The sequence below is a fragment of the Peristeroidobacter soli genome (assembly GCF_004138485.1).
In the GTDB taxonomy this organism is placed as follows: Bacteria; Pseudomonadota; Gammaproteobacteria; order Steroidobacterales; family Steroidobacteraceae; genus Steroidobacter; species Steroidobacter soli.
On the sequence record NZ_RYEV01000003.1, the window covers coordinates 281,089 to 511,774 of the forward strand.

General features: G+C 63.0%; 197 protein-coding genes and 2 pseudogenes (1 of these 199 cut by a window edge). 112 read left to right on the forward strand and 87 right to left on the reverse strand.

The features are described 5' to 3' along the window. Positions 1-423, reverse strand: the 5' portion of a protein-coding gene (locus tag EKO19_RS10060) for a diguanylate cyclase (protein WP_129776298.1). The gene continues 456 nt to the left of window position 1, outside the view; only the first 423 of its 879 coding nucleotides appear in the window; its start codon is at positions 421-423; its stop codon lies off the left edge, out of view. Between the two features lie 171 nt (positions 424-594). Here EKO19_RS10060 and gshA point away from each other — a divergent pair, with 171 nt between their 5' ends. The 4 genes from gshA to EKO19_RS10080 all read left to right on the forward strand — a co-directional run bounded on the left by gshA (position 595) and on the right by EKO19_RS10080 (position 7,656). Continuing rightward, the gene (gene gshA / locus EKO19_RS10065; RefSeq protein ID WP_175597011.1) at positions 595-2,178 is read left to right on the forward strand and encodes a glutamate--cysteine ligase; all 1,584 of its coding nucleotides are present in this window, start codon (positions 595-597) and stop codon (positions 2,176-2,178) included. 356 nt (positions 2,179-2,534) lie between these two features. Beyond that, complete coding sequence (locus tag EKO19_RS10070; protein ID WP_129776299.1) at positions 2,535-2,759, forward strand: hypothetical protein; 225 nt, start codon at positions 2,535-2,537, stop codon at positions 2,757-2,759. A 242-nt stretch (positions 2,760-3,001) separates the two neighbouring features. Further along, a complete protein-coding gene (locus EKO19_RS10075; RefSeq protein ID WP_129776300.1) occupies positions 3,002-4,018 on the forward strand; it encodes a GGDEF domain-containing protein in 1,017 nt (338 codons plus the stop codon). A 191-nt stretch (positions 4,019-4,209) separates the two neighbouring features. Continuing rightward, entirely contained in the window at positions 4,210-7,656 is a 3,447-nt protein-coding gene (locus tag EKO19_RS10080) for a pyruvate carboxylase (RefSeq protein WP_129776301.1), read from the forward strand. 31 nt (positions 7,657-7,687) lie between these two features. Here EKO19_RS10080 and EKO19_RS10085 read toward each other — a convergent pair whose 3' ends face one another. Beyond that, positions 7,688-9,751 (reverse strand): EAL domain-containing protein, encoded by a 2,064-nt coding sequence (locus tag EKO19_RS10085; protein ID WP_129776302.1) that lies wholly within the window; start codon positions 9,749-9,751, stop codon positions 7,688-7,690. A gap of 185 nt (positions 9,752-9,936) precedes the next feature. Here EKO19_RS10085 and EKO19_RS10090 point away from each other — a divergent pair, with 185 nt between their 5' ends. The 3 genes from EKO19_RS10090 (at position 9,937) to EKO19_RS10100 (ending at position 12,824) form a co-directional block, all read left to right on the forward strand. Next, positions 9,937-11,490: a PAS domain-containing sensor histidine kinase gene (locus EKO19_RS10090; protein WP_129776303.1), complete on the forward strand. Its 1,554-nt coding sequence runs from the start codon at positions 9,937-9,939 to the stop codon at positions 11,488-11,490. Further along, the gene (gene fixJ / locus EKO19_RS10095) at positions 11,487-12,119 is read left to right on the forward strand and encodes a response regulator FixJ (RefSeq protein ID WP_230979466.1); all 633 of its coding nucleotides are present in this window, start codon (positions 11,487-11,489) and stop codon (positions 12,117-12,119) included. Before EKO19_RS10090 ends, fixJ begins: the two co-directional genes overlap by 4 nt. A 303-nt stretch (positions 12,120-12,422) precedes the next feature. Further along, a complete protein-coding gene (locus tag EKO19_RS10100; RefSeq protein ID WP_129776304.1) occupies positions 12,423-12,824 on the forward strand; it encodes a response regulator in 402 nt (133 codons plus the stop codon). Between the two features lie 77 nt (positions 12,825-12,901). On the opposite strand, the gene EKO19_RS10105 is transcribed toward EKO19_RS10100, so the two are convergent. Continuing rightward, positions 12,902-13,834 carry a DnaJ C-terminal domain-containing protein gene (locus tag EKO19_RS10105; protein ID WP_217705239.1) on the reverse strand — a complete coding sequence of 311 codons (933 nt, stop codon included), beginning with the start codon at positions 13,832-13,834 and terminating at the stop codon, positions 12,902-12,904. Positions 13,835-13,974: 140 nt separating this feature from the next. Further along, a complete protein-coding gene (locus EKO19_RS10110) occupies positions 13,975-15,975 on the reverse strand; it encodes a M12 family metallo-peptidase (protein WP_175597012.1) in 2,001 nt (666 codons plus the stop codon). Positions 15,976-16,501: 526 nt separating this feature from the next. Here EKO19_RS10110 and EKO19_RS10115 point away from each other — a divergent pair. Both EKO19_RS10115 and EKO19_RS10120 read left to right on the forward strand, forming a co-directional pair. Continuing rightward, positions 16,502-16,840, forward strand: a complete 339-nt coding sequence (locus EKO19_RS10115; RefSeq protein ID WP_116807733.1) for a P-II family nitrogen regulator — start codon at positions 16,502-16,504, stop codon at positions 16,838-16,840. Between the two features lie 226 nt (positions 16,841-17,066). After that, positions 17,067-18,035: a quinone oxidoreductase family protein gene (locus EKO19_RS10120; protein ID WP_129776306.1), complete on the forward strand. Its 969-nt coding sequence runs from the start codon at positions 17,067-17,069 to the stop codon at positions 18,033-18,035. Here EKO19_RS10120 and EKO19_RS10125 read toward each other — a convergent pair. Together EKO19_RS10125 and ilvN are read right to left on the reverse strand one after the other, a co-directional pair. Beyond that, positions 18,032-18,640: a glutathione S-transferase family protein gene (locus EKO19_RS10125; protein WP_129776307.1), complete on the reverse strand. Its 609-nt coding sequence runs from the start codon at positions 18,638-18,640 to the stop codon at positions 18,032-18,034. The two genes, EKO19_RS10120 and EKO19_RS10125, sit on opposite strands and share 4 nt — an antisense overlap. A 127-nt stretch (positions 18,641-18,767) precedes the next feature. Beyond that, positions 18,768-19,340 carry an acetolactate synthase small subunit gene (gene ilvN / locus EKO19_RS10130; protein WP_246038867.1) on the reverse strand — a complete coding sequence of 191 codons (573 nt, stop codon included), beginning with the start codon at positions 19,338-19,340 and terminating at the stop codon, positions 18,768-18,770. Between the two features lie 288 nt (positions 19,341-19,628). On the opposite strand from ilvN, the gene ilvB reads away from it, so the two are divergent. Continuing rightward, positions 19,629-21,422, forward strand: coding sequence for a biosynthetic-type acetolactate synthase large subunit (gene ilvB, locus EKO19_RS10135; RefSeq protein ID WP_129777346.1), 1,794 nt, complete (start codon positions 19,629-19,631; stop codon positions 21,420-21,422). A gap of 51 nt (positions 21,423-21,473) precedes the next feature. Here ilvB and EKO19_RS10140 read toward each other — a convergent pair whose 3' ends face one another. From EKO19_RS10140 to EKO19_RS10165, 6 genes are all read right to left on the reverse strand, one after another. Next, positions 21,474-22,676, reverse strand: coding sequence for an acetyl-CoA C-acyltransferase (locus EKO19_RS10140; protein WP_129776308.1), 1,203 nt, complete (start codon positions 22,674-22,676; stop codon positions 21,474-21,476). A gap of 29 nt (positions 22,677-22,705) precedes the next feature. Continuing rightward, a complete protein-coding gene (locus EKO19_RS10145; protein WP_129776309.1) occupies positions 22,706-24,787 on the reverse strand; it encodes a 3-hydroxyacyl-CoA dehydrogenase NAD-binding domain-containing protein in 2,082 nt (693 codons plus the stop codon). Between the two features lie 277 nt (positions 24,788-25,064). Continuing rightward, a complete protein-coding gene (locus EKO19_RS10150; RefSeq protein ID WP_129776310.1) occupies positions 25,065-26,609 on the reverse strand; it encodes a tetratricopeptide repeat protein in 1,545 nt (514 codons plus the stop codon). Positions 26,610-26,652: 43 nt separating this feature from the next. Then, positions 26,653-27,588: a hypothetical protein gene (locus tag EKO19_RS38585; protein WP_175597013.1), complete on the reverse strand. Its 936-nt coding sequence runs from the start codon at positions 27,586-27,588 to the stop codon at positions 26,653-26,655. Positions 27,589-27,724: 136 nt separating this feature from the next. Next, complete coding sequence (locus EKO19_RS10160) at positions 27,725-28,828, reverse strand: NAD-dependent epimerase/dehydratase family protein (RefSeq protein WP_129776311.1); 1,104 nt, start codon at positions 28,826-28,828, stop codon at positions 27,725-27,727. Next, positions 28,825-30,969: a S9 family peptidase gene (locus EKO19_RS10165; protein ID WP_175597014.1), complete on the reverse strand. Its 2,145-nt coding sequence runs from the start codon at positions 30,967-30,969 to the stop codon at positions 28,825-28,827. Before EKO19_RS10165 ends, EKO19_RS10160 begins: the two co-directional genes overlap by 4 nt. Before the next feature lie 247 nt (positions 30,970-31,216). On the opposite strand from EKO19_RS10165, the gene EKO19_RS10170 reads away from it, so the two are divergent. After that, a complete protein-coding gene (locus EKO19_RS10170; RefSeq protein ID WP_157995204.1) occupies positions 31,217-32,068 on the forward strand; it encodes an alpha/beta fold hydrolase in 852 nt (283 codons plus the stop codon). Here the strand turns inward: EKO19_RS10170 and EKO19_RS10175 are convergent. Further along, positions 32,065-32,484: a hypothetical protein gene (locus EKO19_RS10175; RefSeq protein ID WP_129776314.1), complete on the reverse strand. Its 420-nt coding sequence runs from the start codon at positions 32,482-32,484 to the stop codon at positions 32,065-32,067. The two genes, EKO19_RS10170 and EKO19_RS10175, sit on opposite strands and share 4 nt — an antisense overlap. A gap of 12 nt (positions 32,485-32,496) precedes the next feature. Further along, a complete protein-coding gene (locus tag EKO19_RS10180; protein WP_129776315.1) occupies positions 32,497-33,822 on the reverse strand; it encodes an aminotransferase class V-fold PLP-dependent enzyme in 1,326 nt (441 codons plus the stop codon). 67 nt (positions 33,823-33,889) lie between these two features. Between EKO19_RS10180 and ilvA the strand changes: the two genes are divergently transcribed. After that, positions 33,890-35,410: a threonine ammonia-lyase, biosynthetic gene (gene ilvA / locus EKO19_RS10185; RefSeq protein WP_129776316.1), complete on the forward strand. Its 1,521-nt coding sequence runs from the start codon at positions 33,890-33,892 to the stop codon at positions 35,408-35,410. Between the two features lie 151 nt (positions 35,411-35,561). Further along, positions 35,562-35,807, forward strand: a complete 246-nt coding sequence (locus EKO19_RS10190) for a hypothetical protein (RefSeq protein WP_129776317.1) — start codon at positions 35,562-35,564, stop codon at positions 35,805-35,807. 167 nt (positions 35,808-35,974) lie between these two features. On the opposite strand, the gene EKO19_RS10195 is transcribed toward EKO19_RS10190, so the two are convergent. Beyond that, positions 35,975-38,641, reverse strand: coding sequence for a serine/threonine-protein kinase (locus EKO19_RS10195; RefSeq protein WP_175597015.1), 2,667 nt, complete (start codon positions 38,639-38,641; stop codon positions 35,975-35,977). A 103-nt stretch (positions 38,642-38,744) separates the two neighbouring features. Here EKO19_RS10195 and EKO19_RS38230 point away from each other — a divergent pair, with 103 nt between their 5' ends. Then, complete coding sequence (locus tag EKO19_RS38230) at positions 38,745-38,903, forward strand: hypothetical protein (RefSeq protein WP_157995205.1); 159 nt, start codon at positions 38,745-38,747, stop codon at positions 38,901-38,903. 80 nt (positions 38,904-38,983) lie between these two features. Next, complete coding sequence (locus EKO19_RS10200; RefSeq protein ID WP_157995206.1) at positions 38,984-39,862, forward strand: alpha/beta fold hydrolase; 879 nt, start codon at positions 38,984-38,986, stop codon at positions 39,860-39,862. Positions 39,863-39,916: 54 nt separating this feature from the next. Here EKO19_RS10200 and EKO19_RS10205 read toward each other — a convergent pair whose 3' ends face one another. Beyond that, positions 39,917-40,150: a hypothetical protein gene (locus tag EKO19_RS10205; RefSeq protein ID WP_217705240.1), complete on the reverse strand. Its 234-nt coding sequence runs from the start codon at positions 40,148-40,150 to the stop codon at positions 39,917-39,919. A gap of 170 nt (positions 40,151-40,320) precedes the next feature. Between EKO19_RS10205 and EKO19_RS10210 the strand changes: the two genes are divergently transcribed. Then, the gene (locus tag EKO19_RS10210) at positions 40,321-40,494 is read left to right on the forward strand and encodes a DUF1328 domain-containing protein (protein WP_129776320.1); all 174 of its coding nucleotides are present in this window, start codon (positions 40,321-40,323) and stop codon (positions 40,492-40,494) included. Positions 40,495-40,564: 70 nt separating this feature from the next. Here the strand turns inward: EKO19_RS10210 and EKO19_RS10215 are convergent, their stop codons facing one another. Next, positions 40,565-41,335, reverse strand: coding sequence for a response regulator (locus EKO19_RS10215; RefSeq protein ID WP_129776321.1), 771 nt, complete (start codon positions 41,333-41,335; stop codon positions 40,565-40,567). Between the two features lie 204 nt (positions 41,336-41,539). Here EKO19_RS10215 and EKO19_RS10220 point away from each other — a divergent pair, with 204 nt between their 5' ends. The 16 genes from EKO19_RS10220 to EKO19_RS10310 all read left to right on the forward strand — a co-directional run bounded on the left by EKO19_RS10220 (position 41,540) and on the right by EKO19_RS10310 (position 61,899). Beyond that, positions 41,540-41,722 (forward strand): NepR family anti-sigma factor, encoded by a 183-nt coding sequence (locus EKO19_RS10220; protein ID WP_129776322.1) that lies wholly within the window; start codon positions 41,540-41,542, stop codon positions 41,720-41,722. After that, a complete protein-coding gene (locus EKO19_RS10225; RefSeq protein WP_217705242.1) occupies positions 41,719-42,363 on the forward strand; it encodes a sigma-70 family RNA polymerase sigma factor in 645 nt (214 codons plus the stop codon). The genes EKO19_RS10220 and EKO19_RS10225 overlap by 4 nt, the downstream gene beginning before the upstream one ends. A 50-nt stretch (positions 42,364-42,413) precedes the next feature. Continuing rightward, positions 42,414-44,288: a sensor histidine kinase gene (locus tag EKO19_RS10230; RefSeq protein WP_129776323.1), complete on the forward strand. Its 1,875-nt coding sequence runs from the start codon at positions 42,414-42,416 to the stop codon at positions 44,286-44,288. Between the two features lie 94 nt (positions 44,289-44,382). Then, positions 44,383-45,621 carry an MFS transporter gene (locus EKO19_RS10235; RefSeq protein WP_129776324.1) on the forward strand — a complete coding sequence of 413 codons (1,239 nt, stop codon included), beginning with the start codon at positions 44,383-44,385 and terminating at the stop codon, positions 45,619-45,621. A gap of 51 nt (positions 45,622-45,672) precedes the next feature. Beyond that, on the forward strand, positions 45,673-46,779 hold the full coding sequence (locus EKO19_RS10240; RefSeq protein WP_129776325.1) for a PA0069 family radical SAM protein: 1,107 nt from the start codon (positions 45,673-45,675) through the stop codon (positions 46,777-46,779). A gap of 274 nt (positions 46,780-47,053) precedes the next feature. After that, positions 47,054-47,836, forward strand: a complete 783-nt coding sequence (locus EKO19_RS10245) for a hypothetical protein (protein WP_129776326.1) — start codon at positions 47,054-47,056, stop codon at positions 47,834-47,836. 173 nt (positions 47,837-48,009) lie between these two features. Beyond that, entirely contained in the window at positions 48,010-50,037 is a 2,028-nt protein-coding gene (locus tag EKO19_RS38235) for a hypothetical protein (RefSeq protein WP_157995207.1), read from the forward strand. 105 nt (positions 50,038-50,142) lie between these two features. Continuing rightward, positions 50,143-51,393, forward strand: coding sequence for a hypothetical protein (locus EKO19_RS10270; RefSeq protein ID WP_129776329.1), 1,251 nt, complete (start codon positions 50,143-50,145; stop codon positions 51,391-51,393). 33 nt (positions 51,394-51,426) lie between these two features. Continuing rightward, entirely contained in the window at positions 51,427-53,772 is a 2,346-nt protein-coding gene (locus tag EKO19_RS10275; RefSeq protein WP_129776330.1) for a serine/threonine-protein kinase, read from the forward strand. After that, positions 53,769-56,180: a PEGA domain-containing protein gene (locus EKO19_RS10280; RefSeq protein ID WP_129776331.1), complete on the forward strand. Its 2,412-nt coding sequence runs from the start codon at positions 53,769-53,771 to the stop codon at positions 56,178-56,180. The genes EKO19_RS10275 and EKO19_RS10280 overlap by 4 nt, the downstream gene beginning before the upstream one ends. Positions 56,181-56,201: 21 nt before the next feature. Beyond that, positions 56,202-56,537, forward strand: coding sequence for a hypothetical protein (locus EKO19_RS10285; RefSeq protein ID WP_129776332.1), 336 nt, complete (start codon positions 56,202-56,204; stop codon positions 56,535-56,537). Positions 56,538-56,555: 18 nt separating this feature from the next. After that, positions 56,556-57,389, forward strand: coding sequence for a MotA/TolQ/ExbB proton channel family protein (locus tag EKO19_RS10290; RefSeq protein ID WP_217705243.1), 834 nt, complete (start codon positions 56,556-56,558; stop codon positions 57,387-57,389). Continuing rightward, complete coding sequence (locus tag EKO19_RS10295) at positions 57,389-58,801, forward strand: FHA domain-containing protein (protein WP_129776333.1); 1,413 nt, start codon at positions 57,389-57,391, stop codon at positions 58,799-58,801. Before EKO19_RS10290 ends, EKO19_RS10295 begins: the two co-directional genes overlap by 1 nt. Continuing rightward, positions 58,782-59,876 carry a vWA domain-containing protein gene (locus EKO19_RS10300; protein ID WP_129776334.1) on the forward strand — a complete coding sequence of 365 codons (1,095 nt, stop codon included), beginning with the start codon at positions 58,782-58,784 and terminating at the stop codon, positions 59,874-59,876. Before EKO19_RS10295 ends, EKO19_RS10300 begins: the two co-directional genes overlap by 20 nt. A gap of 15 nt (positions 59,877-59,891) precedes the next feature. Then, the gene (locus EKO19_RS10305; protein ID WP_217705244.1) at positions 59,892-60,980 is read left to right on the forward strand and encodes a hypothetical protein; all 1,089 of its coding nucleotides are present in this window, start codon (positions 59,892-59,894) and stop codon (positions 60,978-60,980) included. A 7-nt stretch (positions 60,981-60,987) separates the two neighbouring features. Beyond that, positions 60,988-61,899 (forward strand): hypothetical protein, encoded by a 912-nt coding sequence (locus tag EKO19_RS10310; RefSeq protein ID WP_129776335.1) that lies wholly within the window; start codon positions 60,988-60,990, stop codon positions 61,897-61,899. 9 nt (positions 61,900-61,908) lie between these two features. On the opposite strand, the gene EKO19_RS10315 is transcribed toward EKO19_RS10310, so the two are convergent. The 5 genes from EKO19_RS10315 to EKO19_RS10335 form a co-directional block, all read right to left on the reverse strand. Beyond that, positions 61,909-63,291: a TonB family protein gene (locus tag EKO19_RS10315; RefSeq protein WP_129776336.1), complete on the reverse strand. Its 1,383-nt coding sequence runs from the start codon at positions 63,289-63,291 to the stop codon at positions 61,909-61,911. 86 nt (positions 63,292-63,377) lie between these two features. Next, entirely contained in the window at positions 63,378-64,451 is a 1,074-nt protein-coding gene (locus EKO19_RS10320) for an SAM-dependent methyltransferase (protein WP_129776337.1), read from the reverse strand. Positions 64,452-64,541: 90 nt separating this feature from the next. Further along, the gene (locus EKO19_RS10325) at positions 64,542-65,345 is read right to left on the reverse strand and encodes a DUF1295 domain-containing protein (protein WP_129776338.1); all 804 of its coding nucleotides are present in this window, start codon (positions 65,343-65,345) and stop codon (positions 64,542-64,544) included. Beyond that, complete coding sequence (locus tag EKO19_RS39470) at positions 65,342-65,995, reverse strand: DUF1475 family protein (protein ID WP_322095739.1); 654 nt, start codon at positions 65,993-65,995, stop codon at positions 65,342-65,344. Before EKO19_RS39470 ends, EKO19_RS10325 begins: the two co-directional genes overlap by 4 nt. Before the next feature lie 199 nt (positions 65,996-66,194). Beyond that, positions 66,195-68,147 carry a methyl-accepting chemotaxis protein gene (locus EKO19_RS10335; protein ID WP_129776339.1) on the reverse strand — a complete coding sequence of 651 codons (1,953 nt, stop codon included), beginning with the start codon at positions 68,145-68,147 and terminating at the stop codon, positions 66,195-66,197. A 238-nt stretch (positions 68,148-68,385) separates the two neighbouring features. Here EKO19_RS10335 and treS point away from each other — a divergent pair, with 238 nt between their 5' ends. After that, entirely contained in the window at positions 68,386-71,655 is a 3,270-nt protein-coding gene (gene treS / locus EKO19_RS10340) for a maltose alpha-D-glucosyltransferase (protein WP_129776340.1), read from the forward strand. A 4-nt stretch (positions 71,656-71,659) separates the two neighbouring features. On the opposite strand, the gene amrA is transcribed toward treS, so the two are convergent. Both amrA and amrB read right to left on the reverse strand, forming a co-directional pair. Continuing rightward, positions 71,660-72,217 (reverse strand): AmmeMemoRadiSam system protein A, encoded by a 558-nt coding sequence (amrA, locus tag EKO19_RS10345; protein WP_129776341.1) that lies wholly within the window; start codon positions 72,215-72,217, stop codon positions 71,660-71,662. Beyond that, complete coding sequence (gene amrB / locus EKO19_RS10350; protein WP_129776342.1) at positions 72,214-73,014, reverse strand: AmmeMemoRadiSam system protein B; 801 nt, start codon at positions 73,012-73,014, stop codon at positions 72,214-72,216. Before amrB ends, amrA begins: the two co-directional genes overlap by 4 nt. 91 nt (positions 73,015-73,105) lie before the next feature. Between amrB and EKO19_RS39805 the strand changes: the two are divergent. Together EKO19_RS39805 and amrS are read left to right on the forward strand one after the other, a co-directional pair. Further along, a pseudogene (locus EKO19_RS39805) lies at positions 73,106-73,582 on the forward strand (hypothetical protein); the annotation flags it as partial. Positions 73,583-74,731: 1,149 nt separating this feature from the next. Next, positions 74,732-75,556: pseudogene (amrS, locus tag EKO19_RS39810) on the forward strand (AmmeMemoRadiSam system radical SAM enzyme); the annotation flags it as partial. Between the two features lie 79 nt (positions 75,557-75,635). Here the strand turns inward: amrS and EKO19_RS10360 are convergent. Together EKO19_RS10360 and dacB are read right to left on the reverse strand one after the other, a co-directional pair. After that, on the reverse strand, positions 75,636-76,220 hold the full coding sequence (locus tag EKO19_RS10360; RefSeq protein WP_129776344.1) for a porin family protein: 585 nt from the start codon (positions 76,218-76,220) through the stop codon (positions 75,636-75,638). 72 nt (positions 76,221-76,292) lie between these two features. Further along, entirely contained in the window at positions 76,293-77,720 is a 1,428-nt protein-coding gene (dacB, locus tag EKO19_RS10365) for a D-alanyl-D-alanine carboxypeptidase/D-alanyl-D-alanine endopeptidase (protein ID WP_129776345.1), read from the reverse strand. Between the two features lie 197 nt (positions 77,721-77,917). Between dacB and EKO19_RS10370 the strand changes: the two genes are divergently transcribed. The 3 genes from EKO19_RS10370 (at position 77,918) to EKO19_RS10380 (ending at position 82,573) form a co-directional block, all read left to right on the forward strand. Further along, positions 77,918-78,514: a DUF502 domain-containing protein gene (locus tag EKO19_RS10370; protein WP_129776346.1), complete on the forward strand. Its 597-nt coding sequence runs from the start codon at positions 77,918-77,920 to the stop codon at positions 78,512-78,514. A gap of 33 nt (positions 78,515-78,547) precedes the next feature. Beyond that, positions 78,548-79,336, forward strand: coding sequence for a DNA-3-methyladenine glycosylase family protein (locus EKO19_RS10375; RefSeq protein WP_129776347.1), 789 nt, complete (start codon positions 78,548-78,550; stop codon positions 79,334-79,336). Positions 79,337-79,579: 243 nt separating this feature from the next. Beyond that, complete coding sequence (locus EKO19_RS10380; protein ID WP_175597016.1) at positions 79,580-82,573, forward strand: glycosyltransferase; 2,994 nt, start codon at positions 79,580-79,582, stop codon at positions 82,571-82,573. Between the two features lie 2 nt (positions 82,574-82,575). On the opposite strand, the gene eda is transcribed toward EKO19_RS10380, so the two are convergent. Both eda and edd read right to left on the reverse strand, forming a co-directional pair. Next, positions 82,576-83,205 carry a bifunctional 4-hydroxy-2-oxoglutarate aldolase/2-dehydro-3-deoxy-phosphogluconate aldolase gene (eda, locus tag EKO19_RS10385; RefSeq protein WP_129776349.1) on the reverse strand — a complete coding sequence of 210 codons (630 nt, stop codon included), beginning with the start codon at positions 83,203-83,205 and terminating at the stop codon, positions 82,576-82,578. 46 nt (positions 83,206-83,251) lie between these two features. Then, positions 83,252-85,090, reverse strand: a complete 1,839-nt coding sequence (gene edd, locus EKO19_RS10390; RefSeq protein WP_129776350.1) for a phosphogluconate dehydratase — start codon at positions 85,088-85,090, stop codon at positions 83,252-83,254. Between the two features lie 221 nt (positions 85,091-85,311). Between edd and zwf the strand changes: the two genes are divergently transcribed. The 4 genes from zwf (at position 85,312) to EKO19_RS10410 (ending at position 89,159) form a co-directional block, all read left to right on the forward strand. Beyond that, positions 85,312-86,772, forward strand: a complete 1,461-nt coding sequence (gene zwf / locus EKO19_RS10395) for a glucose-6-phosphate dehydrogenase (protein WP_129776351.1) — start codon at positions 85,312-85,314, stop codon at positions 86,770-86,772. A gap of 32 nt (positions 86,773-86,804) precedes the next feature. After that, positions 86,805-87,506, forward strand: coding sequence for a 6-phosphogluconolactonase (pgl, locus tag EKO19_RS10400; RefSeq protein WP_129776352.1), 702 nt, complete (start codon positions 86,805-86,807; stop codon positions 87,504-87,506). 13 nt (positions 87,507-87,519) lie between these two features. Beyond that, on the forward strand, positions 87,520-88,509 hold the full coding sequence (locus tag EKO19_RS10405) for a glucokinase (RefSeq protein WP_129776353.1): 990 nt from the start codon (positions 87,520-87,522) through the stop codon (positions 88,507-88,509). 77 nt (positions 88,510-88,586) lie between these two features. Beyond that, the gene (locus tag EKO19_RS10410; protein ID WP_129776354.1) at positions 88,587-89,159 is read left to right on the forward strand and encodes an ANTAR domain-containing response regulator; all 573 of its coding nucleotides are present in this window, start codon (positions 88,587-88,589) and stop codon (positions 89,157-89,159) included. Positions 89,160-89,231: 72 nt separating this feature from the next. On the opposite strand, the gene EKO19_RS10415 is transcribed toward EKO19_RS10410, so the two are convergent. The 3 genes from EKO19_RS10415 to EKO19_RS10425 all read right to left on the reverse strand — a co-directional run bounded on the left by EKO19_RS10415 (position 89,232) and on the right by EKO19_RS10425 (position 92,364). Further along, entirely contained in the window at positions 89,232-91,070 is a 1,839-nt protein-coding gene (locus EKO19_RS10415) for a potassium transporter Kup (protein ID WP_217705245.1), read from the reverse strand. Between the two features lie 161 nt (positions 91,071-91,231). Further along, positions 91,232-91,786, reverse strand: coding sequence for an anti-sigma factor family protein (locus tag EKO19_RS10420; protein ID WP_129776356.1), 555 nt, complete (start codon positions 91,784-91,786; stop codon positions 91,232-91,234). Between the two features lie 2 nt (positions 91,787-91,788). Then, entirely contained in the window at positions 91,789-92,364 is a 576-nt protein-coding gene (locus tag EKO19_RS10425; RefSeq protein WP_129776357.1) for an RNA polymerase sigma factor, read from the reverse strand. Positions 92,365-92,580: 216 nt separating this feature from the next. Here EKO19_RS10425 and EKO19_RS10430 point away from each other — a divergent pair, with 216 nt between their 5' ends. From EKO19_RS10430 to EKO19_RS10440, 3 genes are all read left to right on the forward strand, one after another. Then, the gene (locus EKO19_RS10430; RefSeq protein WP_129776358.1) at positions 92,581-93,033 is read left to right on the forward strand and encodes a DUF6249 domain-containing protein; all 453 of its coding nucleotides are present in this window, start codon (positions 92,581-92,583) and stop codon (positions 93,031-93,033) included. A 104-nt stretch (positions 93,034-93,137) separates the two neighbouring features. Beyond that, positions 93,138-94,031: an ABC transporter ATP-binding protein gene (locus tag EKO19_RS10435; RefSeq protein ID WP_129776359.1), complete on the forward strand. Its 894-nt coding sequence runs from the start codon at positions 93,138-93,140 to the stop codon at positions 94,029-94,031. 19 nt (positions 94,032-94,050) lie between these two features. After that, entirely contained in the window at positions 94,051-97,698 is a 3,648-nt protein-coding gene (locus tag EKO19_RS10440) for an ABC transporter permease/M1 family aminopeptidase (protein WP_129776360.1), read from the forward strand. 172 nt (positions 97,699-97,870) lie between these two features. Here EKO19_RS10440 and EKO19_RS10445 read toward each other — a convergent pair whose 3' ends face one another. Beyond that, positions 97,871-98,788 carry a pirin family protein gene (locus EKO19_RS10445; RefSeq protein WP_129776361.1) on the reverse strand — a complete coding sequence of 306 codons (918 nt, stop codon included), beginning with the start codon at positions 98,786-98,788 and terminating at the stop codon, positions 97,871-97,873. A gap of 179 nt (positions 98,789-98,967) precedes the next feature. Here EKO19_RS10445 and EKO19_RS10450 point away from each other — a divergent pair, with 179 nt between their 5' ends. Further along, complete coding sequence (locus EKO19_RS10450; RefSeq protein WP_129776362.1) at positions 98,968-99,399, forward strand: VOC family protein; 432 nt, start codon at positions 98,968-98,970, stop codon at positions 99,397-99,399. 88 nt (positions 99,400-99,487) lie between these two features. Then, entirely contained in the window at positions 99,488-99,784 is a 297-nt protein-coding gene (locus EKO19_RS10455; protein WP_175597017.1) for a hypothetical protein, read from the forward strand. Positions 99,785-99,790: 6 nt separating this feature from the next. Here EKO19_RS10455 and gcvA read toward each other — a convergent pair whose 3' ends face one another. Next, positions 99,791-100,699, reverse strand: coding sequence for a transcriptional regulator GcvA (gene gcvA / locus EKO19_RS10460; protein ID WP_129776363.1), 909 nt, complete (start codon positions 100,697-100,699; stop codon positions 99,791-99,793). A gap of 145 nt (positions 100,700-100,844) precedes the next feature. Between gcvA and EKO19_RS10465 the strand changes: the two genes are divergently transcribed. Genes EKO19_RS10465 through EKO19_RS39475 form a run of 3 tightly spaced genes read left to right on the forward strand, consistent with a single transcriptional unit; the run spans position 100,845 to position 101,411 of the window. Further along, positions 100,845-101,030, forward strand: a complete 186-nt coding sequence (locus tag EKO19_RS10465; protein WP_129776364.1) for a hypothetical protein — start codon at positions 100,845-100,847, stop codon at positions 101,028-101,030. Further along, on the forward strand, positions 101,027-101,248 hold the full coding sequence (locus EKO19_RS10470) for a hypothetical protein (RefSeq protein WP_129776365.1): 222 nt from the start codon (positions 101,027-101,029) through the stop codon (positions 101,246-101,248). Before EKO19_RS10465 ends, EKO19_RS10470 begins: the two co-directional genes overlap by 4 nt. A 34-nt stretch (positions 101,249-101,282) precedes the next feature. After that, entirely contained in the window at positions 101,283-101,411 is a 129-nt protein-coding gene (locus EKO19_RS39475) for a hypothetical protein (protein ID WP_281281050.1), read from the forward strand. A 41-nt stretch (positions 101,412-101,452) separates the two neighbouring features. Here the strand turns inward: EKO19_RS39475 and EKO19_RS10475 are convergent, their stop codons facing one another. Beyond that, complete coding sequence (locus tag EKO19_RS10475; protein WP_129776366.1) at positions 101,453-102,889, reverse strand: aminotransferase-like domain-containing protein; 1,437 nt, start codon at positions 102,887-102,889, stop codon at positions 101,453-101,455. 100 nt (positions 102,890-102,989) lie between these two features. On the opposite strand from EKO19_RS10475, the gene EKO19_RS10480 reads away from it, so the two are divergent. After that, complete coding sequence (locus EKO19_RS10480) at positions 102,990-103,958, forward strand: EamA family transporter (RefSeq protein ID WP_175597018.1); 969 nt, start codon at positions 102,990-102,992, stop codon at positions 103,956-103,958. Here EKO19_RS10480 and EKO19_RS10485 read toward each other — a convergent pair. Next, positions 103,909-104,805 carry a DMT family transporter gene (locus tag EKO19_RS10485; RefSeq protein ID WP_129776368.1) on the reverse strand — a complete coding sequence of 299 codons (897 nt, stop codon included), beginning with the start codon at positions 104,803-104,805 and terminating at the stop codon, positions 103,909-103,911. The genes EKO19_RS10480 and EKO19_RS10485 overlap by 50 nt on opposite strands. Positions 104,806-104,893: 88 nt before the next feature. Here EKO19_RS10485 and pcaF point away from each other — a divergent pair, with 88 nt between their 5' ends. Then, complete coding sequence (gene pcaF, locus EKO19_RS10490) at positions 104,894-106,096, forward strand: 3-oxoadipyl-CoA thiolase (protein WP_129776369.1); 1,203 nt, start codon at positions 104,894-104,896, stop codon at positions 106,094-106,096. Here pcaF and EKO19_RS10495 read toward each other — a convergent pair whose 3' ends face one another. After that, positions 106,097-106,546 (reverse strand): hypothetical protein, encoded by a 450-nt coding sequence (locus EKO19_RS10495; RefSeq protein ID WP_129776370.1) that lies wholly within the window; start codon positions 106,544-106,546, stop codon positions 106,097-106,099. 250 nt (positions 106,547-106,796) lie between these two features. Here EKO19_RS10495 and EKO19_RS10500 point away from each other — a divergent pair, with 250 nt between their 5' ends. The 3 genes from EKO19_RS10500 to EKO19_RS10510 are packed head-to-tail and all read left to right on the forward strand — an operon-like array spanning position 106,797 to position 110,945. Then, positions 106,797-107,270, forward strand: a complete 474-nt coding sequence (locus tag EKO19_RS10500) for a hypothetical protein (protein ID WP_129776371.1) — start codon at positions 106,797-106,799, stop codon at positions 107,268-107,270. After that, positions 107,271-109,535 carry a tetratricopeptide repeat protein gene (locus tag EKO19_RS10505; RefSeq protein ID WP_129776372.1) on the forward strand — a complete coding sequence of 755 codons (2,265 nt, stop codon included), beginning with the start codon at positions 107,271-107,273 and terminating at the stop codon, positions 109,533-109,535. It begins immediately after the preceding gene. A 48-nt stretch (positions 109,536-109,583) separates the two neighbouring features. Next, positions 109,584-110,945, forward strand: a complete 1,362-nt coding sequence (locus tag EKO19_RS10510; protein WP_129776373.1) for a phospholipase D-like domain-containing protein — start codon at positions 109,584-109,586, stop codon at positions 110,943-110,945. On the opposite strand, the gene EKO19_RS10515 is transcribed toward EKO19_RS10510, so the two are convergent. Further along, positions 110,923-111,615, reverse strand: coding sequence for a response regulator transcription factor (locus EKO19_RS10515; protein WP_129776374.1), 693 nt, complete (start codon positions 111,613-111,615; stop codon positions 110,923-110,925). The genes EKO19_RS10510 and EKO19_RS10515 overlap by 23 nt on opposite strands. Before the next feature lie 15 nt (positions 111,616-111,630). Further along, positions 111,631-112,455, reverse strand: a complete 825-nt coding sequence (locus tag EKO19_RS10520; RefSeq protein ID WP_129776375.1) for a sensor histidine kinase — start codon at positions 112,453-112,455, stop codon at positions 111,631-111,633. 212 nt (positions 112,456-112,667) lie between these two features. On the opposite strand from EKO19_RS10520, the gene EKO19_RS10525 reads away from it, so the two are divergent. Beyond that, positions 112,668-113,756 (forward strand): helix-turn-helix domain-containing protein, encoded by a 1,089-nt coding sequence (locus tag EKO19_RS10525; protein ID WP_129776376.1) that lies wholly within the window; start codon positions 112,668-112,670, stop codon positions 113,754-113,756. A 9-nt stretch (positions 113,757-113,765) separates the two neighbouring features. Here EKO19_RS10525 and EKO19_RS10530 read toward each other — a convergent pair whose 3' ends face one another. From EKO19_RS10530 to EKO19_RS10550, 5 genes are all read right to left on the reverse strand, one after another. After that, positions 113,766-114,632, reverse strand: a complete 867-nt coding sequence (locus tag EKO19_RS10530) for a porin family protein (protein ID WP_129776377.1) — start codon at positions 114,630-114,632, stop codon at positions 113,766-113,768. A gap of 78 nt (positions 114,633-114,710) precedes the next feature. Further along, positions 114,711-115,865, reverse strand: coding sequence for a DUF1513 domain-containing protein (locus EKO19_RS10535; RefSeq protein WP_129776378.1), 1,155 nt, complete (start codon positions 115,863-115,865; stop codon positions 114,711-114,713). Continuing rightward, positions 115,862-117,283 (reverse strand): di-heme oxidoreductase family protein, encoded by a 1,422-nt coding sequence (locus EKO19_RS10540; protein WP_129776379.1) that lies wholly within the window; start codon positions 117,281-117,283, stop codon positions 115,862-115,864. Before EKO19_RS10540 ends, EKO19_RS10535 begins: the two co-directional genes overlap by 4 nt. Positions 117,284-117,401: 118 nt before the next feature. Continuing rightward, positions 117,402-118,613, reverse strand: a complete 1,212-nt coding sequence (locus EKO19_RS10545; RefSeq protein ID WP_129776380.1) for an imelysin family protein — start codon at positions 118,611-118,613, stop codon at positions 117,402-117,404. A 482-nt stretch (positions 118,614-119,095) separates the two neighbouring features. Beyond that, a complete protein-coding gene (locus EKO19_RS10550; RefSeq protein ID WP_129776381.1) occupies positions 119,096-119,704 on the reverse strand; it encodes a superoxide dismutase in 609 nt (202 codons plus the stop codon). Positions 119,705-120,057: 353 nt separating this feature from the next. Here EKO19_RS10550 and EKO19_RS10555 point away from each other — a divergent pair, with 353 nt between their 5' ends. The 3 genes from EKO19_RS10555 to EKO19_RS10565 all read left to right on the forward strand — a co-directional run bounded on the left by EKO19_RS10555 (position 120,058) and on the right by EKO19_RS10565 (position 121,985). Continuing rightward, positions 120,058-120,423, forward strand: coding sequence for a hypothetical protein (locus EKO19_RS10555; protein WP_129776382.1), 366 nt, complete (start codon positions 120,058-120,060; stop codon positions 120,421-120,423). A gap of 48 nt (positions 120,424-120,471) precedes the next feature. Beyond that, the gene (locus tag EKO19_RS10560) at positions 120,472-121,329 is read left to right on the forward strand and encodes an alpha/beta hydrolase family protein (RefSeq protein ID WP_217705247.1); all 858 of its coding nucleotides are present in this window, start codon (positions 120,472-120,474) and stop codon (positions 121,327-121,329) included. A gap of 404 nt (positions 121,330-121,733) precedes the next feature. Further along, positions 121,734-121,985 carry a hypothetical protein gene (locus EKO19_RS10565; protein WP_129776384.1) on the forward strand — a complete coding sequence of 84 codons (252 nt, stop codon included), beginning with the start codon at positions 121,734-121,736 and terminating at the stop codon, positions 121,983-121,985. On the opposite strand, the gene EKO19_RS10570 is transcribed toward EKO19_RS10565, so the two are convergent. Further along, positions 121,970-122,347 carry a hypothetical protein gene (locus tag EKO19_RS10570; protein ID WP_129776385.1) on the reverse strand — a complete coding sequence of 126 codons (378 nt, stop codon included), beginning with the start codon at positions 122,345-122,347 and terminating at the stop codon, positions 121,970-121,972. The two genes, EKO19_RS10565 and EKO19_RS10570, sit on opposite strands and share 16 nt — an antisense overlap. A 135-nt stretch (positions 122,348-122,482) precedes the next feature. On the opposite strand from EKO19_RS10570, the gene EKO19_RS10575 reads away from it, so the two are divergent. Further along, positions 122,483-123,112, forward strand: coding sequence for a hypothetical protein (locus tag EKO19_RS10575; protein ID WP_129776386.1), 630 nt, complete (start codon positions 122,483-122,485; stop codon positions 123,110-123,112). Between the two features lie 44 nt (positions 123,113-123,156). Then, complete coding sequence (locus tag EKO19_RS10580; protein ID WP_157995209.1) at positions 123,157-124,011, forward strand: alpha/beta hydrolase; 855 nt, start codon at positions 123,157-123,159, stop codon at positions 124,009-124,011. A 119-nt stretch (positions 124,012-124,130) separates the two neighbouring features. Here the strand turns inward: EKO19_RS10580 and EKO19_RS10585 are convergent, their stop codons facing one another. The 5 genes from EKO19_RS10585 to EKO19_RS10605 are packed head-to-tail and all read right to left on the reverse strand — an operon-like array spanning position 124,131 to position 129,374. Next, entirely contained in the window at positions 124,131-125,033 is a 903-nt protein-coding gene (locus tag EKO19_RS10585; RefSeq protein WP_129776388.1) for an Fpg/Nei family DNA glycosylase, read from the reverse strand. A gap of 24 nt (positions 125,034-125,057) precedes the next feature. After that, complete coding sequence (locus EKO19_RS10590) at positions 125,058-126,251, reverse strand: ABC transporter permease (RefSeq protein ID WP_129776389.1); 1,194 nt, start codon at positions 126,249-126,251, stop codon at positions 125,058-125,060. A gap of 19 nt (positions 126,252-126,270) precedes the next feature. Next, positions 126,271-127,428 (reverse strand): ABC transporter permease, encoded by a 1,158-nt coding sequence (locus tag EKO19_RS10595; protein WP_129776390.1) that lies wholly within the window; start codon positions 127,426-127,428, stop codon positions 126,271-126,273. A 4-nt stretch (positions 127,429-127,432) separates the two neighbouring features. Beyond that, on the reverse strand, positions 127,433-128,125 hold the full coding sequence (locus EKO19_RS10600; RefSeq protein WP_129776391.1) for an ABC transporter ATP-binding protein: 693 nt from the start codon (positions 128,123-128,125) through the stop codon (positions 127,433-127,435). 4 nt (positions 128,126-128,129) lie between these two features. Then, complete coding sequence (locus EKO19_RS10605; protein ID WP_157995210.1) at positions 128,130-129,374, reverse strand: efflux RND transporter periplasmic adaptor subunit; 1,245 nt, start codon at positions 129,372-129,374, stop codon at positions 128,130-128,132. Positions 129,375-129,598: 224 nt separating this feature from the next. On the opposite strand from EKO19_RS10605, the gene EKO19_RS10610 reads away from it, so the two are divergent. The 4 genes from EKO19_RS10610 (at position 129,599) to EKO19_RS10625 (ending at position 134,088) form a co-directional block, all read left to right on the forward strand. Continuing rightward, a complete protein-coding gene (locus EKO19_RS10610; RefSeq protein WP_129776393.1) occupies positions 129,599-130,741 on the forward strand; it encodes an efflux RND transporter periplasmic adaptor subunit in 1,143 nt (380 codons plus the stop codon). Further along, positions 130,738-131,409: an ABC transporter ATP-binding protein gene (locus EKO19_RS10615; protein WP_129776394.1), complete on the forward strand. Its 672-nt coding sequence runs from the start codon at positions 130,738-130,740 to the stop codon at positions 131,407-131,409. The genes EKO19_RS10610 and EKO19_RS10615 overlap by 4 nt, the downstream gene beginning before the upstream one ends. A 334-nt stretch (positions 131,410-131,743) precedes the next feature. After that, a complete protein-coding gene (locus EKO19_RS10620; protein ID WP_217705248.1) occupies positions 131,744-132,889 on the forward strand; it encodes an ABC transporter permease in 1,146 nt (381 codons plus the stop codon). Further along, entirely contained in the window at positions 132,889-134,088 is a 1,200-nt protein-coding gene (locus EKO19_RS10625; RefSeq protein ID WP_129776396.1) for an ABC transporter permease, read from the forward strand. The genes EKO19_RS10620 and EKO19_RS10625 overlap by 1 nt, the downstream gene beginning before the upstream one ends. Positions 134,089-134,094: 6 nt before the next feature. On the opposite strand, the gene EKO19_RS10630 is transcribed toward EKO19_RS10625, so the two are convergent. Then, positions 134,095-135,156, reverse strand: coding sequence for a sensor histidine kinase (locus EKO19_RS10630; RefSeq protein ID WP_217705249.1), 1,062 nt, complete (start codon positions 135,154-135,156; stop codon positions 134,095-134,097). Positions 135,157-135,724: 568 nt separating this feature from the next. Here EKO19_RS10630 and EKO19_RS10635 point away from each other — a divergent pair. From EKO19_RS10635 to EKO19_RS10650, 4 genes are all read left to right on the forward strand, one after another. After that, positions 135,725-136,294: a TetR/AcrR family transcriptional regulator gene (locus tag EKO19_RS10635; RefSeq protein WP_175597020.1), complete on the forward strand. Its 570-nt coding sequence runs from the start codon at positions 135,725-135,727 to the stop codon at positions 136,292-136,294. Positions 136,295-136,419: 125 nt separating this feature from the next. Beyond that, complete coding sequence (locus EKO19_RS10640; RefSeq protein WP_129776399.1) at positions 136,420-137,598, forward strand: efflux RND transporter periplasmic adaptor subunit; 1,179 nt, start codon at positions 136,420-136,422, stop codon at positions 137,596-137,598. Next, complete coding sequence (locus EKO19_RS10645) at positions 137,595-140,768, forward strand: efflux RND transporter permease subunit (RefSeq protein WP_246038871.1); 3,174 nt, start codon at positions 137,595-137,597, stop codon at positions 140,766-140,768. Before EKO19_RS10640 ends, EKO19_RS10645 begins: the two co-directional genes overlap by 4 nt. 23 nt (positions 140,769-140,791) lie before the next feature. Then, on the forward strand, positions 140,792-142,255 hold the full coding sequence (locus tag EKO19_RS10650) for an efflux transporter outer membrane subunit (RefSeq protein ID WP_129776400.1): 1,464 nt from the start codon (positions 140,792-140,794) through the stop codon (positions 142,253-142,255). A gap of 73 nt (positions 142,256-142,328) precedes the next feature. Here EKO19_RS10650 and EKO19_RS10655 read toward each other — a convergent pair whose 3' ends face one another. Next, on the reverse strand, positions 142,329-144,752 hold the full coding sequence (locus EKO19_RS10655; RefSeq protein ID WP_129776401.1) for a putative bifunctional diguanylate cyclase/phosphodiesterase: 2,424 nt from the start codon (positions 144,750-144,752) through the stop codon (positions 142,329-142,331). A gap of 474 nt (positions 144,753-145,226) precedes the next feature. On the opposite strand from EKO19_RS10655, the gene EKO19_RS10660 reads away from it, so the two are divergent. Beyond that, the gene (locus tag EKO19_RS10660) at positions 145,227-146,732 is read left to right on the forward strand and encodes a serine hydrolase domain-containing protein (RefSeq protein ID WP_157995211.1); all 1,506 of its coding nucleotides are present in this window, start codon (positions 145,227-145,229) and stop codon (positions 146,730-146,732) included. A gap of 119 nt (positions 146,733-146,851) precedes the next feature. Continuing rightward, positions 146,852-147,175, forward strand: coding sequence for a COG5 family protein (locus EKO19_RS10665; RefSeq protein WP_129776403.1), 324 nt, complete (start codon positions 146,852-146,854; stop codon positions 147,173-147,175). 13 nt (positions 147,176-147,188) lie between these two features. Here the strand turns inward: EKO19_RS10665 and EKO19_RS10670 are convergent, their stop codons facing one another. Both EKO19_RS10670 and EKO19_RS10675 read right to left on the reverse strand, forming a co-directional pair. Next, entirely contained in the window at positions 147,189-148,220 is a 1,032-nt protein-coding gene (locus tag EKO19_RS10670) for a LacI family DNA-binding transcriptional regulator (RefSeq protein WP_129776404.1), read from the reverse strand. A gap of 50 nt (positions 148,221-148,270) precedes the next feature. Beyond that, entirely contained in the window at positions 148,271-149,182 is a 912-nt protein-coding gene (locus EKO19_RS10675) for an alpha/beta hydrolase (RefSeq protein ID WP_129776405.1), read from the reverse strand. 96 nt (positions 149,183-149,278) lie between these two features. Here EKO19_RS10675 and EKO19_RS10680 point away from each other — a divergent pair, with 96 nt between their 5' ends. Then, the gene (locus EKO19_RS10680) at positions 149,279-149,461 is read left to right on the forward strand and encodes a hypothetical protein (RefSeq protein WP_129776406.1); all 183 of its coding nucleotides are present in this window, start codon (positions 149,279-149,281) and stop codon (positions 149,459-149,461) included. 41 nt (positions 149,462-149,502) lie between these two features. Next, on the forward strand, positions 149,503-150,015 hold the full coding sequence (locus EKO19_RS10685) for a hypothetical protein (RefSeq protein ID WP_129776407.1): 513 nt from the start codon (positions 149,503-149,505) through the stop codon (positions 150,013-150,015). A gap of 114 nt (positions 150,016-150,129) precedes the next feature. On the opposite strand, the gene EKO19_RS10690 is transcribed toward EKO19_RS10685, so the two are convergent. Beyond that, positions 150,130-150,495 carry a cupin domain-containing protein gene (locus EKO19_RS10690; protein ID WP_129776408.1) on the reverse strand — a complete coding sequence of 122 codons (366 nt, stop codon included), beginning with the start codon at positions 150,493-150,495 and terminating at the stop codon, positions 150,130-150,132. A gap of 211 nt (positions 150,496-150,706) precedes the next feature. Between EKO19_RS10690 and EKO19_RS10695 the strand changes: the two genes are divergently transcribed. Both EKO19_RS10695 and EKO19_RS10700 read left to right on the forward strand, forming a co-directional pair. After that, the gene (locus EKO19_RS10695) at positions 150,707-151,450 is read left to right on the forward strand and encodes a YceI family protein (protein WP_129776409.1); all 744 of its coding nucleotides are present in this window, start codon (positions 150,707-150,709) and stop codon (positions 151,448-151,450) included. A gap of 81 nt (positions 151,451-151,531) precedes the next feature. Further along, complete coding sequence (locus tag EKO19_RS10700) at positions 151,532-152,326, forward strand: outer membrane beta-barrel protein (RefSeq protein ID WP_157995212.1); 795 nt, start codon at positions 151,532-151,534, stop codon at positions 152,324-152,326. 3 nt (positions 152,327-152,329) lie between these two features. Here the strand turns inward: EKO19_RS10700 and EKO19_RS10705 are convergent, their stop codons facing one another. From EKO19_RS10705 to EKO19_RS10725, 5 genes are all read right to left on the reverse strand, one after another. Further along, the gene (locus tag EKO19_RS10705; protein WP_129776411.1) at positions 152,330-153,457 is read right to left on the reverse strand and encodes a dipeptidase; all 1,128 of its coding nucleotides are present in this window, start codon (positions 153,455-153,457) and stop codon (positions 152,330-152,332) included. 39 nt (positions 153,458-153,496) lie between these two features. Further along, positions 153,497-154,024 carry a GNAT family N-acetyltransferase gene (locus EKO19_RS10710; RefSeq protein ID WP_129776412.1) on the reverse strand — a complete coding sequence of 176 codons (528 nt, stop codon included), beginning with the start codon at positions 154,022-154,024 and terminating at the stop codon, positions 153,497-153,499. 2 nt (positions 154,025-154,026) lie between these two features. Next, positions 154,027-154,788 carry an ABC transporter permease gene (locus EKO19_RS10715; protein WP_129776413.1) on the reverse strand — a complete coding sequence of 254 codons (762 nt, stop codon included), beginning with the start codon at positions 154,786-154,788 and terminating at the stop codon, positions 154,027-154,029. Then, positions 154,785-155,720, reverse strand: a complete 936-nt coding sequence (locus EKO19_RS10720; RefSeq protein WP_129776414.1) for an ABC transporter ATP-binding protein — start codon at positions 155,718-155,720, stop codon at positions 154,785-154,787. Before EKO19_RS10720 ends, EKO19_RS10715 begins: the two co-directional genes overlap by 4 nt. Positions 155,721-155,800: 80 nt before the next feature. Further along, positions 155,801-156,718 (reverse strand): DMT family transporter, encoded by a 918-nt coding sequence (locus tag EKO19_RS10725; RefSeq protein ID WP_129776415.1) that lies wholly within the window; start codon positions 156,716-156,718, stop codon positions 155,801-155,803. A gap of 70 nt (positions 156,719-156,788) precedes the next feature. Between EKO19_RS10725 and rocF the strand changes: the two genes are divergently transcribed. Then, a complete protein-coding gene (rocF, locus tag EKO19_RS10730; RefSeq protein WP_217705250.1) occupies positions 156,789-157,757 on the forward strand; it encodes an arginase in 969 nt (322 codons plus the stop codon). A 22-nt stretch (positions 157,758-157,779) separates the two neighbouring features. Continuing rightward, complete coding sequence (locus EKO19_RS10735; protein WP_129776416.1) at positions 157,780-158,820, forward strand: YVTN family beta-propeller repeat protein; 1,041 nt, start codon at positions 157,780-157,782, stop codon at positions 158,818-158,820. A gap of 231 nt (positions 158,821-159,051) precedes the next feature. On the opposite strand, the gene EKO19_RS10740 is transcribed toward EKO19_RS10735, so the two are convergent. The 5 genes from EKO19_RS10740 to EKO19_RS10760 form a co-directional block, all read right to left on the reverse strand. Further along, complete coding sequence (locus tag EKO19_RS10740) at positions 159,052-159,732, reverse strand: SOS response-associated peptidase (protein WP_129776417.1); 681 nt, start codon at positions 159,730-159,732, stop codon at positions 159,052-159,054. Positions 159,733-159,882: 150 nt separating this feature from the next. Beyond that, positions 159,883-160,383: a metallophosphoesterase family protein gene (locus tag EKO19_RS10745; RefSeq protein ID WP_129776418.1), complete on the reverse strand. Its 501-nt coding sequence runs from the start codon at positions 160,381-160,383 to the stop codon at positions 159,883-159,885. 80 nt (positions 160,384-160,463) lie between these two features. Then, positions 160,464-162,125 (reverse strand): RDD family protein, encoded by a 1,662-nt coding sequence (locus EKO19_RS10750; RefSeq protein ID WP_129776419.1) that lies wholly within the window; start codon positions 162,123-162,125, stop codon positions 160,464-160,466. A gap of 18 nt (positions 162,126-162,143) precedes the next feature. After that, positions 162,144-162,596 carry a hypothetical protein gene (locus EKO19_RS10755; protein WP_129776420.1) on the reverse strand — a complete coding sequence of 151 codons (453 nt, stop codon included), beginning with the start codon at positions 162,594-162,596 and terminating at the stop codon, positions 162,144-162,146. An 11-nt stretch (positions 162,597-162,607) separates the two neighbouring features. Beyond that, positions 162,608-163,180, reverse strand: a complete 573-nt coding sequence (locus EKO19_RS10760) for an RNA polymerase sigma factor (protein ID WP_129776421.1) — start codon at positions 163,178-163,180, stop codon at positions 162,608-162,610. 260 nt (positions 163,181-163,440) lie between these two features. Between EKO19_RS10760 and EKO19_RS10765 the strand changes: the two genes are divergently transcribed. Then, a complete protein-coding gene (locus EKO19_RS10765; RefSeq protein ID WP_129776422.1) occupies positions 163,441-164,721 on the forward strand; it encodes a fimbria/pilus outer membrane usher protein in 1,281 nt (426 codons plus the stop codon). Position 164,722: 1 nt separating this feature from the next. Here EKO19_RS10765 and EKO19_RS10770 read toward each other — a convergent pair whose 3' ends face one another. Together EKO19_RS10770 and EKO19_RS10775 are read right to left on the reverse strand one after the other, a co-directional pair. Continuing rightward, a complete protein-coding gene (locus tag EKO19_RS10770) occupies positions 164,723-165,196 on the reverse strand; it encodes a GNAT family N-acetyltransferase (RefSeq protein ID WP_129776423.1) in 474 nt (157 codons plus the stop codon). 36 nt (positions 165,197-165,232) lie between these two features. Then, a complete protein-coding gene (locus tag EKO19_RS10775) occupies positions 165,233-166,021 on the reverse strand; it encodes a DUF4159 domain-containing protein (RefSeq protein WP_157995214.1) in 789 nt (262 codons plus the stop codon). 188 nt (positions 166,022-166,209) lie between these two features. Here EKO19_RS10775 and EKO19_RS10780 point away from each other — a divergent pair, with 188 nt between their 5' ends. Then, positions 166,210-167,088: an acyltransferase gene (locus EKO19_RS10780; protein WP_129776425.1), complete on the forward strand. Its 879-nt coding sequence runs from the start codon at positions 166,210-166,212 to the stop codon at positions 167,086-167,088. Between the two features lie 301 nt (positions 167,089-167,389). On the opposite strand, the gene EKO19_RS10785 is transcribed toward EKO19_RS10780, so the two are convergent. From EKO19_RS10785 to EKO19_RS10795, 3 genes are all read right to left on the reverse strand, one after another. After that, positions 167,390-167,677 (reverse strand): ubiquitin carboxyl-terminal hydrolase 14, encoded by a 288-nt coding sequence (locus tag EKO19_RS10785; RefSeq protein WP_129776426.1) that lies wholly within the window; start codon positions 167,675-167,677, stop codon positions 167,390-167,392. 82 nt (positions 167,678-167,759) lie between these two features. Then, a complete protein-coding gene (locus tag EKO19_RS10790; protein WP_129776427.1) occupies positions 167,760-168,329 on the reverse strand; it encodes a glycine zipper 2TM domain-containing protein in 570 nt (189 codons plus the stop codon). A 232-nt stretch (positions 168,330-168,561) separates the two neighbouring features. Continuing rightward, on the reverse strand, positions 168,562-169,242 hold the full coding sequence (locus tag EKO19_RS10795; RefSeq protein ID WP_129776428.1) for a GNAT family N-acetyltransferase: 681 nt from the start codon (positions 169,240-169,242) through the stop codon (positions 168,562-168,564). A 64-nt stretch (positions 169,243-169,306) separates the two neighbouring features. On the opposite strand from EKO19_RS10795, the gene EKO19_RS10800 reads away from it, so the two are divergent. Continuing rightward, positions 169,307-169,786 carry a RidA family protein gene (locus tag EKO19_RS10800; RefSeq protein WP_129776429.1) on the forward strand — a complete coding sequence of 160 codons (480 nt, stop codon included), beginning with the start codon at positions 169,307-169,309 and terminating at the stop codon, positions 169,784-169,786. Between the two features lie 205 nt (positions 169,787-169,991). On the opposite strand, the gene EKO19_RS10805 is transcribed toward EKO19_RS10800, so the two are convergent. Continuing rightward, a complete protein-coding gene (locus tag EKO19_RS10805) occupies positions 169,992-173,222 on the reverse strand; it encodes an amidohydrolase family protein (protein ID WP_129776430.1) in 3,231 nt (1,076 codons plus the stop codon). A gap of 138 nt (positions 173,223-173,360) precedes the next feature. Here EKO19_RS10805 and purT point away from each other — a divergent pair, with 138 nt between their 5' ends. Next, positions 173,361-174,551, forward strand: coding sequence for a formate-dependent phosphoribosylglycinamide formyltransferase (gene purT / locus EKO19_RS10810; protein ID WP_129776431.1), 1,191 nt, complete (start codon positions 173,361-173,363; stop codon positions 174,549-174,551). On the opposite strand, the gene EKO19_RS10815 is transcribed toward purT, so the two are convergent. The 3 genes from EKO19_RS10815 to EKO19_RS10825 all read right to left on the reverse strand — a co-directional run bounded on the left by EKO19_RS10815 (position 174,525) and on the right by EKO19_RS10825 (position 177,011). Further along, entirely contained in the window at positions 174,525-175,286 is a 762-nt protein-coding gene (locus tag EKO19_RS10815) for an EcsC family protein (protein WP_129776432.1), read from the reverse strand. The genes purT and EKO19_RS10815 overlap by 27 nt on opposite strands. Positions 175,287-175,436: 150 nt before the next feature. Next, positions 175,437-176,630 (reverse strand): aldose epimerase family protein, encoded by a 1,194-nt coding sequence (locus EKO19_RS10820; RefSeq protein ID WP_217705251.1) that lies wholly within the window; start codon positions 176,628-176,630, stop codon positions 175,437-175,439. A 150-nt stretch (positions 176,631-176,780) separates the two neighbouring features. Beyond that, complete coding sequence (locus tag EKO19_RS10825) at positions 176,781-177,011, reverse strand: EF-hand domain-containing protein (protein WP_129776433.1); 231 nt, start codon at positions 177,009-177,011, stop codon at positions 176,781-176,783. Between the two features lie 242 nt (positions 177,012-177,253). On the opposite strand from EKO19_RS10825, the gene EKO19_RS10830 reads away from it, so the two are divergent. The 5 genes from EKO19_RS10830 to EKO19_RS10850 all read left to right on the forward strand — a co-directional run bounded on the left by EKO19_RS10830 (position 177,254) and on the right by EKO19_RS10850 (position 182,312). Then, positions 177,254-178,711, forward strand: a complete 1,458-nt coding sequence (locus EKO19_RS10830) for a sensor histidine kinase (protein WP_175597022.1) — start codon at positions 177,254-177,256, stop codon at positions 178,709-178,711. Positions 178,712-178,725: 14 nt separating this feature from the next. Then, a complete protein-coding gene (locus tag EKO19_RS10835; RefSeq protein WP_129776435.1) occupies positions 178,726-178,932 on the forward strand; it encodes a SlyX family protein in 207 nt (68 codons plus the stop codon). Between the two features lie 69 nt (positions 178,933-179,001). Further along, positions 179,002-180,582, forward strand: a complete 1,581-nt coding sequence (gene treF, locus EKO19_RS10840; RefSeq protein ID WP_129776436.1) for an alpha,alpha-trehalase TreF — start codon at positions 179,002-179,004, stop codon at positions 180,580-180,582. A gap of 114 nt (positions 180,583-180,696) precedes the next feature. Beyond that, positions 180,697-181,416, forward strand: a complete 720-nt coding sequence (locus EKO19_RS10845) for a pirin family protein (RefSeq protein WP_129776437.1) — start codon at positions 180,697-180,699, stop codon at positions 181,414-181,416. Beyond that, positions 181,413-182,312 carry a pirin family protein gene (locus EKO19_RS10850; protein WP_246038873.1) on the forward strand — a complete coding sequence of 300 codons (900 nt, stop codon included), beginning with the start codon at positions 181,413-181,415 and terminating at the stop codon, positions 182,310-182,312. The genes EKO19_RS10845 and EKO19_RS10850 overlap by 4 nt, the downstream gene beginning before the upstream one ends. Here the strand turns inward: EKO19_RS10850 and EKO19_RS10855 are convergent. Genes EKO19_RS10855 through EKO19_RS10865 form a run of 3 tightly spaced genes read right to left on the reverse strand, consistent with a single transcriptional unit; the run spans position 182,260 to position 184,988 of the window. Next, positions 182,260-183,669 (reverse strand): sensor histidine kinase, encoded by a 1,410-nt coding sequence (locus tag EKO19_RS10855; RefSeq protein ID WP_129776438.1) that lies wholly within the window; start codon positions 183,667-183,669, stop codon positions 182,260-182,262. The two genes, EKO19_RS10850 and EKO19_RS10855, sit on opposite strands and share 53 nt — an antisense overlap. Continuing rightward, positions 183,666-184,331 carry a response regulator transcription factor gene (locus EKO19_RS10860; protein ID WP_129776439.1) on the reverse strand — a complete coding sequence of 222 codons (666 nt, stop codon included), beginning with the start codon at positions 184,329-184,331 and terminating at the stop codon, positions 183,666-183,668. Before EKO19_RS10860 ends, EKO19_RS10855 begins: the two co-directional genes overlap by 4 nt. A 48-nt stretch (positions 184,332-184,379) precedes the next feature. Beyond that, positions 184,380-184,988 carry an FMN-dependent NADH-azoreductase gene (locus EKO19_RS10865; protein WP_129776440.1) on the reverse strand — a complete coding sequence of 203 codons (609 nt, stop codon included), beginning with the start codon at positions 184,986-184,988 and terminating at the stop codon, positions 184,380-184,382. A 104-nt stretch (positions 184,989-185,092) separates the two neighbouring features. Here EKO19_RS10865 and EKO19_RS10870 point away from each other — a divergent pair, with 104 nt between their 5' ends. The 20 genes from EKO19_RS10870 (at position 185,093) to EKO19_RS10965 (ending at position 212,046) form a co-directional block, all read left to right on the forward strand. After that, positions 185,093-186,025 carry a LysR family transcriptional regulator gene (locus EKO19_RS10870; protein WP_246038874.1) on the forward strand — a complete coding sequence of 311 codons (933 nt, stop codon included), beginning with the start codon at positions 185,093-185,095 and terminating at the stop codon, positions 186,023-186,025. A 68-nt stretch (positions 186,026-186,093) separates the two neighbouring features. Continuing rightward, the gene (gene exbB, locus EKO19_RS10875; protein ID WP_129776441.1) at positions 186,094-186,894 is read left to right on the forward strand and encodes a tonB-system energizer ExbB; all 801 of its coding nucleotides are present in this window, start codon (positions 186,094-186,096) and stop codon (positions 186,892-186,894) included. Continuing rightward, the gene (gene exbD / locus EKO19_RS10880; protein WP_217705253.1) at positions 186,878-187,303 is read left to right on the forward strand and encodes a TonB system transport protein ExbD; all 426 of its coding nucleotides are present in this window, start codon (positions 186,878-186,880) and stop codon (positions 187,301-187,303) included. Before exbB ends, exbD begins: the two co-directional genes overlap by 17 nt. Positions 187,304-187,312: 9 nt before the next feature. After that, positions 187,313-188,083 carry an energy transducer TonB family protein gene (locus tag EKO19_RS10885; protein ID WP_129776443.1) on the forward strand — a complete coding sequence of 257 codons (771 nt, stop codon included), beginning with the start codon at positions 187,313-187,315 and terminating at the stop codon, positions 188,081-188,083. Then, the gene (locus EKO19_RS10890; RefSeq protein WP_129776444.1) at positions 188,080-188,652 is read left to right on the forward strand and encodes an RNA polymerase sigma factor; all 573 of its coding nucleotides are present in this window, start codon (positions 188,080-188,082) and stop codon (positions 188,650-188,652) included. Before EKO19_RS10885 ends, EKO19_RS10890 begins: the two co-directional genes overlap by 4 nt. A 27-nt stretch (positions 188,653-188,679) precedes the next feature. Next, complete coding sequence (locus EKO19_RS10895) at positions 188,680-189,723, forward strand: FecR family protein (RefSeq protein ID WP_175597023.1); 1,044 nt, start codon at positions 188,680-188,682, stop codon at positions 189,721-189,723. A 94-nt stretch (positions 189,724-189,817) separates the two neighbouring features. After that, a complete protein-coding gene (locus EKO19_RS10900) occupies positions 189,818-192,676 on the forward strand; it encodes a TonB-dependent siderophore receptor (RefSeq protein WP_175597024.1) in 2,859 nt (952 codons plus the stop codon). Positions 192,677-192,825: 149 nt separating this feature from the next. Further along, on the forward strand, positions 192,826-194,298 hold the full coding sequence (locus EKO19_RS10905) for an AAA family ATPase (RefSeq protein WP_157995215.1): 1,473 nt from the start codon (positions 192,826-192,828) through the stop codon (positions 194,296-194,298). A 10-nt stretch (positions 194,299-194,308) separates the two neighbouring features. Then, entirely contained in the window at positions 194,309-195,865 is a 1,557-nt protein-coding gene (locus EKO19_RS10910) for an AAA family ATPase (RefSeq protein ID WP_129776448.1), read from the forward strand. Further along, positions 195,862-197,361, forward strand: a complete 1,500-nt coding sequence (locus EKO19_RS10915; RefSeq protein ID WP_157995216.1) for an AAA family ATPase — start codon at positions 195,862-195,864, stop codon at positions 197,359-197,361. Before EKO19_RS10910 ends, EKO19_RS10915 begins: the two co-directional genes overlap by 4 nt. A gap of 20 nt (positions 197,362-197,381) precedes the next feature. Beyond that, on the forward strand, positions 197,382-198,890 hold the full coding sequence (locus tag EKO19_RS10920) for an ATP-binding protein (RefSeq protein WP_129776450.1): 1,509 nt from the start codon (positions 197,382-197,384) through the stop codon (positions 198,888-198,890). An 8-nt stretch (positions 198,891-198,898) separates the two neighbouring features. Beyond that, entirely contained in the window at positions 198,899-200,365 is a 1,467-nt protein-coding gene (locus EKO19_RS10925) for an AAA family ATPase (protein WP_175597025.1), read from the forward strand. Positions 200,366-200,384: 19 nt separating this feature from the next. Next, on the forward strand, positions 200,385-201,989 hold the full coding sequence (locus EKO19_RS10930) for an AAA family ATPase (RefSeq protein ID WP_129776452.1): 1,605 nt from the start codon (positions 200,385-200,387) through the stop codon (positions 201,987-201,989). Between the two features lie 80 nt (positions 201,990-202,069). Next, on the forward strand, positions 202,070-202,696 hold the full coding sequence (locus EKO19_RS10935; RefSeq protein ID WP_129776453.1) for a hypothetical protein: 627 nt from the start codon (positions 202,070-202,072) through the stop codon (positions 202,694-202,696). 12 nt (positions 202,697-202,708) lie between these two features. After that, a complete protein-coding gene (locus EKO19_RS10940) occupies positions 202,709-204,508 on the forward strand; it encodes an ABC transporter ATP-binding protein/permease (protein ID WP_129776454.1) in 1,800 nt (599 codons plus the stop codon). 38 nt (positions 204,509-204,546) lie between these two features. Continuing rightward, positions 204,547-206,325 (forward strand): glycoside hydrolase family 2 protein, encoded by a 1,779-nt coding sequence (locus tag EKO19_RS10945; RefSeq protein WP_129776455.1) that lies wholly within the window; start codon positions 204,547-204,549, stop codon positions 206,323-206,325. Between the two features lie 3 nt (positions 206,326-206,328). Continuing rightward, a complete protein-coding gene (locus EKO19_RS10950) occupies positions 206,329-208,992 on the forward strand; it encodes a M16 family metallopeptidase (protein WP_129776456.1) in 2,664 nt (887 codons plus the stop codon). Next, entirely contained in the window at positions 208,989-211,025 is a 2,037-nt protein-coding gene (locus EKO19_RS10955) for a M3 family metallopeptidase (protein WP_129776457.1), read from the forward strand. The genes EKO19_RS10950 and EKO19_RS10955 overlap by 4 nt, the downstream gene beginning before the upstream one ends. Before the next feature lie 58 nt (positions 211,026-211,083). Then, positions 211,084-211,455: a hypothetical protein gene (locus EKO19_RS10960; RefSeq protein ID WP_129776458.1), complete on the forward strand. Its 372-nt coding sequence runs from the start codon at positions 211,084-211,086 to the stop codon at positions 211,453-211,455. Between the two features lie 270 nt (positions 211,456-211,725). Then, entirely contained in the window at positions 211,726-212,046 is a 321-nt protein-coding gene (locus tag EKO19_RS10965; protein WP_129776459.1) for a hypothetical protein, read from the forward strand. Here the strand turns inward: EKO19_RS10965 and EKO19_RS10970 are convergent. Next, positions 212,013-212,447 (reverse strand): DUF1801 domain-containing protein, encoded by a 435-nt coding sequence (locus EKO19_RS10970; RefSeq protein WP_129776460.1) that lies wholly within the window; start codon positions 212,445-212,447, stop codon positions 212,013-212,015. The two genes, EKO19_RS10965 and EKO19_RS10970, sit on opposite strands and share 34 nt — an antisense overlap. A gap of 174 nt (positions 212,448-212,621) precedes the next feature. Between EKO19_RS10970 and EKO19_RS10975 the strand changes: the two genes are divergently transcribed. After that, positions 212,622-213,032 carry a DUF4431 domain-containing protein gene (locus tag EKO19_RS10975; protein WP_129776461.1) on the forward strand — a complete coding sequence of 137 codons (411 nt, stop codon included), beginning with the start codon at positions 212,622-212,624 and terminating at the stop codon, positions 213,030-213,032. A 73-nt stretch (positions 213,033-213,105) separates the two neighbouring features. Beyond that, on the forward strand, positions 213,106-214,047 hold the full coding sequence (locus EKO19_RS10980; RefSeq protein ID WP_129776462.1) for a rhodanese-like domain-containing protein: 942 nt from the start codon (positions 213,106-213,108) through the stop codon (positions 214,045-214,047). Here EKO19_RS10980 and EKO19_RS10985 read toward each other — a convergent pair. Next, positions 214,034-214,315 (reverse strand): EF-hand domain-containing protein, encoded by a 282-nt coding sequence (locus EKO19_RS10985; protein WP_157995217.1) that lies wholly within the window; start codon positions 214,313-214,315, stop codon positions 214,034-214,036. The two genes, EKO19_RS10980 and EKO19_RS10985, sit on opposite strands and share 14 nt — an antisense overlap. Positions 214,316-214,487: 172 nt before the next feature. Between EKO19_RS10985 and EKO19_RS10990 the strand changes: the two genes are divergently transcribed. Further along, positions 214,488-215,000 (forward strand): Dps family protein, encoded by a 513-nt coding sequence (locus EKO19_RS10990; protein WP_129776464.1) that lies wholly within the window; start codon positions 214,488-214,490, stop codon positions 214,998-215,000. A gap of 30 nt (positions 215,001-215,030) precedes the next feature. Here EKO19_RS10990 and EKO19_RS10995 read toward each other — a convergent pair whose 3' ends face one another. Beyond that, positions 215,031-215,393, reverse strand: a complete 363-nt coding sequence (locus tag EKO19_RS10995; RefSeq protein ID WP_129776465.1) for a PilZ domain-containing protein — start codon at positions 215,391-215,393, stop codon at positions 215,031-215,033. Between the two features lie 220 nt (positions 215,394-215,613). Between EKO19_RS10995 and EKO19_RS11000 the strand changes: the two genes are divergently transcribed. Further along, positions 215,614-216,897 carry a TetR/AcrR family transcriptional regulator gene (locus EKO19_RS11000; protein WP_175597026.1) on the forward strand — a complete coding sequence of 428 codons (1,284 nt, stop codon included), beginning with the start codon at positions 215,614-215,616 and terminating at the stop codon, positions 216,895-216,897. Beyond that, positions 216,894-217,931, forward strand: coding sequence for a histone deacetylase family protein (locus tag EKO19_RS11005; RefSeq protein WP_129776467.1), 1,038 nt, complete (start codon positions 216,894-216,896; stop codon positions 217,929-217,931). The genes EKO19_RS11000 and EKO19_RS11005 overlap by 4 nt, the downstream gene beginning before the upstream one ends. Here the strand turns inward: EKO19_RS11005 and EKO19_RS11010 are convergent, their stop codons facing one another. The 7 genes from EKO19_RS11010 to EKO19_RS11040 all read right to left on the reverse strand — a co-directional run bounded on the left by EKO19_RS11010 (position 217,932) and on the right by EKO19_RS11040 (position 227,867). Next, on the reverse strand, positions 217,932-219,500 hold the full coding sequence (locus EKO19_RS11010; protein ID WP_129776468.1) for an ATP-binding protein: 1,569 nt from the start codon (positions 219,498-219,500) through the stop codon (positions 217,932-217,934). A gap of 228 nt (positions 219,501-219,728) precedes the next feature. Further along, positions 219,729-222,026 carry a TonB-dependent receptor plug domain-containing protein gene (locus EKO19_RS11015; protein WP_175597027.1) on the reverse strand — a complete coding sequence of 766 codons (2,298 nt, stop codon included), beginning with the start codon at positions 222,024-222,026 and terminating at the stop codon, positions 219,729-219,731. Next, positions 221,941-222,738, reverse strand: coding sequence for a phosphatase PAP2 family protein (locus EKO19_RS11020; protein ID WP_129776470.1), 798 nt, complete (start codon positions 222,736-222,738; stop codon positions 221,941-221,943). Before EKO19_RS11020 ends, EKO19_RS11015 begins: the two co-directional genes overlap by 86 nt. A 3-nt stretch (positions 222,739-222,741) precedes the next feature. Next, positions 222,742-224,412, reverse strand: coding sequence for a BamA/TamA family outer membrane protein (locus EKO19_RS11025; RefSeq protein ID WP_129776471.1), 1,671 nt, complete (start codon positions 224,410-224,412; stop codon positions 222,742-222,744). Positions 224,413-224,466: 54 nt separating this feature from the next. Further along, positions 224,467-225,501: a FecR domain-containing protein gene (locus EKO19_RS11030; protein ID WP_129776472.1), complete on the reverse strand. Its 1,035-nt coding sequence runs from the start codon at positions 225,499-225,501 to the stop codon at positions 224,467-224,469. A gap of 4 nt (positions 225,502-225,505) precedes the next feature. Further along, on the reverse strand, positions 225,506-226,087 hold the full coding sequence (locus EKO19_RS11035) for an RNA polymerase sigma factor (protein WP_129776473.1): 582 nt from the start codon (positions 226,085-226,087) through the stop codon (positions 225,506-225,508). Between the two features lie 82 nt (positions 226,088-226,169). Next, positions 226,170-227,867: a phosphoethanolamine transferase gene (locus EKO19_RS11040; RefSeq protein WP_129776474.1), complete on the reverse strand. Its 1,698-nt coding sequence runs from the start codon at positions 227,865-227,867 to the stop codon at positions 226,170-226,172. A 143-nt stretch (positions 227,868-228,010) separates the two neighbouring features. On the opposite strand from EKO19_RS11040, the gene EKO19_RS11045 reads away from it, so the two are divergent. After that, positions 228,011-229,756, forward strand: coding sequence for an ArnT family glycosyltransferase (locus tag EKO19_RS11045; protein ID WP_129776475.1), 1,746 nt, complete (start codon positions 228,011-228,013; stop codon positions 229,754-229,756). A gap of 1 nt (position 229,757) precedes the next feature. On the opposite strand, the gene EKO19_RS11050 is transcribed toward EKO19_RS11045, so the two are convergent. Continuing rightward, a complete protein-coding gene (locus EKO19_RS11050; RefSeq protein ID WP_129776476.1) occupies positions 229,758-230,372 on the reverse strand; it encodes a superoxide dismutase family protein in 615 nt (204 codons plus the stop codon). Positions 230,373-230,686: the final 314 nt, after the last annotated feature.

Consider the following 230,686-nt stretch of genomic DNA (forward strand, 5'->3'; position numbering starts at 1 on the left):
GATCAAGGACAGCGGCCGCTGTTCACGGCGGGCCCGGCGCACTTCGCGATCCAGGGTGCGATCGAAATGGCGGCGGTTGGCGATGCCGGTGAGCGGGTCGGCGGCCACCAGATGACGCAGGCGGCGGTTCGCGGTTTCCAGGGCCAGCCGCAGACGGCTCAGCTCTTCGTTGCGGGTTTCCAGCGCCCGGGTGCGGCTGCGGACCCGATTCTCCAACTCGGCATGGGCTGCCTGCAGTTGTGCTTCGGCCCGTTGACGTTGCGCCAGCTCGTTTTCCAGCTCCCGGGTGCGCCGGGCCAGGCGGCCATGCAGGACCAGGGTGCGGGCCAAAGCGGCAACAACCGTCAGTGCCAGGGCTGCGACCACTCCGATCGACAGATACGAGGTTAGGAGCTCAGGATCGAAGACGGTCGTCGGCTCCACGGGTCTCCAGCAGTCGCTCGGAACAGGCCAATCAAAGCATAGTCGTCACTCGGGCGGTATCAGACTTTGCGACGTTCGAGCCGTCATTCACTTGTGTCATTCGTGGCTGACGCTTGACGCATCGAACGCCCCTACCGGAAACTTGCCGGCCATTTCCAGTTCTGATCAGACATGAGCAGCTCCGGCATCGACCGCGCCTTCGAGCGTCGCCTGGCGACGCTGATCAACACGCGTGAGCCGCGCGTCCTGCAGAACGGCTTGAAGGGCGTGGAAAAAGAGTCGCTGCGCGTCTCGCCGGACGGCCACATCGAACAAAGCTCCCATCCGATCGCCCTCGGCTCGGCGCTCTCTCACGAGCACATCACCACCGACTACTCGGAGGCGTTGATCGAGCTGGTGACGCCCGCGTTCCGCGAGTCCTGGCAGCTCCTGCAATACTTGTGCGACCTGCATCAGTTCGTCTACCGCCATCTGGGCGAGCAGCTGCTGTGGGCAACCAGCATGCCCTGCATGCTGACCGGCGACGCCGAAATCCCCATTGCCCGCTTCGGTCGCTCCAACATCGGCCAGATGAAAGAGGTGTACCGGCTGGGGCTGGGCAATCGTTACGGTCGCATGATGCAAGCGATTTCCGGCGTGCATTTCAATTACTCCTTTCCACAGACGTTCTGGCCGGTGCTGGCCGAAGTCTTGCAAGAGAAGAGCGCCGGGCAGGATTTCATCTCGGCGCAATATTTCTCGTTGCTAAGAAACTACCGTCGCCATGGTTGGTTGATTCTGTATTTATTCGGCAACTCGCCGGCGCTGTGCAGCTCGTTCGTGCGCGGCCGCGATCATCAATTGGAAACATTCGCGCCCGGCACGCTTTATGCCCCGTACGCGACGTCGCTGCGGATGAGCGACCTGGGCTATCGCAACAAGAGTCAGGCCGGCGTGAACATTTCGGTCAACAGTCTCGACGAATATGTACGGGATCTGACGGCCGCGGTGAGCACGCCCAATCCGGAGTACGAAAAGCTCGGCGTCAAGGTGGACGGCGAGTATCGGCAGCTCAACACCAACCTGCTGCAGATCGAGAACGAGTACTACAGCTACATCCGGCCGAAGCGGGTGGCCCGCTCGGGCGAGCATCCGTCGCAGGCGTTGCGTCGTGGCGGCGTGGAATATGTCGAGTTTCGCGCGCTCGACGTGAGCGCGTTCGATCCGGTCGGTGTCAATCAGAACAAGCTGCGCTTTTTGGAAGCATTCGCGGCGCTGTGTGTACTGAAACAGAGCGATCCGATCGATGCCGGCGAGCAGGCACAGCTGGATGCCAATCATGCGGTGGTCGCGCGGCGTGGCCGCGAACCGGGATTGAAACTAAACCGCAATGGGCAGCCGGTAGAATTGCGTGCTTGGGCGCTGGAGCTCATCGACTCGATGCGTGGCATCTGCGAGTTGCTGGATCAAGGCGATGAGCGCAAGCCGTATACGGCCGCGTTGGATTTGCAACAGACCAAGATCGACGAGGTGGATCGCACACCCTCGGCGCGAAGCTTGCAAGAGTTGCGAACCACCGGTGAAAGTTTCGCTCAATTCGCGCTGCGGATGTCCCGCGTGCACAAAGCGTACTTTCTGGACCTGTACCCACCCAACGAACAGCGCTTGGCGGAATTCAGTGCCGAAGCCCAGGAGTCGCTCGAGCGACAGGCCGCGGTCGAAGCCGCCGATGACATGACTTTCGACCAGTTCCTGGTCAAGTATTTTGCAAGATAGAGTTCGTCGCCGCAGAGCTGATCGTCAGCGGATCAATTTCAAACAGCTCGCGCGAATCCAGATATCGCAGCGCCGCGATTTAGCGGGTGAATATTATTTTTCGCGCCGACTAGCGTAAGTTAATTGCGAGGGTTTACATTCGACTTCCTGGCTAGCGCTGCCGATCGCTGAACATAATCGAGCGATTTTGCGGGCGAATCCATGTCTGTCGAGTGTCTCGCGCACGGATGTCTCAACGAAGACGCCCAAGGTTCCGAAACTGAGAACTGCGCACGCTTTTACGGTCGGGTGAGAAATAACATGGGCACGTTTTTTTCATTCGAAGCCGCGTGAGAGCGCTCCGCCGACTGACTTTTATGAGCACACTAATCAAACCAGCCGTCAGCCAGATCATCAGCGGAGGATCGGCGGCCAATGCCGATCAGCTCGGCAGCGCCATCGCCCTGACGGCGCCGGAAGTCGGCATCGACACGGTGATCGAGCCGAACCTCGGATCCACCGGAGGCTGGGATGCCTACGAAGTCTGGCGCCGCCTGATCAAGGACGCGCGCGATCGTCGCAAACATCAGGATTCGAACTAATCCCCGGGCCGGCGCCACAAACAGGTTACGCAGGCGGTGCGGATGCGCCGCCCCGGTCTGATTACGCGCTGCAGCTCCAGCGAGGCTTTCCACGCCTCAAGTTCGACGATCCCGATCTGGAGCGGCGCTTCCGGCGCTCCCATCTCGCCAGAAACCGGGCTCAGATCAGTCGCAATCTGCTGCTGGGCATCGGCTTCGTCATCGGTTTCTCGGCAATCAATCGCCTGGTATTGCCCGCGGCGGTGAGCCAGCCGCTGGATCTGATCCGGCCCACCGTGCTCGGACCGATCTTTCTGATCGCGCTCCTGATGGTGCACACCAGGCTATATCAACGGTGGTATCCCATCGTGTGCCCGTACGGGGCATCCCTGTTCGGCATCGGGGTGGTGGTGCTGGCGGTGATCGCGGCCACTCAAGGCGTCAGTCTGATCGGCTCGGTGGTGCTGGCCATGATCTATAACTATCTGATGCTGGGCCTGGCGTTCCGGCCGGCGCTGACGGCGTCGTTGCTGGTGCTGGTTTCCTATCCCGTCATCGCGACGCTCGCCGGCATGCCAGCGCCGCAACGGCTGGTCGATGTAGGTGTATTGCTGTTCACCAACGCCATCGGGGCGATTGTTTGTTATTCGCTGGAGCGCGCCAACCGCACCAACTTCCTCGAGTCGCAGCTGCTGATGGAAACGGCGCGTCGTGATGGATTGACCGGCATCGCCAACCGTCGCACGTTCGACGAGCACGTCGACCGGCTCTGGGCCCAGGCGGCGCGCGAGGGCCGGCCGCTGACCTTGCTGATGATCGACATCGATCATTTCAAAGCCTACAACGATCGCTTCGGTCATCAAGCCGGCGACGAGTGCCTGCGTCGCGTCGCGTGGTCGTTGAGCAGCCATGCGCGCCGGCCGCTGGATATCGCGGCCCGCTATGGCGGCGAGGAATTCGCGATGGTGCTCTACGACTCCAGTCGTCAGCACGCGGAGGACATGGCGCGACAGATCCAGGCCGGGATTGAGTCGCTCGCCATCACGCATGGCGCATCGCCGATCTCGAGCAAGCGGCTGACCGTGAGTATCGGCATCGCGTGCGTCCAGCCCATGAGCGACCGCAGTCACTACGGCTTCATCCAGCTCGCGGACGAGGCGCTGTACGCCGCCAAGGAGCGCGGCCGCGATTGCATCGTCATCATGGACAAGGAATACAGCGACCTCACCACTGGGTCGTTTCGCAAGAAAGCGGCCGCGGAAGCTGGCGTCACCCACTGAGAAAGCGCTGTCAGCGCGCTGACCGGCGGTGTCATCGCCGACACCGATACTTTGATCTCAAAACCGTATTGGCCTCGGTCTTGCAGGGGATCGGCGGGCGGCTATGATCGTTGGATCTCGCTGCCGACGGCAGCTCCATCCATCGACTATTACAAAGCCCGGCGGTTTCGGCGCGGGCGGCGAGTGTTGTCATGCCCCAGAAGATCAAGAGCCTGCTGATCGCCAACCGCGGCGAGATCGCCATCCGCGTGATGCGCGCCGCCGCCGAACTCGGCATTCGCACCGTCGCGATCTACTCGCAGGAAGACCGCTTCTCATTGCATCGAATGAAGGCGGACGAGAGCTATCTGGTCGGCGCGGGCAAGACGCCGGTCGAGGCTTACCTGGATATTGCCGACATCGTGCGCATCGCCAAGGCCGCGCAGGTCGACGCCATCCATCCCGGCTACGGCTTCCTGTCCGAGAACCCCGAATTCGCCGAAGCCTGCGCCGCCGCGGGTGTGATCTTCATCGGCCCGACGCCGGAGATCATGCGTCGACTGGGCAACAAGGTGATGGCGCGCAACCTCGCGGTCTCCGCCGGTGTGCCGGTGATGCCCGCGACGCCGCCGCTGCCTAGAGATGATGCGGAGTCTTTGCGTCTGGCGCGTGAGGTCGGCTTCCCGGTCATGCTCAAGGCGAGCTGGGGCGGCGGCGGGCGCGGCATGCGCATCGTCGAGACCGAAAAGGAGCTGCCCGAAATGGTGGCCACCGCCCGGCGCGAAGCCAAGGCGGCCTTCGGTAACGACGAGGTTTATCTCGAAAAGCTGGTCCGCCGCGCGCGCCACATTGAAGTCCAGTTGTTAGGCGATGCGCACGGCAACCTGGTGCATCTATTCGAGCGCGATTGCACGGTTCAGCGTCGCAATCAAAAGGTCATCGAGCGCGCGCCCGCCACGTTCTTCAGCGCGCAGCAGCGTCAGTCGCTGTGCGAAGAGGCGCTCAAGATCGGCCGCGCCGTGCGCTATCTCAACGCCGGTACGGTGGAGTTCCTGCAGGACGCCGACAGCGGCAAATTTTATTTCATCGAAGTGAACCCGCGCGTGCAGGTCGAGCACACAGTGACAGAGGCCGTCACTGGCATCGACATCGTGCGCGCGCAGATCCGGATCGCCGAAGGCGCGAAGATCGGCGATGCCGACAGCGGCGTGCCGAAACAGGAAGACATCCGCCTCAATGGCTACGCGATGCAGTGTCGCGTCACCACCGAAGATCCGGAAAACAATTTCATTCCGGACTACGGCCGCATCGCGGCCTATCGCAGTCCCGCCGGCTTCGGCATCCGGCTCGACGCCGGCACCGCGTATTCGGGCGCGATCATCACGCGCTCCTACGATTCCCTGTTGGTGAAGGTGACGGCGTGGTCGCCGACTCCGGCTGAAACCATCGCGCGCATGCATCGCGCGTTGTGGGAATTCCGCGTTCGTGGCGTCGTGACGAATCTGCGCTTCCTCGATCAGCTGATCCTGCATCCGCAGTTCGCGTCCGCCGAGTACACCACCAAGTTCATCGATCAGACGCCGGAGCTGTTCCGGTTCCCGCGCAAGAAGGATCGCGCGTCGCGCCTGTTGAATTTCATCGGCGACGTCGTGGTGAACGGCAATCCCGAAGTGAAGTCACGACCGCGTCCGCAGCGACTGGTGCAGCCGAAACTGCCGAAGATCGAATTGCCCGCGCCGGCGGCGGGCACCAAGCAGAAGCTCGCTGAGCTCGGGCCGGACAAGTTCGCGCAGTGGATGCTCGATCAGAAGCGCGTGCTGCTCACCGATACAACGATGCGCGACGCGCATCAGTCGCTGCTCGCGACGCGCTTCCGTACGTATGACATGAAGGCCATTGCGCCTTACTACGCAAGCTTGCTGCCGGATTTGTTCTCGGTGGAGTGCTGGGGCGGCGCGACGTTCGACGTGGCGATGCGCTTCTTGAATGAATGCCCATGGGAGCGCTTGCAGGAATTCCGCCGTGCCATGCCGAATCTGCTGCTGCAGATGCTGCTGCGTTCGGCGAACGCGGTCGGATACACGAACTATCCCGACAATGTCGTCAAGTATTTCGTGAAGCAGGCGGCGCAGTCGGGCATCGACTTGTTCCGTGTGTTCGACTCGTTGAACTGGGTCGAGAACATGCGCGTCGCCATCGACGCGGTTCGCGAGTCCGGGGCGCTGTGTGAGGCGGCGATTTGCTACACGGGCAATCTGTCCGATCCGCGTCAGACCAAGTACGACTTGAAGTATTACTTGTCGATGGCGCGCGAATTGAAATCGGCGGGCGCGCATATCCTCGGTATCAAGGACATGGCGGGTCTGTGCCAGCCGCGCGCGGCTTACACGCTGGTCAAAGCGCTGAAGGAAGAGATTGGTTTGCCGGTGCATTTCCATACGCACGACACGAGCGGCATCGCGGCCGCGAGCGTGTTGGCGGCAGTGGATGCTGGCGCGGATGCGGTCGATGGCGCGTTGGATGCGATGAGTGGTCTCACGTCGCAGCCGAACTTGGGTTCCATCGTCGAGGCGCTGCGGCACAGTCCGCGTGATTCCGGACTGAATCCGGAAAACCTGCGCGTGCTGTCCGGGTATTGGGAACAGGTGCGTCACTGCTACAGCGCATTCGAAAGCGACCTGCGTTCGGGCGCGTCCGAGGTGTACGTCCATGGCATGCCCGGCGGACAGTTCACCAACCTGCGCGAGCAGGCGCGCTCACTGGGTATCGACGATGTGCGTTGGCCGGAAGTGGCGCGCGCGTATGCCAAGGTGAATGAGATGTTCGGCGACATCGTCAAGGTCACGCCGACGTCCAAGGTCGTCGGTGACATGGCGATCATGATGGTCACCAGCAATATCACTCCCGAGCAGATGCTCGATCCCAATACCGAGATTGCGTTCCCTGAGTCGGTGGTCTCGCTGTTCCGCGGCGATTTGGGTCAGCCGTATGGCGGGTTCCCGGCGGCCTTGCAGAAGAAGATCCTGAAAGGCGCGGCGCCCATGACGGGGCTGCCGGGTGAGGTGTTGGCGCCGATCGATTTGACCAAGGCTCGCGATGAGGCGCAGAGCAAGACGTGGCGCGAGATCACCGATGAGGAATTCGCTTCGTACTTGATGTATCCGAAGGTGTTCCTCGATTACATGAAGAACCGGTTGGATTATGGCCGCGTCAGCGTGTTGCCGACGCCGCTGTTCTTCTATGGCATGGAGCCGGGCGATGAAGTGACGGTCGATATCGATCGGGGCAAGTCCCTCATCGTTCGATTCGTGGCAGTGAGCGACAGCCATGAAGACGGCACCCGCACGGTGTTCTTCGAGTTGAACGGTCAGCCGCGCTCGGTGAAGGTCCCGGACCGCAGCCAGGTGGCGCTCAAGCCCCCGCGTCGGAAAGCCGAGCCCGCCGATGCGAATCACGTCGGCGCGCCGATGCCCGGCACGGTCGCGACCGTCGCCGTTCGCCAGGGAGACAAGGTGAAGCGGGGCGATGTGTTGCTGACGATCGAGGCGATGAAGATGGAGACGTCGGTTCGCTCGGACCGGGATGCGACGATTGGCGAGGTCGTGACGCGGACCGGCGAAACGGTGGATGCGAAGGATCTGCTGGTGGTGCTGGCCTGACGCCGCGGTCGCTGGCTGAGCGGGGCCCGGTCTACCAGGCCCCGATCGATTCCATCGACACCGGCATCCCGATCGCGAAGCCTTGCCCGAAATCCACGCCGATCAGGCGCAGCTTCTCCATCGCCTCCAGACTCTCGACGGACTCCGCCACCACCTTCTTACCCATCACGTGTCCGATGTCGGTGATGGACCGGACCATCTCATAGTCGATCCGGTCCGTGACGATGTTGCCGATGAACAGGCCATCGATCTTCAGGTAATCGACCGTCAGTGCCTTGAGATAGGCGAACGAAGACACGCCGCTGCCGAAGTCGTCGAGCCCGAACGCGCAGCCCAGCTCCCGCAACCCGGCGATCAGTTGATTGGCTCGCGTGAGATTCCCAATCGCCGCGGTCTCCGTGATTTCGAATCCGATCCGTTCCGGCGGGACGTCCATCTCGACGATGGACTGGCGAATGAAGTCCTGCAGCTGCGGATCGCCCACCGAGTCGCCCGACAGGTTGATGAAGATCCGCGACACCCGCTCGATCTGCGCCCGATGAGTCGAGATCCATTGCAGGGCCGTCGTGATCACCCAGCGATCCAGTCGCTGCGACAGGTTGTACCGCTCGACCGCCGGTAGGAACGCGCCGGGCGGCACGACTCGCCCCGACTCGTCTCGCATTCGAACCAGCAACTCGTAGTTGCGCCTGGCTTGCCGGTCGCCTTGCAAGGGCACGATCGGTTGCGCTTCGAGAAAAAACCGGTTGTCGTTGAGCGCTCGCTTGACCCGCGCGACCCACTGCATTTCGCCGTGACGTTGCGCGACCAACGAGTCGTCTTCCTGATAGACATGAATCCGATTGCGCCCCTGATCCTTGGCGGCATAGCAGGCCGCGTCCGCCGCCTGCAGAACTTGAGTGACGCGCCGGAACGTCGGCGTGACCGGCACGAGTCCAATACTCGCGCCCACCGTGAACGTGCTATTCCCCCACACGAACGGGTGATGCTCGACCGCCTTGAGCAGGCCGTTGGCCACCATGACCGCATCGTCGATGCCGCAGTCATGCAGCAGCAGGCCGAACTCGTCGCCGCCCAGGCGGGCCAGCGTGTCGTTGCTTCGAACCCGACCCTGCAGAACTTGCGCGAGTTGTCGGAGCAACTCGTCGCCGGCGATGTGGCCGCAAGTGTCGTTGATGATCTTGAACTGATCCAGGTCCAGGTAGCAGACCGCGTGGCTCGAGCCCGACTGTACCGAGTCCAGCGCCCGTTGCAGCCGCAGCTCGAACTCGCGCCGGTTGATCAGGCCAGAGAGCGCGTCGTGACTCGCTTCGTACGACAACTGCCGGGACAATTCATGCGCTTCAGTGATATCGGTGAGCGTGCCTTCGTAGTAGATGGCCTGGCCCTGCTCGTCGCGGACCGCGCGGGAGTTCTCCAGCACGACGATCTTGCGGCCGTCTTTGCGCTTCAGCACCAGCTCGGCGTTCCGGATTTCGCCGGCGACCGCCATGCTCCGCAGCCAGTTGTCCCGCTCCTCGGGATACATATAAAGGTCGCGCTCGATCCGCAGCTCCAGCAACTCGTCCTCGCTGGCGTAGCCGAGCAGGCGGACCAGTGCCGGGTTGGCGGCCATGAATTTGCCGTCCGGCGTGGTCTGGAAGACGCCGGCGACCACGTTTTCATACAACTCGCGGTAGCGGGTCTCGGAGGCCTTCAGTGCCAGCAGGGTATGGGTGCGCTCGGTGGCGTAACGCAGCGCCTTGTTGAGCAGCGTACTGACGATCTGTTGTTTGATCAGGTAGTCGAGCGCCCCGCGCTCCACCGCCTCGATCCCCAGTTCCTCGTCGACCTGGCCGACCAGGACGATGATGGGCCGGTCGGCGGCCTTGGGCTGCAGCCGCAGGAAAGTGGTCAGGCTCAGGCTGTCCGGCAGGTGCAGGTCCAGCAGGATGACATCGGCGGGGGGCTGCCCCGGGCGCAGCCGGACCAGGCCGTCGGCCAGGGTCCGAACCACTTCCAGCTCGAATGGCTGATCGCGGATCAGAGCCAGTTCCTCGCGGAACAGTTGCTCGTCCTCGGCGTTCGCATCGATGAGCAAAACGGTTGCGGGCATTTGAGCGGGGAGTATATCGCGGCAGCCACTACTTCCACGGTGCTGCCTTGCGTGGTTAGATCGTGGGGCGATGAACGGCAGCCGGACGAATCGGCTTCCCAGACAGTGAGAGCCCTGATGATCGGGAGACCATGTTGATCGAAGATGCGTCGCCAGGACCGTCGAGGCGTGGGCCGTAACAGAATATGACGCTACTGCGAGTCGCCGAACCTCAAGAAGAGCGCGCACACCGGCTGGAGCGTGAATTCCAGGCTGTGCTGGACGCGGCGGTCGACGCCGTCGTGCTGTTCGATCATGAGGGCCGCATCGAGCTGTTGAACCATGCCGGCGAGCGCATGTTCGGCTACAACGAACAGGAGGTCATCGGGCTGAAGGTCAATATCCTGTTGCCCGAGCCGTACCGCTCCCAGCACGACGACTACCTCCGCCATTACATCGAAGCCGGCGAGCCTCGCATCATCGGCATCGGTCGCGAGTTGCTGGCCAAGCGCCGGGACGGCAGTGAGTTCTCCGCCGAGCTCGCGGTCGGCCGGGTGCAGGGCACCGACCCGCCGCGCTTCGTCGGGTTCATTCGCGACATCACCGTACGGCGGAACGCGGAAGAGGCGCTGCGTCGTAGCGAGGCCCAACTGACCATCGCGCAGGAGATCGCGAACCTCGGCAACTATGTCGTGCATGCCGATGGCAAGTTCGAGGACTACTGGTCGCCCCACCTCTATCGTGTGTTGGGGCGTCGCTATGGCGAACCGTATATTGGGGTGTACGAGTATCTCGAGCCGATGGTGCATCCCGCCGATCGCGCGCGTTGGCAAGCAGCGCGCGACGAGCTGGAGACCAGCGCGCGCTCCATGGACATCGAGTATCGAGTGATTCATCCGGACGGCTCGCTGCGTTACGTGCATCACATCGCACAGACCACGCGACGGCCGGATGGCAGAGTGTTGAGACAAGTGGGGACGTTGCACGACATCACCGATCGTCGTCGCGCCGAAGACGAAGCGCGACAGATGCAGGACCGTATCGCTCACTTCGGGCGTATCTCCACCATGGGTGAAATGGCGGCCGGCATCGCGCATGAAGTCAATCAACCGCTGACCGCCATCGCGACCTATGCGCAGGCCTGTCAGCGCTTGATCGCCGCCAACGACTTTTCGCAAGAAGAAGTGGAGACGGCGCTCAATCACATCGGTGCGCAGGCCTTGCGTGCCGGCGAGGTGATTCGCAGACTGCGCACGTTCGTCAAGAATCGAGAAGTACGACGAGAATTGATCGAAGCGAATCGCCTGCTCGACGACGTGGTGACGCTCGCGCAGACCGATGCGCGACACAACGGCGTGCGGCTGGTACTCGAGCCCTCATCGTTGTCGCCACAAGTGCAGGCGGACGCGGTACAGATCCAACAGGTGGTTTTGAATCTGGTTCGCAACAGCATCGACGCGATGTTGACGGTGCCCGAAGTACGACGGGAGATTCTGCTGCGAACCTCGGTGGACAGCGAAGGCGACGTCGAATTCATGGTGGCCGATCGGGGCACCGGCGTCGATCCGGCGGCGATGGCCGAGCTGTTCAATCCCTTCTTCACCACCAAGCCCGGTGGCACCGGACTCGGCCTGTCGATCAGCCGGTCCATTGTTCGCGCTCACGGCGGCAAGCTGTGGTGCAGCGCCAATCCCGGCGGCGGAGCGCGATTCTTTTTCACACTGCCGGCGGTGCCGGCGTCAGCAGGGAGTCAGCAATGATGATGAGAGCAAGCGTGACCAACCAGCGACCCACGATCTTCGTCGTCGACGATGACTCCGCGGTGCGCGACGCGCTGAAGCTGCTGCTTCGATCGGTTGGCCAATCGGTCGAGACGTACGGCGCCGGCTCGGAATTCCTCGAGGCGTACAGCGAGGATCGTCCCGGCTGTCTGGTGCTCGACATCCGCATGCCGGGCATGTCGGGGCTGGAGCTGCAGCAGAAACTGAACGAAAAGCACTCCATTTTGCCGATCATTTTTATCACCGGGCACGGCGACGTGCCGATGGCGGTGGAGGCCATGCAGGCCGGCGCGGTCGACTTCATCCAGAAGCCGTTCCGCGATCAGGATCTGATCGACCGTATCAATCAGGCGCTGGAGAAGGACACCAGCAATCGCGCTGCGCTCGGCGAGCGCAACGACATCCGTCGCCGTTTAGAAACACTGACGCCGCGTGAGCGCGAAGTGCTCGACCTGGTCGTGCACGGCAAAGCGAACAAGGTGATCGCCGGCGATCTGAAGCTCAGTCAACGCACCGTGGAAATCCACCGCGCGCGCGTGATGGAGAAGATGCAGGCATCGTCACTCGCGCATCTGGTACGCATGGTGCTCGAAGTCGGTCAAGTGTGAACGCGCGTATACGTATACATGTGCGTGCGCTGGAGATGATTTTGCTGAGCTGACAGACGCTTGCGGGCAATCGGCGATTTGCTTGGTTCGACCTAGAAAAAACCCTTAAAAAACCCTGTGAGAGCAGCGTTCAGCGGCGCTGCCTTCCTTAAGTACAAGTGCGACTTTTTCACAGGTGGCGCTCCGCCAAGATAACAGCATGCGACCACGGCCCACAGGCAAGTCCACCGCCCCCAATCCTCCCTGCGGCTCGGGCTTTCCAAGCACAGTGGCCGTGGCCGCTTTTTTCTCAGCGCAGATCAAATGTTCAGTCCTGCTGTGTCGTACTCCCGCCCCATCGTTGCAGTAATCGAAGCCGACGCAACGGACCGCCGAATGCTTTGTTCTTTGTTGAGTAACCTGAACGCGGACGTTCAGGATTACGACAGCGCCGAGAGCTATCTCGCGTCGCCGCTCGGCATTCGAGGCGGATGTCTGATCACCGACATGGCCTTGCCCGGCATGTCCGGTCTGGATTTGCTGAAACGTCTGCGCGCGAATCACACGTCGACGCCGGTGATCTTGTTGGGAGAAGACGCGGATGTGCGCGCCGCTGTGGCGGCCATGCGCGAGGGGGCGGTGGACTTCATCGAGAAGACGCACGTGGACTTGTCCATCGTGCGTCGCGTCGCGTATCTACTCGATCATTCCCAACATACCCATTAAGAATAAATTTCACCCCGCCTTCGGCGGGGTGAGTGTGTTGTGTCTTGGACCCTTCGGCGGGGCGGAAGTGTCGGTTGTTACTGCAGCTCGGCGCGCGGATCGAACGGCAACTCACGTTGCATGCGTTCATATAGCTCGCGTGCTTCCGGCGTATCGGCCGGGGGCAATACGATCTTCAATACTACGTATTGATCTCCCGGCGTCGCGCCCGGCAGCCCGCGACCTTTGAGTCGCATGCGCTGTCCCGCTTTCGCATTCGCTGGAATGCGCAAGTCGACGGCGCCCGCCAGAGTGGGTGTCGGCACAGTCGCGCCGAGTGCCGCTTCCCAAGGCGCGATCGGCAACGTCAAAGTCACATCGCGACCTTCGACTTGAAACAACTTGTGTTTGCGGAAGCGCACTTCGAGATACAGATCGCCGGCGGGCCCGCCGCCGTGACCGGGGCTGCCCTGACCGGCGAGCCGGATGCGCTGACCCTCGACGATGCCTTGAGGAATCGTGATCTTCAGGGTGCGAGCCGCACCTTGCCCGCTCTTCAACTCGATGGTCTGCGAGCCGCCGCGGAACGAATCTTCCAGGTCGATTTCGATGGCCGCGACCTGGTCGTCGCCCGCCATCGCGAAGCCTCGTCCGCCGGCGCCGCGCGCGCGACCGCCGGCGCCGCGAGCCGCAGCCCCGCCGAACAGTGACGAGAAGAAGTCGCTGAAGCCGCCTTCCTGATCGCCGAACGCATTGGAGAACTCGAAGTTCTGACCCCAATCCGGCGGCGGACGGAATTCCTGGCCCTGGCGCCAGTTGCTGCCCAGCTGATCGTAAGCGGCGCGCTTCTGCGGATCCTTCAGGACCTCGTAGGCTTCCTGCACTTCCTTGAACTTGGCCTCGGCGTCCTTTTCCTTGCTGACGTCCGGATGATATTTGCGCGCGAGCCGGCGATAGACGCGCTTGAGCTCGTCCTGGCCGACGTCGCGGGCGACGCCCATGATCTTGTAGTAATCCTTGTATTCAGGCACGACGAAACACCACCTCACGCCCGATTCGGGTCGGGCCGTTGCAAGCGACCGATACTAATGCCACCCATGGAAAGGGGCACGGATTGTCCGTGTATGGCGACGTAGATGGCGCTTGCTACCGCGCTTTCAAGCGGCGGCAGTCAGCGCGTGAGGCGTGTCTGGCGTTTTTTCAAGGCGAAGACGCCAAGGAGCAGGGCGAGCAGACCGGGGCCGGCGGCACCGCCACCGCCGCCACCACCGCCGCCGCCCGAGGGGCTGGCCGACTGAGTGGCCGACATCGTCGAGCCGGTGACGCTGACCGTCGCCGTCGCGGTGTCATTGGCCGCGACCGTATCGATCTGCGCGCTGGAAATCTGTGCCTGAAGGGCGGCGCTGCCGGCGGTGGCTGCGTTCAGCGTCGCGGTGCCAGTCGCGCTTGCGCCCGGCGCCAGCGAAGCCAGCGAACAGGTGATGCTGCCGTTGCCGACCGTGCAGTCCGTGCCGCCGAACGTCGCACTGGAAGCCGTAACGCCCTCAGGCAGGGCGACGGTGAGCGTCACTGCTTCGGCGCTATTGTCGGATAGGTTGCTGGCGGACAGCGTGGCGTTGAAGGATGTGCCTGCCGCGATGGAGGCTGGCGCCTGCACGTTCACCGCGAGGTCCACGTCCGGCAGCGTGCTGATCGTGCCCGTGCCGCGATTGTTGTTCAGGTTGCTTTCGTTGGCCGCGCTCACGTTCACCGAGATGGAATGTGACGTCGCGACCTCGCTGCGCAGGGTGAGATTGACCACCGCCGAGTTGCCGCCGGCGATGTCGCCCAGCTCGCACAGGACCACTCCCGCGCCACTCGTGCACGAACCACCGGTCACGACCGCGTCTTCGATCCTGAGGTCCGGCGGCAACAGGATCTCGGCGCGCGCATTCGCAGTGGTCATGCCGCCCACGTTGCGCACGGTGAGATTCCATTGGAACGAATCGTCGAGCGGGCGCTTCAGAGTGCCCAGGCTGGCGTCCACGGCGATATCGGCACTTGCCAGCGCGGTCACGCAGCTCGCGCTCGCGGCCCGCGCCTTGATGATGTTCAAGCTGCAGGTGGAGAATTTGTCGCTGCCATTGATCGACGGCGACATGAGATAGGAACCGACCGGGGTGCTGGCGCAGGCTTCATTGCTATCGCCGTCGTGAGGCGCGCCGAAGCTGTGACCGATTTCGTGAGCGGCGATCAACGATTCCACCCAACGCGTGTTGCTGGATTCGGTGAGGCCGACGCCGAACTGGCGGCTGCAAACGTTGTTGACGTATGCGATGCCCACCGTCGTGCCATCCAGATTGCGGCCGGTGAACAGGTGCGTCAGGCCGCGCGAATACAGATTGGGCGAGCGGTTGCGCAGATCGCCCAGCTCGCTGAGCAGCGAGTTCGCCGAAGTGGTGGCGGACAGCGAGTCGCCGATGTCGACGCTCGGCACGCTGATCTCGATGCCCAGCTGCGAGCTGAAGATGCCGTCGACGTTGTTGAGTCGACGCAGGATCTCGTCGCGGGCCTGCGCTTCGGTGCCGAAGCGGTTCATGAACAGGACGTCGCCCAGCGCGGAGATTTCGATGCGCTTGGTCGCGCCGACCGCCTGCATGACGGCGGGCGAGCCTTTGAGCTCGCCGAGCATGGAGCTGTAAGCATCGGAACCCTTGCGGGCTTCAGTGCTGGCGTCCGAGCCGCAGGAAGCAGCGCCGGGAGCCATCAGCACGTCCTTGAGACGGAAGATGGCAGTAGCGTCCGGGTCGGCTGGCGTATTCGCGGGCAGCGAGCCCTGCAGGTCTTCCACTGGCTCGATGACGTACAGTTCGGAGCCGTCCCAGAGCATGCCTTCGATCTTGCCGTCCGCGATCGAGACGCGGGCCCAGGAGCCGGCGGCATCGTTGATGCGGCCACGGTAGAGCACGAGGTCGCTGGCGCCGGCGCCGGACTTGCGTTGGATCAGGGTGGAGAGCTTGTCGTTGGGCTCGAGCGTCACCACGAAGCGGCGGCCGTACGCGTCGAACTGCAGTTCGCGCGTCGGGGAAGACTTTTGCTGACCGATGCCGCTGGCCGGAGCGGCGAGCTGCAGCGGTTCGTAGTAAAGGATCTGGGAGTCGGCGCGCTCCAGGCCGAATGCGGACCCCGTCACAGCGCTGCAAACGATGGCTGCGAGCCACTGAAGGCGTCCGCCAAGCCGCTTGGCGCCGTTATGCGTTCCGCCTCCCATCGCTCTGAATCAACCCACTGCTGTTGTGTTATGACGGCGCACCTTTTCGCACACGGCCAGGAGGCCGGCAACGGCACCAATGGGCCATTTGCGCGAGGACGCGATCTGGATCACGCGCCAGTCTTCAATACTGCGATGAAGGTTTGATTTCGGCCCGGTGACCGAATGAGCCCGCAACTGCACCAAACGCGCGCGCCGGGCCTGAATGGCGCGCTAAACTGGTGCGCGCGCAATCGGTTTTTTACCGTCACGCTGCTGGTAAGCTGAAGGCTAGCGGTCACGTCCGGTCGTTCGTCGCGGCATAGAACGTGCATTGCATAGCTTCGCCGCGGTGTGCGAGGTTGTCTGGCCACGCCACGCGACCCGGCGGAAACCAAAACCCTATTCCCGACCCCGCGCGTCGCAGGCGGCGAGGTCGGCAGCGCAATCGAGACAGGAGCCACGGGGAATGAAACTCATCAGCGCAATCATCAAGCCGTTCAAGCTCGACGACGTTCGTGCCGCGTTGTCGGAAATCGGCGTGTCCGGCATGACAGTCACCGAGGTGAAGGGCTTCGGCCGGCAGCGCGGTCACACCGAGCTGTATCGCGGCGCCGAGTACGTGGTGGACTTCGTCCCGAAGACCCGCATCGAAGTGGCGGTGAAGGATTCGCTGGTCGATCAGGTGACCGAAGCCATCATCAATGCCGCCAAGACCGGCAAGGTCGGCGACGGCAAGATCTTCATCACCGACCTGGAGCGCGTGCTCCGCATCCGCACCGGCGAAGCGGACGATCAAGCACTCTAAAGCGACTCGGGCATTGAGCTGCGCAGTCCCTGCTCCGCTCAAGCCCTGGGTGGCCATCCATGGCCACCCGCTCGGCGGAGCGAAGCATGCTTCGCTAAAAGACACCGCCGAGCCCTGCCACTCGCGCTTGAGGCGCAGAGGGGAAAAGGCGCGACTTTTCCCCCTGCGCTCGCCGTCTGCGCCGGCGGGCACGTCCCTGTGCCTGGGGTGGCGTAAACTAGCTCTCATGACCGGCATCATTCGCTTCCATGAAACAGGCGGCCCCGACGTTCTGCGTTGGGAATCCATCGAGCTGGGCGAGCCCGGACGCGGCGAGGTAAGGCTGCGGCACGGGGCCGTCGGCGTGAATTTCATCGATATCTACGAGCGCAACGGCCTCTACGAGAAGTCGCTGCCCGCCACCCTGGGCAAGGAAGCGGCCGGGGTCGTCGAGGCCGTCGGCCCCGGCGTCAAACAGGTGAAAGTCGGCGATCGTGTCAGCTACGCGCAGGGTTCGGGCGGCTACTCGGAAGCCCGCGTCATGTCGGCCGACGATCTGGTCCGGCTCCCTGACAACATCGACGACCAGACTGCCGCCGCCGCGACCTTGAAAGGTCTGACCGCGCAGATGCTGCTGCGTCAGGTCCATCGCGTGAAGAAGGGCGACGCCTTGTTGATCCACGCCGCCGCCGGTGGCGTCGGGACGATTCTCGTGCAGTGGGCCCGTCATCTCGGCGCGACCGTCATCGCGGTGGTGGGCTCCTCCGCCAAGGCCGATATGGTTCGCGAACTGGGCGCGCAACACGCGTTGCTCAGTGACGATGATTGGGTGGGTCAAGCCAAGGCCATCACCGGTGGACGAGGCGTCGCGGTCGCGTATGACTCGGTCGGCAAGGACACCTTCATGCGCTCGCTCGACACCATTCGCACCCGCGGATTGATGGTGAGCTACGGCAATGCTTCGGGCGCGCCGCCGGCGATTTCACCGCTGGAGTTGTCCAAGCGTGGCTCGCTGTATCTGACGCGACCCACGATGTTTCATTTCACCTCGACGCGTGCGGCGCTCACCAAGGCGGCGAGCGAGCTGTTCGATCTGATGGGGCGCGGTGTGATCAAGGTTCACATCGGCCAGACCTATCCGCTGAAAGAAGCGGCCCGCGCGCATGCCGATCTCGAAGCCCGCCGCACGACGGGCTCGACGGTGCTGTTGCCCTAGATCGAAGTAATCGGCGCCCAGTGCGGCTGCGACGACACGCGATCGCACCAGCTGCGAATGTTTGGATAGGGCGCGAGATCGAAGCCGCCCTCGTGCGCGACATGCGTGTACGCGTACAGGGAGATGTCGGCCAGCGTGAATTGATCAGCGACCAGGAAGTTGCGCTCGCGCAAACCATCTTCGAGCACGTCGAGCGCCGCGTACCCGCTCTTTTTCTTTTCTATGAGTTTTTCGCCGAGCTCGGCCCGCGTCTTGCCCAGCATTTTCAGCCAGAAGCGCACCGTGCCGATGTTCGGCTCCAGGTTGTACTGCTCGAAGCACAGCCATTGCCACATGCGGGCGCGCTGATAGGGCTCGTCCGGAATCAGCGCCGAGCCTTCGGCCAGGAACGAGATGATGGCGTGGCTCTCGGCCAGGCAGCCTTTGCCCGGGATTTCCAGCAGCGGAATGCGACCGTTGGGATTCTTCGCCAGGAATTCGGGAGTGCGCGTCGCGCCGATTTTTATATCGAGCTCGATCAGCTCGTACGGCAGCGCCAGCTGCTTGAGCACCAGGCGCACTTTATAGCCGTTGCCGGAGGGCAGGTAGTCATACAGGCGATACATCGTCTCTCCAATCATCATCGGACGCAGGTACAGGTTCCAAGAACGCGTTCAAATGAATGAACACGCCCAAAGAAAACATCCTGCCCCGTGATGTTTGCAGAGAACGCCGAAAGCGAATGCGAGCCGGTCAGGCGCGGAGCGTGGTCGCTCCCCGCAGAATTGCCAAGGCACCGCTGCGCACGACTTCGAGTACTTCGCCGAGATTCCCCGCTTCGGCAATGAACCTGTTGATCTGCGCTTCGCTATCGGTCAGTTCGACGGTATAGCTTTCCGCGTCATCCGACAAGACTCTACCGCCAGCCTTTTGCACAGCGGAGTTCACTGTCGCGAGTTGGGAGCCGGGCACGCGCAGTTTCAGCAACAGCAGCTCGCGTTCCACGTGCTGATCGCGCGTCACGTCGTCGACGTTGACGACATCGATGAGCTTGAGCGACTGATTGACGATTTGCTGAACGACCGCCTCGGTACCGGTGGTGACCAGTGTCAGACGCGACACAGTCGGGTCCTCGGTGGGCGCGACGTTCAGCGACTCGATGTTATAGCCGCGGGTCGAGAACAGACTGGCGACGCGCGTGAGCGCACCGACTTCGTTCTGCAACAGGATGGAGACGATGTGGCGCTTGCGGGGACTCATCGCGGTGGCCTTCGAAGTGGCGGGGGCGGTCCAGGCCCCGGACTGGGGTGTCACTATAGTAGTCATGAGGTCGCGCGAGCCTGGCAAGCGAAAGGGTAGGGGAGCATACGGGACTGCCTTCGGTCAGCCTAGGGCTTGCGCTGGAGCGGCAGACACGTCCATGTGCCCGGGGCTCGGGCATCCTGCCCCATAAAAGGGTGCCAAATAGACGCTGCACCGACCTTGCTGTAGGCTGCCCCGGTCGCATAAACCCGGTCGCATTTGCTGCGTCGGGCGCATTTTTTTCCGGAAACAGTCGTGAAACACAGTCCTGCCGCGCTCACCGCCGCCAGCCACCCGCTCGCGGGCAAGCAGATGTCAGGCGCCGAGGTCATCGTCCAGGTACTCGCCGACGAAGGCGTGGAGACGGTCTTCGGCTATAGCGGCGGCGCGATCCTGCCGACATACGACGCGATCTTCGTCCACAACCGCGATGGCGTGAAAGACGGCGCCAAGCCCATGCCGCTGGTCGTTCCGGCCAACGAGCAGGGGGCCGGCTTCATGGCGGCGGGCTATGCACGGGCCACCGGCAAGGTCGGCGTGTGCGTCGTGACCTCGGGTCCGGGCGCGACCAATACGGTAACCCCGGTCCGGGATTGCATGGCCGATTCGGTGCCAATCGTTGTGATCTGCGGCCAGGTGCCGACCGGCGCGATCGGCAGCGACGCGTTCCAGGAGGCGCCGGTGGCCAGCATCATGGGCTCGGTCGCCAAGCACATCTTCCTGGTGACTGACGCCGCAAAGCTGGAAGCCACCGTCCGGACCGCGTTCGAGATCGCCCGCACCGGCCGGCCCGGTCCGGTGGTCATCGACATTCCCAAGGACGTGCAGAACTGGCGCGGCCCGTTCCAGGGCACCGGCCGGCTGCCCGTGCCGGGCTATCGGCATCGCATGAACCGGCTGCTGCGCAGCTCTCTGTCCGAGGCTCAATGCGCCGAGTTCTTCAGCATGCTGGGCGAGGCCAAGCGGCCGTTGATCTATGCCGGGGGCGGCGTGATTCAGTCGGGCGGCTCGGCGGCGCTGCGCGAGCTGGCGCTCGAATTCAATATTCCAGTGGTCACGACGTTGATGGGGCTGGGCGCCTTCGATACGACTCATCCGTTGTCGATGCGCATGCTCGGCATGCATGGCGCGGCGTTCGCGAACTATGCGGTCGACGATTGTGACTTCCTGATCACGCTCGGCGCGCGTTTCGACGATCGCGTCGCCGGCAATCCGTCGAAGTTCGCGCCCAATGCCAGGCGCATCGCGCAGATCGATATCGACGCGTCCGAAGTGAACAAGGTGAAGTCGGTCCACTGGCATCACGTGGGCATGCTTCCCGAAGCGTTGCGCACGCTGCTGGCGTACGGCCGCCGTGGCAACTTCAAGCGCGACTGGTCGGACTGGCTCGAGCATTGCGCGCAGCTGCGTCGCGATCACGCGATGAACTACGACCGCGACAGCGCGCTGATTCAGCCGTATCACGTCATCGAAGAGATCAACCGTTTGACCAAGGGCGACGCCATCATCAGCACCGGCGTCGGTCAGCATCAGATGTGGTCGGCGCAGTACTTCGATTTTCGCTTTCCGCGCCTGATGCTCACGTCGGGCAGCATGGGCACCATGGGTTTCGGCTTGCCGGCCGCGATCGGCGCGCAGATCGCCAATCCCGACAAGCTGGTGATCGATATCGACGGCGATGCCAGTATTCGCATGAATCTGGGCGAGCTGGAAACGGTCACGACCTATGACCTGCCGGTGAAGATCGTGGTGTTGAACAACTGCGGCGACGGCATGGTGAAGCAGTGGCAGAAGCTGTTCTTCAAAGGCCGCCTGTCGGCCAGCGACAAGTCGCTGCACAAGAAGGATTTCATCAAGGCCGCGCAGGCCGACGGCTTCCCGTACGCGGTTCGCCTGGATCGCAAGGAAGACATCGAACGCGTGGTTCGCGAGTTCATCGAGTTCAAGGGCCCGGCGTTCCTCGAGGTCATGATCGACCCCGATGCCGGCGTCTATCCCATGGTCGGCCCGGGGCAGGCCTATAACGAAATGATCACCGGCCAGCACATCGCCAGCCGCAATTCGCCCAGTCAGATCCGTCCGCCGGACGCGTCGGAAATGTTTTAAATCGCATCGGGCACGAGCAGAGACCTGTCGATCTCTGCCCGTGCCGCGGTTTTAGAAGATCTCGAACAGGCCGGCCGCGCCCATGCCGCCGCCCACGCACATGGTCACGATGCCGTACTTGGCGCCGCGACGCTTGCCTTCGATGAGCAGGTGGCCGGTCATGCGAGCGCCGGACATGCCATACGGGTGACCGATGGAAATGGCGCCGCCCGACACATTGAGCTTGTCGTTCGGGATGCCCAGCTTGTCGCGGATGTACAGCACCTGGCTGGCGAACGCTTCGTTCAATTCCCAAATGCCGATGTCGTCCACCTTCAGGCCGTGCTGCTTCAGCAGCTTCGGCACCGCGAACACCGGACCGATGCCCATCTCGTCCGGATCGCACGCGGCGACCATCATGCCGCGATAGGCACCGAGCGGCTTCAGGCCGCGCTTCTCCGCTTCCTTCGCTTCCATCAGCACGCAAGCCGAGGCGCCGTCGGACAGCTGCGAAGCATTGCCCGCGGTGATGAACTTGCCTTCCTTGATGCGCTGACCACCCTTGAACACCGGCTGCAGCTTCTGCAGGTCGGCGAGCGTGGTCTGCGGACGATTGCCTTCGTCGAGCTTCAGGTTCACGGCCTTCTCGGAGGTCGCGCCGGTTTCCTTGTCGGTCACGATCATCGTCGAAGCCAGCGGCGCGATCTCGGCGTCATAACGACCTTCCGACTGTGCCGCGGCGGTGCGTTGCTGAGACTGCAATGAATATTCGTCCTGAGCTTCGCGGCTGACGCCGTAACGCTCGGCGACGATTTCCGCGGTCTCGATCATCGTCATATAGATCTGCGGAATGTTCTTCACCAGCCACGGGTCGGCGGCGCGGAACTTGTTGATCTTGTCGTTCTGCACCAGCGAGATCGATTCGACGCCGCCGCCGATCGCGATCTGCATGCCGTCGTGAACGATCTGTTTGGCCGCGGTCGCGATGGCCATCAGGCCCGACGAGCACTGACGATCCATCGACATGCCGGACACCGTGACCGGCAAGCCCGCGCGCAGCAGTGCCTGACGAGCGACGTTGCCGCCCGTCGAGCCCTGCTGCAAGGCGCAGCCGAGAATGACATCTTCGATCAGGGCGCCGTCGATGCCGGCACGCTTCACCGCTGCGGCGATCGCATGACCGGCCAGCTCCTGACCCTGAGTGTTGTTGAACGCGCCCCGATAGGCCTTGCCGATCGGCGTACGCGCGGTGGAAACAATGACTGCCTCACGCATTGGAATGTTCCTTACGTCAATCGAGAGAGTTACTTGAGATCCTGAAACTTCTTGCCCTCGGCCGCGAGCTTTTCCAGCAGCGGCGAGATGCTGAAGTCGGCGCCGAGTTTCGGGCCATATTCCTTGAGCTTGGCGACGACGTTGGCAAGGCCGACGGTGTCGGCATGGAACATCGGGCCGCCGCGATACACCGGCCAGCCGTAGCCGTTGATCCACACGATGTCGATGTCGGACGGGCGGATCGCGATCTTCTCTTCCAGAATCTTGGCGCCCTCGTTGATCATCGGATAGATGCAGCGCTCCAGGATTTCCTGTTCGGAGATCTGGCGCGGCGTGACGCCGGCCTTGGCGGCGAAGTCCTTGATGATCTTCTCGGTGACCGCGGAAGGCTTGGCATTGCGCTGCTCGTCGTAGTCATAGAAGCCGGCGCCGGTCTTCTGACCGCGACGATCCATTTCGCACAACACTTCGCGTACCGTCGAGCTCTTCGAGGTTTCCTTGCTCCAGCCGATGTCGAGGCCGGCGAGGTCGCCCATGGCGAACGGCCCCATCGGCATGCCGAAGTCATACAGCGGCTTGTCGATGTCCCACGGCATCGCGCCTTCCATGAGCATCGCCTGCGCTTGCGCCTGACGGGCCGCGAGCATGCGATTGCCGACGAAGCCGTTGCAGACGCCGACCAGCACGCCGATCTTGCCGATCTTCTTGGCGAGCTGCATGGCGGTGGCGATGACTTGTTTGGACGTTTTCTCGCCGCGCACGACTTCGAGCAGACGCATCACGTTCGCGGGCGAGAAGAAGTGCAGGCCGAGTACCCACTCCGGACGCTGGGTGGCGGCCGCGATCTCATTCACATTGAGATAAGAAGTGTTGGAGGCGAGGATGGCGCCCTGCTTGACGATCTTGTCGAGCTTGCCGAACACGTCCTTCTTCACATCCATGTTTTCGAACACGGCTTCGATGACCAGATCGCAGTCGGCGAGCTTCTCCAGCGCGAGCGTGCCAGTCAGCAGGCCCATGCGCTTCTCGACGTCTTCCGGCTTGAGCTTGCCGCGCTTCGCGGTGGTCTCATAGTTCTTGCGAATCACGCCCAGGCCGCGTTCCAGCGCTTCCTGTCTGGTTTCCACGAGGGTGACGGGAATGCCGACGTTCGCGAAGTTCATCGCGATGCCGCCGCCCATGGTGCCGGCGCCGATGATGCCGACCTTCGCGATCGGCAAGGTGGGCGTGTCCGAGGGCACATCCGGAATCTTCCATACTTCGCGCTCGGCGAAGAACACATAGCGCTGCGCGGCCGATTGCACGCCGCCCATCAATTCCTGGAACAGCTTGCGCTCGACTTTCATGCCTTCATCGAACGGCAGATTCACCGCGGCTTCGATGGTGCGGATGTTGTATTCGGGAGCGAGGAAGCCACGGAACTTGCGGGCATTGGCTTTGCGGAAATCAGCGAACAGCTCCGGCTTGCCACGCGCGGCTTCGACCTTGTCGTTCATGTCGCGCACTTTTTTGAGCGGGCGATTCTCGGCGACGACTTTCTTCGCAAAGGCAATCGCGCTGGCGCGCAGCGTGCCTTCGGGAACGATCTCGTCGATCAGGCCAGCGGCGTTCGCAGTCTTCGCGTCGATGTGCGCGCCCGATGTCACCATGGCCAGTGCTTGCTCAGGACCGACGATGCGGGGCAGACGCTGCGTGCCGCCGGCGCCCGGCAACAAACCGAGATGAACTTCGGGCAAACCGCACTTCGCCGAAGGAACGGCGACGCGATAGTGACAACCCAACGCAACTTCGAGGCCGCCACCGAGCGCGGTGCCGTGAATCGCGGCGACCGTCGGTTTGCTCACATTCTCGATTTCGGTGACGACTTCAGGGAGCCACGGCGACACCGGCGGCTTGCCAAACTCGGTGATGTCCGCGCCGGCGTGGAAGGTGCGGCCTTCGCAAATCAAAACCACCGCTTTCACCGCAGCGTCCGCGTCCGCTTTCTGCATCGCCTGGACGATGCCGTCGCGCACCGCATGTCCCAGCGCATTCACGGGCGGATTGTTGATTGTGATGATCGCGATCCCGTCTTCCACGGACAGGTCGGTCACGGCGTTGATTGCCCCCATCGGTGCGTCTCCTGTTTACTTGAGTGATCGGTCCGCGAGGCGGAATGAAGCGGGCGATGCTGACACCGCCGTGACTGCCACGACGTCGCGGGGGCGGCATTATGGCGCACTTTGGTGACTTTTACCGCACTGCAAAGCATTCCGCTGCGCGGGCTGGCTACCAACAGGCAATCAACGGGTTAGCGCGGTGAAAGTCGCGCCTTTCGCCGCGCTAGCGTCGAAAGGGCCTCGGCCACTTTCGACCAGAAAGATCAGTCGCGGTCGGATGGTCCGACAATCAGCGTCGGTCGGAGGATTTGGTCGTGGTCGGATGGACTTTGCATCCGTAGAGCGCGGGCTCCGCAGCGCACACATCCGCGACCCCTTGCTCTTGCCAGAAGGCAGGCAGTCCGGCGGCGCTCACGATTTGTTCGAAGCGCGAGTGCTGGCGCAAGAACTGCGTTTGCGGCATCCACAGCACACGCAACGGCAAGCGCTCGCCCTGTCGCTGTAGCCGCGACATGCGATTGAAAACGAACTCAGGTTGTTTCAACGCCGCGCCACACAGAATTTCCGTCGACGGATCGATCTGCTGTTCACTCGCCGCGAGCGTCACCGCCTGCAACGCTTCGGGAATGTGACGACGATTGTCTGCCGCGCGCAGCAGCGGCAGGGCCCAGCGATTGAAATCCGGCGTGCTCAGCGAGCCTTGCAATATTTCTTTGGCCGACGGGTTGTCGCCAGCAAGGATGGCTTCGAGTGCGCGCACGGGTGACGGCGTCGCTTGCATCGATGGCGGGGCAGGCGTCGTCGTGAGCGTATATGAGAAACATTCGTTCGCGCCGACGCTTTGCGGCTGTATCGCGACGGCTTGCGCAGCGAATGGCGCGGCTTCCTTATAGCGACCCGCATCCACCAGCAAACATGCAAGCCCTTCGAGCGCGGCGCCCGTTTGCGCGTCGAGCGTCAACGCGCGCTCGAACTGCTCGCGCGCCGCGACCCATTCGTTTCGTCGCAGATGAGCCAGGCCAAGCGCGGCGTGCGCGTCGGCGATGCTGTCGTCGAGCGTGAGCGCATGTTCGGCGGTGGTTTCGGCGAGTTGCGTCAGCGATGTTTCATCTTCACCGCCCAGGCTGAGATAACCGGCGGCCAGTGCGCCCCAGGCACGCGCAAACTTTGGCTGGCTGCGAATCAGAGATTCGAGCCGTTCCACCGAGCGCGCGCGACCCGGCGCCGCTGGCGGCTGAGTGAAGCCGGCGCTTTGCCGGCCCGACCACTCCAGCGAGCTGTTCAGAAACGTGTCGTACGCCTTGGCGTCTTCGGTGCCGACCAGCGCGACCCAATCGCCCGTCGTATGCGCGGCGTTCAAGAAGCGGGGTAACGCGGTAGCGAATGCGCTGATGGTCGCGAGACGAGTGTCGTCCGGCAGCGGCAAGGGGTTTTCTCGATCGACGACGTCATCGGGTGCGATGAGCGCGAGCTTCGCTTGCTTGCCGTCCTCGCTCAGCGTCACGCGCAAGGTGAACACTTTGGGATCGGACGGATCGGTCGAGACCGCGGACATGTGCATCTTGCCGCGAGCCAACAGGTGGTTCAGCTCGTAACGCAGCCACGCGATATCGGCGTCCTCCGCTTCGCTCTCCAGTTGCAGGCGCAGAGGCTTGGACGCGTGGAATTCCTCACGCACCGGCGCAGTGGGGAGGGTTGGCTCCGGGGTTTCGGGCGTGCAGCTGCGAAGGATGGGCCATGACACGAGTGCGGCGAGCACGACCAAGCCCGCCACTCTCTTGGCAGTCCGGAAACGGTTGGCGGCGGGCTGTTGTTCTTGGGTCGGGGCTTCCACGGCGGCGCTAGTTTAGTGCCGCCGTGGTATCAATCGCCAATGGCTAGCGCCATTCGTTGCCACCCTGATCCAGCACGCTCGCGAACTCCGCCCGGCGCGGCACGCCGGTGAAGGTGGAGGTGCGCACGAACATCTTGGCGCGGTCGGTGGCATTGAACGAGCCGTTCAAGCCTTCGATGTGGCTGTTGGCGACGTGCACGATGGCGTCTTCGACGATCAGGCCCGTGCCGGTGGCCACGATGGTGCTGTTGGTGATGTACAGCTCGCAGCCGCCGCGGGCGATGATCGCGTCGCCTTCGACGTACATCTTGCGATCGTCGAGCTTCAGCATGCGCTTGCCCTCGCAGATGATCGGCTCACTCGCGCGTGTGCCAGCCGCAGTCGATGTGCCCGATGCGGTGCCTTTGCCGGAGCTGACGATGCTGACGCCAGGGCCGGAGACACGCAGCTGTCCGCCCGAACGATCGATGGTGTAGTTGGATTCAGCAGCTTGAGCGCGCTCGGCGGCGGCAGCGGGTGAGTTGTCGGCGACTTGCGCAGGCTCTGCGGGCGGAGGCGGATTTGCCGGAGGTGCCGCGTTTGGCGCCGGCGCCGCTGCTGGCGCTGGAGGAGCGGCCGGCACGGCTGCCGTGGTCGCTGGGGGTTCTGGTGCCGCGGGAGCGGCGGCGACCGCCGGCGGCGCTCTCAACTGAGCGATGGGAGCCGCGGCCAGATCGTTCAGGTTGAGCGTCTGAACCTGGCCGGTCGAGCGATCGCGTACGGTGAACACTCGCGTCTGCGAGTCGCTGGCCAATACTTCATAACGCGGATTGCGTTCCAGAGCGGCGCGCGCCCAGGTCAATTCGGCCGGCTCGCTCGGCAACAGGCTGGCGGGCTGTTCGCCACGATTGCAGGCGCTGAGTATTGCCAGCGCGATACAACTGAGAACGACTCGAGCGGGGAGGGAACGGGCTGCTGAGCGGATGACGAGTGACGACATGGCAGTCTCCAAAAGCAGATCTCTATCGTCACTCCGGCGGCGACGAGAGTCCATCTCTTCTGTTCGACTGACGCAGTCGGTTGGATTATCGGAGGCCGTCATTAGTGACAGCCTCCGGTCATATGTCACATCGAGATCAGGCCTTCAATTGTTTGAGCAGCTCCGCTTCGCGCTCAGCGGTCAGGCCCGCGCGCAGCTTGGCTTTCTCTTCGGCCGGACGCTGATTGTGCCAGGCGAGCGTGTCTTTGATGGTCGTGTCCAGATCGCGGAACCGCAGGCCTTGCGCCACAGCTCGCGCCGAGCTGACCAGCGTCGCGCCGGCTTCTTTACCGATGGGCGGCGCCCAGATCGGAATCTCGCCTTTCTCGATGAGCTTCTGCTGTTCGATGAACGACTGACTCGCCCAGGTGAACGTCGCGTTCGATTTCGACACGCGCTTACTGGTCTCGAGCAATTCGCCCATGGTCACGGAGCCCGGGGGATTGCAGAGGTTGTAACGACCTTTGATTTTGCGCTCGACGCAAGCGCGCATGAAGTCCGCCATGTCGCGCACGTCGATGAACTGCACCGTGTCGTTCGCCGTGCCCGGCGCCAGCACTTCGCCACCGTGTGCCACGCGCACCGGCCAGTAGGTGAAGCGATCCGACGAATCGCCGGGCCCGACAATATATGAAGGACGAATCACCGCCTGACGCTCGCCGAAGGTTTTCTCGACGATCTGTTCGCACGCGGCCTTCAAGCCGCCGTAGTTGTCGTTGGAGATCTCCGTGGCATCGGGCTCGGTCAGCGGTGCGAGTTTGTAATCCTCATCGATGCCCGGCGGCGTGAGATCGGCGTAAGCGGAAATGCTCGACACATAAATATAGTGCTGCGTGTGATCCTTCAGCAGCTCGGTGCTCAACTTCAGCTGGCGAGGGAAGTAACCGGAGTTGTCGACGACCACGTCCCAGTCGCGACCCTTGAGCACGTCGAGCGGACCGTTGCGATCGCCGATCAAGGTTTCGATGTCCTTGAACAGGCCGGGATTGCGCTTGCCACGATTCAGCAGCGTGAGCTGATGGCCGCCGTCGCGCAATTCACGCACCAGGTGCGGACCGCTGATGCCCGTGCCGCCGAGGATCAGGACGCTGAGAGGCTTCCCGGGTTTCGATTTATTTTGGGGCTGCGCCGCGAATGTTTGTCCCGCGAGCAGTGCCGCGGCCCCCGTCATCAACAGTGCTTCACGTCGATTGATCGTCATTGTGACACCTTGTTTTGAGTGGTCTCACCCGGGGCGGACGACACCGCGCTGGCATCGCCGGGACCGGGCCGTGCATATTTCTCGAGCCATTGTCGCGACGTTTCGTACCAGAACAGCGAGTTCTGCGGCTTCAGGATCCAGTGGTTCTCGTCGGGAAAGTACACCAGCTTGCTGGGCACGCCACGGTTCTGCAGCACATTGAACAGCTCGATGCCCTGATTCACCGGCACGCGTTGATCCAGTTGGCCGTGGATCACCAGGGTCGGTGTGTTGAAGTTCGCCGCGAAAGTATGCGGTGAATTGCGCGCGAAGCGTTCAACGTCTTCCCAGAATTCGCCGAAGCGTTTCTTTTCCGCGCCGAAATCACTGCCGTACTCGGTGTATTGGTTGTACACCGCCGCGTGCGCCACCAGAGTTTTGAACGGATGCGGCTTGCCCAACAAAGCAGACGCAAGATACCCGCCGAAGCTGCCACCGCCAGCGGCCATTCGTTCACTGTCTATCCAGGGCTGGGCGCGGAACCAGTCGGCGGCCTTGATGGTGTCCTCATACGGCAAAGCCATCCATTCCTTGGTGATGGAATCGGCCCACGCCTGACCGAAGCCGCTCGAGCCGTGGAAGTTGTGCCAGGCCGTGACGTAACCCCAGTTCGCGAACACCTGCGCATTCCAGCGCCATTGATAGGCATCGGTGACGCCGTTGTGCGGACCACCGTGCAGGAGCAGATACAGCGGCCACTTGCGATCCGGCGTGAAGTTCGGTGGATACACCACCCACATCTGCACGTCTTCGTTGTTGGCGCCCTTATAAGTGACGCTTTGAACTTTGCCCGGCGTGAGTCGCGACAGTACGCCATCGTTGAAGTCCGACAACTTGGTCGGCGTGCCGGTGCGTGCAATGATGCTCACAAGGGTGGGCGGCTCGGTGAAGCTCTGGCGCAGGCCGACGATCACCGGTCCGCTTCCCGCAATCGCGAGCGAGTCGAAGCTGTGTTCGCGCGTGACCGGCTTGGGCTCGCCGCCGCCGGTATCGAAACGATAGATGCGACGGGTGCCGGCGTCGTCGATCGCGCCGAATAGAGATGAGCTGTCAGGCGACCAGACCAGACCGTCGGCGGAGCGATCCCAATCTTCGGTGAGATTGCGCAGCTTGCTGGCGCGGCGGTCGTAGAGCATCAGGCGCGCGCGGTCCGCGTAGAAGCCTTTGATCACCTGACGGCGGAATGCCAGCGACCGACCGTCTGGACTGTACAGCGGGACTGTGTCGTCGGCCGCATTATCCTTGGTCAGGTTGGTGAGATTCTGCGGCGAGCCGCCTTCCACCGGCAGCGTGAAGATGTCGAAGTTCGGATCGATGCCGCTGCTGTCGGTGTCGACCGCGAACGCGACCTCGGTGCCGTCGGGCGAGATGTCGTAAGAATTCCCATCGGGCTCGCCACGATCCAGCGACACGCCGGCATTGCGCGTGATGGCCTGCGGCTCGCCACCGTCGATGCTGATGGAATAGATGTGCGTGTCGCGGTCGTCGAGAAAGTGATCCCAATGACTGATGGGCGCTTTGTCCCACACCCTCGCGGTCATCTTCGCTTCGTTGCGCTCGGTCATGCGCTTGTCCATCTCGGGCCAGGTGTCGAGGTCCGGCCACACCTGCGACAGGAAGGCAATGCGCCGCGAATCGGGAAACCACTTCGGCGCAATCACGCCGGTCGGGACATTGGTCACGCGACGCGCTTCGCCGCCGCCGACCGCAATGACATAAAGCTGCTGCTGTTTATCGTCGCCGCGCTTGCCGACGAATGCGATCATTTCACCGTCGGGGCTCCACGCGGGCGATGCAGCCGAGCCGCCGGAGCTGGTGAGCTGGCGCAACTTGCCGGGTTTGGTCGGCACCAGCCACAAATCGGTATCGCCCTTGTTCTTGTCGACGTCGTATCGTGTGACCGGCACGACCGCGAGACGCCCGTCAGGAGAAATATCCGGCGTGCCGAGTCGCTGGAGCTGCCACATCGCCGCGGCCGTGTAAGGTTCGGCATGCGCGAGGGACGCGAGCACGATGCCGGCGATGAGTATGACCACGCCGGTGGCGCTGTGCGGATTTTGCTTATGACAATGCCCGCGCTCATGACTGCGAAAGAGCGGCATGCGGATCATCGGTGTGCCTCTTGCTGTTCTGTGTGCAATTGACATTAGTCTAACCAAGCGTCGGGCCGTGCTGTGCAAGCTGAGAAGTGGGTCCATTTCTTGGCCGTCATCGCTACGTACACTTTCGACTGTCCAGCAAGTGCACGGCCCCGTTTGAATACGCGACCGGCGCACACGGCTCGCGAGAGCCACGCTCAACTCGCACGGAGGCGTCGGTCGCATGGAGCGTCAGAAAAGGGGACTTCGAGTGATTCAAGCCAAGTATCGTAACCGCCTGCCCTTACCTCAGCCCGCCGTCGTGCACGTGCGCCGCTCCTATGCCGAGAGCCGTCACGGCCAGATTCATCTGTCCACGGCTTACCCTTCGGGCGGCGGTTTCGACGAGCGTACACCGGTTGTCTGCCTGCATCACAGTGGCGGGTCAGGCCGGTTGTTCTCACCCGTCCTGCGCGAGCTCGGGCATGACCGCAGCGTCTACGCGCCCGATCTGCCGGGGCATGGTGATTCGGATCCGGCCACCAGCAAGGCGACGGTCGCCGACCTGGCCGCCGCGATCGGCGATTTCGTCGACAGCCTGCGTCTGCGCAATGTCGATCTCGCGGGTTATCAGCTGGGCGCGCTGGTCGCGGCTGAGCTAGCCATTACTCGTCCGCAGACGATCCGTCGCGTGCTGTTGTGGGGCGTGCCGTCCTACTCGGCGCAGGATCGCGCTTCACTTCTGCAAAATGTCCCGTCACCGGGTTCGCGTGAAGACGGCAGCGATGTGTCGGAAGAGTGGAAGCGCACGCTGGAGCGTCGTGGACCGGGTGCGCCCATCAGCGCCTTGACCGATGAGCTGAGCGATCGGCTCCGGGCCGGCGCTGCCGGAACCCGGGCGTTCGTCTCCATGCTCGAGTACCCCACGTCCGAGCGCTTGCCGCTGGTGAAACAGTCGTCGCTGGTGTTGCGGTTGAAGGATGAGTTCTGGGAGCACTCGGGTCGTGCCCGCGCGTCGTTGCCGAACGGGTCGATGCTCGATCTGCCCGACTATGGCCAGGGCTTCCTGAGCGCGGCTCCGCAGCGCTTCACTTCCGTGGCCCGCGAATTCTTCGATCGTTAGGCCGATCGCTCCCAGCTCCAGGCACAGGCGAGACCTGCGATCAGGCAGGTCGTCGCCCAACGCGACGCCATCAACGCCATCGTCTTCGTGGACAAGCCGCGCTCGGGCGCGGCGCTGATCCATGCCGCAACCACCGCGGGCAACGAGACCGGCACCCAGCACAGCATCGCGAACGATATGCCGCGAATCCACCATGGCACGTCGACCACGCCCGCCAATCCCCAGCTGAGCCAGAACAACAGTCCGAGCCCGGTGCCGCAGATCAGATGCAGGAACGCATCGGTGAGGCTCACCGAGCTCATGTGCGTGCCGCGCGAGCTGATCAGCTCGTACACGGAATAGATCACCGAATGAGCCAGCACAGCGACCAGGCCGCTGAGGCTGCCCATGATCAGCAGATAACTCAGTTCCACCATGATGTTCGGGACTTAGCGTAGTACTTGTTGTAGACCGGCGAACAGCTTGTCGATTTCGTCGTGCGTGTTGAACGCGTGCAACGAGATGCGGACCGCGCCTTCGCTCTTGCCGGGCCATTGCAGGTCGCGCGCGAACACGCGATGACCTCGCACCAGCCCGAGTGTGATGTCGGAAGCCAGGCGTCCGGGTACGTGGCAGGCGAGGATGCCGGCCCACAGGCCAGGACGATTCGGCGTCAGCACTTCGACGCCCGGCAGTTGTTGCAAGCGAAGACGTGCGTAGATCGTCAACTCGCGAATGCGTGCTTCGATCCGGCTGCGCAGGACCTGCTGCTGGAAATCGAGCGCCACTTCGGCGCCTCGCAGCGGTGCCCAGCTCAGCGGCACGATGTTTCCTAATTTATGCAGCGCCGCCGGCACGCCGATGTGACCGTTCGATTGAGTCGGCGTGATGACCGGCGGTGACGCATCGATGCCGCGCGGCAGAGTCGGCCAGATGCGCTCGAGCATGTCCCGGCGAACATACAGCATGCCGGTGCCGTTGCTGCCGCCGAGCCACTTGTGAAAGGAGGTGCCGTAGAAATCGCAGCCGAGGTCGCGCAGCTGGAAGTCCAGCATGCCCACTGCCTGCGCGCCGTCGACGATGCTGATCAGATTGCGGCTGCGGGCGAACTGACACAGCTCCTGTACCGGCATCAGCGTGCCGTCCGCATATTGGACGTGCGAGAACAGGATCGCTTTGGTCTTGTCGGTGACCGCGCCGGCGAACAGGCCGAGCGCTTGCTCGGGGCCACTCATCGGTGCCGGCAAGTCGATCTGTTTGACCACGATGCCGCGGCGTCTCGCGAGCAGCAGCCACGGACTGACCGTCGCCGGATGTTCGCGATTGGTCGTGACGATTTCATCGCCGGCATTCAGGTCGAGACCATTCGCGACCGTCGCGAGTGCCTCGCCCGTGCCTCGCGTGAACACGACCTCGTCGGCGTCGCAGCCGATGAAGCCACCGAATGCGGTCGCCATGCGTGTGCTCTCGGCACTCCACTGACCCTCGGCGAACGAGGCGAGGTTCAGGCTTTGCGAGTCGCGCACTCGATATTCAGTCGCCATCGCGGCCCGTAAGGTCGGGCCCGCGGTCGCGACGTCCAGATACGTTCTTTGCAGATCCAGCACCGGTTGAGTGCGAAACCACTGCCACAACTCCTTGGTCGTGGCCGGCATGCTGCCGATGGGTTGGGATGCGGCCGGTGCGGATGCCCCCAGGGCAGCGGCGCCCAGTGATGTCACCACGGAGGAGGCGAGCAGATCGCGGCGGGTCAGGCGGGGGGTCGAATCGTTCATGCGGACATTCAGATGTGAGGGTCTGGCGCGGCGCGCATTATTGCAGGAATGCGGTATCCTGGCCTGTATGTCCCACGATTACCTCGAACGTATTCTCAAAGCGCGCGTCTATGACGTCGCCATCGCCACTCCGCTCGACGCGGCACCGCGGCTCAGCCGCCGGTTGGGCAACAGCATTCTCTTCAAGCGAGAGGATCTGCAGCCGGTGTTCTCGTTCAAGATTCGGGGCGCTTACAACAAGATTGCACACCTGTCGGAAACGACCGCCAAGCGCGGCGTGATTTGCGCCTCCGCCGGCAATCATGCCCAGGGCGTGGCGCTGGCGGCCAGGCGGCGCGGCATTCCGGCCACCATCGTCATGCCTCAGACCACCCCGCAGATCAAAGTGCAGGCGGTATTGGATCACGGCGCCGAGGTCGTGCTCCATGGCGATGATTACGATCAGGCCTACGAACATGCGATGAAGGTGATGAGCGAGCGCCAGCTGGCGTTCATTCATCCGTTCGACGATCCGGACGTGATCGCCGGTCAGGGCACCATCGGCATGGAGCTGTTGCGCCAGTGCGCCGGCGAGCAGATCGACGCCATCTTCATCGCGGTCGGCGGCGGCGGTCTGATCGCGGGTATCGCGGCGTATGTGAAGTATTTGTTTCCCAAGATCAAGATCATCGGCGTCGAGCCCGACGATGCGGACGCGATGTCCAGGTCGCTGCAGGCGGGCAAGCGGGTCATGCTGGAGCGGGTGGGCATTTTTGCCGACGGCGTCGCCGTGCGCCGGGTCGGTGAGGAAACGTTTCGACTGGCGCGCGAGTACGTCGATGAAATCATCCTGGTCAGCACGGATGAGATCTGCGCGGCGATGCAGGACATCTTCGAAGAGAACCGCACCATCGTCGAGCCTTCGGGGGCGCTGTCGGTGGCGGGGATCAAGCGTTACGTTCAGCGCGAGCAGTGCAAGGACCGTACGTTCATCTCCATCAACTGCGGCGCCAATGTGAATTTCGATCGGCTGCGCCACGTGGCTGAACGCGCCGACATCGGCGGTCAGCGCGAGGCGCTGATCTCGGTGGAGATTCCGGAAGTGAAGGGCAGCTTCCTGCGCTTCTGCGAGCAGCTCGGCCGGCGTGCCGTCACTGAATTCAACTATCGCTACAGCGACGCCACGTCCGCGCAGCTGTTCGTCGGCTTTTCGTTGAGCGACGGGCGCCGTGAGAAAGAGGCGGTCATCAAGTCGCTCAAGGACACGGGCTATACCGTGCACGACATGAGCGACAACGAAGTCGCCAAGCTGCACGTCCGCTACATGATCGGCGGCCACGCCCGTGGCCTCGAGCACGAACGCCTGTTCCGCTTCGAATTCCCCGAACGCCCCGGCGCTCTGCTGAAGTTCCTCAACGCCATCGGCACCCGCTGGAACATCACCCTGTTTCACTACCGCAACCATGGCTCCGATTACGGCCGCGTCCTGGTCGGCGTCCAGATCCCACCGACCGAAAGCACCGAGTTCGACCTGCACGTCCGCGAACTGAAGTACGTGTACGCGGAGGAAACGGATAACGCGGCTTACAAGATGTTCCTGGGCGGATGACAAGCGATGGCGGCGCCAGTCTCCCGCCTCGGAAGACAGATCGCCGAAGTTACGACGGCGCTGCGACTGGTCTCGGATACGACTGCCTGCATCGAAGCGCCGCGACGAGCGGGTCGATTTCCTGTACGCCAGCCGCCCGATCGCTCGTAGATTGCTGGCTGGCGCCCGCGAGGTAAAAACCTCCTTCGGTGATCTGCGTGTCATCAGCACCGAGGGACTGATCGGTTTCAAGCTCCAGGGCTGGATCAACGATCCTCGCCGCACGCGCGATATGGAAGACATTCGAGCACTACTGCGTGCCAACCGGAGCGCCGTGGACATAAAGGAAGTGCGCGAGTACTTTCAGTTGTTCGACCGTATGGAATTGCTCGATGAGCTCCTCCGAGAAATCAACTGACGCTCCAATAGCTGCCGGGGGTGGTGTTATTCCGCCTGCGGCTACGCCTGCCGATCCGTTTCAGGCGTTGGACGACCTGATGGCCGTGATCGAGGAGCTGTGCCCGGTCTGGCCGCCGCGGCCAACGTTTACCAAAGAGTCGCAGAACCGCTTGTAATCACGAGCGGCTACTCAGCGCTGCCCAGACTGGCCAGCGCTTCCTTCGCACGCTTCGTGATCGCGGCGTCTTCGCCTTGGGCTTTGGCGAGGATGGGATAGCTGTCGCGCAGGAGGGGCGCGGCGTCGGTGGGGCGTTTTTGGGCGAGCAGGGTGCGGCCGAGGGAGCTGTTGATGGCGGCGAGTTGGGGGCTGTCGGCGGCCAGGGATTTGGTGGCGATTTGCGAAGCCTGGCGCAATGTCTGTTCGGCTTCTTTCAGGCGACCTTGTTCGAGCTGGGCGCGGCCGAGGCCGGACAAAGCGGAGGCGGTGTAGGGGTGGTCGGCCGGTAGAGTGGCGGCATAGATTGCCAACGCGGCGCTGAAGTCTTCCTGGGCGCGAGCTGGATTGCCGGCATCGATGCGTACCAGGCCGAGGTTCACGAGGTCGTGCCCGACGTAAGGATGTTGATCGCCGCGGGCCTTGCGATCCAATTCGACGACTCGCACCAATACCTGCTCCGCCTGCGCGAGATCGCCGCGACGGTGCAGGAAGCGGCCGTAGTTGCCGCTGGCATCCAGAGTCATCGGATGCGTTTCGCCTAACACCTTGCTCAGGATCTGCAGCGATTCGGTATAGAGCGGCGCCGCTTCGTCGAGCTTGCCCTGGGATTGCAGCGTGAACGCCAGGTTCTGCACATGGATGCCGGTGCTCGGGTGATCGTTGCCGAGCACCTGACGATCGATGTCCAGCGCCGCGCGATACAACGTCGCCGCGTGCTCGAAGTTACTGCGATACGCATCCAGGCTGGCCAGCTCACTCATCACGGACGCCGCCTCGATAGTGCGGTCCTTCTGATGCTGCTTGTAGATGCCGAGCGCATCGTTGAAATAGCGCTCCGCGACGTCCAGCTCTCCGCGCAGCTGTGCCACACGGCCGTGAGCCTGCAGCGTCGGCGCGATCGCCAGCGCATCGGCGCCCAACAATTCCTTCTGCATGGTCAACGCCGCGTTGAGATGCTCGGCACACGCGTCGAGCTGGCCGCGATCGCAGAGCGCGTTGCCGAGCGCCACGCGTGCTTGCGCAACCTCGGGCGCTCGTTCGCCGTGAATACGCACGCGTGACTTCAAGGCGTCTTCGAGCAACTCCACGGAGCTGTCATAGAGCCCCATGCTGCCGTAAACGCGCCCGATGGTTCCCAACAGCGTCGCCCGCGTTTCGGGTTGATCATTCAGACCCAGGCGGATCCGTCGTGCACCGATGTCGAGCATTTCGCGGGCGGTCACTTGATTGCCGCGACTACGCGAAGGATCGGACAGCTCGAACAGCTCCACCAGGAACGACGAGATCTGCTCCGCGCGAGTCCGCTCGGCGGTGGCAACGTCGCGTTCCTCCGCAATTCGTTGCGACTGGATGTAAGTGACAGCGGAGAAGGCGGCGAGCGTAACCACTGCCACGACACCCGCGGCCACCGACCAGGCATGCCGCCTGATGAATTTGCGTGTCCGATACAGCCAGGTGTCACTGGTTGCTAGTACCGGCTGGCCCGAAAGGTGATGCTCCAGATCCGCCGCGAGTTGTTCCGCGGATGCATAGCGACGCTCCGGATCCTTACGCATCGCCATGCCGATGATGTTGTCCAGATCGCCGCGCAATTCACGCTCGAGGCGCGAGGGCGTTGTCGCGCGATGCGCAGCGAAGTCCGCCATCAGCTCCGGTGATTCCGAATGCACGCGCGCTACCATCGCGCTAGGTGGCAAGGCCTCCTGCTCACAAATGATGCGTTCCATGTCCGTGAGGCTGGTACCGATCAAATGGAACGGCCGCTTCCCGCACAACAACTCGTAGAGCAGTACGCCCAGCACGTAGATGTCGCTGGCGGTGGTGATCACATCGCCGCGCACTTGCTCGGGGCTGGCATGCGCGGGCGTCATCACTCTGTACTCGAAGTGGGTGACTGCGAGCGTATGCGCGGAGTGGCGCGAGTCGAGCAGCTTGGCGATGCCGAAGTCCAGCAGTTTGGGCACGCCGTCTGGCGTAATCAGGATGTTGTTGGGCTTCAGATCCCGATGCACGATCAGGTTTTGATGCGCGTAATGGACGGCGCCGCAAATGGTGCGGATCAGTTGCAGCCGTGCCTCGATGGGCAGGCGGCGACGGTCGCAATAAGCATCGATGGGCTCGCCATCGATGTACTCCATGACCAGATACGGCGTGCCATCGGGAGCGCGACCGCCGTCGAGCAGGCGCGCGATGTTCGGGTGTTGCAGCGTCGCCAGGATCTGCCGCTCCATGCGTAGGCGGCTTTGAATCTGCGGTGAGAACAGCCCGCCGCGCACGATCTTCAGCGCGACCCGCTGTTGATACTCCTCGTCGGCGCGCTCGGCGAGATACACGTCGCCCATGCCGCCGGAGCCGAGTTTGCGCACGATGCGGTAGCGGCCCAGCAGTTGTCCTTCCAGCGATTCCAGCGGCGACATGCGGATGCTTTCGCCGGCCGCGACTTCGTCCCAGAAGCCTTGCTCCTGCGCCGCCCTTTCGCCGAGGGCGTCGCCGAGCGCCTGCATGACATGCGACAGCAATGTTTCATCGGCCCCGCAGGCGCGGCGCACGTAGTCGCCCCGGTCCTGCGTGCTCATTCCACGCGCGTGCGCGACGATGGTCGTGACTTGTTCGTGAATGTTCTTGCCGTTTTCCATCGGACGCCAATCATGCATCAGAGGCCGAGCAACCGTGTAATATTCTTATGGCACGAGACTAACGTGACACAAAACTGAAAAGTGGGACTAACCCGGAGGAATCATGGCAACGAAGCGTAAGGCGAGCAAAAAGGCCGGCAAGAAGAAGGCGGCCAAGAAAAAGGTCGTCATCGCCAAAAAGAAGGTTGGCAAGAAGAAGGCTGGCAAGAAGAAGGTCGTTCGCGCCGGTGACGGCGTGGTCCGCACCCCGCAGAAGCCCTGATCGCACGCCGACGAAAGTGAGCGATGCCGTGGCCGAAAGGCGTACGGCATCGCCATTCCTCCCCAGCCTCCTCGCCCTTCATGTATAGATCGCTGCGCCCCCTCCAACACCAACAGCTCCAGGCGCGCGACCTGACCTTCCATGGGTATCGCTGGCCTGGCACCGAGCCGGAGCCGCTGGTGCTGTTGCACGGTTGGGGCGATACGGGCGAGACCTATCAGTTCCTGGTCGATTGTTTTGCCGCCGACCGTAGCTGTGTCGCCATCGACATGCGCGGCTTCGGCCGGACCCAGCGCCCCGTCGATGGCTATTGGTTTCCAGACTACCTTGCCGATCTCGACGCGCTGCTGGACCAACTGGCGCCAGGGGCGCCGGTCGATCTCGTCGGTCACAGCATGGGCGGCAACATCGCGACGCTGTATTCCGGCGTGCGGCCGCAACGCATACGCCGGCTCATCAGCCTCGAAGGCTTTGGGATGCCGCGCACGACGCCCGATCAGGCGCCTGCTCGCTACGCGCAATGGCTCGATGAGGTGAAGCAAGGCACCGAATTCGCCGTCTACGAAAGTTACGACCAGTTGGTTCGTGTGCTCGGCCGTCGCAACCCGCGCACGCCGAGAGATCGTCTGGAGTTCATCGCGCGCTCCTGGGGACAGCCGCGCGACGACGGCAAGATCGAACTGCGGGCCGACCCGAAACACAAACGAGTGAACCCCGTGCTGTACTCACGCGAGCAGGCCGAAGCGTGCTGGCAGGCGATCGAGGCGCCGGTGTTGTTTGTATCGGGCGATCAGTCCGATCTGGTGAAGCGCATGGGCGATGAGCTGGCCGAGTCGAAGTTGCGGTCGGTGTATCGCAATCTCACGCTCGCCAGCGTCGCTGACGCCGGCCACATGATGCATCACGAGCGGCCGGGTGAAGTGGCGGCGCTGATCGAAGAGTTCCTCGAGACCCAATGAAAAGGGCCTGCGTCGCTGGCGCAACGCAGGCCCCCGAAACCAACGAGCGATCGATTATTTCTTCAGCTCGTCGGCGGCGTCCTTGGCGCCGTCGCGCGCTTCATCCATGGCGTCGTCGACCTTGTTGGCCGTCGATTCCTTGCCGCCGTTCTTCATGGTGTCGATGGCTTCGTCGACTTCCTCGCCGGCCTGTTCCACCGGGCCTTTCTTCTCGCAGGCCGCCAGGCTCAGGCTCAGGGTGGTGGCGAGCATCGCGGACCAGAGCAGTTTCGCAGTCGTCGTCTTCATGATGTTTCCTCCGCTGGTACTGAATTTCGTCAGAAAAACGTTTACGACTGCGGTAAGTTCCGGATTGCTGCGCTGGAACCGGACATAAGTTCGCGCGTTCGGAGACTGAAACGGCGAGCGATAAGGAGGTTGCAAGCTGAAGATTTCTCAACGAGGGTACGGAGGTTCACATGCTGTCTTGGGCGCTGACATTCTTTGTGGTCGCGATCATTGCCGCGGTGCTGGGCTTCACCAGCATTGCCGGTGCCGCGGCCGGTATCGCGAAAATCTGTTTCTTTATTTTCCTGGTCCTGACCTTGGTGGCATTGGTGGGTGGCGCATTGCGCGGCAGGCCCCCGGTGTGACAAGCAGGACAAGCAAAAAGAAACGGGGCCGACTGGCCCCGTTTTTTTATGCCCGAATGCAGGACTGGCGTTATGCGAACAGCAAAGCCTGGCTGACGGCAACCCGCACGGTTTCAGGCACGAACGGCTTGGTGACCAGGAATGTAGGCTCGGGACGCTCGCCTGTCAGCAGACGCTCCGGATACGCGGTGATGAACACGATGGGCACTTCGACCTCGCTCAGGATCTGGCGGACCGCGTCGATGCCGGAGCTGCCGTCGGCCAGTTTGATGTCCGCGAGCACCAGGCCCGGCTCGGTCTTGCGAGCGGCGCGGACCGCTTCGTCGCGGGTGGTCGCGATCGCGGCGACGGTGTGACCCATCTCGCGCACGATGCTCTGCAGGTCCAGAGAGATGATGGGCTCGTCCTCGATGATAAGGACCTTGGTGCTGGGCTGATTGGAGATCTCCCGCACCGCCTGGCTCACCATCTGTTTTACTTCTTCTTCATCGACGCTGAGGATGTGGGCCGCGTCGCTGATATTGAATCCTTCCATCGCCGTGAGCAGCAGCGCCTGACGGCGCGCCGGGGTGAGCTCGCTCAAGCGGCGCTCGACGCCATCCGCGTCACGCTTCAACGCGGCCGCGGGCACTTCGACGTGCGCGCTGTTCCAGAGTTTGTGGAACAAGCGATACAGCCCAACCCTTGGGGACAGGCGGGCATCCAATACGGATGTATCGGCAACAATGGCTTCCAGACATGCCCGGACATAGGCATCGCCACTTTTCTGCGTACCACACAGCGCGCGGGCGTACCGGCGCAGATAGGGCAGATGTTCGGCGATGGCGTGAGCTAAGGCCATGGAGACTCCTGAGACGGTTTCTTTAGCGGCGCGGCAGAACGTTCGAGAACTGGGCGCTCGGGACTGAATGCAGCAATACTATGTACGAAGTAGGTGGAAGGTTCCTTACTCCCTGGAACTTTTTCACGGCACGAAGCGTTTCCTCCGCCACTGAACCGACCTAAGCCGGCGTTGAGCCGCGCCATTACTGAATCAGCCATGATCATGAGTGAGCAAACCAAGCCTGGCGAGCCCGTCGAAGCACCGGCTGCGAGTACGACGGAGCAAGTCCCCGACTGGCTCGGCTCGCGCCTGAAGCGCATGTTCACCGACGTCATGGACGAGCCCGTGCCGGACGAGTTCAAGGCGCTGCTGAAACAGCTGGAAGACAAGGAGCGTGGCGCTTGAGCGGCGACAACGGAACCCACGACGACACCGTGGCCTCCGGCGCGCAGCCCAGCCAGCGAAAGCCTTCCATGACCGGTCAGGACAAATTTCTGGAGCAAGTGACGGCGTTGTTGCCGGCCTTGCGTGCTTTCGGACGGTCCTTGTGCGGCGACCCGGCGCGTGCCGACGATCTCGTGCAGGACACCGTGCTGAAGGCATGGACCAACCGCGAGCAATTCCAGACGGGCAGCAATCTGAAAGCCTGGTTGTTCACCATCCTGCGCAATTGCTACTACTCGGAGCTGCGCCATCGGAAGTTCGAGATCGAGGATCCGGACGGCATCTGCGCTTCGCAGATGGCCATCGCGCCGGATCACGATGCCAAACTGCATCTGCGCGATCTGAACCGCGCGCTGCAGGAGTTGCCGGTGGATCAGCGCGAAGCACTGGTGCTGGTGTGCGCGACCGGCCTGTCCTACGAAGAAGCGGCGGACGTGTGCCAGGTCGCGGTGGGCACAATCAAGAGCCGTATTGCGCGTGCCCGCGATCGCCTGGTCGAGCTGCTCGGCGAGGACGCCACACAGGTGACTGGAACGTTGCCCGCGGTGAACTCTCTCAGCGAGTCCAACATCAGCAACGAACGGCGTTCGGGCGCGTCCTGAGCGTCGGCTCGCGCTGGGATCTCTAGATGTAGTCGTCGCGGGGAGTCGCTTTGAAGAGCGCCAAGATCGTCGCCGCGCCACGTTCCTGGTTTGGCCGGAATGCGGGCCTGCGTCCGCGCCTCGTCCTCATCGTCGGCATTGCCATGCTGGCGCCGGGCGCGCTCGCGGTCTTGCAAGCGATTTCCAGCTACAACAGCAGCATGCGCATCCTGGAGCAGAACCTCGCCCAGGCCGCGCAGCTGTCCGCGACGGAACAGGTCAATATGATCTCGGCGTCGCGCGAGATTCTCACCAGCCTGGCGGCGCAACCCGACGTTCGTAACGGCGAAGGGCCGGCCTGCCGGCGCGCCTTGCAACGGGCCATCGGCGGACTCGATCAATATTCGGGTGCCTCGGTCGTCGATGCCAAAGGCGATTTCACCTGCGCCTCGGGTCCGACGCGTACGGGCGTGAACGTTGCCGACCGGCAGTGGTTCATCTCGGTGATGAGCGGCGACGGCTTCGTCATCAGCGATCTGATCGTGAGTCGCTGGCTCGGCACCTGGGGCATCGTCACCGCCGTGCCGCTGGTCGACGAGAACGGTGTCATTCAAGGTGCGGTGGCGCTGTTCATCGGTCTGGACTGGCTGACGCGTCGTTATCACTACGGTAACGAGGCCGAGGACACCGCGTTCGCGCTGCTCGACAGTCAGGGCGAGATCATCACGGGCGAATCCGAACGCTCGCCGGCCAGATCGCCGCTGCCCTCCCGCGACATCGTGAACGAGCATCTGCGCGAGCACATGCAGGGCGGTCAGACCCAGACCTTCCGGGCGCGCGGCCACGATGGAACGTGGCGTCTCTATGCCATCAGCCCGCTGCTCGGCGGACGCATCTTCGTGATCCTCGGCACGCCGGTGTTGACCGCGATCGGGCCATTGGCGCTGCAAGTCGCGTGGGGTGTGCTCACTCCTTTATTAATGTGGGCACTGGCCATTGCCGTCGTGTGGTTCGGCATCGAGCATCTGGTAGTGCGTTGGATCACCTATCTCGAGCGCATTACGTCGGCGTATGCGGCCGGCCGTCACAGCGTGCGTCCGGAGCGCGTCAGTGCGGCGCCGGCCGAGATTCGCAGTCTCGGTGAGACGTTCTCACGCATGGCCGACTTGCTGTCGGCGCGCGAGAACGAGCTGCGCGACTCGCTCCAGCAGAAAGAGATCCTGGTGCGCGAGATCCATCACCGGGTGAAGAACAATCTGCAGCTGGTGATGAGCTTGCTCAATCTGCACGCGCGCCGCATTCGCGATCCGCGCGCCGAGGTTGCATTCGCCGAGGCGCGCAGCCGTATCAATGCGCTCGCGACGTTGCACCGACGCTTATATGAGTCCGAGAGCCTGCAGGAGATCGACCTGAAGTGGTTCCTCGAAGACTTGTGCGCGGAGCTGCGTCGAGGCGGCTTGTCTCGAGGTCGCAATGTCGAACTGACCGTCGACTCGCCGAGCGAAGTCATCGGCCCTGACGTTGCTGTGCCACTGGGCTTGCTGGTGACCGAGGCCATCACCAATGCGTACAAGCATGCATTCAACGAGCGCGACGGCGGCCACATCAAGGTGCAGATCGTGCGCGAGTCGCCGTCGACGCTGCTGCTGACCATTCGCGACGACGGCATCGGCTTCGACATGGCGGCCAGCTCGCCGGATCAAAGCGGGCTGGGTCGCTCGCTCATCGAGGCGTTCGTGCGTCAGCTGCGTGGCGAGCTGGAGATGCGCTCGGACGAGGGCACCGTCGTGCAGATCAAGTTCCCGGCCCCGTTGAAGGCGGCCGACAAGAAGCAGGGCGGGCATCACTCGCCGCATCATCCGAGTGCACACAACGTGTCCGGCATGGCGCAGCCGGGTCCGGTCGACGCGCCGGCCCCGGAACAGCCGACGACCAAGTCAGCCTGATGCCGCCAGCACAAAACTGATCGATCCCGGCTGGGTCTTTGCGGCGCGTACCAGTATCCTGGCGCGTCTGTAACGGACTCCTTCCCGGCATCGCATGACCAGCCTGAGTGCGCAAACGCAAAGCGTGCTGCGCCAACCGAATCTATTGTGCTTCATCGGCGGCCGCTTCCTGGCCTCGCTCGGGGCGCAGATCCAGGTGGTCGCGGTGGGCTGGCAGATGTACGACATCACCGGCGACCCGCTCGACCTCGGCTTGATCGGTTTGTCGCAGTTCATTCCGTTCGTGGCCTTGATTTTTCCGGCCGGTCACGCCGCGGACAATCACAACCGCGCCCGCATCGTCACGACCTGTTATTTCGCCAGCTCGCTGTGCGCGCTGGCCTTGTTGGTCATGACGCTGCACGGTCTGCTGTCGGCGTGGCCGATCTTCATGGTGATGATGGTGCTCGGCGCGTCTCGCGCTTTCTGGATGCCGGCCGCGCAGTCGCTGTTGCCGAACCTGGTGCCGGCCGACACGTTCCGGCGAGCGGTGGCGTTGAATTCATCGTCGCAACAGATCGCGACCATCATCGGTCCGGCGGTCGGCGGTGTGCTGTATCTCGCCGGCCCGTCGGTGGTGTACTCAACAGTGATGGTGCTGGTGTTGACCGCCGCGCTGCTGATGCTTCGAGTTCGCGGCGGCAGCGAGGTTGCGAACACCACGCGCGAACCGTTGAACTTGCAGAACCTGCTCTCCGGTCTGAAGTTCGTGCGCTCACGACCCGTGGTGCTCGGCGCGATCTCGCTCGACCTGTTCGCGGTCATGCTCGGCGGCGCCACGGCGTTGATGCCGATGTTCGCGAGCGACATTCTTCACGTCGGCCCGACCGGTCTCGGTCTGTTACGAACCGCGCCAGGCATCGGTGCCGCGGCCTGTGGATTGATGCTGGCGTTGAGTCCGATTTCGCGACACGTCGGTTTGTGGATGTTCGGCGGCGTGGCGACGTTCGGGGTCGCGACCGTCGTGTTCGGCCTGAGCACCCACTTCTATTTGTCGATGGTTGCATTGGTCGTGCTCGGCGCCTCCGACATGGTCAGCGTGTACGTGCGTCATCTGCTCGTGCAGCTCGATACGCCCGACTACATTCGCGGCCGGGTCAGCGCGGTGAGTGCGGTGTTCATCGGCGCGTCGAACGAGCTGGGCGACTTCGAATCAGGTGTGATGGCGAAGTGGTGGGGCGCCGTTCGGGCCGTGGTCATCGGCGGTGTCGCCACGCTGGTGGTGACCGGCTTGTGGTCGCGATTCTTTCCGGTGCTATGGAAGATGCAGGAGTTCCCCGAGCAGAAAAAATAGTTCTCGGGAGGGAGTTGCCAAGCTGGGTTTATATCCAGTACGCTTCCGTCCATGCCCAGCCCGATTCGCCCTGCTGTTCGCATTGGACGCGGCGCCGTGTCGAATCCTGCTGGGCGCTTTGAAGCCACGCGTGTCGAAGTCGTCGAGGACGGTTGGGCCACTGAATCGACCAGCCTCGATGAAGCGTTGCCGCCGCTCCAGACCACGGTGCAGCCGGAGCCGGCGCGCTCCATCATCAGCCGCAATAAATCGCCCGATATTCCCTTCGATCAGTCGATCAATCCTTATCGGGGCTGTGAGCACGGCTGCATCTATTGTTATGCACGGCCCTCGCACGGCTATCTGAATCTGTCGCCGGGTCTCGATTTCGAGACCAAGCTGTTCTACAAGGCGGACGCCGCGCGCCTGCTGGAACAGGAGCTGTCGGCGCGCAACTATCGCTGCTCGCCCATCACCATCGGCGCCAACACCGATCCCTATCAGCCCATCGAGCGTGAGTACCGGGTGACCCGGAGCATCATCGAAGTGCTGGCGAAGCGCCGGCATCCGTTTTCCATCATCACCAAGAGCGCCATGATCGAGCGGGATATCGACCTGCTGGCGCCGCTGGCCAGGGACAACCTGGTTTACGCTCTGGTCAGCGTCACCACGCTCAACAACGACATCAAGCGCACACTCGAGCCGCGCACAGCATCGCCGTCAGCGCGACTGCGAGCCATTCGCAGCTTGAGCGACGCCGGAATACCCGTAGGCGTGATGATTGCGCCCGTCGTCCCGGTACTCACTGATTCGGAGCTGGAAAAAATTATCGAGGCAGCGGCGGGTGCCGGCGCGCGTTCGGCGGGTTACGTGTTGCTGCGATTACCGTATGAGTTGAAGGATCTGTTTCGCGAATGGCTGGAGCAGAACGAGCCGCTCAAGGCCAGGCACGTCTGGTCGAGACTGCACGACATGCGCGGTGGTCGCGACAACGACCCGCGCTGGGGTCATCGTCAGCGCGGTGAAGGTCAATATGCCGAGTTGCTGGCGCAGCGGTTCGCGGCGGCGTGCGCGCGATACGGACTCAAACATCGCGAGAGATTTGTGCACAACACGGCGTTGTTTGTTGCGGGCTCCACTGCAAGTAGCGGCGACTCGCGGCAATTGTCGTTGCTTTGAAGCGGCGACGCACGCGCCGCTCGCTGTCACATTGCGGTGAATGGACGTTGTCCCAAGGGCCCATTTGACATTGCTCTTTTAATTCGCGATTCACCAGCAGCGGTGCTTGCGCGTTTTCCCGGCATTGACGTATGAATGGCTGGCGTATACTCGATCGTAAAGGTCGAGCGAGACGCGCCCGGTGAACCGAGCAGGAAGCGAATCGGATTGCCGGCAACTGGCGAACGCTTCAGGACGGATGTTCCTCGGCAGACCTGCAATCCTGGAGAAGATCATGAACTCTGGTGTCACTGTCTCGCCGCGTCTCGCGATGGCCATCGCGACGGTGGCCACAACACTGGCCACGAGCGGCTGCATGACCGCCAAGATCGAGGAGCTGCGTGAGGCGCCGACGCAAATCTCGCAAAAGGATGCGATCGTGCTGCTCGCCAAGCCGCATCTGGAAGGCACGGGCACGGAAGACAAATTTCTGGATTGTCTGGAGCGCGAGCTGGTCGGTGAATCGGTCTCCGCGACCGTTGCCGAGAGGCAACGCGCAGGCAAGGCCTTCGAACCTCGCAGTAATTTGAGCAAGGGTCCGTTCCAGATTTACGCGGACCACTATTTCGTCGATGCGTTGTATCCCTGGCTCGAACCCAGCACCGCGCCGGCCAACGCTCAGGGCTTCAGCGCGTTCCTCGCGCGTCCCGGCGTTTCCGAGCGCGTCGCCGAGATGGGCGTGCGTTACATCGTGTGGGTCGACGGCGTGACGCAAAAGACCGACGGCGGCGGCAGCATCGCCTGCGCGGCCGGTCCCGGCGGCGCCGGTTGCCTCGGCCTGGGCTGGTGGGAGAAATCTTCCGATTACGAAGCGACGGTCTGGGATCTGCGCCAGGGCATCAGTGCCGGCAGTCTGACCACCGACGTGAAAGGCACGTCGGTAATGATCGGCGCCATCGCTCCGATTCCGCTGATTGCACCGGTGCAGAGCACGGCCTGCGATCGGATGGCGGGGCAGTTGAAATCGTTCCTGTTGGGCACGGATGACGAGGAGACAGCGGCGGTCTCGCACAACTGAGGACCGCGTGAGCCTGACTCGTCATTTCGCGCATTGAACTTGGAGGCGGCACATCCATCGAACGTGGGCTGACCTCAACCGACTTGGGTCAGCGCGCGTTCAGCTGATCGGTCGCACAGTTCCTTTGGCGTCATGCGTCCCTCGTGTGCGCTTGGGGAATGGAAGGAGAGGACATGCAGAATCAACCCACCCGGATTCCGGCCGCCGGGCCCACTGCGTCATCGGCGTCGAAGCGTCGCCTGACGGTTGCGGTCCAATGTGTGCTGGTCAGCTCCGTGTCCGCCTTTCTCATGGGCGGCTGCCCTCAGCAGCAATCTTCTTCGTCGTCGATGCCCTCATCGAGCATGCCGAGCGGCGGCGCGTCCGGCTCCTCGGGTGGATCGTCGGGTTCGTCCGGCGGCTCGAGCGGTTCTTCAGGCGGCTCCTCCAGCAGCATGCCCAGCGGTGGCTCGAGCGGTGGCTCGAAGAGCTCGGGCGGTTTCCCTTCACAGTCCGGTGGCGCCAGCGGCGGCGGGTCGTCAGGCGGCGCGTCTTCCTCATCTTCTTCTTCTTCTTCTTCTTCTTCTCAGGGCGGCAGTCAGGGCTCCTCGGGCGGTCAGTCCGGCGGGGGCTCGTCGGGTGGCAGCTCGGGTGGATCGCAGGGTGGCGGCAGCGAAGGCGGCGGTTCGCAGGGCGGTGGCTCGCAAGGCGGCTCTGACGGCGGTGCCAGTGGCCAGTCCGGCGGCTCCTCGGGTTCGAGCGGCGGTCAAAGTGGCGGCGGTTCTTCCAGCCCGCAGGTGACTGTCGGGACATCGCTGCCTGGCGCGGGCTTGCCCTCGGTTGGTGTGCCTTCGCCCAGCACGGGCGGCGCCGCTGGCGGTGATCAGAGTGGCGGTTTGCCGAGCACTGATGCCGGTGGCGGAGCAAGCGGCGGTAACAGTGGCGCTCAGGGCGGCGGCGGTTCAGCCGGCTCGCAAGATTCTTCGAGCGGCGGCACATCCGGCGGCGGCTCTAACAGCGAAAGCATATTCAAGAGCTCCAGCAGCGGCGGTGGCGCCTCGGGCGGTCAATCCGGTGGAGGCGGCGCGTCCGGCGGCATGCAAGGCGGCGGTGGTGCCGCGGGTGGCGGTGGAATGCAGGGCGGAGCCGGCGCCAATTCCGGTGGCATGCAAGGTGGCGGCGCATCCGGCGGTGCCGGAGCAAACGGCGGCGGCATGCAGGGCGGCGGATCAAATGGCGGCGGCGCGCAGGGTGGTGGTTCTGCCGGCGGCGGTGGAATGCAAGGCGGTGCCAATGCGAACGCCGGTGGCATGCAAGGTGGCGGAGGTGCGGCCGGCGGAGCCGGGGCGAATGCTGGTGGCGCGCAGGGCGGCGGCTCATCTGGTGGTGCCGGCGCGAACGGCGGCGGTACCCAGGGCGGTGGAATGCAAGGCGGTGCCAATGCGAACGCCGGTGGCATGCAAGGTGGCGGTGGCGCATCCGGCGGAGCCGGGGCGAATGCTGGCGGCATGCAGGGTGGCGGATCAAATGGCGGCGGCGCGCAGGGCGGTGGTTCTGCGGGCGGCGGTGGAATGCAAGGCGGCGGTGGCGCTCAAGGCTCACAGGGCGGCGGCCAGAATGGCGGCGGCGGCGGCGCCCAAGGTTCTCAAGGCGGTGGCGCGGACGGTGGTGGCGGCGGCCCGATGACGGGCGGCGAGCGCACCGCGCAAATCGATCGCAAGTTCGAGGAAACGTTCAGCATCTTCGACGGCCGCATGCGTCAGGAGCAGGCCACCATCGCCGGACAGCGCGGCAACGGTCGCGGCGGTTCGGGCGGTGGACAAGGCAACGGCGACGGCAGCAACGGCCAGGGCGCCGGTGCTCAAGGTGCCGGTGGAGAGGACGGCGCCGGCGGCGGTGCGGGTCAAGGCAATGGCAACGGCCAAGGTCGCAATGGTCAAGGGCAGGGACAAGGCCAAGGTCAGGGTCAGGGACAAGGCCAGGGTCAAGGTCAGGGCCAGGGCCAGGGTCAAGGCCGCGGCGGCCAGCAAGGTGGCGGGGGTGGCGTAGGCGGTGGTGCCGCCGGCGGCAGCGGTCCGAACACCGTGCCCGCGGGCATTCCCGACGGCAGCGATGACGACATCGTCGCCCGTCAGCTGCGCGAGGCCGCGATGAACGAGACCGATCCGGAGTTGAAGGAGAAACTCTGGCAGGAGTATCGGAATTATAAGAAGGGAACCTGACCGGGTTCCCCTCGAACGTCGAATAAAAAACCAACTGGCGGAACGATGTGGGCGTCAATGGGGCAGGTAAGGCACAGCGACAAGCACGGCTCAGGTTGAAAAGTTATGAAGCGCACGCTTGCTCTAATCGTCCTGTCGGTGGCCGCGCTGGGCGCGGCCGGATGTGTCACTCATGAGACCCGCCCTCAGCAGCGGGTAAAGGCCATTCAGGCCGCCACCGAAATACCTCAGGCGCAGCTGCTCGACGTCGGCGTGCGCCTGTTCGAGGAGAACGTTCCCAAGGATGAGAAGAAGCTCGAGTCGGAGCACATCTTCCCCGAGGTGCGCAAAGCCGAAGCGCGCTATCTTCCGATGCAGTTGCGTAACACGCTCGAAGGCACCGGCCAGTGGGGCCAGGTCCGCGTGATGCCACAGGACGCCGACGCTCTCGACGTGTATGTCTCCGGCAAGATCATCGAGTCGACCGGCCAGGTGCTGCGCGCCGAAATCACCGTCACCGATGCGACTGGCCGGCAATGGTTCAAGCGCGATTACAACCAGCTCGCCGACACGCGCTCCTATAAGGATCAGACCGGCAAGCCGCGCGATCCTTTCCAGAACATGTACAACACGCTCGCGAACGACATGCTGGTGTATCGCCAGCAGATGACCGCGGCCGATCTGGAAAACGTGCGCCGTGTGTCCGAGCTGCGCTTCGCTTCCGATCTCGCGCCCTACGCCTTCAGCAACTACATGACCGAGGACAAGAAGGGCGTGAAGCAGGTCGTGCGCCTGCCGTCGGAAGAGGATCCGATGCTGCAAAGAATGGATCGGATCCGCGAGCGCGATTACGCGCTGCTCGACACGATCAACGAGCACTACTCGCTGTTCGCGGAGAACATGTCCGAGCCGTACACGAACTGGCGCCGTTATAGCTACTCGGAGCTCGAAGCGAAGGATGAAGCGAAGCGCGCCTCCATCACTCGCAAACTGCTCGGCGCGGCCGCGATCGTTGGCGGCCTCGTGGTCGGCGCGGAAGCGAATACATATGCCGGGCAGGCCGCTGCTACTGGCGCGATCTTCGGCGGCGCGTATGCCGTGAAGAGTGGCTTCGACAAGGGCGCGGAAGTGAAGCTGCACTCCGACTCGTTGAAGCAGCTGGGCGAATCGTTCCAGGCCGAAGTTCAGCCCATGGTGGTCGAGGTGGAAGGCCGCACGCTGCAGCTCAAGGGCACGGCGGAAGAGCAGTACACCGAGTGGCGGCGCTTGCTCAAAGAGCTCTACGAAAACGAGACTGGCGTGACGGTGCCTGTCACCCCAGTGCCGGAGGAAGCGGCGTCGAAGGCGGCCGCTCCCAAGCCTGACAGCGGCGGGTAACGCAGGCCGCCCGATCCACGCAACTCATTCGTCATGCTGGAGCGTGGGCAGGAACTGTCTGCCGATCTCATGCTGGTGCGCCGTCTCGGCACGGGCGGCACCGGCGAAGTCTGGCTAGCGCAAGAACGTGAACGCCGCGGCCCGGTCGCGGTCAAGATTCTGTCGGTGGAGTTGGCGCGAAACGAGGCGATCCGCGCGGCTTTGCACGACGAGTACGCACGAATCGCGGCGCTGGGCCATCCGAACATTCTGCGAGTCGATGGACTGCAGCGGTCGGCGCGGCACGCGTGGATCGCGATGGATTACGCCGCCGGTGGCGATCTGACTCAGCTGCGCGGTCGCGGCTGTGCCGAGATTCTCCGAGCGACAATTCCGATCGCGTCGGCGCTGGCGACAGCGCATGCCGCGGGCCTCGTGCATCGGGATGTGAAGCCCGCGAACGTGTTGTTGAGTACGGACGGTGTGCCGCTGCTGACGGATTTCGGTGCGCTGACTCGAGGCTCGCCATTCAGTGCCAGCCCGCAGCAGCTCGCCGGTGCGCGGGCCAGTGTCGCGGACGATATGTATGGTTTTGGCGCGCTGCTCTACGAGTTATTGTCGGGCTATCCGCCGTTTTATCCGGACGCGGCGGCGGCGAGTGACGTAGCACGGGAGCCGGCAGCGTTGCCGCCTCATGTGCCAGCACGGGTCGCGCAGCTAGTGGCGAGGTTGTTGGCGCGACGAGCCGAGGACCGACCTACGGATATGGGGAACGTCGAAAGAGATTTACGCGCGGCGCTTGCCAGTCTGGCGCCGCCTGCGATGATTAGCGACATGAACGAGCCTGCACACATCAAGTCTGCCTCGGTGAAGATCGAGCCGCCCGGAATGCGGCCACCGCCCGGTCAGGGCGAGACTTTGCGTAGCGAGTGGCAACGCACGACCGGTCCGCGCGTCAGCGAGGACGATCTGCGTCGTCAAGGTTTCCGACGCGGCTTGGGGGCTTCGTTGGTGGCGCTGGGTCTGGTGGCCGTCGGCGTCGTGTTCTTCGTGCTGCCCAAGGTGATGGAGCGCGAGCAGCCCGTGCAAAAGACCCCGACCGCGGCGGTCGTCGCGCCTCCCAAGACCGAAGAGCCACCGGCGGAGAAAAAGGAACTCGATTTCGCGGCCCTGGCCAAGGCCAAGCAGGCCGCCGAGGAACTGCGCGGCGCCATCGACGAGCGTTTGCAGAAGCTCAATGAGCGGGCCGTCGCGCAGTGGGGCGGGGAAGAACTGGGTCGCGCGAATTCGTTGCTCGCGGCAGCCGATCAAGATGTGACCGCCCGCGAATACACCGCCGCCGAACAGAAGCTAAATGAAATTTCACCGTTGCTCGATGCGCTGGAGAAGCGCGCGCCGCGGGTGCTGGCGGAGCAATTGAAGGCGGGCGCGCAGGCATTGACGGACGGTCGTTCCGAAGACGCCAAGGCCGCGTTCACGCTGGCACTGAAGCTCGAGCCGACCAACCAGGTCGCGTCGCGTGGCTTGAAGCGCGCGGGCACGCTGGATCAGGTGCTCGCCTTGCTGACCAAGGCGGAAGGTCTCGAGAAGGATGGCAATGCGACCGCCGCGCTCGACAGTTTCCATAAGGCGTTGGCGCTCGACGCCGAGGCGACCCGAGCCAGCGAAGGCATCGCGCGCATCACTTCGCGTCAAGCTTCCGACGCATTCGCAAGCGCGATGGCCCGCGGTTACAGCGCGCTCGCGGCCACTAATTATTCGCAAGCACGCGAGGCGTTCGAAGCCGCGCGTCGCATTCGCCCCGATGCGCCGGAGATCCCGCAGGCGTTGCGACAGATCGAGCAAGAGCAACGCACCGGCGTGATCGGCGTGAAGTTGCAGCAGGCTCAGCAGCTCGAATCGCAAGAGAAGTGGTCCGAGGCGCTCAAGGAATATCGCAGCGTGCTCGATCTGGACACGACCGTGGCTGCGGCCAACGACGGCGTCGCGCGTACGTCGCCGCGCGCAGCGTTGAACGAGCAGCTGGAAATGTATCTCACGCAGCCCGAGCGATTGTTCAGCCAGTCGGTGCGCGTGGTGGCGAAAGAAACATTGGCGCGCGCTTCGGGCATCGCCAATCCCGGCCCGATCCTGAGCCGGCAAATCAAGACACTGGGCGAATGGCTGGCGCGTGCCGACGTGCCGGTACCGGTCTCCCTGCGTTCGGACAACATCACTCAAGTGACCATTTATCGCGTTGGTGCCCTCGGAGCGTTCGAACAGCGTTCTCTGGATCTCGTGCCCGGCAGCTATACCCTGGTCGGCACTCGACCCGGCTATCGCGACGTGCGACGGGAGATCAGCGTGATGCCGGGAGCGGCGCCGGCACCGGTCGAAATTCGCTGCGAGGATAAGATTTGAGCGAGCTGATCGTTCGCGAGGCCCTGGGCGAGCGCCGATTCACGGCCACGGATTTTCCTATCGCTGTAGGCGGACAGGGCAGTGCCATCGTCATGGCCGGCCGGCCCGAAGGCGCGGAAGCGTATCTGGGCCTGCACGAGGATCAGCTGTTCGTGCAGCCCGCCGATGGCGTCGAAGTGCTCCACAACGGCGTGCCGGTGCAGAACTCCACGTGGCTGCGTAGCGGCGACGTGATCAACTTCGGCGCCGCGCGTCTGCGGCTGCTCGCGCAACGTGACAATCAGCGCGTCGTCGAAGTGGATGATGGCAGCAGCGGCAATATCACAGCGCCGCCCATCATCGAGCCGTCGTCCCGCTTGCAGGGTGGCGAAGGCGACGCCGAGCGCATCGACGCTCTGCAGTTTCGTCCGACGGGTCCGGTCAAGACCAAAACCAAGGTTGCGATCGATCTGAAAAAGATCCTGTTCGGTGTCGCCGCCGCGATCGTGGCCGTCGTGCTCTGGTTCATTTTCACCGCCACGTCGGTGAGCGTGCACACCGATCCGGCCGGCGCGAAAGTCGATATTCAGGGCACGCTGCCCGCGGTGCATTTCGCCGGTCGAGTGCTGGTGCGGCCGGGCGATTACACGATCAAGGCGACGCAGGAAGGGTTCTCGCCCGCGCAGCTGCAGGCCAAGGTCAGCAGCGAGAGCAATCAAACATTCCAGCTCAAGCTGCAGAAGCTGCCGGGTAAGGTGCAGGTCGAGGTGCCGTCACAGGCGCGCGTCACGGTCGATGGCAAAGAGCTTGGCACTGCGCCGGGCGAATTCACGCTGGCGCCCGGCAAACATACGATCGCGATCGCCGCGGCGAGATATCAACCGTTCTCCGGTGAGCTCGACGTCGTCGGTGAAGGCAAGAGCCAGACGTTCACTCCGAAGCTGGTGCCGGCATGGGCCGAAGTGACGGTGAGCTCCGAGCCCGCCGGCGCGAAGCTGTTTGTCGATGGCGAAGAACGCGGCGTCACGCCGGTGACGACCCAGATTCTGGCCGGCAATCATCCGGTCGAGTTGCGAATGGAGGGTTTCAAGTCGTGGACCACGGACGTGCAGGTGAAAGCCAACGAACCGCTGAATCTCGGTCCGGTCCGACTCGGCTTGCCTGATGGCAAATTGGCGCTGCGTTCCGAGCCGTCGGGCGCGAGCGTTTCAGTTGGTGGCGTGTATCGCGGCCAGACGCCGGTGGCGTTGGAATTGCGGCCCGATATTCCACACAACGTTGTGCTGACTTTGCCTGGCTACGAAGCCGCGACCCGTGAGGTTTCACTGACGGCGGGTGAGAGTCGCACGCTGTCCGTGCCGCTCGCCGGCGTGTTCGGCGAAGTGACGGTGGCGGCTGTGCCGGCCGACGCGGAAGTCTTCGTCAACGGCAAGTCCGTCGGTGCCGCCAATCAGAAATTGCGACTGGTCGCGACCACGCAGGACGTCGAGATCCGCAAGACCGGTTTCGTCACCTATAAGACCAGCATCACACCGCGGCCCGGCGTGTCGCAGAAGATCGAGACCACGCTGCTCACGCCCGAGCAGACACGCATGGCCGCCACGCCGGCCAATATTCGTAGCAAGGGCGATCAGGCGCTGAAGCTGATGCCGGTGGGTTCTTTCACCATGGGCAGTCCGCGACGCGAGCCGGGTCGCCGCGCCAACGAGGCGCAGCGCGATGTGCAGTTCAAACGGCCGTTCTACATGGGAGTGAGTGAAGTCACCAACGGCCAGTTCCGCAAGTTCAAGTCGGATCATCGCTCCGGCATCATCGGCCAGAACACGCTGGATCTGGACAATCAGCCGGTCGTAGGCGTGACCTGGCAGGACGCGGCGCTGTTCTGCAACTGGCTGTCGCAGCAGGAAGGGCTGCCGCCGGCGTACGAGAACAAGGACGGTCGCATGGTGCCGGTGAAGCCGCTGACGACGGGCTATCGGTTGCCCACCGACGCCGAGTGGGAATGGGTCGCGCGCTTTGAGGGGAGTGGCAAGCTCCGGCGTTATCCGTGGGGCGATTCGCTGCCGGTGGCGCCACGGTCGGGAAATTACGCGGATGTGACCGCACGATTGATCGTTCAGGATGTCATTCCTGATTACGACGACGGCTACGCCGCCTCGGCGCCGACTGGCAAATTCCCGGCGAATCCCCTTGGCCTGTTCGACGTCGGCGGCAACGTCGCCGAATGGGTACATGACTACTACACTGTGAGTGGCGACAGCGGCGGGGTCGCGGTCGATCCCTCGGGTCCCGCCGATGGCAAGCAGCACGTGATCCGCGGGGCCAGCTGGAAACAATCGAGCGTGACGGATCTACGTCTGTCCGCGCGCAGTTTTGGTGAGAGTCAGGCCAACGACGTGGGCTTCCGCGTCGCTCGTTATGCCGAGTAAGAAGTGGGTGAGGGGCAACATATGAAAGCGCTACGACTGCTGAGTATTCTGGCTGCGTGTTGCGCGACCGGCACGGTTACGACCGCCTGGGCCGCCGAAACCCCCGCCAAGCCCGCTGCGCCGGTCGCTGCGAAGCCCGCGGATGCCAAGCCGGCCGGCGAATCCGCCGCACCGAAAAGCGACGAACAAACTCAGGCTCAGCCGGGTACTAAGACTGAGGAAGAAGACGAAGCCGCGCAGGCTCAGAAGCCCGCTGCGAAGCCTGGCAAGTCCGGCAAGGGCGGCTCGCCGGAGCGTTTCGTGCCGTCGGAACAGGTCCGCGCCGATTTCGACGTGTCCTTCCCCATCGATATTTGAATTCGACAGGACTCCATCATGGTTACCGCCGCCGCACCGGCTCCCCGCGCTACTCGTACGGCCAACTATCCGAGCGAGTTCTTCGTCACCCTGATCATGCTGGTCGCGACCATCGTGGTCGTGCACGCGCTGTATGTGTCGTGGATCCGTCCCAACGGTGACGAGATCGTCGCGCAAGAGCAGGCACGCCTGAAGGCCGACAAGGATTACGTTCCGCAGCGCTCGTTGCTCCTGACCATCAACGCGCCCGAGCAGGAAGTCGAGATCATTCACTTCATCTGGGCGCTGCTGATCCTCGGCTACAAGGCCGTGCTGGTCCGTCGCGAACGCAAGTTGCTCGAGCGCGAGCTGATCCACGTGCCCGAAGGCATCAAGGTCTTGCCCGAGGACGCGAAGGATTACTCGCGTCAGCTGGAGGCGTTGCCGCCTCAGGACAAGCCCATGCTCGTGGTGCGCGCGTTACAGCGCACGCTCGATCGATTCTCCGCGACACGCAGCATCCGCGACTCCGCCGAAACGTCGAAGTCGGTGTGCGATTCCGAAGCGGATCGGCTCGACTCGGGCCTGGCCATGGTTCGTTACATCGCCTGGGCCATCCCGGCCATCGGCTTCATCGGCACCGTGCGTCATATCGGCGACGCGCTGTTGCAAGCTCATAAGGCGGTCAGCGGCGATATCACCGGCGTGACCTCGGGCCTGGGCATCGCGTTCAACGCCACGTTCGTCGCGCTGCTGCTGACCTTGATCCTGATGTTCTTCCTGCATCAGCTGCAACAGGTGCAAGAGCAGTTCGTGCATGACACCGATCACTGGATCGATCAGCATCTGATCCGGCACATGCAGGTGAGGTAGTGCTAGCACTCGAACTCATCGACGCGGCATTGATAGTCGCTCGTAAACACAATAACGGGGGCGAGAGCGTCGACGTCGTCACGGATGCCCCGGGCGTCGCGTTGCTGGAAGATCAGACAACGGTCACGGGGGTGGATGCGCTGCAGCGGCTGCGAGTGAAGCCGCTACTGGCGAATACAAACTTCTGGCGTGCCTTGAGCACTCAGCCACTGACGCGTCCGTCGCGGGTCGCGGGCACGACGGCCGACGTCGCGTTCGCGCAGGCGGAAGCGTTGCTCGGTCGTTTCAAGCAGGAAAACGAAGCTGTGCTGCTCGCGGTGCCCGCGGGCTACAGCCGTGAGCAATTGGGTCTGCTGCTCGGTGTGATCAACGAAACGGGCGTGCGTGTCGCGGGTCTCGTCGACGCCGCGCTCGCTGCGTGCAGCCTGGAGCCCGTGCCGGCGCGAGTGCTCCACCTCGATCTCGAGCTGCATCAGGCATTGCTCACCGTGCTCGAATATTCGGGCGGCGAGCATCCTGGCTTGAAACGCAGTCGCTATGAGATCGCCTTGCGCCACGGCTTGCTGGGCATCCAGCAGACCCTGGCTAAATTCATCGCCGAGAACTTCGTTCGCAAGACCCGCTTCGATCCGCTGCACGAAGCCAGCAGCGAACAACGGCTGGTCGATCAGTTGCCGCAATGGCTGAGCGACTTGCAGCAGGCGGAAGCGATCACGCTGTCGTTCCAGTTCGGCGACCGTGAGTTGCAGTTGGAAGTGGAGCGCGCGCAGCTCATCGCCGCCGCCGAGCCTCACTATCTCGAATTGTTACGACTCGTGCAGAACGCGCGCGTCGCTGGCTTGCCGATCGAGTTGCGAGTGTCGCAGCGGGTCGCGGCGATGCCGGGCTTGCTGGATCGTCTGAAAACACTTCGCGATTGCACGATTCAAGTGTTGCCGCCGGCCGCCGCCGCGTGGGGCGCGCTTCAGTACGAAACGAGCATTCGCCGCGCTCCGGACTCGCTGGCTCTGGTATTTCAATTGCCTGTGCCGCGTGCCGAGTCGGGCGACGAGCCATCGTCCGATGTCGACGCGACTCCGCCGCAGCTGCGACCGACGCATGTTTTGTTTCAAGGCCGCGCCTGGAGCATCACCGATCAACCGCTGACGATTGGCTGGGCGGTCGATGGTGGCAAGCGCGCGCTGGTACTGCCGACTGCGCTGCCTGGCATCTCGCGGGCACACTGCACGGTCGTCCGGCGTAATGGCGCCGTCATGGTCGAAGATCACAGTACCTACGGCTCTTTCGTCAACGACGAAAAGGTCTCGGGACGGACCGCGCTCACTGTCGGCGATCGACTGCGCCTGGGCTCGCCCGGCGTCACGCTCGAGCTGATTCAACTGGTGAACGACCATGGCGCGCCGCAAGACTGAAGTCTTCAGCATGTCGTTCCTCGATTGCATCACCTGTGCATTCGGGTCGGTCGTGCTCGTCTATACGCTGATCAATGCACAAGGCGGTCTGCGCGCCCAGACCATGGATCAGACCCAGCGCGCCGAAGTCTCCAAGATGGAAGAGAAGGTGCTGGAGGGCTACCAGAAGCTGGTGGTGCTGCGAAACTCGATGATCGAGACCGACAAGGAGTCGGTACGCACCGAAGGCATGGGCACCCGGGTGCTGGAAGAGACCGAGCGCCTCAAGGTCGAGCTGGCCGATTCGGACAAGGAAACATTGTCGCGTCGCGAGGCCATCGAGCGGCTCAAGGCCGATCTGAAATCGCTGGAAGAGGGCAACCGTCGCCTGGAAGGCGCGAGCAAGGATCCCAGCGCCACCGGCACTCGCGTGCGCGGCTTCGTCGGCCAGGGCGATCGTCAATATCTGACGGGTCTGAAGGTCGGCGGCGATCGCATTCTGCTGTTCGTCGACGTGTCCGCCAGCATGCTGGACGAGACGGTCGTCAACATCATTCGTATGCGCAACATGTCCGACGCCAAGAAGCTGATGTCACAAAAGTGGCGGCGCACGGTGTCGACGGTCGAATGGCTGGCCGCGCAGATGCCCTTGGAAGGGCAGTTCCAGATCTACGCCTTCAACACCAAGACCTACGCGCTGGTGGAAGGCTCGGAAGGCAAGTGGCTCAAGACCAATGATCCCAATGCATTGACCGAAGCGCTCGACAAGCTGCGCAAGACCGTGCCGGCCGACGGCACCAGTATCGAGAACGCCTTCCTCGCGTTGAACGCACTCAATCCGAAGCCGGACAACGTCATCATGGTCACCGATGGTTTGCCGACGCAGGCAGCCTCCGCGCCACTGATTCGCAAGACCATCGACGGCGATGCGCGACTCAAGCTGTTCGATCGCGCCTTCGCCAAATATCCGCGCAGCGTGCCCTTCAACGTCATCCTGATGCCCATGGAAGGCGATCCGATGGCGCCGGCGGCGTTCTGGGTGGCGGCGCGCGACACCGGCGGCTCTTTCATGAGCCCGTCGAAGGATTGGCCATGAGCCGGAGCACCAGCCATGGGTAAGCGAGCACGCCGCGAGACTGAAGTCTTCAGCATCTCCTTCCTGGACTGCATCACGTGCGGTCTGGGGTCGGTGGTGTTGCTGCTGGTGTTGAGCAATATCCGTACGCCGAGCATCGAACAGTCCCAGGAGGATCTGCAGGAGCAGTTGCTGAGCCTGCAGGACGAGCTGATCGAGATCGAGGGTCAGGCCGATATCCTGAATCGCGATTTGACAGCGAAGCAGGAACAGCTGTCGGATGAGAAGCGCCGGATCGCGCGCTTGCAAGGCGACCTGAGCAACATCAAAGGGAAGTACAACGCGTCTAAGCAGGAAGCCGACGTCGCCAATCAGCTCGAAGGCCGGCTGGCGTCCGCGCAGCAGACCTTGACCGATGAAATGAAACGGTTGCTGGGCGCCGGCTTCCGTCGCAAGAAGGACGATGCGATCGGAGGAATCCCGGTAGACAGCGAATACATCATCTTCATCATCGATACTTCGGGCTCCATGTTCAATTACGTGTGGCCCATGATGCTGCAGAAGGTGGAGGAGACGCTGAACGTCTATCCGCAGTTGAAGGGCTTTCAGGTGATGAGCGACGAAGGCACCTACATGTTCAGCGGTTATCGCGGCAAGTGGATTCCGGACACGCCGAATCAACGGCGCACCGTGATCGATCGGCTGCGCACCTGGAACGTGTTCTCCAACTCCAGTCCCATCGAAGGCATCGTCGAGGCGATCCGCACCTATCACTCGAAGGACAAGAAGATCAGCCTGTACGTATTTGGGGATGAGTTCACCGGCTCTTCCATCGACTCGGTGGTCAAGGGCGTGGATATCATCAATCGTGAGGACGCGACCGGCGAGCGCCGCGTGCGCATCCATGCGATCGGCTTCCCCGTGCGCCCGGACGCGCCTCAGTACACCAGCATCCGCTTCGCGACGCTGATGCGGATTCTTTGTCAACGTAATGGCGGTTCGTTCGTCGGCCTGCAGGACCCGGCGCGCAGCGGTACCCGATTTCGGATCGGAGACAACGACGCCACGCCGGCCCCGGGCGGCAATCCTGTCGTCCAGGCTCTAGCGTCCGGCCCAGCGCCTTGAGGTCATCGTGAAAGACATTCGTCTGCTGTCTCGCTCGAGCGCATGGCTGCAAGCCTGCCGGCGACAACTCGTGGTCGCGGCGGCGTGCGGTCTCGGCACCGCGATGCTGGGGCTGGCGGGCTGCGGTCCGGTGAAGCTGGTGGCGAGCACCAATATTCCACCGCCGCTGGTGGTGAAGATTCCGATCGGCGTGGCGCTGTTCGTGCCCACCGAGTTCGCGAATTACGTGCACAAGGAAGAGCGCTGGAGCACCAAGTGGCACGTCGATCTGGGCAAGGCTCAGGCCGATGGCATCACGCGATTGATGAACGCGATGTTCGAACGAGTGATCCCGGTGGACAGCGTCAACGCAGGCACGCAAGTGCCGGGCGGCGTCGCCGCGATTCTGGAACCGAGCATCGAGGAATATGCCTTCGTCACGCCGCGCGACGCCGGCTCACCGTTTTACGCGGTGAGCATCAAATATCGCGTGAACGTTTATCTGCCCGACGGCAAGCTCGCCGATTCGTGGGGTTTCACTGGGTATGGCACATCGCCATCGCAGGGCTTGTCGAGTGAGGCGCCGCTGTCGACCGCGACCGCGCTGGCGATGCGAGACGCTGGCGCGAAACTCGCTGTCGAATTCCGCGAGCAGGCAGTGATGCGTGGACTGTTGCCCGAGTCGGCAACGGCCGATGTGCCGCCACAGGCAGCGACACCTCCCGCACCCGGCGCCGCGCCGAGCGTGGAAGAAAAGAAAGCTGCGGTCCCTGTCCCCCTTCCACCGCTGCCGGCCAAAAAGACCAGCGCGCCTCCCAAGACGACCGAAGATGCGGCCAAGGAGCCCGAGGTCGAGAAGCCGGAGGTCGAAAAGCAGGATGACCCGGCCAAGAAAGATCCCGAACCCGAAGCGATCGGTCTGGCGCCGGTCCAGTCCTGATCTTTGAACTCAGGACTGACTTTCGTCGCCGTCCTGTTTGCGGATCTTGAATACTTCGCGGTTGACCACGCCCTGGGTGTCGACCGGCTCGCCGTTGACGAACTTCGGTCGATAGCGCGACGCGCGGATCGCTTCCAGCGCTTCCGACGCCTGGCGTTGCGAGCCGTTCTGCTCGATCACTTTCGCATCCTGCACGTCGCCCGAACCGGTGACGGTGAATTCCACGGACACGAACTTTTCATCGATCTGCGCCGGTGCGAGCTGCCGATTACGCATCGCCAGCGGCGGCGTCGGATAGTAGACGCGCACCGGAAAACTCAGCGGCGCGCCCGCCGCCTCGGGCGCGGCCTTGTCATCTTTGGCGACCAGCGAAGCGGCGCGCCGATAGTAGGGGAGCGCCTTCTCAGGCTGATGCTTTACCTGATACCAGTCGCCGAGCTGGATCAGCGTGTCCGCCAGCAATGCCGGCTGCGTGTCGGAATGCGCGTCGAGAATGGTCAGCGCGCGTTGCAATGCCCGCTCGCCGTCGCTGCTGATGTACCTTGGATTGATGCCCCGAGGCTCCATCGGTGACGCGGCGTCCGCGCCGCGCTGTTCCATCGGCTGATAGCCCTGCGCGATGAAGTACACCTCCTGCACGTAGCTGCGTGCCAGCGAACGCAGTGGCAGAACCAGCGCCGGGTCGTTCTTGCCGAGCTTGTTCTCGACGACATCGAACGCCGCACGGTAGCGCTCGCGGGCCAGCATGAAGTTGCCCGTATCGAGGTACCAATCGCCGACCACGCAGTACACGGGTGACAGGCGCGGATCGCGTTCGCCATAGGTGCGTTCGCCGATACGTTGCAGATAAAGCATCTGCTTCTGACCCTCGGCGCCACGTCCAATCCGCGTCAGACTGGCGGCCAATTGACGTAACAAGCCCTGCTGACTCGGATCGAACAAGCCGAAGTTGCGGCGGCTGATGATGACCGCGCGCTCCAGAAAAGGAACGGCCTCTTCATGGCGTTCGAGCAACGCCAGTGAGTAACCCAGACCGCGCAACGGATCGACCGCCGCCGGCCCGGAGCCGGCGCCTTGCGATTCAGTGATCTGCAACGCTTCACGGAAGGTGCCTTCAGCGCTGGCGCGATCGCCGCCGCTGAGCTGGGCGTTGCCCAGGAGCGTCAATGCATTGGCGAGCTGCATCGGTTCGCGCGAATTCGCACGCGCCCGTTCGACCAGACGGCGCGCTTCTTCAATGGCGGAGGACCAATCGCGCTTGTCGTAGCGCGCCCAGAATTCCTGTTGCGATTCGGGACGGGGCGGTGGGGTCGCGGCATGCGCGGCAATCAAGCACGTGAGGCCGAGCACGGCGCTCACCGTAACCGCTCCAAGCACGGGCCTGATTTTCATCACCACCCCACCGACTCGTCAGCTCAACATGTTTTTCCCGCTCCCGGACAGGCTACGACGCGCGGCCTGCATGCACAAGCCCGCGGCTATTTTGTAAACAGGTAGTGCGAAACGAACCATTCGCGGCCGCCGCGATAGCCCCACAGCTCGGCGCAGGACATGAAAAACACGCGCCAATACACCCACCAGCGGCGCATGTTTTCCGCACCGTACGTTGCCGACAGAATCGGCTCGATGCGCGCGCGATTGGCGTCCATGTTGTCGAGCCAGCACTCGGCCGTACGGCTGTAATGCATTCCGTCGACGCGCCAGTGATCCGACAGCCGCAGGTCGCGCTGGAAATAGCCGAGCAGGCCATCGCTGGGCATGATGCCGCCGGTGAAGAAGTAGCGGGCCATCCAGTCGTTCTCGTCGCGCACGTCGAACGGATAGGCGTAATCGCGATGAGTGAAGATGTGCACGAACAGCGTGCCGGCCGGCTTCAGCCACGAACCGATGCGCGCTAGCAACTGCTCGTAGTTGCGCATGTGCTCGAACATCTCCACCGATACCACGCGATCGAAGCGCTCGTGATCCAGCGCCAGATCGTTGATGTCGCAGGTGATGATCTGGATGTTCTTCAGGCCGCGACTGGCGGCGCGGGCTTCGATGAACTGCTTTTGAGTGCGTGAGTTCGAGACACCGGTGATGCGCGCATTCGGATAACGCTCGGCCATCCACAACGTGAGCGAGCCCCAGCCGCAACCGAGCTCGAGAATGTCTTCGCCATCGGCGATGCGAGCGCGCCGGCAGGTCAGCGCCAGCATTTCGGCCTCGGCCTCATCGAGCGAGGCGACGCCCGGCTGGAAATAACAGGACGAGTACTTCATGTGCTTGCCCATGACCATTTCGAAGAACTCGCACGGCAGCTCATAGTGCTGTTCGTTGGCTTCGCGCGTGTTGATCGCGATCGGGCTCGCCTTGAGCTGAGCGATGAAGCGCATCAAATGACGCTGCTGGGCCTCTTCACTGGTGCGCTTCTCTTCGCGCAGCCGCTCGGCGAGCAGCCGGCGGATGCCGAAGCGCACGACCGAGTCGGGCAACAGATTGCGAGCCAGCAGACGGAAGGGCAGTGAGACCGCCGGATCGGCGGGACGCGGTGAGGCAACGGTGGCGGTCATAGGAAACTCGGTAGCTGTTGATCGTTCGTGGTATGCGAATGAAAGTTGTCTACGGTGGCGGCATCAGTTCCAGCAAGCCATGGTTGGTTACTAACCGTCGGTCGCTTTTTCCGCCAAGCGCTTCCTTGGAAGCGGAATGAACATACTCGTGCGCCGCTGATATTCACGATACCGCTCGCCCTTGGAGCGCAGCGCCTGCTCCTCGGTGGCTTTGACGCCGGTCACGTTGATCAGGAAATGCAGCATCAACGCCGGCATCGCCAGCGCCAGCCAGCCCCACGGGGACGCCAGCGCGAACACGGCGTAGCCGATCCAGATCGTCCACTCGAAGAAATAATTCGGGTGACGCGAATAACGCCATAACCCTACATCGCAGACTCGGCCCTGATTGGATGCATCCCGCTTGAACGCGGCCAGCTGACCGTCGGCGATGCTCTCGCCAATCAGGCCCACCAGCCAGATCGCCACGCCGGCGGCTTCCAGCATGTGCAGACTGGGTGCGGGGTTCAGACAAGCGATGAGCAGCGGCACGGCCAGAATCACGTTCAGCAATGCCTGCAGCTGAAAGAAACCGAAGAACTTCGCGTTTAGATTGGCCGCCCAGCGCTGGCGCAGCTCGATGTAACGGCCTTCCTCGGGCTCCCCGATGATGCGTTTGGCCAGATGACCCGCGAGCCGCACCGACCACAGCGCGTACATCGCCGCGATGATCCATTTGCGAGTTTCCCAGCCGGGCGCGAGCGCTGCGTACAGCAGGGCCAGCAGCGCGAAGTTTCCCGACCAGCCGATGTCGACGTAGCTGAAGTTCCGATTGCGAATGCCGAGCAGCCAGAGCGCGGTCATGATCAGAAAGACCAGCAGCGTGCCCGATGCGATGAGCAGCAGCGGACTCATCTGGCCGGCTCGGTGCGTGAGGTCAGGATGTCGCTGGCCGGCGCGCCGGGCGGCAGCTTTTGCAATTGCCAGAGCACGTAACTCGCCATCGCCATGTTGCCCAGGGCCATGATGGCCACGAACCATAGAACGCGCGACAGCAGCCCGCGCTCCTTGAAGCACACCCAGACGAAGAAGGTGAGGAAACCGTAGTACGCGTCGATGAGCGTGGCAATGGTCCAGTGGCGGTCCGGGCCTTTGGCCCAGCCTTGCCAGTGCCATACGGGTTGTTGGCTGCTGGCCCACACGGTGTAGGCGAGCAGGGACAGCAGGATAGCCGCAAACAGGATCTGCAGCAGGGCTCGGGTGGTCACATGGAATGCCTCTTGTTTGCTGGAGGTATTCGTAGTGGGCGGCCCGGATGGATGCAGGAACCTGAACGGGCGTGTCCCGGAGGCGTTGGTGGCTTGCGGTGAGCGCGTTACCCGGAGGCGTCGGTGGCTTGCGGTGAGAGTGTTCCCGGGGGCGTCAGTGGTTCGCGGCGGCTGTTGGGGGGAGTGTCCTCCCGGCACCGGGCACGCTCGTCGCGCCTCGCGCTCCTTGGCGCACGTCCCTGGTGAGCCCTGCTGTTGCGGTCCCGTCCCTGTACCGCAAAGCTGCCGGGAGGACACTCCCCCCAACAGCCACCGCCGATGTCTTGGTCGCGGGCGCCGACGTCTGGAATGCGAACGCCGCGCCGAGGCTATGGCCGATATGTTCGCGGCGGGTGCCGACGTTCGGAATGCGAACGCCGCGACAACTATCTCCGCGACCCGTTCCTGTTCGTTGCCAAACTTCCGGAACGCGGCGCCAGCGATAGCTGGCCGCCGCCTAGGCGGCGGAGCGCAGGGATTGCTCGTTCGAGTGCGCGGTCGGAGCAGCGGCAGGCTGGTGGTGTGGGGCGGCCGCGCTCTTCGCGCGTGCCGGGTCGCCGGTCAGCGTGAACATCCCCACCGCATCCAGCAGCGTCTCGACCTGACTGCGCAGCGACTGCGCGACAGCCGCAGTCTCTTCGACGCGGGCGGCGTTCTGGTGAGTATCGCCGTCGATGCGATCGATCGCGTGATGTAACTGGGCGATGTCGTCGCTCTGCGTGCGGCTGGCGGTCGCGATCTCTTGCATGATGTGCGACACGCTCTCCACCGACGCGAGAATCTCCTTCATCGTGTCGCCGGCACCGTTCACGAGTGCCGCGCCTTTCTGCACGTCTTCGATCGACGCGCCGATCAGCTTCTTGATTTCATTCGCCGCCGTAGCGGAACGCTGCGCCAGGCTACGCACTTCGCTCGCGACCACCGCGAAGCCGCGGCCCTGTTCGCCAGCACGCGCAGCTTCAACGGCAGCATTCAAAGCAAGCAGGTTGGTTTGGAACGCGATGTCATCGATCACGCCGATGATGTCGCCGATCTTGCGGGACGAGCTGGTGATGGCCTGCATCGTCTGCACGACCTGGCCCACCGCCTGATTGCCACGCGAAGCGACACCACGCGCATCGGTCGACAAACGCTCGCCCTGCAGGGCGTTATCGAGATTGCGCTGGACGTTGCCTTGAACCTGCTGAGCACGCTCGGCAGTCATGCGCACCGCCGACGACTGCGACGCTTCACGCTGAGCGAGCTCGTCGTTGGAGCTGGCGATCTGTTGGCCGGCGCTATCGATCTCGCCCGTCACTTCACGAATGCGCTGAACCAGATTCTGCAGCTGCCCGCGACTGCCGTTGAACGCATTCAACAGCTGGGCGATCTCATCCGTGCCACGCGCCGGATAATTCGTCGTCAGGTCGCCCTGAGCGAGCTTGCGCATGCGAGTCATGAGCGCGGCGAAACCACGCACGTTGGACCAGTAGAAAGCCCCGATCAGATACACCGCGATCGACAGCCCGATGAAAGTGATCGCGAGCAGAATGTTTCGCTGCCGTTCGAAGCCGTCGATGCGAACCGCGAGCAGGTCGTTGAGCACGCCGGTGGTCGCCGTCGACACCGACATCGTTTCGTCGCTGAGCTTGCCGCCCACGCCGGGCTGCGCGGCGGTCATATCGCCCTTGCGCAGCTTCTCAGCCTGAGTAGTGAAATCGAAGTACGCTTGCTCGACCTTGCTGCCATCCAGCCGGGATGCAAGCGAGGGGTTGGCGCCGATGGCGCGCTTGATGGCCAGGGCGAGCGAGTCGCGGTAGGTCGAGGTGCGCGCGGCGATGAACTGGATGGCCGCATCGTCGGCGCTGGAGACCGTGCCTGCCGCCTTGATCTGCAGCGCCAGGGCGTCGAACCGGGCGGCGGTTTCCGCCAGCTTCGGCGCATAGTCCATGACAATCGCCATGGCGTAGTACGAATCCAGGTCCGGATCGAGCGTCAGCTTGGAGTTGTCGCTGACCAGTCCGTACAAAGAGAGTGCCTGCGCGGCGGTGTCGTCGATTGCGTCGCTGTTCCAGCTCGATTGCAGCCGACGCAAGTCCTGGTCGATGGCCAGGGCGTTGTCCTGCGACTCGTTCACGGCCGAAGCCTGGTCGAGCGCAACCGAGCCGGCGCCGGTCGCGCTGCTGCCACCCCCGGCGCGCCGGGCGGAGAGGGAGCCCATGAACTCGTTCAGGGACGGCAGGAAAGCGGTGCCCAGCTCTTCCTGCTGAGCGAACTCGATATTGCTCTTGGAGTAGCTGACCACGCCGTACACCGCGACGCACAGCGGCACCATGAAGGCGGTACTGATGATCGCGAACTTGATCGACAGGCGCGCCACCTGCATCAGCTGGATGCCGGGCGCAAGGAAACGGTCCAATGTACTCGACATACGTGCTTTTCTTAGTTCGCGGCGAGCCTGATCCGGGCGATGCTCGCCCCAAGACCGCAATCGGCGGAGGGCAGGCGTTCTTGAGAGAGCATCACCGGAGTCGGTATAGGGGTGACAGCTTTTGTGACCCGGTTCACTCGGCTCTCTACCGCCCTCCGGGCGGATGTCCGAGGGAACCCGACAACCGGTCCAGTGCGTTTGAACCCATCGACCCTCGAGCTCGCATAAGCGTCAGAACATGAGCGACGATCCGCTTTGGTATAAGGACGCGATCATCTACCAGATGCACGTCAAGGCGTTCCAGGACGCCAATGGCGACGGCATCGGCGACTTCGCCGGCCTGGCGCAGAAGCTCGACTACATCCAGGAGCTGGGGGTCAACACCATCTGGCTGTTGCCGTTCTACCCGTCGCCACTGCGCGACGATGGCTACGACATCGCCGACTACACCAACGTCCACCCGGACTACGGCACGCTGGAGGACTTCAAGCAGTTCATCCAGGAGGCGCACCGGCGGGGCCTGAAGGTCATCACCGAGCTGGTCATCAACCACACCTCCGACCAGCACCCCTGGTTTCAGGCGGCCCGGCTGGCGGCGCCGGGGTCGCGGGAGCGCGAGTTCTACGTATGGAGTGACGACGACAAGAAGTTCGCCGGCACCCGTATCATCTTCACGGATACCGAATCCTCGAACTGGGCCTGGGACCCGGTGGCGCGCCAGTACTACTGGCATCGCTTCTTCTCGCATCAGCCGGACCTGAACCACAACAACCCCGAAGTGGTCGAGGCGGTGATCCGCGTCATGCGCTTCTGGATGGACCTGGGCGTCGACGGCATGCGGCTCGACGCGATTCCGTACCTGTGCGTGCGTGAAGGCACGAACAACGAGAACTTGCCCGAGACGCACGCGGTGCTGAAGCGCATGCGTGCCGCGATGGACGAGAGCTACACCGGCCGCATGTTCCTGGCCGAGGCCAATCAGTGGCCCGAGGACGTGCGCGAGTACTTCGGCGAGGGCGATGAATGCCACATGGCATACAACTTCCCGCTCATGCCGCGCATCTTCATGTCGGTGGCGCTCGAGGATCGTTATCCCATCGCCGAGATCATCCGTCAGACGCCGGACATCCCCGAGAATTGTCAGTGGGCCATCTTCCTGCGCAATCACGATGAGCTGACCCTGGAGATGGTCACCGATCGCGAGCGCGACTACATGTACAAGATGTACGCCGCCGAACCGCGCATGCGCGTGAACGTCGGCATTCGCCGTCGTCTGGCGACGCTGCTCGGCAACGATGTCGATCGCATCAAGCTGATGAACAGTCTGCTGCTGTCCATGCCCGGTTCGCCGATCATCTATTACGGCGACGAGATCGGCATGGGCGACAACATCTACATCGGCGACCGCAATGGCGTGCGCACGCCCATGCAATGGAGCATCGACCGCAACGCCGGTTTCTCGCGCGCCGATCCGCAGCGGCTGTATCTGCCCGTGATCATGGACCCGATCTATGGATATCAAGCCGTGAACGTCGAGGCGCAGAGTCGCGATCCGTCGTCGTTGCTGAACTGGACTCGACGCCTGCTGGCCGTGCGACGTCAGTTCCAATGTTTCGGCCGTGGCTCACTGGAGTTCGTGAGGCCCCAGAACCGAAAGATCATCGCGTACGTGCGCAGCTGCGGCTCGGAAATGATTCTGTGCGTCGCGAACCTGTCGCAGACCGCGCAGGCGGTGGAGCTCGACCTGTCGAAGTACAAAGGTCGTGTGCCGGTGGAGATGCTGGGCCGTAACGCATTCCCGCCGGTTGGCGACTTGCCGTATTTCCTCACGTTGCCCGCGCATGGCTTCTTCTGGCTGCAGCTGAGCGACTCAGCGCCCCCGCCGCCCTGGCACGTCGAACGTCTGCCTGCCACGGAACTGCCCGTGCTCGTGTTGACGGAAGGGCTCGCGACCTTCCTCGCCGAAGTCGCCAAGGCCGCGAACGGCGGGCTCTTGCGCCGGACCTTGCAGCAGCTGGAAAGCGAAGTGCTGCCGGAATTCATCGGTGCGCGGGGCTGGTTCTCGCACAGTCGCGACGAGATCGCATCGGTGCATCTCGGGCCGCGCTCGCTGTGGCGCTATGAACAGCGCTCGTATCTGATTTGTTTCGTCGATGTCGATGGCGTCGCCGGCCGTCGTCGCTACATCATGCCGCTGACGATCGGCTGGGACGATGGCGTAGACGCCGTGCTCAAGACCGCGGAGTGGACGCTGGCCAAGGTTCGTGAGCATGCCCGGGTCGGCGTGATGATCGATGCGTTCGCCGATCCGATCTTCTGTCTCGGCTTGATCCAGAACATGGCGAATCACGCGACCCTGCCGTTCGCGGGCGGGCAGCTGCGTTTCGAGGCAAGCGTGCCGTTGCCCGAATTGCCCGAGCCGGATTTGCAGAGCGTGCGTCATGTCGGCACCGAGCCCACCAATACCAATATCGTCATCGACGAGTCGCTGTTCCTGAAGGTGTATCGGCGAGCCGAGCCCGGCACGCATCCCGATCTGGAAATGTCGCGTCTGCTCACCGATGCCGGCTTCAAGGCGATCTCGCCGATGCTGGGCAACGTCGTCTGGGAGGACGAGACGCCGACGCTGCTGGTGTCGCTGTTCGCGTATGTGCGCAATCAGGGCGACGTGTGGAACTACGCCCTCAATCATCTCGAGCGTCACGCCAGCTTGCTCTCGTCGCAGGATGCGAGCGTGCCGGAGGCGCCGCATGCGTTGTTTACGACGCAGATGCAGACCTTGGGCCGGCGCATTGGCGACATGCATACGATTCTGTCGCGCGCGACGGACGTGGCGTTCGCGCCGGAACCGATTCGTTCGCAGGATCTGTCGCGCTGGTACAGCGCCGTGCAGTTCGATACCGAAGCCGTGCTCAATGTGCTCAGTCAGCGCCTGCCAGCTCTGGCGGATAGCGTACGCACGCGGGCCGAGCAGTTGATCAATGCCCGTGAGCGATTGTTCGCTTACATTCGTGAGCTGACCGCGACGCCCATCGATGGTCTGCGGACGCGCATTCACGGCAATTTGCATCTCGCCAAGGTGATGCTGGCCGCGGATGATTTTCTGCTGACGGGCTTCGAAGGCGATACCAGGCTGCCCTTGGAAGAGCGACGTCAGAAGGATTCACCGCTGCACGACGTGGCAAGTGTGTTGTTGTCCTTCCAGTACGCGCATACCGTGGCGCTGGATCACGCCATCCAGCATCGTCCCGAGTTGCGTGAACGGCTCGAGCCGGAGCTCGCGAAATGGCAGTTCCTGACGACTCGCGCGTTCCTGCAGGGCTATCGGCGGGGCGTGATCGAATCCGGCATCTTGCCGAGCAACGAGGCGGGGATGCAGCGGTTGCTGAAACTGTTCATGGTCATCCGGTCGGTGCACGCGCTACGTCATGAGTTGGAACGCCGCCCTGAAATGTTGCTCGCCGCGGTCGAAGCTCTGTATGCGCAGCTGGACGTTTCTTTCGAGTGAGCGCTTAACCGAAACTTTCCGTGGTGTACAGCCACACTTGCATGTCGGAGAGCCAGAAATCCGCTGGCCATCCGGCTTTCAACTTCAGATGACGCAGGAAGTCTCGCGGCTCGGGCAATTGCTCCCAGACCGCGGGTAGAAACGTGCTGCGTCTGGCGCCGGACTGAAGAATCACGCCGTCGATCCCTGGGCGTAGTACTTCTAGTAGTTCCGCCTCGCTACGCGCGTTACACCGTTCGGGCTCACTCAGTACGGAGATCTCGATGCCCGTGTCGCGCCACTCTGCCGGTGTGATTGCTGGAAACCGCGGATCGGCGAAGGCGGATGCATACGCGTTGTTCCAAACATCCACATGCAAGGGATGCGTTGCTTCGATGGTGCCGCAACAGCCGCGCAGATCCTCGCCCACGCGCAATGTGACAAACGACGAGCCGGGCTGCGTCAAGTCGGCATGCAGAGGCAACGCGTCGTAAGGAACGCGTTCTCCCGTTGGCAGTGAGGCTTCGATCGACGTACGCGCTAACGACAGCAACTCAGCACGTTGCGCGGGGCTGAGGCTCATGCGACCGACTCATGCAGCGCGAATGCCCCGTAGCCCACCACTCGGTTGCGATCCCCTGCGGTGTCGCCGGAGTTGCAGCGGGCGATCTCCTCGATGCGTGCCCCTCGCTGGTGAGCCAGAAATGTCAGGCCGTTGATGCCTATACAACCGCAGGCTTGTTCGCCAGTGAGTGTCGCGTCGTTGCACAAGATTGCGTTGCTGGTCTCGGCATCGACCGTGCGCGCCTGGTCGTAAGGCAAGTAGTGACTGAGATCGGAGCTGACCAGCACCAGTGTTTCTTCATCGCCCCACACGTCCGCGAGCGCGGCGGCTACCGCTGGCGGTGAGGCAGAGCCGAGCGCTACCGGCAGTAGCGTGAAATCATCAAACATCATTTGTAAGAACGGCAGCTGCACCTCCAGGCTATGCTCGCTCGCATGAGGTGAGTCGGATTCGACGACATGCTCCTGCTCCAGCAAGCGCGCCTTGAGTTCGCGATCCACCGGCACCATCCCCAACGGAGTCTGAAAGACCTCGGCCGCGGGCACGGCCATGCCGCGCAGATAGACGCGATGACTCGGGCCGATGAGGACGATGCGACGGATTTGCCTACGCCGATGTGCGACGTGCGAGTACGCCGCCGCGGCGATGACGCCTGAATAGATATATCCCGCATGCGGCACGATCAAAGCCTTCGGCACCGGGCCGGCCACTGTAGGTGCCTGTGCTAGATACTCCGATACCACCTCGCGCAACTGTTCCGGATCGCCCGGATAAAACAGGCCCGCGACGGCTGGGGGGCGAACCCTGGTACTCACGTTATTTCGCGTTCCGGCGTGGCCGATTCAGGTGCATGATGGGGACCAGTGCTATGTATACGCCGCCGCCCCTCTTGATGAAAGACCAGCGATGAAAGCTCCTTCTATAGTTCATCCCACCAGGCATTGGCACCGGCTCGACGATGGCCGCATCCAATGCGACGTGTGTCCTCGCGAATGCCGCATGCACGAAGGGCAGCGTGGTTTGTGCTTCGTGCGCGGTGTCGAAGGCGGCGAGGTCAAGCTCTACACCTACGGGCGCTCGAGCGGCTTTTGTGTGGATCCCATCGAAAAGAAACCGCTGAATCACTTCCTGCCGGGCACATCGGTGCTGTCGTTCGGTACGGCTGGCTGCAATCTTGCGTGCAAGTTCTGTTTCCACCCCGACACCCTGGTCGCGACGACGCGCGGCATGAGGCGGATCGCCGAGCTGTTCGACGAATGCCAGGAGAAGGTGGTGCATGGACAGGGCGAGATCGCCTTGCCGGAATCGCTTGAAGTGTGGACTCGCGAGTCGAAGCCGGCACGGGTCTCGAAAGTTTTTGCACACCGGCACTCGGGCGAGCTGCTGTCGATCAAGGCGAGCTGTTGCCCACCAATATTGCTGACCGCGAATCACCGAGTCTTTGCAGCCGTTCGCGGCAATCTCGACGCGATCGAGAAGATCGAGGCCGGTAAGCTCACGGCGGATCACTATCTGGTGGTTCCCAAGAGAAAGGCAGGTGCGGAGGTGCGACTCGACGTCGCCGAAATACTGGGTGCGGTCGTGCTCGAAACTCACGCGCCTCGTGAGCATCGAATAGACTTTGATGCGCTTACGGCGCACCTCCAAGCGACCGGGACGTCGGCCCAACTCGGCGCGGCGCTCGGCTATCACCCCGCGTACGTGCGTACTCTGCGAAGTCGACTGCAACGTGGGTTACTGTCCCCGCCCCGCAGGCGGCAGATCCAGCTGCGTATGGAAGCGGGGCGCGTGAAATTTACCGGAGAGCGTGGCGCGGGAGTGCCGCAGTACCTCAATCTCACGCCCGACCTTGCCTGGCTCTTGGGATTCTACTGTGCTGAAGGTTCCATCGGCGTTCATCCCCAGCGTCCTCATGCTCGTCAGTTGATCTTTTCCTGCGCGCATCACGAAACGCATCTTGTCGATCGAACAGCGCGACTGCTAACGGAGGTACTGGGTGCGACACCGATCATCGTAAATCGGCGCACGACCGTCACGGTCGAAGTCCGTAGTACCTCCACGGCTCGGCTGTTTGAGGCGCTCTGCGGTCGGGGCGCCAAGCGCAAGCGCGTTCCCGTGGAGGTCGCGCGCGCACCTGAATCGGCCATTCGCGCATTCCTCAGCGGTTACTTCGCAGGTGACGGTTACTTCGCCCCCGCGCACGTTGTGGGTAATTCCGTGTCGCGCGATCTGGCACTCGGCCTGTTTGAGCTGGGGCTGCACATCGATGTGCTGCCGACATTCTTCGTGCATGAGCCGGCGCCTACAAAAGTGATGGAGGGACGGGAAGTCTCCCAAGCGACCACATACATCGTGAAATTCAAGCGCGACCGCTACGAGCAGCGTACGCGCTCCGCTCCGGAACGCACCCAATGGCGCGACGTCGGTGACAAATTCCTGGTGCCGTTGCGCAGTGTCGAGCGGACGGCCTACGAGGGACTGGTCTACAACCTCGAAGTGGATGACCCTGATCACTCCTATCTTGCGTCCTTCCTCGCCGTCTCGAATTGTCAGAATTGGGACATGAGCAAGTCGCGCGAGATGGATACGCTCGCCGATCGAGCCACGCCGGAAATGTTGGCTTCGGCCGCCAGGCGGTTGGGATGTTCCAGCGTTGCGTACACGTACAACGATCCGGTCGTGTTCATGGAATACGCGATGGATGTCGCCGATGCCTGTCGCGAAGCGGGCGTGAAGAGTGTGGCGGTGACGGCGGGTTATATGACTGCCGCGCCTCGCGAGGAGTTCTATAAACACATGGACGCCGCCAACGTCGACCTCAAGGGATTCACTGAGCGGTTCTACAAGAAGATCTGCGGCGCCGAGCTGGCGCCGGTGCTCGAAACGCTCGAATACCTGAAGCGCGAAACGTCGGTGTGGTTCGAGATCACCACGCTACTGATTCCCGACGAGAACGACTCGGACGCCGAGCTGGATCAGATGACCCGCTGGATCATGGACAAGCTCGGCCCCGACGTGCCGCTGCACTTCACCGCGTTCCATCCGGATTGGAAGATGATGGACAAGTCGCATACACCGGCCGCGACTTTGACCCGTGCAAGAAACATTGCACGCAGGAATGGACTGCACTACGTCTACACCGGCAACGTGCACGACCCGGCCGGCGCGAGCACTTACTGTGTCGGCTGCGGCAACCGTGTGATCGAGCGCGACTGGTACGAATTGGGTGAGTGGCAGCTCGATGCGAGCGGCAAGTGTTTGCACTGTGGCACGCAGTTGCCCGGCGTGTTCGACGGCGCGGCCGGCAAGTGGGGCGCGAAGCGCATGCCAGTGCGCCTGGCGGCGATGATTCGCTAAAAAAAGCCCGCCGATGTCGCCACCGGCGGGCTTCCCATGGTGCTTCAGGTCGCTCTAGACCGTCCTTACGAACCTATCCTCAGAAGCGCCATTGTCCGGTCAGCCACAAAGCATTCGAATCCTCGGCGCGGTCGAGCTCGATCTTTTCGTACTCGAGCTTGGCGTGCAGATGATCGAAGAACGTCACGCCGAGGCCGACGCCATACATCAAGTCCTCGCCGCTATCGCTCCGGTTCAGCTCCGGATCGTCGATATCGCCCGAGAGTTTCAGATCGTAGATGTAGTAGCCCAGCTTGGCGGAAAGTTCCACGGGACCGAGCGGCAAGGTGCCGATGATCGAAGGCGCGAAGCCCGAGAGCTCGGCGCGGAACTTGCCGTGATTGCCGGTGCTGCTCGAAAAGTCATCTTCGGGCCGGCCGAAGTCGACATACGCTGCCTGCAAGGAAATATAGGGATTCAGGCGCCAGCCGATGAATGCCTGCCACGCTGTATCGTCGTCGTCCAGCGTGCGGAGTGCGTCGTCGAATGTATCGAGGCCCTCGACCTCGATGTTGAATTGACCGACACCACCGCCAAGGTAGAAACCACTGTCGTTCTCAGGCGCCGCGTAAGCAGCTCCGGAACTCAATGCCAACAAGGTCGCGGCAATGATTGCGCGATTCATGCACACACTCCGTTTTGCAACTACTGTGTGCCAAACGCTTGTTTGCAGCGGCAGTTCCCTGATGCGGCGACGCTACTGGCCAAACACCCAGCGTATCAATTCTGCATGAACGGCTTCTCCGGCACCGCCCTGCGCGCCGGGATGATTGACCATGATCACCACAACGTAAGTTTTTCCCGAAGCCGCGTTGACGAAGCCCGCGAGCGCGCTGACGTTGTCGAGGTGCCCGGTCTTCAAACGAATGCGTCCTTGCATGCCCGGCGATTTAAAACGATTGCGCAAAGTTCCATCGGTGGCGGACAACGGCAGCGACGCGGCGAACTCCGGCATGAACGGGCTGTGCCACGCCATATCCAACATCTCACCGAGACCACGTGCTGTCACTCGCTCGGCGCGTGACAGGCCGGAGCCGTTGTCGAGCACGAAGCCCGGCATGTTGATGCCACGATTGGTGAGCCACTGGCGAACGGCGTTGCGTCCGCTCTCGACGGTCGCGGGTGGTCCGTATTTCTCCACGCCGAGCGTGAGCATCAGATGCCGCGCCATGACGTTGTTGGAATATTTGTTCACCAGGCGAATGATTTCGGCGAGCGATATCGAGTCGTGCTCGTAGATCAGCCTGGCGCTGGCCGGCAATGTTTCGATCCGCATCTCGCCGTCCATCGCGCCGCCGGATTGGGTCCACAAGGTACGGAATGTGCCGTACGCATAGTCGGGTGCGGTCATGATGGCGCGGCCGATGGTGTAAGTGCCGCATGACGTGGGCAACGTGCCGCCGACCACGACGGTGTTCGGATGATCGATGGGATCGGGTGTGCTGAACGTGACGCCGGAGGTGTAGCACTTGCCGCTCACCAGTCGCACCTGGTTTTGCAGATCGAGGTTGACGGGCAACGGATTGACCAGGATCAGCGGCCGGCCGCGCTGCTCATTGGTGATGAGCGTGAAGCGCGACGTTTGGAAGTTCACCATCAACGCATCCGGCAGCACGTTGTAGCTACGGAACGGCTGTGAGTCGAACTCGCCGCGGTTGCCTTCGGCGGGCGCGAAGAAGCTGTGATCGACGACGAAGTCGCCGGTGATCTTGGCCAGCCCCTGCTCGCGCAGGCTCTGCACGAAACGCCACCAATGCTCCGAGGTCATGTACGGATCGCCGCCGCCGACCACGAACAGATCGCCGTTCAGCACGCCGTTCGCCAGGGCGCCGTTGGCATAGGCGCGCGTCTTCCAGGTGTAGCTCGGGCCGAGCGAGTCCAGCGCGACATAGGTGGTTAGCACCTTGATCACCGAGGCCGGGCTGCGAGGCTGGTTGTCGTTGATCCCGAGCACCACCTCGTTGGTGTTGGCGTCGCGCACGTAGATGCTGACGCCCTTGGCCGGGATGCCGACGTTATTCATGACACGCAGGACGGCCGGCGGCAGCTGCGAATCGCGGGCCAGCGCGAGCGGGTGAAATGCAACGGCGACGAGCGCGGCCAGCGCGACGAGAGGTTTGAGCATTCGGCGACGGGTTCAGCGGGCGGACAGCGGCGGAGGCGGGAATTTTAGCAGCGAGTTCGCTGCTGGCCAGGAGGTACGAATACGGGGCGGCGCAGGACCGGCATTGGGCGCCGCAAACTCGGGCCGCGATGTTCTTCTGTACGGGCACGCCGCATACTTCGCGCTCCTCCGGCGGCGGGACTCACGGGCTTCTTTCGATGCGGCGACTGTGGAATACCTTTCTGAAAGGCCTGGCGGCGGTGCTGCCATTGGCGCTCACCGTCTACGTCGTGTTCTGGCTGGCGTCGGCCGCCGAGTCGGTGCTGGGCGGCCCGCTGCGCGCCCTGCTGCCCGAGGACCGCTATTGGCCGGGGCTCGGGCTGCTGGCCGCCTTCCTGCTGATCCTGGTGGTCGGCGTGCTGGTCGACGCATACATCGTGCGGCGCCTGTTCCGCTACGGCGAATCGATCCTGGCGCGCATTCCCATCGTCAAGACCATCTTCGGCGCCTTCAAGGATTTCAGCCGCTTCCTGCCGGCCGGCGGCAAAGGCCGCGACCTGAAGCGCGTGGTGCTGTGGCGCTTCGGCAGCGCCCGGCTGATCGGCTTCGTCACCGAAGAGCAGCTCAACCCGAAGCTGTTCGGCCCGGACGAGGAGCTGGTCGCGGTGTACTTCCCCATGAGTTATCAGATCGGCGGCTACACCTTGTATCTGCACAAGGACGAGCTGCGCGAGACCGAGCTGTCGGTGGAAGAGGCCATGCGCCTGGTGCTGATCGGCGGCGTGACCAGCCAGTCGGCCGCAGGAAACGGATAGAGCCCTGTCATGTTTGGCCGATAGTCTGCGCGGATGCTCATCGGTCACCTCCCGGTCCGCACGCCATTCCCCTGGCAGGTGCTGCTGGACTATTACGCGCATCGTCTCACGCCCAGGTTCGAGTCCGTCGAGGGCGGGCGCTATCAGCGTCTGATCGGTAAGCGGGCCATCACGGTCGAGTACGAGGCCAGGCCGTCTCGATTGATCGTGTCCGCGAACGGGCGGGTCAACGCGGATGAAACATTGGGCGCGGCAGCCCGGCTGTTCGACGTCGAGCACGACCACGATCTGATTCACGAGCATTTGCATCGCTCGAAGCCGCTCAAACAGCGCCTCGCCAATTTGCCCGGCATGCGACCGCTGGGCGCATGGTCGCCGTTCGAGCTTTGCATTCGAACTATTCTCGGCCAGCAAGTCACGGTCGCGGCCGCAGGCACGCTGATGCGGCGACTGGTGGAGCGGTGTGACTCGATCACGCCGGAGTGCGTGGTCGCCGCGGATGTTTCCAATATGGGCATGCCTGGGAAGCGGGCATCGGCGCTGCAATCGTTCGCGCAGGCCGTGGTCGATGGGCGCGTGGATTTCTCACAGCCCTGGACGCAAGTGGATGCGGCATTACAAACATTGCCGGGCTTCGGACCGTGGACACGATCGTATCTGGCGATTCGTCTGGGCCGGGACCGGGATGCATTCCCTGCCTCCGACATCGGATTGATCCGAGCCGCGAAGGTGGCAACGCCCGCCGAGCTGCTCAAGCTCGCCGAAGCGTGGCGGCCGATGCGGGCCTACGCGGCCATTTATCTGTGGGCGGTCGCTCCCTGAATGGGCTGCGGTAAAAACGCCCTGAAGTAGCTCATCCTTGGCCTTCAGGGTGCCGCGTTTGTGATGGCGCTCTCGACTTGCCAAATCCTGCCCAGTAACTGCCAATTCTTGTCACCTGCGCACTGTCACATGAACTGTGGCGGGTTTAACAATTTCACACTCTGCCTCGCGCGCGATGAATCGGACTGCTGTTACGATTTCGTCATTCACTCCGTAACAGGACTTGCGAGCGACGGTCTGGTCGTGTCCGACGCCAACTTTCGACAAATACGTGTGTTGCATCTGGTGAGCGCCGGTGGCGTCGCCAGTGCCTTGCAACCTGCGCTTTTCATGCCGCTGCTGACGCGTTTGCCTCGGCAGCGCGTGAAGTCGCAGGTCGCGTGCCTGTCTCCGGGCGCCGTGCCCTCGGCCGTGCTCCGTCAGAATGGCGTGCCCACGTTCGATCTGGCGCTGTCGCGCAAACGTTTCTCGCCGAAAGCTTTCCAGGAGCTGGTGCAGTCCACCCGCAACTTCCGCCCTGACGTGATTCAGGCGTGGGGGCACACGGCTCAAGTGATATCGACGCTGCTTCGTAAGCGTTGCGATTGGAAGCCGCGGCTGGTGTGGAGCGTCTCCGAGACGACGCCGCTCGCGAAGAACGCCGGCTTCATCGATCGGCAGAAACTCAAATACGCTGCCAGGTTCTCCACGCGCGCCGATCGCATCGTCTACGCGTCCGAGTCCGGCGCTTCTCAACATCGCCGTGTCGGTTTCCCGGATGGCGGTCATGAAACCGTGCCGCCGGGCGTGGACGCGACGCGCTTCAAGCCCGATTTCGCGGCCCGCCGCAAGCTGCGCGAAGAACTGAGCCTGCCGGGCGAAACATTCGTCATCGGCATGGTCGCGCCGTTCCAGGCTGAGTACGACCATTCGACATTGATTCGCGCGGTCGGCGAGCTGATCAAGACCAATCCAAACATCGCGCTGGTGCTCGCGGGGCATGGCGTGCAGAAGGGCAATGCGCCCTTGATGGCGCTGGTCGGTGGCGGTTCGATGGCCACGCGCGTGCATCTGCTGGGCGAATGGTCCGATATCAACGGTCTGTATAACGCCTGCGATGTTGTTTGCTCCAGTGCGGTCAGCGATCAGTCGCGCATGAATGTGGTCATGGCGATGCTGTGCGGTGTGCCGGTGGTTGCTACGGGGATCGGTGCTCAAGGTGAATTGATCGGGCAGCATGGTGTCGCGATCGAGCCGGGCAGCCCGACGGCCTTCGTCAAGGGCATCAATCGGGTCATGCAGCTGACACCGGAGAAGCGGACTCAGATGGCGCAGGGCGCGCGCAAGCACGCGCTGGCCAATTACGTGTATGTGCGCTCGCTGCAGAAGTATCTGCAGCTCTACTACGATTTGATCGGCCGGCAGTCGCTGGTCACCAAGGATCTGCCGACGCCGGAGATCGATGAGGCGTTGACCGTGCCGCCGGCGTTGCCGACCGAAGCGGAGATCAATGCCAGCAAGCGCAAGCCGATCACGGTGGTCGATCTGTCCGATCCGGATTCGCTCGAATCCCGGGTGAGCGAGCGTCAGCCGGAAGAGTTGCCCAAGTGGCGTATCGAGCAGGAACAGGAACGCGCCAAGCGCGAGGCTGAAGTCGAGGCGAAGGTCGCGGCGAGTCAGTCGGTCGGTGACGTGTTGGAAGTGTTCGAGAGCCAGCGGGTCAAGGCGCTCAGCTCCGAGTCGCCGATGACCGAGCGGGCGCGAGGTGTGGCTGACGATTCGGAAGAGTTGTTGTCGCAGGAGCTGTTGGAAGTCGACGCCCCTCCGCCGACACCGCGTGTTTCCAATGCGCCCTCGGGTGCGAGGAAATCTTCCGCGCCCTCGCCGGCGCAGGCTGCGCCCCAGCCGGATGCGGCGAAACAAGCTGCGTTGAAGGCTGCGCGCATGGCTGCGCTTCAGCCGATTGCCCCAGCCGCGAAACCCACCGCCGCACCGAAGGCCGCGTCGGCGGTGACCAGACCGCCGGTGTCCGCGCCTGCTGCGTCGTCTCCGATTACGCGACCGCCGGTGTCCGCACCCGCCGCGTCGTCCCCGACTAACCCACAGCCGGTGTCGGCATCTACCGCGTCGTCTCCGATTACGCGACCGCCGGTGTCGACGCCTGCCACGTCGTATGCGATTACGCCACCGCCGGTGTCCGCGTCTGCCGCGTCGTCACCGCTGGCGTCAACGGCTGCTGCGTCGTCTCCGACTACGCGACCGTCGGAGTCGACGCCTGCAACAGCTGCTTCCGTCGAGCCGCCGAAGTCGGCCGAGTCCGCGTCACTCACTATCGAGGGCGCGCCGCCGAAGGTGGCGTCGCCCGTTGCTGCCGTGTCGATCGCGCCCATTGCCGCGAAGACCGCAGCGAAAGTAGATACCGCCGGCACGCAGCCGCTCGAGACGTTGCCGGAAGGCACGCAAGCCGGCTTGGCCGCGTTGAAGCTTCCTGACGTCGTTGATGTTTCCTCGACGACCGCGAAACGGAAGGTCGACATCAGCAGCACACAGCCGCTGGGCACGCTGGCTGAGAATCTGGCCAAGGCCGCGCTGTCCGGCAAGGATCTCGCTGAGGCTGCCAGGCCCGCGTTGCCAGGCAAGGACCTTGCCGAGGCCACCAAGCCCGCGCTGTCGGGCAACGATCTTGCGGGGGCTGCCAGGCCCGCGCTGTCGGACAGGGATCTCGCGCGGGCTGCCAGGCCCGTTGCTCCCAGCACGGCTGCCTCCAAGCCCGATGTTTCCAAGTCCGGCGCCTCCAAGCCCGCTCTTTCCAAGCCCGATGATGCCAACTTCGATCTGGCCGAGCCCGATGTTTCCAAGATCGACGCATTCAATCTGGACTTCGACTTGGAAGCCTTCGCGCCAGCGGATCCTGAGCCAGTCGCCGCGCCGTCGCTGAAGGCGCGCGTCGATGTGGTTCAGCCGAAGGCGGTGTCGGTCAGCAGCGCTTCTGAAGAGGCGCCGATTGCGAACGGCAGCATGACCGAGTTCGGTGAATTGACGCTGCTCGCCACCGGTGAGTGGCAGGCGATGCAGCGCACGGACACTGCAAAGCCCGAAACGAAGGCGAAAACCGAACCGGCCAGGCAGACCAAGCCCGACGAGCTCAGCGACTCTCAAACCCTGTCGCTGATTTCAAAGCCGGCCCCGGACGAGCTCGCCCTGGTGCCCGAGCCCGAACCGCGGGTCGAGTCGAAGCGCGCCGCGAACGGCGAGTAACGTTACTTCGTTTTCGCGAGCGACGACGCGTCCTTCGCCAGCTGCTCGATCGCAGCCCAATCGCCCGCGCGAATCTTATCCGTCGGTGCAATCCACGACCCACCCACGCACGCCACATTCGGCAGCGCTAAAAACTCCGGCGCCGTCGCGCGGGAAACTCCGCCGGTCGGGCAGAACATAACTTCCGGGAACGGCGCGCCGAGCGCCTTCAGCATCGCGATGCCGCCTGCCTGCTGAGCAGGAAACAATTTGAACGTGTCGTAGCCCCAGCCCAAGCCCGCCAGCAATTCCGTCGGCGTCATGATCCCCGGCAGCAGCGGGAACGACGCTGCACGCGCGGCCGAGGCCATTTCCGCCGTGAGCCCGGGGCTCACACCAAACTGCGCGCCTGCATTCCCCGCAGTCACAAAATCGCCCGGACGCGCCAGCGTCCCCACGCCGACCACCGCATCCGGCACCGATTTACGCATCGCCTCGATCGCAGCCAGCGCCACCGGCGTCCGCAAGGTGACTTCCAGAACACGCAGTCCGCCAGCGCTGAGCGCGCGGGCCAGCGGCACAGCGTGATCGATGTGCTCGATGGTGAGCACGGGAATGACAGGGGCGAGCGCGAGTATCGATCGGATGTTCATGAGCGAGAAGTGACTGATGACTGGTGACTGATGAATGGTCGGAAGCTCAGAGGTTGCCGTAAACCGAAGCCGCACCCGCTTCCGCATCCCCAGACGCGCCGCGGAAGGTAGCAAACAATTCCCGGCCCAGGCCAAACCCGTTGTGACTCAAATCCGGCTTCGGCACGACCCGACTGCGCAACACCGCCTCGGATACCTTTACTTCGAGCACACCGGTGTAGCTGTCCAGATGAATGATATCGCCGTCCTGCACTTTCTCGAGCGGCCCGCCGGCGAGACACTCCGGTGTCATGTGAATCGCCGCGGGCACCGCCCCGGATGCACCAGACATGCGTCCATCCGTCACGAGCGCGACTTTGAAGCCCTTGCTCTGCAGAGACGTGAGCGTCGGTGTCAGCTGATGCAACTCCGGCATGCCGTTGGCGCGCGGACCCTGATAGCGAACGACGACCACGCAGTCGCGCGCCAGTTCGCCGGCCTTGAATGCCTTGATCACATCTTCCTGATCGTTGAAAACACGCGCGGGCGCTTCGACGACGCGATGCTGAGGCTGGACCGCCGACGTCTTGATCACGCCGCGGCCCAGATTTCCACGCAGCACCTTCAATCCGCCGTCGGCGCCGAACGGATTGGTGATCGGGCGCAGCACTTCGAGATCGCCGCTGCGCTCTGGAGCCGGGCGCCATTGCAAGCCATCGGGGGACAGCCAGGGTTCTTGCGTATAAGCATCGAGCCCCCGGCCGACCACGGTGAGGGTGTCCTGGTGTAACAGGCCTGAGCTGATCAATTCGCGGATCAGGAAGCCGATGCCGCCGGCGGCATGGAAGTGATTCACGTCAGCGGCGCCGTTCGGATAAATGCGCGCCAGCAGCGGCACGATCTCGGACAGCTCGCTGAAATCATCCCAATTGATGTTGATGCCGGCAGCGCGCGCCATCGCGACCAGATGCAATGTATGGTTGGTCGAGCCGCCCGTCGCGAGCAAGCCGACGATCGCATTCACCATGGCGCGCTCATCGACGGTTTCGCTCAACGGCAGATACTCATCACCCAGCGCCGTGATCTGCGCGGCCCGTCGAGCCGCAGCGCTGGTGAGCGCGTCGCGCAGCGGAGTGTTGGGAGTGACGAAGGCCGCGCCCGGCAGATGCAGGCCCATCACTTCCATCATCACTTGGTTGCTGTTGGCCGTGCCATAGAACGTGCACGTGCCTTGCGAGTGATAACTCTGCGCTTCCGATTCGAGCAGCGCGTCGCGACCGACCTTGCCTTCCGCGAACAGTTGTCGGATGCGTGCCTTCTCCTTGTTCGGAATGCCCGAGGTCATCGGGCCGCCCGGCACGAAGATCGTCGGCAGGTGACCGAAGGTCAGCGCGCCCATCAACAAGCCCGGCACGATCTTGTCGCACACTCCGAGACACAGCGTGGCATCGAACATGTTGTGAGAGAGCGCGATCGCCGTGCTCATCGCGATCACGTCGCGACTGAACAGCGACAGCTCCATGCCCGGCTGACCCTGGGTGACGCCGTCACACATTGCGGGTACGCCGCCGGCGAACTGCGCCACCGCACCGACTTCGCGCGCGGCCAGCTTGATCAGCTCCGGATAACGCTCCAGCGGCCGGTGCGCCGACAGCATGTCGTTATAAGAGGAAACGATAGCTAAATTAGGCCAGCGAGCCACGCGCAGTTTGTCTTTGTCCTGGGTGTCCATGGCGGCGAAGCCATGCGCCAGATTGGTACAAGACAAGCCGGCCCGCGTCGGTTTATCTCTACGCTGCGCTTCACGCATGCGTTCGAGATAGGCGCTGCGGGTGGGCTGGCTGCGCTCGCGAATCCTCTCGGTTACGGCGCGCACGCGTTCATGCAGGGGTGCGCTGGTCTTCATGGGGTCTGGCGTCTGGCTGGCTCGATCATGGACCGGATTCTAGCGTCTCGCGCGGCGCATCGCTGCGGCAGTCACGCTATCATCCGGGCTGTATTCTGGAATCGCAGACCGCTCGCCGAAACAAATGTCCACCGAATGTCTCGCCGTTTGTTTGCGGGTGTCACTGTAGGACGCTAAGTTAGCGGGCGCGATCGAGGATTTCCTGCAAGGCGTCAGTATTCATGCAACCTCTCCCGACTTTCGATCTGGTTCTGTTCGGCGGCACTGGCGATCTGGCCATGCGCAAGCTGTTGCCCGCTCTATACCGCCGTAAGGCGTCCGGTTACCTGTCTGCCAAATCCCGCGTGCTCGGCGTGGCGCGCAGCGAGCTGTCGCGCGATGAGTATCTCGCGCAAGTCCAGGCCAGCTGCCAGACCCACCTGGGCAAGGATTACGACGAAAAACGCTGGGCAGAATTTTCACAACACGTCGACTATCTGAAAGTCGATGCCTCGTCCCCCGAGGACTTCGCCGGTCTGAAGCACAAGCTGGAGGGTTGTGACGATCACGTGCGCGCGTTCTTCCTGTCGACCGCGCCGGATCTGTTCGCGAAGATCTGCGAGGGTCTGGCGACCCACCAGCTTGCGACCCCGAATTCGCGCGTCGTGCTGGAGAAGCCGCTCGGTCAAGATCGTGCATCGTCGGCGCAGATCAATGAACGCGTCAGCCGGATCTTCAGCGAACAGCAGATCTTCCGTATCGACCACTATCTCGGTAAGGAGACAGTGCAGAACGTGCTGGCGCTGCGTTTCGGTAACACGCTGTTCGAGCCGCTGTGGCGTCGGGGTCGTGTGAAACATGTGCAGATCACGGTCGCCGAGGAGCTCGGTGTCGAGCGCCGCGCGGGCTTCTACGACGAGACCGGCGCGCTGCGCGACATGGTTCAGAACCATCTCCTGCAACTGTTGTGCATCATCGCGATGGAGCCGCCGGCCACCTCCGATCCGGACGCGATGCGCGACGAAAAGCTCAAGGTGTTGCGTGCCCTGCGGCCGCTGAAAGGTCGCGACGTTCTGCAAAAAACCGTGCGTGGCCAGTACAAGGCGGGCGCGGCCGGTGGCAAACCGGTGGTCGGTTATCTGGACGAGAAGGATGTGCCGAACGACAGCAAGACCGAAACGTTCGTCGCCTTGCGCGTCGATATCGATTCGTGGCGCTGGGTCGGCGTGCCGTTCTATCTGCGCACCGGCAAACGGCTGCAGGAAAAGCTGTCCGAGATCGTGGTGACGTTCGAGGATGTGCCGTTGTCCATCTACGAGCGGCCGGACACGCCGCAGGCGCTGAACCGTCTGGTGATCCAGCTGCAGCCGGACGAGAGCATCGAGCTCACGGTGCTGGCGAAGTTCCCCGGCGAGGTCATGCGCCTGCGCCCGGTCAATCTGAGCCTGGATTTCTCCGAGACCTTCAAGGCGCCGCGCCTGGATGCCTATGAGCGTCTGCTGACCGACGTGTTGAAGGGCAATTTGACCCTGTTCATGCGCCGTGACGAGCTGGATGCCGCCTGGCAGTGGATCGATCCCATCCGCGAGGCCTGGGAGCAGTCGGACGAGGCGCCGAAAACCTATACCGCCGGCAGCTGGGGGCCGGCCGCGGCCAGCGCGTTGCTGGGTCGGGATGGCTTCGCCTGGCGTAACGAGCTGTAATACGGCCCAGTTGTAGTGGCAGTGAGAACTCCATGAGCTGGGTGCACGAACACCGCTTCCCCGACTCGCTGGCGCTGGCGCACGCGCTGTCGGGCGAGATCAAAGTCGATCTCGAGGAAGCCATCCAGGAGCGGGGCGCGGCCAGTCTGGTGGTGTCGGGCGGGCGCACCCCCACCAAGCTGTTCGAGCAGCTGCGCACCGAGAAGCTGGACTGGTCCAAGGTCTGGATCACGCTGGCGGACGAGCGCTGGGTGGAGACCACCAACGCTGCGAGCAACGAAAAACTGGTGCGGGAAACCCTGCTGACCGGCCCGGCCGCGGCGGCGCATTTCGTGGGACTGAAGAATCCCGCGCCGGCGCCCGAGGCGGGTGCCGATTGGGCCACTCGTGCGTTAACCCGGGTGCCGCACCCATTCGACGTGGTGCTGCTGGGCATGGGGGACGACGGCCACACCGCGTCGCTGTTCCCCGGCTCGCTGGCGCTGGGTAAGGCATTGGACCGCGCGGTCCCGCCGGGCTGCGTGGCCATCAACTCGCTGACGGCGCCGCATGCGCGGCTCAGTTTGAATTTGTCGGCGTTGCTGGACTCGCGCCGTATCATTTTGCATATCGAGGGGGAGTCGAAGTGGCAGGTTTATCAGCGCGCGAAAGCGGCGGGGCCGGTGGCCGAGTTGCCAGTGCGCTCGGTGCTTCAGCAGAAGGAAGTGCCCATGGACGTGTACTGGGCACCGTGATGAGCCTGCGCCCATGAGCCGGACAACGATTCCTCCGCGCATGATCGCGGACATCGGTGGTACCAACGCGCGCTTCGCTCTGCTCGATGGCATGCAGCGTCGTGACGAAGTGGTGCTCGCCTGCGCCGACTATCCCGATCTGGTGTCGGCCGCCGAGGAATATCTCAAACGCGTGGACGCCAAGGTCAACGGCCGTCCGCTCGAAGCCGCGCTTGCCATCGCGGGTCCGGTCACGGGCGACATCATTCGCATGACCAATCATGTGTGGCAGTTCTCCGCCGCGCACACCAGACAACAACTGCAACTGCGTCGTCTCATCGTTCTGAACGATTTCACCGCGCTCGCGATGGCCGTGCGCCATTTGAAGGGCAGCGACCTCGATCAGATTGGCGGCGGCAAACCGCAACCGAACGCGCCGATCGCCGTCATCGGTCCGGGCACCGGTCTTGGCGTCTCAGGATTGATTCCGTCCGGTCAGCACTGGATCCCGCTGCAAGGCGAGGGCGGTCACGTGACATTGTCCGTGATGAACGAGCGTGAGCTCGCGGTGCTTCAACAGCTGCAGCAGCGTTTCTCACATGTCTCGGCCGAACGCGTGATTTCCGGGCCGGGATTGGTGACGTTGTACGACGCGCTGTGCGGCGTCGAAGGTGTGATTCCTGAAGTGCTCACGCCACCTGAGATCACCAAGCGCGCGCAGGAGGGAACCTGTCGGCTGTGTTTCGAAACGGTCAGCATGTTCTGTGCGCTGCTCGGCACGATGGCGGGCAATCTCGTGCTCACACTCGGTGCACTCGGCGGTGCATACATCGGTGGCGGTATCGCGCCGGGGTTGGGGCCGATGTTCACCAGCTCGCGCTTCCGCGATCGTTTCGAAGACAAGGGTCGCTTCACCGATTACGTTTCGCGCGTCCCGACGTATGTCATACGCGCCGAACTGCCGGCCCTGCTGGGGCTGGCCAGCGCGTTCACCGACCCGGGACCGCGCCTGGAAGCCGACTGATCCTCTGGCACACGGATTGCAACGCGGTAGGCATCGGAACATTGAGTTCCTCCTACTGAACGAAGTGAGCGTGCATCGTGCGTGTGCTCGTCATCGCTGAATCCGCGGATCATGCGGAGATCCTGAGGTCGGGAGTCCAGCTGGCCGGTCATGAGCTGACCGAAGTGCTGCCCGTGGATAGTGCTTTGTCGCCCGCGCTGGAGCGGGGCAAGCCCGACGTGCTGTTGCTGGAGGCGCGTTCGCCGTCGGTGGATCTATTGGATCGTTTGCTCGATGCCATGGGTCCGAGCGCCGTGCCATTCGCGGTGTTCGCCGGCGATTCCTCGTCGCAGGCCATTGAAAATGGCGTGCGCGCCGGCGCCGCGGCCTATGTGGTCGATGGGCTCGAAGCCACCCGCGTTCCTGCCATTCTCCAAGTCGCCCTCGCGCGCTTCGATTACATCGCCGGTCTGCGCAGCGAGCTGGGTCTCGCCCAGCAGAAACTGGCGGAACGCAAGTTCGTGGAGCGCGCCAAAGGGCTGCTGATGAAGGCGCGCAATCTGAGCGAAGACGAGGCGTATCACACGCTCCGGCGCATGGCGATGGAGCGCAACCGGCGCATGGGCGATGTGGCCAAGTCGGTGATCGAGATGGCCGAGCTGCTGAACTGATCCGAGCTCGAAGGCGCGATGGTCTGTCGATTTGGTGCAGCCCGTGCCGGGTCTGCACCAGAACGGGTCCGGCTACAGCTTCACCAGGCTGCTGACTTCCAGCAGCCGATGGCTTGGCACGCCGAAGTGAATGGCGGCCAGCTGGCTGTTGCGACCCATGAGCGCGAACAGTCGTTTGCGCCAGAGCGGCATGCCCGAGCCCGAGGTGAAGATCGGGTTCTCGCGGCCCACCACGTACACCGTCGAGTCCGGTTCATACGGTTCGCCTTTCTCTTCGGCGCCCCGTAGTGCCGCGACCACGTTCGGCGTTTCCATGAAGCCGTAGCGCGCGATGATCCGGCACATGCCCGCGCCCAGATCCTGAACTTCGATGCGTTCCTCCGGCGGCACGAACGGTACTTCCGGGCGCACGAAGGTGAGCAACACGTTGCGCTTGTGCAGGACTTTGTTGAACTTCAGATTGTTCAACAACGCGCGCGGCATGCCACCGGCTTCCGCCGCGAGATAAACAGCCGTGCCTTCGACGCGCGTCGGTGGATCCTTTTCGATCATCGTCATGAAGTCGCGCACCGGCATTTGTTCGCGCGCGATCAACCAGGCGAGGGTGCGACGGCCTTCCTGCCACGTGCTCATCAAAATATAGATACCGATGGCCACGGCCACCGGCAGCCAGCCACCATGCGCGAACTTGAGCAGGTTGGAGAAGAAGAACGCCGACTCCGCGATCAGAATCAGCGACAGCAGCGTGATGATCTTGCGGTTGTGCGGCTCCATGCGGACCCGCAGCAGCATCATGACCAGAATGGTGTCGATCAGCATGGTGCTGGAAATGGCGATGCCGTAGGCACCGGCCAGCGCGCTCGAAGAACGAAAACTCAGGATCAAGGTCAGCGTGCCGGCAAACAACAGCCAGTTCACCGACGGCACATACACCTGACCGATCTCTTCTTCCGACGAATGCAGGATGCGCAGACGCGGCAGATACCCCAGGTTCAACGCCTGGCGCGTGATCGAGAACACCCCCGAGATCACGGCCTGCGAAGCGATCACCGTCGCGCACGTAGCCAGCACGATGACTATGGGCAGCAGCCAGCTCGGCGCGAGCAAATAAAACGGATTCTTGATGGCGGTGGGATCGGCGAGCAGCAGCGCGCCCTGGCCGAAGTAATTCAAGATCAGCGCCGGCCACACGATGCGGAACCAGGCCTTGCGGATCGGTGAGCGACCGAAGTGGCCCATGTCGGCGTACAGCGCTTCACCGCCGGTCACGGCCAGAAACACCGCCGACAGGGTGACGAATCCCATCACGCCGTTGTTGATGAAGAAGTGCACGGCGTACATGGGATTGATCGCGAAGATCACATTGGGCGATTCCGCGATGTGACTCGCGCCGAGGCCCGCGAGTGTCAGGAACCAGAGCAGCGTGATGGGGCCGAACAGCCGTCCCATCGCACCGGTGCCGTGACGTTGCATCAGAAACAACGACGTGAGAATCAGCACCGCGCCGGGTAACACGAAACGCTCGAGCTTCGGCGTCGCGATCGTCAGGCCTTCCATCGCACTCAACACCGAGATCGCCGGCGTGACGAAACCGTCGCCGAAGAACAGCGCGGCACCAAACAAACCGACCGCGCTCACCGGTGCCCACACTTTCCAATTGGGGCTGGCGGTGGAGACCAGGGTACTGAGCGCGAGCACGCCGCCTTCGCCGCGGTTGTCGGCGCGAAGCACGATGCCCACGTACTTGATCGAGATGACCAGTACCAGCGACCAGAGGATCAATGACAACAGGCCGAGAATGTTGGCCTCGTTCACGGCGATGCCATGCTCGGGATTGAAACATTCGCGGAGCGCGTACAGCGGGCTGGTGCCGATATCGCCGAACACCACGCCCAGCGCAGCCAGGACCAATTTACGATCTGCGCCGTTACGGTCACCGTCGGCGGAGTCGGATGAGCGGAGGCCCATGATGTTGTTGTTACACGCTAGGCGCGGCGGCAGCTGCCAAAGGCGCGGGATTCTAGAGGATTTGGAGCAGCCGGGCGAAGCCGGATGTCACATGAGGGCGGGCGTCAGTCGGCCAGCCGGGCCAGCCAGGGGGCGACCAGCATGCCGAGCGCCCCGCCCACCACGGCGGTGATGCCCAGACGCAGGTAGTCGACGGAACGGCCACCCAGCTCCGCCGCCCCCATTTCGACGCCATGAGCGACCAGGTTGCTGGTGATGCCCGAGCTGTCCAGCCAGCTCATGAGCGCCACGGCGAGCACGATGCCGCCAATGATGCCCGGGATGACAAAAGCGAGCGTTCGGCGCCAGTTACGACTCAACGACTGCATCTGTTGCTGCCATTCCAGCTCCAGCCGGCGGCGCGCTTCCAGGCGTTTGTTCTCGTCGATGGCGTCGATCCGGGCCATCAGGCTGCGGTCGAAATCCGAATTCAATTGCAGCGGTGGCGAGGCTTCTACCAGCGCCTCGTCCAGCGCCTCGAATTCCGGCAGGCTGCGCTGACACAGCCCGCAGGCGGCCAGATGGGCCTCGAACGCCGCGCTATCGGCGTCGTTCAGCTCGCCATCCAGCCAGTCCTGGAGGGCGTCGTCCCACTGTGCGTGTTCGTTAGGCTGCTTCATGGTCAGGCTGCGGCGGCTTCCGCCTCCTTGGTCAGCTCGATTAGGCGCTTGCGGGCCCGATGAAGCAAGGCTTTGACCGTGCCCAACGGCAGCCCGAGGCTGGTGGCGGTCTGTTCGTAGGACTTGTCCTCCATATAGAACAGCACCACGGCCTGACGATAGCGCTCCGGCAGCTGATCGAGCAGCTGCCCGACACTGACCGTTGCGGAATCGTCGGCCTCGGGCGCGGCCAGGGCGGCGACAGCCGGGTTGTAGCTGTCATCGTCGTCGTTCTGGTCCAGGGAAACGGTCGGCTTGCGCTTGCGGATCTCGGACAGGGCGCCGTTCTTGGCGATGGCGTAGATCCAGGTCGACAGCTGCGACTGAGAGGCGAAGCCCGGCAGGGCGCGCCAGATGCGCAGGAGCACGTCCTGGGTACAGTCCTCGGCTTGTGCGCGATCGCGTAACATACTGAATATGAGGCGAAAAACCTTATCCCGATAACGTGGCAACAACAACGCGAACGCCTCGCGATATTGCTTGGTCCGCAGCCGCTCTAATATGTCGGCGTCTGCCTGGAAAGCTGACGAGGACGTCATTGGCTGTTGGGACGTAGTGGGTGGGAGAAAGGTTGCAGTGGGCTCACTTTAACAATGTGAGCGATTTGTTAGTCCTAACACCGCCGCCGCTGGCCGGTTACAACCGGTTGTTCACCGACCCTGCAAAATCGGTAACCATCAGTGCAACCTTGCACGGGGTCGGGTACGTCTCAACCCCACGTTCAGACAGGCTAGGGTCTTTCGAGGCAGCCAAACATGCTCAGCGATCTCGTCCCAATCTTCGGCATCATCTTCGCGGTGGGCCTGCCGCTATCCATTCCCATCGTCTACATCGCGCTGAACTACCGGAAGCGCAAACGGCTCATGGAGCTCAGCCACGCCGAGCGCATGGCCGCCATCGAGCGCGGCATGGAAGTACCGCCGCTGCCGCTGGAGCTCATCGACGGCCAGAGCCGCCGGCGCCGTAGCTCGCTGCTGCCGGGGCTGGTGTGGTTCTTCGTCGGCCTGGCCATGGTGGCCGGCTCGATGAGCATCGGCGACGAGCTACCGGTGGTGTTCGGCCTGGTGCCGCTGGGCATCGGTCTGGCCTATCTCATCTATTACGGCGTCGAAGGCCGTCACGTCGAAGCGCGCCAGCTGGAAGTCGAGCTGCGCGAACGGGCCGAGCGCAACGGCCGCTACTCGCAGCAGGGCCCTGCAACCTTGTAAGCCCCGCCTGCATCGAACCACAAGAATTCGTTCCCGCTGGTTCATCTCTAACAAGCTCGTCGAAATGAGTGCGCCGGTCCCGATCGGCGTCGAGGGAGACGCTCATGCTCACGATTCGCAACCTGTCGAAGTCCTACGGCAGCGTGGCTGCGCTACGCAATGTTTCCTTGCAGATTCCCGCCGGCATGTTCGGACTGCTCGGTCCGAACGGTGCCGGCAAGTCGTCGCTGATGCGGACCATCGCGACCTTGCAGGATCCCGACTCCGGCAGCATCACGTTCGACGGCGTCGACGTGGCTGCCAACAAAATGGCGATTCGTCGCACGCTGGGCTATCTGCCGCAGGACTTCGGCGTGTATCCGAAAGTCAGCGCGCTCGGGCTGCTCGATCACTTCGCGGTGTTGAAAGGCTATTTGAATCGCGGCGAGCGCGCCGACGTGGTCGAAGCGCTGTTGCGACAGGTGAATCTCTGGGAGGTCCGCAAGCGCAAGCTCGGCACCTTCTCCGGCGGCATGCGTCAGCGTTTCGGCATCGCGCAGGCGCTGCTCGGCAATCCCAAGCTCGTGATCGTCGATGAGCCCACCGCCGGTCTCGATCCCGAAGAGCGCAATCGTTTCCTGAACCTGCTCGCGGATATCGGTGGCCAGGTCGTCGTCATTCTGTCCACTCACATCGTCGAGGACGTAACCGACCTGTGTCCGCGCATGGCGATGATCTGTCGCGGCGAAGTGCTGATGAGCGGTGAGCCGCGCGAGGCCATCGCGGCCATGCGCGATCGGGTGTGGAGCAAGCAGGTCAGTAAGGCGACGTTGCCGGACTATCAAGCGCGCTACACGGTGCTGTCGACACGCCTGATCGCCGGCGAGCCGTTGATTCACGTGTACAGCGAAGCGCGGCCTGAGGATGGCTTCGTGGCCGTCGATCCGGGGCTGGAGGACGTTTACTTCCAGCGCTTGCGCCAGCACGACGCGGCACCGGCCACTCGCGCAGCCGCCTGAGCGATAGCAGGAGGCGCGTATGTTCAGCGAATTCTTTCGTTTCGAGCTGCGTTATCAACTGCGCTCGCCGCTGCCCTGGGTGGTGGCGCTGGTGTTCGCGCTGATGGCGTTCGCGGCCACCACGACCGACATGATCACGATCGGCGAAGGCATCGGCAACGCCAATCGCAACTCGCCGTACGTCATCCTGACGTTCTTCAATGTGTTCTCGACGCTCGGCATGTTCGTCGCCGTCGCGTTGATCGCCCAGCCGCTGCTGCGTGATTTCGAGCTGGGCACCGAGGAGCTGTTCTTCAGCAAGCCGCTGCACAAGGCGACTTATCTGTGGGGGCGTTTCGCGGCCGGCTCGCTCATGGGCCTGATCGTGATGATGGTCACTGCGCTGGGCATGATCCTCGGCTCGCTCATGCCCTGGATCGATCCGCAGCGGCTCGGGCCATTTTCCCCGACGCTGTTTCTATGGAGCTTCGGCGTCATGATCGTTCCGAATCTGCTCTTCACCGGCGCGCTGCTGGCCCTGCTCGCGGTGACGACGCGACGGTTGTTGCAAGTGTTCGTCGGAGTCGTCGCCTTCCTGGCACTCTGGGGCATCGCCAGCGAGCTGACCAAGGATATTCAATATCACACCATCGCCGCGCTGATCGATCCGCTCGGCGGCGAGGCGGTTTCGCAGGTCATGCGTTACTGGTCGGTGGCCGAACGAAATACGCAGCTGCCCGAGTTGAGCGGGCTGCTGTTGTTGAATCGCGCGATCTGGGCGGGCGTGGCAGTGGCCATGCTGCTGGCGGCGCAGTTGCTGTTCAATCCCCAGCGGCAGCGGGCGAAGAAGCATTGGTGGCAGCGCTCAGCGAAGCCTGAGGCAGCGCCTTTATCTGCTCCGGCACGGACGGTGAGTAAGGTGTCAGCGACGCCACGTGCCTTCGACGCCTCGGTAGCTCTCGGTCAATTCATTCATCTGGCGTGGTTCGACACCAAGTCGGTGCTCCGGAGCATTCCCTTCCTGGTGCTGCTGGCGTTTGGCCTGCTCAATTATCTCGGCGGCTCGCCGGCGATGGAGAACACCTTCGGCACTTCGATCTATCCGGTCACGGCGGTGATGATGCAGTACATGCAGGGCAGCTATCAGTTCCTGCTGATCGCCATCGTCGCGTTCTACGCCGGCGATGTGTTGTGGCGGGAGCGCGATGCCAAGCTCGCGGAAGTGACCGACTCGATGCCGGTGCCGAACTGGGTGCCGCTGCTGTCGAAGCTGGGCGCGGTCACTGCGGTCGTGTTCGCCTTCATCGTGTTCGGCGTGCTGGCGGCGATCGGTTATCAGCTGTGGCACGGCTACACCAGGCTCGAACCGCTGCTGTATTTACAGGCGGCGTTCATCGATGCGTGGCCGTGGGTATTGATGGGTGCGCTGGCGCTGTTCCTGCAGGTCGTCTGTAATCAGAAGTTCATCGGTTATCTGTTGCTGATTCTGGTGCTGCTGTCGCAGATCGTGCTGGGCCAGATCGGCTACGAGCACAACTTATATAACTACGCCGGCGCGCCCCAGATGACGTACTCCGACATGAACGGCTACGGTCATCTGTTGCAGCCGTGGGCCTGGTTCCAAACATACTGGACGCTGTTCGCGGCGATGCTGATCGTGCTTGCAAATGCATTCTGGGTGCGAGGCACGGCGTCGCGGTGGAGTTGTCGCTGGCGGGACGCGTTGCGGAGCTTGCGGGGACCGCAGGCCGCCGCGCTCGCGAGTCTGGCGTTGGCGTTCATCGCCACGGGCGGCTGGATTTTCTATAACACCAACATTCTCAATGAGTATGTGCCCAAGGATGTGGGGTTGGATCGCCAGGCTCGCCTGGAAAAGGAATATCGGCAGTTCAAGGATCTGCCACAGCCGCGGATCGTCGATGTGCGCGCGGATGTGGATATTTATCCCGAGCAACGGCGTTCGGTGATTCGGGGTCATTATCATCTGATCAACAAGCACGACGTGGCGATTCCCGAGTTGCACGTGTACACGAATCCGGTAGCTCGTATCGAAGTGGTCGCGCCGGCTGGCGTGGTCCTGAAGAAAGAAGATCGCGAGGCCGGCATGCGGATCTTCGCGCTCAGCGAGCCGCTGGCGCCCGGCGCCGCGCTCGACTTCGACTTCACCGTCGAGCGCGCCGAGCATGGCTTCACGAACAGCGGCATGCCGCGTTCGTCCGGAGCGGGCGATTTGCGCTCGACGCTCAACGCCAACGGCACGTTCTTCAACAGCAACGAAATGCCGCATTTCGGCTACGACGAGTCGCGGCAGATCCTGGATCGCAACGAGCGTCGCAAGCGCGGTCTCGGCGATGTGCCTCGCAAGCCGAAGTTGGAAGACGAAGCGGCGCGTTACAACATCGGCATCGTGGATTCCGACTGGATCAACTTCGAAGCCACGGTGAGCACCAGCGCCGATCAGATCGCGCTCGCGCCGGGCTACCTGCAGCGCGAGTGGACCGAGAATGGCCGGCGATATTTCCACTACAAGATGGACCGCCCGATGCTGCCGTTCTACTGCTTCCTGTCGGCGCGGTGGGATGTGAAGCGCGGCGAGTGGCATGGCCTGCCGATCGAGATCTACCACGATCCCAAACATGCCTATAACGTCGATCGCATGATCGATGCGACCCGCAAGTCGCTCGATTATTTCACGGCCAACTTCTCGCCGTACCAGAGCGAGCAGGTGCGCATTCTGGAGTTCCCGCGCTACGCGAAGTTCGCGCAGAGCTTTGCGAACACGATCCCGTTTTCGGAAAGCATCGGCTTCATCGCCAATCTCACCGATCCCGAGAGCATCGATTATGTGTTCTACGTGACCGCGCACGAGATGGCGCATCAATGGTGGGGTCATCAGGTCGTCGGCGCGGATGTGCAGGGTCAGACCATGTTGATGGAGTCGATGGCCCAGTACTCGGCGCTCATGGTTATGGAGAAGGAATATGGTCGCGAGCACATGCGTCGCTTCCTCAAGTACGAGCTGGATCGTTATCTGCGTGGTCGCGGCGGCGAGCTGATCGAAGAGTTGCCGCTGATGCGCGTCGAGGATCAGCAGTACATTCACTATGCCAAGGGATCGCTGGTGCTGTATCGGTTGCGTGACGAGATCGGCGAGGAGAATCTGAACCGGGCGCTGGCGAATTACATCCGCGACAAGGCGTATCAACAGCCGCCGTACACCACGACGCTCGACCTGGTCGACTACATCCGTGCGCAGACGACGGCGGACAAGTACACGCTGATCGACGAACTGCTCGCGAAGATCATCTTTTACGACAACCGCGTGGTTGCGGCGTCGGTGACGCCGCGCAATGGCAAGTACGATGTGACGATCGAGTACGAGGCCGCCAAGCGTGAGAGTGACGGCACGGGTCGCGAGACTCAGGTGGCGCTGGATGATTGGATCGAGGTTGGCGTGTTCGCCCGCGAGAAGGGGAAGGGTGAGCGCACCGAGAAGTCGCTTTATCTCGAGCGGAAGCGAATCACGCAGGCGAGTGGCAAGTTTACGGTGACGGTGGATGCGATGCCTTATGAGGTCGGCTTCGATCCGTATAACAAGCTCATCGATCGCTTGCCGGATGACAATCGGAAGACTGTCGAGATTACGACCGCCTCGACCGCGCCGAACGAGGCGCCGAGTAAGAGCTAGGCGAATAGCGTCGCCGCTTTGACGGTGCCGGACGAAGCGCGGTCAGGCTCCAATAAAGACCGGAACCGTGCCGGATGAAGCGCGGCGAAGATCTAAACGGACACCGGCGCGGTCTGGTCAAGGCTGCGCCGGTGCGGCACATCGCGGATGAAAGTCGCGACGGTGGAGTCGGTCACGTCCGCGGCGGGATCAATCCAAACCGTCCGCTCTGATAATCACGGAACGCCTGCTCGATCTCCTCGCGCGTGTTCATCACGAACGGGCCATAGCGTGCGACGGGCTCGTTCAACGGCTTGCCCGAGAGCAACAGGATCTCCGCCGGACCAGTCTCATCAGTGCTCACGCTGATATTCACCGAGTCTCCGGAGCCCAGCAGTGCCGCCTGGCCTTCAACGACCTGGCGTTGATCGCTGCCGATGATTGCCTTGCCCTTGAAGACATACAGCAAGCCGCTCTGCTCATCGGGCACCGACTGCAGCAGTTCACCCCCCGGCTGGATCGTGAAATGCAACATTTGAATCGGCACTCGCGTGTCGATGCGCGCGTCCTTGCCGAGCGACTCGCCGGCAATGACACGAACCTTCACGCGACCGTCGTCAGTGCTCGCCTGCGGGATGTCCGAGGCGCGCAATGTTTGGTAGCGCGGCGTCATCATCTTGTCGACAGCCGGTAGGTTGACCCAGATCTGGAAGCCTTCCTGATTGCCGCCTTCCCGATGGAAGCGATCGGTCGGCATCTCGGAATGGATCACGCCGCCGCCAGCGGTCATCCACTGCACATCGCCCGGGCGCAGCACGTCGGCGTTACCGAACGAGTCGCGGTGTTCGTTCTCACCGGCGAGTACGTACGTCACGGTCTCGAAGCCGCGATGCGGATGGTCGGGCGCGCCCAACGGCCCGCCCGGCGGCCACTGCACGGGGCCGAGGTGGTCGATCAGCAGGAACGGGTCGAAGTGGCTGAAACCCTGGATGGGAAACGGCCGACGCACCGGGAAGCCGCCGCCTTCGATGGTGCTGACGGACTGCACCACCCGGGCGACCCGCCGCGGCTGGGAAGGGGTATTTGAAGCTACAGGGTTGATGGCGTTCATGGGTAGGTATCCTGCCACCGATATTGAGCCGGATATGCGCGCCGCAAGGCATGACTGTTATCACGGCGCATCATGGCCCCCTTGCCAGTCGGCCATTGGCGACCTGCTGTGTTCGGAGCGGCGACGCGTTAATCTCGCTCTCTTTCGCCTGGCGCTCCGCGCTGACCTAGAGGGATACGATGACCGTCAAAATGCTGGTCAATATCGACGTCGACGATTTGACCAAAGCCACCGATTTCTATTGCAAAGCTTTCAATCTGCACATCGGCCGCCGCTTCGGCCCGGATGCGGTGGAGCTGCTCGGCGGCACCTCGCCGATCTATCTGCTGGTGAAGCCCAACGGCACCACGGCGTCGGCCACCAGCCGGCACCTGCGTTCGTATGCGCGTCACTGGACGCCGGTGCACCTGGACTTCGTCGTCGACGAGATCGAGGGCGCGCTGGATCGGGCCCGAAACGCCGGTGCGCGGCTCGAGACGCAAGTGAAGACCAACAACTGGGGCAAGATCGCCATGCTGGCGGACCCTTTCGGTCACGGCATCTGCCTGATCGAGTTCGTCGGCAAGGGCTACGACGAAATCGCCACCAGTCACGATCAGAAGCATCGGTAAGGGTGTCGCCGTGGCATGGGTCTGCTGGAAATGCGGCGCGTCTCTGGCAGACCTCAGCCTGCCTCTGCGCCGCCTCGACGAATGCCCCGTGTGCCACGCCGAGCTCCACGTTTGCAAATTGTGTGAGTGGTACAGCATCAGCGTCGCCAAGCACTGTCGGGAGACCGTTGCCGAAGAAGTGAAGGACAAGGAACGGGCGAACTTCTGCGACTACTTCAAGCCCCGGCAGGACGCTTATTCGGCGAAGAGCACGGATGCGGCGTCGAAGGCGCAGTCGGAGCTGGATGCGTTATTCGGCAGTTCCAAAAAGGCGGACGAGGCTGCTCAACCGTCGGCCGCCGAGAAGGCGCGGGCTGAGCTCGAAGCGTTGTTTGGAAAGAAGTAGCTCGACTCATTCCGACGGCGGCGGCGAGGCGTCGTGCGAGCTTTTTGCTTCATTGGCCAGCCACTCCATGACTCCGGACACCATTGGATCGTTCAGCCGTCGTGGCAGGCAAACGGCGTAGATTGCATATTCCGACGCCACTTCATTCTCGAATACTTTCACGAGTCGCCCGGCCGCCAGTTCGGCGGACGCGAAGACTTCAGAGGCGATCGCCACGCCCTGAGCGGTGAGCGCGGCCTGGAGCATGGAGTTGCGGTCGCCACAAACGATGCCCCGGCGGGCGTCGATGCCTTTGGCGCCGACGGCGTTCAGCCAACGGCTCCACGAGTGGTGGGAATCGTCGTGAAGCAATGTGAAATGGCGCAGGTCGTTAATGGTTTTCAACGGTGGTCCGCCCTTCAACAGGGCGGGCGCGCACACCACGATCTCGCGCGGCCGGAACAGGCTCATGACATGCAGGCCGGGATAGTTGCCGCCGCCGAAGCGGATGCCGATATCCACATCTTCACGCGCGAAATCCACCAATTGGGCGGTCGTGATCACTTGAAGATCCACGCCCGGGAACAACATAGAGAACGAGCGTACGCGGGGCATCAGCCAGCGCGCGTTGAAAGAAGAGAAAGTCGAAATGGTCAGCTTCCGCCGCACGGTCGGCGTCGATACATCCTCGAGTGCACCAGCCAGGCGATCGAACGCGGCGCGCGTTCCCTCAGCCAGGAGCGCACCCTGAGCCGTCAACCGCAATCCCCGCGGTAGGCGCTCGAACAACTTCACGCCGAGGCGCTCCTCGAGCTGCTTCACCTGCCGGCTCACGGCAGCGTGAGTCACGTTCATTTCCTCCGCCGCGGCACTCAAGTTCAGGTTCCGGGCGGCCACGTCAAAGGCCCGTAGAGGGCCGACTGGGATGCGCTTCATGGCAGTCCAACGATGTCCTGCGTGGATGGCTATTGATATGACTTTAAATCATAGATCACGGGCACAAAGTATCGCTATTCGCGGCAAATGGCCAGGGCCACACTACGCCTCCATTACCGAGATGCATATCTCGAAGGAGGCTCAAATGGACGAGTACTTGTTCATGACCCTGGCCAGGTTGAAAGCCGACCGTCTGAAATTGGAGCGGGAACAGCGCCTCGCGGCGCCCGATCCCGAGCAGCTTCGTCTTGAGTGGGCCGAGCCGGTGGAGACCCATCGGCATTCGTCCCGCTGGTTTTCGCAGCAGCCCTTATGGAGGGAACAATCATGAGTAGTACGAGAACGGTATTGAGTCTGGTGGCGGCGGTGCTCATCAATGCGAGCGCATTGGCCGCCTGGGAATGGAACGTGAACGAGCAGGTCACGCCTGCCGGTCAGGTGACGATTACCCAATTGGATGGGGCCCAGATCGAGGAGCCGGCCGCGGTGGCGTCATTGGCGCAGACCAAGGTCGACGGTCAGATCGTGCAGACGACACATCGTCTGTAACGATTGAAACATTGGAACGCAAGGAGGGCTCGCCATGGCCTTCGTATTGATCACATTGACGGCGTCGCTGATTCTCAACCTGGCAGTGTTGGCCCTGTTGAAGATCGGTTTACAAAGTGAGCGCGGGTCGGCCGGAGATTTTTCCGGCCACCTGCCGTGCTGAGTCATTGATCGCTCGATGCACCGATGCGCGCTATCGTCCGCTCAAGCCGCTTTGGCGATGCCCGCCACGAGCCGGCCAAGCTTTTCGATGGCGCGCTCGATGGTGGGCGTCCACAGCATGCCGCAGCTGATGCGGATGTAATTGCGATAGTCCGCCTTGGCGGAAAACACCAGCCCGGGCGCGATGCCGATGCGGCTGGCCAGCGCGGTACGAAACAACTCCACGCCATCCACGCCCGCGGGCAATTCGATCCACAGCACGATGCCGCCACTGGGCCGCGCCACGCGAGTCCCCGGCGGAAAGTAACGAATGATCGCGTCGACCGCGCTCTGCGAATTCGCAGCCAGCGTCGTGCGCACCCGTCGCAGATAACGATCGTAGCCGCCGCTCGCGTAATAACGGGCGAGCACCAGTTGTTGCAGCGTCGGGCAAGCCACCGACGAGAAGAATTTGGCGCGCGCGATATCGGTATGGAACTGCGGCGACACCGCCCAGCCGATCCGATAGCCGAGCGCGATGGTCTTGGAGACCGAACCGCAGGAAATCACCAGGCCCGCGTCGTCATACGCACGCAACGACGTCGGACGAGTATTGCCGTAATGCAGATCGCCGTAGATGTCGTCCTCGATGATGGGCACTTCGGCGGCGCTGAGAATCGAGACGATCTCGCGCTTCGCGTCGTCGGGCGTGACGCTGCCGGTCGGATTGTTGAAGTTCGGCATCAGCACGGCCGCGGCGAGCCGGGTGGTGCGCGCGATGTTTCTAACAGCGTCGACGTCGATGCCGGTGCTGGTGTGATTCGGCACCTCGACCACTTTCAGTCCGAGGTATTCGACCACCTGCAACACGCCGAAATAGGTCGGCGATTCCACCAGCACGGTATCGCCCGCCTTGCACAACACCTGCAACGACATGGTGATGGCGTCCATCGTGCCGCTGGTGATCACGACGTGCGCGGGGTCGGCCGGCGCGCCGGCGAATGTCATGCGCTTGGCGACCTGACGGCGCAGCTCTTCGTGGCCGGGCGGCAGCAAACATTCACCGGCGTGCGCGGGATGGTCGCGCAACACTTCACGGATCAGATTGTTCAGCCGCTGATTCGGATACAGCGTCGGCGAAGTGAATGCGCCGTTGAGCTGCAGGATGTCCGGCCGGGCCAGCGCTTCACGGCAAGTGTCGAGCGTTTCGGCCGCGATGGATATCGGTCGTCGCGAGCGGCTGACTTTCGGTCGCGGTGGCGGCACGCTCGCGCGCATCGGCGGCCGGACGTAAAAGCCGGACTGCGGCCGCGCTTCGATCAACCCGATGTTTTCCAGATGCAGGTACGCCTGCACGACCGTCGAGATGCTGACCTTTGCCGTGCGGCTCATGGATCGCACCGAAGGAATGCGCTCGTTACCCCGCAAGGCGCCGCTCGCGATCTGCGCTTCGACCAGACGCGCGACGCGTTCATAGAGCAGCGGTTCTTCGGCGGACATGCGGAGCCCCCTCAACTGTATCGGTCGTGGGTCAGTTTACCTGAGTCTGTACTGCTTGCCAGCACCCGCTAGAGTATTCAACCGCGCCAAAGGATTTTCCATGTCTGTTTCAGCCACCTCGACGCGAATGTCGGTGGGCATGCTCGCCGCTTTCGCCGCCATCTACTTCTTCTGGGGCACCACGTATCTGGCCATCGCGGTCGCCATCCGTGAGATCCCGCCGCTGATCAGCGGCACGATGCGCTTCGCGCTCGCGGCCCTGGTCATGTATGTCTGGCTGCGTTGGCGCGAGGCCAGGCCGCTGGCCAACGTCGATTTGAAAATGGCCGCGCTCGCCGGCGTGCTGCTGTCGGGCATCGGCAATGGTTTCGTGGTGTGGGCCCAGCAGGGCATTCCGTCAGGTATCGCCGCACTGACCGTCGCCGCCATGCCGGTCATCGTGTTGCTGTTGGATTGGACGTTTTTCAGCAAGCGGGCGCCGACGCGCCAGGCCTTGATTGGAACCACGATTGCGCTGATCGGCGTCGTCACCATCGTCACGCACACGCGTTCGCTGTCGGGCGAAGCTCATCCGATGTACGTGCTGGCGTTGCTGCTGGCGATACTGGGCTGGAGCTTTGGCACGTTGATTCAGAAGCGGGTGGTGCAGCCTGGCGCGGTGTTGAGCTTCACGTGCGCGCAAATGTTTTTCGGCGCCTTGTTTCAGTTGTTCATGTCCCTGCTGGACGGCGAATGGACGCATTTCGATCCGTCGACCGTCACGTGGAAAGGGTTGGCCGCGGTCGCGTACCTGGTCGTGTTCGGCAGCATCGTCGGGTTGAATTGTTATTTGTGGCTGCTGACCAAGGTGCCCGCGCCGAAAGTCGCGACCTACGCGCTGGTCAATCCGGTGGTGGCGCTGTTGCTGGGTGCGGCGATTCTGGGCGAGCCGCTCACGTCGCTGATCATCATGGCGACGGTGCTGGTGCTGCTCGGCGTGAGTCTGGTGGTGTTCCAGGGGGTGCTGAATCCGTCGCGTCTCAGGTCGTTTGTGTCACGGCGGACGCCTGCAATCGCTCCCGGTGAATGACGTAGAGCCCGCTCGCGACGATGATGGCGGCGCCGATCAGCATGCGCTGGCTCGGCATCGTCATCCATAACAGCCAGTCGAACAACATGCCCCACGCGAGTGCCGTGTACTCCAACGGCGCGATGACGGACGGCGCCGCCAATCTGAAAGCTTCCGTCAGGAAGTGCTGACCGACGGCGCCGGTGATGCCGATGATCACGATCCAGTGCCAGTGTTCCCACAGCACGGGAACCCAGCCGTCGATAGAGAAAATGCCGGCCAACGTGGCGGTCAGGAACAGCGCCCAGAACATGGTCGCTGCGCTGGTCTCCGTCGGTTTGAGCACTCGGATGAGCAGCACGCCCAGTGCATAAGCTGCGGCGGCGGCAACTGCGGCCACACTGCCCAGTAACGCCGCCCCACCCAAGGCCATGCCGTCGCCGCTCGGTCGCACGACCACGAGCACGCCGATCATGCCCACGATGACCGCCAGCCAGCGATGCCAGCCGACGCGCTCACCAAAGAAGGGCACGGACAGCGCCGTGATCATCAGTGGCCCGGACATGAAGATGGTGTATGCGGTCGCTAACGAAAGCCGGCTCACCGCGTAGACAAAGAAGTACAGCGTCGCGACCTGCAGAACCCCGCGCAACAGGTGCAGCCCCCAGCGATTCGGCAGCAGATCGCGCCAGCGCCCCATCGTGCCAGTGGCGAGCAACAGAAAAGGCAACGAGGCCAGGCCGCGAATGAACGTCACCTGCATGGCAGGATAGGTTTCGGCCAGGCGTTTCATGCTCAGGTCCATGACGGCGAAAGTCGCCACCGCGGCCAGCATGCTGAGAATTCCTCGGACATTACTCGCAGGCATAAGAAACCTATGCTACGCGACGGCCCCCAAGGCAGCTAGAATGTCGCGGCTAGAATGTTCCTTGCTATTCCGTTATCGAGCTCGAGTCATGCGCCAAGTCTTCATCTGCGACGCCATCCGCACACCCATCGGCCGCTACGGCGGCGCTCTCGCCAACGTGCGTGCCGACGATCTCGGTGCGATTCCCATCAAGGCATTGATCCAGCGGAACGCCAAAGTCGATTGGGCCGCGGTCGACGATGTTTATTATGGCTGTGCCAATCAGGCGGGCGAAGACAATCGCAACGTCGCGCGCATGGCGGCGCTGCTCGCCGGTCTGCCGGATGTCGTTCCCGGCGCGACCATCAATCGTTTGTGCGGTTCGGGCTTGGACGCGGTGAATCTGGCCGCGCGCACGATTCGTTCCAACGAAGCCGAGCTCATGATCGCCGGCGGTGTGGAGAGCATGACGCGCGCGCCGTTTGTGATGGGCAAGGCGGACAGCGCGTTTTCGCGGACCGCGAAGATCGAAGACACCACCATCGGCTGGCGTTTCGTCAATCCGTTGATGAAGGCGAAGTATGGAATCGATTCCATGCCGGAGACGGCCGAGAACGTCGCGGCGGAATTCGGTATCGCTCGTGCCGATCAGGACGCGTTCGCTCTGCGCAGTCAGCAACGATATGCACGCGCGCACGCCGCGAAGTTTTTTGACAGCGAGCTCACGCCCGTCGAGATTCCTCAGAAGAAGGGCGACCCCATCAAGTTCATCGCCGATGAGCATCCGCGCGAGACGTCGCTTGAAGCGCTCGCGAAGTTGAAAGGCGTGGTGAAGCCGGAAGGCACGGTGACCGCGGGCAACGCGTCCGGAGTCAACGATGGCAGCTGTGCGGTGTTGTTGGCGAGCGAAGAGGCGGCGGCGAAGTACGGTTTAAAACCGCGTGCTCGGGTGATCGCGACGGCGACTGCCGGTGTCGCTCCGCGCATCATGGGCATTGGCCCGGCGCCAGCGTCGCTGAAGGTGCTGAAGCTTGCCAGGCTCGAGATCGGTCAGATGGATGTAATCGAGCTGAACGAAGCGTTTGCGGCACAGGGTCTGGCAGTGACGCGTCAGCTCGGCCTGCCGGACGACGCCGCGCATGTGAATCCAAACGGTGGTGCGATTGCCATCGGCCATCCGCTCGGCGCGAGCGGTGCGCGTCTGGTCACGACGGCGCTGAATCAGTTGGAGAAGACGTCGGGCCGCTACGCCCTGTGCACGATGTGTATCGGTGTGGGCCAGGGCATCGCCATGGTGATCGAGCGCGTTTGATTACTGGCAGGCCGCCTGGCAGTCGCGCAGTTCCGTGCGGCAAATGGTCTGCGCGTCCCGCTCATTGAGATAGCAGTCGTAGCGCATCGAGGCGATGTTCTGTTGCATGACATCGATGCACACGTTGTAGTGCTGGGTGAATCGATCGGCGAAGTTACCCGGGCCGCGCCGGCCCGGGTTGCGGAAATAGCTGCAGAAATAGGTGTAGTCGCTATTGCGCAGGGTCATTGGGTCGCGGCCGCTGTTGGCGGCCTTCTTCGAGCATTCCTGGCGCGCCTGACGCACTTTACTGTTGCAGGTCCCGTTGGAGATTTCGCACTGACTGACGCAACTCTTGCGAGCGGCGTCGGCCGCCGTCGGCGCCTTGGCGGTGTCTTCGGCAACGCCGACTCCGAGCCAGGCCAGTGCCACGCATAAACTTCCCAACCGCACCACGGCTTTGCCGTTCATTTTCTCATTGCCCCGCGTTTGATGGGAGCATCGTCGCCAGCGGGACACAGGCCGTCAAGGCACTGTCGGGCGACCTTGGACATCAGTACTAGTGGTCGCGCGCGGACTCGGGAACCCGCGGCGTGATCGCTGGTCTTCCTGGTATCCGCAAATATTCCTCGCAGTGACGGGTCACACTAGTTGATCACAGGGCCCACCGCGTTATGCTGCGGCGTGTCCCGTCCGCGACTGTCACCGAAAGCGCACCCTCATGAGTCAACAGTCCGAAGAGTGCCTGCCCGAATCGGCTTCGGCCGAGCAGAGCGACGTGCCCGGCGCGCGCATCCTGCACATGAAGGGGCGCCAGTACGACTTGCAGAAGGCCATTCAGCAACGCGCGCAGGAATCCGTCGAGCGTGAAGCCGCGCTCGATCAGGAGCAGCGCCGGCCGAAGCCGCTCAAGTGGGGCATTGCCCTGATCATCGCGGCCATTCCGATCGGGTTGACTCTGATCGCCGCGGACAGCTTCCTGCGCGTTTTCCATAAGTACCTCGACGTGACCGTGGAAACGGCCAACAAACAAGCCGAGGAGCAAGCAGCAGCCGCGGCTGCGGCCGCAGCGGCCGCTGAGGCGATGGCGCCGGTCACCTCCGATGATCCCGACGTCGTGATGCTGTCGCCGTTGCTGGTTCCGCCCAGCGTCGAGACGTCCCAGGCTTCGCCCGCTCCCGATTCCAAGAAGTAAATGCGCTCGTTCGGGCGTCGCGCATGGGTCGCGTCGCTGCTCTCAATCGCCCTCGTCGGTGGCGGCCTCGCGCTGCTGTTTTTTCGTCAGTCCGAGTCGCCGGGCAAGGTGTCCGCGCCACCTGCGGCGGTCCCTGCGCACGCGACTGTCGCGGCGAGGTTCGTTGATGAGTCAGCGTGCGCCACGTGCCATGTCGACCAGGCGAAGGCGTGGCATGGCTCGCATCACGACCTGGCCATGCAGGAGCCGAACGCCGCCACGGTGCTGGGCAATTTCGATAACGCCAGTTTCAGCAAGGACGGCGTCCGCACCCGATTCTTCCAGCGCGACGGCAAGTATTGGATCAACACCGACGGCGCCGATGGCAAACCCGCCGACTTCGAGGTCAAGTACACATTCGGCGTCGAGCCGCTTCAGCAATATCTGATCGAGCTGGATCGCGGTCGACTGCAGGCGTTCACGATCGCGTGGGACGTGCGGGCCAAGCGCTGGTTTCATCTCTATCCCAAGGAGCGCATCGATCATCTCGATCCGTTGCACTGGACCCAGCCGTCGCAGAACTGGAATTTCATGTGCGCGGAGTGTCACTCCACCGACCTGAAGAAGAACTTCGATCTGCAGACCCACAGTTATGAGACGAGCTGGAAACAGATCGACGTCGGGTGTCAGGCGTGCCACGGTCCTGCGTCGGTGCATCTGGAGTCGTCGGCGCCAGGGAAGAAAGATTTCCCCGTGGACTTCGCCGGCCCCGATGCGAGTGTGCAGATCGAAACGTGCGCTCGCTGTCATTCGCGGCGGTCGGTGATCTCCGAAGGCTACCGTCATGGCGAGAAGCTGATGCAGACCCATCTGCCGGCGTTGCTCACCGACGATTTGTATTATCCGAACGGCAAGATTTTCGACGAGGTGTACGAGTACGGTTCGTTCCTGCAGTCGAAGATGCACGCCAAGGGCGTTCGTTGCAGCGATTGCCACGAGCCGCATTCGTTGCAGCTGCGCCGTGAAGGCAATCAGCTGTGCGCGGGTTGTCACAACGCCGGTGCACCGGCGGCACGGCCCAGTATCGATACCTCCGGCCTCCACAAGAAAAACTACGACTCGCCTGAGCATCACTTCCACAAGCCGGGTACGCCGGGTTCGCAGTGCGTGGATTGTCATGCGCCATCGCGCGTGTACATGCAGATCGATGCTCGTCGCGATCACAGCTTCCGCATCCCCCGACCGGATCTGGCGGACGGGCCGGATGCTTGCACCGAATGTCACAAGGAGCGTGGGGCGAAGTGGGCGGCGGAGCGGGTCGCGAAGTGGTACGGCCCGAACCGGCGTCACGAGACGACGTTTGGTGAAACCTTCGCTTGGTATCGCGAGGCGCAGGGCGTCAGCGGAGTGCGTCCGGTTCGCTGGGCCACGCCCGAACTGGTGAATCAGTTAGCTCGCATCGCCAGCGACGCGAACCAACCCGCCATGGTCCGTGCCTCAGCAGTTGCGCGGCTGACAACCTATCCCGGCGAGACCGCGCTCAGTGCTTTGAATTCAGCCTCGCGTGACTCAGATCCGCTGGTGCGCGCGGCGGTGGCCGATGCCTTCAGCGTGTATCCACCGGCAGAACGATCGGCACTGCTGCCGCTGCTGACCGATCCAGTTCGCGCGGTGAGAATCTCGGCGATCGCTTCAGCGCCGCCGGAAAGTTTGAGCGCCTCGGCGGTGTCCGAATATGAGCAAGCTCAGCTGGCCAATGCCGATCAGCCCGGCGCGCACATCAATATCGGCAACCTGCGTGCATCGCTCGGTCAGGCGGCCGAGGCCGAGTCGGCTTATCAAACAGCGATTCGGCTCGATCCCACGTTCGGCCCCGCCTACGTAAACCTTGCCGATCTGAAGAGTCGGACTGGCGCGAACGCGGTGGCAATCGCGGTGCTGAAGACCGGGCTGGAGGCTCAGCGCGAGGAGGGGCCGCACTCCGCAGCCTTGCATCATTCGTTGGGTCTGGCGTTGATTCGTGAGCGTCGCTATGACGATGCCATTGCCGAGCTCCAGGCGGCGGCGCGAGCGGCGCCGACCTATACCCAATACGCATATGTGCTTGGGGTCGCGCTGTACGACACGGGCAAGAAAAAGGAAGGCCTCCGGACCCTGGAAAATGCGCTCCGTCTGCGTCCCTACGACCGAAACCTGCTGACCGCGCTGGCCGCCTACGCACGGGAGGCTGGTAACGCAGAGGCCGAGAAGGCGTACCTGGGAAGTCTGTCGCGGGCCGTGCCCTAGCAATTCTGCTACCCTGCGGCCCGTTCACGGGCAGGGGATGCGAGCCCAATGATTGTCGAGTGGCTGCCGACTCCTTCGCAGCATTTCCTGGTCAGCGCGATTGCGCTCCTCGTTTATATCCTCACCAGTCGCGCGCTGGATCAGCGGCGTGCGCCGACCTCCGCGATTGCCTGGGTGCTGGGCCTCGCGCTGGTGCCTTACCTCATGTTGCCGCTGTACCTGTTGTTCGGCCAGCGCAAGCTCAAGCCGGTCGCGATTCCGTATGTGGGCGTAGTGGTGGAAGGGCCGCATTGGGCGGCGGAGTTGATCGAGAGCTTCGGTCTCGCGCCGCCCTCTTCATGCAACGTTCGGATGCATGCCGACGGCACCCAGGCGCGCGACGCGTTGTTCGAGCTCATCGACGACGCGCGTCAGACCATCGATATCAGCACCTTCATCATCGGCAACGATGCGTTCGGCAATGAGGTCGTCGCGCGCCTGGCCCGTCGCGCGCGAGAAGGCGTGAAAGTGCGGCTGCTGCTCGATGGTTTCTTTGCGGTCCTCGCGCCGCGCCGGTACATGAAAGAGTTGCGAGGCGCGGGCGCGAAGGTGGCGGTGTTTCGTCCGTTCTTCAGCTTGCGTCGTCTGGGTCCGCGTAACTTGCGCAACCATCGCAAGCTGGTCGTGGTCGACGATCGTTTGCTCTGGTGCGGTGGCCGCAATCTGGCCGCCGAATATTTCCTTGGCGATGCCGGCGGCACGCTCTGGCCGGATCTTTCTTTCGATCTGGAAGGGCCGGTGGCGTCGGCCGCGGGCCGGCAGTTCGATCTCGATTGGAATACCACGCATCTGCGTGAGCCCATTCGAGAGCGCGTGGCTGTCGATGCCGAAGGCGGCGAGCTGGCGCAATTTCTCCCGAGCGGTCCGGATCAAGTCGAGGACACGGCCCAATCGCTGCTGATCGACGGCTGCTATCGGGCGCGTCGACGGTTGCTGGTGGTCACGCCGTATTTCGTGCCGGATGACAACTTGCGGGCAGCGATGCGCCTGGCAGCGCGCCGGGGCGTCAAGGTGACGATTGCGATCCCGCAGCGCTCCAATCATCTGTTGGCGGACTTCGTGCGCTCGCGGCCGATGCGCGATCTGGCGGCTGCGGGCGTGGAGTTTCGTCTGCTGCCGCGAATGGTTCATGCCAAGGGCGTCGTGATCGACGAGACACTGGCGATGTGCGGCTCGATCAATCTGGACTTGCGCAGTCTGCTGCTCAACCACGAAGCGGCGGTCGTGTTCTACGGCCGGCACACCATCGATTGGCTGGCCGAATGGATTGCGGCGCTGGCAGAGCAGGGCGAGGTGTATCGCGCGGAGCCGCCGGGATTGTTGCGAGATATCGCCGAAGGCGTGCTGCTTACGGTTGCCTTTCAGTTGTAGGACCGTCGTCGAACGACAGCTTCAGTCCCACCATCTCGGCCGCGCGAACCACATCCACCAGGCGCGTGAGCTGCAGCTTCTTCATCATTCTGGCCCGCTCGGATTTGATGGTGCGCTCGCAGGCGCCGACTTCCACGGCGACTTGCTTGTTGAGCTTGCCTTCGGCGACACCGGCGAACACGGCGCGCTCACGATCGGTCAAAGTTCCATACCGATCCAACAGATCGCGGACTTGATTGCGCGCGGCGTAGCGGCGCAGGGCGACCTTGCGCGCCTGCTCGATCGTTTCCAGCAGCAGCTCGCCGCGTACCGGCTTGGTCAGAATATCCAGCGCGCCCGATTTCATGACCCGGACGCTGATGGGAATGTCGGCGTAGGCGCTGATGAAAACCACCGGCAGCACCGAGTCGTCGCCCATCAGCCGCTCGAACATTTCCAGGCCGTCGCCGTCCGGCAGGCACAGATCCAGCAGCAGGCAGCCGGGCGTGGCGTCCACGTCGGCGCGCCGGAATTCGGCGAGCGTGGCATAGCCCACTGCCTGGATGTTTTTCGAGCGGAACAACCGGAGCAGGCTGGTGCGAAAGCTCTCGTCGTCGTCGATGACGTGCACGACGAAGCGCTCTGCCGCTGCATATATCCGGTCGTCCGCGCGAACGTTCGCTGTATCCATCCGCTGTTTTCTCCCTCACGCCGCCTGGAGCGGAATCGTGAACTTGAAGGCGGCGCCCCCGGCGGAGGTTCCCTCCTGCCAGATTTTGCCGCCGTGTGCATGCACGATGGTGCGCGCGATGGCCAAGCCCAACCCCATGCCTTCCTTCTTGGTACTGAAAAACGAATCGAAAATCCTGGGCCGGTATGCCGCCGCGATGCCCGGTCCCGTATCGGTGACCGTGATGGCCGCGAAGTACTTGTCATAACGGCTGGTGGCAACGTCGAGGATACGCTCGGTGGGGCCGTCCGCGGTATTAGAGGCCATCGCATCCATGGCGTTCATCATCAAATTCAGTAACACCTGTTCGAGGTGGATGGCATCTCCACGAATCGGCGGTATCTTTGTGTCGAGGCAACTGCGTACAGTAACCAGGCGCTTGCGCGCGACGGGTTGGATCAGACTGAGCGCGGTAGCGGCGACCTCATTGAGGTCGATCATCGTGGTGTGCAGTTCGCGACGCTTCAGCAAGGAATGCAAATGGCGCACGATATCGTTGGCCCGCAGATCGTCCCGCCGGATGTCGGCGAGCATGCGGCGGATTTCGTCCAGCGGCGGCTGCGGCTCGCCGAGCAGGTTTTCGGCGGCATCGGCGTTGGTCAGGATGGCGCTCAGCGGCTGGCTGATCTCGTGCGCGATGGAGCCGGCGATTTCGCCGACCAGCGCCAGGCGCCCGGCATGAGTGTCCGCGCTGTGGATGCGCCGGGCTTCACGTTGCGCCGAGCGCCAACGGCGGTCTCGAAACCCCCAATAAACGAGCACGGCGCTTTGCGCCACCACCAATAACACCAGTAATGACAACAGTACCGATTGCCCCACGGGAATAGCGCTGCGGACGAGCGATGGCGGTGTGGATCAGGAAACACCCGACTTTGCCCATTCCGCGTATGTACGGCTGTGAGGATTCGGCAACAATTGCGTCCGCTGATAACAAGTTAACGGCAGATTACGGCACACTAGGAATTTCGACGGATCGTTGATCGGATCTGAAGTCAGGCAAGGGAGGAAACGCCATGACGAGACTGGTATTTCGGGACTTCGATGAGTTTGCCGAAGCGATTACAGGAGTAGACGGTCGCTTCATTCCGACGGCGCGCTCGACCTCGGAATGGTGGTCGGAAGCGGTACGGCCCGGCGTGGTATCGCTACAGCAGATTCAGATCGGCAGCCCGACCACGTTCGCCGGCGACGGCGAGCCTGGCCGCTTCACGCTCGGCTTGCCGATGACCGATCCCACCCAGATCCGCATCGACGGGCACTTTCTCGAGTCGGACGGTTTCATCACGCTGCACGAAGATCAGCCGTTCACCTTCACTGGTCAGGACGTGGTGCGCTGGGCCGGCATCAGCGTGCCTCAGGACACCAGGCTGGTGGCTCTGGACCTGTTGAACAATGCTCGCGGCGGCGGTCCGCGAACCCGCTCCGCGCTGCCCTATCTCGAGCGATTGCGCTGGGTCGCCGAGCGGGCGATCTCCGCCAACCTGGATCTCAGCGAGCCGGCGTCCGTGCTGGCGGTCGAGGAAGAGGTCGCGATCAGTCTGACTCATGTGCTCGAGCGCAGCATGAAGGTGCAGGATCGTCACGTCGGCCGGCCGCAGTTCTCGCGCAGCCGGGTCATCGCCCGCACCTTGCAGCTGATCGAGGCCAACGAAGGCCAGCCGCTGTTCATCGACGATCTGTGCAAGGCGACCCAGGTCAGCGAGCGCACGCTCAGAAACATTTTCCACGAGTTCTTCGGCGTCGGTCCGATGCGGCTGTTGAAGGTCCGTCAGTTGCGCGAGATTCGCGCCGCGCTGCTACGAGCCGATCCGCAACGTGACACGGTGACCCGTATCGCCGCCCGCTTCGGCATCTGGGACTTCAGTCTGTTCGCGCGCAACTACAAGGCGTTGTTCGGCGAGTCGCCGTCACGCACGTTGCGCACGCCGCCGACCGAAGTGAAGGTGCGTTCGTCGCTGTCGTGGCTGCACTACGCGTCGAAGATTTTTATCGATGACATGCGGCCCGCGGCCCATCCGCATGTCCTCGACAGTGGCGACGATGCCGACACGCCGCTGGTGATCCAGCCGGTCGACTCGTTCCCGCTGCGGGCCAAGAACTGAAGAGGGCGGTTACAGGCTGGCCCGCATGAACAACAGCGGGCCGGCCATCTTCATGTCGAACAGGCCCGGATCGTCGACGTCGCGCGAGTCGACTTCCACATGGAACTGCCGATAGCCGAGCCCGAACACCAAGTACGGGTTCATGCGCCAGGTGAGCGCGGCGCGCGCATCCAGCACCGAGCCGTCGATCTCATCGAACTCCACCGACAGATACTGAGCGCGGGCTTCGAGCGACCAGCGGTCGTTGAAATCGAACCGGCCTTCGAGGCCCACCAGCGGCAACGGCGTCACGCCGGTTTCGGAATCGCGCACCACGCGGCTGCGTACCACGGCGTTGGCCTCGACCTCGACGATCTGCGCGCCGAACGTCAGCGCCACATCGAGGCGCTGCGTCTTGGCGACGCTGTAGCCGTAGGTGAGGCCGAACGAAGTCAGATTGAGCGTGCTGTCGACGCGCTCCCCGGGCAGATACGTCTGGTCGTCGAACACGATGGTTTTATCGATGGCGTGATCCGCCGAGCGCCGTACGCTGAAGCCGCTCAAGCGAATCAAATGCCGGTCGCCCGGCAGCAGCGTGAGCTCGACCAGCGGCAACAGTTTGTTGTCGTCCAGGCCGAGATCGTCCTCGGCGTTGATCAACGTGCCCTGCGTGGCCAGGTTCGGATCGATGCGGATCTCGGTATCGAGGTCGGCGCTCAACGTCATGACTTCGAGGCGGAAGCGATCCTCGATGACGTGCGGCTTGGGTTTCGGCGCCCAGTCGGGCAGCTTGTCGTTGGTGGGTTTCTTGTCGGCGGCGTGCGCCACGCCGAGCAGGCTCAGCGCGAGGCTCAGGACGAGTGACTGGCAGGCGACGTGGCGGCGTTCAGAAATCACTGCGGACTCTCCGATGGGTGCCGAGCGTCGTAGCGACCGCTGGCTCCGGGATTTAGTCCAATTAGTATGCCCGTGTGATCACACCGTCGCGACCCAGTGATCGTCCCAACGAATCGGTTGCGAGCTGGCGATTTTCAGAAACTGTGAACGCAGTCGACTTTCATCCAGGCCGTACGCCGTGCCATCGCGCTGTGAAGCCAGGATGGAGCCGTCGGCAACTCGCGACAGACCATAGGTTTCCGCAGCGGCGATGAAGCCGAGATAGCGCTCGTCGCTGATCGACCAGCATGCGACGCCATTGCCGTACGGACATGCCGCAGCGATCAGGTCGTGCGCTTCGCTGATCGCGACGCTGGCGACGTAGCCCTGGAATTTTGGCAGCTCCGCAGCGGGCGCGGTCAGCAAGCTGAAACGTGCGTGCTGGTCGGCTTGGGCCGGACGATACAAGGCAACGATGCCGGGCGCTTCGTTCTTGTCATCGCCCTCGTATTGCAAGCCCACCGCGGTGATGCCGGTGCTGGTCATCGATACGTGTCGAATGCTCAGCAGATGATCCGGCAGGCGCCACTGTTCCTTGCGTTGGCCGCTGGCCGCATCGATCACACACAGCGACGGATCCATCGTCGGAATGTTCAGCTTGCGACGGAAAGTGCGTGGGTGCGTCATGATGCCGCCGTTCGCGACCAGCAATGAGCTGGGGTCCGGCATCCAGGCGACTTCGTGCGGGTCGATACCGTTCGTGTCGATCTCACCAACGACGGCGAAGTTACGAGCGTCGCGCACGACGACCACGCCACGCGCGCGTTCGTAATCATGTTCGGGCGTGAGGATCAAACTGCCGTCGGCCGAATAGGTGCCGTGGCCCGCGAGATGACGCCCCGACTCAGTGGTGAACACGGTGCGTGCCTGCATCGTCGCGCGATCCAGCTCAAACGCTTGCGTGCCCGGCCGGCGCGCAAAAAACAAAACGCGATTGGGGTCGGTGGGATGAACGGCGCAACCATGCGCTCGCATCGGCACGCGTGCGCCGAAGACTCGTTCGTCCTGTAGTGACAAGCCGCCGACGTATTGATCGCCGCGCGCGTCTTCATACGCCGAGAGCAGCGTGCCTGTGTGTGCCTTGCTCTTCGACGAGAACAGCAGGCCGCCAGCCGCGACCGCACTCAACGACGCCGTCGCCAGCAGAACCTGACGACGCGACCATTTCGACGCGCTGGAGTTGGAGGTGTTCATAAAGAGTCGATGAACCTCAACAAAGCCTCGCGATCCTGCTGGGACAGATTGCGGAATGCTTCCTTGGCCCGCTCGCCTTCGCCACCGTGCCACAGAATCGCTTCACTCACATCGCGCGCGCGGCCGTCGTGGAGCAGGCGCGTGTGACCATTCACCGTCTTTTGCAGACCGATTCCCCACAGCGGCTGCGTGCGCCATTCGCTGCCGCTCGCGGCGAAATCGGCGCGACCGTCGGCCAGCCCTTCGCCCATGTCATGCAACAGCAGGTCCGTGAACGGATGGATGGTTTGATCGCTGAGCCATGGCTGATCCGTGACGACGCCGGTCTTGAACGTCGCGCGATGGCAGGACTCGCAGCCGGTCTCGAGGAACAGTTTCGCGCCGCGTTTCACTTCGGGCGTTTCGAGATTCCGCCGCATCGGCACCGCGAGCATGCGCTGGTACGTGACCATGTGCGCGAAGATCTCGTCGCTGATCTCGGGCTCGCCGCCGCTCGGTGCCGCCAGACACGCCGTTTGCACGGAGGTGCAGATTTGCGCCGGACGAAGCGAGGTCGTCATACCGATCTCGCTAGAGAACGCCGCGGCGGTTTGATGCGCGATGTCGGGCTGATTCAACTTCCAACCAAAGCGTCCGAGCACGGCGCGGCCCACGAGCGGGTCCCACACATGATTGGGTCGGCCCGAGATGCCATCTTTGTCGGCGTCGTCGGGATCGCTGCGTTCCATGATCTGCGCTTCGGGAATCGCTTCGAGCAAACCGGAGCCGAACACGGCCGGCGCGACCCGTGGCGACAACTTCGTATCGGCAGCGAGCTCGCCGTAGGCCAGTTCTTCGAAGGAATATTCCGGTGCGAGCAAGGTGTACGGCGTGCCGTCACCGTAGGTGCCCGCGATCTCGCGATGACGAATGCGAAGTTTTCCTTCCGCGGGCACGCCGCCAATCCCGAACGGATTGAAGTTCACACCGTAGTTGGGATCGGCCTGCGGTTCGTTGTTGGCGCCGGGCGTCGGCGTCGCGAACTGAATCACCATCGACACCGGCTGCTCGTCTTCCTTCGACGGCGGTTGACCGCGACCATCGTTGTTGTGGCATTGATCGCAGCTGCGCGCGTTGAACAGCGGGCCCAATCCGTCGCGGGCGCCGGCGCTCGCGGGAGCAACCACCCACGGGCTGTTGAAGAACGCGTTGCCGATGAAGAACTCACCGCGCTGAGCGACGGTGAGATTGTTGGATGGGCGCGAGAACGAGTGACGCGAGCTCTCGCTCACGGTCATGGCGCCCCCGGAGTTGGGTTGTAACAGCTCCTCGGTCGACCTGCCTTTTGAGCAGGCGCCGAGCAATGACATTGCGCTCCACACCGCCGCGAGGCTGATGAGCTTGGCGACGTGGGCTGGCTCTGGGTGAATACGGATCATTGAAGTCCAGGGTACATGGATGTGCCCCGCCGCCATGGGCGGCGAGCGAGCGGCAAAAGTCGCGCCTTTTGCTGCTCGCACGAGGGTCGTGGCAGGATGCCCGATCCCGAGTCCATAGTCAGTCTCCCAGCCCCTGCAGATCGGACAGGAAGACTTCGATCGATCGGGCACCGCGCGAGATCGACAGCGCCTGCGCGCGCAACGAGTCGATCGCAGCCTGCATGCGAGCGCGACCCTCGACGTTGTCCGCCAGGATTTCGCGATCGAACGGATTCTTCACCGCACCCACGGTTTCACGAGTGCGTGCGAGGCGAGCTTCGATTTCTTCAGCCGCGCGTGCGTCCTTCGCTTTCACCAGATCGGCGAGGCTTGGGCCGCTGAGGGTTGTGCCATCGAGCCGCGTATAGCGGCCGAAATAAACATTCTCGATGCCCTGGGCATTGGCGCGCAGCTCGTCGGCGGTCATGTCGCTGAAGCAGGACTGTTCCTCCTCCTGGTCAGACGACAGCAGCGGCACATTCATGCGCTCGCCGGCCATCTCCACCTCCGACAGCGCCGCGGCGCCCGTGAACATGTGCTTCAAGCCGGTGTACACGTCGCCGTTGACGAACGTGGTTCGATAGTTCGGTTCCTTCGACTCGCGCCACTGCGCGGCCACCGCTTCGAGATCGCTGATGATCAGCGTCGTCGCCGCCTTCAGGTACTTGCCACGACGCGCGTTCACGTCGGCCGGATCGTCGCTCTTGGGGACGAAATCGGTGTACGGACGCTGGCCGGCCGAGTCGGGCGGATTGTTCCAGTCCTGACCCCACAGCAGGAACTCGACCGCGTGATAGCCGCTGGCGATGTTCTTCTCGCCGCCCAGCTCGTTCTGTTCGGCGATCAGCTCGGGGGTGATCTCCGGAAAAGTCTTCGCGTCACCGACGATGTTCAGGCCGGGCGCGGCGTTGTACTTGTCCAGGGCCACGGCGTCGATGTGGTTCTCATCCAGCGGCCAGCCGTTGAGCTGTCCTTCCGGGCCATGCTCGCTGTCGATGGGGCCGGCGTAGAAGCGGAAGGCCTCGCTATAGGCATACGGAATGCGCGCGGCACGCCAGCGTTCGCGCGCGGTGTTCAGCGTCTCCTCGCTGGGGTTGGCGAGCAAAGCGTCCACGGCTTGATCCAGCGCGCGGGCGGTGGTGATCGTGTCCTCGTAGGTCGCCAGCACGATCTGCGCGTAATTCTCCAACACAGGCTGGCGAGGATCCTTGGGCTCGATGCGAGCGCAGCCGGCCGCCAGCGCCAGGCACAGGGTCGCCGCGGCGGCGGACTTGAAGACAGATGCGGGCATTGTTGGGGTCGCTTTGAAGTAGTAATGCGGCCCGCCACGGGCGGGAGACGCCCGATTTTATTCGCAATCGAGAATGGCTCGCAATTAAGAATGAGTTTGAACTAGTGGGGCCTGCGCGGCGGGGCGGGCGAGGGCAACGGAGGTCGCAGGCTCTGGCGGCGGTGGAGGATGTGGGTCAGCTCCTCGCCATCGACTCCGAGCCGGTCCGCGGCTTTTTCGATGGAGAGCCCCTCGCAAACGATGAGGCTGACGGCCGCCCAGTACAGGGCGGCTTCGGTCCGAGTGTCGTGCTGGTGCTGCATGTTCGATGCGTCCGTCCCATGGATCGAGGGACACGCAAGGCAGCATGGTGCGAGCGATCAACGATTGTAGAAACCGGCACTTATACTGAAAGCGCTCGTGAGGGAGCGCGGTAAGTGCCTACAAAGAGTGCGAAAAGGGGACAGATTCAACCTCTGTCCCCGGCTCGATCCGATGCTCGATCAACGCTCGATTTCGGCCAGACGCTTGCCGACGAACTGCCAGTTGGCGATCTGCTCCACCACGGCCTTCACGAAGCCGGCGCGGTTCTGCTGGTGGTCGAGGTAGTAGGCGTGCTCCCAAACGTCGCAGGTCCACAGCGCGTGGCCGCTGGCGATCAGCGGGTTGTCGGCGTCGTGGGTCGTGGTGATTTCGAGCTTGCCGTCCTTCGCGACCAGCCAGGCCCAGCCGCTGCCGAACTGGCCGACGGCCGCTTCGACGAACTTGTCGCGGAAATTCTCGAACGAGCCGAACGAGGCTTCCAAACGCTTCTTGATCGGCTCCGGCGGAGCGCTGCCGCCGTTCGGCGCGAGCGAATTCCAGAAGAAGTCGTGATTCCAGACCTGCGCGGCGTTGTTGAAGATCTTGCGCTCGGTGCCGGTCTTGTTGGCGGTGGCCTTGATGATGGACTCGAGGTCCTGCTTCTCCAGCGGCGTGCCGGCGATGAACTCATTCAGCTTGGTCACGTAGGTCGCATGGTGCTTGCCATGATGATGATCCAGCGTGCGCGCCGAAATCGTCGGACCGAGAGAATCTTTGGGAAACGGCAGGGGCATCAATTCGAACGCCATGGCGGGCTCCAGCTAGCGCTAAAAACAGTGGGGGATAAGGGGCCAACGTATCGCGGACCGCGAAGTTCCCGGCCTGTTCCGGGGTCCTTCGTTACCGTTCGATGACGACGGGGCCCGACAGAATACCTGTCCCGGCACACCCTTGGCCACCTGCCGGTGTCGGGATCGGTCGGTTGAGAAGCAGTGGACATGCGCGGCGCTGCAAGAGCGTCTATATTCCGCGGGTTCCGATGCGCAGTCCACGAGACCGATTCAGAAGTCTCGGGCCGACTCGGACCTTGAGGTTCAACACGAAGGAGCAGGGGAGCGTGTCCGCAGGGAGCGGTCACCCCGAGCACCTGGGAGGACAAGACATGGGCAAAGCGACACAGATCGCGGCCATCTGCGCCTTTGGCGTCGTGGCGACTGTAGCGACAATTGCGGCTCAAGGCGCTCAAGCGCCTCAAGCTCAAGCGCCCCAGCAGGCGCCGCCCGCGGCTGAAGAAGCCGCGCCGAGCACTTTCGTCACGCTCAAGCTCGAAGGCAGCTGCGATGCGCAGAACACGCGGCTGTGGCTGGTCAATTCACATACATTCAAGACCATCGCCACCACCGTGCGCTGGCGCGCCGCCGGCGGCAAGGATCTTCGCGAGCAGTTCTTTCCGGGGCCGAACTCGGTCCGCGAGATTGGCTGCGCGGCTGAAGCTGAAATCCTGGACGCCAAATTCGCCGACTTCTAACGCTCGAAATCCCGCAAGGTCGCGAACTCCTCGAGCATGGAGAGTCGAGTGCCCGATCCCGCTCAAGATCGCATCACCTTGCCCGACGGCACGTCGCTGGTGCTTCGGGTCTTTTGTGCGACCGACTCGCCCCGGGCGGCGGTGATCATTCCGTCCGCGATGGGCGTGGCGCAGAAGTTCTACACTCAATTCGCGCAATGGCTCGCACAGCAGGGCTATCACGTCACGACATTCGACTATCGCGGCATCGGTTTCTCCGCGCCTCGTTCGTTGCGTGGCTATCCGGTGAACATTTTCGATTGGGCGCGACAGGATTGCGCCATCGTGATCGACAGGGTGAAGGCCGCGAGGCCCGACGTGCCTCTGCACTGGATCGGTCACAGCCTCGGCGGGCAGTTGATCGGACTCATCCCGAATCGCGACCGTATCGATCGAGTCATCACGGTCGCCACCGGCACGGGGTACTGGCTGGAGAACACCTGGCGCACCCGGTCCGTCGTGTGGTGGCTGTGGTTCTTCCTGGTGCCGCTCGCATTACGCACTGCCGGTTATTTTCCCGGCAAACGCTTGCGCAAAGTCGGCGATCTGCCGTTCGGAGTGATGCAGCAGTGGCGTCGCTGGTGTCTGAATCGTGAATACGTCGTCGGCGCTGAAGGCGACGAAGTGCGCGCCGATTACGCGTCGGTGCGCACACCGATGCTTGCTCTTTCGTTCACCGATGATGAGTTGATGTCGGCCCGGGGCATCAAGTCATTGCACGGCTTGTATGCGAACGCTCCGGTCGAATACCGCCGCATCACGCCTCGCGACGTCGGCGCCCGCCACATCGGTCACTTCGGCTTCTTCCGTCCACAGTTCGAACAAACGCTCTGGCCGCTCGTGCCTCAATGGCTGAGCGTGCGTTGAGTCTGAAGCGTCGAAGAGGTGGAGAAAAAAATAGCGTGCGCGAGGTTCATCACATCGCGCACGCCGGCATCCGAGATGGCTCAGGGGGATAATTGACCATCGTCGTAAGCACGTTGAAACCGAAGAAACTCGCGTCCTGAGACGCACGGTTTCATAAATGCAGGAGGCGTGCCAACTCTTCGCGGGCCGAGAATGGCTAAAAATAAGGGGCTGCACGCAAGGAAATTGGCGTGGATGCACTCGCGGTGTGCAATGGGAGCGCAATCATGCGACGAGGTAGTGCGAGGGCGGGAGTTGTCATCGAAATGTCAACTGAGTCGGCGGGTTGGGGCTAGGAGAAAACCTGAAGGTCACGGAGTGGTTACACGGCGCGGTCGAGTGAACGTAACGAAGGAAGCCCCGCGATGTGCGACCTGAAAGTGGGTGACACCGTAGTGTTCGTCGATGCACCGGATGGGTTGCTGAAGGATTTGCCGAGCGACGAGCAGAACGAAATTCTTTCCTTCGTGGGGAAGCCAGCGACGATTACGTCGGTCGATGAGTTCGGCTATGTCTGGATTGGATTTGGCTCGCAAGTCGATGACGGCGACGAGTCCCACTATTCCGGCCATTCTTTTGCAGTCACGGCGGATTGTTTGCGTCAGGCGACGCGGTAATCGACCGTGGGTTCTCTCACCTGATAGGGCAGATAGGTGGCGAAATCGTCCCGCGATTCGTCGTTGAACCGTTTGAGTTCGTCGATCAATGGTTGCAGCTTCATTAGATCCAACTGCTCCGCGGAGTCTGCGATCCATTGCGCGACGGCCTGCGCAATTTCCGCGTGCATGACGCAGTCGACGTCATCGGAGTAAAGGAGCAGCTCGGACAAGCAATGAAGCATGGCTCGACCTTCCATGAGCTGGGTGTGCACGGCCTCAATGGTTTCCTCCAGCGTGCGCGGAGGCGGTTGCGAGGGTGGAACCCCGCCGGGTGGAAGGCCGGAGTTGGAAGTTGCCAGAAAGGGCGTTTGCTCAGCCATGTCATCTACCTCGACGGAATCAGCGTTGAGCCTAGCCTGGGATGCTATGGCTGTATATAGAAACAGTTGGAAATCGCAGCGCGATTTTCAATCTTTTTTGGTACCGTTTGCGCGGGCTGACGCGCGGAAAAACATATGAAACAAATGCTGTTGGTTGCAGTGCTGTCGTTTGCCGCGGTCCACGCGAGCGCGCAAACAGCTCCGCCGTCGCGCGCGCCGGTGAAGGGATGTCAGTGGGAGAAGATGTCGGATTCGAAGCTGGCGCTCGCGCTGTGGGCGCAGCGGTGTGACTTTGGATTTCGGAAGATTACGCCGCTGTTCCACGGATCTTCGTTCGCGATTCAGTACTCGGACAGTGCCGGCCCGGACAATCTGATCGACGTCATCGATCAGCTGCCGGGTGAAGCGCCGCAGGCCACGTTGAAGCGATTCTTCTACGAGCACACGTCCGCGGAAGTGCGCAATCGTTGCACCCTGGCGGAGTTCCGCAGGCACGCAGCCGCGCCCGCGGGCAAGCAGCGCTTCACGTTTGTCCCGAATGCGGACTATGAGAAGGAATTGACTTCGAAGGCCGATCCGAACGAAGTGCCGGAGCCGCCGTGTGGTGAATGGGGCGATCAGCCGGACGGCATGCAGTACTTCGAAGTCTCAACGAACCCGAGCGCGCGAAAGCTGCTGTTCGTCAGAATTGGTCAGGACGAGCCGTTGTTCGATGAGCAGACGCTGCAGTCGATCGAGCCGAAAGGGAGCGGAAAGGCAAAATGAGTGCTGCTTGCTTCAAACATGCGACCGCCACGAGAGGAGAGCCGATGATTCTTCGCGCCGCCCGGTTGATTGGGGTGTGGTGTCTGTTGTCGGGCTCGGTGTCGCTGGCCGACGGTTCCGCCGCCAGGCTGGAGTACGGCACTGAGAACAACATCGCCTACTACGACGCCGCGGCGTTGTCGCGGGCCGACCAATATCAGAAAGAGCAAGGCAAGCTCGATGTTTATTATCCGAAGGGGGCGAAGGGTTTCGCGACCGTCGTGTGGTTTCATGGCGGCGGTTTGACGGGTGGCAGTCGTTACTTTCCCAACTTGAAGGATCAGGGCATCGCGTTGGTCGCGGCGAGTTATCGGCTGGCGCCGAAGGTGCAGCCGCCCGCCTATATCGAAGACGCCGCCGCCGCCGTCGCATGGACACTCAAGAACATCGGGCGTTACGGCGGTGATCCGGCCAAGGTGTTTGTGGCCGGGCATTCCGCCGGTGCGTATCTGGCGACGATGCTTGCGATGGATCCGAAATGGCTCGATGCGTATGAGCTATCGAACAAATCATTAGCTGGCGTCATCGCGGTCAGCGGCCAGATGACCACGCATTTCACCGTCAAACAACAGCGCGGCGACACCGGCCCGCCGTTGCGCCCGCTCATCGATGAATACGCGCCGCTGTATCACACAGCAAATGAGTTCCCGCCGATCTGCATGATCGTCGGCGGCCGGGACATCGAGTTCAAGTCACGCGTGGAAGAGAACGAGTTGATGGCGGTGACCTTGCGCAATCTGGGTCACAAGAACGTGGAGTTCTACGAAATGGCCGGGCTGGACCACGGCACCGTGGCGCAGGGCGCGATGATTGTCGTGCGCGGATTCATCCAGCGGACTTTGAAGGCACAGACGAAGTAGCCACGGGTGGCGCGCCGGTCGTAGCGTTGACTACACATGTGCGACGGTCGCTAGGCGCATCGACGCGGCGCTTCGCGCGCGTCAGGTTTGCGTGTGCGCGCGGCCATACCGTCATATCGTCAAGTTCGCCGCTTGGCGTTCTCCAGCGCGTCGATGGTGCGCGGCCAATCATCCTTCAACAATCTCGACAGCGCCCGATCGGCGAGCAGCTTCCCGCCGGTCTGGCAACGCGGGCAATAGTTTGTCTCATTCTCCGCGTACCGAATGCGCTGAACCGCTGTGCCACACACAGGGCACGGCTCGCCGTATTTCCCATGCACGGCCATTTCCTTCCGAAACGCGGTGACCTTCTCTGGAAACCCGTGCGCAGCCTCCCCGCGCAGTCGCTCGATCCACTCATTCAGCACTGCTTGAACGGCGTCATATAACCGACTCCATTCATCCTCGTCGAGGTGCTTGGTCTGAAGCATGGGCGAAAGCCGGGCGCGATGCAGGATCTCATCCGAATATGCGTTACCGATGCCGCTGAGAATGGTCGGGTCCGTGAGCGCCCGCTTGAGCGTGTGATTCCGTTCGCTCATGCGCTCACGAAACGCAGCGGGCGCTACCCCGAGAACCTCGAGCCCGCCGCGGTCGTGCTCTTCGAGTTGCGACTCGCCCGCGACCACATGCAGCGACGCGCGGCGTTTTGTCCCTGCTTCAGTCAAAGTCAGTACGCCGTTGTCGAAGTCGAGTTGAAGCAGAGGGGCGCGGATCTTGCCGCGATGGCCGGTTTCATACCAATGCAGCCGGCCCGCGATCATGAGATGAATCACCAGCCACACATCGTTGTCGAAGCCGATGGCGATGCGCTTGCCGAGCCGGCGAAGCCGCGTAACGACGTGGCCTTCGCAGCATTGAGGGGAGGGCTCGGCGGTACGAAGCAGGAATGGATTCTTCAGCAGAATCCGCTCCAGCCGGTGCCCGACGATGCGGGTCTGGAGCGATTCAATATAGACGGCGACGTCAGGCAGTTCGGGCATACATGCCTAACGGCCGGGCCGGCATCAGAGTTCGCGCAAGCCGGTCGTGATCGGCAGCTTCGCCGCGCGCAGGCTGGGCAGCAGCCCGCCGATGAAGCCGAGGATCAGCGCGTAGATCAGGCCTTGAACCAGCAGCGCCGGTGTCACAGTGAACGCGAACGTCAGCTGACTGAAGGTCGCGAAATTCATCGTCGATGCACGCACGCCGTTGAATGCGACGTACGACACGACCATCCCCACCACGCCGCCGACCAGGCCGATCAACAGCGCTTCCGCAAGCACCGACGTAATCACCGGCGCCGAGCCGAAGCCCAACGCGCGCAACGTTGCAATCTCACGAGTGCGCGACGAAACCGCCGAGTACATCGTGTTGAGTGCCGCGAAGATCGCGCCCAGGCCCATGAGGATGGCGATCGCGCTGCCGATCGTGCTCACCAGCGTCACCAGAATCTTCGACTGCTCCGCGTAATAAGCCTTCTCGCTGAACACGCGAATGTTCAAGCGAGGATCGGTCGACAGCTCATCCTTGAACGCCTGCATGGCGCTGGCGCTAGTGAGTTTCACACGCATCGATTGATACGACGTGCCGCGGTTGTACGCGCCTTGCAGCACGGTCGCATCGGTCCAGATCTCCGACTCGGCCACACTGCCCCGATCCTCGAAGATGCCCGTGATCGTCCAGTTGGCATTGCCCAGGCGCAGCTGACTGCCGACCGTGAGGCCGGAGAACTGCATGCTCGCGCCTTTGCCGACCACCACTTCAAACTTGCCGGGCGTGAAGTTCGTGCCTTCGACCATCTTGAAGTGGCTACGCAGCTTCATTGCCTGCGGCCCCACGCCGCGCAAAGGAACATTCGCCGCCGTGCCCGTGCTCTTCAGCGGCACGTCGACCACGACGTACAGCTCGGGAGAAACGACCGGGCCCTGCTCGTCGCGCAGCGCCTGTTTGGAGTCGGCGATGATGCGTGTCTGTTCCTGCGTCAGGCCGCTGCCCATCTCGTCGGTGGCGCCATTACGCAGCACGATGGCGACTTGATCGGAGCCGGAGATTTCCAGCACCGCGCGGAAGCCTTCAGCGATCGACAGCACGCCGATGAGTACGGTGACGACGCCGGCGATGCCGATGAGCGCCACGATGGACGAAGCCGCGCGCTGAGACATATTGCGCACGTTCATGCTGGTGATCGCGCCGATCTGAGTCAGAGAATTGTTGGACATGTCCGGATTCCTTCCTGGCTCAGCTCTTACGCAAGGCGTCGACGATCTTCAGTCGCGATGCCTGGGCGCACGGGATGGCCGCGGCCAGACCCCCGAGCAGCAGGATCAATACGACGCCGATGCCCCACGTCGCGCTCGGCATGCCGAGCACCGGGAAGAACTGCGCGACCGCCGCGCCGATTCCTTTGCTCGCCAGCGCCGCCAGACCCAGCCCGATCAGCCCACCCAAGCCCGTGACCAGGATCGCTTCGGCGATGATCAGAAACGTCACGCCGGCGCCCGAGAAGCCCAAGGTCTTCATCACGCCGATCTCGTTGAAGCGCTCACGGATCGACTGGCCCATGGTGTTGGCGGTGACCAGCAGCATCGTGAAGAACACGGCGGCCGCCACGAAGGTGAGTAGCTTGCCGATGTTGCCCATCTGATTGGCGAAACCCTGGATGAAGGCCTTCTCCGTCGAGGTCTTGGTCTCGGTGGAGGAATTGCGGAACAGATCGTCGATGGCGCGCGCGATGTCGGCCGAGCGGTCCGGATCTTTCACTTTCACGACCACCCAACCGATCATGTCGCGGATCTCGCGGCGTGATTCGTTGAGATAATCGTAATGGAAATACATGCTCTGGTTGTCGCCGTTGCTGGCCTGGTAGATGCCGGCGATCTTCATCGGCCAGACGTTGCCGCCGTCGTCCTTGCGAGTCCAGATATTGGAACGCAGGGGAATGGTGTCGCCCACTTTCCATTTGAAGCGTTCGGCCAGCAACGGGCCGACGATCACGCCGGTGCGATCCTGCAGAAACGTCTGTTTCTCTTCCGGCGTCAGCTGGTATTCGCTGTACACCTCGAAGAACGTCGGCGCCTCGACCGCGAAGGCCGCGATCTGATTCTTGTCTTCCTGGTAGATGCCGCCGAACCAGTCCTGCGACGTCGCGACCACGATACCGTCGACCCCTTTCACCCGATTCAGATAGGCGAGCGGCAGCGATTGCACGAAGGACGTCTTGTGCATCGTAATCAAACGGTCGATGCCGGCGAGCTCGGGGCTGCCGGTCATCGCGACACGCAGCGTCTGCATCAGGCCGAACAGCAGGAACGCGACGATGATGGAGGCCAGCGTGAGACTGGTGCGCAAACGCTTGCGTCCCAGGTTGGCCCAAAGCAGCGGGAGGTATTTGAGCATGACGTCACGCCGCCGCTTCGCGGCCCAGCTGACCCTTGTTCAAATGCAGGACATGTTTGGCGCGCGCCGCCGCGTGCGGATCGTGCGTCACCATGATGATGGTCTTGCCCTGTTGCTGATTCAGAGCTTGCAACAGATCCAGGATTTCATCGCCCGACTTGCGGTCGAGGTCGCCGGTGGGCTCGTCGCACAACAGGAGCGTGGGATCGGAAACGATGGCGCGCGCGATGCCGACGCGCTGTTCCTGACCGCCCGACAGCTCGCGCGGCTTGTGCTGAGCGCGTTCGCTCAAACCGACCAGGCCCAGCGCCGCGTTGGCGCGTTTACGCCGTTCCGCCGCCGGCAGCTTGGTGAGCAACAACGGCAGCTCGACGTTCCGTTCCGCCGTCAGCACCGGCAACAAGTTATACATCTGGAACACGAAGCCGACGTGATTGGCGCGCCAGCGGCCCAGATCGCCATCGCTCATGGCATCCGTGCGGATCCCGGCGATCTCGATGCTGCCCGCGGTCGGCCGGTCGATGCCGCCGATCAGATTCAGCAACGTGGACTTGCCGGAGCCCGACGGGCCCATCAGCGCCAGGAAATCGCCCTTGGGAATGTCCAGGTCGAGGGCGTGCAACACATGCACGGTCTCGGCGCCCCGCTTGTAATCCTTCGCTACGCCGCGCAGTCGAACCAGTGATTCATCGGCCATGAGGTCACTCCCCTTTCTTTTTGACCGGGGCGCCCTCGGCGAGGCCGTCGACCGGTTTCGCTACAAGGACGTCGCCGGAGGCGATTCCCGACAATACCTCGGTCTGTCCGCTGCGTTCGCCACCGATCCGGACCGCGACCCGTTCCACCGACTTGTCGCGCACGCGCCAGACGAATGTCGTATCCCCTTCTTTCATAATGGCTTCCGTCGGCACCCGCACCGCTGGGTGAGAGGCTGCCCCCTCTGCCGGTTCGGCGGAACGGTTGTCGAGGAAGCTCACCTTTATGCCCATGTCCGTCAGGATGCGCGGGTCCAGATGATCGAATCCGATGCGCACGCGCACGGTCGCTTTCTGGCGATCGGCGGTCGGCACGATGTTGATGACGTGACAGGGGATGGTCCAATCCGGATACGCGTCCAGCACCGCTTCGGCTTTTTGTCCGGCCTTGACCCGATTGATGAAGGCCTCGTTCACATCGACCTCAATCTCTCGCGAATCCATGTCAACGACTGTCGCGATTCCGGTGCGCGTGAAACCGCCGCCGGCGGAAATCGGTGAAATCATTTCACCGGGCTGCGCGTCCTTCGAGACCACCACGCCGTCGAACGGCGCGCGCACCAGCAAATCGTCCAGATCCTGATTGCGAACGCGCACGCTGCTCTGAGCAACCTTCACTTCGCTCTTCAAGGCTTCCAGGCGCGCCTGGAACGCCGAGAACTCGGCTTCCGCCGCATCGAGGGCCTGCTCGCTGACCAGCTTGTCGGCGCGCAGCTGTCGCGTGCGTCGCAAGTTACGTTCAGCTTCGACCAGGCGCACTTCGACTTCCTGCAGATTCTTGGTCGCGGCGTCGAGTTGGCGTTCGGCGAGATCGAGCTGCGGGCGCGTGGTCGTATCATCCAATCGCGCGAGCAACTGGCCTTCCTTGACCTCCATGCCTTCCTCGATCAGCACCTCGCGAACCTTGCCTGTGACTTTCGCCGACACGGTGGCCTGCCGACGCGCCACGACATAGCCCGAGGCATTCAGCACCGAGCCGCCAGCACTGCTGCCGCTCGCAGAGGCGACGGCGGTGACTGTTTCCACTTCGACGGCGTTGTCGCGGAGGAAGGCCCACGCTGCGGCCACTGCGGCTAGAACCAGTACAGCGACGATGAACCATTTATAGGCGCCACCCTGGCGGCTGTTACGAGTGGGTTCCGGGCTGCGTTCGATGCGGAGGCTGTCGAGTGCGTTCTGGTCGAATGACATGGAAGCCTTCAGTCCTTTAGCAACCGCGTGCGTAGCGAACGACGGCGCGGTCATTGATATAGAAAGCGCCTGGCCAGTGGCCGGGGCGCACGGATTCTAATCCCGCAAGCCCGGCGGAGGTAAGGCGCGTCGGTGAAAAGCCGCGCAACACCGGTGAGTTGGGCCGATAATCCCTCGGTGACTTCGACATTTGCGCTACCCGCCGGGCAGGACACCGCCACCCCATGAAACGCCGCACCTTATATATAGCGGGTGGAGTCGTGCTGGTGGCGCTCGCGATCGGCGTGCTGATCACTCGTCCCGATCCCATCGCGGTGGAAACGGCAACGGTGAGCCGCGGGCCGGTCGCTGAAACAGTGACCAATACACGAGCCGGCACCATCAAGGCCTGTCAACGCGCCCGGCTCGCGCCGCCCTCGGGTGGGCAGATCGCCAGATTGCCGGTGAAGAAAGGCGATCGCGTGCAGCCCGGACAAGTGCTGCTCGAACTATGGAACGATGACATTCGCGCCTCGCTCAGCCTGGCCGAACGTGATGCCGTGGCCGCGCATGCTCGCGCCGAAGAGGCTTGTGTCGCCGCTACCGTCGCTCAGCGCGAGTCGGATCGCCTCTCGAAGTTGCTGACACAGAATCTGATTGCTATCGACACGGCCGATAAAGCCAAAGGCGACGCCGATAGCCGGGCCGCGGCGTGTCGCGCGACCACTCAAAATATCAAAGTGGCCGAGGCGCGCGTCGAACAGGCGAAGGCGTCGATGGAACGTACGCTGTTACGAGCCCCGTTCGCGGGCATCGTGGCTGAGATCAATGGCGAGTTGGGTGAGTTTGTCACGCCGTCCCCCGTCGGCATTCCGACCCCGCCGGCCGTCGATGTGGTTGACACCAGTTGTATCTATGTAACGGCGCCCATCGATGAAGTCGACGCGCCGCGCATTCGTGAGGGCATGCCGGCGCGAGTGTCGCTCGATGCGTTCCGGGATCGAACGTTTGCTGCTCGCGTGCGGCGAGTGGCGCCTTATGTGCTGGATGTGGAGAAGCAGGCGCGCACGGTGGAAATCGAGGCCGAGCTGCAAGATATCCAAGCGGTGACCCTGCTGCCGGGGTATAGCGCCGACGTGGAAGTGATTCTGCAGGAGCGGTTGGACACGCTGCGAATTCCCACGCGAGCGCTGATCGACGGCAAGCGTGTGTATGTCTATGACGCGGCGGATGGGCGCGTTCACGTCAAGGAGGTGCAGACGGGGCTGCGAAATTGGGAATACGTTGAGGTCACTGGCGGGCTGTCGGAAGGCGAGCTGGTGGTGACGACGGTCGATCGCGAAGGTGTCGTCGACGGCGCGCGGGCGAAGCAGGCCGCCAGGCCATGATCGATCTGCGCAACATCTGCCGTCATTTCCAGATGGGCGATCAGCAGGTGCGTGCGCTCGACGATGTCAATGTGCATATCGAGACCGGCGAATATGTTTCCATCATGGGGCCGTCGGGGTCGGGGAAGTCCACGCTGTTGAATGTGCTTGGGCTGCTGGACCGGCCGACCGCGGGCACTTATTTATTGGATGGGCGGGAGACCACGTCGCTGGACGATGAGGAACTGGCTCATACCAGGGCAGGCAAGATCGGATTCATCTTTCAATCGTTTCATCTGATCCCGAGGCTGACGGCGTTCGAGAATGTTGAATTGCCGTTGGTGATCGCCGGCGTGGCGCCGGAAGAGCGCCGTCCGCGGGTGCAGCAGCTGCTGGCGAGTTTGAGTTTGGAGAGTCGGTCGAAGCATCGGCCGAATGAGTTGTCGGGCGGGCAGCGGCAACGAGTTGCCATTGCGCGGGCGATGGTGATGCAACCGGCGGTGTTGCTCGCCGATGAGCCGACCGGGAATCTGGATCATGTTTCCGGGGCCGAGGTGCTGGCCGCGATTGAGGGATTGAACGCGAAAGGAATCACGTTGCTGGTGGTTACGCATGACGCCGAGGTGGCTCAGCGGGCTCGGCGACATATCAGGATGAGAGATGGGAGGGTGGTGGAGGATGCGCCGTGATTAAGAAGCGTCGGTGGTTCGCACCGCCCGAGGTGACCTCTCTCCTCCCGGCACCGCGCTCGCCCGTCGCGCATTGCGCTCCGAGGCGCACGTCCCTGATGTGCGCTGATACGAAAACACGTCCCTGTATTTCGAATCTGCCGGGAGAAGAGAGGTCACCTCGGGCGACGCCGACGCGTACGACTGGCTTTTCGGCGTCGAAGAGCCGGATGGTTTTTCTTCCTTGCTACACCTGCGGGTGGCGGCGTTTCGGCGGAAACGTTGAGTCATGCGCTTCCGCGATCTGATTCGCCTTTCCCTTGACTCCGCCGTGCGGGCGCGCATGCGGAGTGTCATGTTGTTGCTTGCGATGAGTATCGGCGTGGCCGCGGTTATCGCGCTCACTTCTCTGGGCGAAGGCGCGCGGCGCTACGTCGCGGATGAATTTCAGGCGCTGGGCACGCGCATGGTCATTGTCATTCCGGGCCGCTCCGAAACCGGTGGTGTCTCTCCGGGCATGCTTGCGGGTGAAACCCCGCGAGATCTCACATTGGGTGACGCGCTGGCTGTCCAACGTTTGCCTGGCGTCGAGCGCGTGGCGCCGGTTGTCGTCGGTTCGGCGCCGGCGTCGGTGGGCTCGTTGGAGCGGGAGGCGCCGGTGATGGGGTCGAGCGCCGATCTGCAGCCGGTTCATGGCTTCAAGCTCGCGCGTGGCAGCTTTCTTCCTCCAGGTGATTTGACACGCGACACAGCCGTAGCCGTCATCGGCAGCAATATCGCTCGTGAATTATTCCCAGGGCGCGAAGCTATCGGTGGCAACCTCCGCATCGGTGACCGCCGCTTCCGGGTCATCGGGGTGCTGGCGGATCAAGGTCGCATGATCGGCATGGACTCACAGGAGCTCATCATCGTCCCCGTGAGCGCCGCGCAGGCACTGTTCAACACCGAATCGCTGTTCCGTATGCTGATTCAAGCCCATACGCGGGACGATATGACTCGCGTGCGCAATGCCACCATCGAGGCCATCAAGTTGAGGCATCAGGGCGAGGAAGATGTCACCGTCATCACGCAAGATGCCTTGCTCTCGACTTTCGATCGCATCTTCACCGCATTGACACTCACACTTGGCGGCATCGCGTCCATCAGTCTTGCTGTCGCGGGCGTGCTGATCATGAATGTGATGTTGGTGTCCGTGAGTCAGCGGACCAGTGAGGTCGGCCTGCTCAAGGCCATCGGCGCAACGCGCGCGCAGATCACGGCGCTATTTCTGACCGAGGCGATTCTGCTATCCGTGGCCGGTGCGATCACCGGGTTGTTCGTGGGATTCGGCGTTGATTGGATCGTCGGCAACATCTATCCCTCGTTGCCACTGAGCCCGCCGACCTGGGCCGTCGTGCTGGCAATCGTGGTCGCAATCCTCAGTGGCGTCGTCTTTGGGTTGATGCCCGCGCGACGGGCTGCGCGGCTCGATCCGGTGGCAGCGCTGGCGGGGAGGCGCTGATGCGTTTCGCCGATCTGGTGCGGCTCACGACCGGCTCAGTCCGAGCTCACCGACTGCGCGCGGCGCTGACGGCATTGGGTATTGGGATTGGCGTAACGGCCGTCGTGTTGCTCACATCGATCGGCGAGGGAGTGCATCGCTTCGTCGTGTCCGAGTTCACGCAGTTCGGCACGAATATAGTCAGCGTCACGCCCGGCAAAACGAAGACCATGGGTGGATCGATCGGCTCGCTGGGCAACGTGCGGCCGCTGACCGTCGACGATGCCGAAGCGTTGGGACGCGCGCCGTATGTGATATCGACCAATGCGATGGTGCAAGGAAACGCGGAGGTTGAAGCACTGGGGCGCAAGCGGCGGACGACGGTGTATGGCGTCGGGCATTCGTTTGCAGAGGCGTTTCGGTTCGAAGTGGCGGAAGGCGAGTTCTTGCCGGCGGACGATCCGCGCGCGCCGCGTTCTCTCGCCGTGCTCGGGAGCAAGATGTTTCACGAGCTGTTTCGCGGTGAGAACGCGTTGGGGAAGACGATTCGCGTCGGCGGGCAGCGTTATCGGGTCGCCGGCGTGATGAAGCCCAAGGGCACGACGTTGGGATTCGATCTCGACGATACGGTTTACATTCCCACGGCGAAGTCGCTCGAGCTGTTCGATCGGGACAGTGTGTTCGAGATCCAGCTGCGACATGAGTCGGGCGTGTCGGTGGACGAAGTTGTGTCGGGCATTCGTAAGATCCTGTCCGCGAGGCACGGCGATGAGGATTTCACGATCACGACCCAGCAGCAGATGCTGGATACGCTCGGCTCGGTGTTGAGCGTGCTGACGTTCGCGGTCGGCGCGCTGGGCAGCATCTCGCTGCTGGTCGGAGGCGTGGGCATCTTCACCATCATGACCATCGGCGTCAGCGAGCGCACCGGCGAGATCGGCTTGCTCCGCGCGCTCGGAGCGCAGAAGAACCAAGTCCTGGGGGTGTTTCTTTCCGAAGCCGTCGTGCTATCGGCGCTCGGTGGCCTCGCCGGTCTCGCTGCCGGGCTCGGCATCGCGGCGGTGCTGGATATCGCCGTGCCGGCGCTGCCGGTGAGTTATTCGCCGATGTTCATTATCGCGGCGGAGTCGTTGGCGCTGGCGGTGGGATTGATTGCGGGCATCTTGCCGGCAATACGAGCGGCAGGACTGGAGCCGGTGGAGGCGCTTAGGACGGACTGAAGACCGTTATGCCAGCGCCCGCTGCATCAACAGGAACTGCTCCGTGATCGGCATGGTCGGCATCGTGAAATAGAACACCGCGCCTTGGTTCGGCTTGCCTTCGGCCCAGATGCGTCCCCCGTGGCGGTCGATGATTCGGGCGACGGTGGCGAGGCCGACCCCGGTGCCTTCGAATTCGGCGGCGCCGTGCAGGCGTTGGAAGGGTTTGAACAGTTTCTGTTCGTGGGCCATGTCGAAGCCGGCGCCGTTGTCCCGGACGAACAGTGTCGCCATCGAGCCGTGTTGCGACTGGCCGACCTCGATGCGGGCGTGCTCGGTGCGCGAGGTGAACTTCCAGGCGTTCGCCAGCAGATTCACGAACAGGTCGCTGATCAGCCGGCGGTCGCCGTGAACGCTCATGCCGGGCTGAATCTCCACCTCGACGTTGCGCGACGGGTCTTTCTGTCGCAGATCCTGAAAGATGCTTTCCGCCAGCGCGCTCACGTCGATGATCTCTCGATGCAGCGTGTGGCGTGAGATGCGCGACAGCGCCAGCAGCGCGTCGATCAGCTCCGACATCTGTTTCACGCTGCCTTGAATGCGGGTCAGTCGACGGCGTTGCTCTTCGTTGGCATTGGGCAGCGACAGCTCGAGCAGGCCGGCCTGGCCTGCGATGGTCGTCAACGGCGAGCGCAGGTCATGCGAGACGGAGGCGGTGAACGCTTCGAGCTCGCGATTGGCGCGCGCGAGGGATTCGTTGGCATCGCGCAGCTGGCGCTGGCTGGGCACGGACAGGATCACCGGCAAGTAGCGCCACAACAGGATCGCCGTCGGTACCGAGGCGGCCGCGGTGATGACTTTGATGATCCCTTCGAGCCAGTAATCGGTGTGCCAGACATTCCACACGTTCATCACGTGCGTGAGTCCGCACGACACGATGAAGACGCCGAACGCCACCAGCAGCCAGTTGAACGGCAGGTCGCGGCGCCGTCGCGCCAGATAGATGAGCACGAACGGGATGGTGAAATAGGCCATCGCGATCAGGATGTCGGCAACGACATGCATCCAGAGGATGCCCGGGGTCCACATATAGCAGTGTCCGTGTGGCAAAAAGTGTTCGCCGCTAAACCAGGACACGGTGCTGTCGGGCATGCGCCTAGCCACTCCTTCTAATAACGCCGCGCATTGTAAGCCGTCCATCGCGGCCCAAACGCAATCCCGGCGCGGGTTTGTGTTCACGGCTGTCGCAAAAGCATGACCTCGTTCGTCTTCATTTCAGCGTTCAATGCGCGGCTGCATCGACGCCATGAAGAGCAGCGAAGTTGGCCGCTTCGCCGGGGCCCGCGAAATGCGCAAGCCCTCGGACTGTGAAGCGGACGTCCGCGGCTGACTAACTGGTACTTTACGCAGCCCGGTTTCGCTGTTCGGATAGTTTAGAAAAATTCACAGGATTCTACCATTGAGCAATGGTGGCGAAGGGATGATTGCGACTTGTATTCAATTTTCTGAACTGCTCCGATCACGGGTCGGCGCGCCGGGCGAGGCCCGGTCCCGGCGGCGGGGTATGAAATCCAGCGCTCTGCATAGCGGAAAGTTATTACACGCTGTACCGGCTGGACGGTATATTCACCGTCCAGTCGGTACAGCGAGGTTGTCCATGGCGGAAGTCGCGCCCAATACGATGAGCCCGGCTCGCGAGCGGATCCTCGAAGCGGCGGAGCGAGTTGTCGGTGACGTCGGCGCGGCGCGCATGACGCTCGATGGCGTGGCTCAGGCGGCGGGCGTGAGTAAGGGCGGGTTGCTCTATCACTTCCCCTCCAAAGAGTCATTGCTCGGCGCGCTGGCCAAGCGCTATGTAGAGAGCATGACGGACTGTGTGGAGCAGGCGAAAACGGGCACCGGTGAGACCGATGGCCGGGATCTCAAAGCCTGCATCGTCGGTATTCTCGCGCAGCAGCCCCGGGCCAAGATCGCTGGCATGGGCGCGGCGCTGTTCGCCGCCGCGGCGAACGATTTGACCCTGCTGGAAGTGATTCGTGAGCGCATCGCCGAGTACACGAAGCAGCTCGAGAGCAGCAATGTGGAATTTGCTCGGGCCGCCGTCGTGACGCTGGCGATCGACGGCCTGATGATGCGTGAGTCGTTGCGCATTTCTTGTTTCACCGAGGAACAGCGTGAGCGTGTAGTTCAGCAGCTGCTGCAGATTGCCGATGAGGCGTATCGCTAGAGGCTTGGCCTTGCGCTCACCCGGTAGTTGAAGGAAGCCGGGACTCCCGTCCCAAGCCACCCGTGTTTCATCGCCCGAGCGCTTGCGCTCGCGGCCACGTTTTTTAGTTTGTCAGGTAGACGCATATGAACGTCATTCGTCAGTCCTTCGTGAGGTCTCTGGTTGCCATCGCTGTCAGCGCGGTTTTGCTGACGGCCTGCGGCAAGGGACAGGATCAGCAGCATGCGATGCCGCCGCCGGAAGTCACCGTGCAGACGGTGGAGAAGAATCCGGTGCCGCTGGATCTCACATACACCGCCCGCACCGTCGGCTCGCGCGAAGTTGAAGTGCGCGCCCGCGTCGGCGGCATTTTGCTCAAGCGCCGCTATGAAGAAGGCGGGTCGGTGAAACAGGGTCAGCCGATGTTTCTGATCGACCCCGAGCCGGTGCGTGCGCGCCTGGCGTCCGCTCGCGCCGACGTTGCGGTGGCCAAGGCACGCCTGGAAGAGGCGCGTCGCCAGCACGATCGCGTGCTGCCGCTGTTCGAGAAGAATGCAGTGAGTCAGAGCCGTCGCGATGAAGTCGTGTCGGCGTTCGAAGTGGCGCAGGCGAGTCTCGAGGCGGCCCGCTCGGCGCAGCGGATGGCCGAGCTCGATCTCGAATACACCGACGTGCGTGCGCCGATCTCGGGCTTGACCAGTCGCGAAGTGATGTCCGAGGGCAGCCTCGTGTCCACCGAGCAGAGCTCCAGCCTGTTGACCAGGATCGTGCAGGTCGATCCGTTGTATATCGAGTTCTCGGTGCCCGAGGCCGAGGCGTCGATCATTCGCGGCTCGCTCGCGCCGGCCAACAAACTGCCGGCGCCGACCGTGCGGCTGTTGCTGGAGAACGGCAAGGAATATCCGGACAGCGCCAAGGTCACCTTCGTCGATAACGCCGTCGATGTGAATTCCGGCACCGTGCGGGTGCGCGCCGTGTTGAAGAACGCGGAGGCGCAGCTGTTCCCCGGTCAGTTCATTCGGGCGCGCGTCGAGGGCGTGCAGCTGAGCAGTGTCGTGGCCGTGCCGCGCAAGGCCATCATGTCGAGCGCGCAGGGTCAGTTCATCTGGGTGGTGAATGGCGAGCAGAAAGTGGAGTTCCGCCCGGTGCAGGTCGGCCGCTCGTTCGGCAACAACATCATCGTCACCGAAGGGCTGGCGCCCGGCGATCGTTACATCGTCGAAGGCGTGCTCAAGGTGCAGCCCGGCATTCAAGTGAGCGCCGTCGGTCCCGACGCTCCGTCCAAGCAGGCTGAGCAGCAGCCGGCGAAGAAGGAGACCGCATGATTTCCAAGTTCTTCATCACGCGGCCGATCTTCGCCTGCGTCATCTCGGCGTTCATCGTGATCGCCGGATTGGGCGGCATGATCTCGCTGCCCATCTCCGCCTATCCGAACATCATTCCGCCCTCGGTGACGGTGGCCGCGGTCTATCCGGGCGCGACCGCCGAGACCATCGCGGACACGGTTGCCGCGCCGCTGGAAAAGGAAATCAACGGCGTCGAAGGCATGCTGTACATGAGCTCGGTCAACTCGGGCAACGGTACGCTGATGATCACGGTGACGTTCAACATCGGCACCAACCCCGATATGAACGCGGTCAACGTCAACAACCGCATCCAGGCCGCCGTGCCGCGCTTGCCCGAGGAAGTGCGGCGCCAGGGCGTGGTGGTGCGCAAGGCATCGACCACGTTCCTGCAGATCATTTCCATTCACTCGCCCGACAACAGCGTCGACATGCTGACCATGAGCAGTTACGTCACGCTCAACGTGGTCGACGAGCTGCGTCGCATTCCCGGCATCGGCGACCTGCAGATGTTCGGCCAGGATTATTCCATCCGCATCTGGATGCAGCCGGACAAGCTGGCTCAGCTCGGTCTCACGCCTTCCGACGTCGCCGCGGCGGTTCGTCAGCAGAACTCGCAGTACGCGGCGGGTCAGGTCGGTGTCGAGCCGGTGAGTCAGCACGTCGACTTCACTTACGCGGTGACTGCGCAAGGCCGTCTGCAAGAGCCCGAAGAGTTCGAGCAGATCGTCGTGCACACGACCGACTCCGGTGGCGTCGTGCGCTTGAAGGATGTGGCTCGCGTCGAGCTGGGGGCGCAGACCTACAGCAACCAGGCGACGATCAACGGCAAGCGTGCCGTGATGATGGCGCTGGTGTTGCAGCCGGGCGCGAACGCGTTGGAAACCGGCTCTGCTGTACAGAACCGCCTGGCGGAGTTGTCCAAAGACTTTCCCAAGGGCATGACTTACTCCATTCCCTACGACACCATTCAATACGTGAAGGTGTCGATCAAGGAAGTGATCAAGACGCTGCTGGAAGCGATGGTGCTGGTGTTCTGTGTCGTGCTGCTGTTCCTGCAGAACTGGCGCGCCACCATCATCCCGATGCTGGCCGTGCCGGTGTCGCTGATCGGCACGTTCGCGGCCATGTTCGCGTTCGGGTTCTCGATCAACATGCTGACGTTGTTCGGCATGGTGCTGGCGATCGGTATCGTGGTGGACGACGCCATCGTGGTGCTCGAGAACGTCGAGCGCATCATGACGACCGAGAACCTGCCGGCGCCGCAAGCCACCGAGAAGGCGATGGAAGAGGTGACGCGTCCCGTCATCGCCATCGTGCTGGTGCTGACCGCGGTGTTCATGCCGGTGGCGTTCCTCGGCGGTCTGGTCGGCGAAATGTATCGACAGTTCGCGGTCACCATCGCGGTGTCGGTCGTGATCTCCGGCTTCGTGGCGCTGACATTGACGCCGGCGTTGTGCGCGCTGCTGTTGAAGCACGATCACATGGTGAAGAACCGCTTCCTGGAAGGCTTCAACCGGTGGTTCGACCGGGTGACGCATCGCTACGAGAGCGGCGTGCGCTTCGTGATGAGGCGCGCGGCGATGGCCGCCGGCATCTTCGTGGTGATGTTGGTCGCGGTGGTCGGTCTGTTCCGTGCTCTGCCGACATCGCTCGCGCCGTCGGAAGACCAGGGCTACGTGTTCGTCATCGGCTTCCTGCAGGACGCGGCTTCGCTGGATCGTACGGTGAAGTCGGTCCAGGCCGTGGCCGATGGCGTGCGTGGTCACCCCGCGGTTGCGAATGCCGTGGCCGTGGCTGGCATGGACCCGCTGACTCAGGCGATGAAGACCAACAGCGGCATCATCTGGTTGCCGATGAAGCCCTGGGACGAACGCAAGAGCGACGATCTGTCGCCCAAGGCGCTGGTCGGTGCCGTGTTCGGCGCCGGCGCGCAGGTGAAGGACGGCTTCTTCTTCGCCGTCGAGCCGCCGCCGATCGAAGGGTTGTCGATGACCGGCGGTTTCGAGGCCTATATCCAGTCGCGGGGCAGCGGCTCGATCAAGGATCTCGAAGGCGTCACGCAGAAGATCGTGGCTGCAGCCAATAAACGTCCGGAACTCGCCGGTACGCAGACCACGTTCAGCGCCAGCGTGCCTCAGATGCGCATCGATCTGGATCGCGAGAAGGCGATCACGCTCGGTGTGGAAGTGGGTCAGGTGTTCGAAACGTTACAGAGCACGTTCGGTGCGCTGTATGTGAACGACTTCAACCGCAACGGTCGCGTCTATCAGGTGCAGCTGCAATCGGAGCCGCGCTTCCGTGCGTATCCGGAAGATATTCGTAACGTGTACGTGCGCTCGAAGAAGGGCGAGCTGGTGCCGCTCACCGCGCTCGCCAACATTCGTGAAGTGACCGGCGCGGAAATCGTCGAGCGCTTCAACGCGTTCACGTCCGCGAAGATCATGGGCGCGGCGGCACCGGGCTACAGCTCGGGCGATGCGTTGAAGGCGATCGAGGCGGTGGCCAAAGAAACGTTGCCGCCGGGCTATCAGCTGGCGTTCACCGGCACGGCGTATCAGGAGAAAGTCAGTGGCGGCGCTTCGCAGGGCGTGTATCTGCTCGGCGTGCTGATGGTGTTCCTGATTCTCGCCGCGCAGTTCGAGCGCTGGACGTTGCCGGTGGCGGTGATTCTGGCCGTGCCGTTCGCCGCGTTCGGTGCGTTCCTGGCGGTGTTTGCGCGCGGCCTGGCGAACGACATCTACTTCCAGATCGGCATGCTGACCTTGATCGGTCTGGCGGCCAAGAATGCGATTCTGATCGTCGAGTTCGCGCTGATGAAGTATCACGAAGGCATGGGCCTGATGGAGGCGGCGATCGAAGGCGCCAAGCTGCGGTTCCGTCCCATCATCATGACTTCGCTGGCGCTGATCTTCGGTGTGCTGCCGCTGGCGCTGAGCACCGGCGCCGGTGCCAACAGCCGTCATTCGCTCGGCACGAGCGTGATCGGCGGCATGCTGGCGGCGACGTTCATCGCGACGTTGTTCGTGCCGCTGTTCTTCAAGTGGATCGCCGGCGCCAAGGGCGGCGAGGCCTACGACGACGAACATGGCAAGGGTAAGCCCCATGGGGGCGTGCAGCCGAAACCGGCCGCGCCCAAAGAATCGAATTAGAGAGGCGAATTGAGAGTGACCTCATGAGCAGGCAAGTAATAAAAACCGCGGCTCGAGTGACGCTGGTGGCGGCCATTGCCGCCGCCCTCGGCGGCTGCTTCGTGTCGAAAGTGGATCCGCAGAAGCCGGAGTTGCCGCTGCCGGACGCTCTGCCGCAGCAGGCCGCGCAGACGTCGCCGCTGCCGAATCCGTGGTGGACGTTGTTCGACGATGCGAAGCTCAACGAGCTGATCGTCGAAGCGATGAAACACAACCCGGATGCGCAGATCGCGGCGGCTCGGGTGATGGAGGCGCGTTCCTATCTGCGTATCGCCAACGCGGATCGGCTGCCGACCGTGAACCTCGAAGGCAATGTCACTCGCACCAAGCAGAGTGAGTTGTCGCTTGCGGAGCAGGGTCTGGAGAATGTGCCGGGGGTGAGGACGACTCAGACCGGGTACACCGTGCAGGGTACGGTTGCGTATGAGCTGGACCTGTGGGGTAAGTATCAGCGTGCTTCGGAATCGGCGCGTGCGCAGCTGTTGAACTCTGAATATGGCCGCGAAGCGACCAAGCTCAGTCTCACTGGCGAAGTGGCCCGCACGTACTACTCGTTGATCGCGGCCGCCGAGCAGCTGGCTCGCGGGCGCGACACGTTGAAGTCGCGCGAAGAGGCGTCGGATCTGGAGAAGCTGCGATACGAGTCGGGCGAGAGCGATGAATTCACATTCAAGCGCGCCGAAGCCGACGCTGCGGCGACTCGCGTGTCGACCCGTCAGCTCGAACTGCAGGTCGTGCAGTTCACGAATGCTCTCGGTGCGTTGTTGGGTCGCTCACCGAAAGCGTTGGTCGATGAGGCCATCAGCGTGCAGGGTGTGAATTTGCCGTCGTCGGTGCAGTTGCCGGCGGCGCTGCCGTCGGCCGTGTTGTCGCAGCGTCCTGACATCGGTGCGGCCGAGGCGGCACTCAATGCGTCGGCGGCGGATATCGGTGTCGCGCGCGCTCAGTTGTTCCCGAGCATCAGCATCACTGGTGCGTACGGTTCGGCGAGCCCCGAGCTGGACAGCTTGTTTACCGGCCCGGCGAAGATCTGGTCGGCGACGGGGGGCATTCTGCAGCCCATCTTCCAGGGCGGTCGGTTGCGCGCGAACGTTTCTCGCGCGGAAGCGGTGAGAGAACAGCGCAAGTCGGAATACGCACGCACTGTGCAGCAGGCGTTCCGCGAAGTGCTGGATTCTCTGCAGGGACAGACGCTGATTGCCGGAGTGCGTGAAGCGAACGATCAGCAGGTCGCGGCGCTGAGCCGTGCGACTGAGCTGGCGGAGCTGCGTTACGCTCAGGGCGATATCTCTTATCTGGAGCTGCTCGACGTGCGCCGTGGGTTGTATCAGGCGCAGATCGATCTGGTCGCGGCCCGACGCGACGCGTTGCTCAACACGATCGACCTGGCGCTCGCGGTGGGCGGCGGGTTGGGCGATCAGGCAGAGCCTCTGACGGCGCGGCGTTAAGGGTAGGAGCGCCTCCGGCGCGTGTTAACGGACACGGCGGAGGCTCCGTCTAGCGGATGTTGCTGGATGAACCTCACTTGGCTCGAAGCGCTCCAGGTCTGAGCACTGTGATCTTGCTGGACGTCTCCTCGGGGGAGACGTCCCTGGTGGTGGGCACCGGCCGTGACCACTCCGAGTGCTTCAGCCACTCTTCCAATTCTTTCGCCGGCAGCGGCCGGCTCATCAAATAACCCTGCGCCTGATCGCAGCCGTACACGCGCAGGGTGCGCAGATCCGCTTCGTCCTCGACGCCTTCCGCGACCACCTTCAATCCCAGGCTGTGACCCAGCTCGATGGTGGAGCGCACGATGGTCGCCGTCGTTGAATCGCTCATCTGTTTCACGAAGGAACGATCGATCTTCAACTCGTCCACCGGCAATCGCGCGACGTAACTCAGCGACGAATACCCGGTACCGTAATCGTCGATGGAAAGCTTGATGCCCAGATCATGCAGCCGCTCCAGCACGCGCTGGGCGTGCGCGGGATCTTCCATGAAACCGCTTTCGGTGATTTCGAGGCACAACAGCGAAGCAGGCGTGCCGTAGCGATCCAGCAATTGCACGATCAGGTCCGGCAGCTCCCGATTGAGCAGGTCGCGCGCCGAAATGTTCACGGACACTTGCAGCGGCGTGCCGTTCGAGCGCCATTGCCCGCACTGACGAATGGCCTGTTCGAGCACCCAGCGGGTCAGCACTTTGATGTAGCCGGTGTGTTCCGCGAAGGGAATGAACTCGGCCGGCGAGACGAAGCCGCGACGTGGATGTTCCCAACGGATCAGCGCTTCCACGCCTTCGACCACGCCTGACGTGAGCCCGACCTTCGGCTGGTAATACACGCGCAGCTGATGGCCCTCCACCGCCTGGCGAATTTCACTGAGCAGCGACAAGTGTTCCTGCTGGTGCGTGTCGTAGCTCGCGTCGTACACCGCGTAGCCGCCCTTGTTTCGCTTGGCGACATACATGGCGATGTCGGCGTTACGGAGCAGCTTGCTGCTGTTCTCGCCGTGCTCGGGGAAGTGGGCGATACCGATACTGCTGCCGACGTCGAGCGGCTGATCTTCGTAGCGAATAGGATGCTCGAGTGCCTGGAGAATCTTCATCGCCACCTTGGTGACGTGGCGCTCGTCGACGTTCTCCAGCAGAATCGCAAACTCATCGCCGCCCAGGCGCGCAATGGTGTCCGCCTGACGAAGCAGCGCGCTCAAACGGTTCGCCACTTCGCGCAGCACGTGATCGCCGACGCCGTGCCCCAGCGAGTCGTTGACGTACTTGAAGCGATCCAGGTCCATCATCAGCACGCTCAGCGTCGCGCCGGTGCGATGCGCGTTCAGGATGGCGTGTTCGAGCCGGTCATGAAACAGCGCGCGATTCGGCAAGTCCGTGAGCGTGTCGCGATAGGCGAGTCGCAGGATTTCCCGCTCACGCTCGGCGATGCCTTCGCGCATGTGATTGAGCGTGGAGGCGAGCGCGCCGATCTCATCAGAACGGGTCACGCTGACCGGATTGGAGTAGTCGCCGTCCTGAATGCGTGCCGCCGCTTTGGTGAGGTGAGTGATCGGCCGGGTGATGTTCAACGCAATCGCCACCGCGCCGCCGATGGACAGCAACATGCTGACGATGCCGAGCGCAGCCAGGGTTTGCTGGAGCCGATTGAAGGCGGCCACGGCCGTTGCAACCGAGCGCTGCAGGACTGCGACGAGCGCGCGGTCGCCGTGACGATCGAAAGTGATGACCTTCAGCTGTTGCTCGTTCTCTCCAGCGCCGAAGGAGTGAACGAGTGCGGCGCCTGGCAGTGCCGGCAATTGAGCGGCGAGATCGACCGCGGATGGTCCGAGGGTCGAGGCCAGCACGCCCCATTGGTGATCGCCGTCGTGTCGTTCGAGGAAGGACACTTGCAGCGAGGTGAGCTGCTGCAGCTCGGACACGACGTTGTCGTCGATGACGAAACCCACCGCGATCCACGCCGTCGGCATCGGCGTCAGCACGGGCACCACGACCAGCTGATAGGCGCGGCCGTTGATCACTTCGATGGATGACGCACCACCTTCACGGTCGGCCTGATCGATCAGCTGCGGGAATTCGAACAAGCGACCGCGCTCGTTGCTCGCGATCGTGTCCGCGACGACGCGACGATCGAGCGACACCAGCAGCGTCATGTCGGCCTTGATACGGCCGCCATGATTGGTCAACGCGGAGACGACGGTATCCTGATCGCCGCTGGCAACGGCTTCGCGGAGTGCGTAGTCCGCGGCCATGACGCGAGCCGCCTGCGCCAGCCGCTCACGATTCTGTTCGAGCAGGCGGGCGAAAACGCGTTCGCCGACGTCCAGCTCGGCGACGATTTTCTCGCGCGCATTGGTCGAATTCGCGCGGCTTACCACGACATAGGCGACGACCTGCACCACCGCCAGCAACGCCACGACGAACACGATGATGCGGGTGCGGAGTCGACGGGTCATGGCGATGCGGGTCAGGCGGCGAACGGCCGGGAATTGAACATAGCGGCAGCCTACGCATTGCCGATTTCGACAAATGTTAACCGGCTCACAGCCGGGTTCTCCCCGTAGTGGCCGTCCTGCGAAAAGGCCCGCTTGGCGCGAAACTGCGACGCCGGTCTCAGCCCATCGGCGTGGAAAAACATTCTTCGCATGCATCCCTGTGTTGCAAAAAGTACAAGAGAAACATTCCAAAACCGCCTGAAACAAAGCATTTGCGCGTTGTGCAGCGGCGGCACGCGAGCTGCATAGCTTGCCCAGGATTTTTCTGACGTGGCCGAGGACCTTTCCGAAAGTCACGAGCGTTGTCTGCATCGCGCACGAGTGGCGGCGCGAGAACTGCGAGGGGAACATCGAATGCGCGTCATGTCGCGGGAGTCACAGCGCTCTCGTTCCGAATTGATTCAGCGTTGTCGCCAGGTGGCGATCGGCGTCTCAATGGCATTGTCCATCGCCGCGTGCGGTGGCGGAGGAGGCGGCGGTGGCGGCACCAGCGCACCCGTTCAGCAACAGCCGCAGAATGCGGCGCCGACCGTGCAGGCCGGCACCGATCAAACAATCGAGTTGCCAACGGCGACCGCGCAGTTGAGCGGCTCGGCCACCGATGACTCTTCCACTTCGACTCTCACCTATGCATGGACCGCGACCAGCGGCCCGAGCGGTGTGACATTCGGTACGGCGAGCGCAGCCGCGACGAGTGTGACGTTTCCTGGCGCCGGCACTTATGTGCTCACATTGACGGTGAGCGATGGCAGCCTGAGCGGCACGGACACGGTGAGCGTCACGGTGGGCGCGGCAGTGTATCCGGCGTCGGATTCGACCAACAGTGATCCTACGAATCATGGCTGGACCAAGGTGGCCGCCGCCGATGTCGGTATGAATCAGGCGATGCTGGATCAGGCGGCGACTTATGCGCAGACCGCTGGCACCGCGATTCCTGGCAGTGCCGGAATGATCGTGCGCAAGGGGCGGCTGGTGCACTCGTGGGGCGATATCGACGAACGTTTCGACATGAAGTCGACGACCAAGTCGATGGGCGGGATCGCGCTCGGTATTGCTATCGACAGCGGCGCCATTGCGCTCACTGATACGGCACAGAGTCGCTACGCGGCGTTCGGCGCAAAGCCGATTTCGAACGTGGCCACCGGCTATCTGGATGACATCACGATTCAACAGCTGGCGACTCATACCGCTGGATTCACCAAGTATGCCGGCTGGGGCATTTCTTCAAGCGACTCCACCACCTCCACGTTGCAGTATGCCCCGGGCACGAACTGGTCTTATTCGGACAGCGGCTTGAACTGGCTGGCCGAAGTGTTGACTACCGTGTTCAACGAAGACCTGGCGACGGTGCTCGGAACGCGAGTGTGGACGACGTTGGGCTTGAACAGCACCTACGGGCTGGCCGCCGGCGCCGCGTCGGATATCCATTGGCGCAACAACGCGAATCGCGATCAGACAGGTTATGTGCCTCCCAACCGCGAGTTGGCCTCTGGCATGTTCGCCAACCCCAACGCCATGGCGCGGGTCGGTCTGCTGTTCCTGCGCAACGGCGTCTGGGGCGAGCAGCGCGTTCTGTCCGAGTCGTTCGTGAACACCGTCCACACCCCGGTGCCTGCAAATGCCCCGCTCGCCAATCCCCTTGCATCGGACTACCCGGGCGCCACCACCAATTACGGCGTTCTCTGGTGGACCAATGCCAACGGTCAGCTACCGAACGTTCCTCGCGATGCTTACTGGGCCTGGGGCCTCGGTGACAGCCTGATCGTCGTCATTCCGAGCCTGGATCTCGTCGTAGTTCGTGCCGGCGATCAACACGAGGGAGCGGCACGCGATGCGGCTGCCACGCCTGGTCAACGCGTTTGGCACGACACCGACTGGAACGGCGACTACGCCGTGCTCGCTCCGTTCCTCGATCCGATCGTTCAGTCCGTGAGTCAGTAACAGTCGCGCAGGGTGAGTCGAGGGCGCGCGTCCGAATGATCTTCGGCGCGCGCCTTTGGCGTTTTGGCTCCAGGGTAAAGCGGCTCGCCTGACCCGATCCCTCCTTGCAGGAGGCGACGATGTCCGACGACGAGCAACTCGCGACCCCCGAGCAGTGGGCCGCGATGACTTTCGACCCCGTGCCGATCGATCCAGGCAAGTTCGGACCGGCGTGGGATCGGGCGCGCGGCTGCGTGGCGCGCACCGCCATCGCGGTGCTGCGTCTCGACGACCGGCAACTCACTCATCACTTCAAGTCACATCCCGAGTCGCTGCTCGAAGCAATGGACACGCACGCCGATCTCCAGGAAGAGCTGGACTATCTCAAGACGCACCTGGAAGCGCTGGAAATGGCGGCCACGCGGGTGTTGTGCGTGGCTTCGCGGCTGTCACTCGGGGTGTAGCGCTGCTCGAACGCTACTTCGGTTTCGAATTCGGCGCGACCGCCGTCGAGTCCCGGCGCACCAGGGTGTGCGCCAGACGTGCGGGTTTCGGTGTCGTGCCGGAAAGCAGCATCTCGAGCAACAGGTCGGCCGCGCGATACGCCAGTTGGTAGGTGGGCTGACAGATGGTCGTGAGCGGCGGCCACACCGTGCGGGCGATGGCCGCGTCGTCGAACCCCGCCACTGACAATTCCGCCGGCACGGCCACGCCCATTTCATGGGCCGCCATGAGCGCGCCCGCCGCCATGTCGTCGTTGCCCGCGAAAATCGCCGTCGGCCGCTTCGGCAGCGCCAGCAGCTGACGGGTCATTTCCAGCCCCGAGTCGAACAGGAAGTCGCCCTGCCGGACGTACTCGGGAACATAGGGAATCTTGTGGTTCTTGAGCGCCGCCTTGTAGCCGCGCAGGCGCTCGCCGCTGGCGAAGTGACCGGGGCGGCCGATGATGAAGCCGATACTGCGATGGCCGAGGCCGATCAGATATTCGGTCATCTCGCGCGCGGCGGCTTCATCGTCGATATCGACGTAGGGCGAGCGATGTTTGATTTCGTTGGGCGCGATGCGCACGAAGGGCAGGGCCTGGGCGTCGAGGGCGCGGATCAGCTCGGCGGACTCGCTCAGCGGCGGCGCGACGATCAGGCCGTCGAGATGGGTCTGGTTGGCGAAGGTCAGGATGTCCTGCATCACCTCTTCGGTGCGGCCGGCCACTTCATGCAGCAGTAACAGGAACTTGGCTTCGCGGCAGCGGGCCAGCGCGCCCCGCTGGACTTCGATGGTGTAGTTGGCGCTGGGGTTGTCGTAGACCAGTCCCACCAGGTAGGAGCGCCGGCTGGCCAGGCTGCGGGCGGACAGGCTGGGGTGATAGTTCAGCCGTTTGACGGCGGCCAGCACCTGCGCACGGGTTTCTTCGCGAACGTTCGGTTCGTTGTTGAGGACCCGCGAGACTGTCTTGATCGCGACGCCGGCCGCCTTGGCGACGTCGTTGATGCTTGTTCTGCGCCCGGACATGGGCGCGATGGTAGCTTAGATTTCGCTGAAAATGCTCAGCGCCCGATTTGTCATCGCAGAATGCGCCCGCCCCCGGATGTCTCCTCGGACAGCTTCGGCTTGGCCGCCCGCAGGTAGATGTCGAGGAAGTCGATGCCGTTGTCCACGGGGCTGTCGACGATGAACGTGGTCATGTGCTCCAGGCCGCGGATCAGGTACAGCTCGGCCGGGATGTTGTTGGCATTCAATGCCTCGTACATGGCATGCGCGTTGTTCACGCCCACGGTGAAATCGAACGTGCCGTGATACAGGAACATCGGCGGGTCGTCGCTGCTCACCAGCGCCAATGGCGAGGCTTCGCGCCACAGGCCGGGGTTTTCGTCATAGGAGACGCCGGTCAGGCCGTTGGTCAGTGGGCCGTCCTTGTAATAACGGATATCCACCGGCGTGCCGCCGGCCACGACCGCCTGCACGCGCGTGCCCTCGACGAACCATTTGTCGCTCGGGCTGGTGACGCCGGCCAGCGCCGCCAGATGCGCCCCGGCCGAGTAACCCCAGGTGCCGATCCGGTTCTTCAATACATTCAGGTCGGAGGCATGCGCGCGTAGCCACAGCACCGCCTGCTGCACATCCTGGAGCTGGGCCGGGAAATGCCACTGCGGGGCGAACCGGTACGACATGTTCAAGACGACGTAACCGCGCTCGGCCACCCGCTGCGAAATGTCGTTCATGTCCTGTCGCGTGCGGCCCTCCCAACCGCCGCCATGGATCATGACCACCGCTGGAAACGGCCCGTTGCCCGCCGGCTTATACAAATCCGCCTTCAATGCCTGGGGCCAGCCCTGCGGGGTGTAGACAAAATCCCGGGTCACCGTGACATCCACCGGCCCCACCGACCCGATCCGCGCATTGCTCGGCCGCCCCTCGTGCGAGGCACAGCCCGTCAACAGCAGCAAGGAAGCCAGCAACGCATGCCTGATCATGTGCCCACCTTTCCAACCCCTCGCGTGGCACTTCGCCGTTCAGGCGGATTTGGAGGCACCCCTGGCGCTGGCGAGTCCTCTGGTTAAAATCGGGCTATGGATCCCAAGTCTCCACGACAAGGTCGCGGCCAAGAGGTCGATCAGGGCCTGCTGGCAGCGACACAGCGCCTGACGCCGGAACAGCGGCTGGACGCGTTTCTGACTCACAGTCGCTTGATGACGGAGCTGTTTCAGGCCGGCCAACAAGCCCGTGCGTCACGGCAACCGAAGGTGACATGAGAACTCGGCGCCCGGGTGAGTCGGCGCTGCTGCTGCTCGATGTGGTCGACCTGTTGGCCCGCGAGCAAGTCGGTTATGCAGTCATCGGCGCTATGGCTGCCTCGGTGCACGGAGTGTTGCGCGCGAGCATGGATGCTGATGCCGTTCTTTCCCTAACGACTCAGCAGCTGGGGCCGTTACAGCAACGCTTTCGCGATGCGGGTTTTGTAACGGAACTCCGCCGTGGCGATTTGGGCGATCCAATTGGCGCGGTGCTGGCCTTGAGCGACGAATTCTCGAACCGTGTCGATTTACTGGTGGGGCTGCGGGGCCTGGAAAACGAGGCATTTCAGCGTGCGATCGACGTGGCCTTCCAGGGCGGCGCGTTACGAGTCGTATGTATCGAGGACTTCATCGCCATGAAGCTTTTCGCCGGCGGGCCGCAGGATCTCGCCGATGCTCGATATGCTCTTGCTGCCGGACAAAGTACTGTCGACCGGGAATTGCTCTGGCGCCTCACGGCTCGCTATGGCCGCGATGCCATGGCTGAGCTTCAAAAATTGCTCAATCCTTGAGCTGGGGAACCTCTGATCAATTGCCATGCATCGCTGATGGCAACTTCCCCCGGCGAAGCATTTCAACCAGTTGCAACCTTACTGAGTCAGGGAAGTCGATTAATCAGAGCTTCCCTAGATCCAAACATCGTTCTGGGCGGTGAGGCAGCCGCCGGCGTCGCCGGTGTTCACGACGCCTTTGGGTTCGACCAGCATCACTTTACATTCGTCGGCGGCGAACGGCTGGTGTTCGACGCCTTTGGGAACGACGTAGAGTTCGCCGGCGCGCAGGGGGACTTCGCGGTCGCGGAAGCGGAGGGTCATCGAGCCTTCGATGACGATGAACACTTCGTCGGTGTCGGCGTGTTGATGCCAGACGAACTCGCCGCGCAGGCGCACCAGTTTGAACTGGTAGTCGTTCATTTCAGCGATCACCTTGGGGCGCCAGGTCTCGCTGAAACGGGCGAATTTGTCCTGAAAATTGATGGCTGAGGTGCTCATGGGCAAATCATCCGCCGTCGCCGTGAGCCCGCCAAGTGGCAGTTCGTCGGCAACGCGGCGGCACAGTGCCGGCGGGCGAGAATAGCCATTTCCCGGACCAAGCCGGGGTTGCCGGCAACGAAATCTGCTGCAGACTTGTCGGCCGGGCCGATGCCGGCGCGTCTTCAAGAAGACGCATCGAACTGACTTTATATCCAGAGGGAACAACGAAATGAATCGATTACTCGTCCTCGGCATGCTCGCCGCGCTGGCCGCCTGCTCGCCCAAGCAAGAAACTGCGCATCAGCCCGCTTCGCAGGCGAAGGAGTCTGAGTCTGTAGCCGCGGCCCCCGCCGAAGAGCCAGTGGACGTTCCCGCCGGCGCGTACACGATCGATCCGATGCACACGAGCATCCTGTTCCGTGTCAATCATCTCGGATTCTCGAACTACACCGCGCGCTTCAAGAAGGCGACCGCGCAATTGCAGTTCGATCCAGCCAATCTGGCCGCGTCGACGGTCAATGTCGCGGTCGATGCGAAATCGTTGGAAACAGATTTCCCCGATCCGGCCACAGTGGATTTCAACGCCGAGCTGACCGGCGAAAAATGGTTGGATGCCGGGAAGTATCCGGAAATCACATTCCGCTCGACCAGCGTCGAACCCACCGGCGCGCGCACCATGCGCATCAACGGCGAGCTCACATTGCGTGGAGTGACGCGTCCGATGGTGCTCGAAGCGCGTTTCAACGGTGGCTATCGCGGTCATCCGATGGATCCGAACGCGCGCATCGGTTTCTCCGCGACTGGAGTGTTGAAACGTTCCGAATTCGGCATCAGCTACGGCATCCCGGCGCCGGGCACGACGATGGGCGTGAGCGACGCGGTGAATGTCATCGTTGAAACGGAATTCTCCGGCCCGCCGCTTGCTCAGTCCGCTTCAGGCAGTGCCGCCGGTGCAGGCGTGCAGGCTAAGTAAAAAATACTGCGCCTCGAACCGCCGTGCCGTACGATTGCATCCATCAGGAGATGCAATCGTACGATGTCACGGAGTGAGCTCATGCAGAGCCGGATGTTTCGATACACAGCTGCTTCAGCGATGTTTGTAATTTCACAGGGCTGTGAAATCAGTGAAGCGGCCGATCCGGGATTTTATGTCGGCGCCGCCGGCGCTCGCAGCGAGCAAAGCCTCGACAAGCAGGCGGGAGTGGGGCCGATGCCGACCGCCTTCACGACCACGCCGGTGCTCGGCGTGGTCCCTGGGCCGGTGGCTGGGATCATCGTGGGCAATCCGGGGCTGCCGATATTCTCGCCAGTGCCCGTTGCGGTGTTTCTGCCCACCCGCCTCACCGCCGACGAGACCGACGTTGGCTGGAATTTCTCGCTGGGTTATCGGGTCAACAAGTATCTCGCCGCCGAGCTCGCCTATGTCGATTCGGGTGAGGCATCGCTCGTGGAGCACTATGGACCTTCACTGAGTCGGCCGCCCGTATCCGACGTGACCGAAATCACCCGCAGCTACAGCGTCACTTCGCGCGGGCCCGCACTGTCGGTATTGGGTTCGCTGCCGCTCGGCTCGCAATGGGAAGTGTTCCTTCGGGGCGGCGTGTTGTTTGCCAAGCAGGAAGTCGAGGCGAGAACAAATGCTATCGGCGCAGTTGTGCCGTCCGGCGCACAGATAGATCGCGACTTCAGCGACGAAGTCTTCACGGTGGGCGCGGGCGTGCAGTGGGCATTCTCGCCGCGCTGGACCGCGCGGCTCGAGTATCAGCGTACCGGCGATCTGCAATCCAACGAGATCATGGGCCAAAGCCGCATCGACCAGGCGTCGCTGAGCGTACTGTTCGGGCTGTAACGCTCAGCTGCCCCACGCGTCGCCGAACACTCGCAGCAGATTGCGACCGAGGATTTTCTCGATGCGGGTGGCGCTGTAGCCGCGATCGGCCAGCATCTGGCTCAACGTTTCGAAACGACGCGGTGTGTTGAGATCGTTCGCGAATAAATAGCCGTCTTCCGTTTCGCCCGGCGCGGCGATGCCTTTTGCCTTGCGATTGCGGGTGTCGGCGGCAAACGCATCTTTGTATTTCTGATCGAGGACGGCGGGTGAGATCGTGCCGTCGGTGCCGAGGGACACGTGATCTTCGCCGGCCACGTTGATCATATGATCCAGGTGTCGAATGATGTCCGCGGCCGTGGGCTGCTTGCCGCCAGTCAGATACGGCATGAAGAACACGCCCGACACACCGCCTTTGTCCGCCACCGCGCGCAGCTCCGCATCGGTGCGATGACGGGGATGATCGACGACGGCCGCGGCGCCGGTGTGCGTGAACGCAACGGGCTTCTTCGATACGCGAATCGCATCGGCTGACGTCTGTCGGCCGCAGTGGCTGAGATCGACCAGGATGCCGAGCGAGTTGAGCCGCTCGATGGTTTCGACGCCGGTGCGACTCAGGCCCGCATTCGCCGGTTCCATACAACCGTCGCCAATCAGGTTGCGACGATTGTAAGTCGGTTGCACGACCCGCAAGCCCAGCTGATATAAGTCCTCGAGCAGCTCGAGGTCGGTCTCGAACGCCACGCCATCCTGCACGCCGTAGATGAGACCGGTGCGTTTGGCTTTCTTGGCTGCTGTGATATCCGCGGCGGTTCGGATGCGGGCAAACGTGTCCGGATGCCGCTCGATGTCGCGATCCACATCGATCAGGCCGCGAACCAGATCCTTGAAGGCTGCGTCCGGAGGCGTCGTGCCGACCGGTCCGAGCGTGATGAGCACTGCGGTCAGGCCGCTGTCGCGCACATCTTTGAGGTGCGCTTCGCTGAGCTTCTCGCCGGGTTGCATGGTGAGGCTGCCCGGCCCACCCAAGCCATCGATGACGATGGCGTCGTTATAGCCCTTCCACGGCGCGGCGTTGGCCCAGCGCAGCGGCAACGTCAGCGCGGCGGCGCCAGTGGCGAGCAGAAGAGAGCGGCGGGACAGCGCGGTCATACACGACTCCTTGTTGTCGACGCGATTTCAGCGCGGCAATCAGCTCCGTCGCAGGTCGCGACTCATCACCCAATCCGATTGCACTTCGGTGCCGAGCGTAAACGTTTTCGTTCCCACCGTCTCGAACCGGCAGCGCTGGTAGAAGGCGGTCGCATGCGTGTTCCGATCCCACACGCCGAGCCACAACACTTCCGCGTCCAGTGCAGCGGAGCGGGCGGTGAGCTCGTCCATCAATCGATAAGCCACGCCTTTGCCATGTTGAGACGAGTCGACGTAAAACCTCAGCAGCTCGATGCCGCGCTTGCCCGGCAGTGACGGGCACGCTTTATCCAGAATCAGCTGAGCGAAGGCGACCGGCCTGCCGTCGATTTCGCCCAGCCAGCTCTCTCGTCCCGCGTCCTGGATCTCCGCGCGTTGAATCGCTTCGCCGAAGGACTTGGAACAATGCGAGTCCATGTTCTCCGGCGTGTTGAATTGAGTATAGGTGTCGCGGAATGTTTTCTCGGCCAGCGCCGCCAGCAACCTGGCGTCCTGCTCGGTGGCGCGACGCAAGCGAAGTGCGGTCATGATCAGGCCTTCAACCGGTAGCCGGTCTTGAAGATCCACCAGATCACCATCAGGCACAGCGTCAGGAACAGGAATGTCATTCCCAGGCTGACGCCCACCGCGACATCGGACACGCCGTAGAAACTCCAGCGGAAGCCGCTGATCAGGTACACCACCGGATTGAACAGCGCGACCTTCTGCCAGAACTCCGGCAGCATGCTGATGGAATAGAAACTGCCGCCGAGGAACGCCAGCGGCGTCACCACCATGATGGGCACGATCTGCAGCTTCTCCCAGCCGCTGGCCCACAAGCCGATGATGAAGCCGAACAGGCTGAAGGTGAGCGACGTGAGCACCAGGAACGACACCATCCACAGCGGATGCTCGATGCTGAAAGGCACGAACAGCCGCGCGGTCGCGAGAATCACCAGGCCGAGCATGATGGACTTGGTCGCCGCCGCGCCCACATAGCCGATGACGATTTCCATCCCCGAGATCGGCGCCGACAGCACTTCGTAAATCGTTCCGGAGTAGCGCGGCATATAAATGCCGAACGAGGCATTGGAAATGCTTTCGGTGAGCACGGACAGCATGATCAGACCGGGCACGATGAACGCGCCGTAACTCACGCCTTCGATCTGCGCCATGCGCGAGCCGATCGCGGCACCGAACACGACGAAGTACAGCGAGGTGGAAATCACCGGCGACAACAGGCTCTGCACCAGAGTGCGAAACCAGCGGGCCAGTTCGAATCGGTAGATGGCGCTGATGCCGTAAGTGTTCATCGTTGATGCACCAGGCTGACGAAGATTTCTTCCAGCGAGCTCTCGCTGGTGTGCAGGTCCTTGAAGTCGATGCCGTGCTCGCTGAGTTGCCGCAGCAGGCTGGCGATGCCGGTGGCGTCGGCCTGGGTATCGAACGTATAGATGAGCTGTGTCTTGTCCGGCGACAACTCCAGTTGACGGTTGGCAAGCTGCGCCGGGATCTGTTGCAGCGGGGCCTGCAGATACAACGTGAGCTGCTTGCGACCGAGCTTGCGCATCAGCGTGGTCTTTTCCTCGACCAGGATGATCTGGCCCTTGCTGATGACGCCGATGCGATCGGCCATCTCCTCGGCTTCTTCGATGTAGTGCGTGGTGAGGATGATGGTGACGCCGCTGTCGCGCAGGGAGCGGACCATGTTCCACATGTCACGTCGCAATTCCACGTCGACGCCCGCGGTGGGCTCGTCGAGAAACAGAATCTGCGGCTCGTGCGACAGCGCCTTCGCGATCATCACGCGACGTTTCATGCCGCCGGACAATGCCATGATGATGCTGTCCTTCTTGTCCCACAGCGACAGGTCCTTCAGCACCTTTTCAAGATGCGCGGGATTGGGGGGCTTGCCGAACAGCCCGCGACTGAAATTCACCGTCGCCCACACCGTTTCGAACGCGTCGCTGGTGAGCTCCTGCGGCACCAGGCCGATCTTGGAGCGCGCGGCGCGAAATTCCTTGCGGATGTCGTGGCCGTCGGCGGTGACGCTGCCCGAGGTGGCGTTGACGATGCCGCAGATGATGCTGATCAGCGTGGTCTTGCCGGCGCCGTTGGGTCCCAGCAAGGCAAAGATTTCACCGCGGCGGATCTCGAGGTCGACGCCTTTCAGGGCCTGGAAGCCCGAGGCGTAGGTTTTGACCAGGTTTTGGACCGAGATGATGGATTGCACGCGGGCTCCGATGCTCGACCAGTCTCGAGTGAGGGGCCCGCATTATAGAGAACTCGGCGTGGCCATCGGTGCACGGCGCACTTTCCGCCCTGTCACGAATCGGGTCGGACGACGCGCGAGCGGGCCAGTACCCAGACACCGGCCACCACCAGCACCGTGCCGGCGGCGATCCAGGCCGTAAACGGCTCGCCCAGGACCAGCACGCTCAGGATGATGGTGGACATCGGGCCGATCATGCCGATCTGCGCGGTGATCCCGGCGCCGATGCGTTCCAACGCCATCATGGTGATGAGCACGGGCACGAATGTGCACAACACCGCGTTCAATGCCGACAGCCAGATGACTTCGGGCGCGACGATCATCGCCGACGGCGGTTTCAAGATGAAAAACTGCGCGATACAGAGAAAACACGCAATCGTGGTGCCCAGCCCGGTCACGCGCATCGCACCCAGCTGGCGCACCAGCTGGCCGCTGTATACCAGATAGATCGCGTAGCTGATGGCGCTGCCCAGGACCAGCAGCGCGCCGAACGCGATACCCGGGCCGGTGTTCAGGTCGTGAGCGAACACGACCAGCGCGCCGATATAACTTACAGCGAGCGCCAGCCATTGCCGCCGGCTCACCGGAGTCTTGAACAACAGCTTGCCCGCCAGCAGCACGATGGTGGGATTCAAATACAGGATCAGCCGTTCCAGGTTGGCGCTGATGTATTGCAATCCCGCGAAATCCAGAAAACTCGCCAGGTAATAGCCACAAAACCCCAATCCGAACAGCGTGCGCCACTGTGGCGCGGTGGGCGCCGGTTTGTTCCGTCCGGACCACCACGACAGCGCCAGGAACAATGGCAGCGAGAACAACATGCGATACATGATCGTGGTCACTGCGTCCACGCCGTGGCGATAGGCCAGCTTGATGATGATGGCCTTGCAGGAAAACGCGATGGCACCGGCGCCGGCAAGCAGCACCCCGGTAAGCAATTCACGCCGCGCGGTTGCGGCAGGGGCATCCATGGGCTGAGGTACAATCGGGCATGGTCAGAACAACGGCGTTCGACCCGATTCTAACGAGAGGATGATGGTCATGAGCACGCAATTCGCGGGGGGCGATTCGTCATTGGCGATGGCTAAGGGGAGAACGGTGACACTGATCGGTGCGCCGACAGACACTGGCGCCGCGGACCGTGGCTCGTCGATGGGGCCCGAAGCACTGCGTGTGGCCGGGCTGCGCGAGGCGCTGGCCGGACGCGGTTTACAAGTCATCGATCGCGGCAATCTCAACGGTCCCGGCAATCCCTGGCAGGAACCTGTCGATGGCTATCGGCATCTCGCCGAAGTCACGGAGTGGAACCAGCTGGTCCACGATGCGATGTACGGCGCGCTGAAGAACGGCCAGTTGCCGATTCTGCTCGGCGGCGATCATTGCCTGGGCATCGGTTCGATCAGCGGCGTCGCGCGTTATTGTCGCGAGCATGGCAAGAAACTGCGCGTGTTCTGGCTCGATGCGCACGCGGACTTCAACACGCGTGAGCTCTCACCGAGCGGCAACATTCATGGCATGCCGGTGGCGTGCCTGTGCGGCTTCGGTCCATCGCAATTGACCGAGATGAGTGGCCACAAACCGGCCATCGACCCGTCATGGATTCGTCAGATCGGCATTCGCAGCGTCGATCCGCCGGAAAAGCGTTTCGTGCACGAGCAGGGTCTGGAAGTGTTCGACATGCGTTACATCGACGAACACGGCATGCGCCAGACGATGGAACAGGCGCTGCTGGGCCTCGACGACGACACTCATTTGCATGTGAGTTTCGACGTCGACTTTCTGGATCCGGAAATTGCGCCGGGCGTGCTCACCACCATTCCGGGCGGGCCGTCGTATCGCGAGGCGCAGCTGTGCATGGAAATGATCGCCGATACCGGCCGCATGGCGTCGCTGGATGTGATGGAACTGAACCCGGCGCTCGACATTCGTAACAAGACCGCGCTGCTGGCGGTGGATCTGATCGAATCGTTGTTCGGCAAGAGCACGCTGATGCGTCGCTCGGTGCCTTGATCCAGAGCTCACGGGAACCCACATGAAACAATTGGGCTGGTTGGTGTTGATGGCTGTCAGCGGCGCCGCCAGCGCCGCGTCGTCGGGCACGTTGCTGGTGCTCAACAAGTCCGACGACACGGTGTCGTTCATCGATCTGGCGGACAACCAGGTCAAAGCCACTTTGCCGACCGGGGATGGGCCGCATGAAGTCGCCATCTCGAAAGATGGCAAGACCGCCGTGGTCACCAATTACGGCGACAACACCAATCCCGGCAAAACGTTGACGGTCGTCGATGTGCCCGGCAAGAAAGTAGTGCGAACCATCGACCTCGGCACTTACAGCCGTCCGCACGGCATCGTCTGGCTGCAGGGCGATGAAGTCGCTGTCACTGTCGAAGCGAGCAAGGCGGTGCTCGTGGTCGGCGTGAACGATGGCAAGGTGAAACATGCCATCGCGACCGATCAGGCCGGTACGCACATGGTCGCCGTCAGTTCCAAACATCGGCGCGCATTCACGGCGAACATCGGCTCGGGCTCATCGACGGTGATCGATCTCTCGACTCATCAGCGCGTCACGGATGTCGTCACGGGCAAAGGTGCTGAGGGCATCGCTGTCGCGCCGGACGGCAGTGAGGTGTGGGTGACGAATCGCGAGGCCAACACGGTGTCCATCGTCGATCCCGCGACGTTGAAGATCACGGCGACGCTCGAGCCGGGCAAGATGCCGATCCGCGTGAAGTTCACACCGGACGGGACGCGAGCGCTGGTGTCCAATGCGGTGTCGGGCGATGTCGCGGTGTTCGATACGGTGACCAAGAAGCAGCTCGCGACGATTCCGATGCAGAAGGAAGGCGAGAAGCTACCCCGGGACGATACGAAACGGATGGCGTCTCAGTTCGGCACCGGCCCGGTGCCGGTCGGCATTCTGATGCCGGAGTCGTTGGCGGTGGCGTTCGTGGCCAACACGAACTTTGACACGGTGACCGTGATCGATCTGAACACGTTGAAGATCGTCGATCGATTGAAGGCCGGTCGCGAGCCGGACGGGTTGGGCTATACGTCGCTGACGATCAAGAACTAGCCGATCGCTACGTCAAGAGTCGCGACGCTGGAGGCTCAGCGGCTGGAGCGCAGGCGACTTGGCCACTGAGGCCACGATTTAGCAATCGGACCGCCACGATTTAACGAGCCGGACCTGGGCCGCTTGGCAAACCGAAGGGGAGAGGCGCACCGGCGAAGCCGGGAGCGCCGCTCAGCCGGGAATGAACCAATCAACAGGCGCACCGGCCGAAGGCCGGTCGCGCCGTTCGGCTCAGCCGAACAGCACCGGCTTGATCAACTCCTCATCATCGTATTTGAGTGAGTTGACGCGCGGGCTCACCGCGTGCGCGACCATCCTGTCTTGCGGATATGTTTTCAGCAGCGATCGAGCTCGCGCCGTCGAGCCCCGCAGCCACGGCTCGTATTCATCTCTGTGCAGAATCGCCGGCATCCGCTGCGCCGTATTGTGAACGTCGGCCAATAAATCATTGGGCGGCACCGTCACCACCGCGCAGCCGTCAACGACGTCGTCCTCATCCTTATTGATCGTCCGGTCCCAAATCGCAGCGACGCCGAACACTGAACGATTCACCAGCCGGGCAAAGTACGGCTGCAAATACTGTTGAGGGGTAAGCTGCCAGCCATAGAACCCGGACAGGGGCAGAATGCAGCGCTGACTTCTCCACCACGCGCCGCTGAACGCCTTGTTCCGATCGAGCTCATCGGCCGACGCGTGCGTCGTGCAGGCTTTTTTCTCATCGCCTTCCGCCCAGTCGGGCACCAGTCCCCAGCGCATCATCACGCCCTCGCTCTCGCCGTCGTGCAGACGCACGATCGGTACGTTGTTGCGGGTGGAAACGTTGAAGCTAGGTTCGAATCGCCACCACGCATGCAGCAAGGGGAACTCGCGTTCCACCGCTGTCTGAGCAGCTATGACGAATCGTTCGCACATGAGTTTTCGAGCATAAGAGCCATCGGGCGTTGGGAATGTGACGTCGCGCAGATTCCGTTGCGTCCGTAATAGTGTTCAGCAGCGCCGCGCAATACCGCCGGCGATATTGAAACTGACATGGCGCCGCGCACGAACAGAGCAGCGCTCCGTTCAGCCAGGAAGGCGCAGCTCGATGATCTCGGCGCGCACCGATTCGGCGGTGACATACAACTTCGCCAGCGCGATGGGCAGTCGAAAACGACGCGGCCCGAGGCTGCCGGGGTTGATGAACAACACGCCTTCGCGTTCTTCCACGACGGGCTTGTGCGAATGACCGCTGATCACCACCGACATGCCCGCGGCCGACGGGCTCAAGTCGATCTGATTCAGGTCGTGCAGCACATGAATCTGGTGCCCGCGAATTTCGAGGAACAATGTTTCAGGAATCGCCTCGGCCCACGCGCCCTTGTCGTTGTTGCCGCGAACGGCGTCGACCGGCGCCAGGGTCTGCAATTTCTCCAGCACGTTCGGTGCGCCGATGTCGCCCGCATGAATGATGCGGTCGACACCGTTCAGGTGCTTCAGCGCTTCGGGGCGCAGCAGGCCGTGAGTATCGGAGAGCACGCCGATGACGGTTTGCTCGGGCGTGTCGGAAGGGAGCGCGGGTTCCATTGACTGTTCAGCATGAGCGGCGACGGACCCGCAACTGTAGCGTCGCCGCGCCGACGCCGCTAGCTGAGGAAATTCTCAGATCAGACCAGCGGCGTGTTCTTGGGCACTCGCACCACCACGGTGCCGGCGATCTTGTCGTGCCAGGTCTGCCGACCGTTGTCGAACACCATCCAGATGAAGCCCAGGCCGGCCGGGATCAGCGACAGAAAACAACCGAGCGCGCGCACGATGGCGGTTTCCCACTCGATGTCCCGGCCGTCGGTGCGTACCACACGCAGATTGCAGACGATGCCGCCGATGGTCGTGCCTTTCAGTTTCCACATCAGCGCGCCGTAACCGGCGAGCGCGACCAGGAACAGATGACCGGTCGGTTCCAGCCAGTTCACGACGATGGCGACGATCAGCGTGTCGAGGGCCAGCGCGCCCATGCGAATCCAGAAGCCCGCGCGCGGCAGCGTGTTGAGCTCGATGTTGCTCGGGGTCGCCGGCGGAGGAGAGAGCGGTGGCACGGTGCTGCCATCGCCAGCGAGGCCAGCCGATTCGATCGTCGCATCGGGCGCAGCGGTCACTGGAGCCGGTGACGCGGCGGCAGCTGCAGCCGCCGATCGCGAACGCTGCGCCAGGAGCAGCGTGTACACGACGACACCAAAGCCAAGCGCACCGACGATATTCGACACGATGAACCCGATCACCGGCACCGTGTACAGCAGGAGCACGATCAACCCGCCGATCAGCGTGGCGACCGCGAGATGACCGAACGCGTCGATGCCCGTGAAGCGAGTGATGCGGCGTCCGATCGCGGCGAGCACGACCGTTTTGCCGAAGACCGCCGCACAGAACAAGCCCAGCACCAGGAACGGCACCAGCGCCGCGCCGATGACGGTGATCAGCGTGAGGATGATCAGAATCGGCGACAGCAGGACGGCGAGAATGGTCGCGATGGTCGATTCGCCGGGTCGTTCTTCCAGCGTGTTGACACAACGTTGCACGGTGCCGTCGAACATCACCGCCAGCAGTACATACAAGCCCAGGAAGCCGAACGCCAGCCACCATGCCCACGTCACGCTCGAATCGAACGCCAGCGGCCGGCCGTAGAGCAAGCAGTTCTCGAACCACGCCCTCAGCCACTTCATGTCGCCGAAGCTTTTGCCGAACGCGATCTGCTGCTGTCCGCCGTGAACCTTCGAGGCCGGATCGCGGGTGATTGCGCCGCCGACCGAAACCGTTTCGCCATTGACGATGGCATGCGGGCCGAGCTGCACGTTGCCGAAGATCGCGACCACGTCCTGGCCCACTTCGCTGTCCACATACACATTGCCGAACAACGCCACGACGCCTTCGCCGACCGGGCCGGTCGCGGAGGCGTTGCCGCCGATGGCCACGACCGCTTCGCCGACTTCGCCGGCGGAAGTGGCTGAGCCGAATACCGAGATCACTGCGTCCGCGTATTCACCGGCCACCAGCGATGAGTTGTCGCCGATGTTGACGATGACTCTGTCTTTGCCGCCGTCCATGCGCCGTGCGGCCCGGTCGGCGGCGCGTTCGGCTGCGCGCTGGGCGCGTTCGATCTCGCGCTCGGCCTTTTCCAGCTCGCGCTGGATGCCGCGCTCCAGATCCTCATTCCGTTCCACCTCGACTGGAGGCGACGGCGGGGCTGGGACTTCCTGTGCGACCGCATGTGGAGTACCGCCGAGGCCGGCGAGCACCGCGATCGCGAAAAAACTTTGTAACAAACGTCTCATACGAAACACCACGCGTCCTCAGCGGGCCGCATACAACGTCCGGTAGGCAGCGGCGCTGACCCCGAACAACGTTAGATACAGCGCGCCGAGAATGGCCGCGCCGACATAAACCCAGAACGACGACAGGTCGCGCAGGACCTGGCCAATGGTCATGAACAAGGAAGGAATCCACGCCACATCGGCGAGCAACGCAGCGCTGCGCGCCCCCGGATGGATCGGATCGATGATCAGCGCCGACGCTTTCAACACCAGCGTGATGAGGCCGGCGGACGCGACGATGAACAGCAGGCGCGCCGCGACCGGCCAGCCCGAGAAACTGCCTTGCCACCATGGGGCGGCCGCGCGACGCGCGATCTCCGCCATCACTTTGGATTCGAGATCGGCCGGCGCGCGACGCAGAGGCTGATCGCGCAATGCCTGGTCGATGAAACGCTCGAGCTGCGGTTCGTTCGGATTGAAGGGGGTGTTCATGGTGGCGGCCTCTAGAAACATTCCGCCGTCAGACCGCGGGCGGCGAGGATCTTCGCGAGCGCGCCGCGCGCCCGCATGATGTCGATTTTCACTTTGGGCAACGAAATCTTGAGCTGCTGTGCAATCTCGTCATAAGACATCTCTTCGAAGTGATACAGCACCAGCGGCAGCCGGCGATGATCGGGCAATTTCTGCAGGGCCTCGGCCACGATGGCCCGGCGCGTCTCCGCATCCAGATCGATGCCGGCAACCTCGCCCTCGGGCTGCGGAATCTCCATCTCCGCATCGTCGTCATCGGCGCTGCGCATCTCGGAAAAGAACCGCCAGCGACGGCGATAGCGGGTGGCATGATTCAGAGCCAGGTTGCGGGCCACGGTCTTGAGCCAGCCGCCGGCGGCCGGGCTGGTGCTCAACTGGGCGAAATTCTCGTAAGCCTTCAGGAACACCTGCTGGGCAATGTCCTCCGCCGGGCCGTCGCGGCCCGTGATCCGCGCGGCGGTGGAATAGACCATGTCCTGATAGGCACGCATGAAGCTTGCGAAGTCGTCCTGGCGCTCTGGGGTGTCCGGGGGTTGGCTGGCCACGGTGATGTCGTCGTTTAGCTTGAGAACACCGCGCTGGAGGGGAAGTTACAGCTTTGTTGCCAGGATTCCGGGCCCCGGAACACTAGTCGCTTTACCCTGAAAATGCGACGTAATACGCACACTTACAGGGGCTGACTTATGGTCAGGGGCAGCTGGGTTGCTTACACTTTCAGCTCGCTTCAGGGCAATGCCGCCCACCAGACCACCCATGGTGTCGCCGACCAAGGCGGGGCCCGGCTGCAGTTGAGTTTGTTGAGCTGATGACTTCGACGATACGGACCATCCTCATCCTGGGTCCCGCGCTGGCGCTCACCGCCTGCGCCGTGCCCCAAGTCAGCGAGCCGGAGACCGTGGCGGTTCGCGCGACCTCGCTGAATCCCGCGTATTCGTCCGTCAACGCCCAGGTGCTGAGCGACGCCGGCAAGGTCGATTACAGCTTCGCCGCCTCGCTCGACCCCAACGCCACCGCCAATACCCTGACCCGTCTGCAGTCGTCGTATACCCAACAACGGGGCGACGAAAGCCTGCGCGTCGGCGATTCTGTCAGCAGCGTGGGCATGTGGGGCACTTCGGTCCGCTACGGCGGCATGCAGTTCGGCACCAAATCCGCTACGCGGGATGACGTGATCGATTCCAGCAAGCTGGCCAGCAGTGGCATGGCGGTGCTGCCCACCGTCGCCGACGCGCTGTTCGCCTCGGCGGGTCCGGCTGACTCCGGATTGAGCCAGCAGAGCCTGTCAGTGAATCGTTCCCTGCCTTCGGGCGGGCAGGGCTGGAACCTGGCCGTGCGCGATGCGCTGGGTCACTCCGAATCCGTCTCGGCGCCGATGATCGCGCGCACGCGCCTCGTCGAGCGCGGCTGCTCGGACTTCTCGGTGGGCTTCGGCAAAGTGCGCGAGAACTATGCGCTCACCAGCAATTCCTACGGCTCGACGTTTGCGAACACGACCGTCACGTGTGGCGCGCCGATGGGCTTCACTGTCGAAGCGCACGGCGAGTATCTGGCCGATGAAGTCGGCGCTCTGGGTTTCGGTGTCGCGCGTCGTATCGGTTCGGTCGGCACCGCGTCGGTCGCCTTCGCTCAGAGCAACGCGGTGGGTGGCGGCTCGGGCTGGATGTCGAAGGTCGGTTTCGAGCACACCAACTCGATGTTCAACCTGATGGTCCGCTCACGGTTCCAGAGCCGCGAGTTTCGTGACATCGGCAGCATGTCGTTGAACGATCCTGTCATGCAGCGTGATCTGGCCAGCGTCGGCGTGAATGTTGCCGAACGTTCGAATTTGTCGGTCGCGTACGCGACTCAAACAACGTGGGCGCGCGAGCGTACCAATCTCATCGCGGTGAAACAGAGCATGGGCGTGGGGCGCGGCACGATGTCGATGAGCGCCGGTCATTCGCTCGAAGACAACTTCGGTTCGTCGGTGTTTATTTCTTACAAGCGGCCGTTCGGTGCGCTCAAGCCGATGTTGCGTCCGGCGGTGGACGATCTCGAAGAGCTGAATCTGCAGCTGCCGCAGATTTCTTCCGATCAAATCAATTGATTCAAGCTCGCGGGGCGACCGGTCCCGCGGCTCGTAGCATCTCGATGTGCATGATGCCGTCCTCGTCGTACGGCTCCGACGCTTGCACGAATCCAAACGATCCATAGAACTTGTGCAAGTGTGCCTGCGCGCCGATGCGTGTCGGCAGGGTCGGATACAGCTCATGGATCTTTTCCAGGCCGCGAGCGACGAGCTCCCGGCCGACGCCGCCGCCCCGGGCCAGCCTGGTCGTGATGATCCTGCCCAGCGAAGGCTCGTCGGGATAACTCACGCCCGGTGCCAGCAACCGCAAATACGCCGCGAGCTGAGCGCCCGCCCAGCCGGCCAGGTGCAGCGCCTGCAGATCCTTGTCGTCGATGTCGGGATACGCACACGCCTGCTCGACGATGAACACCGCCTGCCTGGCGGCGAAGATCGTGTGAATCTGCAACGGCGAAAGCTCGGCGTAGCGGCGCCACTGCCAATTGATGTCCATCGCGCACGCGCCTGTATGAAGGGGAAGACGGACGCTCTAATGCGTCATCGCGTAGAGAATATAGTCGATCGCGTATTTGTAAGCGCGATTCGTATAGAGCAGCGAGTATTCGGGTACGTCGGCATGCTCCCAGGCATCGCCGAGGTCCATGTTGAAATTGATGACCACCATCAAGCGGCCGTCATCGTCGTAAATGCCGCGCCAGTGCGGCGTGAAGCCGTCCTTCTCGTAATTGCGGCCGCTGTACAACGATTGAATGCCGGGGATCTGCACATGTTCGTTGATGTCGTACGCGACGTGGAACACGCCATCGTCGGGGGGAATGTCGACGATGGCGCGATCGGGAAAAATCTGGTGCATGCCCTGAATGAACGTGGCCCACTCCAGGGTGCCATGAAAATCGTCGACCATCAGGAAGCCACCGCGTAACAAATATTCGCGCAGCCGCGCGGCCTCTTCGTCGGACAGCATCCAATGGCCGACTTCCACTGCGTAGATCCAGGGATAGTCGAACAGCGCGTCGTCCATGATGCTGAGGTTCCTGCTCTCCTCGGCGATGTCGATGCGTGTGAGCCGCCGGATGCCGCGGATCAGGTGTTGCTCGGCTTCGGGAAAGTCGGTCAACCAGCGCTCCCGGCCACCGAACAGGCTGGTGCCGGTGTATTGCAATCGTATGAACTGGAACTCGGGATTCGGCCCGGCCGGACCGTTCGCGGTGGTGTCCGAGGCCAGCACGGCGAAGGGAATCGCGATGAGCGCGACCAGCCGCCAGGTCACCCGGTCGAGGGCACGCCGAAGCAGGGAGGGCGGCGAACTGCGGCTCATGCGAGGCACCATGGCATCAACTTTCCCCGCTTGCAATGGGGGCCTCCGGCCGGGACTACGGCCTCGGGCGCGACTCCTGCACGTCCATGTGCCCGCTGCATGCGGACATCCTGTCCAGCAAAATCGCCACATCGGTCTATCTTCAGTATGCTGCGCGCGCCTCGACCCCGAGGCGACAGAGTCTCGCGATGAGCTGGTTACGAATCACGTTCGGTGCGCTGCTGCTGGCCACGAACAGCCTGATCCATGTACCGCCGCTGCTGGTAGTGGCGGTGGTGAAAGCCATTCTGCCCCTGCGCCCTATCCGGCGCGCGTGCGACCGGCTGCTCATGGCGATCGCGGCCAGCTGGATCGGCATCAACACCACCCTGATTCGCCGCTTCACCCGCACCCGTTTCGTGTTCGACATCGACGCCCGGCTGCGGCCCGACGGCCATTACCTGGTGATGGCGAATCATCAGACCTGGGTCGACATCCCGGTTTTACAGGCCGCACTGAATCGGCGCGTGCCTTTGCTCCGTTTCTTCCTGAAGAGTCAGCTGTTCTGGGTGCCGCTGCTCGGGCTGGCGTGGTGGGCGCTCGATTTTCCCTTCATGAAACGCTACTCGCGGCAGCAGCTGGAGAAACGGCCGGAGCTGGCGGGGCGGGATATCGCCGCGACCCGGCGGGCGTGCGCCAAGTTCATGCACATTCCGGTGTCGGTGATGAACTTTGTCGAAGGCACCCGCTTCACGCGCGCCAAACATGAACAGCAGGCCTCGCCGTTCACGAATCTGCTCAAGCCCAAGGCGGGCGGCATCGCCTTCGTACTGGACGCGATGGGGCGCGCGCTGCATTCGATTCTGGATGTGACCATCGTCTATCCCGATGGCCGTCCGACCATGCTCGATCTGTTCGCGAACCGTGTGCGCGAGGTGCGCGTGAATATTCGCGAGCGGGCGATTCCCGCCGAGCTGCTCGGCGGCGATTATCAAAACGATCCGGCGTTTCGCGAGCGCGTCCAGAACTGGTTGAACGGCCTGTGGCTGGAAAAGGACCAGCTCATCACGCAGCAGCGCGCCGCGTAATCTAGGGCCTGTTAACACTCATTGGATGGGCTGCGTTGCGCCTCCAATCGCCTGCAGCAAGGCGCAAAGCGCAGCCCTCGCGTAGCGAGGGCAAGCTTTGTAACGCAGCGGCAGGCCCATGTTTCATGAGAATCGGGAGGCGCAACCCGTTTAATGAATAAATATCCTTAGATGGGACGAGCTATTGCGGTTCAGGACGTCGTTGCTCCTCCCTTATGTGCAGAGAGCACACGGCGCTCGTCCCGCCTAGCCCTGAACCGCAATAGCTCGTCGCAGCCCATCCAATGAGTGTTAACAGGCCCTAGCGCAGGTATTTCAGCACCTCTCGCGGGATATCCACCGCCTCTTCGTCGACGAAACACCAGGCCCAGCGCTCGTCCGGTTCGTACGACGCCATCACCGGATGTTGAGTGGCGTGAAAGTGCTTGGTCGCGTGCCGATTGGGTGAGCTGTCGCAACAGCCCACGTGACCGCAGGTCAGGCACAAGCGCAGATGCACCCATCGGCCACCCGACTTCAGGCACTCCTCACACCCTTGCGGCGTCTTCGGCGGCAATGGCTTGATGTGGCCGATGTGTTCGCATGACATGCAGCGTCTCCCAATGAGTCGCTATTGATACTGCACGCCAGCGGACCTGACAACTGCGGCGGAGTACGCGCGTGCTGTTTTGTCAGCCGATTCTCCAGATGCCATCGCCGTCACGGCAGGCGCGGCCTTCGGACGTCTTGCTCTTCTTGCCCGACGTGGCCTGCAACTTGAACTTGCGACAGCTCTTCGAATCGTCGGAGCGCAGCGGCGTGAGCACGTAGTCGACGTGCGTGCGATCGTTGATCCAATGCACCGGGCGACCGGGATCGGCCAGTTCGAGTGCGTGGCCGAAGCAGCCACGGTCCGCCTCATCGAGATCTTCGCCGATCTCGCGACCGATCAGGCCGCCGAGCACCGCTCCCGCGATGATGGCGACCGTGCGCGCGTCGCCTTCGCCAATCTGCGATCCGATCGCACCGCCGGCCACCGCGCCGACGACGGTGCCGATGGTCTTGCGATTGCACGAGCCTTCACGCACGCCGTAGTCACGATCCCATTCGCGGCCCGTGTAGCCGACATAGCGTGAATCGTGTTTCTTGCGCCAGCCATACGCCTTCGCGTGATCCGGCGGATCGCTCAACGCCGGCGTGGCGGCAAGAACGGACGCGCACAGCAATGCAGCGACAGTTGTCTTGAGTAATCGATTGCACATGGAACGCCCCGGACGCTTGTAGGAGTAGTAGGCCAGGGGCACATGATATCAATCCCGTCCGGCGCAACCATGCTGTCGCCAAACGTTGACAAGGCAATCAAAAGTGTGTGATCCGCTTCGCAGTCGCGGCTTTTACGGGTTGCGCACTGACTCGGCGAGACGGAAGCCGACGGTGAACCCTGGTCTTCGGGGCCGCGAAGACGGAATCGTTCTTCGAGGAATTCGCCGGCATCTAAACGCGCTTCAGTAACCACAAGGGCAGGAGCGCCCGGTCGAAGAAGCCGAGACGAGCATACAAAGCCCGTGCGCGAGCATTTGTTTCGTTGACATGCAGGAAGGGCACGATGCCGCGCTCGAGTTGTCTCGCGACGAGATGATTGATCAGGCGCGCGGCGTAACCTCGTCCCGTGAAATCAGGATGAGTGCAGACGGCGCTGATCTCTTCATAGCCGGACACTTTCATGCGCTCGCCGGCCATCGCGGCGAATTTCCGTTCTTGCCGGATGGCGAAGTACTCCCCCATCTCGGGTGTGCGGCGACGGAAGTAACCCGGGAACACCAGCGCGGTGAGCGCCATCATGTCGGGCGTGTCGGCGTCGGTGATGGGCGTGATGTCGGTTGAGTCCTCCTGGGGCGTGGGCGCGTCGTCGCGCCAGACCATCTGCACGATGTTGCCGGTGGCGAGCAGTTCCCAGCCCTTATCGAGCTTGGGCGTGACGCTGACGATGTTGACGATCTCGCCCGGCGAGACCAGATCGGCCAGCGCTTCGGCGGCCGCGGCAGTGGGCTCGGGCGCAGCGATGAACGGGGCGACTTCGGCCGGGTAGCGTTTGGCGATGGGCCCGCCGATGGCGAAGTGCGCTTGGGCGCTGGCCAGGGCGGACCAGATGGGGTTGTTCAGTGCGTCCGACATGCCACAATTTTATCCGAAGCGCTAAGCTGTTGGGACCACGAACCAGAATACCGGAAGGACACCTATGCTGATTCGCAATCGGGTTGGGTTGGGCACGCTCGTCGGCGCGCTGTCGCTGCTGGCCACCGCGAGCAGCGGCGCGGCCGAGAAACCGCAGTTCCTGAATTCACCGCGTGCGGTGCAGTTGGACCGGCCGTTTTCGGAAGCGGTGCATGCCGGCGACTTTCTGTTCCTGTCCGGTCAGATCGGCGAAGACCCCGCCACCGCCAAGCTGCCGCCGGGCGGCATCGAGCCGGAGTCGCGTCAGGTGCTGGCCAATGTGAAGCGCGTGCTCGAAGCAAACGGCGCGACGTTGAGCGACGTGGTGAAGTGCACGGTGTTCCTGGCGGACATCGGTGAGTGGGCCACGTTCAACAATATTTATCGTGAGGTTTTCAAGAAGCCGTTTCCGGCGCGCAGCGCACTGGGAGCTAACGGCCTGGCGATGAATGCTCGCGTCGAGCTGGAGTGTGTCGCGTACCTTCCTCAGAAGAGAGGACGCTGAGTTTGTGTGGACCGCGTCGCCGAGGTGGGTTACCTCCTCCCGGCACCGGGCTCGCCCGTCGCGCATTGCGCTCCGAGGCGCACGTCCATGGTGTGCCCTGATACGAGGACACGTCCCTGTACCTCGAATCTGCCGGGAGGAGGTAACCCACCTCGGCGACGCGGCGGCGATTGAAGGTCGCCGCCGTCGTGAAGAGGCTCAGCTTTTATTGTTTCTGCCAGTACAACGGCGCCAGCTTGTGCTGGCCGGTGATCTTCTCCGTCAGCGTGCCGCCCTCGTAGATGCGCCCGTTCTGAATCACGTACGAAATATCGTCCGTCACCCGGATGTCCTCGAGCGGATTGCCGTCGAGCACCAGCAGATCCGCCAGCTTGCCTGCTTCGATCGATCCCAGATCCTTATCCAGCCCCATGTACTGAGCAGGTTGGATCGTGGCTGTCTGCAGCGCCTGCATCGGCGACATGCCGCCCATCACGAATCCCCACATTTCCCAGTGCGAGCCCATGCCTTCACGTTGGCCGTGTGCGCCGATGTGCACGGACACGCCTTGTTCCATCAGCTTCTTGGCGTTCGCTGCTGAGTCGAGGATGGGCTGATAGTCCGTCTTCGGCGCCATCTGCCGGCGCACCGACCGTGGCTGCACGATGTGTGGCGGCACGTACTTCGACAGCAACGGGTGCGCCCACACTTCCGACTCTTGATAGAACATGAACTCCGCGCCCGGGCCGCCGTAAGTTACAACCAGCGTCGGTGTGTAACCCACGCCCGTCTTCGGCCAGTACTGCAGCACGTCGTCATAGAAACGTTGAGGCGGATTGTTGTGCTCGAGGCCGGTGTTGCCGTCCGCGATGATGGTCATGTCCATCGGGTACAGCGAGCCGCCCTCGGCGACCACCATCATTCCGTTCTCGCGTGCGGCAGTAACAACCATTTGTCGTTGCTCGCGACGAGGTTGGTTGTAGTTCTTCACCGAAATCGCGCCTTGCGCTTTCAGGCGTTGAATGTGATGTCGGGCGTCGTCGATGTTGCCGATGTCCGCGAGGCCTTCGGATCGCGCGCCGTAGACGACGTCGCCGGTCGAGAAAATGCGCGGCGCAGGCACGAGGCCGGCGCGTTGATACTCGGCAGCGGCGAACACTTCGGTCGCCGCGTTCGACGGATCGTGAACGGTGGTGACGCCCAAGCCCAGGTGCGCGAGCGCCGACCAGTTCTGTTGAGGGATGAGGTCTTCGACGCCCTGCGGGCCGTGCGCGTGGATATCGATGATTCCGGGCATCACGGTCTTGCCGGCGAGATCCAAACGTTTGGCGTCGGCGGGAATCTGCACCGAGCTCGCGGCGCCGACGGCGGCGATGCGGTTGTTGCGAATCACGATGACGCCGTTGTCGATGACTTGGTCGCCGTTCATCGTGATGATGCGTGCGCCAGTGAGCGCGACGACGCCGGCCGGCTTGTCGGCGGGGCGAGTGCTGCTGAGGTCGGCGATGCGCTGGCCGTAGACCGGCGCGGGTCCGGCGCTGGCGGTTGCAGTTGCCTTCGGGAACAGCGCGGACATTTCGCCGCGATATAAGGTTGGGCCGAGGGTCCACGTCAGCGTGTCACCATCGGTCCAGTTCAAGTAATCGCCACCAATCTCCGAAGCACGCATGACGCGCACCGACTTCGTCTTGGGTGACAGATCGAGCGTTCCTCCCGGCGGCATCGGCACGACGTAGACCTGGAAGTTCTCGCGGAATGCCACGTACTCGCCACTCGGCGAAACCTCGATGCGGCTCGCGTAGTTCGAGCGTGCATGAACGCGACGGTCCTGGCCTTCGGCATCGACGCTCACCAGTTGATGAGCGGGCTCGGCCTCCTTGGCGGCATCGGCGTCTTCGGTGTAGTAGATGCGATCGGACGAATCGACGAAGTGCGGATTGCGACCTGTATCCGTGAGCTTCTGCAATTCGCCGCCGGCAGTGGGCACGCGATACAGACCAGGCGCGACCGACCAATTCGGTGATGTGAGATAGCCGCCCGCCGCGCGCTGCACGACGATGGCGTCGCCTTTCGGGGTGAAGCGCGGTTGATAGTAATGACCGGGCTGTTTCGTCACGACGCGCGACTTGCCGCCGCCGGCGCCGACGACGCGGATCTCGCCGAGCGTCGCGTCGGTCCAGCGTACGAAGACCAGGTTCTTGCCGTCGCGAGACCACGAAGGAAACAGTTCGAACGCGTTGTCGCCATCGCTCGTCAGTTGGCGGGCGGCGCCGCCGCCGACATCCCGAATCCACAGACGGCCAAAGGATTCATACACGACTCGCTGACCGTTCGGCGACACAGTCGCGAAGCGGACCATGCGTGCCTGCACCTGATCCGGCGCTACATCGACTTGGAAGCGAGGCGGAGCGATCGAGGCGCGCGTGCCGGTGACGTGGAAGGGAATGTCGTTCATCGCCAGGGAAGCGACGTCCAGACGTTTGATGGTGCCGCCGGCCCAGAACACCAGCGATTTGCTGTCGGGCGTCCAGTCCATGCGCGGATACAGACCGTTCACGGCCCAGGTTTCCTGCATGTCGCGGTCGAGATCGGCGTAGACCAGTTTGATTTCGCCGGAGCGCAGGTCTTGCGTGTACAGCGCGGTCTTCAGCGCTTCGGGCGTGCGAAGGCGGCGAATGAATGCGAGATAACGGCCGTCGGGTGACGGCGTCGGTCGCACGGCGCCGCCTGCGCCGGTGACCGCGGGCGTGGTTTCGCCACTGGCGAGATCGAGGCGCTTGATCGAGAACACCTCGTCGTTCACGTCCTGCGCGTAGGCGAAGCGATTGCCGGGCGTGGCGTTCTGGGTGTAGTACAGATATTTGCCGTCGGGCGAGAAGGTCGGCTCGCCGAGCTCTTTCTGATAATCCTCGTTCGGGCGCTTCACCACCTGCACACCGTCGCCACCGTCGACGTTGTAGATCCAGATTTCGCCAGTGCCGAGCGAACGACGGGTCGTGAAATGTTTGCGGCCGGCCACGTAATGACCGTTGGGATGCCAGGCCGGGTCGTTCAGCAGACGAAAATCTTCCTGGCTGAGCGGGCGCGGCGCATTGCCATTGCGATCCATCAGCCATAGGTTGTCGCCGCCGGCGCGGTCGGAGGTGAACACGATGCTGTTGCCGTCGGGCGAGTAGCGCGGCTGCATGTCCCACGCCAGGCCCGAGGTGAGCGATTTGGCGTCGCCGCCGGCGATGGGCAGCTCGTAGATGTCGCCCAACAGATCGAACAGGACGCGGCTGCCATCGGGACTCACGTCCACGCTCATCCAGGTGCCCGTGCGCACATCGATCGGGATTTCCCGGCGCTCGCCGGGCGGCGAGTTCACGTCCCAGGTTTTCTTGGCTTCCTCCGCGGCATGCGCGGCGGCGGCGAGTGTGGCGAGCAGCGTTCCCAGCAGCAGGCGTGAACGAGGCATGATCATCCTTTCGCTGACGAAAGGAACGAAGACTAATGAGCCGCGCTGCAGGCCGCAACGTCGTTTAACAGCGCGCTGTTGTATGCAATGGGAATCGGCCCGATACTTCGCAGCCTGATCCTGCGTTGAGCAATTACCGTGACTACTCTAGGCACTCCGCTTTCGTCTTCCGCCACTCGCGTCATGATGCTCGGCTCGGGCGAGTTGGGTAAGGAAGTCGTGATCGAGTTGCAGCGTTATGGCTGCGAAGTCATCGCGGTGGATCGCTATCCCAACGCACCGGCCATGCAGGTGGCGCATCGCTCGCACGTCATCAACATGCTGGATCCGGTCGCGCTTCGACGGCTCGTCGAGCTCGAGCGGCCGCATCTCATCGTGCCGGAGATCGAGGCGATCGCCACACCGGCGCTGATCGAGCTGGAGAAAGAAGGATTCACTGTCGTACCCACCGCGCGCGCGGCTCGACTCACGATGGATCGCGAAGGCATCCGGCGTCTGGCGGCGGAACAGCTGAAGATCCGCACGTCGCCGTATCGCTTCGCCGATACGGAACAGGAATACCTGCAGGCGGTGCGTGACATCGGCATGCCGTGCGTGGTGAAGCCGGTGATGAGCTCGTCCGGTAAAGGTCAGAGCACGGTGCGCACCGAGGCGGACATTGCGCACGCCTGGAAATATTCGCAGCAGGGCGGGCGCACCGGCGCGGGGCGCATCATCGTCGAGGGTTTCATCAAATTCGATTTCGAGATCACGCTGCTGACGGTCCGCCACAATGGCCAGACCAGCTTCTGTGCGCCCATCGGTCATTTGCAGATCGACGGCGACTATCGCGAGTCGTGGCAGCCCCAGCCCATGAGCGACGCGGCGTTGCAGGAGTCGCAGCGGATCGCGCATGCCGTGACCGAGAATCTCGGCGGCAACGGTATCTTCGGCGTCGAGCTGTTCGTCGCGGGCGATGTGATTTATTTCAGCGAAGTGTCGCCGCGTCCGCATGACACCGGACTGGTGACTCTGATCTCGCAGGATCTGTCCGAGTTCGCGCTGCATGCCCGCGCGATTCTTGGATTGCCGATTCCGGCCATCCGGCAGCATGGGCCCGCGGCGTCGTGCGCGCTGCTGGTGGAAGGCGAGTCGAAGAACGTCCGCTTCGAAAATGTCGACCGCGCCCTTACGCAGCCGGACACGGCGGTGCGGTTGTTTGGCAAACCGGAAGTGCATGGCCAGCGTCGCATGGGTGTGTCACTTGCGTTGGGTGCGAGCATCGACGAAGCACGAGCGAAGGCGCGCGCCATGACACAGGCGCTACTGGAAGGCGTGCGGCTTTCTTGACGCGTCGGGCAGCGCTGGCCGTTCGAACCAGCGCATCCGGTACGCGTTCATCGCGGTGACGCCGAGTTTCCTGAGCAGGCTGTTGTTCACGATCACACCGACGGGGGCGCCGATCACGGGTAACAGCTGCGCCAGCTTCGCCAGATCGATGTAGTCGCGATACTCCTGCTGAAACTTGCGCCAGTCGAACTCGTCGATCGAGCCCGGCAGCGTCGCAGTTTGCTCCTGCCAGTGCTGCATCTTCCGATACACGTCGGCACGATGCGCATCGCTGGAGAAGGCGAGTTGGAAGATGTGGAGCAGATACAGCCGCTCGCGATAGTCCTCTCCGGAGAAGCCGTACAGCGCGGCGATCTCGAACAGCAACTTCAACTTGATGCTGAGAAGGAGAGGAAAGTCCGCCAGCCCCATCAGAAATCCGCCGGCACCGGTGATGCCTCCTTCGATGGCCGCCGTTTTTCGATACCGACCCACCGTCGCTCGCACCCGGCTCTCGCGATCTTCCAGACTGCCTTCGAGCAGTGGTGCCGACGCAATGAAGTTCGAGCCGCCGAGCACAGCACGTGTCATTTGTTTGATGACGGCGGTGACGCTGGCGTGCACTTTCTCCGGGATATAGCTGTTGATCTTGCGCTGAACGCCGCTCGTCGCGCGATTCCATAAGCCGGGCGCGCGCTGCATCTCGTATTGCCAGCGGCGCAGCTCCTCCAGAGCCTGGGTGTCGTACGCGGTCATTGGTTGACGATGCCGCGTTTGTTTCTGCCGTGCAAGCAACGCGCGCGAGGGCGTGTCAATGAACGCGTGTCAAAAGGAATCGGCGCCGCGAGCGGCGCCGACAGAGGTCAAGACAGGTAAGGACTCCGCGGTGCGGAGGCGAATTCGCGGTCAACGCACGCTGAAGCTATAGACCGTTTTGCTGTTGTATTCCTCGCCCGGACGCAGCACCGTGCTGGGAAACGTCGGCTGATTCGGCGAATCGGGGAAGTGCTGAGTCTCCAGTGCGAAGCCGCTGTGCTTGCCGTACGGCTTGCCGGATTTGGCGGCCAGGCTGTCGTCCAGGAAATTGCCGCTGTAGAACTGCATGCCGGGCTCGGTGGTGTGCACTTCCATCACGCGTCGCGTGGTGGGTTCGGACACTCGAGCCGCCAGTGTCAGGCCCGGCTGCTGCCGTTTCTTCAGCACGAAGTTGTGGTCGATGCCCTTGCCGAACTTGATCTGCTCGTTATCGACATTGACCCGATCGCCCAGCTTCACCCGGTTGCGGAAGTCGAACGGCGTGTCGGTCACGGACTCGATCTTGCCGGTGGGGATGAGCAGTTTATTGACCGGCGTATATTCGTTCGCAAAGATCGTGAACTCGTGACCGAGCACGTCGCCGTTGCCGTCGCCGGCGAGATTGAAGTAAGCGTGCTGTGTGAGATTCACCACGGTCGGCTTGTCGGTGGTCGCGTGATAGTCGAATGACAGCTCGTTCTGGTCCGTGAGCGTATAAGTCACGCGCGTCTGCAAGTTGCCCGGGAAGCCTTCTTCGCCGTCCTTGCTGGTGTAGGTGAAGATCACGCCCACCGCATCTTCCTTTTCGAACGGCTCGGCCTGCCACACCACTTTGTCGAAGCCTTTCAGGCCGCCGTGCAGGGTGTTCGGGCCGTCGTTCTTCGGCAGCTTGTAGGTCTGGCCGTCGAGCTTGAACTGAGCTTTGCCGATGCGGTTGCCGTAGCGGCCGATGATCGCGCCGAAGTACGGCGGGTTCTTCACGTAGTCGTCGAATGTTTTCAAACCGAGCGTCACATCGGTGGTCTTGCCGGTGCCATCGGGAACCAGCAGCGCGGTGATGATGCCGCCGTAGTTGCTGGCGCGCACTTCCATGCCGTTCGCATTCACCATCGTAAACAAATCAACCGCGGTGCCGTCGGGCAGCGTGCCGAAGGCGGCCTTGCTGATGGTGTTCTTGGATTTTTCCTGAGGCGTCGGCGGAGCTTTGGGCGGTGCCGGCGGTGGCTTGCTGCAACCGATGAGTGCGGTTGCCAGCAGCACACAGGCCAACCAACGGAACGTGGACGACGAGAACTCATTCTTCATGTGTTATCCCCCGACGTTGACGACGAAATACTATCGGACCCGTGCAGGCCTGACAGGACAAGGGGGAGACATTGCCGGGCGACCCAGGGCGAACGCATCCTTGTCCGGCCAGTCGGACGCGGGCCGCGCGGCCCGCGCCTCTAATTCAAATTATTGGTACTTCGCAAACTCTGCGCGCGTCAGCTCACCGTCCTTGTTGGTGTCCAGGCTCTTGAACGCGACGAACAGTGCGTCGTGGTTCGAGGCCTCGCTGAGGCTGATCTTGCCGTCGCCGTTTTTATCCAGCGACTCAAAAGTGGGCTTGGTATCCGCTGCCCAGGCGCCAGTGGCAGCCAGGGCGGCCAGCAGCGCCGGCACGGACAGGCGAGAGAATCGGGTCATGATGCTTCCTTCCTAACCTACGGTCTCTAGTGAATGGCGCCGGCACGGCAAGGTTCCGGGGCCCAGTGCTGGGCAGGATGCCCGAATGCCGTGGGCGCAGGGACGCGCTAGAACGGCCCCCCGGCGCATCTTACTCCTGCCCCCGGCGGGGGCGAACCTCCGGAGGTCTGGCCAGTTGTGTTAGGGCAGCAGCCTCTCATAATAGGCACTGTTAAATGGAGTACGGCCGAGGAGCTGTCCGGATGGCCGAGGCCGTCACTATCACCAACCGCGAGCATATCGAGGCGCGCGTCCTGGGCGAGCAGGTCGCGCTCATGTGCCGTCTCACCACGTCGCCACTGACCGCCAGCGTGGTCATCGGCGCCATGATGGTCTGGCTGACCATGGAGGATTATGGTTGGGGGCCGGCCCTGACTTGGTACGCGGTGCTGTTGTTGGTGTTGCTGTTACGTTGGCGGATCGCCGCGACATATCTGCGCCGGCCGCGTGGCCTGGCCGAAACCCATCGGTGGCGTCGGGCGATGCTGGCGGGCGCGGTCCTGGGCGGCGCCTCCTGGTCGGTCGCCGGCTCGTTTCTTCTGCCGCACGATCCGACTCGAGAGATCGTGATGTCCGTGTTCTTCATCGGCTGTACCGCGGCGGGCATGGGGTCGCAGGCGCCGGTGCGCAAGGCCTATGCCTGTCTGTTGATTCCGTTCCTGTTGCCCTACATCGTCAAGCAGTTGTTGCTGGGTGGGGATCGCGTGGCCGTGGCGCTGGCGTTCATGGTGTACATCCCCGTGGTGCTGGTGATCGCCCGGCGCCAGACCGATTCCATCGAGCGTCAGATCCGTCTGGCCATCGAGAATGAATCGCTCGCCGAACAACTGCGCCAGGAGCGCGATCGCGCCAATCAGGCCAACCACGAGCTGGAAGAGCAACTCCTGGAACAGAAGCGTTCGACCCAACGGATCCGCGAGCTCAACATCGAGCTGGAACGTCAGGCGCACGAGCTGCGCACCGCGAACAACGATCTGGAGGGATTCTCCTATTCAGTCTCGCACGACCTGCGCGCGCCGTTGCGGGCCATCGACGGGTTCTCGCAATTGGTCATGGATGACAAGGCCAAGAACATCGGTGCCGACACGCGCCATCATCTGCAACGCATCCGTGCGAACGTCACGCACATGGCGTCGCTCATCGACGATCTGCTCGAGTTCGCGCGCTGTGGCCGTCAGTCGTTGGACTTCAGTCGACTCGATATGGCGATGCTCGCAAGTCATGCGGCCGAGCAGGCGCGCAGTACCCGGTTGAACGCAGCGGTGATGCCGACCATCGAGATCGGCGAGTTGCCGGCGGCGCGCGGCGACGAAGGTCTGATTCGCCAGGTGTGGGTGAATCTGCTCGACAACGCCGTGAAGTACACGAGCAAAGTCGAGAGTCCGCACATCGTGGTCAGCGGGCGCGAGGAAGGCGAGCGCCTGGTTTATGAGATTCGCGACAATGGCGTCGGCTTCGACAGTGCCTTCAGCTCGAACTTGTTTGGTGTGTTCCGCCGGCTGCATGGCGCGCGCGAATATCCAGGCTCGGGCGTGGGTCTCGCCATCGTGCAACGGATCGTGACTCGTCACGGCGGCGATGTTGCGGCGACGGCCGAGCCCAACAAAGGCGCCACGTTCAGTTTTTCATTGCCCAAGCCGGTGCTGCGGGCGGTCGGGTGAGCGGGGTTGATGTCATGAATGTCGAATTCATCGAGCGGATCGAGTTGAAGATCGCTTATCTGGAACGCGCCAACAACGATCTGAGCGAAGTCGTGTATCGCCAGCAGCAGGAGATCGACGCCCTGCGCGCCCGGCTGGCTGCGTTGAACGGCAAGATCGAGGCCGCGGCGACCGAGCACACGGTGTACACGCTGGAGCAGGAAAAGCCGCCTCACTATTGACCCGACAAGGGTCTGCAACCTTTATAAGGTGCCTTGCAGTGTCCGCCGTCCCGGTTGACACTGTGGTCCATGATCAAAGAAATCCTGAGAGTTGCCTGCATGGGTGTTTGGTTGGCTGGCGCGTCGGCCGCGTCGGCTCAGGAAGCCGTGCCCACGCCGGCGGATGTGTATGGTGAGCTGTTCAAGGCTGTGCAACTCGATGCGGTGTTCCCGGACAGCAAGTCGTTCACCGACGCCTTGCCGAACCGGCCGCCCGAACAGATCCTGAGCGAATATCGACAGCTCAAGGGCCAGCCCGGCTTCGACCTGAAGAAGTTCGTGGCCGCGCGCTTCTCGCCGCCGCCCAATGTCGCCTCCGATTTCCATACCGTCGCCGGGCAGGACGTGCGGCAACACATCGACGCGCTGTGGAAAGTGCTCGAGCGCAAGCCCGAGGACCAGCGCGAGTACACCTCGCGCATAGCGCTGCCCCATCGCTACATCGTGCCGGGCGGGCGCTTCAACGAGATCTATTACTGGGACTCGTACTTCACCATGCAGGGCCTGGAAGCAAGCGGCCGGCACGATCTGACCCTGGACATGATCGCCAACTTCGGCTGGCTGATCGATCGATACGGCCACATTCCCAACGGCAATCGCAGTTATTTCCTGAGCCGCTCGCAGCCGCCGTTCTTCGCCGCCATGATCGAGCTGGCGGCGGATCAGGAAGGCGAGTCGATCTATAAAAAATATCTGCCGCAACTGACGCGCGAATATCAGTTCTGGATGGACGGCGCCGCGGCGCTCGAGCCGGGCACGGCGCATCGACGCGTCGTGAAGCTGGCCGATGGCACAGTGTTGAATCGTTATTACGACGATCGCAATGTGCCGCGCGAGGAAGCGTACAAAGAGGACGTCGCGACGGCGAAGCTCGCCGGTCCGGGCTCACCGGAGATCTATAGGAATCTGCGTGCGGCCGCGGAGAGCGGCTGGGATTTCAGCTCGCGCTGGTTCGCGGGCAAGACGCTGGCAACCATTCACACCATCGATCTGATTCCGCCCGATCTGAACAGCCTGCTGTATCAGCTGGAGCTGACCATCGCCAAGGGTTGCGAAGTGACCGCCGACCCGGCCTGCGCCGCGGACATGAAAGCCAAGGCGGCGATGCGCCAGGCCGCGATGACCAGGTATTTGTGGAATGCCAAGGCGGGCGCATTCACCGACTACGACTGGCGCGCGAAGAAGCTGAGCTCGCAGGTGACGGCGGCGACGGTGTATCCGCTGTACTTCAAGCTGGCGAGCAAAGAGCAGGGCAAGGCGGTGGCGACCACGGTTCGCACCAGCTTGCTGAAACCGCACGGCCTGGCGACCACGACCCTGGCGACCGGCGAACAATGGGACGACCCGAATGGCTGGGCGCCGTTGCAGTGGCTGGCGATCAAAGGGTTGAAGAATTACGGCGAGGAGCAGCTCGCCCAGACCCTGGCGCAGCGCTGGGTCGGCAAGAACCTGCAGGTGTTCAAGGCCACCGGCAAGCTGGTCGAGAAGTACGACGTGGTCAGCGACAAGGCCGGCGGTGGCGGCGAATACCCGCTGCAGGATGGCTTCGGCTGGACCAACGGCGTGCTTCGCAAGCTGCTGGCGATGTACCCGAACCTGGCCGGGCAATAAGCGCAAGAGGCGGGGCTGCTGCCTCGTTCCGAGCATAAGATTTATCGCATGGGCATGCTATTTCGGCAGGTCGGTGGCGGCGTACCTTGTCGCCATCGAAACAAGGAGCCAACCATGCAGAACATCCGACGCAGTAACGAACGGGGCTATGCCGATCACGGCTGGCTGAAGTCGTTCCACACGTTCTCCTTTGCCGACTACTACGACCCGCGACACGTCGAATTCGGCGCGCTGCGCGTGATCAACGAGGATCGCGTCGCCGCCGGCGCGGGCTTCGGCACGCACGGGCATCGGGACATGGAGATCATCAGCTACGTGCTCGACGGCGAGCTGGCGCATAAGGACTCGATGGGCACGGGCGAGACCATTCGCCCCGGCGACGTCCAGCGCATGAGCGCGGGGCGGGGCGTGACGCACAGTGAGTTCAACCCGTCGAGCGAGAAGCCGGTGCATTTCCTGCAGATCTGGATTCAGCCGAATCAGCGGGGTGTGCAGCCGAGCTATGAGCAGAAGCACTTTCCGGCCGAGGACAAGCGCGGCAAGTTGCGGCTGATTGCCTCGCCGGACGGTGCGAACGGATCGGTCAGCATTCACCAGGATGCGAAGGTGTACGCCGGCCTGTTCGACGGTGAGGAGCAGTTTGAGTTGCCGATCGCGGCCGATCGTCAGGTGTATCTGCACGTGGCGCGTGGCACGGTGACGGCGAATGGCAACGTGCTCAATGCCGGCGACGCGCTGTCGCTGACGGACACGGCGGCGTTGTCGCTGACCAATGGTCACAGCGCCGAGGTGATAGTGTTCGATCTGCAGCGTGTTCCTGGAGTGCGGCAGTGACCATCGATCTGGTAATTCCTTCCCGACGCAAGGACCTGGGCGGCTTCGAAGTCGGCCGGGTCCTGCCCTGGACGCAGCGGCGCATGGTCGGACCGTTCATCTTTTTCGACCACATGGGGCCGGTGAATTTTCCGCCCCAGGTGCCGCGCAAGACCGATGTGAGGCCGCATCCTCACATCGGCCTGTCCACCATCACTTATCTGTACGATGGCGAGATCGTGCATCGGGACAGCGTGGGCTTTCATCAGACCATCCGGCCCGGTGAAGTGAACTGGATGACGGCCGGTCGCGGCATCAGTCATTCGGAGCGCTTCGACAGCATTCGCGAAACGGGTGGCGCGTTACACGGCATTCAAGCGTGGGTGGCGTTGCCGGAAGCGGTGGAGGAGACGTCGCCGAGTTTCGTGCACTTCGACGCGGCTCAGCTGCCGTCGCATGCGGAGCAGGGCTTGAGCGTCAAGGTCATCGCGGGATCGGCGTATGGCATGACGAGTCCGGTGCAGACGCATTCACCGTTGTTCTACGTGCATCTCGAGCTGGATGCGGGGCGCACGACGGATGTGTGTGGTGGCTACAGCGAGCGCGCGGTGTATATCGCGAAGGGTTCGGTTCGCATCGCAGGTGAGCGATATGAGACCGGTCAGATGGCCGTGCTGTCGCCCGGTGCGATGCCTTCGATCACGGCGATCGAGCCGTCGATTGTGATGTTGCTCGGCGGCGAAGCGATCGGTCCACGCAATATCTGGTGGAACTTCGTGTCCTCCAGCAAGGAGCGGATCGAGCAGGCGAAGGCGGATTGGAAGGCCGGGCGGATTCAGTTGCCGGTGGACGACGACAAGGAATTCATCCCGCTGCCGGAGGATCCTCCGCCACCAAAGCCGGAGCCGATGTCGTAACCGCGGGCCTGGCACTGAGCGGCGACGTTACTGTCGCCGCTTCGAATCGTATTCTCGCGATCAATCCCGAGCCGTCGACGCGGTTCATCAACTCCAGCCCGCAGCGATTCCGATCCGCCGCGTTCTTGGCGATGGCCAGTCCGAGCCCGCTGCCTTCAGTCTCGGCGCCTTCGATGCGGAAGAAACGATCGAACACTCGCGGCAGCAGCTCCGCTGGAATGCCGGTGCCGTTGTCGGCGATCTCCACCGTTACGACGCCCGTGTCCCGATGTAAGGTCACATCGACGATGCCGCCCGGTGGCGTGTAGCGCAGGGCGTTATCCAGCAGGTTGTGAATGAGACTGCGCAGCTCGTCTTCATTTGCGTGCACGGTCGCATCGAGATCCGCCGCGTAGCCGAGATCGATCTTGCGCTTGTCCGCCAGCGCCATGAAATCCGCGATGCTCGACTTCAGCATGCCATCCAGCTGAATCGCGACCGGCGGATCGGTGGGGCGCGGCGATTCCTGTCGTGCCAGTCGCAACAGCTGTTCGACCAGTCGCTTGGTTCGCGCCAGCCCGCCTTCCAGCTGACTGAGCTGTTCGGCCGATGCTTCATCCGGCATGCGTGATTTCAGATTTTCCAGCTGCAGGCTCATCGCCGTGATCGGTGTGCGCAGTTCGTGCGCGGCGTCTTGCACGAAGCGTCGCTGTGCCATGAACGCAGTCCGCAAGCGGGCCAGCAGAGTATTGACCGCCATCACCAGCGGCTTGATCTCACAAGGCGCATGCTCCACCGGCAGCTCGGTCAAACGGTGTTCATCCTGCTGGGCCGCCGCGCGAGAAATCAATTCGAGCCGGCGCACCGCGGGCCGCATGCCGAACCAGAGGAAACAGCCCGAGATCGGAATCATCAGCAGCACCGGCAGCGCCACCTGGAACGCCTGCGATTTCACCAGGTGACGTCGAAACTGCAGGCTCTGCGCGCTCTGCACGGTGCGGTCGGGGGACTGCAGGGTGTAAACACGCCAGCGCGAATCACCGATCGTCACATCGTGGAAGCCCTGCGCAGTCTGACGTTGCAGATCGAGCTCGGGCCAGGAGGTGGCGACCAGTCGATTCGATCGATCCCAGATCTGGACGAACATGTCGCCCTTCTCGACCACATTGTGACGCGACAATGGCCGCAACGCCGGCGCCGACCCGGACGCGCCGGCGTGCGAGTCGGCGAACAGGCGCAGCTGATTGTCCATGAAGAAGCTGACCATGTTGCCATACACATGGTAGGTGACCGTCGCCGCCACGATGGCCGCCACCACATACAGCGGCAGCAGCCAGGTCATCAGTTGTTTGCGGAGCGAATCCTTTTCCGTTTTCATGTCGCGTCCTTGCTGACGCGCCAGCCGAGGCCGCGCACGTTGCGGATCACATCGGCGCCGAGCTTGCGTCGTACGCCGTGAATCAAGACTTCGACGGCATTGCTGCTCACTTCTTCGCCCCAGCCATACAAACGTTCCTCCAGCTGAGTGCGCGACAGGATGGCGCCGGGCCGTTCGAGCAGCGCATGCATGAGGCGGAATTCCTTGGCGGACAGCAGGATGGAGCTGCCGCCGTGAGTGAGCTCGCGACTGGAAAGATCCAGTTGAGTCTCCGCCGTGCCAATCGTGGATTGCGCGTGTCCGCCGACGCGGCGGACGATGGCTCGCATGCGCGCCAGCAGCTCGCGCATTTCAAAAGGCTTGATCAGATAATCGTCCGCGCCGACATCCAGTCCTTCGACACGCTCGTCGACGCCGTCGCGTGCGGTCAGCACCAGCATGGGCGTGCGATCGCCGTCCTGTCGCGCGCGTCGCAGGACTTCGAGGCCGGAGCGGCGGGGCAATCCCAGATCCAGCAGTACGGCCGCATAGCCGCCCTGGGACAGCGCGTCCTGGGCGAGCAGGCCGTCCTTGACCCAATCGACGGTCAGCCCATTCTCGGTCAGCGCCTGTCTCAGGCTCTGACCGATCATGTTGTCGTCTTCAACCAGCAGGATGCGCATGCGCCGCACGTTCGTGGACGAACGTGCGGCTGTCAAGATGCGCCTGGGTTACGCAGCCCGCGGCAGCAGCTCGCCGATCGCGTCGTGAGCCTTGCTCAAGCTCTTTTCGCGAGACTCATCGCCCAGGCTGAGGCCTTCGGCGAAGATGAAGCTCACATCGGTGATGCCGATGAAGCCGAGGAACTGCTTCAGGTACGGCGTCTGTGTATCGGCCGCGTCGGCGTAGAAACCGCCGCGAGTGATGAACACGTACGCCTTCTTGCCCTTGAGCAATCCTTCCGGGCCGGTGGCGGTGTAACGGAACGTCACGCCAGCGCGGGCGATGTGATCGAAGTACGCACGCAGCGTCGACGGGACGCTGAAGTTGTACATCGGCACCGCGAACACGATGGTGTCGGCGTTCTTGATCTCCTCGATCAGCGCGTCCGAGTACTCACTCACCGCGCGCTGTTCGTCCGTGCGAGCGTCGGGCTGCGACAGGAACGCCTGGAAGCGCTCGGCCGTCAGGTGCGGCACCGGCTCGCTCGCGAGGTCGCGCGTGATCACGCGGCCATTGGGATGGTTGGCCTGCCAGTCGGCGACGAAGCGCTGGGCAAGGCGGGAAGACTGACCGTTGGCGCCGGCCAGGCTGGCATTGATCTGTAGCAAAGTGCTCATGTGACCTCCGAATCCGCTTTGTTTTCAGTGGTCGCTATTTAAGTATTGAATGGATAGATAAAAAAGCTCAATATTTTGAGGTTATTAATCGACTGGTTAGATAGATGTCTACAAAATCTTTGTCAGTCATGCGCTTGCCACACATCAGCATAGAGCAATGGCGCTGTCTGATCGCCGTCGTGGAGGCGGGCGGGTATGCCCGGGCGGCGGAGGTGCTGCATAAGAGTCAGTCGTCCGTGACCTACGCCGTGCAGAAGCTCGAATCGACCCTGCAGGTGAAGGCATTCGAGATCCAGGGCCGCAAAGCCAGGCTCACCCCGACCGGCGAGATGTTGTATCGGCGCGCGCGGTTGCTCCTCGAAGATGCCGATGCCATCGAACGCGCGGCGAGCCGGGTGTCGGCCGGCTGGGAAGCGGAGATCTCCATCGCGGTCGAAATCCTGTTTCCCACCTGGCTGATGTTTCAATGTCTGGACCGGTTCGGCCAGGAGAGCCCGCAGACGCGCATCGAATGGTTCGAGACCGTGCTCGACGGCACGCCCGAAGCATTGCGCACCGGCAAGGCCGATCTCGCGATCACTGGCATCGTGCCTCCGGGGCTGCCGGCGGAGCACTTGACCACCGTGCGTGTCATGCCGGTCGCGAATCCGGATCACGAGCTGCACCGGCTCGGACGGCCGCTGGAATACCGGGATCTGAGGAAACATCGTCACATCATCGTGCGTGACACCAGCGCCACGCGCGACAAGAAGGCATTGACGCTCGATGTCGCGCGTCGCTGGACCGTGAGCAACATGGCCACATCGATCGGTGCGGTGTCGCGTGGCTACGGGTTCTCGTGGCTGGCCGAAGAAAAGATTCGCACCGAGCTGCGCAACGGCGAGCTGAAGGAGCTGCCGATGCGCGACATGAATCAACGCAGCCAGCCGCTGTACCTGGCCTTTGCGGATCGCGCCGGTGCCGGGCCGGGCACGTTGCGCCTGGCGGAGATCATCAAGGAGGAGGTGCGGAAGGCGGGCATAAGCACATCGACATGACAGAGTGATGATTTCCGGCGGCCCATTCGTAAAGCAGGAAGTAGGGGGGAGTCTGGCCGGAGGTCGTCTTGAAGAAGTCCTGGGTTGCTTGGGTCTGCGCCGTGCTGCCGGGGAGCGCCGCCATGGCGCAGTCCATCGTTCAGCAAGCCGCGCCGCTGGCGCACGACATAACCGTGCGCTCCATGTTCGAGCAGGCGGATTGGGTCGTGAAGTCGGTGATGCTGATCCTGACGCTGGCCTCGGTCGCCACGTTGAGTATCTGGATTGCCAAGATGCGTGAGCTGCTGGCGAGTCGCCGCTCGCTGGCCGACTCGATCCGGGCGCTCACCGCCAGTGCCAGTATCGAAGCGCTCGCCGGGCTGCCCGATCACGGCGTCGGCAGCATGGTCGAACACGCCCGCCACGAGGCGTCCCGCTACCCGCATCCATTGCGTCTACAACACAGCGAAGGCATCAAGGAACGAGCCGCCGCGCTCATTCAGGGCGTGCAGGCCGCCGAGCTCAGGCGATTGTCGCGGGGCGTGAGCATTCTTGGCAGCATCGGTGCCGCGGCCCCTTTCATCGGGCTGTTCGGCACCGTGTGGGGAATCATGAACAGCTTCATCGGCATCGCCAAAGCGCAGACGACCAATCTCGCGGTGGTCGCGCCCGGCATTGCCGAGGCATTGCTGGCCACTGCGTGCGGACTGGTGGCGGCGATTCCAGCGGTGCTCGCCTACAACGCGATCGCTCGCGCCATCGCGGGCGAGCGCGTGCGAATGAACGACGCGGCGACCCGGGTCATGTGTCTGCTCGGGCGCGACCTGGAGCTCGGGGCATCGAGTGAGCATGCGCTGGTCGTGGAGGCGCGCCGTGGCGTTCAAGCTTGATCCCGGCGAAGGCGAGGATCTCACCGGCCTGCACGAGATCAACGTCACGCCATTCATCGATGTGATGCTGGTGCTGTTGATCATTTTCATGGTGGCGGCGCCGCTGGCCACCGTGAACGTGCCACTGGATCTGCCGGTGTCGAGCGCGCAGGCAAAGCCCGAAGAGCAGGATCCCGTCATCGTCAGCGTGCAAGCCGATTTGCGGATCTCCATCGGCGAGCGGGAGATTGCTCGGGACATGCTGCCGCAGGCGTTGCAGCGGGCGCTGGGCGACGACATGGAGAGCAGAATTTTTCTGCGCGCCGACAAGGGAGTTTCGTATGGCGACCTGATGGGTGTGATGGACGACCTGCGGACCGCGGGCTTCGCCAGGATCGCACTCGTCACCCTCGATAAATCCGGCACCTGAGAAGCGAGTATGTCGCACAGCTACACTGCCAGGCGCGATGTCACCCGATGGGGCAGCAGCATACTGATCGCGGTTTTCGTGCATGCCGCCGCTGCCGCCGCTCTCATTCTGGATTTCGGTTTCGGCGCGGCCGAGCCCGTCGCGATGCCAATGGCGGCGATGACGGTGGAGCTCGCCGTGCTGCCCACAGCGCCGGAGCCGCGAGTCACCGAAGTGCCGCCCGGACCGCAGCAGGTGGAGAGCGAGGCCAGGCCGCGTCCCAAAGAAAAGCCGCCGACCTTTGAGCCGCCGCCAGAAACCGAACGGCCACCGCCGGATGCGCTGGCCGCCAAACTCGACGTGCCGGTGGAACCCGAGCAACTCACCGCCGCGGACCAGACCACTGACGTTCCGACCAACCTCGCGCAGGAACAGGATGCTCTCAAGGCGCCGCAGACCGGCGTATCGCATGAGCCGACAGTGAACGTCGTGCAGACGTGGGAGAGCTCGTTGCTCACTCACCTGGAACGTTTCAAGCGTTATCCGGGCGCGGCGCAGAAGCGGCGTCAGGAGGACACGATCTATCTGCGCTTCACCATGGATCGCCGCGGCGAGGTGATCGATTGGAAGATCGAGCGTAGCGCCGGGCATGCGCTGCTCGATGCGGAAGTCGGGCGCTTGATCCGCCGCGCCTCGCCGCTGCCACCGCCGCCGCAGGAGGTGGCGGGCAATACTGTCGAGATGCTGGTGCCAGTCGAGTTCTTCCTGTCCAAGCGCTTCGTGCAGGTGACCAGTCCATGAGATGGTTCAAGCCCCGACTGCTCGCGCCTTCCTGCGTCGAGCCCGATGCCGGCCAGGGGGAAGCGGCCGCCATTACCCAGGAGGAGCTGGCGCGCATCTTCGTGCAGATCCGGCCGAGCCTGGAGCGCGTCATCGAGCGCAAGACCGGCAATCATCAGGTCGCGCAGGATCTGGCGCAGGAGATGTTCTTTCGTCTGCAGCGCGTGGCGCACTCGTTGTCGAAAGAGGAAGAGGCGCGGCGCTATCTGATGCGCATGGCGACCAACGCGGCCATCGATCACCTGCGCGTCGAAGGCAATCGGCTGCAGCTGCTGGCCGGCGCCATCGTGCTGTTCGACGGCCACGTCGTCGATCCGGAGACCCAGGCGCTGATGCAGGAGCGGTTCCAGTCCATCGACTCGGCGCTGTCGGATCTGCCGCCGAGGTGTCGCGACGTGCTGTATCTGAGCCGCATCGAAGGACTCACGCACACCGAGATCGCCGACAAGCTCGGCGTGTCGCGCAGTCTGGTGGAAAAATATGCGGTGCGCGCGTTCCTGCATTGCAAGCGCAAGCTGGCCCAGGGCTGAGTGGCGATCGAGTTACGGGAAATGAGTATGAAAACGGAACCGGACCGGATCGTTGTAGAGAACGACGCAATGAGTGAGCTGGAATTCATGGAACGGGATGACCCAATCGAGGAGGGGCCGGAGGAGCAGGCGGCCGCGTGGCTGATGCGGCTCACGTCCGGTGAGGCCGCGCCGGAGCTGGTCGCATCGTTCGAGCGCTGGCGCGACGAGAACGAAGACAATGCCCGCGCACTCGCGCAGGCGCGCACGTTCTGGCTGCAGCTGGAACGACCGCTGCAGGACCGTTATGCGCCGAGGCTGGCCAGCCAGCGTTGCAATCATTCGCTGCGCAGGAAACAAAGGCGTCAGGTGCGGGTGAAGCTGCTGGCCGCCGCGATCCTGGCGTTTTGCATGCTCGGCGTCGGTCGCGAGTGGTGGCACAACTGGCGGTTCGATCAAGTGTCGGCGACCGGCGCGCAGCGCACGCTCGCCTTGGCCGATGGCAGCACCATGTGGCTGAACACGGACTCCGCCGCCAATGTCGAGATGACTGCTCGGGAGCGGCACGTGAAGCTCGCGCGCGGCGAAGCGTTCTTCGACGTCAAGCGCGATGAGGCGCGGCCTTTCATCATCGATGCGGGAATGGGCAAGGTGCGTGTGCTCGGCACTGCCTTCGCCGTCCGTAACGATGGCGCCGGTGTGTTGGTGACTGTCGCGCGCGGTAAAGTGAAAGTCAGCGGCGAGGCCGGCAGCTCGGTCGACATCACTAAAGATCAGCGGGTGCGAGTGAGTCCGGACGGCTCGGTTGGAAACATCCAGATGGTGAACGCCGAGCACGCGACGGCGTGGCGCACCGGCTATCTGGTGTTCGAGAATGCCACGCTCGCCGAGATACTGGCCGAAATAGAACGCTACGACGCCCGCATCATCGTCGCCAACGATGCGCGGCTGAGCGAGGTGCGCGTCAACGCCATCGTCGATGTGGCGCGCATCGATGAATGGTTCGACAATGTCGAGCGCAAGTTCCCATTGAAGATCGGTCGCTTCGGTCCGCTGGTGTGGATCAGCGATGCGCCGGCGCATGCATCCTGATGCGCGACTGAACGGGCAGGGAGCCGTTGATTCAGCAAGGGCCTGGCGCATGCGCCGGGCCTTTTTTGTTTCCGTATTATTTCACCGTGTGCTGATGATCGCGACCGGCAAGGTCGTTAACGCCTGGAAAGCAGCGCGCGATGCGCTGCCCGGGCGCCATGAGGCGGATCATCAAACAAACATGGGGACGATCATGTCGAGAGAGTTTCTTGGGCCGCTCGCCAGCGTGCCGCGCGCGATTCGGATTGCGATGCTCGCGGCGGGCATGGCGACGCTTGCAGTGTCGAACGTTCATGCGCAGGAGAACCGCGAGCAGCAGGTGGTGACGCGTGAATATAACGTTCCCGCCGGGCCGCTCGGCACCGCGTTGCTGGCTTTCGGACAGCAAGCGGGCATTCAGTTCACCGTGGACATCACCGTCACCAAGGGCAAGCGCACCGCCGGCATCCGAGGCAGCATGAACGCGGAGCAGGCGTTGGGTGCGCTGCTCGGAGGCACGGGGCTCACCTATCGCTTCACCGGGCCGCGCACGGTGGAAATAGAAACATTGCCGGTCACCGGCGACACGCGCATGTTGGGGCCGGTGCGCATCGAAGGCGCGGAGTCCGGCCGCGCGCTGGCGGGAATCAACGGCAGCAGCGACGCCACTGCGACCGAGAACAGCGGCAGCTACACGCCGGAAGCGACGGCGCTGGTGAGCAAGACGGCAACGGCGCTGAAGGATACTCCGCAAAGCGTGAGCGTGATGACGCGTCAGCGCCTCGACGATCAGAACCTCACCGATTTTCGCTCGGTGATGGAACAGCTGCCGGGCATCACCGTGCGCCAGGGCGCCAACAATCTTTCCAACGATTTCTATTCGCGCGGGTTCGAGGTCAGAACCTATCGCGTCGATGGCGGCGCGCCGGCGTCGACCGCTTATTTCTACCAGCCCAACTTCGACATGGCGATGTACGACCACGTCGAGCTGCTGCGCGGCTCGGACGGCATGTATTCAGGCTACGGCGAGCCCGGTGGCATCGTGAACCTGGTGCGCAAGCGGCCGCTGGATCACAACCAGGCGCTCCTCGATCTGCAGGTCGGCAGCTGGAACGACAGGCGCGTCTCGCTCGATGTGACCGGTCCGATTCCGTCGCTCGACGGCGTGCGCGGCCGCCTGGTCGCGGTTCATCAGGAGCAGGACTTCTTCTACGACGTGGCCGACGTCGACAACTCCATGGTGTATGGCGTGCTCGAAACGAACGTGACGGACGAACTGGTCCTGCGCGGCGGCTTTCAGATCGCCAATCGCGACGCCACGCCCTGGCAAGCGGGACTGCCGCGCTATCAGACCGGCCCGAGCCTGCCGTTGTCGCGCGAAACCTGCCTGTGTTTCGACGACAGCTACGAGGAGCTGAAGACTCAGGAATTGTTTCTGGCCGGTGAGTATCAGTTCGCACCGAGCTGGCAGCTCAAGTTAAATTTGATGACCCAGAAACAGAAGCAACGCATCTGGTACGGCGAAGGCAGCGGCGCGCTGAATCCCAATACCAATCGCGGCTGGCGTATGTACGGCTGGTATGGCGCCGAGCGCGAACCGTACAACCACGGTGTGGACCTGCTGGTCAGCGGCGAGTTCTCGCTGTTCGGCATTCCGCAGAAGCTCGCGGTCGGCGCCAACTATCAGGAAACGCAGGTCGAGTCGTTGACCTTTGTCGCGAACACCACCGGCTTGCAGGCCTACGACGGCTTCGTGCCGGGCTACCCCGCCGGCGATCCCGCCAACTACGAGGCCGACATCCTCAACTTCGATCGCAACGCCTATCTGCGTCAGCCGCTCGGTGCGCAGAAGCGCGACTACTACGATCAGGGTTTCAACACTCATACGGCGTACGCCAACTGGAGCGGTGAGTTTTTCGGGCGGCTGCATCTGAATCTCGGACTTCGTTACAGCTACTACAAGTACAACGAGACCTCGCGTGGCTTCTGCAGCAGCTTCCGGGACAGCATGTGCAATCTGTTCGGCGATTTGCCGGATGGCACTTTCGGCGTGATCGCCCGGGTTCCGATCGGCGCGCCGACCGGAGATTTCTACAAGCGTATCAACAATGCCGACGAGACATTCTCCTTGCCGCCGACGTGGTCGCTGGTGTACGACCTGGCCGACAACTGGACGGCCTACGGCAGCTATGCCGACATCTATCGCAGCCAGGCGAACAATCTCGACGTGAATCACAACCCGCTGCCGCCGGTGACGGGCTTCACGGCGGAATTCGGCACGCGCTATGTCGGTCGCGATGGCCGTCTCAACGCTTCGCTCGCGGGATATTACACAGTGCAGGAAGACATGGCGGCGCTGTTGTACAACGACATCGAATTCAACGAGTCCATGCGCTGGAACGTCTCGTGCTGTTACTACGTGGGTGAGGAGCAGAAGGCGACCAGCTACGGCCTGGACGCCGAGGTGACCGGCGAGATCTGGACCGGCGTGCAGATCGCGGCCGGCTATACGCTCAATCGCAATAAGTTCGAGTGGAACACGCCGGACTTTCAGTCGCGAGAACCGCTCAGAACGTATGCGCCGGAACATCATCTGAAGCTGTGGGCCTCATGGGATGTGCGCAGGCAGTTTCCCCGCCTGGATGGGTTGCGGGTCGGCGCCGGCGTCAACTACCAGAGCGCCAGCTACAACAGCGGCTCGGTGTGCACCCAGTATGTCGTGAGCGGTGTCGATCCGCTGACCAATCAGCCGGTCGTCGACTGCGACAACTTCGCGCCCTTCGCATTCACCCAGGGCGGCTATGCCGTCAGCTCGGCGATGGCCTCCTATCGGCTGGACAACACCTGGACCTTGTCGCTCAACGTGAACAATCTGTTCGACAAGACCTATTTCGTGCGTACCGGCAGCGTCGACAACGACAACTGGTACGGCGAGCCCCGCAGCTTCTCGCTGGGTCTGCGCGGCAAGTTCTGATCGCGACCCGAGGCGCCGCTTCCTCCGGGGAGCGGCGCTTTTTTCATGGGCACTGCTGAATCGGGCCGCTCAGATCGTTATCGGGTTGAGACCACCGCTCTCTCATTCCCAACCTGGTCATGCCGAACGAAGCAAGGATCCTCGCGTCCGTGGACGAAACAATTTGCCTGTCGCCCTCGCAAGCTGAAGCGCTGGCGCAGATCGAGCGCTGTATCGGCAAGACCACCGTGGTCACCTTGAACGGCAAGCCCGATTGCGGCCGGACGACGCTGGCGCAGGCGCTCGCTGCCCGTGGCAACCGCAAGCTGCTCGACAGCGTCGCCATTGCGCTCGCAATCCGCGCCGACGAGCCGGCCCGCGCCGACGAATCCATCGGCGTCATCATTCGCGAAGCCGTTCTGCGCTACGACGTCGTCATTCTCGATGACGCCAGCGCTTATCTCGCCATGTCGACACCCAGGATGCGCGGTCATCTGTTCTGGGAGGTCGTGCTGCCCGAGATCATCGAGCTGGCCGAGCAGCGTGGCGTGACACTGGTCATCATCGGCGAGCCGCAAGAGACGTGGCTGTCCAAAGCGGTGACCTACGGTGGCCGCGCGATTGCGGTGGCCTTGCCCGAGCTCACCGAGGCTGACTATCGTCACATCGCGAGCACCGTGCTGGGTCCGCACGGCTGCGCACAGCTCGATTTCGAATCCATCCAGCGCCGCATGGCCGGCCTCACCGCGACTCAGATCGTGGTCGCGTGTCGCGATCTGTTGCGGCAGAAACAAGTGAGCACGCAGGGCTTCGTGGCGGCCGTCGAGCGCTGGTTCGATCGGCAGGCCATCGATCTGAGCGAAGTGGAACAGATTTCCTTCGACGAACTGCCGGGCCTGCAAACGCTCGCGGCGTCGTTGGAGCGCAATGTGATTCTGCCGCTGGAACGCACCGACCTGGCGTTGCGCTTCGGACTCACCGCCAAGCGCGGCGTGCTGTTGTACGGACCGCCGGGCACTGGCAAGACCAGCATCGGCCGCGCGTTGGCCAAGCGGTTGCAAGGCCGCTTCTTCATGGTCGATGGCAGCGTGATCAGCGAGCCGCCGTCCGCGTTCTTCGGCCGGCTCGATGCCATCGTGCGTTCGGCGATCGCCGCTTCGCCTGCGGTGCTGTTCATCGATGACGCCGATCTGTTGTTCGAGCTGGAGCACATCGCCGGTCTGCAGCGCTATCTGCTGACCATCCTCGACGGCCTGGAGAGCGATTCGGCTTCGCGGGTGTGCGTGATCCTGGCGGTGATGGACGTGCGCAAAGTGCCGGACGCCATCATTCGCTCCGGCCGGGTCGAGCTGTGGCTGGAAACCAAGGCGCCGGAAGAAGGCTACGCGGCGGACATCATGCAGGTGCATGCGGACAAGGCAGGCTTTCGCGCGACGCGTACCGAGCTCGAAATCGTCGCCGCCAAGGCCGCGGGCTTCACGCCGGCGGATCTGCGGCGTGTGGTCAACGAAGCGAAGCTGCTGCAAGTGACCGATCAGGTCGACGGCGCGCCCGCACGCATGAACTTCGACTATCTCAACGACGCTGCCGCCGCCGTGCTCGAAGCACGCGCGCAAATGCAGCTGGCCGTTGCTTCCCTGTAAGGAACATTTCGTGTTGAGCAAACGCAATCCGGACGCGCCGGCGCTCGCCGCATCGTCCTTCATCGTCCTGCCTCAGGAGCGCGTCGAGCTGACGCCGGCGCAGCGAGTGGCGTATCGGCAGGTGACAACGGCGCTGCAGATCGGACCGCTCGCGGTGATTTCGGGCGAGGCCGGCTCGGGCAAGCGAACGGTGCTGGCGCAGCTGGCCCGCGATCTCGGCGCCCGGCTGATCGGCGCGGACGAGTTGCAGCGTCACCTCATGGTCCGCGACGAGAACACGCGCGACATCGCGACCTTCGAGTATCTCGAGCGAGCGGTCGTGGCCAACGAAGTCACTTGTCTGTGGTGGGACGACACGCATCTGGAGATCGGCGCGCTCAGCAATCACATGCAGCCGGAGATCCACGGCGTGTTGGTGAAGTCATTGTTCCGTACGCTGCAGCGGGCCGGTCACAAGCTGATCGTCGCCGGCCCGCCCAAGAAATCGTATGCCCCGAGCATGTTGCATACCGGTTATGCGATCGGCGAGGAGATTCCGAGCTTCGCGGCCGAGGACTATCGGGTCGCGCTCACCAACATGATCGGCGAGACGCGCGTCGGCAACATCGATTGCGACGCCATGTTTCGGCATGCGCCGCTGCTCAACATGCACGATCTGAAAGTCATTGCGCGGGCGTTGCTGATGGCCGAGCGCGATGGCGACAGGATCGGCACCGCGTCGGTCCTGCGGGTGATCGACGCCGTCGTGCGCGAGGGCAACGTCAATCTCAAGGAAGTCGAGGATGTGACCTTCGATCTGCTGCCCGGCGCCGAGCACATTCGCGATGCGCTGGAGAAACTGGTGGTGCGTCCGATCGAGCTCGCCTCCAGCATGCCCGGCGGTGTGAAGCCCAAACGCGGCGTGTTGCTGTACGGACCGCCGGGCACGGGCAAGACCAGTATCGGCCGCGCGCTCGCGAATCGCATGGGTGGGCGCTTCTTTCTGATCGACGGTTCGATGCTGACCGAGCCGCCCGGTGCGTTCTTCGAGAAGTTCCTGACGGTGGTCCACGACGCCATGCGCGAGGGGCCGTCGGTGCTGTTCATCGACGATGCCGACGTGCTGTTCGAGATCGTGCACATCTCCGGCCTGACCCGGTATCTGCTGACGCTGCTCGACGGCTTGGAGAGCGAATCGTCACGCAATGTTTGTGTGGTGTTGACGGCGATGGATCCTCGCAAGGTGCCCGAAGCCATCCTGCGCTCCGGTCGCATCGAGCTGTGGCTCGAAGCCCGGAGGCCGATGGCGGAGACCCGAGCTCGCATGATCCAGCGCTGGCTGCACGGCGCGATGCCGCGCGAACACGACGTCGATCTGCCGAAGCTGGGCGAGTTGACGAGCGGGTTCATCGCGGCCGACCTGCGTCGCATCGTGATGGACGCGCAATGTCTGTACGGAATGGATCTGCACCGTCGCGCAGTGCCGCAGGCGGCTCAGCATTACTTGGAGCGAGCCATTGTCACGCTGAAGCAGGCGAGAAATCGGATGGCGGAAGTGCTCGGCAAGCCGGAGATGCGAATCCCATGAAACCTGCAAACGCAACGACCCTGCTGCCGTTTCAGCTCGATGCAACCGACAAGGTCTGTGCCGCGCTGGGATATTCCACGCGCGTCGCCCTCATCGGTCAGATTGGCGATGGCAAGAGCCGGGTGGCGGCCGAGGTCGCGCAGCGCTATCGCAGCCGCATCGTCACCGCCGAGGAATTTCTGGAGCTGGATCGCAGCTATCGGCGCAACCAGCAGAGCGGCGGTTCGTTCGATATGCAGGAACTGCTGAAGGACGCGATCCGACACTGCGATGTGCTGGTCATCGACGACTACGACACGCTGCATATGCATGCCGGCTTCGCCTTGCGTCGAACGTTCCTGAAACGGTTCGTGCAGGAATGCGATCGTCTCGGCAAACGCCTGCTCACGGTGCATCGTGCGCCGGTCCCGTTCCTGTTCGAATCGCAGGAAGACGCGTGGCGTCGCATGCGCCACGACCTGAGATATGAAGGCCTGGCGGAGGTGGTGGTGCTCGAAGAGAAGCGTGCGCCCGACTTGCAGGCGTTCGCGCGCTCGCGCGTGAGCGAGGGCGTCGAGCAGATCGACTTCGCATTGATCGAGAACGAGGCGCCCAGGATCACGCTGGCGGAATTCGGCACCGCGCTGGCCGAATTCACGCGCGCCGGCAAGCCCGGGACCAGTGGTTTGATCGAGGCGATTCGCGCCAGCAACGGCGGCGGCAACGTCAGGGAGACCGAGGTTGAGAAGATCGGCTTCGAGCAATTGCCAGGCGCCGAGTCGTTGCTCGAACAGCTCGAGACCCACGTGGTGATTCCGCTCGAAGAGCATGCGCTGGCGGCGAGGCTCGGACTCAAGGCCAAGCGGGGTGTGCTGCTGTATGGACCGCCGGGCACCGGCAAGACATCGGTGGGTCGTGCGCTCGCGCATCGCATGAAAGGCAAGTTCTTCATGATCGATGGGTCGGTGATCACCGAGCCGCCGTCGTTCTTTTTCTTTCAGGTGCAGCGGGTGGTGACGCTCGCCAAGGAGAACGCGCCGGCGGTGATCTTCATCGACGACGCGGATCTGCTGTTCAGCGTTCATCACGTCGCCGGCCTGCTGCGTTATCTGTTGTCGCTGCTGGACGGGGTGGAGAGTCAGAGCGCGGGGCGGGTCTGCATCATGATGACGGCGATGGATCCGGCGAAGCTGCCGCCGGCGCTGATCCGCTCCGGGCGCGTCGAGCTGTGGCTGGAGACACGCACGCCCGATCGTGAGACCCGGGTTCGGATGATGCAGCGGTGGCTCGCTGGCAACGACCTGCACGATGCAAACGGTCTGGACGCAGCTGCCGAGATTTCCGAAGGCTTCACGCCCGCGGACCTCCGGCGTCTGGTCGAAGATGCGAAGTTGACCAGCGCGGCCCGACGCAAGCGAGGCGAGCACGATGCCACGATCGCAAGCTCCCTGGCCGTGGCGGCGGAAGAGATCAAACGCATGCGCCAAGAGATGTCGGCTACCTGGGCACAACATTGAAGCTCCACGGAACAAGCAATATGAATCCGATTCCTACGCGAGTTCAGACCGCCGCGGTCGACGCGGCGCTGCTGCGACTCCAGAAGCCAGGCGTGGTGGCCATTGTTTCCGAGCCCGGGCTGGGACGAACCACGGTGCTGCGGGAAATCGCGTCACGTCTCGGCGCGCGCTTCGTCGGGCTGGATGAAATCCTGCGCGTCGTGTCGGGCGTGCTTCCGGAGCGGGCGGACTTCGCGGTCCACCGGCTTCTGGAAGACGCGCTGCGAACCGGTGATGGCATCGCCATCGACGATTTCAGCAATCTCATGCACAACGGTGGCGGCGGCTTTCCCGTGCTCGGCACGCGTGCAATGTACTTCCAGCGGTTTCTGATACCCGCGCTGTGGAAGCAGGCGCGTGCCGCGGGCAAGCGAGTCATTTTGTCTGGCGCGGTGCCTACCGATCGTCGCGGCCTGTCCGATCACTCGGTCGACCGGCTCTACGGAGTCGCGGACGCAGAGGTGGTCACGCTGGCCGCGATGGAAGCGGAGGATTATCGACGCATTCTCGGCAACTGGATGCAGGCGACGCAGGTTGATGCGATCGACGTCGAGCGCATTCACAGTGCCGCGCCGTACATGACGTGCTATCAGCTGAGAGATATCGCGCGTGCCTGTAACGCGTCGGGCACTTCGCGCCCGACTACCGAAACGGTTCTCGAACAGGTGCAGCGGGTCGGCGTTCGCTCCAACACCAGAACGCAGGAGGTCGAGGCGCTGCGCTTCGACGATCTGCCTGGCGCCGAGCACATCACTTCCAAGCTCGAAACGCACGTGCTCATGCCGCTGGAAGCCGACGAGGCGCTCGGGCTCCGGCCGAAGCGCGGCGTGCTTCTATATGGTCCGCCCGGCACGGGCAAGACCAGTATCGGTCGCGCGCTCGCGCATCGAATGAAAGGCAAGTTCTTTCTGCTCGACGGCTCATTCGTGACCGACTGGCCGGGATTTTTCTTCGCCCGCGTCGAGCATCTGATTCGTGAGGCGCAGGCCAACGCGCCCTCGGTGGTGTTCATCGACGACGCCGACGTGCTGTTCACCATTCCGCACATCGCGGGACTGCCGCGATTGCTGCTGACACTGCTCGACGGCATCGAGGGTGACCGCGCGAACAAGGTGTGCGTGATGATGACGGCGATGGACCCGAGAAAGATTCCGGATGCGGTGCTGAGGTCCGGTCGCGTCGAGCTGTGGCTTGGAACGCGCACGCCCGATGCGGATGCGCGCGCCAGGATCATTCGTAAATGGATGCCGGCGACTTTGCCGAAGCTCGACCGTGCCGACTATGCACACCTGAGTGCGATCACGCAGGGATGCACGCCGGCGGATCTGCGCCGGCTCGCCGAAGATGCGCGCTCGATCCATGCCTTCGACACGGTGAAAGCGCATCCGCTCCAGTCCGCGCAGGACTATTACGAGCGCGCCGTGCAGATCAACCTGGAGTCGCGCCGGCTGATGCAGGACGCGAAGCTCGAACTGGCCACGGCCGTTTGAGGAACTTTATGCAGCTCACTCAAAACCAACACGACTTTCTGGGCGACGTGCGCAAGGCACTCGCGACTTCTTCCATCGTCGCGCTGGCCGGCTCGGACGGCATGGGCAAGACGACGCTGTGCCAGGCGCTGTGCGATGAGGACGGGGCGGCCATTGTGCGGCTCGGCGATCTGACAGACGCGGTCTGCGGCGCCGATCCCGGCCGGATCGATGAGATCGCGATGGCCGTGATCGTCGAGCAGCTCGAGGCCGGGCGCACCCTGATCATCGACGACTTCGAATACATGATGGCGATCCGTACCCACGAACGGCGCGATCTCATGTCGAGCACCATCTTGCCGAGCATCTATGCCGCGGCGGATCGCGTCGGCTCGCGACTGGTGCTGGTGGGCAGCGGCTCCATCGACAAGCACTGGCTCAGGCAGAAAGATATCTATCGTCCGCATGTGGTGATGATGCATGTGCCGGGCTTCACCTCCGAGGACTATCGATCTATCGCGAGCGGCAGCGTCGAGGGTGCCCGCTTCGACGGCGTGGATTTCAAAGTGGTCCACCGCGCTTCGCCCATGCTCAACGGCTATCAGATCGCCGCGGCGGCAAAACTCGCGGCAGCCGACGGTGGCGAGATCACGACCGAGAGTTTCCTTGGCGTGATCGCTGCCTGGATCACTCAGAGCAACGTCGATGCCGGCAAGGTCGAGCCGATTCGTTTCGACTCGCTGCCTGGGTCCGAGCACATCGCGCAGACGCTGGAGATGTTCGTCGTCCTGCCGTACGAGGATCTCGAGCGTGCCGAGCGGCTGAGATTGAAAGCCAAGCGCGGCGTGCTGCTCTATGGCCCACCGGGCTCGGGCAAGACCAGTATCGGTCGCGCGCTCGCGCATCGGATGAAGGGCAAGTTCTTCATGATCGACGGCAGCATCGTGAGCGAGCCACCGACCAAGTTCTTCGAAGCGGTGCAGGCCATCGTCGCCGAAGCCAAGGCGAACGCGCCTTCGGTGCTGTTCATCGACGATGCCGACGTGCTGTTCGGTATCGAGCACATCGCCGGGCTGTCACGGTATCTGCTGTCGGTGCTCGACGGCGTGGAAAGCGAGTCGGCCAGCAAGGTGTGTCTGATGATGACCGCGATGGATCCGAATCGGGTGCCGGAACCGTTGCTGCGTTCGGGGCGCGTCGAGCTCTGGCTCGGCACGCGGCTGCCGGATCAGGAGACCCGCGAGCGCATGTACCGTCGCTATCTCGCTGAAGGCTTCGACGATGTGGCGAGTTTCGATGTGCACGCCATCGCGCGGAACAGCGAGGGTTTCACACCGGCCGATGTGAGAAGGGCGGTCAACGACGCCAAGCTCGAGTATGCGAGTCAGCTGGTCGCGCAGATGGATGCGACTCCGTCCACTCACCATGTGATCAATGCCATCGAACGCATCCGTACGATGCGACAACTGATGACCGAGCAAGGACTGGCTGCCTGAGCGTGGCCGGATCAAACCTATGTTGAACATGTTGAAAGTCACGAACGCTCCGGCCGCCGACCCGGCACTCACACCGTCGCAGCGGACGGCGGTCGAGAATGCCAAGAAGCTGCTGGCCGCGGCGCCTGCGATCGTCATTCGCTCGCCCGGTGGCGTGGGGTGCTCCACCGTCATGCGCAGTATCGCCCGGGCCTTTGGCGGCAGAGTGGTGACGTTGAGCGACGCGCTCGCCTGGTCGCAGAGCCGGGGGGTGATACGGACCGACGAGGCAATACAACGCTGCGTCGAATATCACATCGGCCATTATCCGCTGGTGGCCATCGACAACTTCGAATCGATCTTTCATCCGGGCGGGCGAGGAACCCGCGAAGTGCCAGGCATTCGCTCGATCCTGCTGCGCAGTCTGTATCAAGCCGCTCGCGCGCGTGGAACGAAGCTCGTCATCGGCGGCAAATCCGCGAACGTTTATGGCAACCGCCTGGAAGACCTGGCCAACTGCCCCGAGGCGCTGATCCTCAAGGTCGATGAGCTCACCGCCGAAGACTACCGTACGGTCCTCGCCAACTTGTTGGGCGAGCGCGCGACCTCGAGCGTCGATTTCAAAGTCGTGCATCGATCGGTGCCGGGCCTGTCGGGACATCAGTTGCGCATACTGTGCAACTTCCTGGCGGCCGTGCCGGCGCCGAGCACCGATGACGTGTTGCGCGTGATCGAACAACATCTGATCAAAGGCAATGTGCGTCTCGGCGAAGTCGAGCAGCTGTCGTTCGATGAGTTGCCCGGCACGGGCGACATCGCGGCCAGCCTGGAGAGTCAGGTGGTGTTGCCGATCCTGAATGCCGAGCTGAGCGAGCGTCTGCAACTGCGGGCCAAGCGCGGCGTGCTGCTCTATGGCCCGCCCGGTACCGGCAAGACCAGCATCGGGCGCGCGCTCGCGCATCGCATGCGTGGCCGGTTCTTCATGATCGACGGTACGTTCGTTACCGAGCCGCCCAATGCGTTCTTCAGCAAGGTGCGCAACGTGGTCGAGCGGGCAATCGAGGGTTCGCCGTCGGTGCTGTTCATCGACGACGCCGATGTGTTGTTCAACATCGAGCACATTGCGGGCCTGGCCCGTTATCTGCTCACGCTGCTCGACGGCCTGGAGACCGAGTCGACTTCGAAAGTCTGCGTGATGATGACGGCGATGGACCCGCGCAAGGTGCCGAGTGCCCTGTTGCGCTCGGGCCGCGTCGAACTCTGGTTGCAAACAAAGCTGCCGGACGAGGCGGCGCGCGCGGGCATTCTGCGACGGTGGGTTGGCGATGCGTTTGCCGAGATCGGTGCGCCAGACTTTGCCAGGATCGCCGCTGTTACCCAGAGCTATACACCGGCGGATCTGCGTCGCGTGGTCGGAGATGCGAAATTGCTCTGCGCCGCCGATGTTGCCGCAAGCCAGCCGCTGGAGAGCGCGACGACTTATCTCGAACGCGCTGTCGAAGATCTGAGCGCGGCACGTTGGCGCATGGCCGATCTGCGTTCGGACGAGAACATTCGCATCGGCGGTCAGCCGAAAGGCAAGTACGCGCTGGGCGTGGGCGGGCTGTCCGAGATCGGCGTGGGCTGCAAGATGAACGGTTGGTGACGTATCGAGACGCGCGATGATGAATCGCGCGTCGCCGTTCGTTGAAGCGGGTGTGTATTCCACCATGGAACTGCCCGGGCATGGTTTTCTGGATCCGCTTTCGATTGCTGGCCGCCGCATGCCTGATGCTGGCCGCTTGCGACATGAACCCCGATCCGAAGTTCGCCGAAAAGCGGGCGGCGGCCGACAGCGCCAACCTCGGCGATCGTTATGCGCTGCTCGATCACGCCCCCGACACCGGTCTTTACGGCTGGTGGCCGGCGGACGAGGCACCGGCGCGCGCGGCTGCTGAAGCGGTCTCTCAGGCGCAGCGATATGCCGTCCTGCTCGGAACATTGAAGGAGCAGGAGCAATCGCTGCCTCCGCAACCCTCGCTCGCCGGATGCTCGCAGCGCTTTCAGGAAGTGGTGGACTACGCGTCCGGCAACGGCGACCGGCAATCCGCATCGGCGCCGCACGCGCTCGTCGAGAAACTGTTGCGCTGTCGAGAGGCCGCCATCGCCATCGAAGATCCGGACAGCGACGAGCTCGCGTCCTATCTGGGCGGGGTCCGCAAGTTCGCATCGACCGGCACGATCATCGTCGGCATGCGCTGCCTCAATGGACCGGATCGCGAGCGCTGTCTCGAGCATTGGAGCCGCGGCGCCAGGTTGTTGGGGAAGGACAAGGAAGGCTTCCGCCTCACTCTGGACAAGCTGCGCGGCTGACGGAACCCCACCATGATTCATATCGATCCGCGCGACTATCGCCTGGACTGGCGGCTCATGCGCCGCATCTGGCGCCTGGCCGCGCCTTACTGGCGGCTGCGCGCTCACTGGAAATCCTGGGTGCTGATCTGCTTCGGCATTCTGATCGGCCCGGCGTGGGCGTACTTCAACTATCGGCTGGCGCAGATCGGCGCGGAGCAGGCCAACGTCCTGGTCAACCGCGACGCGGCCGCCTGGCACGCCATCTTCTGGCTGCTGTTCTTCCTCGGGCTCGGGCGCTGGGCGTACGACCTGGTGCTGGGCCTGTTGAACAAGCTGCTGGAGATGCACTGGTATCGCTGGATGACCGAATGGATGGTGCAGCGATATCTCACCAGCAAGACTTACTACGACATTGCGATCAAGGACGACATCGACAATCCGGACGAGCGCATTCAGGACAACGTCGCGCCGTTCGTGAGCGCCATCCTGGGCTTTCCGTTGATGGTGCTGAATACCGTGCTGGGCATGGCGACCAACGCCGTGCTGTTGATCCAGGTCAGCTCGGCGATGACCGCGTTCGTGGTCGGCTATTCGGTCGTGTCGCTGGTGCTGCAGACGGCGATCTACTGGCCGCTGATCCGTAAGAACTTCGACGCGGTGGCCGCCAACGCGGACTTCCGTTTCGGGCTGCTGCGGGTCCGGGACAACGCCGAGACCATCGCGTTCTTTCGCGGCGAGGGCATGGAACGGCGCCAGGTGTCGGGTCGGCTGGGGCGTGTGATCGGCAGCCAGATGAACATTTATTACTACACGCTCAAGACCGGCGTGATCACCAAGGCCTTCGAAGAGGTGTGGACGCTGGCACCGCTGGTGTTCATCTATCCGTTGTACTTCGCCGGCAAGATGGAGTTCGGCACCATCGCGCTGGCCACCATGGCGGCCATGCAGCTGCGAGGCGCCATCGGCATGCTCAATCAATACATCCCTTATGTGGCCGGCGTCGCGCCCCGCGTGGTCCGTCTGGCGCAGATCGCCGAGCGATTCGACCTGCTGGAGCAACACGCCAGGGACAGCAATGCGAACATTTCCATCGAGCGCGGCGACCGCATCGAGCTGCATGGGGTGAGCTTCATGACTCCGGGCGGCGAGCAGCAGTTGGCGCAGAATGTTTCCGTGCAGGTGTTGCCCGGCGACAGCTTGATCATCATCGGCCAGACGGGCGTGGGGAAGAGCTCGATGCTCCGTTCGATGGCGGGGCTTTGGACGCGCGGCAGCGGCTCGATGATGATGCCGGCCGAGGACGACATCATGTTCGTGCCGCAGAAGCCGTACATGATGCTGGGCACGTTACGCGACCAGCTGCTCTATCCGCGCGGGCAGGCGACGTTGAGTGAAGAAGAGATCCAGCGCGTGCTGGAGCGAGTGTGTCTGCCGGATCTGCTCGCCAAGGTGGGCGGGCTCGACGCGGAGTGCGACTGGAGCAAGGTGTTGTCGCTCGGCGAGCAGCAGCGCGTGTCGTTCGCACGCATTCTGATTTCGAAGCCTCGCTATGTGTTTCTCGACGAGTCCACCAGTGCCGTCGACATTCCCACCGAATCGCGCCTGTATCGAACGCTGATGGAGGAGGGCGTCACGTTCGTGAGCGTGGGCCACCGTGAAACCATCCTGCGTTTCCATCGTCGTGCGCTACGACTACTGGTCGGCGGCGGCTGGGAGATCGTGGCGTCCTCGTCCATCGAGGAAACGCCGGTGGCGCCGCTCGGCAGCGATTGGGTCTCGGACGCGGTGCCGAGGGTACTGCTTGATGTTCCCACGCCAGTCGTTCGTTAGTGAACGTCCGAGCACTCACGAAGAGACCGATTCATCCAATGACCACGCCGACCCGTACCCCGCTTGTCACTCCCTGGGCTGACCAGGTCGATCGCAATTCGCCGCTGCCCGAGTATCCGCGACCGCAGCTGGTGCGCGAGCGCTGGACCAATCTCAACGGCGTGTGGGACTACGCGATCGCACCTCGCGAGCAGGCAGCGCCGGAGCAATGGCAAGGCGAGATCGTGGTGCCCTTTCCCGTCGAATCGCATCTCTCCGGCGTGGGCCAGTCGCCGGGCCCGGGCGGCAAGCTTTGGTACAAGCGCAAGTTCGCGAAGCCGAAGTTGCACGCGGGCGAGCGCGTGCTGCTGCATTTCGGCGCCGTCGATTGGCAAGCCACGGTCTCCGTCAACGGCCATGCACTCGGCGTGCACGAAGGCGGTCACGATCCGTTCTCGTTCGATATCACCAACGTGCTGCGCGAAGGCGAGGAACAGGAGTTGATGGTCGCGGTATGGGATCCGACCGATGCGGGCGCTCAGCCGCGAGGCAAGCAGAGCCTGCATCCGCAGGCGATCTGGTACCTGCCGGTCACTGGCATCTGGCAGACGGTGTGGCTCGAAGTCGTGCCGGCCGCTTACATTCATGGCCTGCAACTCACGCCGGAGTTCGATCGCAGCTCAGTGCGCGTGGCGGTGAACCTGCGCGGGCCGCGGGCTGACGCCAGCTTGAATGTGCGCATTCTCGCCGAAGGTCAGCTGGTCGCCGAACAGACCCTCACCGAGTTCGATTCGCTGATCGATTTCTGCAAGGCTACCGAGATCCGCATTCCGGCGCCGCGCCACTGGTCGCCGGACTCGCCGTTTCTTTACGACGTCGAGCTCACTTACCGCTCGGCGGGTCAGGAAGACAAGGTGCGCAGCTACTTCGGCATCCGCAAAGTGGAAGTGCGCAAAGCGGCCGACGGCTTCGAGCGGATTTTTCTGAACAACGAGCCGCTGTTCCTGTACGGCCCGCTCGATCAGGGCTGGTGGCCCGACGGTCTCTACACCGCGCCGACCGACGAGGCACTGCGCTGGGACATCGAGATCACCAAGGCCATGGGCTTCAACATGACCCGCAAGCACATCAAGGTCGAGCCGGCGCGCTGGTATTACCACTGCGATCGCATCGGCCTGGTCGTGTGGCAGGACATGCCGTCGTCCTTGCGCAGTGGCGATCCCGGCCATGTGCCGCCGCGGCTGCAACCGCTTGACGGCGTGTTTACTGCCGAGGACGACGCGCAATTCCGTGCCGAGCTGCGCGCGATGATCGATGCGCTCCGACACTTTCCATGCATCACGTCCTGGGTCACGTTCAACGAATGCTGGGGTCAGCATTCGACCAATAACATTCTCGCCTGGGTGAGAAGTCTCGATACGACGCGCATGGTGAACGGTCCGAGCGGCTGGAACGATCTTGGCTATGGCGACACCATCGACAAGCACGACTATCCGGGCCCGGGCATGTGGCCGCCGCAGCCGGGTCGTGCTTCGGTGCTCGGGGAATTCGGCGGCCTGGGTCTGCCGGTGCCGGGACATCTGTGGCAGGAGCAGGCCAACTGGGGGTATCGCGATTCGGACAAGGCCGAGGATCTGGTCGTGCATTACGACTCGATGCTTCGCCATCTGCGTCCGCTGATTCATCGCGGGCTCGCGGCGGCGGTGTACACGCAGCTGACCGACGTCGAAGGCGAGGTCAACGGCATGATCACTTACGATCGCAAGGTGCTGAAGATCACCGCCGAAAAACTCGCGGAGCTGCACTTGCCGCTCACCACGTCGATCCGTCGGGATTGACCCATGAGCACGTTGCTGGAGAAGCTGAATATTCCGTTCGAGCGTTTCACGCTCGACAACGGCCTGGTCGTGATCGTGCACGAGGACCGCAAGGCGCCGGTCGTGGCCGTGAATCTCTGGTATCGGGTCGGCGCCAAGGACGAGCCCGAGGGCATGACGGGCTTCGCGCATTTGTTCGAGCACTTGATGTGCGGTGGAAGCAAACATCTGCCGGGCTCCATCCTGACCCAGATGAGCCGCATCGGCGCGACCGAGGTCAATGCCACGACCGGTTACGATCGCACCAACTACTTCGAGACGGTGCCCACCGGCGCGCTGGACTTCGCGTTGTTCGCCGAGTCCGATCGCATGGGGCATTTCCTGATCAGCGAAGACACGCTCGAGCTGCAGCGAGGCGTGGTGCTCAACGAGAAGCGACAGCGTGAAGGGCAGCCGTACGGGCTGGTGGGCGAGCGTCTCTATCATGCCAGTTACCCGGCGGGGCATCCCTATGCTCACACGGTGATCGGCTCGGAACGGGACATTCAGAGCGCGACGCTCGAAAACGTCAGAAACTGGTTCCGAACGTACTACGGGCCGTCGAACGCGGTGCTGGCGCTGGTGGGCGATATCGACGTCGCCACGGCGCGCGAGAAAGTGCAGAAATACTTCGGCGATATTCCGCCGGGCCCGCCGTTGCCACGCCCGGGCGCGTGGGCTGCGAAACGACGCGGCACCAAACGCGAGACACTCGAGGATCGCGTGCCGGCGACGCTGGTTCAGATCTCCTGGAACATCGCCGAGTCCGGGCAGGGAGATGAGATTCTCATCGATCTGGCGGCGCGCATTCTCGGCAGCGGGCGCGGATCGCGTCTGCATAACGAGTTGGTGCTGCGTAGAGGACTTGCCACCGAAGCGGTATGTCACGTCGCGCACGGCCTGATCGGCGGCATGCTGCTGATCAGTCTGGTCCTGCGCGATGGCGTGGATCCGAAGGAAGCGGAGCAGGCGGCGATGAGCGTCGTCCAGGAATTCATCGGGTCCGGTCCGTCCGAGCTCGAGTTGAAACGCACGGTGACCAAAGGCGAGACCGATCTGGTCCGTCGTCTCGCGACGGTGGGTGTGGTCGCCGACTTGCTCGCATCGAACGAGGTGTATCACCGCGATCCCGGTTACTACAGGATCGAGATGGCGCGTGCGGCGTCGGCGAGTGCGCGAGACGTTCAAGACGCCTGCGCGCGCTGGCTCGACGACGGTGCATATACTTTGACGGTCGAGCCGTACCGGTCTCGTGCCGCCGTCATCGAGCAGCCAGTGGATCGATCGGTGCCGCCCGCGGTGGACACGGCCATGCGGCTGCAACTGCCGAAGCTGCAGGAAGCGACGCTGTCGAACGGTGTTCGCGTGCTGCTCGCCGAACGCCACGAGCTGCCGATGGTGGAGTGCAAACTGCTGATCAAGGGCGGCGGCTTGTTGGAACCGTCCGACTCGCCGGGGCTCGCGAAGGCAGCGATGACGATGATGGGCAACGGTTCCGGTGCTTTCTCCGGCGCCGAGTTCACCGAGCAATGCGAGCAGATCGGCATGGCGGTCGGTGCGGGTTGCAGTCACGACTATGCGAATGCCGGCATGTCCGCGCTGAGCGGCCGCATCGACGAGTCCATGTCTCTGTTCGCCGATTTCGTGCTTCGTCCGCGCATGGCGCAGGATGATCTGACCCGCGTCAAACACGAGCTCATTCAGGGCATCGCGCAGCGCTTGTCGAGTCCGGACGCATGCGTGGGATTGATGATGCCCGAGCTCATGTATGGAGCCGGTCATCCGTATGCGAGGCGCGAGTTGCCCGCCGACATCGAGAAGATCGCGCGCGAGGACGTCGTGCGCATGCATGCGAGTCTGTTCGATCCGTCCGATGCGATCTTCATCGTCGTCGGCGACACCACGTTGGCGCAGATGCTGCCGCTGCTGGAAGCGAAATTCGGTTCGTGGCAGTCCAGTCGGACTGAGATGGCGCGTCAGTCATCGATGGTTCGCGGCTCAGTGCCGGGCACCGTTCACGTCATCGACTATCCGGGCGTGCCGCAGTCGACGATCGCCGCCGTCCTGCGCGCGCCAGCTTTCGACGTCCTGAGCGAGAATGCGCGAGCCGCCGTCAACTTCGTCGTGGGCGGCAATTTCTCTTCCCGCGTCAACATGAATCTGCGGGAAGAGAAACATTGGACCTACGGCGTCGGCAGCGGCTTCCGGGATTTCTCCGACGAGCGGCTGTTCGTGCTGCAAACCTCGGTACAGAAGGATCGGACGCTCGCCAGCGTCGCGGAGATCCTGCGCGAGCTGCGTGAGTTGACGGGTGAACGCCTGCTGCAATCCGATGAGCTCGAGGCGATGCGTAGTGCTTCGGTGTTGAGCGCTCCCGCCATGTTGCAAACGATGGGCGGGCTGTTGCAGGCCATCGAAGTGATGATTACGCGCGGACTGCCGATGAACTACTGGGAAGGTTATATCGAAAGTCTGCAGGCGATGACGCTCGAGGCCGTCCGCCGCGAGGCAAATCAGCTGATCCGTGTCGATGACATCGTCTGGATCGTGGCCGGCGATCTATCCTCGCTGGGCGATTTGCCGTCCGCGATTCGCGCGCTCGGGCTGACCGGGCCCGCCGTCATCGAGCCGTGGACCCGGCGTACATGAAAGGTCCGTTGAGCGACCTGACCGGTTTGCCACGCTTCGATGAGATCCAGTCCGCTCACGTTGTCCCCGCGATGGATGAGCTGCTGGCCCAGGCTGAAGCAGCGGTGCGCGTTGCGGAGACCGTGACGCCCGTGACTTGGGAACGCTTCATCGTTCCGATGGAGGACGCGCTGGAGAAAGTGGCGCGCGCCTGGAGTCAGGTGGCTCATCTGGAAGCGGTGGTCACCACGCCGGCATTGCGAGAGGCGTTCAATGCGCAGCTCCCGAGAGTCGCGCGCTTGTGGAGCGCATTGGATCAAAACCCCGCGCTGTACGAGCAATATCGAACGCTGGCGGCGAGTGCGGACGCGGCTGATTACGGCGAGGCGCGGCTCAAAGTACTCGCAAACGCGCTGCGCGATTTTCGTCTCGGCGGTGCGGAGTTGCCGCCGGCACAGAAGGCAAGATTCGCGGCGATCAAGGAGGAGCTTGCGCAGCTGGCGGCGAAGTTCTCCCAGAACGTACTCGATGCCACGGATGCATTCGCACTGTACATCGATGACGAATCACAACTGTCCGGTCTGCCGGCCGATGTGATCGCGGCGTGTCGTGTGGCCGCCGAGAAGGCGGGACGCACGGGTTTCAAGCTGGGCCTGCACATGCCGGTCTATTTGCCGGTGCAGTCATATGCTCACGACCGCTCGCTGCGTCAGGCGCTGTATCACGCGAATGCCGTGCGGGCTTCGGAACTTGGGGACAACCCTGCGCTGGACAACTCATCGCTGATCGATCGAATTTTGACTTTGCGCGCCGAGCTGGCGTCGCTGCTCGGCTTCAGTGATTACGCCGCCTGCTCGTTGGCGACCAAGATGGCCGCCACGCCCGATGAGGTGCTCACATTCTTGCGCGACCTCGCAGGACGCGCCCGGCCGCATGCGGTACGCGATCGCTCCGAGCTGGACAGATTCGCGCTGGAGCATCTGCAGCTCGATACGCTCGAAGCCTGGGATCTGGCGTATGTCAGCGAGCGGCTCAAACAGGCGCGTTATCACTTCTCGGCCGAGGAGGTGAAGCAATACTTCACGGAGCCGGCGGTGCTGCAAGGATTGTTCGCCGTCATCCAGGATTTGTATGGACTGACGGTCGAGCCGGACAGCGCGCCGGTGTGGCATCCGGATGTGCGCTTCTACCGGTTGATCGATGGCGCGGGGCGTCTGCTCGGGCAGTTCTATCTCGATCTCTACGCGCGCGAGGGTAAGCGTGGCGGCGCGTGGATGGATGATTGCCGCAATCGCCGGGAAACGGTGTCGGGCACGCAGACGCCGGTGGTGCATCTGGTCTGCAATTTCGGCGCGCCGGTGAATGGCCGGCCGGCCACTTTCAGTCACGCCGAGGTCCTCACGTTATTTCATGAAATGGGTCATGGCCTGCATCAGCTGCTCACCGAAGTGAATGAGCTGGCGGTGGCCGGTATCAATGGCGTCGAATGGGATGCCGTCGAGTTGCCCAGTCAGTTCATGGAGAACTTTTGTTGGGAGTGGCCGCGCGTTCGCGCCATGAGTGCGCACGTCGACACGGGTGAGCCGTTGCCGCGCGAGCTGTTCGAAAAGATGCTGGCGGCGAAAAACTATCAGAGCGGCATGGCGACTGTGCGTCAGCTGGAATTCGCACTGTTCGACATGTTGCTTCATCGCCGTGCCGGCGGCGGCGCGCCTGCGGTGCTGGAGTTGCTGGATCAGGTGCGGGAAGAAGTCGCGGTGAATTTCCCGCCACGGTTCCATCGATTCCCTCATCAGTTCAGCCACATCTTCGCCGGCGGCTACGCCGCGGGCTACTACAGTTACAAATGGGCTGAAGTACTCAGTGCCGACGCCTATGCCGCCTTCGAGGAAGCCTCGGATCAGATCGCTGCAACCGGCGCCCGCTTCCGACGCGAGATTCTGGCGCGCGGCGGCAGTCGTCGGGCGGCGGAGAGTTTCCGTGCGTTTCGCGGCCGGCCGCCGAGCATCGATGCGCTGCTACGGCATTCGGGGATGAGCGGCGGCCAGGATTAGAGTGGCCGTCCCCGTGTTCGGGCTTGCTCCGGCGCGCCGCTGGGCTAGCATCGAAACAGTGAAGAAACTGTTTTCCATGTTTCCCTCGGGTCCGCCAGGCGTGGCATTGCTACTGCTGCGTCTGTGCCTGGGCGGGCTGCTGTTCGTCGATCAGGCGGGGCGAATCGCCTGGCCGATGCCGGTGTGGCTCGCGGTTGGCAGCGTGCTCGCGGCGGCTGCGGTCGCCGTGGGCTTTCTGACGCCCTTCTTTGCGTTGGTGTGCGGCGTGCTCGAGCTCGCCGCGTTGGCCGGGATGGCTGAGCTCGGCGCACCTTGGGAAGTTCTCAATCTGATACTCGCGATCATCACGGCACTGCTCGGCCCCGGGGCTTACTCGATCGATGCATGGATGTTCGGCCGGCGCGTGGTCGTCATGCCGCCCAGGCGTTAGCCGCTGCATGCCGACCTTAGTCACCGACAGCTTTGCGATCAGTAGTGCGGCAAGGGTTTGCCGCCGGCGCGGCAAGGGAATTCCTCGAATGTGGGAAGGCTCCGCAGTAAGCGGCGCTTGCAAGTCGGCCTTAGGGGGGCATTCAGGGTCGGTCTTATCCACGATTTTCATGATCTAACGATAACTACTCCAACCGGTGAGTAAACCCGATCAGCGACGGGCATTTGGGTGCTCGAGGGGCCACCGGACTAATAAAGAACTGGAGAGGTCATGAGTCAGTTGGATGAGAAGAAGTCGGACCGGAAGTCCGGCCGCGCAGTGTTCGACGAGGGTCGCACAGTGTGGGAGTGGCAGACCGCCACGGGTGTATTCGAACGTCACGTCACCGAAGAGCAGCTCGCTCGCCTCGAGCACGCGGGCCTGCAACTGGCGGAGCCCGGCTTCGAAGGCCGCGCGATCTACGGCGAAACGGGCAGCCAGACCGCGTACAACACTCGCAAACAAGTCTTCGTGGGCCGTCCCGCGCCGGTTCGGGCAACCGCCACCGGTTCGTTCCGTCAGTTCTTTCGTCGCTGGTTGCCGTCGAGCTGAGCTTTCAGGTGATGGGTCAGCGCGCGGGCCAGGCACATTGCGACCGCGTCCTTCGGGATGGGGTCGTCGATGGCGAAGATCAGCGCGCGATTGCCGTCGAATGCGAAGTCGTCGGGAAACAGGGTGCGGAAAGTTTCGACCAGGTCGGTCTGGCAGTGGAAGTACAGCGCGTAATGGTCGGGCGCTTTTTGTTTCCAGTCCATGCGCACGGTGCTGCCGCTCTTGTTCTTTGTGACATACGCCGGCTCGCCCCATTTGAGGGTCTCTTCGATCTCACCGACGCCGGCGGTTGCCGCCGCGGTTTGGAATAGCAGCTCCCTCAAGGCGAGCAGCTTCGGTCGCGCGTGTTTTGGATACGCGTCGAACTTGGCTTTTACCGCGGGATCACGGAATGGCGTCATGCGGTGGCTCATCGATAGAGGGTCTGTAGTCACGGGTGATGTCGGGCGACACGCCGATGTGATCTTCGTTATCCCAGAGGAAACGATAGTAAGCGATGCCGGCTAGCTCCAGGACCTGGGATGGGATAGGGTCAGTCATGGCCAGGGAACGATAGCGGAGATCGGCAGGATTTTATGTGGCGGGCCTTGCTTGTCCTCGCCTTGCTGAGCGTGCCGCCGCCGGTTGCGGCGTTGGAATTTACCTGTCTGCAATACGGCCCCATCGATATCGCCGGCACGATCGTGCGACAGACGCACGCGGGGCCGCCGGATTACGAGAGTGTGACGAAGGGAGACGAGCCGAGGACCGTCTGGGTTCTGCAGCTGGACGAGCGGATCTGCGTCGAGGCCAACAGGAGCTATCCGCGCGAGCCGCTGCAGCTCGAGATCGAACTGGCGCTGACGCCGGAGCAGTACCGGCAATATCGCGCCCTGCTCGGGCAGAAGGTCCGGGTGAGCGGGGAGCTCAGGCACGGCGGGGCCAACTACCAGAAGCGCCTGGTCATCGTGCCCGGCGAGATTGAAAAGACCCGGCGGACGCCCTAAGTCCGGCAGAATAAGCGCACGCCGATGCCAATTCCCCGACCGCGCCGGGGGCACAATTCGCGGGTGAGGTTGGATGGACACGCTGCTGCACATCATCGAGAGCTACGGCCTGTGGGTCGTGTTCTTTTGCGTGCTGCTGGATCAGGGCGGTCTGCCGTTTCCCTCGTATGCGCCGATGATCGTGACTGCCGCGCTCGCCACCGACAAACACGAATCGTTGCTGCCGGTGTTGCTGGTCGCGACGCTGGCGGCACTGATCGCCGATCTCGCGTGGTTCGCGGGCGGGCGGCGTTGGGGCAGGCAGCTGTTGCGGCTGATGTGTCGCGTGTCGTTGTCGCCGGATTCGTGCGTGGGCATGACCCGGAACATCTATGCGAAGTGGGGCGCGCCGTCGTTGATTCTCGCCAAATACATTCCGGGCTTTGCCGCCGTGTCGACCACGCTGGCGGGCGAGTCGGGCACCAGCGTGCGCCGCTTCATCATTTACGACGGCATCGGTGCCGCGCTGTGGGCCGCCGGGGCGATCGCGTTGGGCGCGATGTTTCATGAGGCCGTCGAGGCACTGCTGGATCAGCTCGAGCAGCTCGGTCACTTCGCGCTGCTGTTGTTGATCGTCGCGGTGGTGTTGTTCGTGCTGTTCAAGTGGTGGCAGCGCCAGCGATTCACGGCGCAGATCCGCATGTCGCGCATTTCCGTCGACGAGTTGCTGTCGTTGCTCGACTCAGGCTCGGCGACGGTGATTCTGGATGTGCGCAGTCCCGAGCGGCGCGCGGCGTCCGGCTGGATTCCGGGCAGCATCAGTGTTCGCGACCTTTCCGAGCTGCAAATGAAGCCCGGCGAGGAAGTCATCGTTTACTGCGATTGCCCGAACGACGCCTCGGCGGCGGTCGTGGCGCGGAAGCTTCGGGAGCTGGGTTTCAAGCGGGTCCGGCCTTTGGCCGGAGGCATCGAAGCGTGGCAGGCGCACGGGCGGCCGGTGGACCGCCACGTGACCGATACGGCTACTGCCGCGTGAGCTTGCCGACAGTGACGCGATCTTTGTCGCGGGCGGCGTTGAATTCGGCCATGGAGACGAAGCCGTCGCCATCGGTGTCGAGCTCGGCGAACGTGTCCGACAGCCAGCGATCGAAGCCGGCTTCGGAGCGGCTCAGGCGGTGGTCGCCGTTGCGATCCAGCGTCGCGAACGCCGGCGCGGTCGCGATTTTCTTCTGGTCGTCGGCGGACGCACCGGTGGCGGTGAGCAGGCATGCGCTGCCGGCGACCGCGAATAAAAGCTTCTGCATCACAAGGTTTCTCATAGGCGGGTATTGCAAATCAGTCGCTCTGAATACTCCCTGAATGTTTCAGACGTCATCGATCGTCCACATAGAGGCTCGCTGTTGGAGCAAGGCGCGGCGACCGGGTACGATTCTGAACAAGTTCAGTCCCAGCTCGAATTTCGTGAGGAGAATCGGTATGGCCAAAGAAAGTTCCAAGAAAAACGGTGGTAAGGGCGGCGAGGTCGCCATCGATATCGGTATCGGCGGCAAGGATCGCGAAAAAATTGCCCATGGCCTGTCCAAGGTCCTGGCGGATACCTACTCGCTGTATCTGAAAACTCACAACTTCCATTGGAACGTCGAGGGTCCGATGTTCAACACCCTGCACCTGATGTTCATGGAGCAGTACACCGAGCTGTGGAACGCGCTGGATGCCGTCGCCGAGCGCATTCGTTCGCTGGGCTACCCGGCGCCGGGCACATATAGCGAGTTCGCGCGCCTGACTTCCATCGAGGAAACCGAAGGCGTGCCGGAAGCCATGGAGATGGTACGACTGCTGGTGGCGGGTCACGAAGCTGTCGCTCGTACCGCACGCTCGACTTTCCCGGCAGCGGAGAAGGGTGGGGACGAGTCCACCGCGGATCTGCTGACCCAGCGTCTGCAGGTTCACGAAAAGACGGCGTGGATGCTGCGCAGTCTGTTGAAGTGATTTGAATCGAAGCCGCGCACCCGCTGCCCGTCAGCGGGTGCCGCTGCCCAGGAGCGCGTCGACCGCGGTCTGGGCGTCGTCATCCAGTTCCTGGAAACGCAGCGAAATCCGGAATCCGTCCATTCCCACACAGGTACAGCAGACCACATTGGTCCGCGCCTGCAACCGCACCGGATTGCCACTCACAAAGGCATCCACCCGCACCAGCGCGGTCTCGCCTTCCCTCAGGGTGCGATCCATGAGCAGCCCCACGCCGCTGCTGGAGATCTGAATCGCCTTGGCGCTCAGGACGGTGCTGTGGCCCAGGCGCACGCTGGCCGGCCAGCGCATGACCTTGACGCGGGTGGCCCCGGCGTCGGACGCGGGCCCATGCGAGCTGAAAAAAGACTCCATGTCGGCCGTGTTGTTGGTTGCGGAAATCCGGTAGTGGCTTACTTCACCGGCGGTTCGGGGGAAATCGTAGCCTATCGGTGCGGAGAACGGCCCCCGCACCGGTCGGTGGTGCGCGAAATTGTGAACCGGCTCTCGTACGGGTCGTGAGGTGAATCGTGGGCGGGCGGGGTGAACCCGGGCGGCGGCGCGGGTTACTATGGGTTACTGCCGGTTTACTGCCATGACTTCGAATTCCAAAGACAGCGCCGCCCAGCCCACCGCCGAGGCCTCCTCCTTGGGGGCGGGTGTCGTCAATCGTCACGAGCGGGTGCTCGATGAGGCCGCTCGCCAGTTGAATCAGAAGGGCGTGCTGCTCACTTCGCTGGCCGAAATCGCCGCGAAACTGGGCGTCACCCGGGGGGCGATGTACCACTACGTCGCCGATCGCGAAGACCTGGTGTTCCAGTGTTATCGCCGGGCGGCCGAGATCATCGCGCGCCACTTGCGCGAGGCCGAGCGCGTCGGCGGCACTTCGGCGGACGTCCTGGTCGATTTCATCGGCCGCATGCTCGATCCGGCGGAGCCCGAGATCGCCGCGCGTGCCGAAATCGCGATGATGAATCAGACCCAGCGCGACACCATCCAGGGGTTGTATGACGGGTTGACCGCCCGCCTCGCGCACCTGCTGGAGACCGGGCATCGCGAAGGCGTGCTCCGAGCCTGCGATATCGAGGTCAATGCGCGAGTCATTCTCAGCCTGGTGACCTGGGCGCCGCTGGCGCGACCCTGGGCGCATGCGGTCGGGCCGATGGGCGCGGAACGATTGCGGTCCGCGGTGATGGCAACCGTGCTCGAAGGCTTCTCGACCACTGCGAACCTGCCGGCTTACCAGCCGCTGGATCTTTCCAAGCTTGCGCCTCAAGTCGTCAGCGCATTCGATCGGGACGCCGCGCTCGAAGCCAAGCGGGAAGCCTTGTTGCGAGCGGCGTCGCGTGCCTTCAATCGCAAGGGCATCGATGCCACGTCGCTGGAAGAGATTGCCGCCCAGCTCGGCACGACCAAGCGCACCTTCCATCATCACATCGGCAGCAAGCAGGAAGTGGTGTCGGCGTGCTACGAGCGCGCGTTCCGGATCTTTCTATTCATCAAGGATCGCATGCTCGAATATTCGGGCACGCGCATGGAGGCGCTGTCGGCATCGATGGACGCGCTGGCCCGTGCGTATCCCAATGAAGACCTGAACCCGCTGTCGCCGCTGGTCGGCCACGGCGCGTTGTCGCCGGAGGGTCAGGCAAAGTTCGCGGTGCGCTCCGATCAGCTGGGCGACGCGTATCACGAGCTGATCCGTCAAGGCATGCGCGAGTCCAGTATCAAGGACGTGGACGTGCATGCGCGGGCGCTGATGCTGCCCGGCCTGCTCAGCTGGCTGGTCAAGGACGACGTCCCTACCGATCCGACACAACAGCAACACATCGCCCGCGAGATCGCCAATCTGGTGGCCGTGGGCCTCAGAGTCCGTTCATGAAAATCATCTATAGCGATCGTCACCGACTGCATGCCGGTGACAAGGAAATGTATCGTGGCCAGCTGGTGCCCTGCTTCGAGAAGCCGGAGCGCGCCGATTTCGTCTATGACGCGGTGAAGGCCCGCAATTTCGGCGCGATCCTGGAGCCGAAGGAATTTCCGGTGGCGCTCATCGAGCGCGTGCATGCGCCGCGCTATCTCCGCTTTCTGGAAAAGGCCTGGGATTTGTGGAGTGCCCAGGGCTATACGAACGATGCGTTGCCGGCGGTGTGGCCAGTGCGCGGCCATCGTAGCGATATCGAGCCCGATCACTTCGCGGGCAAGTTCGGTTTGTATTCCTACGACAGCGGCACGCCGCTGACGGCGGGCACCTGGGCGGCGGCCAAGACCGGCGCCGATATCGCGCTGACCGCGCAGCAGATCGTCGCGGGTGGCGAGCGCGCCGCGTTCGCGTTGTCGCGTCCGCCTGGACATCACTCGGGGGCGGATTTCTTCGGCGGCTACTGCTTCATCAATAACGCCGCCGTCGCCGCGCAGGCATTTCGTGACAACGGCGCCAGGCGCGTCGTCGTGCTGGATGTGGACTATCACCACGGCAATGGCACGCAGAACATTTTCTACGATCGCAGCGACGTGATGTTTCTTTCCATTCACGGCGATCCGCGCACCGAATATCCGTTCTTCCTCGGTCATGCGGACGAAACAGGCAGCGGCGAGGGCGTCGGCTACAACAAGAATTATCCGTTGCCGGCCGGCAGCAGCAATGCGCTGTGGTTCGATGCGCTGGGCGATGCGGTCCGTCGCATCAACGAGTTCAAACCCGACGCGTTGGTGATCTCACTCGGCGTGGATACTTTCGCCGACGATCCGATCTCCAAGTTCCAGCTGCGCGAGCCGGAGTACTTGAAGCTGGGCGCGCAAATCGCGGCGCTCGGACTGCCGACGGTGTTTATTCTCGAAGGCGGCTATGCGGTGGCCGAGATCGGCCACAACGTCGCGCACGTCCTGACCGGGTTCGAAGACGCCGCGAAGTGATCAGATCTGCTCGCCCAGCGTAAACATGAACTGGGCGCCGGTGTTGCCGTCGCTGGTCGCCCAGATCTCGCCGCCGTGACGCTGGACGATGCGTTGAACGGTGGCCAGCCCGATGCCCACGCCCGGAAATTGCCGGGCGTCGTGCAGACGGGTGAACGGCTTGAACAACCGGTCGGCCTGATTCGGATTGAAGCCCGCGCCGTTGTCCGTCACGCGATAGACGATGCCGTCGGCGCTGTCCCGGTATGAGCTCAGCTCGATGCGGCTGCGCTCGCGCTTGGAGCTGTATTTCCAGGCATTCGATAGCAAGTTCTCCAGCACCACGCTCATCAGGCCGGCATCGGCCGTCGCCGTCAGACCGGGTTCGATGGAGATCTCGACTTCCCGCTGCGGCTCGGCGTTGCGCAGTCGGGTCGTGATTCTGGTCGCGATCTCGCTCAGATCGGTCTGCTGCAGATACAGCTCGGTGCGGGAGATGTGCGAGAGTCGTAACAGGTCGTCGATGAGCGAGCCCATGCGAGTGGTGGAATCGCGCAGTCGGCCGACCGACTCCGCCGGCAACACGCCGGCATGTTCGCGAGCCTGGTCCAGCTCGGCATTCATGAATCGCAACGGCGCGCGCAGATCGTGCGACACCGCCGATGAAAACGCTTCGAGCTCCTGATTCACCGTCTGCAGCTCGCGGGTGCGTTCGCGGACCTGGCGTTCGAGGTTTTGATAGACCTCGACGTTTTCCATGGCCACCGCTGTCGTGTTCGCCAGCGCTTCCAGCAGCATCAGCTCCTGGGGCGTGCACTCGTGATGGTTCGCCCAGTAATTGCCGATGGCGCCGATGGGGGCGTACGAGCGGATCGGCACCATCGCCAGACTGTGCACGAAGGTCGGCCGATAGGCCGCGTGCGGAATGCGCGCGTCCTTGTAGATGTCGGGAATGACGGCGGACTGGCTGTTGAGCATCGCCCAGCCGCTGATGCAGGTCTCCAGCGGGAAGCGTTGACCTTTCCATAACGGCGAGATCGCGTCTTCATCGACGTAGTAACAGAACGGCCCATCGCGCAAGACAAACGTCGCGCCGTCGCAGCCGGTGAGCTGGCGGGCCGCTTTGCGAACGATGTCGACGATGGCGTCGAGCCCACGCGCCAGCGACAGCTTCTGCACGACATCGACCAGCAGCATCATGGCCGCTTGCGGAGGCGCTGCTACCGGCGCCTGCGATTTGATATTCCGCCGCAGGGCGGCACTCAGCTGCCAAAGATGGTCCTTGAGCACGTAGTCGTTGGCGCCTGCCGCAAAGCTCGCCGCGACTTCCGCATCCTGCGCGGCGCCGGAGCAGACGATGACCGGCACGTCGGGATAGCTGGCCCTGGCTTCGGTGATCGCATCTTCCGCGCTGTAACCCGGCAGGTTGTTGTCGACCAGCACGACGTCGAAGCCGCCGGTCCGCAACGCCTCGGTGTACTCGCTGGGACTGCGGACTTGAATGAAGGAGGCCTGGACGCCTTGCCGCTGGATGCCGCGCTCAATGATGAGCGCATCGCTCGGGTTGTCCTCGAGATGCAGGATCTTCATCTAACCTTCTATCCTCGCAGCCGCCAGATGCCGTCCGGGGCTATGGTCCGCTCTGACAATCGAAATGCTATGCGCTGCGGACTCGTATCTTTACGCTGAGCGCGACCGGCGCCGTGTGCGCCCGGTCACGTTCGAAGCATCGGTACGTACATTTCCCCCGCGCCGGTAGGCTTAGATTACCAAGGGTAAGGCTTCTTGTGACAAGCATCATCCGCCGGCCCGGCGCGATCAATACCGCCACAGCACTCCGGCGGACGGCACCAGCGGCAGCCAGGAATTGAGATCGCGCTGGTAGCTGGTCGAGCCGTCGGCGTTCTGCCGGGCCTTGTACTCGACACAGCAGGGATTCTCGCGCGACGTCGCGTTGGTGAGTTCGACGAACACGTCCAGCGCGCCCCGCGGCATCAGGAAGGTTCGGGTCAGCCGCATATCCAGCGAATTGAAGTCCTGCAGGCGGCTGCGATTGCGGGCCGACGCGTCGACGATCGGCACGCCGCTCACCGGATCGAGGGGCAGCACCGTGGTCGGCCAGCCGCTGTGATAACTGTCGATGAGTGTGGCGGTCCACGGCCCGCTCGCCCAGGTCACACCGAGATTGATGGCATGTCGCTGATCCCAGCTGCGTGGCACATCTTCGGTGCCGATTCGATCCGTGACCTGTGACCACGTGTAACTGAGGAAGCCACTCCACGGGCCCCGCGGCCTCATTTGCATCAGCACTTCGACGCCTTCGGCACGCGCGCTGTGCGCGTCGACCATGACGCGATCGAACTCCGCTTCTGGAAACAGCACCAGGGGATCGAGCATGTTCTCGAAGCGCGGGTTGATGCGTCGATAGTATTTGCGATAGGCCTCGACGCGCATGTTGAAGCCGTCGTCGAAGGCATGCTCCAGGCTCAGGATAGTGTGATCGGCATGCTGGGCGGGATAGAACTGCGAGACCCCGTCCTCGACCTGCAGCTCGTTGATGCCTTGGGACTGGAAGAAACGTCCCCAGCCGGCACGCAGCTTGGTGTCCGGCGACAAGGAATACATCACGCTCAGGCGCGGGCTCAGTTGCTCGCCGTCGTCGGTGCCGTCGTAAGTCTGCACGTCGACGCGCAGGCCGGCCTCGACCGTCCAGCGCTGGGCCAGCGTCGTTCGCATGTCCCAATAGGCCGAGTTCTCAAAGCCCTCGGGTGCCGGCGAGGCGCGGCGGGTGGTCACCGAACCGGGCAACCCTGGAAAGGGATAGTTGGGAGCGACCGTCAGATCGAGTGCGTAGTCGTAGTCGCCCCACAGCTTGCGGACCTCGCCGCCGAAACGATGCGTGATGCCGCCCGCGTCCCAGCTGTTCTCCAGCCGCAGTCCGGCGACATGAAAGGAACGATCGTCTTTCACCTGGCCGGTGCGCTGCCCGGGTTGATCGACATAGCCGCGCCGTTCGTTGACCAGGTCGGTGAACGAACCGATCACGCGGCTCGACAGGCGCGACGACCAGTTGTGGTCGAGGGTGAGCCAGCCGTAGACGTTGCGATACTTGGCGCGCGCCTGCTGCGTTCCCGCTTCGCGCTTGGCGACGATCTGATCGCCGGACGCGAGCGCGTCGAAGGAAATCCGGGTGTCGTCGCTCAACGCGTATTCCGCGCGGGCGAAGCCATCCGAATAGTCGGGCTTGCCAAAATCCTCTTCGGCGAATTGCGCGAGCTCGCCGAGATTGCCGCGTCGGGCGGAGATCAATGCCTGGCCGCGGCCGCCGTCGAAACTGGTGGCGGCCAGCGCGCTGGTATTGAAGAAGCTGATGCCGGCTTCGTAGTAACGCCCGGTCGGGCGAATGGTATGAGCGTCGATGATGGCGCTCATGCGATCGCCATACGGCGCCGGGAAGCCGCCTGAATAGAATTCGATGCCGTCGATCAGCCGCGAGTCCAGCAGACTGATGGGGCTGTAGAAGTTCTTGAGATGAAACGGCTCATACAGCCGCAGGCCGTTCAGCAAAATGGCGGTCTCGTTCGGCTCGCCGCCGCGAATCGGTCCGATGCTCGAGACGCCGTTGGTCGCCGCACCGGGCAAGCGCTGCACGGCCCGCAATGTTTCATCCGCCAGGCGCGGCATCGCCTGCACTTCGTCCTGAGTCAGAAAGTTCTTGGGCGCGATGCTCTCGGCGGCCAGCACGTAGCGGCTGGTCTGCACGACCACTTCTTCCAGTTGCGCGTTCTGTGGCTGTGGCGGTGACGGCGGACGGGGCGGCGGGGTGTTGGTCGAATTGCGAACCACCGCATAAACGCGAGGCGCCGCTTCGGAAACCGTCAAGCCGTGCGCGGCCAGAATCTCGCGGGCCAGCTCCATGCCGTGACTGGCTTCCGGTTCGACTTCGATGCGCAGCGTCGCCGGTACGATCTGGTCGTTGTAGATGAAGATCAGGCCCTGGCTGCGCAGCTCCTTGAGTACGTCGCCGACGCTACGACCCTGCAGCTGCGCCACTGCGGTATGGCACATCAACAGTCCCGTCGACAGGCAGGCGAGGCGCCGCAGCGCTGACTTCATTGCTTTCCCATTGAGACGGGGCCGGATTCCATAGACGGGCCTTGAAAATGAAAGTGTACGCAGACAGCGCGACCGTCCACACCAGCATCGCACTCCACACATCGTGCGACAGGAAATGCGCGCCACGGGACTGTTGAGCGATGCCGAACACCAGGCCCATCAACAGGCCGGCGGCCAGGCCGAATCGCGCCACCTTGCGGCTGCGCTCGCGAAACACGAAGTATAAGGCCAGCAGCGCATAACCGGAGCTGGCATGCGCGGCAGGAAAGCATTGGGCGTGGCGCAGCGCTGCGGGGCGATGCTCGAACAGATGAACGAACGGGAACGCTCCGCCGAACTCGGTCAGGTCGCGCGGGCAATCGACATTGGTCAGCGTTTTCAGCAAGCCCACCAAGCCCACCGACAGCACCACCGAGACGAAGAAGTACAGCGAGGGCCTACGCAATACGTGCAATTGCGGGCGCGCCCAGGTCGCTGCCCACAGTGCCAGTGCCAGGAAGGCCACGGTCCGCATCAACCAGGTGCCGTCGCGATGGATCAGCTCGTTGGTCCACCAGCTGCCCGCGCCGATCCAGCGGGACTGAGCCTCGTCGAAATACAGCGCATGCGCGATGGATATATCGAGGGTCGTGCTGGCCAGCAGGGCGGCGAGCAGCACGAACAGCACCAACGGCACGCGCAGATGGCGCCAGTAAAACATCGGGGTTGGCATGCGTCAGAAGGACTTCTTGGTTTCGATCAACAATTGCAGGGAATCGATGTCGTTGCGCCGGTTCAGCGGCATCGCCAGATCGATGTGCAGCACATTGCCCAGGCCGGAACGGGCGCTGCCGAGTCGCAAACCGATACCGACATCGGAGAGCCAGCCTGCGGGGGCCGCGGCATATTGATCCTGCCCCCAGGCGCGGCCGGTATCGAAGAACACGGCGCCGCCGACGTTCACCAGCTTCAGCGGTTGCCAGTTGCTGTAGAAGCGCTCTTCCAGGGTCACCAGGGCGTTGGTCTTACCCGCCTGATAGCGCAATGGGTAGCCGCGCAGACCGTTGTCGCCGCCCAGCAGGAGCTGTTTCTCCGGATCGAGATTGGAGGTGAGCGACGCAGTGACCGAGGCAAAGAACACCCGGTGCTCGGACTGGCGCAGATAAAAGCGGCTGTTGGCGTCGAGCACCGCGTCGGCGACCGAGCCGCCTTCCAATCGGCCATGCCAGCCCACGCTATTGATGAGATAACGCTCGTGACTGAGATCGGCGCCGGCGGCCAGCTCGCCGCTCAAGACCAGAGCATCGCGTGTCGAGCCGAACACGGTGCTGGCGAAGCCTGCTTCGAAGCGGGCGCTGCGGCCCAGATGAACGTCTTCGGTGCGGCCGATCTGATCCAGGTTGCGCGTGCTCAGATAATTGTCTTCGAGCATTTCGATGCCGACCCAGGGATACGCGACCGTGCGATCGTCGGGCAGCGCCACGTTGGGCTCATCCAGGCGTGTGGTGAAAGAGCGCTCGTCGTAGCGGAAGCCGCCGAGATAGCGCGTGGTCCAGCCATCGTGCAGGCCGGACGAAATGCCGCCGCCGATTTCGAACAGTCGCTCGCCCATCTCGAAACGTTCGATACGTTTGCCGAGCGAGTAACGTGAGATCGCGCTGTCGATGTCGGACGCACCGACATTGGCACTCCAGCGGGAGTCGAGTGCATAGAACGGCCGGGACAGACCCAATGCCTTTTCGGTGCCGTCGCTCATCGATGAATAAGCGGTGGAGAGCGTCCACCAGCTGCCGAACAGATGCGGATCGACGTAAGTCAGGCGCCAGGCCGTGCGATCGACGTCGCTGCTGCGCTCCATCGCGACCTGCTTTCCCAAGCCGAGAAAATTGGTGTCCTGGAATTTCAAGCGCGTGCTGTTCTCGCCGCCTTTGCGGCCGAAGGAAAAACCGGGATTCAGGGTCCAGACGTCGTGCACGCGCACCTCGACGTCGACGGTGTTGTCCTCATTGTAGCGGAGCACGGTGACGGAGGCTTCATTGAGATAGCGCTGGTCGCGGAGCAAACGTGCAGTTTCATCGAGCACGCGGCGATGAAAGGGCTCGCCGCTTTGGAATAACAACTGCTGACGCACTGTTTCGTCGTGCGTGGAAATATGCAAACCGTTGACGACGCGATAGGGCGCCGCCAGCGACGTTGTCGTTTCTTCGAACACCTCGTCGATGCGAATTTCGATGCGGCCGATGGTGGCGCCGCGTTTCTCGAGCTCGGCGTCCGGCGGCAGGTGTGCTTGATCGAATGCGAGTCGGCCGGGAAGCATCGCGACTTTGGTGTCGCTGGCGTGGACCAGAGGTGCGACGAACAGCGTCGACGCGGTAGTAGTGATCGCAAACGTGGTGAAGCGTCGCATCGAACCCCCATCGCCGTTTCAGGGTCGCGATGATTCGCGACCTCGCTGAAGCGCTCAGTGGGTTTGACGCGTGGGCGTGGTTGAATCAATCGGCGCGAGCTCGATGCCGATCTCGTCCGACTTTGTTTGATAACGACGCAGCTGGGTCGTTGCGAGCACCGTGGTCAATGCCACATCTGCATCGAGACCCGCGATGGAACCGCGCAGTTTCACTGCTTCGGCGGCCGCTGCGGCTTGCGGTGTGGAATAAACGAGATGACGGCCCGTCTCGCGAGCGATCCATTGCAGGAACAGCGCCAGCGACTGATTGTCGATGTCGAAATCAGGCGCGGCTTGCTGTGCCCAATCCCAGTGAGGATCGGTGGCGGCGAGCGCGCCGCGAGTCAGTTCGCCGGCAGTCGTCAGTCGCAATACTTGTCCCGCTTCGCCGGTGTTCGAACTGTTCGAGCTGGTCACGCGCACGCGACCTTCGCGGACGCTGACCACCATCGCATCGGAGTGAGCGCGCACTTCGTACTGAGTGCCGAGGTGCTGGACCGATCCGGCTGTCGTGTCGACCGTCAGAGCGTTGGCAGCGCTGAGTCCCGGCGGCGAGTCGATGTAGATGGCGCCCGAGGCCAACGTGACGCGATCGGTCGCGTCGATGGTGAGCTTGGTATCGTGATCGAGTCGTAATGACAGGCCGTCCGTGAAAGCGACAGCGGCACGCGACTGCCCGTCGGTTTGCATGCTGTCGCCAACGTGAATGAGCTGTCCGACGTTACGAGCCTGGGCACCGCTGTCGCCGTCACTCGCCAACAGATGACCGTCGATGTTCACGATGCTGGCCACCTGCTCGGGCGCCGGCGTCAGGTATCGATAACTGAAAGTGGCGACCAATACAGCGAGCACCACGCCGGCCGCCACCCGCCAGGCAACGACGCGTTGCTGATGCTTCCTCTGTTGCACGATGGTGAGCCACTCGGCGTGCACGGCCGACATGACTTCACTGGCCGCGGCGGCGGATGGCTCGTCGCGCGCGCCAACCTCTCGAAGCAACGCTTCGATGCTGGCGTCGTTAGACTCGGGTTCGTCGGGTACCGTCGTCATGGCGCTACTTTCTCATACCGGCGAGCACGTCGCTCGCAGTCGACCCAAAGACAGTTTCCAAAGCCTCGCGAAATGCCGTGCGGGCGCGGGCCAGCAGCGATTGCGCCGCTATGTGTCCGACGCCGAGCAGCTCGCCGATCTCCTCGACGCTGCGTCCCTCGATATATTTCCATTCCAGCACATCGCCATAACGCGATGGCAGCCGATCCAGGACGGATTGCACCAGCCGGCGGGTCTCGGCGGTGCCATAGCCCTGCATGGGCTCGTCCGAGGCGGGCGCGGCGATGGATTCCAACGCCTCGCGCAGACCCGGAGTGTCGTCGATCAGCACTACGTTCTGATGATGCCGCTTGTGAGCGCGCAGATGGTCCGCAATCTGGCGCCGACAGATCTGGCACAACCAGCTGAACAGGGCCGCCTCGCCGCGGAAACCGGCCAGACCGCGCATTGCTTTGACCAGCGTTGCTTGCACCACTTCTTTACAGGCCTCGGCGTCGTTGCCCAGCCTGGGCAGGGCAAACCGGTAGACACGCGGAAAATAAGTTTCGAAAAAGCGCCGAAAAGCGGCCTCATCCCCGCGCAACATGGCGGCGATCAGAGCGTTATCGGTGCTTTGTTCTGAGCTCACTTGATAGGTAAGACGGGCAAGGGCGCCAAATCAATCGCCGCTACTCGGCGCCGCCACCACGGCGACAGCCGGCGATCAGGTCCAGGCGCCGATCATAGGCCTGGTTGCGCATTTCGGCTGCCCCCAGCACCGTGTGATAGAAAAAATCGTGGCTGATCGGCAACTTGGCTTCGGTGCCCAGGCAGTCCGGCTGCAGCTGGGTGCGTCGGACATAACCCTCCGAGGTCCACATCAGCATGGGCACTTCCTTCTGCGCGGCCGGCGCGAAGGCGTACGGCATGCCGTGTAAGTAAATGCCATTCTCACCCAGCGACTCGCCATGGTCGGAGACATAAATCAGCAGGCTGTCGATCCGCGAGCTGGCCTCACGCAGCATTCTTATCTGGCTGGCGAGCACATGGTCCGTGTACGCGATCGTGTTGTCGTACGCGTTGGTGATTTCCTGCTGAGTGCAGTGCTGGAGCTGATTGGAGTGGCACGCCGGCCGGAAGCGCTCGAACTCCGGCGGATAGCGCTCCGAGTAGTACGGGCCGTGGCTGCCCTTCTGATGAAATACGATCACCGTATCGCGCTCGATCTTGCGCAGGGTCTGCGGCAGATCGTCGAGCATCACGGCGTCGAAACAGTTCGAATCGGTGCAGTACCGCCGGTCCGGGTGCTGGTTGTAGTCGACGCTGGTCACGCGGCCGCAGACGCCTTTGCAACCGGAGTTGTTGTCGCGCCATTGCACGTCGAAGCCAGCCTGAACCAGCGAGTCGAGCAGGTTCTTGTAGCGACCCGCCTCATCGACTTTGAACTCGGTGCGCGGCAGATGTGAGAACAGACACGGCACCGAGATGGCCGTCGAGGTGCCGCACGACGCCGTGTTCGAGAAATAAGTGACGCCGGAGATCTGCTTCAGCTCGGGATTGGTCTCGCGAGCGTAGCCGCCCAATTGGAAGTTCGCGGCCCGCGCGGTCTCGCCAACCACCAGGAACAACACCAGCGGCTTGCTCGAAGTCGCCGTCGTGCGCTCGATCTTGCCGGCGGGATCGATCAGCGGCACGTCGGCGCGCGACTTGCGACTGTCGGAGAGCAGGCCGGTCATGCTGACGAGCTGGGCTATCGGATTGAGCGTATAGCGAATCGGCTTGTGCTCGCGAAAGTATGTCGCATAGTCGGCCGAGTTGGCGAACACGCCCGCGAAAGCCACGCCGAGCCCGGCGACGATGGCGATGGCGCGTCGCCGAAGTTGCGAGCGCCAGTTCGTTGCCGGCAATCGAACCCGCCACACCAGCAACGCGGGCAGTACTCCCAGCAGCGTGACATGCAGAGCCAGATCGCCGTTCATCAACGCGCCGGCCTCGGCGCGGTCGGTCTGGATCACGTTGCGCATCATCTCCTGATTCATGATGGCGCCGTACTCGCTCATGAAGTACGCGCCGAGCGCGGCGGCGATGAACATCAGGCTGGCGGCCGCCCGCATCACCCGGCGAGTCGGCGCCAACAGCAGCAACAGCGCCAGCACCACCCATGCGAGAACGCCGAGCGACGCCATGAACAGTGCCGAACCCACGCTTGGGTGCCACATGGCCTGAGCCGACAGTTCCCAGAAGCGGACGTTGTACAGGACCAGCCAGATGAAGGAGACGCCGAACGCGAAGGCGACATCCGAGGCGCAGGGAATTCCGCCGGCCCAGCGTTCGCGTAGACGGATCGACAAGGGCAGTGACGGGGCCGCAACGGGTTGAGTTTGCATCGCTTCGTTGGACGTTCGTCCATACGGCGATCAATCGAACAAAAAAGTCCCGAAATCGCGATTGGTTTTTCCCGCAGGGGCCGTCCAACCCGGATTTGCGGTCGGTCAGTGCATAATCAGCGCCGCAATGAGGGTAAGAACGAATGATGCAGGCGAGTTGGGTGCAAGGGTTGTTCCGTGTGGGCAGTAACAGCACACGCGACGTCCGACTCGACCTTTTCTGGCTGGTGGGGCTCGGCTTGCTGCTCATCGCGACCGGCCTCGGGCTGCGCGATCCCTGGCCCGCCGACGAGCCGCGCTTCGCGCTGATCGTTCGCGACATGGTGGCCACCGGCGACTGGCTGGTGCCGCGAGTGGGTGGCGATGTCTACGCCGACAAGCCGCCGCTGTTCTTCTGGATCATGGGGCTGTGCCTGACGGTGGTCGGTTCGTTGCGAATCGCCTTTCTGGTGCCTTCCTTGTTGAGCGGCCTGGCGTGCCTGCTGCTCATCTACGATCTCGGCCGTCGTCTCTGGAATCGCGAGACCGGGCTGGCGGCCGCGCTGGCATTGCTGCTGACGGTGCAATTTGTCTGGCAAGTACGCCAGGCGCAGATCGATGCGACGTTGCTGTTTTGGGTGGTGCTCGGTCTGTATGGCCTGGTGCGCCACTTGCTACTCGGGCCCTCGTGGGGCTGGTACGCGGTGGGTTGGGCGGCCGCCGGATTCGGTGTGATCACCAAAGGCGTCGGCTTCCTGCCGTTGTTGATCCTGATTCCTTTTGCGGTGATGCGCGGCCCGCGTTGGTCGCCGCGCATGCAAGGCTCGAGCGTCGCGTTGTGGTTCATCGGGCCAGTGGCCTTCTTGCTCGCGGTGGGGACGTGGCTGGTGCCGATGCTGCTGGCGGCCAACGCCGATCCGACCATCGCGGCCTATCGCGACGAGATCCTGTTTCATCAAACCGTCGGGCGTTACACCGACGCGTGGCATCACCGCGAGCCGTTCTGGTATTTCATCGTTCAGGTGATTCCGGGCCTGTGGTTGCCACTCACACTGTTGTTGCCGTGGCTCGCGCCTCGATGGCTCAAAGCCTGGCAGTCGGGTGACTTGCGAGTTGCATTGCTCACCGCTTGGGTCGTGCTGGTCGTGTTGTTCTTCAGTTTCAGCAGCGGCAAGCGGGGTGTTTATGTGCTACCCGCGGTGCCGGCACTCGCGCTTGCGACCGGGCCGTATCTGCTGGAACTGATTCAGCGTCGCGGCGTGCAGCGGGCGATGTTCATTCTGGCGGCGCTGCTCGCGACGGTGTGTCTGCTGGGCGCGATCTACGTGTCTCATTTGCGACCGGATAAACGTCTCGAGTTGATCGCCAGCTACGAGATCGATGTCTTCGGTCCGTTGCTATTGATCGGCGTCACCGGCGCTCTGATCTGCGCACTCACGAGGCCCGTGCGAGGAGTCCTCGCGTACACGGGAATGCTCGCCGTCGTGTTGCTCACGGTGAGCTACTGGGTCAACCCGGCGATGAACACTGCCCGCTCGGGCCAGGCATTCATCAATCGTGTCGAGCAGATGGACGATCCGAGCGCCGAGCTCGGCTTCGTCGGCTTCAAGGAGCAGTATCTGCTCAACGTGCATCGCCCCATCGTTCATTTCGGGCACGCGCGCTGGCGAGAAGCCGATCAAGAAGCAGCGGACGCAGCGCTCTGGTTGAGCGGTTCGCCGAGTCGTCAGTTGGTCGTCAGTGATTACGCGCGGAAGCTGTGCTTCGCCGACACGGCCAGTCAGTCTCTGGGCACGGCCAATCGCTCGGAATGGTTCATCGTGCGCGGCAAGCCGAGCGGGCAGTGCGTGGCCCGGGGCAAACCGGCGGCGCTATATCGCTACGCGCCGCCACCGCGGGCTGCCGACTGAATCAATTCGTCTGAATCGCCACGACGCCGCAAGCGATGCGGTCGCCGGAGTTGCCGGACGGCTGCGTCGCGTAGTCGTCGGGCTTGGCATGTATCACGATGGCCTTGCCGAGAATGTCGTTCGGCTGACCCGTCTGCAATGAAACATCGTGATTGTCGATGCTCACCTCGGCCACGCCTTGCGCATCCGACTTCACGTTCAGCATGTCACCGGCGTGATGCGGCTGAGCTTGCGGGTTGCCATGGTTCTGGCTACCTGGATTGAAGTGGGCGCCGGCACTGGTCGCGTCGGGCGCGCTGCAATCGCCTTTCTCATGAAAATGAAAACCGAACTCGCTGTCCGGTGGCAGGCCCTGAACCATGCCCGAAATTTTTACGCCCGTGCCGGCGGCTGTAATTTTCAAAGCACCGTTGGCTGTGTTGCCTTTAGTGGGTGAGAGCTTCACGGCCGCGCCAGCGGTGGCCTCGGCGGTCGCTGTGGTGTCGGGCTCGGTAGTTGTTGCAACTGAAGGTCCGTCACCCGCCGGTGGTGGCGCGGCGGACGTTGGAGCAGCGTGCTCTTTTTGACCACAGGCGGCGAGCAATAGAGCGGCTGCGATCAGGCTGGCAGTTTTCATCGGAGCACCTCGCGTGAACGAACCGAGGTTAATCCGTGACGCATTGATTGCGTTCCGCGCGAACGGCGAGATGAAATTACATTTTGTTTTGTTTCTTCTGAAAATCATGGGGTGTCACGGCTGCGTCACTCCAGGATGTGGCCAATAATCCGCGCCGGCAATGTATTCGTCGACACCGGCGGCTCACGCGACCGTACGCTCGAGCTGAACGCCACTTATTAAGAAGTCGACCGTCGCGGGGCGGCCAGCTCAGCGTGCTGGCCAAGCAATCCGCGACCTGGGCTCGGATCGACGTGCGCGGCGCCGACGGCAAG

What these genes read in the sequence shown, in the direction of transcription:
- EKO19_RS10645 (WP_246038871.1), top strand. Translation starts at nt 137,595, where the DNA reads ATGATTTCCAAGTTCTTCATCACGCGGCCGATCTTCGCCTGCGTCATC.
- gcvA (WP_129776363.1), bottom strand. Translation starts at nt 100,699, where the DNA reads ATGAAGCGCATCCCAGTCGGCCCTCTACGGGCCTTTGACGTGGCCGCC.
- EKO19_RS10630 (WP_217705249.1), bottom strand. Translation starts at nt 135,156, where the DNA reads ATGTGGACCCCGGGCATCCTCTGGATGCATGTCGTTGCCGACATCCTG.
- EKO19_RS10925 (WP_175597025.1), top strand. Translation starts at nt 198,899, where the DNA reads ATGCAGCTCACTCAAAACCAACACGACTTTCTGGGCGACGTGCGCAAG.
- EKO19_RS11035 (WP_129776473.1), bottom strand. Translation starts at nt 226,087, where the DNA reads ATGTTGCGCGGGGATGAGGCCGCTTTTCGGCGCTTTTTCGAAACTTAT.
- EKO19_RS10510 (WP_129776373.1), top strand. Translation starts at nt 109,584, where the DNA reads ATGATTGTCGAGTGGCTGCCGACTCCTTCGCAGCATTTCCTGGTCAGC.
- EKO19_RS10425 (WP_129776357.1), bottom strand. Translation starts at nt 92,364, where the DNA reads ATGACGTCCTCGTCAGCTTTCCAGGCAGACGCCGACATATTAGAGCGG.
- EKO19_RS10700 (WP_157995212.1), top strand. Translation starts at nt 151,532, where the DNA reads ATGCAGAGCCGGATGTTTCGATACACAGCTGCTTCAGCGATGTTTGTA.
- EKO19_RS10550 (WP_129776381.1), bottom strand. Translation starts at nt 119,704, where the DNA reads ATGGCGTTCGAATTGATGCCCCTGCCGTTTCCCAAAGATTCTCTCGGT.
- EKO19_RS10465 (WP_129776364.1), top strand. Translation starts at nt 100,845, where the DNA reads ATGGACGAGTACTTGTTCATGACCCTGGCCAGGTTGAAAGCCGACCGT.
- EKO19_RS10650 (WP_129776400.1), top strand. Translation starts at nt 140,792, where the DNA reads ATGAGCAGGCAAGTAATAAAAACCGCGGCTCGAGTGACGCTGGTGGCG.
- EKO19_RS10325 (WP_129776338.1), bottom strand. Translation starts at nt 65,345, where the DNA reads ATGAGTCCGCTGCTGCTCATCGCATCGGGCACGCTGCTGGTCTTTCTG.
- EKO19_RS10405 (WP_129776353.1), top strand. Translation starts at nt 87,520, where the DNA reads ATGAGCCGGACAACGATTCCTCCGCGCATGATCGCGGACATCGGTGGT.
- EKO19_RS10765 (WP_129776422.1), top strand. Translation starts at nt 163,441, where the DNA reads ATGACTTCGACGATACGGACCATCCTCATCCTGGGTCCCGCGCTGGCG.
- EKO19_RS10795 (WP_129776428.1), bottom strand. Translation starts at nt 169,242, where the DNA reads ATGTCGGACGCACTGAACAACCCCATCTGGTCCGCCCTGGCCAGCGCC.
- EKO19_RS11025 (WP_129776471.1), bottom strand. Translation starts at nt 224,412, where the DNA reads ATGCGACGCTTCACCACGTTTGCGATCACTACTACCGCGTCGACGCTG.
- EKO19_RS10125 (WP_129776307.1), bottom strand. Translation starts at nt 18,640, where the DNA reads ATGTATCGCCTGTATGACTACCTGCCCTCCGGCAACGGCTATAAAGTG.
- pcaF (WP_129776369.1), top strand. Translation starts at nt 104,894, where the DNA reads ATGCGCCAAGTCTTCATCTGCGACGCCATCCGCACACCCATCGGCCGC.
- edd (WP_129776350.1), bottom strand. Translation starts at nt 85,090, where the DNA reads ATGAAGACCAGCGCACCCCTGCATGAACGCGTGCGCGCCGTAACCGAG.
- EKO19_RS10165 (WP_175597014.1), bottom strand. Translation starts at nt 30,969, where the DNA reads ATGCCGCTCTTTCGCAGTCATGAGCGCGGGCATTGTCATAAGCAAAAT.
- EKO19_RS10580 (WP_157995209.1), top strand. Translation starts at nt 123,157, where the DNA reads ATGATTCTTCGCGCCGCCCGGTTGATTGGGGTGTGGTGTCTGTTGTCG.
- EKO19_RS10770 (WP_129776423.1), bottom strand. Translation starts at nt 165,196, where the DNA reads ATGGACATCAATTGGCAGTGGCGCCGCTACGCCGAGCTTTCGCCGTTG.
- EKO19_RS11010 (WP_129776468.1), bottom strand. Translation starts at nt 219,500, where the DNA reads ATGAAGATCCTGCATCTCGAGGACAACCCGAGCGATGCGCTCATCATT.
- EKO19_RS10930 (WP_129776452.1), top strand. Translation starts at nt 200,385, where the DNA reads ATGTTGAACATGTTGAAAGTCACGAACGCTCCGGCCGCCGACCCGGCA.
- EKO19_RS10270 (WP_129776329.1), top strand. Translation starts at nt 50,143, where the DNA reads ATGAAGCGCACGCTTGCTCTAATCGTCCTGTCGGTGGCCGCGCTGGGC.
- EKO19_RS10885 (WP_129776443.1), top strand. Translation starts at nt 187,313, where the DNA reads ATGTCGCACAGCTACACTGCCAGGCGCGATGTCACCCGATGGGGCAGC.
- dacB (WP_129776345.1), bottom strand. Translation starts at nt 77,720, where the DNA reads ATGCTCAAACCTCTCGTCGCGCTGGCCGCGCTCGTCGCCGTTGCATTT.
- EKO19_RS10575 (WP_129776386.1), top strand. Translation starts at nt 122,483, where the DNA reads ATGAAACAAATGCTGTTGGTTGCAGTGCTGTCGTTTGCCGCGGTCCAC.
- ilvA (WP_129776316.1), top strand. Translation starts at nt 33,890, where the DNA reads ATGTCCCACGATTACCTCGAACGTATTCTCAAAGCGCGCGTCTATGAC.
- EKO19_RS10545 (WP_129776380.1), bottom strand. Translation starts at nt 118,613, where the DNA reads ATGCCCGCATCTGTCTTCAAGTCCGCCGCCGCGGCGACCCTGTGCCTG.
- EKO19_RS10895 (WP_175597023.1), top strand. Translation starts at nt 188,680, where the DNA reads ATGAAAACGGAACCGGACCGGATCGTTGTAGAGAACGACGCAATGAGT.
- EKO19_RS10715 (WP_129776413.1), bottom strand. Translation starts at nt 154,788, where the DNA reads ATGAACACTTACGGCATCAGCGCCATCTACCGATTCGAACTGGCCCGC.
- EKO19_RS10995 (WP_129776465.1), bottom strand. Translation starts at nt 215,393, where the DNA reads ATGGAGTCTTTTTTCAGCTCGCATGGGCCCGCGTCCGACGCCGGGGCC.
- fixJ (WP_230979466.1), top strand. Translation starts at nt 11,487, where the DNA reads ATGATGATGAGAGCAAGCGTGACCAACCAGCGACCCACGATCTTCGTC.
- EKO19_RS10085 (WP_129776302.1), bottom strand. Translation starts at nt 9,751, where the DNA reads ATGCCCGCAACCGTTTTGCTCATCGATGCGAACGCCGAGGACGAGCAA.
- EKO19_RS10525 (WP_129776376.1), top strand. Translation starts at nt 112,668, where the DNA reads ATGACGAGACTGGTATTTCGGGACTTCGATGAGTTTGCCGAAGCGATT.
- EKO19_RS10555 (WP_129776382.1), top strand. Translation starts at nt 120,058, where the DNA reads ATGGGCAAAGCGACACAGATCGCGGCCATCTGCGCCTTTGGCGTCGTG.
- EKO19_RS10500 (WP_129776371.1), top strand. Translation starts at nt 106,797, where the DNA reads ATGAGTCAACAGTCCGAAGAGTGCCTGCCCGAATCGGCTTCGGCCGAG.
- EKO19_RS10195 (WP_175597015.1), bottom strand. Translation starts at nt 38,641, where the DNA reads ATGGAAAACGGCAAGAACATTCACGAACAAGTCACGACCATCGTCGCG.
- EKO19_RS10180 (WP_129776315.1), bottom strand. Translation starts at nt 33,822, where the DNA reads ATGAACGATTCGACCCCCCGCCTGACCCGCCGCGATCTGCTCGCCTCC.
- EKO19_RS10600 (WP_129776391.1), bottom strand. Translation starts at nt 128,125, where the DNA reads ATGGCCGATGAATCACTGGTTCGACTGCGCGGCGTAGCGAAGGATTAC.
- EKO19_RS10835 (WP_129776435.1), top strand. Translation starts at nt 178,726, where the DNA reads ATGAATGTCGAATTCATCGAGCGGATCGAGTTGAAGATCGCTTATCTG.
- EKO19_RS10845 (WP_129776437.1), top strand. Translation starts at nt 180,697, where the DNA reads ATGCAGAACATCCGACGCAGTAACGAACGGGGCTATGCCGATCACGGC.
- EKO19_RS10640 (WP_129776399.1), top strand. Translation starts at nt 136,420, where the DNA reads ATGAACGTCATTCGTCAGTCCTTCGTGAGGTCTCTGGTTGCCATCGCT.
- EKO19_RS10440 (WP_129776360.1), top strand. Translation starts at nt 94,051, where the DNA reads ATGTTCAGCGAATTCTTTCGTTTCGAGCTGCGTTATCAACTGCGCTCG.
- EKO19_RS10990 (WP_129776464.1), top strand. Translation starts at nt 214,488, where the DNA reads ATGGCCAAAGAAAGTTCCAAGAAAAACGGTGGTAAGGGCGGCGAGGTC.
- EKO19_RS10675 (WP_129776405.1), bottom strand. Translation starts at nt 149,182, where the DNA reads ATGATCAGGCATGCGTTGCTGGCTTCCTTGCTGCTGTTGACGGGCTGT.
- EKO19_RS10175 (WP_129776314.1), bottom strand. Translation starts at nt 32,484, where the DNA reads ATGGTGGAACTGAGTTATCTGCTGATCATGGGCAGCCTCAGCGGCCTG.
- EKO19_RS10605 (WP_157995210.1), bottom strand. Translation starts at nt 129,374, where the DNA reads ATGTCATTCGACCAGAACGCACTCGACAGCCTCCGCATCGAACGCAGC.
- treF (WP_129776436.1), top strand. Translation starts at nt 179,002, where the DNA reads ATGATCAAAGAAATCCTGAGAGTTGCCTGCATGGGTGTTTGGTTGGCT.
- EKO19_RS10735 (WP_129776416.1), top strand. Translation starts at nt 157,780, where the DNA reads ATGAAACAATTGGGCTGGTTGGTGTTGATGGCTGTCAGCGGCGCCGCC.
- treS (WP_129776340.1), top strand. Translation starts at nt 68,386, where the DNA reads ATGAGCGACGATCCGCTTTGGTATAAGGACGCGATCATCTACCAGATG.
- EKO19_RS10780 (WP_129776425.1), top strand. Translation starts at nt 166,210, where the DNA reads ATGAGCTGGTTACGAATCACGTTCGGTGCGCTGCTGCTGGCCACGAAC.
- EKO19_RS10200 (WP_157995206.1), top strand. Translation starts at nt 38,984, where the DNA reads ATGTATAGATCGCTGCGCCCCCTCCAACACCAACAGCTCCAGGCGCGC.
- EKO19_RS10610 (WP_129776393.1), top strand. Translation starts at nt 129,599, where the DNA reads ATGAAACGCCGCACCTTATATATAGCGGGTGGAGTCGTGCTGGTGGCG.
- EKO19_RS10430 (WP_129776358.1), top strand. Translation starts at nt 92,581, where the DNA reads ATGCTCAGCGATCTCGTCCCAATCTTCGGCATCATCTTCGCGGTGGGC.
- EKO19_RS10070 (WP_129776299.1), top strand. Translation starts at nt 2,535, where the DNA reads ATGAGCACACTAATCAAACCAGCCGTCAGCCAGATCATCAGCGGAGGA.
- EKO19_RS10805 (WP_129776430.1), bottom strand. Translation starts at nt 173,222, where the DNA reads ATGCCTCGTTCACGCCTGCTGCTGGGAACGCTGCTCGCCACACTCGCC.
- EKO19_RS10955 (WP_129776457.1), top strand. Translation starts at nt 208,989, where the DNA reads ATGAAAGGTCCGTTGAGCGACCTGACCGGTTTGCCACGCTTCGATGAG.
- EKO19_RS10320 (WP_129776337.1), bottom strand. Translation starts at nt 64,451, where the DNA reads ATGACCGCCACCGTTGCCTCACCGCGTCCCGCCGATCCGGCGGTCTCA.
- EKO19_RS10820 (WP_217705251.1), bottom strand. Translation starts at nt 176,630, where the DNA reads ATGAAGAATGAGTTCTCGTCGTCCACGTTCCGTTGGTTGGCCTGTGTG.
- EKO19_RS10570 (WP_129776385.1), bottom strand. Translation starts at nt 122,347, where the DNA reads ATGGCTGAGCAAACGCCCTTTCTGGCAACTTCCAACTCCGGCCTTCCA.
- EKO19_RS10205 (WP_217705240.1), bottom strand. Translation starts at nt 40,150, where the DNA reads ATGAAGACGACGACTGCGAAACTGCTCTGGTCCGCGATGCTCGCCACC.
- EKO19_RS10305 (WP_217705244.1), top strand. Translation starts at nt 59,892, where the DNA reads ATGGGTAAGCGAGCACGCCGCGAGACTGAAGTCTTCAGCATCTCCTTC.
- EKO19_RS10590 (WP_129776389.1), bottom strand. Translation starts at nt 126,251, where the DNA reads ATGTCCAACAATTCTCTGACTCAGATCGGCGCGATCACCAGCATGAAC.
- EKO19_RS10160 (WP_129776311.1), bottom strand. Translation starts at nt 28,828, where the DNA reads ATGACGATCAATCGACGTGAAGCACTGTTGATGACGGGGGCCGCGGCA.
- EKO19_RS10635 (WP_175597020.1), top strand. Translation starts at nt 135,725, where the DNA reads ATGGCGGAAGTCGCGCCCAATACGATGAGCCCGGCTCGCGAGCGGATC.
- EKO19_RS10485 (WP_129776368.1), bottom strand. Translation starts at nt 104,805, where the DNA reads ATGCCTGCGAGTAATGTCCGAGGAATTCTCAGCATGCTGGCCGCGGTG.
- EKO19_RS10870 (WP_246038874.1), top strand. Translation starts at nt 185,093, where the DNA reads ATGTCTACAAAATCTTTGTCAGTCATGCGCTTGCCACACATCAGCATA.
- EKO19_RS10890 (WP_129776444.1), top strand. Translation starts at nt 188,080, where the DNA reads ATGAGATGGTTCAAGCCCCGACTGCTCGCGCCTTCCTGCGTCGAGCCC.
- EKO19_RS11005 (WP_129776467.1), top strand. Translation starts at nt 216,894, where the DNA reads ATGAAAATCATCTATAGCGATCGTCACCGACTGCATGCCGGTGACAAG.
- EKO19_RS10655 (WP_129776401.1), bottom strand. Translation starts at nt 144,752, where the DNA reads ATGACCCGTCGACTCCGCACCCGCATCATCGTGTTCGTCGTGGCGTTG.
- EKO19_RS10755 (WP_129776420.1), bottom strand. Translation starts at nt 162,596, where the DNA reads ATGAACACCCCCTTCAATCCGAACGAACCGCAGCTCGAGCGTTTCATC.
- EKO19_RS10740 (WP_129776417.1), bottom strand. Translation starts at nt 159,732, where the DNA reads ATGTGCGAACGATTCGTCATAGCTGCTCAGACAGCGGTGGAACGCGAG.
- EKO19_RS10300 (WP_129776334.1), top strand. Translation starts at nt 58,782, where the DNA reads ATGGCGCGCCGCAAGACTGAAGTCTTCAGCATGTCGTTCCTCGATTGC.
- EKO19_RS11040 (WP_129776474.1), bottom strand. Translation starts at nt 227,867, where the DNA reads ATGCAAACTCAACCCGTTGCGGCCCCGTCACTGCCCTTGTCGATCCGT.
- amrA (WP_129776341.1), bottom strand. Translation starts at nt 72,217, where the DNA reads ATGAGCCTCAGCCCCGCGCAACGTGCTGAGTTGCTGTCGTTAGCGCGT.
- EKO19_RS10660 (WP_157995211.1), top strand. Translation starts at nt 145,227, where the DNA reads ATGGCATTGTCCATCGCCGCGTGCGGTGGCGGAGGAGGCGGCGGTGGC.
- EKO19_RS11020 (WP_129776470.1), bottom strand. Translation starts at nt 222,738, where the DNA reads ATGCCAACCCCGATGTTTTACTGGCGCCATCTGCGCGTGCCGTTGGTG.
- EKO19_RS10515 (WP_129776374.1), bottom strand. Translation starts at nt 111,615, where the DNA reads ATGGATACAGCGAACGTTCGCGCGGACGACCGGATATATGCAGCGGCA.
- eda (WP_129776349.1), bottom strand. Translation starts at nt 83,205, where the DNA reads ATGAACATCCGATCGATACTCGCGCTCGCCCCTGTCATTCCCGTGCTC.
- EKO19_RS10865 (WP_129776440.1), bottom strand. Translation starts at nt 184,988, where the DNA reads ATGAGCACTTTGCTACAGATCAATGCCAGCCTGGCCGGCGCCAACGGT.
- EKO19_RS11030 (WP_129776472.1), bottom strand. Translation starts at nt 225,501, where the DNA reads ATGACGACGGTACCCGACGAACCCGAGTCTAACGACGCCAGCATCGAA.
- EKO19_RS10240 (WP_129776325.1), top strand. Translation starts at nt 45,673, where the DNA reads ATGCCCAGCCCGATTCGCCCTGCTGTTCGCATTGGACGCGGCGCCGTG.
- rocF (WP_217705250.1), top strand. Translation starts at nt 156,789, where the DNA reads ATGAGCACGCAATTCGCGGGGGGCGATTCGTCATTGGCGATGGCTAAG.
- EKO19_RS10315 (WP_129776336.1), bottom strand. Translation starts at nt 63,291, where the DNA reads ATGAAAATCAGGCCCGTGCTTGGAGCGGTTACGGTGAGCGCCGTGCTC.
- EKO19_RS10120 (WP_129776306.1), top strand. Translation starts at nt 17,067, where the DNA reads ATGACCGGCATCATTCGCTTCCATGAAACAGGCGGCCCCGACGTTCTG.
- EKO19_RS10475 (WP_129776366.1), bottom strand. Translation starts at nt 102,889, where the DNA reads ATGTCCGCCGAAGAACCGCTGCTCTATGAACGCGTCGCGCGTCTGGTC.
- EKO19_RS10800 (WP_129776429.1), top strand. Translation starts at nt 169,307, where the DNA reads ATGCTGATTCGCAATCGGGTTGGGTTGGGCACGCTCGTCGGCGCGCTG.
- EKO19_RS10420 (WP_129776356.1), bottom strand. Translation starts at nt 91,786, where the DNA reads ATGAAGCAGCCTAACGAACACGCACAGTGGGACGACGCCCTCCAGGAC.
- EKO19_RS10945 (WP_129776455.1), top strand. Translation starts at nt 204,547, where the DNA reads ATGACCACGCCGACCCGTACCCCGCTTGTCACTCCCTGGGCTGACCAG.
- EKO19_RS10975 (WP_129776461.1), top strand. Translation starts at nt 212,622, where the DNA reads ATGTGGCGGGCCTTGCTTGTCCTCGCCTTGCTGAGCGTGCCGCCGCCG.
- EKO19_RS10680 (WP_129776406.1), top strand. Translation starts at nt 149,279, where the DNA reads ATGGATCCCAAGTCTCCACGACAAGGTCGCGGCCAAGAGGTCGATCAG.
- EKO19_RS10670 (WP_129776404.1), bottom strand. Translation starts at nt 148,220, where the DNA reads ATGTCCGGGCGCAGAACAAGCATCAACGACGTCGCCAAGGCGGCCGGC.
- EKO19_RS10900 (WP_175597024.1), top strand. Translation starts at nt 189,818, where the DNA reads ATGATCGCGACCGGCAAGGTCGTTAACGCCTGGAAAGCAGCGCGCGAT.
- EKO19_RS10915 (WP_157995216.1), top strand. Translation starts at nt 195,862, where the DNA reads ATGAAACCTGCAAACGCAACGACCCTGCTGCCGTTTCAGCTCGATGCA.
- EKO19_RS10360 (WP_129776344.1), bottom strand. Translation starts at nt 76,220, where the DNA reads ATGAATCGCGCAATCATTGCCGCGACCTTGTTGGCATTGAGTTCCGGA.
- ilvN (WP_246038867.1), bottom strand. Translation starts at nt 19,340, where the DNA reads ATGACTACTATAGTGACACCCCAGTCCGGGGCCTGGACCGCCCCCGCC.
- EKO19_RS10790 (WP_129776427.1), bottom strand. Translation starts at nt 168,329, where the DNA reads ATGTGCAATCGATTACTCAAGACAACTGTCGCTGCATTGCTGTGCGCG.
- EKO19_RS10370 (WP_129776346.1), top strand. Translation starts at nt 77,918, where the DNA reads ATGCGGCGACTGTGGAATACCTTTCTGAAAGGCCTGGCGGCGGTGCTG.
- zwf (WP_129776351.1), top strand. Translation starts at nt 85,312, where the DNA reads ATGCAACCTCTCCCGACTTTCGATCTGGTTCTGTTCGGCGGCACTGGC.
- EKO19_RS10140 (WP_129776308.1), bottom strand. Translation starts at nt 22,676, where the DNA reads ATGCGTGAGGCAGTCATTGTTTCCACCGCGCGTACGCCGATCGGCAAG.
- EKO19_RS10860 (WP_129776439.1), bottom strand. Translation starts at nt 184,331, where the DNA reads ATGCGCATCCTGCTGGTTGAAGACGACAACATGATCGGTCAGAGCCTG.
- EKO19_RS10830 (WP_175597022.1), top strand. Translation starts at nt 177,254, where the DNA reads ATGGCCGAGGCCGTCACTATCACCAACCGCGAGCATATCGAGGCGCGC.
- EKO19_RS10625 (WP_129776396.1), top strand. Translation starts at nt 132,889, where the DNA reads ATGCGTTTCGCCGATCTGGTGCGGCTCACGACCGGCTCAGTCCGAGCT.
- EKO19_RS10980 (WP_129776462.1), top strand. Translation starts at nt 213,106, where the DNA reads ATGGACACGCTGCTGCACATCATCGAGAGCTACGGCCTGTGGGTCGTG.
- EKO19_RS10750 (WP_129776419.1), bottom strand. Translation starts at nt 162,125, where the DNA reads ATGAGACGTTTGTTACAAAGTTTTTTCGCGATCGCGGTGCTCGCCGGC.
- EKO19_RS10855 (WP_129776438.1), bottom strand. Translation starts at nt 183,669, where the DNA reads ATGAAAACGGAAAAGGATTCGCTCCGCAAACAACTGATGACCTGGCTG.
- EKO19_RS10565 (WP_129776384.1), top strand. Translation starts at nt 121,734, where the DNA reads ATGTGCGACCTGAAAGTGGGTGACACCGTAGTGTTCGTCGATGCACCG.
- EKO19_RS10595 (WP_129776390.1), bottom strand. Translation starts at nt 127,428, where the DNA reads ATGCTCAAATACCTCCCGCTGCTTTGGGCCAACCTGGGACGCAAGCGT.
- EKO19_RS10725 (WP_129776415.1), bottom strand. Translation starts at nt 156,718, where the DNA reads ATGGATGCCCCTGCCGCAACCGCGCGGCGTGAATTGCTTACCGGGGTG.
- EKO19_RS11015 (WP_175597027.1), bottom strand. Translation starts at nt 222,026, where the DNA reads ATGAAGTCAGCGCTGCGGCGCCTCGCCTGCCTGTCGACGGGACTGTTG.
- EKO19_RS10695 (WP_129776409.1), top strand. Translation starts at nt 150,707, where the DNA reads ATGAATCGATTACTCGTCCTCGGCATGCTCGCCGCGCTGGCCGCCTGC.
- EKO19_RS10335 (WP_129776339.1), bottom strand. Translation starts at nt 68,147, where the DNA reads ATGTCGAGTACATTGGACCGTTTCCTTGCGCCCGGCATCCAGCTGATG.
- EKO19_RS10665 (WP_129776403.1), top strand. Translation starts at nt 146,852, where the DNA reads ATGTCCGACGACGAGCAACTCGCGACCCCCGAGCAGTGGGCCGCGATG.
- ilvB (WP_129777346.1), top strand. Translation starts at nt 19,629, where the DNA reads ATGTCAGGCGCCGAGGTCATCGTCCAGGTACTCGCCGACGAAGGCGTG.
- EKO19_RS10690 (WP_129776408.1), bottom strand. Translation starts at nt 150,495, where the DNA reads ATGAGCACCTCAGCCATCAATTTTCAGGACAAATTCGCCCGTTTCAGC.
- EKO19_RS38235 (WP_157995207.1), top strand. Translation starts at nt 48,010, where the DNA reads ATGCAGAATCAACCCACCCGGATTCCGGCCGCCGGGCCCACTGCGTCA.
- EKO19_RS10450 (WP_129776362.1), top strand. Translation starts at nt 98,968, where the DNA reads ATGACCGTCAAAATGCTGGTCAATATCGACGTCGACGATTTGACCAAA.
- EKO19_RS38230 (WP_157995205.1), top strand. Translation starts at nt 38,745, where the DNA reads ATGGCAACGAAGCGTAAGGCGAGCAAAAAGGCCGGCAAGAAGAAGGCG.
- EKO19_RS10615 (WP_129776394.1), top strand. Translation starts at nt 130,738, where the DNA reads ATGATCGATCTGCGCAACATCTGCCGTCATTTCCAGATGGGCGATCAG.
- EKO19_RS10235 (WP_129776324.1), top strand. Translation starts at nt 44,383, where the DNA reads ATGACCAGCCTGAGTGCGCAAACGCAAAGCGTGCTGCGCCAACCGAAT.
- EKO19_RS11045 (WP_129776475.1), top strand. Translation starts at nt 228,011, where the DNA reads ATGATGCAGGCGAGTTGGGTGCAAGGGTTGTTCCGTGTGGGCAGTAAC.
- EKO19_RS10540 (WP_129776379.1), bottom strand. Translation starts at nt 117,283, where the DNA reads ATGATCCGTATTCACCCAGAGCCAGCCCACGTCGCCAAGCTCATCAGC.
- EKO19_RS38585 (WP_175597013.1), bottom strand. Translation starts at nt 27,588, where the DNA reads ATGTCGTCACTCGTCATCCGCTCAGCAGCCCGTTCCCTCCCCGCTCGA.
- EKO19_RS10815 (WP_129776432.1), bottom strand. Translation starts at nt 175,286, where the DNA reads ATGACCGCGTACGACACCCAGGCTCTGGAGGAGCTGCGCCGCTGGCAA.
- EKO19_RS10775 (WP_157995214.1), bottom strand. Translation starts at nt 166,021, where the DNA reads ATGAGCCGCAGTTCGCCGCCCTCCCTGCTTCGGCGTGCCCTCGACCGG.
- EKO19_RS10245 (WP_129776326.1), top strand. Translation starts at nt 47,054, where the DNA reads ATGAACTCTGGTGTCACTGTCTCGCCGCGTCTCGCGATGGCCATCGCG.
- EKO19_RS10940 (WP_129776454.1), top strand. Translation starts at nt 202,709, where the DNA reads ATGATTCATATCGATCCGCGCGACTATCGCCTGGACTGGCGGCTCATG.
- EKO19_RS10785 (WP_129776426.1), bottom strand. Translation starts at nt 167,677, where the DNA reads ATGTCATGCGAACACATCGGCCACATCAAGCCATTGCCGCCGAAGACG.
- EKO19_RS10705 (WP_129776411.1), bottom strand. Translation starts at nt 153,457, where the DNA reads ATGACCGCGCTGTCCCGCCGCTCTCTTCTGCTCGCCACTGGCGCCGCC.
- pgl (WP_129776352.1), top strand. Translation starts at nt 86,805, where the DNA reads ATGAGCTGGGTGCACGAACACCGCTTCCCCGACTCGCTGGCGCTGGCG.
- EKO19_RS10745 (WP_129776418.1), bottom strand. Translation starts at nt 160,383, where the DNA reads ATGGAACCCGCGCTCCCTTCCGACACGCCCGAGCAAACCGTCATCGGC.
- EKO19_RS10100 (WP_129776304.1), top strand. Translation starts at nt 12,423, where the DNA reads ATGTTCAGTCCTGCTGTGTCGTACTCCCGCCCCATCGTTGCAGTAATC.
- gshA (WP_175597011.1), top strand. Translation starts at nt 595, where the DNA reads ATGAGCAGCTCCGGCATCGACCGCGCCTTCGAGCGTCGCCTGGCGACG.
- EKO19_RS10115 (WP_116807733.1), top strand. Translation starts at nt 16,502, where the DNA reads ATGAAACTCATCAGCGCAATCATCAAGCCGTTCAAGCTCGACGACGTT.
- EKO19_RS10985 (WP_157995217.1), bottom strand. Translation starts at nt 214,315, where the DNA reads ATGCAGAAGCTTTTATTCGCGGTCGCCGGCAGCGCATGCCTGCTCACC.
- EKO19_RS10215 (WP_129776321.1), bottom strand. Translation starts at nt 41,335, where the DNA reads ATGGCCTTAGCTCACGCCATCGCCGAACATCTGCCCTATCTGCGCCGG.
- EKO19_RS10375 (WP_129776347.1), top strand. Translation starts at nt 78,548, where the DNA reads ATGCTCATCGGTCACCTCCCGGTCCGCACGCCATTCCCCTGGCAGGTG.
- EKO19_RS10935 (WP_129776453.1), top strand. Translation starts at nt 202,070, where the DNA reads ATGGTTTTCTGGATCCGCTTTCGATTGCTGGCCGCCGCATGCCTGATG.
- EKO19_RS10620 (WP_217705248.1), top strand. Translation starts at nt 131,744, where the DNA reads ATGTTGTTGCTTGCGATGAGTATCGGCGTGGCCGCGGTTATCGCGCTC.
- EKO19_RS10290 (WP_217705243.1), top strand. Translation starts at nt 56,556, where the DNA reads ATGGTTACCGCCGCCGCACCGGCTCCCCGCGCTACTCGTACGGCCAAC.
- EKO19_RS39475 (WP_281281050.1), top strand. Translation starts at nt 101,283, where the DNA reads ATGGCCTTCGTATTGATCACATTGACGGCGTCGCTGATTCTCAACCTG.
- EKO19_RS10285 (WP_129776332.1), top strand. Translation starts at nt 56,202, where the DNA reads ATGAAAGCGCTACGACTGCTGAGTATTCTGGCTGCGTGTTGCGCGACC.
- EKO19_RS11000 (WP_175597026.1), top strand. Translation starts at nt 215,614, where the DNA reads ATGACTTCGAATTCCAAAGACAGCGCCGCCCAGCCCACCGCCGAGGCC.
- EKO19_RS10920 (WP_129776450.1), top strand. Translation starts at nt 197,382, where the DNA reads ATGAATCCGATTCCTACGCGAGTTCAGACCGCCGCGGTCGACGCGGCG.
- EKO19_RS10585 (WP_129776388.1), bottom strand. Translation starts at nt 125,033, where the DNA reads ATGCCCGAACTGCCTGACGTCGCCGTCTATATTGAATCGCTCCAGACC.
- EKO19_RS10505 (WP_129776372.1), top strand. Translation starts at nt 107,271, where the DNA reads ATGCGCTCGTTCGGGCGTCGCGCATGGGTCGCGTCGCTGCTCTCAATC.
- EKO19_RS10965 (WP_129776459.1), top strand. Translation starts at nt 211,726, where the DNA reads ATGAGTCAGTTGGATGAGAAGAAGTCGGACCGGAAGTCCGGCCGCGCA.
- EKO19_RS10080 (WP_129776301.1), top strand. Translation starts at nt 4,210, where the DNA reads ATGCCCCAGAAGATCAAGAGCCTGCTGATCGCCAACCGCGGCGAGATC.
- EKO19_RS10470 (WP_129776365.1), top strand. Translation starts at nt 101,027, where the DNA reads ATGAGTAGTACGAGAACGGTATTGAGTCTGGTGGCGGCGGTGCTCATC.
- EKO19_RS10825 (WP_129776433.1), bottom strand. Translation starts at nt 177,011, where the DNA reads ATGACCCGATTCTCTCGCCTGTCCGTGCCGGCGCTGCTGGCCGCCCTG.
- EKO19_RS10445 (WP_129776361.1), bottom strand. Translation starts at nt 98,788, where the DNA reads ATGAACGCCATCAACCCTGTAGCTTCAAATACCCCTTCCCAGCCGCGG.
- EKO19_RS10970 (WP_129776460.1), bottom strand. Translation starts at nt 212,447, where the DNA reads ATGACGCCATTCCGTGATCCCGCGGTAAAAGCCAAGTTCGACGCGTAT.
- EKO19_RS10275 (WP_129776330.1), top strand. Translation starts at nt 51,427, where the DNA reads ATGCTGGAGCGTGGGCAGGAACTGTCTGCCGATCTCATGCTGGTGCGC.
- EKO19_RS10145 (WP_129776309.1), bottom strand. Translation starts at nt 24,787, where the DNA reads ATGGGGGCAATCAACGCCGTGACCGACCTGTCCGTGGAAGACGGGATC.
- EKO19_RS10435 (WP_129776359.1), top strand. Translation starts at nt 93,138, where the DNA reads ATGCTCACGATTCGCAACCTGTCGAAGTCCTACGGCAGCGTGGCTGCG.
- EKO19_RS10535 (WP_129776378.1), bottom strand. Translation starts at nt 115,865, where the DNA reads ATGAACACCTCCAACTCCAGCGCGTCGAAATGGTCGCGTCGTCAGGTT.
- EKO19_RS10710 (WP_129776412.1), bottom strand. Translation starts at nt 154,024, where the DNA reads ATGACCGCACTTCGCTTGCGTCGCGCCACCGAGCAGGACGCCAGGTTG.
- EKO19_RS10495 (WP_129776370.1), bottom strand. Translation starts at nt 106,546, where the DNA reads ATGAACGGCAAAGCCGTGGTGCGGTTGGGAAGTTTATGCGTGGCACTG.
- EKO19_RS10220 (WP_129776322.1), top strand. Translation starts at nt 41,540, where the DNA reads ATGAGTGAGCAAACCAAGCCTGGCGAGCCCGTCGAAGCACCGGCTGCG.
- EKO19_RS10090 (WP_129776303.1), top strand. Translation starts at nt 9,937, where the DNA reads ATGACGCTACTGCGAGTCGCCGAACCTCAAGAAGAGCGCGCACACCGG.
- EKO19_RS11050 (WP_129776476.1), bottom strand. Translation starts at nt 230,372, where the DNA reads ATGAAAACTGCCAGCCTGATCGCAGCCGCTCTATTGCTCGCCGCCTGT.
- EKO19_RS10480 (WP_175597018.1), top strand. Translation starts at nt 102,990, where the DNA reads ATGTCTGTTTCAGCCACCTCGACGCGAATGTCGGTGGGCATGCTCGCC.
- EKO19_RS10210 (WP_129776320.1), top strand. Translation starts at nt 40,321, where the DNA reads ATGCTGTCTTGGGCGCTGACATTCTTTGTGGTCGCGATCATTGCCGCG.
- EKO19_RS10950 (WP_129776456.1), top strand. Translation starts at nt 206,329, where the DNA reads ATGAGCACGTTGCTGGAGAAGCTGAATATTCCGTTCGAGCGTTTCACG.